This is a genomic window from Aliiroseovarius sp. xm-d-517, from assembly GCF_013283135.1.
Lineage (GTDB): Bacteria > Pseudomonadota > Alphaproteobacteria > Rhodobacterales > Rhodobacteraceae > Aliiroseovarius > Aliiroseovarius crassostreae.
The window spans coordinates 1142932-1370536 of record NZ_WBXT01000001.1; the positions used below are offsets into that span (position 1 = coordinate 1142932).

Annotated in this window: 215 protein-coding genes and 1 pseudogene (1 of these 216 cut by a window edge); 115 read left to right on the forward strand and 101 right to left on the reverse strand. The window is 59.9% G+C overall.

Going from position 1 to position 227605, the window contains the following annotated elements:
* The 7 genes from murF to XMD517_RS05455 all read right to left on the reverse strand — a co-directional run.
* On the reverse strand, positions 1-1284 hold the 5' portion of the coding sequence (gene murF / locus XMD517_RS05425; protein WP_173486511.1) for a UDP-N-acetylmuramoyl-tripeptide--D-alanyl-D-alanine ligase. 135 nt of this gene lie to the left of the window's left edge; only the first 1284 of its 1419 coding nucleotides appear in the window; the start codon lies at positions 1282-1284; its stop codon lies off the left edge, out of view.
* Complete coding sequence (locus XMD517_RS05430) at positions 1281-2777, reverse strand: UDP-N-acetylmuramoyl-L-alanyl-D-glutamate--2,6-diaminopimelate ligase (protein WP_173486512.1); 1497 nt, start codon at positions 2775-2777, stop codon at positions 1281-1283. The genes murF and XMD517_RS05430 overlap by 4 nt, the downstream gene beginning before the upstream one ends.
* Before the next feature lie 50 nt (positions 2778-2827).
* A complete protein-coding gene (locus XMD517_RS05435) occupies positions 2828-4624 on the reverse strand; it encodes a penicillin-binding protein 2 (protein ID WP_173486513.1) in 1797 nt (598 codons plus the stop codon).
* A complete protein-coding gene (locus XMD517_RS05440) occupies positions 4621-4977 on the reverse strand; it encodes a cell division protein FtsL (RefSeq protein WP_173486514.1) in 357 nt (118 codons plus the stop codon). The genes XMD517_RS05435 and XMD517_RS05440 overlap by 4 nt, the downstream gene beginning before the upstream one ends.
* 2 nt (positions 4978-4979) lie before the next feature.
* Positions 4980-5984 (reverse strand): 16S rRNA (cytosine(1402)-N(4))-methyltransferase RsmH, encoded by a 1005-nt coding sequence (rsmH, locus tag XMD517_RS05445; RefSeq protein WP_173486515.1) that lies wholly within the window; start codon positions 5982-5984, stop codon positions 4980-4982.
* A gap of 1 nt (position 5985) precedes the next feature.
* Complete coding sequence (mraZ, locus tag XMD517_RS05450; protein WP_074963811.1) at positions 5986-6486, reverse strand: division/cell wall cluster transcriptional repressor MraZ; 501 nt, start codon at positions 6484-6486, stop codon at positions 5986-5988.
* A gap of 729 nt (positions 6487-7215) precedes the next feature.
* Positions 7216-8295 carry an Mrp/NBP35 family ATP-binding protein gene (locus XMD517_RS05455; RefSeq protein WP_055192432.1) on the reverse strand — a complete coding sequence of 360 codons (1080 nt, stop codon included), beginning with the start codon at positions 8293-8295 and terminating at the stop codon, positions 7216-7218.
* A 327-nt stretch (positions 8296-8622) separates the two neighbouring features.
* Here XMD517_RS05455 and XMD517_RS05460 point away from each other — a divergent pair, with 327 nt between their 5' ends.
* Positions 8623-8838 carry a DUF1127 domain-containing protein gene (locus tag XMD517_RS05460; RefSeq protein ID WP_055191475.1) on the forward strand — a complete coding sequence of 72 codons (216 nt, stop codon included), beginning with the start codon at positions 8623-8625 and terminating at the stop codon, positions 8836-8838.
* A 429-nt stretch (positions 8839-9267) separates the two neighbouring features.
* Here the strand turns inward: XMD517_RS05460 and XMD517_RS05465 are convergent, their stop codons facing one another.
* Entirely contained in the window at positions 9268-11781 is a 2514-nt protein-coding gene (locus XMD517_RS05465) for an ATP-dependent helicase (protein ID WP_173486516.1), read from the reverse strand.
* 253 nt (positions 11782-12034) lie between these two features.
* On the opposite strand from XMD517_RS05465, the gene topA reads away from it, so the two are divergent.
* On the forward strand, positions 12035-14614 hold the full coding sequence (gene topA / locus XMD517_RS05470; RefSeq protein ID WP_173486517.1) for a type I DNA topoisomerase: 2580 nt from the start codon (positions 12035-12037) through the stop codon (positions 14612-14614).
* Positions 14615-14699: 85 nt separating this feature from the next.
* On the opposite strand, the gene XMD517_RS05475 is transcribed toward topA, so the two are convergent.
* A complete protein-coding gene (locus tag XMD517_RS05475; RefSeq protein WP_173486518.1) occupies positions 14700-16583 on the reverse strand; it encodes an SLC13 family permease in 1884 nt (627 codons plus the stop codon).
* A gap of 186 nt (positions 16584-16769) precedes the next feature.
* Here XMD517_RS05475 and XMD517_RS05480 point away from each other — a divergent pair, with 186 nt between their 5' ends.
* The 8 genes from XMD517_RS05480 (at position 16770) to XMD517_RS05515 (ending at position 24068) form a co-directional block, all read left to right on the forward strand.
* The gene (locus tag XMD517_RS05480) at positions 16770-17483 is read left to right on the forward strand and encodes a CoA transferase subunit A (protein ID WP_173486519.1); all 714 of its coding nucleotides are present in this window, start codon (positions 16770-16772) and stop codon (positions 17481-17483) included.
* 27 nt (positions 17484-17510) lie between these two features.
* Entirely contained in the window at positions 17511-18635 is a 1125-nt protein-coding gene (locus XMD517_RS05485) for a GSCFA domain-containing protein (RefSeq protein WP_173486520.1), read from the forward strand.
* Positions 18632-19462, forward strand: a complete 831-nt coding sequence (locus XMD517_RS05490) for a hypothetical protein (protein ID WP_173486521.1) — start codon at positions 18632-18634, stop codon at positions 19460-19462. Before XMD517_RS05485 ends, XMD517_RS05490 begins: the two co-directional genes overlap by 4 nt.
* A gap of 17 nt (positions 19463-19479) precedes the next feature.
* The gene (locus XMD517_RS05495) at positions 19480-20109 is read left to right on the forward strand and encodes a 3-oxoacid CoA-transferase subunit B (protein ID WP_173486522.1); all 630 of its coding nucleotides are present in this window, start codon (positions 19480-19482) and stop codon (positions 20107-20109) included.
* A gap of 87 nt (positions 20110-20196) precedes the next feature.
* On the forward strand, positions 20197-20925 hold the full coding sequence (locus XMD517_RS05500) for a class I SAM-dependent methyltransferase (protein ID WP_173486523.1): 729 nt from the start codon (positions 20197-20199) through the stop codon (positions 20923-20925).
* An 85-nt stretch (positions 20926-21010) separates the two neighbouring features.
* Positions 21011-22021 (forward strand): YbhN family protein, encoded by a 1011-nt coding sequence (locus XMD517_RS05505; protein ID WP_371734400.1) that lies wholly within the window; start codon positions 21011-21013, stop codon positions 22019-22021.
* Positions 22018-23325: an FAD-binding oxidoreductase gene (locus tag XMD517_RS05510; protein WP_173486525.1), complete on the forward strand. Its 1308-nt coding sequence runs from the start codon at positions 22018-22020 to the stop codon at positions 23323-23325. The genes XMD517_RS05505 and XMD517_RS05510 overlap by 4 nt, the downstream gene beginning before the upstream one ends.
* Entirely contained in the window at positions 23325-24068 is a 744-nt protein-coding gene (locus tag XMD517_RS05515; RefSeq protein ID WP_173486526.1) for an SDR family NAD(P)-dependent oxidoreductase, read from the forward strand. Before XMD517_RS05510 ends, XMD517_RS05515 begins: the two co-directional genes overlap by 1 nt.
* Positions 24069-24320: 252 nt before the next feature.
* On the opposite strand, the gene XMD517_RS05520 is transcribed toward XMD517_RS05515, so the two are convergent.
* Both XMD517_RS05520 and XMD517_RS05525 read right to left on the reverse strand, forming a co-directional pair.
* The gene (locus XMD517_RS05520) at positions 24321-25754 is read right to left on the reverse strand and encodes a UbiA family prenyltransferase (RefSeq protein ID WP_173487927.1); all 1434 of its coding nucleotides are present in this window, start codon (positions 25752-25754) and stop codon (positions 24321-24323) included.
* 1 nt (position 25755) lies between these two features.
* The gene (locus XMD517_RS05525; RefSeq protein ID WP_368493351.1) at positions 25756-26643 is read right to left on the reverse strand and encodes a lytic transglycosylase domain-containing protein; all 888 of its coding nucleotides are present in this window, start codon (positions 26641-26643) and stop codon (positions 25756-25758) included.
* 402 nt (positions 26644-27045) lie between these two features.
* Here XMD517_RS05525 and XMD517_RS05530 point away from each other — a divergent pair, with 402 nt between their 5' ends.
* The 11 genes from XMD517_RS05530 (at position 27046) to XMD517_RS05580 (ending at position 38065) form a co-directional block, all read left to right on the forward strand.
* On the forward strand, positions 27046-27243 hold the full coding sequence (locus XMD517_RS05530) for a Flp family type IVb pilin (protein ID WP_173486528.1): 198 nt from the start codon (positions 27046-27048) through the stop codon (positions 27241-27243).
* Between the two features lie 267 nt (positions 27244-27510).
* Positions 27511-28365 (forward strand): Flp pilus assembly protein CpaB, encoded by an 855-nt coding sequence (gene cpaB / locus XMD517_RS05535; RefSeq protein WP_173486529.1) that lies wholly within the window; start codon positions 27511-27513, stop codon positions 28363-28365.
* Between the two features lie 434 nt (positions 28366-28799).
* On the forward strand, positions 28800-30215 hold the full coding sequence (locus tag XMD517_RS05540; protein ID WP_173486530.1) for a type II and III secretion system protein family protein: 1416 nt from the start codon (positions 28800-28802) through the stop codon (positions 30213-30215).
* A gap of 3 nt (positions 30216-30218) precedes the next feature.
* A complete protein-coding gene (locus tag XMD517_RS05545) occupies positions 30219-30884 on the forward strand; it encodes an OmpA family protein (protein WP_173487928.1) in 666 nt (221 codons plus the stop codon).
* 485 nt (positions 30885-31369) lie between these two features.
* Positions 31370-32611: an AAA family ATPase gene (locus XMD517_RS05550; RefSeq protein ID WP_173486532.1), complete on the forward strand. Its 1242-nt coding sequence runs from the start codon at positions 31370-31372 to the stop codon at positions 32609-32611.
* 12 nt (positions 32612-32623) lie between these two features.
* Positions 32624-34081, forward strand: coding sequence for a CpaF family protein (locus XMD517_RS05555; RefSeq protein WP_173486533.1), 1458 nt, complete (start codon positions 32624-32626; stop codon positions 34079-34081).
* 11 nt (positions 34082-34092) lie between these two features.
* On the forward strand, positions 34093-35061 hold the full coding sequence (locus XMD517_RS05560; protein WP_173487929.1) for a type II secretion system F family protein: 969 nt from the start codon (positions 34093-34095) through the stop codon (positions 35059-35061).
* Between the two features lie 4 nt (positions 35062-35065).
* A complete protein-coding gene (locus XMD517_RS05565; protein ID WP_173486535.1) occupies positions 35066-36040 on the forward strand; it encodes a type II secretion system F family protein in 975 nt (324 codons plus the stop codon).
* 72 nt (positions 36041-36112) lie between these two features.
* The gene (locus XMD517_RS05570) at positions 36113-36649 is read left to right on the forward strand and encodes a tetratricopeptide repeat protein (RefSeq protein WP_173486686.1); all 537 of its coding nucleotides are present in this window, start codon (positions 36113-36115) and stop codon (positions 36647-36649) included.
* Positions 36650-36699: 50 nt separating this feature from the next.
* Positions 36700-37563 carry a lipopolysaccharide assembly protein LapB gene (locus XMD517_RS05575; protein ID WP_173486536.1) on the forward strand — a complete coding sequence of 288 codons (864 nt, stop codon included), beginning with the start codon at positions 36700-36702 and terminating at the stop codon, positions 37561-37563.
* Positions 37556-38065, forward strand: a complete 510-nt coding sequence (locus XMD517_RS05580) for a prepilin peptidase (protein ID WP_173486537.1) — start codon at positions 37556-37558, stop codon at positions 38063-38065. Before XMD517_RS05575 ends, XMD517_RS05580 begins: the two co-directional genes overlap by 8 nt.
* A 68-nt stretch (positions 38066-38133) precedes the next feature.
* Here the strand turns inward: XMD517_RS05580 and XMD517_RS05585 are convergent, their stop codons facing one another.
* Positions 38134-39777 (reverse strand): DUF2029 domain-containing protein, encoded by a 1644-nt coding sequence (locus XMD517_RS05585; RefSeq protein WP_173486538.1) that lies wholly within the window; start codon positions 39775-39777, stop codon positions 38134-38136.
* Between the two features lie 126 nt (positions 39778-39903).
* On the opposite strand from XMD517_RS05585, the gene XMD517_RS05590 reads away from it, so the two are divergent.
* The 3 genes from XMD517_RS05590 to XMD517_RS05600 all read left to right on the forward strand — a co-directional run bounded on the left by XMD517_RS05590 (position 39904) and on the right by XMD517_RS05600 (position 42859).
* On the forward strand, positions 39904-41217 hold the full coding sequence (locus XMD517_RS05590) for an ATPase (RefSeq protein ID WP_173486539.1): 1314 nt from the start codon (positions 39904-39906) through the stop codon (positions 41215-41217).
* A gap of 355 nt (positions 41218-41572) precedes the next feature.
* The gene (locus XMD517_RS05595) at positions 41573-42013 is read left to right on the forward strand and encodes a PaaI family thioesterase (protein ID WP_173486540.1); all 441 of its coding nucleotides are present in this window, start codon (positions 41573-41575) and stop codon (positions 42011-42013) included.
* Between the two features lie 51 nt (positions 42014-42064).
* The gene (locus XMD517_RS05600) at positions 42065-42859 is read left to right on the forward strand and encodes a crotonase/enoyl-CoA hydratase family protein (RefSeq protein WP_173486541.1); all 795 of its coding nucleotides are present in this window, start codon (positions 42065-42067) and stop codon (positions 42857-42859) included.
* A gap of 134 nt (positions 42860-42993) precedes the next feature.
* Here XMD517_RS05600 and XMD517_RS05605 read toward each other — a convergent pair whose 3' ends face one another.
* The 4 genes from XMD517_RS05605 to XMD517_RS05620 form a co-directional block, all read right to left on the reverse strand.
* Positions 42994-43680, reverse strand: a complete 687-nt coding sequence (locus tag XMD517_RS05605; RefSeq protein ID WP_254449710.1) for a c-type cytochrome — start codon at positions 43678-43680, stop codon at positions 42994-42996.
* Between the two features lie 383 nt (positions 43681-44063).
* Positions 44064-44954 carry a bifunctional methylenetetrahydrofolate dehydrogenase/methenyltetrahydrofolate cyclohydrolase FolD gene (gene folD / locus XMD517_RS05610; protein ID WP_173486542.1) on the reverse strand — a complete coding sequence of 297 codons (891 nt, stop codon included), beginning with the start codon at positions 44952-44954 and terminating at the stop codon, positions 44064-44066.
* 12 nt (positions 44955-44966) lie between these two features.
* The gene (locus XMD517_RS05615; RefSeq protein WP_173486543.1) at positions 44967-45848 is read right to left on the reverse strand and encodes a bifunctional 5,10-methylenetetrahydrofolate dehydrogenase/5,10-methenyltetrahydrofolate cyclohydrolase; all 882 of its coding nucleotides are present in this window, start codon (positions 45846-45848) and stop codon (positions 44967-44969) included.
* Positions 45849-45940: 92 nt separating this feature from the next.
* A complete protein-coding gene (locus XMD517_RS05620) occupies positions 45941-47617 on the reverse strand; it encodes a formate--tetrahydrofolate ligase (protein WP_173486544.1) in 1677 nt (558 codons plus the stop codon).
* Positions 47618-48022: 405 nt separating this feature from the next.
* On the opposite strand from XMD517_RS05620, the gene XMD517_RS05625 reads away from it, so the two are divergent.
* Positions 48023-49081, forward strand: a complete 1059-nt coding sequence (locus XMD517_RS05625; protein WP_173486545.1) for a fatty acid desaturase — start codon at positions 48023-48025, stop codon at positions 49079-49081.
* Positions 49082-49199: 118 nt separating this feature from the next.
* Here the strand turns inward: XMD517_RS05625 and XMD517_RS05630 are convergent, their stop codons facing one another.
* The 16 genes from XMD517_RS05630 to ruvC form a co-directional block, all read right to left on the reverse strand.
* Positions 49200-49895: a hypothetical protein gene (locus XMD517_RS05630; protein WP_173486546.1), complete on the reverse strand. Its 696-nt coding sequence runs from the start codon at positions 49893-49895 to the stop codon at positions 49200-49202.
* A 200-nt stretch (positions 49896-50095) separates the two neighbouring features.
* The gene (gene ftsH / locus XMD517_RS05635; protein WP_173486547.1) at positions 50096-52012 is read right to left on the reverse strand and encodes an ATP-dependent zinc metalloprotease FtsH; all 1917 of its coding nucleotides are present in this window, start codon (positions 52010-52012) and stop codon (positions 50096-50098) included.
* A 76-nt stretch (positions 52013-52088) separates the two neighbouring features.
* Complete coding sequence (gene tilS / locus XMD517_RS05640; RefSeq protein ID WP_173486548.1) at positions 52089-53369, reverse strand: tRNA lysidine(34) synthetase TilS; 1281 nt, start codon at positions 53367-53369, stop codon at positions 52089-52091.
* A 27-nt stretch (positions 53370-53396) separates the two neighbouring features.
* Positions 53397-54221 carry a tol-pal system protein YbgF gene (ybgF, locus tag XMD517_RS05645; protein ID WP_173486549.1) on the reverse strand — a complete coding sequence of 275 codons (825 nt, stop codon included), beginning with the start codon at positions 54219-54221 and terminating at the stop codon, positions 53397-53399.
* Positions 54222-54405: 184 nt separating this feature from the next.
* On the reverse strand, positions 54406-54909 hold the full coding sequence (pal, locus tag XMD517_RS05650; protein WP_173486550.1) for a peptidoglycan-associated lipoprotein Pal: 504 nt from the start codon (positions 54907-54909) through the stop codon (positions 54406-54408).
* 142 nt (positions 54910-55051) lie between these two features.
* Positions 55052-56371 (reverse strand): Tol-Pal system beta propeller repeat protein TolB, encoded by a 1320-nt coding sequence (gene tolB, locus XMD517_RS05655; RefSeq protein WP_173486688.1) that lies wholly within the window; start codon positions 56369-56371, stop codon positions 55052-55054.
* 26 nt (positions 56372-56397) lie between these two features.
* The gene (locus XMD517_RS05660; protein WP_173486551.1) at positions 56398-56808 is read right to left on the reverse strand and encodes a hypothetical protein; all 411 of its coding nucleotides are present in this window, start codon (positions 56806-56808) and stop codon (positions 56398-56400) included.
* A 47-nt stretch (positions 56809-56855) separates the two neighbouring features.
* On the reverse strand, positions 56856-57953 hold the full coding sequence (locus XMD517_RS05665) for a cell envelope biogenesis protein TolA (RefSeq protein ID WP_173486552.1): 1098 nt from the start codon (positions 57951-57953) through the stop codon (positions 56856-56858).
* Positions 57954-57959: 6 nt separating this feature from the next.
* A complete protein-coding gene (gene tolR, locus XMD517_RS05670; RefSeq protein WP_055189415.1) occupies positions 57960-58439 on the reverse strand; it encodes a protein TolR in 480 nt (159 codons plus the stop codon).
* A gap of 1 nt (position 58440) precedes the next feature.
* Positions 58441-59136, reverse strand: a complete 696-nt coding sequence (tolQ, locus tag XMD517_RS05675) for a protein TolQ (protein ID WP_173486553.1) — start codon at positions 59134-59136, stop codon at positions 58441-58443.
* A gap of 111 nt (positions 59137-59247) precedes the next feature.
* Positions 59248-59628, reverse strand: a complete 381-nt coding sequence (gene ybgC, locus XMD517_RS05680) for a tol-pal system-associated acyl-CoA thioesterase (protein WP_173486554.1) — start codon at positions 59626-59628, stop codon at positions 59248-59250.
* Between the two features lie 29 nt (positions 59629-59657).
* Complete coding sequence (thpR, locus tag XMD517_RS05685; protein ID WP_173486555.1) at positions 59658-60194, reverse strand: RNA 2',3'-cyclic phosphodiesterase; 537 nt, start codon at positions 60192-60194, stop codon at positions 59658-59660.
* Positions 60194-60859 (reverse strand): hypothetical protein, encoded by a 666-nt coding sequence (locus XMD517_RS05690; protein ID WP_173487930.1) that lies wholly within the window; start codon positions 60857-60859, stop codon positions 60194-60196. The genes thpR and XMD517_RS05690 overlap by 1 nt, the downstream gene beginning before the upstream one ends.
* Positions 60860-60985: 126 nt before the next feature.
* On the reverse strand, positions 60986-62032 hold the full coding sequence (gene ruvB / locus XMD517_RS05695) for a Holliday junction branch migration DNA helicase RuvB (RefSeq protein ID WP_173486557.1): 1047 nt from the start codon (positions 62030-62032) through the stop codon (positions 60986-60988).
* 17 nt (positions 62033-62049) lie between these two features.
* Positions 62050-62733, reverse strand: coding sequence for a Holliday junction branch migration protein RuvA (gene ruvA, locus XMD517_RS05700; protein WP_173486558.1), 684 nt, complete (start codon positions 62731-62733; stop codon positions 62050-62052).
* Positions 62730-63236, reverse strand: a complete 507-nt coding sequence (gene ruvC / locus XMD517_RS05705) for a crossover junction endodeoxyribonuclease RuvC (RefSeq protein WP_173486559.1) — start codon at positions 63234-63236, stop codon at positions 62730-62732. Before ruvC ends, ruvA begins: the two co-directional genes overlap by 4 nt.
* Before the next feature lie 243 nt (positions 63237-63479).
* On the opposite strand from ruvC, the gene XMD517_RS05710 reads away from it, so the two are divergent.
* From XMD517_RS05710 to XMD517_RS05720, 3 genes are all read left to right on the forward strand, one after another.
* Positions 63480-64796, forward strand: a complete 1317-nt coding sequence (locus XMD517_RS05710; RefSeq protein WP_173486560.1) for an FAD-dependent oxidoreductase — start codon at positions 63480-63482, stop codon at positions 64794-64796.
* 278 nt (positions 64797-65074) lie between these two features.
* Positions 65075-65272, forward strand: coding sequence for a DUF1127 domain-containing protein (locus tag XMD517_RS05715; protein ID WP_173486561.1), 198 nt, complete (start codon positions 65075-65077; stop codon positions 65270-65272).
* Between the two features lie 236 nt (positions 65273-65508).
* Positions 65509-66144: an isoprenylcysteine carboxylmethyltransferase family protein gene (locus XMD517_RS05720; protein WP_173486562.1), complete on the forward strand. Its 636-nt coding sequence runs from the start codon at positions 65509-65511 to the stop codon at positions 66142-66144.
* Positions 66145-66235: 91 nt separating this feature from the next.
* Here the strand turns inward: XMD517_RS05720 and XMD517_RS05725 are convergent, their stop codons facing one another.
* Entirely contained in the window at positions 66236-67684 is a 1449-nt protein-coding gene (locus tag XMD517_RS05725) for a Do family serine endopeptidase (RefSeq protein ID WP_254450067.1), read from the reverse strand.
* A gap of 301 nt (positions 67685-67985) precedes the next feature.
* Here XMD517_RS05725 and XMD517_RS05730 point away from each other — a divergent pair, with 301 nt between their 5' ends.
* Positions 67986-68888: a hypothetical protein gene (locus XMD517_RS05730; RefSeq protein WP_173487931.1), complete on the forward strand. Its 903-nt coding sequence runs from the start codon at positions 67986-67988 to the stop codon at positions 68886-68888.
* A 383-nt stretch (positions 68889-69271) separates the two neighbouring features.
* On the opposite strand, the gene XMD517_RS05735 is transcribed toward XMD517_RS05730, so the two are convergent.
* The 5 genes from XMD517_RS05735 to rpiA form a co-directional block, all read right to left on the reverse strand.
* On the reverse strand, positions 69272-69460 hold the full coding sequence (locus tag XMD517_RS05735) for a DUF2065 domain-containing protein (protein WP_055189436.1): 189 nt from the start codon (positions 69458-69460) through the stop codon (positions 69272-69274).
* Complete coding sequence (gene hflC, locus XMD517_RS05740; RefSeq protein ID WP_173486565.1) at positions 69457-70329, reverse strand: protease modulator HflC; 873 nt, start codon at positions 70327-70329, stop codon at positions 69457-69459. Before hflC ends, XMD517_RS05735 begins: the two co-directional genes overlap by 4 nt.
* Positions 70329-71459, reverse strand: coding sequence for an FtsH protease activity modulator HflK (hflK, locus tag XMD517_RS05745; protein ID WP_173486566.1), 1131 nt, complete (start codon positions 71457-71459; stop codon positions 70329-70331). The genes hflC and hflK overlap by 1 nt, the downstream gene beginning before the upstream one ends.
* Positions 71460-71805: 346 nt before the next feature.
* The gene (gene gor / locus XMD517_RS05750; RefSeq protein WP_173486567.1) at positions 71806-73182 is read right to left on the reverse strand and encodes a glutathione-disulfide reductase; all 1377 of its coding nucleotides are present in this window, start codon (positions 73180-73182) and stop codon (positions 71806-71808) included.
* 232 nt (positions 73183-73414) lie between these two features.
* Positions 73415-74197 (reverse strand): ribose-5-phosphate isomerase RpiA, encoded by a 783-nt coding sequence (gene rpiA / locus XMD517_RS05755; RefSeq protein ID WP_173486568.1) that lies wholly within the window; start codon positions 74195-74197, stop codon positions 73415-73417.
* A 163-nt stretch (positions 74198-74360) separates the two neighbouring features.
* On the opposite strand from rpiA, the gene XMD517_RS05760 reads away from it, so the two are divergent.
* From XMD517_RS05760 to XMD517_RS05770, 3 genes are all read left to right on the forward strand, one after another.
* The gene (locus XMD517_RS05760) at positions 74361-74792 is read left to right on the forward strand and encodes a YbaN family protein (RefSeq protein ID WP_254449712.1); all 432 of its coding nucleotides are present in this window, start codon (positions 74361-74363) and stop codon (positions 74790-74792) included.
* Between the two features lie 89 nt (positions 74793-74881).
* Positions 74882-76261, forward strand: a complete 1380-nt coding sequence (locus XMD517_RS05765) for an L-serine ammonia-lyase (protein ID WP_173486691.1) — start codon at positions 74882-74884, stop codon at positions 76259-76261.
* A gap of 50 nt (positions 76262-76311) precedes the next feature.
* A complete protein-coding gene (locus XMD517_RS05770) occupies positions 76312-77235 on the forward strand; it encodes a DMT family transporter (protein ID WP_173486569.1) in 924 nt (307 codons plus the stop codon).
* A gap of 9 nt (positions 77236-77244) precedes the next feature.
* Here XMD517_RS05770 and XMD517_RS05775 read toward each other — a convergent pair whose 3' ends face one another.
* Entirely contained in the window at positions 77245-77916 is a 672-nt protein-coding gene (locus XMD517_RS05775; RefSeq protein WP_173486570.1) for a thiamine diphosphokinase, read from the reverse strand.
* Positions 77917-78056: 140 nt separating this feature from the next.
* On the opposite strand from XMD517_RS05775, the gene XMD517_RS05780 reads away from it, so the two are divergent.
* Positions 78057-80588 carry a hypothetical protein gene (locus XMD517_RS05780; protein WP_173487932.1) on the forward strand — a complete coding sequence of 844 codons (2532 nt, stop codon included), beginning with the start codon at positions 78057-78059 and terminating at the stop codon, positions 80586-80588.
* 92 nt (positions 80589-80680) lie between these two features.
* On the opposite strand, the gene XMD517_RS05785 is transcribed toward XMD517_RS05780, so the two are convergent.
* Both XMD517_RS05785 and XMD517_RS05790 read right to left on the reverse strand, forming a co-directional pair.
* The gene (locus tag XMD517_RS05785) at positions 80681-80965 is read right to left on the reverse strand and encodes a DUF2842 domain-containing protein (protein WP_055190454.1); all 285 of its coding nucleotides are present in this window, start codon (positions 80963-80965) and stop codon (positions 80681-80683) included.
* 76 nt (positions 80966-81041) lie between these two features.
* The gene (locus XMD517_RS05790) at positions 81042-82337 is read right to left on the reverse strand and encodes an adenylosuccinate synthase (protein WP_173486572.1); all 1296 of its coding nucleotides are present in this window, start codon (positions 82335-82337) and stop codon (positions 81042-81044) included.
* A gap of 319 nt (positions 82338-82656) precedes the next feature.
* Between XMD517_RS05790 and secG the strand changes: the two genes are divergently transcribed.
* From secG to XMD517_RS05850, 12 genes are all read left to right on the forward strand, one after another.
* The gene (gene secG / locus XMD517_RS05795; RefSeq protein ID WP_173486573.1) at positions 82657-83022 is read left to right on the forward strand and encodes a preprotein translocase subunit SecG; all 366 of its coding nucleotides are present in this window, start codon (positions 82657-82659) and stop codon (positions 83020-83022) included.
* A gap of 207 nt (positions 83023-83229) precedes the next feature.
* Entirely contained in the window at positions 83230-84873 is a 1644-nt protein-coding gene (locus XMD517_RS05800; RefSeq protein WP_055189457.1) for a CTP synthase, read from the forward strand.
* Between the two features lie 229 nt (positions 84874-85102).
* The gene (locus XMD517_RS05805; RefSeq protein ID WP_055189459.1) at positions 85103-85537 is read left to right on the forward strand and encodes a TerB family tellurite resistance protein; all 435 of its coding nucleotides are present in this window, start codon (positions 85103-85105) and stop codon (positions 85535-85537) included.
* A gap of 100 nt (positions 85538-85637) precedes the next feature.
* The gene (locus XMD517_RS05810; protein ID WP_173486692.1) at positions 85638-85931 is read left to right on the forward strand and encodes a DUF1330 domain-containing protein; all 294 of its coding nucleotides are present in this window, start codon (positions 85638-85640) and stop codon (positions 85929-85931) included.
* A 174-nt stretch (positions 85932-86105) separates the two neighbouring features.
* Positions 86106-86543, forward strand: coding sequence for a TerB family tellurite resistance protein (locus XMD517_RS05815; protein ID WP_173486574.1), 438 nt, complete (start codon positions 86106-86108; stop codon positions 86541-86543).
* A 188-nt stretch (positions 86544-86731) separates the two neighbouring features.
* The gene (locus tag XMD517_RS05820) at positions 86732-87538 is read left to right on the forward strand and encodes an ABC transporter ATP-binding protein (RefSeq protein WP_368493349.1); all 807 of its coding nucleotides are present in this window, start codon (positions 86732-86734) and stop codon (positions 87536-87538) included.
* A gap of 79 nt (positions 87539-87617) precedes the next feature.
* Complete coding sequence (locus XMD517_RS05825; RefSeq protein WP_173486575.1) at positions 87618-88328, forward strand: transporter substrate-binding domain-containing protein; 711 nt, start codon at positions 87618-87620, stop codon at positions 88326-88328.
* A 123-nt stretch (positions 88329-88451) separates the two neighbouring features.
* Entirely contained in the window at positions 88452-89336 is an 885-nt protein-coding gene (locus XMD517_RS05830; RefSeq protein ID WP_173486694.1) for an ABC transporter permease, read from the forward strand.
* Positions 89333-90139, forward strand: a complete 807-nt coding sequence (locus tag XMD517_RS05835) for an ABC transporter permease (protein WP_173486576.1) — start codon at positions 89333-89335, stop codon at positions 90137-90139. Before XMD517_RS05830 ends, XMD517_RS05835 begins: the two co-directional genes overlap by 4 nt.
* A 265-nt stretch (positions 90140-90404) precedes the next feature.
* Positions 90405-91085, forward strand: a complete 681-nt coding sequence (locus XMD517_RS05840) for a type 1 glutamine amidotransferase (protein WP_173487933.1) — start codon at positions 90405-90407, stop codon at positions 91083-91085.
* Positions 91085-92464: a glutamine synthetase family protein gene (locus XMD517_RS05845; protein WP_173486578.1), complete on the forward strand. Its 1380-nt coding sequence runs from the start codon at positions 91085-91087 to the stop codon at positions 92462-92464. Before XMD517_RS05840 ends, XMD517_RS05845 begins: the two co-directional genes overlap by 1 nt.
* A 168-nt stretch (positions 92465-92632) precedes the next feature.
* Positions 92633-93850: a DegT/DnrJ/EryC1/StrS aminotransferase family protein gene (locus XMD517_RS05850; RefSeq protein ID WP_173486579.1), complete on the forward strand. Its 1218-nt coding sequence runs from the start codon at positions 92633-92635 to the stop codon at positions 93848-93850.
* 167 nt (positions 93851-94017) lie between these two features.
* Here the strand turns inward: XMD517_RS05850 and XMD517_RS05855 are convergent, their stop codons facing one another.
* The gene (locus XMD517_RS05855; protein WP_173486580.1) at positions 94018-94980 is read right to left on the reverse strand and encodes a LysR family transcriptional regulator; all 963 of its coding nucleotides are present in this window, start codon (positions 94978-94980) and stop codon (positions 94018-94020) included.
* Between the two features lie 64 nt (positions 94981-95044).
* Positions 95045-97114, reverse strand: a complete 2070-nt coding sequence (locus tag XMD517_RS05860; protein WP_371734401.1) for a ComEC/Rec2 family competence protein — start codon at positions 97112-97114, stop codon at positions 95045-95047.
* Between the two features lie 89 nt (positions 97115-97203).
* Here XMD517_RS05860 and gltX point away from each other — a divergent pair, with 89 nt between their 5' ends.
* Both gltX and gltA read left to right on the forward strand, forming a co-directional pair.
* Positions 97204-98607, forward strand: a complete 1404-nt coding sequence (gltX, locus tag XMD517_RS05865; protein WP_173486581.1) for a glutamate--tRNA ligase — start codon at positions 97204-97206, stop codon at positions 98605-98607.
* A gap of 58 nt (positions 98608-98665) precedes the next feature.
* Positions 98666-99961, forward strand: a complete 1296-nt coding sequence (gene gltA, locus XMD517_RS05870) for a citrate synthase (protein WP_173486582.1) — start codon at positions 98666-98668, stop codon at positions 99959-99961.
* Positions 99962-100140: 179 nt separating this feature from the next.
* On the opposite strand, the gene XMD517_RS05875 is transcribed toward gltA, so the two are convergent.
* The 12 genes from XMD517_RS05875 to XMD517_RS05925 all read right to left on the reverse strand — a co-directional run bounded on the left by XMD517_RS05875 (position 100141) and on the right by XMD517_RS05925 (position 111603).
* Positions 100141-100917: an enoyl-CoA hydratase-related protein gene (locus XMD517_RS05875; protein ID WP_173486583.1), complete on the reverse strand. Its 777-nt coding sequence runs from the start codon at positions 100915-100917 to the stop codon at positions 100141-100143.
* Positions 100918-101085: 168 nt separating this feature from the next.
* On the reverse strand, positions 101086-101556 hold the full coding sequence (locus XMD517_RS05880; protein ID WP_254449713.1) for a cytochrome c-type biogenesis protein: 471 nt from the start codon (positions 101554-101556) through the stop codon (positions 101086-101088).
* Positions 101553-103526, reverse strand: a complete 1974-nt coding sequence (locus XMD517_RS05885) for a heme lyase CcmF/NrfE family subunit (protein WP_173486584.1) — start codon at positions 103524-103526, stop codon at positions 101553-101555. Before XMD517_RS05885 ends, XMD517_RS05880 begins: the two co-directional genes overlap by 4 nt.
* Before the next feature lie 117 nt (positions 103527-103643).
* A complete protein-coding gene (locus tag XMD517_RS05890) occupies positions 103644-104066 on the reverse strand; it encodes a hypothetical protein (protein WP_173486585.1) in 423 nt (140 codons plus the stop codon).
* Positions 104063-104188: a hypothetical protein gene (locus XMD517_RS15785; protein ID WP_256415703.1), complete on the reverse strand. Its 126-nt coding sequence runs from the start codon at positions 104186-104188 to the stop codon at positions 104063-104065. Before XMD517_RS15785 ends, XMD517_RS05890 begins: the two co-directional genes overlap by 4 nt.
* On the reverse strand, positions 104185-104376 hold the full coding sequence (locus XMD517_RS05895) for a hypothetical protein (RefSeq protein WP_055189483.1): 192 nt from the start codon (positions 104374-104376) through the stop codon (positions 104185-104187). Before XMD517_RS05895 ends, XMD517_RS15785 begins: the two co-directional genes overlap by 4 nt.
* Positions 104366-104974, reverse strand: a complete 609-nt coding sequence (locus tag XMD517_RS05900) for a holin family protein (RefSeq protein ID WP_173487934.1) — start codon at positions 104972-104974, stop codon at positions 104366-104368. The genes XMD517_RS05895 and XMD517_RS05900 overlap by 11 nt, the downstream gene beginning before the upstream one ends.
* The gene (locus XMD517_RS05905; protein WP_173486587.1) at positions 104965-105576 is read right to left on the reverse strand and encodes a holin-associated N-acetylmuramidase; all 612 of its coding nucleotides are present in this window, start codon (positions 105574-105576) and stop codon (positions 104965-104967) included. The genes XMD517_RS05900 and XMD517_RS05905 overlap by 10 nt, the downstream gene beginning before the upstream one ends.
* Positions 105577-105641: 65 nt before the next feature.
* Complete coding sequence (gene ccmE / locus XMD517_RS05910) at positions 105642-106085, reverse strand: cytochrome c maturation protein CcmE (protein ID WP_173486697.1); 444 nt, start codon at positions 106083-106085, stop codon at positions 105642-105644.
* A 54-nt stretch (positions 106086-106139) separates the two neighbouring features.
* Complete coding sequence (argC, locus tag XMD517_RS05915; RefSeq protein WP_173486588.1) at positions 106140-107168, reverse strand: N-acetyl-gamma-glutamyl-phosphate reductase; 1029 nt, start codon at positions 107166-107168, stop codon at positions 106140-106142.
* Positions 107169-107222: 54 nt separating this feature from the next.
* A complete protein-coding gene (murI, locus tag XMD517_RS05920) occupies positions 107223-108035 on the reverse strand; it encodes a glutamate racemase (protein ID WP_173486589.1) in 813 nt (270 codons plus the stop codon).
* Between the two features lie 151 nt (positions 108036-108186).
* Complete coding sequence (locus XMD517_RS05925) at positions 108187-111603, reverse strand: indolepyruvate ferredoxin oxidoreductase family protein (RefSeq protein ID WP_173486590.1); 3417 nt, start codon at positions 111601-111603, stop codon at positions 108187-108189.
* 210 nt (positions 111604-111813) lie between these two features.
* On the opposite strand from XMD517_RS05925, the gene XMD517_RS05930 reads away from it, so the two are divergent.
* The 5 genes from XMD517_RS05930 to grxD all read left to right on the forward strand — a co-directional run bounded on the left by XMD517_RS05930 (position 111814) and on the right by grxD (position 116765).
* Entirely contained in the window at positions 111814-112707 is an 894-nt protein-coding gene (locus tag XMD517_RS05930) for a LysR family transcriptional regulator (RefSeq protein ID WP_173486698.1), read from the forward strand.
* A gap of 365 nt (positions 112708-113072) precedes the next feature.
* The gene (gene purL / locus XMD517_RS05935; RefSeq protein ID WP_055190470.1) at positions 113073-115232 is read left to right on the forward strand and encodes a phosphoribosylformylglycinamidine synthase subunit PurL; all 2160 of its coding nucleotides are present in this window, start codon (positions 113073-113075) and stop codon (positions 115230-115232) included.
* Entirely contained in the window at positions 115232-115771 is a 540-nt protein-coding gene (locus tag XMD517_RS05940) for a hypothetical protein (protein ID WP_173486591.1), read from the forward strand. Before purL ends, XMD517_RS05940 begins: the two co-directional genes overlap by 1 nt.
* A 137-nt stretch (positions 115772-115908) precedes the next feature.
* Positions 115909-116145 carry a BolA family protein gene (locus XMD517_RS05945; RefSeq protein ID WP_055189497.1) on the forward strand — a complete coding sequence of 79 codons (237 nt, stop codon included), beginning with the start codon at positions 115909-115911 and terminating at the stop codon, positions 116143-116145.
* A gap of 257 nt (positions 116146-116402) precedes the next feature.
* Complete coding sequence (gene grxD, locus XMD517_RS05950) at positions 116403-116765, forward strand: Grx4 family monothiol glutaredoxin (protein WP_055189499.1); 363 nt, start codon at positions 116403-116405, stop codon at positions 116763-116765.
* A gap of 67 nt (positions 116766-116832) precedes the next feature.
* Here grxD and XMD517_RS05955 read toward each other — a convergent pair whose 3' ends face one another.
* Complete coding sequence (locus XMD517_RS05955; RefSeq protein ID WP_173486592.1) at positions 116833-117219, reverse strand: cell division protein ZapA; 387 nt, start codon at positions 117217-117219, stop codon at positions 116833-116835.
* Positions 117212-117730, reverse strand: coding sequence for a hypothetical protein (locus XMD517_RS05960; protein WP_173486593.1), 519 nt, complete (start codon positions 117728-117730; stop codon positions 117212-117214). Before XMD517_RS05960 ends, XMD517_RS05955 begins: the two co-directional genes overlap by 8 nt.
* Before the next feature lie 375 nt (positions 117731-118105).
* On the opposite strand from XMD517_RS05960, the gene tkt reads away from it, so the two are divergent.
* Together tkt and XMD517_RS05970 are read left to right on the forward strand one after the other, a co-directional pair.
* On the forward strand, positions 118106-120130 hold the full coding sequence (gene tkt, locus XMD517_RS05965; protein ID WP_173486594.1) for a transketolase: 2025 nt from the start codon (positions 118106-118108) through the stop codon (positions 120128-120130).
* A gap of 223 nt (positions 120131-120353) precedes the next feature.
* Entirely contained in the window at positions 120354-121226 is an 873-nt protein-coding gene (locus XMD517_RS05970; protein ID WP_173486595.1) for a DMT family transporter, read from the forward strand.
* Positions 121227-121351: 125 nt separating this feature from the next.
* Here the strand turns inward: XMD517_RS05970 and XMD517_RS05975 are convergent, their stop codons facing one another.
* Positions 121352-122314 carry a DUF808 domain-containing protein gene (locus XMD517_RS05975; protein ID WP_173487935.1) on the reverse strand — a complete coding sequence of 321 codons (963 nt, stop codon included), beginning with the start codon at positions 122312-122314 and terminating at the stop codon, positions 121352-121354.
* A gap of 320 nt (positions 122315-122634) precedes the next feature.
* On the opposite strand from XMD517_RS05975, the gene gap (XMD517_RS05980) reads away from it, so the two are divergent.
* From gap (XMD517_RS05980) to gap (XMD517_RS05990), 3 genes are all read left to right on the forward strand, one after another.
* A complete protein-coding gene (gap, locus tag XMD517_RS05980) occupies positions 122635-123633 on the forward strand; it encodes a type I glyceraldehyde-3-phosphate dehydrogenase (protein ID WP_173486597.1) in 999 nt (332 codons plus the stop codon).
* 274 nt (positions 123634-123907) lie between these two features.
* Complete coding sequence (locus tag XMD517_RS05985) at positions 123908-124051, forward strand: hypothetical protein (protein WP_055189513.1); 144 nt, start codon at positions 123908-123910, stop codon at positions 124049-124051.
* 142 nt (positions 124052-124193) lie between these two features.
* Complete coding sequence (gene gap, locus XMD517_RS05990; RefSeq protein WP_173486598.1) at positions 124194-125195, forward strand: type I glyceraldehyde-3-phosphate dehydrogenase; 1002 nt, start codon at positions 124194-124196, stop codon at positions 125193-125195.
* Positions 125196-125343: 148 nt separating this feature from the next.
* On the opposite strand, the gene coaD is transcribed toward gap (XMD517_RS05990), so the two are convergent.
* The 3 genes from coaD to XMD517_RS06005 form a co-directional block, all read right to left on the reverse strand.
* Positions 125344-125835 carry a pantetheine-phosphate adenylyltransferase gene (gene coaD, locus XMD517_RS05995; protein ID WP_173486599.1) on the reverse strand — a complete coding sequence of 164 codons (492 nt, stop codon included), beginning with the start codon at positions 125833-125835 and terminating at the stop codon, positions 125344-125346.
* A gap of 224 nt (positions 125836-126059) precedes the next feature.
* Positions 126060-126494 (reverse strand): CBS domain-containing protein, encoded by a 435-nt coding sequence (locus tag XMD517_RS06000; RefSeq protein ID WP_173486600.1) that lies wholly within the window; start codon positions 126492-126494, stop codon positions 126060-126062.
* 78 nt (positions 126495-126572) lie between these two features.
* Entirely contained in the window at positions 126573-127472 is a 900-nt protein-coding gene (locus XMD517_RS06005; protein WP_173486601.1) for a LysR family transcriptional regulator, read from the reverse strand.
* 271 nt (positions 127473-127743) lie between these two features.
* On the opposite strand from XMD517_RS06005, the gene XMD517_RS06010 reads away from it, so the two are divergent.
* Positions 127744-129243 carry a CoA-acylating methylmalonate-semialdehyde dehydrogenase gene (locus XMD517_RS06010; RefSeq protein ID WP_173486602.1) on the forward strand — a complete coding sequence of 500 codons (1500 nt, stop codon included), beginning with the start codon at positions 127744-127746 and terminating at the stop codon, positions 129241-129243.
* A gap of 258 nt (positions 129244-129501) precedes the next feature.
* Entirely contained in the window at positions 129502-129951 is a 450-nt protein-coding gene (locus XMD517_RS06015; RefSeq protein WP_173486603.1) for a hypothetical protein, read from the forward strand.
* 90 nt (positions 129952-130041) lie between these two features.
* Here XMD517_RS06015 and XMD517_RS06020 read toward each other — a convergent pair whose 3' ends face one another.
* Positions 130042-130479: a hypothetical protein gene (locus tag XMD517_RS06020; protein WP_173486604.1), complete on the reverse strand. Its 438-nt coding sequence runs from the start codon at positions 130477-130479 to the stop codon at positions 130042-130044.
* A gap of 198 nt (positions 130480-130677) precedes the next feature.
* Between XMD517_RS06020 and XMD517_RS06025 the strand changes: the two genes are divergently transcribed.
* The 6 genes from XMD517_RS06025 to XMD517_RS06050 all read left to right on the forward strand — a co-directional run bounded on the left by XMD517_RS06025 (position 130678) and on the right by XMD517_RS06050 (position 136326).
* Positions 130678-131811, forward strand: coding sequence for a carboxylate-amine ligase (locus tag XMD517_RS06025; RefSeq protein ID WP_173487936.1), 1134 nt, complete (start codon positions 130678-130680; stop codon positions 131809-131811).
* 272 nt (positions 131812-132083) lie between these two features.
* Positions 132084-133235: an acyl-CoA dehydrogenase family protein gene (locus XMD517_RS06030; protein WP_173486606.1), complete on the forward strand. Its 1152-nt coding sequence runs from the start codon at positions 132084-132086 to the stop codon at positions 133233-133235.
* A gap of 59 nt (positions 133236-133294) precedes the next feature.
* Positions 133295-134323, forward strand: a complete 1029-nt coding sequence (locus tag XMD517_RS06035; protein WP_173486607.1) for an enoyl-CoA hydratase/isomerase family protein — start codon at positions 133295-133297, stop codon at positions 134321-134323.
* An 11-nt stretch (positions 134324-134334) separates the two neighbouring features.
* Positions 134335-135207, forward strand: coding sequence for a 3-hydroxyisobutyrate dehydrogenase (gene mmsB / locus XMD517_RS06040; protein WP_173486608.1), 873 nt, complete (start codon positions 134335-134337; stop codon positions 135205-135207).
* Between the two features lie 181 nt (positions 135208-135388).
* On the forward strand, positions 135389-136048 hold the full coding sequence (locus XMD517_RS06045; protein ID WP_173486609.1) for a Crp/Fnr family transcriptional regulator: 660 nt from the start codon (positions 135389-135391) through the stop codon (positions 136046-136048).
* Between the two features lie 89 nt (positions 136049-136137).
* A complete protein-coding gene (locus tag XMD517_RS06050) occupies positions 136138-136326 on the forward strand; it encodes a DUF2892 domain-containing protein (RefSeq protein ID WP_173486610.1) in 189 nt (62 codons plus the stop codon).
* Positions 136327-136603: 277 nt separating this feature from the next.
* Here XMD517_RS06050 and XMD517_RS06055 read toward each other — a convergent pair whose 3' ends face one another.
* From XMD517_RS06055 to XMD517_RS06065, 3 genes are all read right to left on the reverse strand, one after another.
* Positions 136604-137995 (reverse strand): TRAP transporter large permease, encoded by a 1392-nt coding sequence (locus XMD517_RS06055; protein ID WP_173486611.1) that lies wholly within the window; start codon positions 137993-137995, stop codon positions 136604-136606.
* A 3-nt stretch (positions 137996-137998) separates the two neighbouring features.
* Positions 137999-138682, reverse strand: a complete 684-nt coding sequence (locus XMD517_RS06060) for a TRAP transporter small permease (RefSeq protein WP_173486612.1) — start codon at positions 138680-138682, stop codon at positions 137999-138001.
* Positions 138683-138845: 163 nt separating this feature from the next.
* The gene (locus XMD517_RS06065) at positions 138846-139847 is read right to left on the reverse strand and encodes a DctP family TRAP transporter solute-binding subunit (protein WP_173486613.1); all 1002 of its coding nucleotides are present in this window, start codon (positions 139845-139847) and stop codon (positions 138846-138848) included.
* A 470-nt stretch (positions 139848-140317) separates the two neighbouring features.
* Between XMD517_RS06065 and XMD517_RS06070 the strand changes: the two genes are divergently transcribed.
* Positions 140318-140872: a hypothetical protein gene (locus XMD517_RS06070; RefSeq protein WP_173486614.1), complete on the forward strand. Its 555-nt coding sequence runs from the start codon at positions 140318-140320 to the stop codon at positions 140870-140872.
* Positions 140873-140925: 53 nt separating this feature from the next.
* Here XMD517_RS06070 and XMD517_RS06075 read toward each other — a convergent pair whose 3' ends face one another.
* Both XMD517_RS06075 and XMD517_RS06080 read right to left on the reverse strand, forming a co-directional pair.
* A complete protein-coding gene (locus XMD517_RS06075) occupies positions 140926-142164 on the reverse strand; it encodes a sigma-54 dependent transcriptional regulator (protein WP_173486615.1) in 1239 nt (412 codons plus the stop codon).
* Positions 142161-143783 carry an ATP-binding protein gene (locus XMD517_RS06080; RefSeq protein WP_371734402.1) on the reverse strand — a complete coding sequence of 541 codons (1623 nt, stop codon included), beginning with the start codon at positions 143781-143783 and terminating at the stop codon, positions 142161-142163. The genes XMD517_RS06075 and XMD517_RS06080 overlap by 4 nt, the downstream gene beginning before the upstream one ends.
* A gap of 99 nt (positions 143784-143882) precedes the next feature.
* Between XMD517_RS06080 and XMD517_RS06085 the strand changes: the two genes are divergently transcribed.
* On the forward strand, positions 143883-144173 hold the full coding sequence (locus tag XMD517_RS06085; protein WP_173486617.1) for a hypothetical protein: 291 nt from the start codon (positions 143883-143885) through the stop codon (positions 144171-144173).
* A gap of 47 nt (positions 144174-144220) precedes the next feature.
* Here the strand turns inward: XMD517_RS06085 and XMD517_RS06090 are convergent, their stop codons facing one another.
* On the reverse strand, positions 144221-144682 hold the full coding sequence (locus XMD517_RS06090; protein WP_055189564.1) for an Lrp/AsnC family transcriptional regulator: 462 nt from the start codon (positions 144680-144682) through the stop codon (positions 144221-144223).
* A gap of 140 nt (positions 144683-144822) precedes the next feature.
* Here XMD517_RS06090 and XMD517_RS06095 point away from each other — a divergent pair, with 140 nt between their 5' ends.
* The 5 genes from XMD517_RS06095 (at position 144823) to XMD517_RS06115 (ending at position 148870) form a co-directional block, all read left to right on the forward strand.
* Positions 144823-145143 (forward strand): DUF2849 domain-containing protein, encoded by a 321-nt coding sequence (locus XMD517_RS06095; protein WP_173486618.1) that lies wholly within the window; start codon positions 144823-144825, stop codon positions 145141-145143.
* Positions 145136-146800 (forward strand): nitrite/sulfite reductase, encoded by a 1665-nt coding sequence (locus XMD517_RS06100; protein ID WP_173486619.1) that lies wholly within the window; start codon positions 145136-145138, stop codon positions 146798-146800. Before XMD517_RS06095 ends, XMD517_RS06100 begins: the two co-directional genes overlap by 8 nt.
* Positions 146790-147530 carry a phosphoadenylyl-sulfate reductase gene (locus XMD517_RS06105; protein ID WP_173486620.1) on the forward strand — a complete coding sequence of 247 codons (741 nt, stop codon included), beginning with the start codon at positions 146790-146792 and terminating at the stop codon, positions 147528-147530. The genes XMD517_RS06100 and XMD517_RS06105 overlap by 11 nt, the downstream gene beginning before the upstream one ends.
* Positions 147527-147949, forward strand: a complete 423-nt coding sequence (locus tag XMD517_RS06110; protein WP_055189572.1) for a DUF934 domain-containing protein — start codon at positions 147527-147529, stop codon at positions 147947-147949. Before XMD517_RS06105 ends, XMD517_RS06110 begins: the two co-directional genes overlap by 4 nt.
* A 66-nt stretch (positions 147950-148015) precedes the next feature.
* The gene (locus XMD517_RS06115) at positions 148016-148870 is read left to right on the forward strand and encodes a ferredoxin--NADP reductase (RefSeq protein ID WP_173486621.1); all 855 of its coding nucleotides are present in this window, start codon (positions 148016-148018) and stop codon (positions 148868-148870) included.
* A 318-nt stretch (positions 148871-149188) separates the two neighbouring features.
* Here XMD517_RS06115 and infC read toward each other — a convergent pair whose 3' ends face one another.
* Positions 149189-149734, reverse strand: a complete 546-nt coding sequence (gene infC, locus XMD517_RS06120) for a translation initiation factor IF-3 (RefSeq protein ID WP_173486699.1) — start codon at positions 149732-149734, stop codon at positions 149189-149191.
* 215 nt (positions 149735-149949) lie between these two features.
* Between infC and XMD517_RS06125 the strand changes: the two genes are divergently transcribed.
* Together XMD517_RS06125 and XMD517_RS06130 are read left to right on the forward strand one after the other, a co-directional pair.
* Entirely contained in the window at positions 149950-150705 is a 756-nt protein-coding gene (locus tag XMD517_RS06125) for a hypothetical protein (RefSeq protein ID WP_173486622.1), read from the forward strand.
* Positions 150706-150815: 110 nt separating this feature from the next.
* Positions 150816-151433 (forward strand): trimeric intracellular cation channel family protein, encoded by a 618-nt coding sequence (locus XMD517_RS06130; protein ID WP_173486623.1) that lies wholly within the window; start codon positions 150816-150818, stop codon positions 151431-151433.
* On the opposite strand, the gene XMD517_RS06135 is transcribed toward XMD517_RS06130, so the two are convergent.
* From XMD517_RS06135 to XMD517_RS06145, 3 genes are all read right to left on the reverse strand, one after another.
* A complete protein-coding gene (locus tag XMD517_RS06135) occupies positions 151422-152393 on the reverse strand; it encodes an XdhC family protein (RefSeq protein ID WP_173486624.1) in 972 nt (323 codons plus the stop codon). The two genes, XMD517_RS06130 and XMD517_RS06135, sit on opposite strands and share 12 nt — an antisense overlap.
* Before the next feature lie 129 nt (positions 152394-152522).
* Positions 152523-153110, reverse strand: coding sequence for a DUF6691 family protein (locus XMD517_RS06140; protein ID WP_173486625.1), 588 nt, complete (start codon positions 153108-153110; stop codon positions 152523-152525).
* 3 nt (positions 153111-153113) lie between these two features.
* Positions 153114-153656: a YeeE/YedE thiosulfate transporter family protein gene (locus XMD517_RS06145; protein WP_254449714.1), complete on the reverse strand. Its 543-nt coding sequence runs from the start codon at positions 153654-153656 to the stop codon at positions 153114-153116.
* A gap of 327 nt (positions 153657-153983) precedes the next feature.
* Between XMD517_RS06145 and XMD517_RS06150 the strand changes: the two genes are divergently transcribed.
* From XMD517_RS06150 to XMD517_RS06200, 11 genes are all read left to right on the forward strand, one after another.
* Positions 153984-155009 (forward strand): glycosyltransferase family 2 protein, encoded by a 1026-nt coding sequence (locus XMD517_RS06150; RefSeq protein ID WP_173486627.1) that lies wholly within the window; start codon positions 153984-153986, stop codon positions 155007-155009.
* The gene (locus XMD517_RS06155; protein WP_173486628.1) at positions 155006-155716 is read left to right on the forward strand and encodes a sulfotransferase; all 711 of its coding nucleotides are present in this window, start codon (positions 155006-155008) and stop codon (positions 155714-155716) included. The genes XMD517_RS06150 and XMD517_RS06155 overlap by 4 nt, the downstream gene beginning before the upstream one ends.
* Positions 155716-158139: a glycosyltransferase family 2 protein gene (locus XMD517_RS06160; RefSeq protein WP_173486629.1), complete on the forward strand. Its 2424-nt coding sequence runs from the start codon at positions 155716-155718 to the stop codon at positions 158137-158139. The genes XMD517_RS06155 and XMD517_RS06160 overlap by 1 nt, the downstream gene beginning before the upstream one ends.
* A 35-nt stretch (positions 158140-158174) precedes the next feature.
* Positions 158175-158930 (forward strand): FkbM family methyltransferase, encoded by a 756-nt coding sequence (locus XMD517_RS06165; protein WP_254449715.1) that lies wholly within the window; start codon positions 158175-158177, stop codon positions 158928-158930.
* Positions 158931-159977: a glycosyltransferase family 2 protein gene (locus tag XMD517_RS06170; protein ID WP_173486630.1), complete on the forward strand. Its 1047-nt coding sequence runs from the start codon at positions 158931-158933 to the stop codon at positions 159975-159977.
* Positions 159978-160215: 238 nt separating this feature from the next.
* Complete coding sequence (locus tag XMD517_RS06175) at positions 160216-161166, forward strand: phosphoadenosine phosphosulfate reductase (RefSeq protein ID WP_173486631.1); 951 nt, start codon at positions 160216-160218, stop codon at positions 161164-161166.
* A gap of 169 nt (positions 161167-161335) precedes the next feature.
* Entirely contained in the window at positions 161336-161545 is a 210-nt protein-coding gene (locus XMD517_RS06180) for a hypothetical protein (RefSeq protein ID WP_173486632.1), read from the forward strand.
* Positions 161546-161822: 277 nt separating this feature from the next.
* On the forward strand, positions 161823-162863 hold the full coding sequence (gene pyrC / locus XMD517_RS06185) for a dihydroorotase (RefSeq protein WP_173486634.1): 1041 nt from the start codon (positions 161823-161825) through the stop codon (positions 162861-162863).
* A gap of 124 nt (positions 162864-162987) precedes the next feature.
* Positions 162988-163668: an orotate phosphoribosyltransferase gene (locus XMD517_RS06190; RefSeq protein ID WP_173486635.1), complete on the forward strand. Its 681-nt coding sequence runs from the start codon at positions 162988-162990 to the stop codon at positions 163666-163668.
* A gap of 180 nt (positions 163669-163848) precedes the next feature.
* On the forward strand, positions 163849-165354 hold the full coding sequence (locus XMD517_RS06195) for a replicative DNA helicase (RefSeq protein ID WP_055189604.1): 1506 nt from the start codon (positions 163849-163851) through the stop codon (positions 165352-165354).
* A gap of 127 nt (positions 165355-165481) precedes the next feature.
* The gene (locus tag XMD517_RS06200) at positions 165482-165886 is read left to right on the forward strand and encodes a VOC family protein (protein WP_173486701.1); all 405 of its coding nucleotides are present in this window, start codon (positions 165482-165484) and stop codon (positions 165884-165886) included.
* A 161-nt stretch (positions 165887-166047) separates the two neighbouring features.
* Here the strand turns inward: XMD517_RS06200 and XMD517_RS06205 are convergent, their stop codons facing one another.
* A complete protein-coding gene (locus XMD517_RS06205) occupies positions 166048-166473 on the reverse strand; it encodes a DUF6314 family protein (RefSeq protein WP_173486636.1) in 426 nt (141 codons plus the stop codon).
* Complete coding sequence (locus XMD517_RS06210) at positions 166470-166823, reverse strand: hypothetical protein (RefSeq protein WP_173486637.1); 354 nt, start codon at positions 166821-166823, stop codon at positions 166470-166472. The genes XMD517_RS06205 and XMD517_RS06210 overlap by 4 nt, the downstream gene beginning before the upstream one ends.
* Positions 166824-166906: 83 nt before the next feature.
* Here XMD517_RS06210 and purB point away from each other — a divergent pair, with 83 nt between their 5' ends.
* The 4 genes from purB to XMD517_RS06230 all read left to right on the forward strand — a co-directional run bounded on the left by purB (position 166907) and on the right by XMD517_RS06230 (position 170897).
* Positions 166907-168211 (forward strand): adenylosuccinate lyase, encoded by a 1305-nt coding sequence (purB, locus tag XMD517_RS06215; RefSeq protein ID WP_173486638.1) that lies wholly within the window; start codon positions 166907-166909, stop codon positions 168209-168211.
* A gap of 66 nt (positions 168212-168277) precedes the next feature.
* Positions 168278-168439: a hypothetical protein gene (locus tag XMD517_RS06220; protein ID WP_173486639.1), complete on the forward strand. Its 162-nt coding sequence runs from the start codon at positions 168278-168280 to the stop codon at positions 168437-168439.
* A gap of 98 nt (positions 168440-168537) precedes the next feature.
* Complete coding sequence (locus tag XMD517_RS06225) at positions 168538-169650, forward strand: flagellar motor switch protein FliG (RefSeq protein ID WP_254449716.1); 1113 nt, start codon at positions 168538-168540, stop codon at positions 169648-169650.
* A 353-nt stretch (positions 169651-170003) separates the two neighbouring features.
* Positions 170004-170897: a lysophospholipid acyltransferase family protein gene (locus tag XMD517_RS06230; RefSeq protein WP_055189611.1), complete on the forward strand. Its 894-nt coding sequence runs from the start codon at positions 170004-170006 to the stop codon at positions 170895-170897.
* A gap of 76 nt (positions 170898-170973) precedes the next feature.
* Here the strand turns inward: XMD517_RS06230 and XMD517_RS06235 are convergent, their stop codons facing one another.
* Complete coding sequence (locus XMD517_RS06235; RefSeq protein WP_173486640.1) at positions 170974-171690, reverse strand: thioredoxin family protein; 717 nt, start codon at positions 171688-171690, stop codon at positions 170974-170976.
* Between the two features lie 211 nt (positions 171691-171901).
* On the opposite strand from XMD517_RS06235, the gene XMD517_RS06240 reads away from it, so the two are divergent.
* Positions 171902-172612 (forward strand): SDR family NAD(P)-dependent oxidoreductase, encoded by a 711-nt coding sequence (locus XMD517_RS06240; protein ID WP_173486641.1) that lies wholly within the window; start codon positions 171902-171904, stop codon positions 172610-172612.
* A 125-nt stretch (positions 172613-172737) separates the two neighbouring features.
* Here XMD517_RS06240 and XMD517_RS06245 read toward each other — a convergent pair whose 3' ends face one another.
* The 9 genes and pseudogenes from XMD517_RS06245 to yajC all read right to left on the reverse strand — a co-directional run bounded on the left by XMD517_RS06245 (position 172738) and on the right by yajC (position 179812).
* Complete coding sequence (locus XMD517_RS06245) at positions 172738-173310, reverse strand: DsbE family thiol:disulfide interchange protein (protein WP_254449717.1); 573 nt, start codon at positions 173308-173310, stop codon at positions 172738-172740.
* On the reverse strand, positions 173303-173455 hold the full coding sequence (locus tag XMD517_RS06250; RefSeq protein WP_173486642.1) for a heme exporter protein CcmD: 153 nt from the start codon (positions 173453-173455) through the stop codon (positions 173303-173305). Before XMD517_RS06250 ends, XMD517_RS06245 begins: the two co-directional genes overlap by 8 nt.
* Positions 173448-174236, reverse strand: a complete 789-nt coding sequence (locus XMD517_RS06255) for a heme ABC transporter permease (protein ID WP_254449718.1) — start codon at positions 174234-174236, stop codon at positions 173448-173450. Before XMD517_RS06255 ends, XMD517_RS06250 begins: the two co-directional genes overlap by 8 nt.
* Before the next feature lie 90 nt (positions 174237-174326).
* Complete coding sequence (gene ccmB / locus XMD517_RS06260; protein WP_055189618.1) at positions 174327-174983, reverse strand: heme exporter protein CcmB; 657 nt, start codon at positions 174981-174983, stop codon at positions 174327-174329.
* Entirely contained in the window at positions 174980-175648 is a 669-nt protein-coding gene (gene ccmA, locus XMD517_RS06265; protein ID WP_173486643.1) for a heme ABC exporter ATP-binding protein CcmA, read from the reverse strand. Before ccmA ends, ccmB begins: the two co-directional genes overlap by 4 nt.
* A gap of 9 nt (positions 175649-175657) precedes the next feature.
* Positions 175658-176008 (reverse strand): annotated as a pseudogene (locus XMD517_RS06270) (Mth938-like domain-containing protein).
* 13 nt (positions 176009-176021) lie between these two features.
* Complete coding sequence (locus XMD517_RS06275) at positions 176022-176780, reverse strand: sulfite exporter TauE/SafE family protein (RefSeq protein WP_173486645.1); 759 nt, start codon at positions 176778-176780, stop codon at positions 176022-176024.
* Entirely contained in the window at positions 176773-179406 is a 2634-nt protein-coding gene (gene secD, locus XMD517_RS06280; RefSeq protein ID WP_173486646.1) for a protein translocase subunit SecD, read from the reverse strand. The genes XMD517_RS06275 and secD overlap by 8 nt, the downstream gene beginning before the upstream one ends.
* A gap of 76 nt (positions 179407-179482) precedes the next feature.
* The gene (yajC, locus tag XMD517_RS06285) at positions 179483-179812 is read right to left on the reverse strand and encodes a preprotein translocase subunit YajC (RefSeq protein WP_173486647.1); all 330 of its coding nucleotides are present in this window, start codon (positions 179810-179812) and stop codon (positions 179483-179485) included.
* 185 nt (positions 179813-179997) lie between these two features.
* Here yajC and XMD517_RS15705 point away from each other — a divergent pair, with 185 nt between their 5' ends.
* Together XMD517_RS15705 and serS are read left to right on the forward strand one after the other, a co-directional pair.
* Positions 179998-181317, forward strand: a complete 1320-nt coding sequence (locus tag XMD517_RS15705; RefSeq protein ID WP_254450021.1) for a pentapeptide repeat-containing protein — start codon at positions 179998-180000, stop codon at positions 181315-181317.
* An 87-nt stretch (positions 181318-181404) separates the two neighbouring features.
* Positions 181405-182697 (forward strand): serine--tRNA ligase, encoded by a 1293-nt coding sequence (gene serS, locus XMD517_RS06295; RefSeq protein WP_173486648.1) that lies wholly within the window; start codon positions 181405-181407, stop codon positions 182695-182697.
* Positions 182698-182820: 123 nt separating this feature from the next.
* Here the strand turns inward: serS and XMD517_RS06300 are convergent, their stop codons facing one another.
* The 4 genes from XMD517_RS06300 to XMD517_RS06315 form a co-directional block, all read right to left on the reverse strand.
* A complete protein-coding gene (locus XMD517_RS06300; RefSeq protein WP_173486649.1) occupies positions 182821-183678 on the reverse strand; it encodes an ATP-binding protein in 858 nt (285 codons plus the stop codon).
* Positions 183679-183896: 218 nt separating this feature from the next.
* A complete protein-coding gene (tatC, locus tag XMD517_RS06305) occupies positions 183897-184847 on the reverse strand; it encodes a twin-arginine translocase subunit TatC (RefSeq protein ID WP_173486650.1) in 951 nt (316 codons plus the stop codon).
* Positions 184844-185602 carry a Sec-independent protein translocase protein TatB gene (gene tatB, locus XMD517_RS06310; RefSeq protein WP_173486651.1) on the reverse strand — a complete coding sequence of 253 codons (759 nt, stop codon included), beginning with the start codon at positions 185600-185602 and terminating at the stop codon, positions 184844-184846. Before tatB ends, tatC begins: the two co-directional genes overlap by 4 nt.
* A gap of 74 nt (positions 185603-185676) precedes the next feature.
* The gene (locus XMD517_RS06315; RefSeq protein ID WP_055189637.1) at positions 185677-185892 is read right to left on the reverse strand and encodes a twin-arginine translocase TatA/TatE family subunit; all 216 of its coding nucleotides are present in this window, start codon (positions 185890-185892) and stop codon (positions 185677-185679) included.
* Positions 185893-186240: 348 nt separating this feature from the next.
* On the opposite strand from XMD517_RS06315, the gene XMD517_RS06320 reads away from it, so the two are divergent.
* On the forward strand, positions 186241-187416 hold the full coding sequence (locus XMD517_RS06320; RefSeq protein WP_173486653.1) for an MFS transporter: 1176 nt from the start codon (positions 186241-186243) through the stop codon (positions 187414-187416).
* A gap of 134 nt (positions 187417-187550) precedes the next feature.
* Here XMD517_RS06320 and XMD517_RS06325 read toward each other — a convergent pair whose 3' ends face one another.
* The gene (locus XMD517_RS06325; RefSeq protein WP_173486654.1) at positions 187551-188657 is read right to left on the reverse strand and encodes an ABC transporter ATP-binding protein; all 1107 of its coding nucleotides are present in this window, start codon (positions 188655-188657) and stop codon (positions 187551-187553) included.
* 204 nt (positions 188658-188861) lie between these two features.
* On the opposite strand from XMD517_RS06325, the gene XMD517_RS06330 reads away from it, so the two are divergent.
* The 8 genes from XMD517_RS06330 to XMD517_RS06365 all read left to right on the forward strand — a co-directional run bounded on the left by XMD517_RS06330 (position 188862) and on the right by XMD517_RS06365 (position 198336).
* Positions 188862-190130 (forward strand): MFS transporter, encoded by a 1269-nt coding sequence (locus tag XMD517_RS06330; protein ID WP_173486655.1) that lies wholly within the window; start codon positions 188862-188864, stop codon positions 190128-190130.
* 54 nt (positions 190131-190184) lie between these two features.
* On the forward strand, positions 190185-191519 hold the full coding sequence (locus tag XMD517_RS06335) for an Hsp70 family protein (protein ID WP_254449719.1): 1335 nt from the start codon (positions 190185-190187) through the stop codon (positions 191517-191519).
* 259 nt (positions 191520-191778) lie between these two features.
* Positions 191779-193494, forward strand: a complete 1716-nt coding sequence (metG, locus tag XMD517_RS06340; protein WP_173486656.1) for a methionine--tRNA ligase — start codon at positions 191779-191781, stop codon at positions 193492-193494.
* A gap of 156 nt (positions 193495-193650) precedes the next feature.
* Complete coding sequence (locus XMD517_RS06345; protein ID WP_173486657.1) at positions 193651-194490, forward strand: CPBP family intramembrane glutamic endopeptidase; 840 nt, start codon at positions 193651-193653, stop codon at positions 194488-194490.
* A 261-nt stretch (positions 194491-194751) separates the two neighbouring features.
* A complete protein-coding gene (locus XMD517_RS06350; protein WP_173486658.1) occupies positions 194752-195252 on the forward strand; it encodes an NUDIX hydrolase in 501 nt (166 codons plus the stop codon).
* 342 nt (positions 195253-195594) lie between these two features.
* Positions 195595-196074 carry a DUF1178 family protein gene (locus tag XMD517_RS06355; RefSeq protein ID WP_173487937.1) on the forward strand — a complete coding sequence of 160 codons (480 nt, stop codon included), beginning with the start codon at positions 195595-195597 and terminating at the stop codon, positions 196072-196074.
* 81 nt (positions 196075-196155) lie between these two features.
* On the forward strand, positions 196156-196800 hold the full coding sequence (locus XMD517_RS06360; protein WP_173486660.1) for an SDR family NAD(P)-dependent oxidoreductase: 645 nt from the start codon (positions 196156-196158) through the stop codon (positions 196798-196800).
* A 300-nt stretch (positions 196801-197100) separates the two neighbouring features.
* Entirely contained in the window at positions 197101-198336 is a 1236-nt protein-coding gene (locus XMD517_RS06365; protein WP_173486661.1) for an aspartate kinase, read from the forward strand.
* 496 nt (positions 198337-198832) lie between these two features.
* On the opposite strand, the gene XMD517_RS06370 is transcribed toward XMD517_RS06365, so the two are convergent.
* A complete protein-coding gene (locus tag XMD517_RS06370; protein ID WP_173486662.1) occupies positions 198833-199309 on the reverse strand; it encodes a MarR family winged helix-turn-helix transcriptional regulator in 477 nt (158 codons plus the stop codon).
* A 226-nt stretch (positions 199310-199535) separates the two neighbouring features.
* On the opposite strand from XMD517_RS06370, the gene ectA reads away from it, so the two are divergent.
* The 5 genes from ectA (at position 199536) to XMD517_RS06395 (ending at position 203668) form a co-directional block, all read left to right on the forward strand.
* On the forward strand, positions 199536-200066 hold the full coding sequence (ectA, locus tag XMD517_RS06375; RefSeq protein ID WP_173486663.1) for a diaminobutyrate acetyltransferase: 531 nt from the start codon (positions 199536-199538) through the stop codon (positions 200064-200066).
* Between the two features lie 66 nt (positions 200067-200132).
* A complete protein-coding gene (ectB, locus tag XMD517_RS06380; protein ID WP_173486664.1) occupies positions 200133-201419 on the forward strand; it encodes a diaminobutyrate--2-oxoglutarate transaminase in 1287 nt (428 codons plus the stop codon).
* A gap of 3 nt (positions 201420-201422) precedes the next feature.
* Entirely contained in the window at positions 201423-201827 is a 405-nt protein-coding gene (locus tag XMD517_RS06385; RefSeq protein WP_173486665.1) for an ectoine synthase, read from the forward strand.
* A 30-nt stretch (positions 201828-201857) separates the two neighbouring features.
* Positions 201858-203294 carry an aspartate kinase gene (locus tag XMD517_RS06390; protein WP_173486666.1) on the forward strand — a complete coding sequence of 479 codons (1437 nt, stop codon included), beginning with the start codon at positions 201858-201860 and terminating at the stop codon, positions 203292-203294.
* A 143-nt stretch (positions 203295-203437) separates the two neighbouring features.
* On the forward strand, positions 203438-203668 hold the full coding sequence (locus XMD517_RS06395) for a DNA-binding transcriptional regulator (protein ID WP_173486667.1): 231 nt from the start codon (positions 203438-203440) through the stop codon (positions 203666-203668).
* Positions 203669-203758: 90 nt separating this feature from the next.
* Here the strand turns inward: XMD517_RS06395 and XMD517_RS06400 are convergent, their stop codons facing one another.
* Positions 203759-204064: a M24 family metallopeptidase gene (locus XMD517_RS06400; protein ID WP_217360484.1), complete on the reverse strand. Its 306-nt coding sequence runs from the start codon at positions 204062-204064 to the stop codon at positions 203759-203761.
* A 17-nt stretch (positions 204065-204081) separates the two neighbouring features.
* Here XMD517_RS06400 and XMD517_RS06405 point away from each other — a divergent pair, with 17 nt between their 5' ends.
* The gene (locus XMD517_RS06405) at positions 204082-204555 is read left to right on the forward strand and encodes a LysR substrate-binding domain-containing protein (protein ID WP_173487938.1); all 474 of its coding nucleotides are present in this window, start codon (positions 204082-204084) and stop codon (positions 204553-204555) included.
* 1 nt (position 204556) lies between these two features.
* On the opposite strand, the gene XMD517_RS06410 is transcribed toward XMD517_RS06405, so the two are convergent.
* A protein-coding gene (locus tag XMD517_RS06410; RefSeq protein WP_371732405.1) for an IS3 family transposase occupies positions 204557-205710 on the reverse strand; the annotation gives its coding sequence in 2 pieces (ribosomal slippage) (positions 204557-205443 and positions 205443-205710; 1155 coding nt in all).
* Positions 205711-206355: 645 nt separating this feature from the next.
* Here XMD517_RS06410 and XMD517_RS06415 point away from each other — a divergent pair.
* The 4 genes from XMD517_RS06415 (at position 206356) to XMD517_RS06430 (ending at position 211713) form a co-directional block, all read left to right on the forward strand.
* Entirely contained in the window at positions 206356-207885 is a 1530-nt protein-coding gene (locus tag XMD517_RS06415) for an ABC transporter substrate-binding protein (protein WP_217360530.1), read from the forward strand.
* A gap of 140 nt (positions 207886-208025) precedes the next feature.
* A complete protein-coding gene (locus tag XMD517_RS06420; RefSeq protein WP_173487506.1) occupies positions 208026-208982 on the forward strand; it encodes an ABC transporter permease in 957 nt (318 codons plus the stop codon).
* A gap of 11 nt (positions 208983-208993) precedes the next feature.
* On the forward strand, positions 208994-210055 hold the full coding sequence (locus XMD517_RS06425) for an ABC transporter permease (RefSeq protein ID WP_173487507.1): 1062 nt from the start codon (positions 208994-208996) through the stop codon (positions 210053-210055).
* Positions 210056-210060: 5 nt separating this feature from the next.
* Positions 210061-211713, forward strand: a complete 1653-nt coding sequence (locus XMD517_RS06430) for an ABC transporter ATP-binding protein (protein ID WP_173487508.1) — start codon at positions 210061-210063, stop codon at positions 211711-211713.
* Positions 211714-211921: 208 nt separating this feature from the next.
* On the opposite strand, the gene XMD517_RS15790 is transcribed toward XMD517_RS06430, so the two are convergent.
* The 6 genes from XMD517_RS15790 to eutB all read right to left on the reverse strand — a co-directional run bounded on the left by XMD517_RS15790 (position 211922) and on the right by eutB (position 217831).
* The gene (locus XMD517_RS15790; RefSeq protein WP_256415727.1) at positions 211922-212044 is read right to left on the reverse strand and encodes a hypothetical protein; all 123 of its coding nucleotides are present in this window, start codon (positions 212042-212044) and stop codon (positions 211922-211924) included.
* A 352-nt stretch (positions 212045-212396) separates the two neighbouring features.
* Complete coding sequence (locus XMD517_RS06435) at positions 212397-213770, reverse strand: aspartate aminotransferase family protein (protein ID WP_173487509.1); 1374 nt, start codon at positions 213768-213770, stop codon at positions 212397-212399.
* Positions 213771-213796: 26 nt separating this feature from the next.
* The gene (locus tag XMD517_RS06440) at positions 213797-215272 is read right to left on the reverse strand and encodes an NAD-dependent succinate-semialdehyde dehydrogenase (protein ID WP_173487510.1); all 1476 of its coding nucleotides are present in this window, start codon (positions 215270-215272) and stop codon (positions 213797-213799) included.
* 82 nt (positions 215273-215354) lie between these two features.
* Positions 215355-215843: an Lrp/AsnC family transcriptional regulator gene (locus XMD517_RS06445; protein ID WP_173487511.1), complete on the reverse strand. Its 489-nt coding sequence runs from the start codon at positions 215841-215843 to the stop codon at positions 215355-215357.
* A gap of 4 nt (positions 215844-215847) precedes the next feature.
* Entirely contained in the window at positions 215848-216834 is a 987-nt protein-coding gene (locus XMD517_RS06450; RefSeq protein ID WP_173487512.1) for a cyclodeaminase, read from the reverse strand.
* A complete protein-coding gene (eutB, locus tag XMD517_RS06455) occupies positions 216824-217831 on the reverse strand; it encodes a hydroxyectoine utilization dehydratase EutB (protein ID WP_173487558.1) in 1008 nt (335 codons plus the stop codon). Before eutB ends, XMD517_RS06450 begins: the two co-directional genes overlap by 11 nt.
* A gap of 265 nt (positions 217832-218096) precedes the next feature.
* Here eutB and XMD517_RS06460 point away from each other — a divergent pair, with 265 nt between their 5' ends.
* The 3 genes from XMD517_RS06460 to XMD517_RS06470 all read left to right on the forward strand — a co-directional run bounded on the left by XMD517_RS06460 (position 218097) and on the right by XMD517_RS06470 (position 221221).
* Positions 218097-219281: a M24 family metallopeptidase gene (locus XMD517_RS06460; RefSeq protein WP_173487513.1), complete on the forward strand. Its 1185-nt coding sequence runs from the start codon at positions 218097-218099 to the stop codon at positions 219279-219281.
* A 2-nt stretch (positions 219282-219283) separates the two neighbouring features.
* Entirely contained in the window at positions 219284-220441 is a 1158-nt protein-coding gene (gene argE, locus XMD517_RS06465) for an acetylornithine deacetylase (protein WP_173488213.1), read from the forward strand.
* Between the two features lie 105 nt (positions 220442-220546).
* Positions 220547-221221: a GntR family transcriptional regulator gene (locus XMD517_RS06470; RefSeq protein WP_368493379.1), complete on the forward strand. Its 675-nt coding sequence runs from the start codon at positions 220547-220549 to the stop codon at positions 221219-221221.
* A gap of 655 nt (positions 221222-221876) precedes the next feature.
* Here XMD517_RS06470 and XMD517_RS06475 read toward each other — a convergent pair.
* The 3 genes from XMD517_RS06475 to cysK form a co-directional block, all read right to left on the reverse strand.
* Positions 221877-222884: a hypothetical protein gene (locus XMD517_RS06475; protein ID WP_173488214.1), complete on the reverse strand. Its 1008-nt coding sequence runs from the start codon at positions 222882-222884 to the stop codon at positions 221877-221879.
* 224 nt (positions 222885-223108) lie between these two features.
* Positions 223109-223579 (reverse strand): hypothetical protein, encoded by a 471-nt coding sequence (locus tag XMD517_RS06480; protein WP_173487516.1) that lies wholly within the window; start codon positions 223577-223579, stop codon positions 223109-223111.
* 190 nt (positions 223580-223769) lie between these two features.
* A complete protein-coding gene (gene cysK, locus XMD517_RS06485; protein ID WP_173487517.1) occupies positions 223770-224840 on the reverse strand; it encodes a cysteine synthase A in 1071 nt (356 codons plus the stop codon).
* A gap of 444 nt (positions 224841-225284) precedes the next feature.
* Here cysK and ptsP point away from each other — a divergent pair, with 444 nt between their 5' ends.
* Positions 225285-227558: a phosphoenolpyruvate--protein phosphotransferase gene (ptsP, locus tag XMD517_RS06490; protein WP_173487518.1), complete on the forward strand. Its 2274-nt coding sequence runs from the start codon at positions 225285-225287 to the stop codon at positions 227556-227558.
* Positions 227559-227605: the final 47 nt, after the last annotated feature.

The following is a 227605-nucleotide window of genomic DNA, read 5'->3' on the forward strand; positions in this document are numbered from 1 at the left end:
TTCCACCCAGATCCCCTGCCTTTCCGCAGGCAGGCGCGCCCAGAGCGCCTTCATACGGGGTCCGACACAGTGAACCACATCCAGATCCGCAAGATAGGGAAGATCCGCAATCGCCTCATGCAAGCTCTGCTCTTCAGGGCCCAGCTCCAGCATATCCCCCAGAATTGCAATCCGGCGGCCTTTCTGAAGCTCACCCACCCCGTCCACAGGCTGCATGATCGACAGCACCTCAAGCGCTGCCGCCATCGAGGTCGGGTTGGCGTTGAAGGCATCGTCGATCAGGGTGAGTGACAGCCCCTCTGGCGCATCCAGCACCACGTCCTCACGGGTGCCCCGCCCGGCTGGCGGCTGCCAAAGCGGCATATCCTGCGCCGCCAGCATGGCCTCTGCCCCAAGGGCGCGGGCCGCAACCAGCACGGCCAATGCATTGCTTGCAAAATGCCTTCCCGGAGTTGCGATTTTGAATAAATATTCCTGCCCCGCCACGATCCCTTTGCAAATCGTCGCCTCTTCCGTGAGCGACACATGGGTCAGGCGGTTGGCATTCCCGGCCTTTGCCCCAAAAGTCTCGGTCCGGGCGCCTTTCGCGGCTGCCAGCAAGATGTCCGTGGTCGGCAGATCGCCATTCACTACCGCCACGCCGCCCGGCTCCAACCCCTGAAAGATCGCCCCTTTTTCGCGCGCAATGCCCGAGATATCCTCAAACGCCTCAAGATGGGCCGCCGCCACGGTGGTGACCATCGCCACATGTGGGCGGGCCATTTTCGAAAGCGGTGCAATTTCACCGGGGTGGTTCATGCCGATCTCGATCACGGCATAGTCCGTATCAGCAGGCATCCGAGCGAGGGTCAGCGGCACACCCCAATGGTTGTTGTAGCTGGCCTCAGCCGCGTGGGTCCTGCCCTGAGGGCTCAGCACTGCGCGCAGCATCTCCTTGGTTGAAGTTTTGCCGACGGATCCCGTCACCGCCACCACACGCGCGCGCGTGCGCGCACGGGCCGCCCGGCCCAGATCCTCAAGGGCACCCAACACGTCCTCGACCAGAAGAAGCGGCGCCTCTTTGTCCACCCCCTCCGGCAGGCGGCTGACCAGCGCCGCACCGGCCCCGGCGGCAAGCGCCTGCGCCACGAAATCATGCCCGTCCCGCGCCGCTTTCAGCGCCACGAACAGATCGCCGGGCTGGATCGTTCGGGTATCAATCGACACCCCCTCGACGCTCCAGTCCCCGCCCAGAACCTTGCCCCCGGTGGCCTTTGCGGCCTCATGCGCTGTCCACAAGCTCATGTCAGTTTCCCATCCAGCGCCGCGACCGCAACCGAGGCCTGCTCCACATCATCAAACGGGAACACATCATTGCCGATGGTCTGCCCGGTCTCATGCCCCTTGCCCGCAATCAAAAGCGTATCCCCCGGCCCCAACGCATCGACACCGCGCAAAATCGCCTCGGCACGGTCGCCCACATTATTGGCATTCGGGCAGCCCTGCATCACCATGGCACGGATCAGATCGGGGTCTTCGGTGCGGGGATTGTCATCGGTGACAAAGACCACGTCGGCATTGGCCGCGGCGGCCTCGCCCATCAGTTTGCGTTTCGAGGTATCGCGGTCCCCGCCGGCACCGAACACCACCACAAGCCTGCCCAGCACATGTGGGCGGATGGCCCTGAGCGCGGTTTTCAGCGCATCCGGCGTATGGGCATAATCGACAAAAACGGACGCGCCATTGTCCCGGGTCGCTGCAAGCTGCATCCGGCCCCGCACGGTTTCAAGATGTTTGAACGTGGCGAACACTCCGGACGGTTCCGCCCCGCAGGCAATCGCCAGCCCGGCCGCCAGCAGCACGTTTTCCGCCTGAAACCCGCCGATCAGGTCGAGCCGCGCCATATGCGGCTCTCCCAGCCAGTCAAAGCGCAGATCCTGCCCGGTGGCATCAAACCGCCGCGCGGTGAGCCGCAGGTCACAATCGGCATGGCTGCCGACCCGGATCACGTTCTGTCCGCGCCCCAGCGCGATATCAAACATCTCCTGCCCTTTCGGGTCATCCATATTGATCACGGCGGTGGCGTCATCAGGAAGGACCCGACGAAACAGCCCGGACTTGGCGTGGAAATACTCCTCGAATGTTTCGTGATAATCGAGGTGGTCCTGGGTGAAATTGGTAAACCCTGCGGCGGTCAGGCGAACCCCGTCGAGGCGCCGCTGCGCAAGCCCGTGCGAAGACGCTTCCATCGAGGCATGGGTGATCCCCGCCCCGGCCATCTCTGCCAGCAGGGCATGAAGCGTGATCGGTTCCGGGGTGGTGTGGGTCATCGGGGCTGTATAGGCACCCTCAACCCCGGCAGTGCCAAGATTGGCCGCCTGAAGCCCCATATGTTCCCAGATCTGGCGGGTGAAACTGGCAACGGACGTCTTGCCATTGGTGCCGGTGACCGCAACCATGTTTTCGGGCTGGGCACCAGACCAGAGCGCCGCCGCATAGGCCAGCGTCATGCGCGGATCCTCGACCACAACAAGGGCTGCATCTGCCGATGCCAGCTCAGCGGCGGCAATGCGTGCCCCTTCCGGGTCGGTCAGGATGGCCCCTGCCTTCATACGCAGCGCATATTGAATAAACTCCCCCCCATGCACACGCGCACCGGGGAGGGCTGCAAACAGGTGGCCGGGCCTGACCTGACGGCTGTCCACCGACAGGCCGGTGATCTTTACATCGCCCCCGCCATTGCCATTGGCGGTCAACCCAAGATCCGCCAGCGTTTTTGTGAGTGTCTTGTCGGCCATGGGGCCCCCTCAGTCTTGGGGGACAGCCGATCGGGCCGCCCCTCGCACATTCAGTTTGAGGTGAGTGTTAGCCCAGTTGGGTCCAAAGGTTCAATCTTTGGCTTCATCCCCAAAAGCGGGGCAACCCGGCGCACGATCTCGGCCGCAACGGGAACCGCGGTCCAGCCAGCGGTGCGGCGCGGTTTCGGACCGGAGGTTTCCACCGGCTCATCCAGTGTCACGATCAGCACATATCGCGGATTGTCTGCCGGGAACATGCTGGCAAAAGTGTTGATCACCTTATCATCGTAATAACCGCCACCGGGTTTGGGCTTGTCTGCGGTGCCGGTCTTGCCCGCCACCTGATAGCCCTCAACCTCACCAAAAGAGGCGGTGCCCTCGGTCACCACTTTGCGCAACATCTGACGCGCGGCCACAGCCGAGGCTTCGCTCATCACCCGTGGGCCACGTTTGGCCTGAGTTTGCTTAAGCACCGTCGGCGTCACCGCATAGCCGCCATTGGCAATGGCCGCATAGGCAGAGGCCAGATGCATCGGGGTGGAAGACAGCCCGTGGCCATAGGAAATGGTCACGGTCGACAGCTTGCCCCATTTTGGCGGAAGCAGCGGGGTCGAGCCCTGCGCCTCAACAATCTCAAACGGGGTGCGTTCGAAAAAGCCCAGTGTTTTCAAGAACTCCTGCTGACGCTCCGGGCCGATTTCCAGCGCCATACGCCCGGTGCCCCGGTTCGAGGATTTGACAATGATGTCGCTGACGGACAGCTCACCATAATTCTTGTTTTTGAATTCCTTGATCCGGAATTTGCCAATTTTCATCGGCACACCCGTGTCGATCACGGTGTTCGGATTGACCAGACCAAGATCCATCGCCTGAATGGCGGTAAAGATCTTGAAGGTCGAGCCCAGTTCATAAACCCCCTGTACCGCACGGTTGAACAGCGGGCTGTCGGACTGATCCTTGCCACGATCCGCCACGGTCAACGGGCGCGGACGGTTGTTCGGGTCGAAATCCGGCAGCGATACCACCGAGATCACCTCGCCGGTATGCACATCCATCAGCACCGACGCCGCCCCTTTGGCGTTCATCAGCTTCATACCGCCATACAGAACCTGCTCAATGGCCGTCTGCACCGTCAAATCCAGCGACAGTTCCAGAGGAGCCCCACCATTTGCCGGGTCACGCAGAAACTCATCAAACTGCTTTTCAACCCCGGCAACACCGATCACCTCGGCCGCAGACACACCTTCCTTGCCGAAACTTGCCCCACCCAACACATGGGCGGCCAGTCGACCATTTGGGAAAAGACGCATTTCGCGGGGTCCAAACAGAAGGCCCGGCTCACCGATATCAAACACAGCCTGTTTCTGTTCGGGACTGATTTTTTTCTTGATCCACAGGAACTTACGCTTGCCGGTGAAATCCTCCAGCAGCTCTTTTTCATCAAGATCCGGGAAGATCTTGGCCAGCTCTGCCGCGGCGCGAGGCGGATCCACCATGTCGCGGGTCTGAGCGTAAAGCGCATGGGTCACAAGATTGGTGGCAAGGATCCGCCCATTGCGGTCCAGAATATCGGCCCGCGCCGTGGCAATCGCGGATCCGGCAACCTGCCCGCGTGGCTCCTGCGGCTCGGACGCGGACAGGATCGACATGCGCGCGCCCACAACCACAAACGCACTGAGGAACACACCCGCCAGCACCAAAAGCCTGCCTTCGGTGCGCAGGCGCACCCTGTCGCGGATCACCTCATGGCGGTCATTCAGGTTTTCGCGTTCGATCTGATCGGGGTTTTCCCCTTTCGCACGGGCGTCCAGAATACGGGCCAGTGGGCGCAGTGGGATCCGGCTCATGGGCGGGCCTCCTCATCGGAAATCTCGCCACTGACCTCAATGGTTTCCGTCACCGCAAGCGGCTCCTCTGACGGATAGGCGATCTGATCCACATGGCTGAACTGCTCCGGTGCGAGCGGCAACAGCCCCAGGCGGGCATAGTTGAGTTCCGCGAGATCCCGTAGCCGTTCCGGGCGATTGAGATAGGCCCATTCGGCACGCAACACCGCAAGCTCTTCCTGCATCCGGCCGATATCATGCTGCAATCCTTCGACCTTATCCAGCGCCGCCTGGGTCTTGTAGTTCTCCGAATAGGCCCAATAGGCCAATCCCATCACCACAAGTGCCGAGCAGAGGTAAAGAAAGGAACGCATTCTCAAGACCCTTTAAGAACAAGTTTCGGAAGACCGAGTTTCGAGCGGTCCACGGGGCCCGCGGGCGCATCGGTGCGGGTGGCCACCCGAAGGCGTGCAGACCGGGCGCGGGGGTTTTCCTCAAGCTCCTCGGCATCCGGCCCAATTGCCTTTTTCGGGGTAAGCTGAAAGGTCGGCACCTCTTTGGCCCGTTCGGGTGCATACCGCGACCCGCCACCACCGACCGAGGCGCGCGCCTGCAGATACCGCTTCACCACCCGATCTTCCATCGAATGGAAGGTCACCACCGCCAGCTTTCCACCGGGCTTAAGCGCGCGTTCTGCCGCCTCAAGCCCTTCGATCAACTGACCAAATTCATCATTCACCGCGATGCGGATCGCCTGGAAACTGCGCGTGGCCGGGTGGCTTTGACCGGGCTTGGCGCGCGGCAGGCATTTCTCGATCACGTCAACCAATTGCAAGGTGGTTTCAAACGGCTGATCCGTGCGCGCCTTTACAATTGCCTTGGCAATCCGACGCGAGGCCCGTTCTTCGCCGTATTGATAAAGCACATCAGCGATATCAGCCTCATCCGCCTCATTGACAAAATCCGCAGCCGACGGCCCGGACTGGCTCATCCGCATATCAAGCGGCCCATCGCGCATGAAGGAGAAGCCACGTTCCGCCATGTCCAGCTGCATCGAGCTGACGCCCAGATCCAGCACAACCCCATCAAGCGGCCGCCCGGCCAGCGTGTCGAGTTCGGAAAACGTGCCTTCGCACAGCGCAAGGCGATCACCATATTGGCCCACCCAGCCCTGCGCCATCTCAAACACCATCGGATCGCGGTCAATGCCCGCCACCCAATTGGCGCCCGCGTCCAGCAGGCCACGGGTATATCCCCCGGCCCCAAAGGTGCCATCAGCCCAATCCCCGGACAGGGTGCCAGAGTCAGAAGAGACCGCCTCAAGGAGCGGCCTCAGCAGAACGGGGATGTGGGGACGATCAGGGGTGGCAGCCGGTGTCATCTTACTCTCCTGCCCCGCCAAGCAATGTCAGCGGGTCGAAATCATCAGGTTGCTCATCCAGCCAGGCCTCGGTCCTGGCCATCTCAACCTCTTCAAAGGTCTCGGGCTTCCAGATCTGGAACGTGTCCCCCGTGGCAATGAAAAACGCTTCTTTGTCGAGGTCGATTTTCTGGCGCAGCTTGGCCGGCAGCACCAGGCGACCTGTTTCATCCACCGAGGTCGGGAAGGATTGCCCGTTGAACAGGCGCTCCAGCATCCGGCGCTCGATGGAGCCACGCGGAAGCTTGGCAATCTGCTCGTCCACCTCGTCAATGGCTTCGATGGTATAGCATTCCAGATAGTTGCGGCGGTGATCGCCGTAGACAATGACCAGATTGGGGTTGTCGCCCTCGCGATGGTCCGGGTCGCCCGCCTCAAGAACACGGCGAAACAGGGCTGGGATCGAGACCCTGCCCTTTGCATCCACCTTGTGGTGGCTTTCACCTCTGAACCTGCGTGCCACGCTACGGTCCCTTTCCTGTCCTCTCGCGGGGTCCACGTGATCTGCGTGGGGGCCCTTGAATGAAAAACGGCGAATTGATCTAGCTGCCACTGATCAATCCGCCGCCATGCCCGTTTCCGGGTGTCCAGTCGCGCGCGCCACCTGGGGGGATGTCTGCTCGCGTACGCGCCGGATCTCTTTACCTGATGAAGCGGGTGCCTGTATGAAACCTGACTTGGGAGTGTCACTGAGGTCTTAGCGCCTCGTTTGTCCCGTCCTCATCATGGATACAAGTATTAGCTTGGGAATTCATGGGATGCAATACCCCATGATGGGATTTTTGCGTCCCGAGTGCTGCAACCCCTCGCCAAGAAAGTGAAAAACTCAAGGAAATTCTAAGCTTTTTCCACAAACCTAGCGGAAGATACCAAAACGAACACAATATATAGCGCAAAATTTTGCGTGCATTTTTTCCCAATAATTCCCGTATTTTTTTCGAATGAGGCCAATTTCACCGCAAAATTCCCAAAAATACCGGAATTTTTTGCATATTCAGATGCGTTTCCCATGAGGTCCGGGCATTCTCAACCATATTTTCCCACGCCGCCCATGATTTCCCACGCGTCGCCTCAACCTGTGTCCCATCTTTTCCCAGCCCCTGGAAAACTGCCCTGACAGACCCATGCCCCACAGCAAAAGAAAACGCCCGCTCTGCGGCGGGCGTTTGGCTGGAGGGATATTTTGAGAGGGTCAGGCCAGACCACGCTCCACGAGGTTCTGCGCCACGCGGGCATAGGCCTCCGCCACCGAGCCACCTTCCAGAACCGCAGGGGATCCGGCATCCCCCGCCAGTCGCACATCCAGTGACAGGGGCAGCTCCCCCAGGAAAGGGGCCCCCAGTTCTTCGGCCTCGGCCTTCACCCCGCCATGGCCAAACAGATGCGCCTCATGCCCACAGTTCGGGCAGGTGTAAGACGACATGTTCTCAATCAGACCAAGGATCGGGATGTTCACCTTGCCGAACATGTCAATTGCCTTGCGGGCATCCAGAAGCGCCACATCCTGCGGCGTCGACACGATCACCGCGCCCGAAAGCTGTGACTTCTGCGCCAGTGTAAGCTGCACATCCCCGGTGCCCGGCGGCAGGTCGATGATCAGCACGTCAAGCGGTGCCCAGTCGACCTGAAACAGCATCTGCTGCAGCGCCCCCATCAGCATCGGCCCACGCCAGACCACCGATTCCCGGTCCGACTTCAGCATCAGCCCAATCGACATGAGCTTGACCCCATGCGCCTCGACCGGCACCAGTTTTTCACCATCGGGCGATGAGGGCCGTGCATTGGTGCCCATCATGCGAGGTTGCGACGGCCCCAGGATGTCCGCATCCAAAAGCCCCACTTTGCGCCCTTGCTTGGCCAGCGCCACGGCGAGGTTGGAACTGACGGTGGATTTGCCGACACCGCCCTTGCCAGACGCAATCGCGATGATGTTTTTCACCCCCGGCACGGCCATCGGTCCGGCCTGCGGCTTCGGATGCCCCCCGATCTTGAGGTTCGGCGCCTGCGCGGGTTTCGCGGGGGCGGCCCCATGGGCGGTCAGAATGGCGGTGACTTTCTCAACCCCATCAAGTGCTGCAATGGCCGCTTCGGCCGCGTGGCGCTGCGGCTCCATTCCGGCGGCCTGCTCAGGGGTGGCTGCCTCGATTACAAAGCTGACCGTGCCCCCGTCAACATTCAGCGCACGCACCATGTCGCGTGACGCCAGGTCCCCGCCATCGGGCAGGGCAATGGATGAGAGAACAGACATGATTTTATCGCGCGATTGGGCCACGGCCACCTCCTGCTAAAGCTGCGCCCCACATTTGGCCGCTTCACGGACGAGATACAAGGGGCCTCAGGCAATCAGCCCTCAATCCACCCTGCGGCACGCCGCCACGTGGGCGGGGGACGGCAGGTTTCGGTAACGGTTTCGTGAAATTAGGTCAGCGATACGTATGCATTTTCTGCATAGCGGCATTGTGACCGTCGGGGATTGTGCATTCGCAGCACAATCGCCAAATACCCCTCCAACGACGCCAGCACGGCGCCAACGACATTTCCGCGACTGCCCGGGCATCCCGAAGGCGCCGCACCCGAGATACGCAAAGCGAGACGCACCATGGCACATGCCACCGAAATTCTGAACGCCCACGCCGGCATCGTTGATCGTTTCTTTTCCATGCTGGAAGGCTGGAAAGAAGCCTATGCAAACCACGCGCTGTTTCGTGAAACCGTGCGTGAGCTGAGCAAGCTGACCAATGCCGAGCTGAACGATCTTGGCATCAGCCGTGGTGAGATCCACGCGATCGCCCACAAAGCCGCCTACGGCGCATGATGTTTCAATAGGTGCTGCTCCTCCTCCCTGCAGCACCTTGATTGACGGCGGGGGCTTCCTCCTCCCTGCCCCCGCCAGTCGATCCTTTTTCCGGGCCTGCGCCTCCTCCCTTATGCAGGCCCCGGGATGCGGCAGCCTCCCCTCCTCCTCCCTGGAGGCTGCCGCTCCAAAGTTTCGGATGCCTCTCCTCCCTTGGCATCCAAAATTGCAGACGGGTCGCTCCTCCTCCCTGACCCGGATGCAGCTGAGCCGGCTCTCTCCTCCTCCCTGAGAGCCGCGCCACAGAAAGAACGGCGATGCCCCTCCTCCCTGGCATCGCCGTTTTTTTTGGACTTGCGACCCAATCAAAACAAACCGGGCAAAACAAACCGGGCAAAACAAAAAAGGCGCCCCCTCGGACGCCTTTTGCATTTTTCAGACAGATCCCCCTCAGAACGGCACGTCGCCAGCCTGTTCCGCCGGAACCAGAAACTTGCCCAGCACCTTCTTGGCGCCCGCCCGGTCAAATTCGATATCGAGCTTGTCACCCTCAACCCCCATCACCGTGCCATAGCCGAATTTCTGATGAAAAACGCGGTTGCCCTGCGTGAAGGAGCTGACCGCCGCCAGATCGATCACCAGTCCTTTTGCCTCACTCGGGCTGGACTTGGCGCGCAAACGCCCGCCGGTATTGGCCTGCATCCGCTTCCATCCCGGCGAGTTATAGGCATCAGCATGCCTGGCGCGCTGTTCGATCTGCGACCCGACCCCCATATCAAAACCACCCGCCGCGGCCCCATACCCGCCCCCGTAAAGGCCGGGCGGGGTCAGCACATCGACATGTTCTTCGGGCAGTTCATCCACGAAACGCGACGGCAATTGCGATTGCCACTGGCCATAGACCCGACGATTCGAGGCAAAGGAAATCGTGCAGATCTCTTCTGCGCGGGTGATGCCCACATAGGCGAGGCGACGTTCCTCTTCGAGCCCCTTGAGGCCGCTTTCATCCATCGAACGCTGTGACGGGAACAACCCGTCCTCCCAGCCCGGCAAAAACACGGCCGGATATTCCAACCCCTTCGCCGCGTGCAGCGTCATGATCGTGACCTTTTCCTCGGCGTCGTCACTGTCATTGTCCATGATCAGGCTGACATGTTCGAGAAAGCCTTGCAGGTTTTCAAACGTTTCCAGCGCCTTCACCAGTTCCTTGAGGTTTTCAAGCCGCCCCGGTGCCTCAGGCGTTTTATCGTTCTGCCAATGGCCGGTATAGCCAGACTCATCAAGGATCATTTCGGCCAGCTCGATATGCGTCTTGGGCAGGTCCTTGGGCAGCGCGCTCAGATCCAGCGCCAGTTCCCCCGGCTGTTCGATCAGCGCATCGTCATCGGAACGAGGCAGCCCCTGCACCCGCAAAATGGCGTGCCAGCGATCCAGCCCGTCAACCAGCTCCCGGAGCCCCTTGGCCCCCTTGCCCTTGATCGCGCCCTGCTCCACCGCAAGCCGCGCCCCTTCGACCAGCGACACGCCATTTGTGCGCGCCATGATCTGGATCGTCTGCACCGCCTTGTCGCCCAATCCGCGCCGGGGCGTGTTCACAATCCGCTCAAACGCCAGATCATCCTCCTGACTGACCGCCAGCCGGAAATAGGCCATGGCATCGCGGATCTCCATCCGTTCGTAAAAGCGCGGGCCGCCAACGACGCGGTAGGGCAGACCGATGGTCAGGAACCGATCTTCAAAAGCGCGCATCTGGTGCGAGGCGCGCACGAGGATTGCGATATCGTCAAGCGAGCGCGGATCCTGGCCACGTGTGCCGGACTGCATCGCCTCAATCTCTTCACCGACCCAGCGCGCCTCTTCATCCCCGTCCCAATGGCCAATGAGGCGCACCTTGTCGCCGCCCTCAGCCTCGGTCCACAGCTCTTTGCCCAGCCGGTTTTCATTGCCACGAATGACCCCCGCCGCAGCCCCCAGAATATGTGCGGTAGAGCGGTAATTCTGTTCCAGTTTCACCACTTTTGCGCCGGGGAAATCAGCCTCGAACCGCAGGATATTGCCCACCTCGGCCCCGCGCCAGCCATAGATCGACTGGTCATCATCCCCCACACAGCAGATGTTCTTATGCCCCTGTGCGAGCAACCGCAGCCACAGGTATTGGGCGACGTTGGTGTCTTGGTATTCGTCGACGAGGATATATCTGAACCAGCGTTGATACTGCGCGAGGATATCCTCGTGGGTCTGAAAGATCGTGACCATGTGCAACAGCAGATCACCAAAATCGCAGGCATTGAGCGCCTTCAGCCGCTCCTGATACTGGTGATACAGATCCACGCCTTTGCCGTTAAAGGCCGAAGCATCCCCCGTCGGGACTTGCGCGGGGGTCCATGCCCGGTTCTTCCAATTGTCGATCACCCCGGACAAAAGTCGCGCGGGCCAGCGTTTTTCGTCGATATCCGCCGCGACAATCAACTGTTTCAGCAGGCGGTTCTGATCATCTGTATCGAGGATGGTGAAGTTCGATTTCAGCCCAACCAGCTCAGCGTGGCGGCGCAGAAGTTTCACGCAGATCGAGTGGAACGTGCCCATCCAGGGCATCCCTTCCACCGTCTGCCCCAACAGCGCGGCGACCCGATTTTTCATCTCACGCGCGGCCTTGTTGGTGAAGGTCACAGAGAGGATTTGATTGGGCTGGGCGGTGCGGGTGTAGAGCAGATGCGCAATCCGCGTGGTCAGGGCCTTGGTCTTGCCGGTGCCTGCGCCTGCCAGCATCAGAACCGGGCCGTCCAACGCCTCAACCGCTTCGCGCTGAGCCGGATTCAGACCGTCGAGATAGGGTGCAGGGCGCGACGCAGCCATGCCCAGCGCCCGCTGCGACAGCGGTATTTTCGGCGCAGCAGGCGCCATCGGGGCGGGTTCCCCGGCCTCGAACTCTTCGAACAGATCGTCGTCATCAATATCGCTCATACCGTCTCTTTAGCAATCTGGCCGCAGCAGGGAAAGGGGGCGTTCCACAAATGTTCCAGCCCTGCAGAACCGGTTTTGCTCCCCTGTCGAAATCCACGTATTTTTCCGCCCCCTTAAGGGGGCGCGACATCGCAGACCTTATTATAGAGAGAAGTGCCATTGACAACGCCCCCCTTCCGGCCACATCTAGCGTCCCCAGATACCAACCCGCTTGCATCCCGAAAGCGGTGTGATTTGTTTACATGAGGATTGCATGCCCGTCGTTGTTGTCGAAAGCCCGGCCAAGGCCAAAACCATCAATAAATATCTTGGCAAGGATTATACCGTGCTGGCCTCATACGGCCATGTGCGCGACCTGCCGGCCAAAAACGGTTCGGTCGACCCGGATCACGGGTTCGACATGGTGTGGGAGGTCGGAAACGACTCGAAAAAACATGTGCGCGCGATTGCCGAGGCGCTGAAAGAAGACAACGCCCTGATCCTCGCGACCGACCCTGATCGCGAAGGGGAAGCGATTTCGTGGCATCTGGAAGAGGCGCTGCGCAAGCGCCGCTCGATCAAGAAAGACACGCCGGTTTCGCGCGTGACCTTCAATGCGATCACCAAGGATGCGGTGCTGGATGCCATGGCCAATCCGCGTCAGGTGGACAGCGATCTGGTCGAGGCCTATCTGGCCCGCCGGGCACTGGATTACCTTGTGGGCTTCAACCTGTCGCCGGTTCTGTGGCGCAAACTGCCGGGCGCGCGGTCTGCGGGTCGTGTGCAATCGGTCTGCCTGCGCCTGATCGTCGAACGCGAACAGGAGATTGAGGCGTTCAACGCCCGCGAATACTGGTCGGTCAAGGCGGCCCTCGCCACTCCGCGCGGGCAGGAATTTGAAGCCAAGCTGACGGTGCTGGGCGGCGACAAGCTCGACAAACACAGTCTTGCGAATGAAACCGCAGCTGAAATGGCCGTTCAGGCAATTTCCTCACGCGATCTGACCGTGCGCTCGGTGGAAGCCAAACCCGCCAATCGCAACCCGTCACCGCCCTTCATGACCTCAACCCTGCAACAGGAAGCCAGCCGCAAGTTCGGCTTTGGTGCGCGCCAGACCATGTCGACCGCGCAGCGGCTTTATGAAGCGGGTTACATCACCTATATGCGGACCGACGGGATCGACATGGCGCCCGAAGCGGTCACGGCCGCACGTGACGCAATTGCCGCGCGGTTTGGTAAGGAATTCACCCCGGAAAAACCCCGCGTTTACAAGAACAAGGCCAAGAATGCGCAGGAAGCGCACGAATGTATCCGCCCGACCGATATGAACGTCTCGGCCGAGGATCTGGGCCGGCTGGAACCCGATCAGCGCAAGCTTTACGACCTGATCTGGAAACGCACGCTCGCCAGCCAGATGGAAAGCGCACGGTTTGAACGCACCACGGTTGAGATCGGATCAGACGATGGGCAGGTTGGCCTGCGCGCCACCGGGCAAGTGGTTGTCTTTGAAGGTTTCCTGAAGGTCTACGAAGAAGGCCGCGACGACGCGGTGGTCGATGAGGATGACAAGCGCCTGCCGCAGATCATGCAGGGCGAACCGGCTGACAAACGCACGATCACGCCTGAACAGCACTTCACCCAGCCCCCGCCCCGCTATACCGAGGCGACGCTGGTCAAACGGATGGAAGAGCTGGGTATCGGCCGCCCGTCCACCTATGCCTCTGTGATCACCACGATCCAGGACCGCGAATATGTGCGCAAGGACAAAAACCGCCTGTTCCCCGAGGACAAGGGCCGGATCGTGACCATCTTCCTGGTCAATTTCTTCCGCAAATATGTGGGCTATGAATTCACAGCGAACTTGGAAGAAGAACTGGATGAAATCTCGGCGGGTGAGGCCAATTACAAGGATGTGCTGACCCGGTTCTGGCGTGATTTCTCAGCCGCGATCGGGGAAACATCCGAGCTGCGCATTTCCGAAGTGCTCGACAAGCTGGACGCGGCCCTTGCCCCGCAGCTTTACCCGCCGCGCGAAGACGGCACCGATCCGCGCAGCTGCCCCAAATGCGGCACTGGTCAACTGCATCTGAAAACCTCACGCACTGGCGGGTTTGTCGGCTGCGGAAACTACCCGGACTGCAACTATACCCGCCCGATTTCCGGTGAAGGGGCAGAAGGGTATGAGCGGGTTCTGGGCGAAGATAATGGCGATGAGATCCACCTGAAATCCGGTCGTTTCGGCCCCTATGTTCAGCGCGGGGAACCGGCGCCTGAGAACAAGAAACCGCCGCGTTCGTCCCTGCCGAAACAAGGCAAGGAGTTCCTGCCCGGCTGGGGTCCGAATGAGCTGACGCTGGAACAGGCCGTGACCCTTCTGACCCTGCCGCGCACCATTGGCCAGCACCCGGACGGGGGCGCGATCCAATCGAACCTTGGCCGGTTCGGGCCTTACATTGCGCACCAATTGCCCGACGAGGAGAAACCGGTTTACGTGAACCTCAAGGAAACACTGGATGTCTTTGAGATCGGCATGAACCGCGCGGTCGAAATGCTCGCGGAAAAACGCGCCAATCCGGGCCGTGGTCGCGGACGTGCCGCCGCCAAGCCGCTCAAGGAGCTGGGAGACCACCCGGAGGACGGGGGGGCTGTGAACATCCTTGATGGGCGCTATGGCCCTTACGTGAAGTGGGAAAAGGTCAATGCGACCATTCCAAAGGATGTGAAACCCGAAGACGTGACGATGGAGATGGCCGTGGCGCTGATTGCTGAGAAATCGGCGAAAAAGAAGCCTGCCAAGAAAAAAGCCGTCGCAAAAAAGGCTGCACCAAAGAAAAAGGCCGCGGCCAAGAAGTGACGCCAATCCTGTGAACGAAAAAAGCCCCGCCGATCTTTCGGCGGGGCTTTTGCTTTTGTCTTGACCCTCTGGTCCCTCTGGCTGTTCAGAACACGACGTTCAACATGATCAGGGAAATCACCAAGAACAGCACCGTCATGATCCCCCCGGCCTTGACGAAGTCTTTCACCTTGTAGCCGGCCGGCCCCATGATCAGCGCATTGACCTGATGGGTTGGGATGATGAAGGAGTTCGAGGTTGAGATTGCCACGGTCAGTGCAAAAAGCGCGGGGCTGGCCCCGGCCGCCACCGCAATCGACACCGCCAGGGGCACCAGCAAAACCGTGGCCCCCACATTGGACATCACCAGCGAAAATCCGGTGGCCAGCACCGCAATCCCGGCCTGAAGCGACCAGATCGGCCACCCGTCCAGCGCGGTCAGGATCTGTTGCGCAATCCATTCCGCCGTGCCCGTGTTCTGCACCGCCTGCCCCAGCGGGATCAGGCACGCAAGCAGGAACACCGTATTCCAGCCCACCGCATTATACGCCTCGTCAATCGACAGGACGCGCGACAGCAGCATCCCCACCGCCCCGGTCAGCAGGCACAGCGACAGGCGCACATCGGTAAACAGGATCAGCGACAGCGAGAGGGCAAAGAACAGCATCGCCCAGCCCACCTTATGCGGGCGCAGCTCTTCTTGCGGGAAATCCGAGGTCATGATGACAAAGTTCTGATTGCCCTGCAGGCGGGTCAGGTTGTCCCAGCGGGTATGCGTCACCAGCATGTCGCCCAGCTCAAACTTCTCAAGGCCGATCTGGGTCGGCACATGATCATCGGTTTCCACATGGCTCAGCGTTTCTTCGCGCCGGTGGATCGCCAGCAGCGACAGACCATAGGTTTTGCGCAGCAGCAACTCACGCGGGGATTTGCCGATCAGGTCACTTTCCGGCGGGATCACCAGTTCGGCGATACCTGCATTGGTGGCGGCAAATTCTTCGGTGAACACATCCAGCTGGGGACACACGGTCAGCCCGTATTTCTCGGCAAAGCAGTCCACCTCCTCCTTTTTCCCGATAATGGCCAGCCGACAGGGCGCCGCAATCTCTGCGGTCAGAACCTGCACCATCGAGGTCTTGCCGCGATAGAAGGTCGAGATGATGTAAAGGTGGTTTTCCATATTCACATCCGCCAGGATCTGCCCCACCAGCGGGCTGTCACCCGGCACTTCCACCTCATAGACCGACGCGGTCAGGCCATAGACACGTTTGAGGTAATCCGAGGTGCCCTGCCCGACCGAGCTGTCACTGACCGCACCGCTTTCCGGCAGCACCCAGCGCCCCAGCAGCAGGAAATAAAAGATCCCGCTGAGCACCAGCACCACCCCCACCGGGGCCACGGAAAACAGGCCGAAAAGCTCCATCTTCTGGCCCTCGGGCAGGCTTTCATTTGCGGTTTGCAGCAAATCATTGAGCAAGATCAGCGGGGACGACCCGACCATGGTCATGGTGCCGCCAAGGATCGCGCAAAATCCCATCGGCATCGCCAGCCGATTGATCGGTATCCCCGACCGGGTCGAAATCCGGCTGATCACCGGCAAAAACAGCGCCGCCGCCCCCACGTTCTGCATGAAGCTGGAAATCACCCCAACGGTGCCCGCGACAATCGGCTGGATCCGTGTCTCAGACGCCCCGCCGCGTTGCATGATCGTGGCCGCCACCTTGTTCATGATCCCGGTCTTGTCCAGCCCCGCCCCCACGATCATCACCGCAATGATCGAGATCACGGCGTTTGAGGCAAACCCGTTGAACAGCTGATTGACGTCAGCCAGATCGGCAAGAGACGGGTGATAGCTGAGGATGCCCAGGATGACGAGAACGAGGATGGCCGCCAGATCAATCCGGACAACCTCTGAGACAAACAAAAACACGGTGAAGCCCAACATCGCGCAGACCACGCCCATCTCGAATGTGAATACCAGCTGCTCCATTGCCCCTCCGTCAATTGTGGTTTTCTAATTGTGAGCAGAAAACGGCCAGACGCAATAAAATTGCGTAAAACACTGCGAATTCGACAGGGTAGAAATACGCGAAACCATCATTTTCGCCCCAGCTTCGTTGACAGTGCCCCCTCGTCGCGCCAGAACATTTCTCAGAACTGACGAGAGGACACTTTCATGAAAAAGGTATACGGCTCGGCGTCCGAAGCTCTTGATGGGCTTCTGTCTGACGGAATGCTGATTGCCGCTGGCGGCTTTGGCCTGTGCGGCATCCCGGAACTGCTGCTGGAAGCAATCAAAGAGAGCGGCGTCAAGGATCTGTCCTTTGCGTCCAACAACGCTGGCGTCGATGATTTCGGCATTGGCATCCTGTTGCAGACCAAACAGGTGAAAAAGATGATCTCGTCCTATGTGGGCGAAAACGCGGAATTCATGCGCCAATACCTGTCGGGTGAGCTGGAGCTGGAATTCAACCCGCAGGGCACCCTGGCCGAACGGATGCGCGCCGCCGGTCACGGCATTCCCGGCTTCTACACCAAAACCGGTGTGGGCACCGTGATTGCCGAGGGCAAGGAACACAAGGATTTCCCCACTGGCCCCAATGGCGAGATGGAGACCTATATCATGGAAGAAGGCATTTTTGCCGACCTCTCCATCGTGAAAGCCTGGAAAGCGGATGAAACCGGCAACCTCGTGTTCCGCAAAACCGCCCGCAACTTCAACCCGCCCGCCGCCATGTGCGGCAAGATCTGCGTGGTCGAAGTCGAAGAGATCGTGCCGACCGGATCGCTGGATCCCGACGCGATCCACCTGCCCGGCATCTACGTGCATCGCATCATTCAGGGCGCGCATGAAAAGCGCATCGAACAGCGCACCACGCGCGCGGCCTAACGGCAATTGTCGTAACCGGAGGATCCCATGGCCGACACCCCCCAAAACTCTCCTTACCAAGGACGCCCATCGCGCAGCTTCTGGCGCGGTGGGGTGGTGAAGGCCGGGGCCTATCCTCCTTCTGACCTGTTTGAGCCGAAATTCCCGGTGGATCGCGAGATGAAAATTTTCACCGCCGGGAGTTGCTTTGCCCAGCATGTGGGCCGGGTTCTGCGCGAAAACGGCTTCAACGTGCTCGATGGGGAGCCCGCCCCCGAAGGGATGCCGCTGGAGCTTGCGCAAAAACATGGCTACCGGATCTATTCGGGCCGCTATGGCAATGTCTATACCGTGCGCCAGATGCGACAGCTTCTGGCCGAAGCGCAGGGCGAATTCATCCCGGCGACCCCGGTTTGGGAAAAAGCCGGACGCTTTTATGATGCCCAGCGCCCGAATGTTGATCCACGCGGGCTGGCCTCGCCAGAGCTAGTGGAAAAGGCGCGCGACCAGCATCTTCATATCGTTCTGAACATGCTCGCGTCAGCGGATCTCATGGTCTTCACCCTGGGCCTGACCGAAGCTTGGGAACATATCGAAACCGGCACGATCTATCCCACGGCCCCCGGCACGATCGCGGGTGATTTCGACCCTGAAGTCTACCGGTTCAAAAACTTCCGCGCCCATGAGGTGCGGGCGGATTTTGAGGCCCTGCGCGATGCGTTGAAAGCCATCAATCCGGGGCTGAAATTCCTGCTGACCGTTTCCCCGGTGCCGCTGACCGCCACGGCCAGCGACCAGCATGTGCTGCCCGCAACCGTCTATTCCAAGTCGGTTCTGCGCAGCGTGGCAGGGGAACTTGCAATGGATTTCGACGATGTGGACTATTTCCCGTCATTTGAAATCATTTCCTCCCACCCTGCCCCCAAAAGTTTCTTTGAAGACAACCTGCGTTCGGTCACCCCCGAAGGCGTGGGGCGTGTGATGAAACTGTTTTTAGCGAGCCACGGCGTCGCCTCGGCCGAGGGTGATGAGGACGGTGGCGATGACGCCCAGAAACGCGACCGCCTCCGTGCCCTGCGCAAGGCCCGCCGCGCCCGCCGCAAAGGGGATCAGGAAAAATCGCAGGCCGACGTGGTATGTGAGGATGAATTGCTGGAGGCGTTCAACAAATGACCTCTGACCTGCCACAAGAGACCGCGCAGCACAGGGTGCTGATCATCGGAAACTCCCATGCCGGTGCGCTTCGCAGCGCGAAAGAGGCGTTCGAAACGCTCTACCCTGAGGTCTCGCTGAGTTTCTTCGCCTCCCCCGGCACCAGTTTCAAACGCGGTCGGCCGGACAAGGAGAACAATTTCGTTCCCAAGCTGTTTGGCGACGACGACGCCGCAACGGTTGTGGCCATCAACGGGTGCGACAAGATCAGCCTGAACGGGTATGACCACATCCTTGCGGTCGGACACCGCCCGGATCTGTTCGGCCTTTGTGGCCTGGCCGGCCAAGAGGGTGGTTTCGGCATGTTGGATCTCGATACCGAGGCGCCGCATTTCCTGTCGCGCGAGTTGGTCGAGGACTGGCTGGATCACATCCTTGATCCTTGGGTGAAACGGATGGCACGGCTGTTTGGCACGCAGACAGGGTTCTCTTTCACCGACGCGCCTTACCGCTCTCTGTCCATGCTGGACGAGGGGGAAACGCGCCGCGAAGCACAGCAATTTGCCCAGTTTCAGGCAATCCCCTTCCTGGAAGAGTTGATGACAATTTACGACCAGAAACTGGCGGCAAAACTCTCAGATCACGGCTTTGGCCTCGTGCAGCAGCCACTGCAGACCCGGGCCGCCCCTTTTGCCACCGATGCCCGCTTCTGCCGCGGGGCTGCGGATGCGGCAGGGGACGAGATCTCGGTGGATCACCGGCATATGAACGCAGCCTTCGGGCTGGAGATACTGACAGAATTTGCAAACAAACAGCTCGGCCTGCCGGTCAGGACGAGCAACGGATAACGAAGGAAGGAAACAACATGGCTTGGGACCGCAATCAAATGGCCGCACGTGCCGCGCAGGAACTGCAGGACGGGTGGTATGTGAACCTCGGCATCGGCATCCCGACGCTGGTGTCCAACTATATTCCCGAAGGTGTCACGGTGACGCTGCAGTCGGAAAACGGCATGCTGGGCATGGGCCCCTTCCCGACCGAAGACGAGATTGACGCCGACCTGATCAACGCGGGCAAGCAGACCATCACCGAACTGCCGCAAACCACCTATTTCGACAGCTCGATGTCGTTTGGCATGATCCGCGGCGGCAAGATCGCCATGGCCATTCTGGGTGCGATGGAAGTGGCGGAAAACGGCGATCTGGCCAACTGGATGATCCCAGGCAAGCTGGTCAAAGGCATGGGCGGCGCGATGGATCTTGTGGCCGGTGTTGGCCGTGTGGTGGTGGTGATGGATCACACCAACAAACACGGCGACAGCAAAGTTCTCAAGGAATGCACCCTGCCCCTGACCGGTCAGAAAGTTGTCGACCGCATCATCACCAATCTGGGTGTGCTGGATGTGGTTGAGGGCGGGCTGAAAATCGTCGAGACCGCCGACGGCGTGTCTGAAGACGAGCTACGCGCCGCCACGCAGGCGACCATCGTCAACTGAGCATTGCCCCAGATGGATCACGAAAGGCCTCCCATTCGGGGGGCCTTTTGCGTTGCCCCTGCCCCTGTTCTCTCATAGATAGAACGCATGACCGGACAAAACGATAATGGCTGGGGCAGTTCCGCCAAAGCCTGGATTGCTGATATGGGCAATCAGGGCGATCACGGACGTGGGCATGTGCTGGATGAGCCAATGCTGGCTCGGGTGAAACAGGCCGCCCCGCGGGACATGGTGGATATTGGCTGCGGCGAAGGCCGGTTTTGCCGGATGATGCCCGCGTTGGGCGTGACCCCCACAGGCATCGACCCAACGCCCGAACTCATCTCGCATGCCCGCACCTGTGAGCCGGAGGGGCGGTATGTTGAGGCCAGGGCCGAAGACCTGCCCTTTGCCGACGCCAGCTTTGACCTCGCCGTTTTCTACCTGAGCCTGATCGACATTCCCGATATCCGCGCAGCCATCCGTGAGGCCACCCGCATTCTGAAGCCCGGCGGGCGCATTCTGGTCGCCAATCTCGCAGCTTTCCTCACCGCCGCCCGGCATGATGGCTGGGCCCGTGCCGAAACGGGGGCGCAGGTCCATATCACCGGCTATCTGAAAGAAAAGGTCTACTGGACCCAGTGGCGTGGCATTCGCATCCGGAACTGGCACCGCCCGCCGCGCGACTATATGCAGGCCTTTCTCGACGAGGGGCTGCGCCTGACACATTACGACGAGCCTGCCTCCTCCCACCCGGATCCCGAGATCAAGGCGCGGTATGATGAAGCCGCTTATTTTGTCATTATGGAATGGCAAAAACCGGACCCGGAGTATTGACGCAGATTTCGGGAAAATCCCTCGCCTTTCCCTTTATTGTTTCATAATCTCGCCGCATTCTCCTGCCAGATAAGCGGCAATGACCATGAGCAGCACCCATACCGTTTCTGCGGGGCGCACGCCCCCTTCGCGCCGGCTGCGCGACACCCTGATTTTGGCGGGGCTGTTTGGCCTTGTGCTGCTGGGGCTGTTCGGCCTGGCCGCGGCAACCGGATGGGAGGAAACCAGGGCGCAGATTGCCAAGCTGTCTGCCTGGCAGATTGGGGTCCTTCTGCTGCTGTCTCTCGTGAACTACCTCTTTCGCGGTTTGCGCTGGCATGTGTTTGCGCGGCGCCTTGGCCTGCCCACCGGGCTGGTGCAGGATCTGCGCCATTTCCTGGGCGGCTTTGCCATGTCGGTCACTCCGGGCCGGGTCGGTGAACTGGTCCGTATGCGCTGGCTCAAACGTGAAACGGGGTGGAGTTTTGAACGCACCGCCCCCCTTGTGCTGGTGGATCGCGCCTCGGACCTGACTGCCATGGCGCTGATCCTTGCGCTGGCCCTCTCATTTTCGATGCATGGCATCGCGGGCGGCACCCCGGTGGTGATCCTTGCGCTGATTGCGGGGTTTGTCGCCACCCGCCCCAGGCTGCTTGGCTGGCTGGCCACCACGGGCCATCGCATCACCGGGCGATTTGCCCGGGTCTGGGTGCGGGTCCGCAGGGCCGCCACATCGCTTGCGGCATTCACATCCCCGCTGCTGATGACCACCGCCGCGCTGATTGGCATGATCGGCTGGATTGCCGAAGGCTATGCCTTTCACCTGCTTCTGGTCTGGCTTGGCTCTGATATCGGCCTTGCAGCCGCAGTTGCCATCTTTGTGTTCTCGACCCTGGCCGGTGGGCTGACCGGCGCGCCCGGTGGCGTGGGCGGGGCAGAAGCCGCGATGATTGCTCTCCTGGCGCTGGAGGGCGTCCCGCTGGAGGTCTCGGTGCCTGCCACCGCCATCATCCGCGTCACCACGCTGTGGTTTGCAATTGGCATCGGCCTGCTGATCTTTCCCTTCGCAGAACGCCACTCGCTGAAACATACCCGTCACGAAAGACCCGCCCAATGAGCTGGAAAACAACTGAATATAGCGGCTGGGGCCGTGTGCTGAAAGCAGCGGGCGAACTGGCCCGACCGGAACGCGCCAATGCGCTGGAGGCCGCCAGCCGTGAAGGAGGCCCCGCGATTGGCAATTGCCGTTCCTACGGGGATGCGCCCCTGAACTCGGACGGCCGCGCCATCGACATGACCCGCATGAACCGGATCATCGCCTTTGATGCCGAAACCGGACAGGTGACGGTTGAGGCCGGGATGACCATTGGCGATCTGGCCCATGTGTTTGCCCCACAGGGCTGGATCCCGGCCGTTCTGCCCGGCACCGGCTTTGCCACGATTGGCGGGTGCATCGCGCAGGATGTGCATGGCAAGAACCATCATAACAGCGGCAGCTTTGGTCAGCATGTGCTGTCGGTGACACTGGTTCAGAACGGAACGCGGGTGGTCGCCACCCCCGAGATCAATCCTGACCTGTTCCGCGCCACCATGGGCGGCATCGGCCAGACCGGGGTGATCGCCGAGGCGACGCTGCAACTGAAACCCTGCCCCGGTGACCTGATGATGGTGACCGAACAGCGCGCATCCGGGTGGGATCAGCATATTGCCCTGCTCGATGCCTCCACCGCCAGCTACTGCGTCGGCTGGATCGACGCCACCGCAACAGGGGCGGCGCTGGGTCGGGGGATCGTAGAAGAGGCGGAGCTGGCCAAGGGGCTGCTGCCCCGGGCAAAATCCCCAAAATCCGTTCCGCGCGACGCCCCGTATTGGGCCCTGTCTGCCCCGGTTGTGCGCAGCTTCAACGCGGCCTATTTCCGCAGGGTGCCCAAATCCGGCAAAAGCTCGGTCAAGCGGATCGACGATTTCTTCTTCCCGCTCGACAAGATCCATGACTGGAACCGGCTTTACGGAAAACGGGGCTTTTACCAGTTTCAGAACGTGGTCCCGCTGGATCAGGTCGGCATCCTGAAAGAGATGCTGGCGCGCATTGCCGATGCCGGGCTGGCCTCTCCGCTCGCAGTGCTCAAACGCATGGGCACGGGGCGCGCGGGGCATATGTCCTTCCCGATGGAAGGCTATACACTGGCGGTGGATTTTCCGGCCCGTGACGGCGCGCGAGAGCTGATTGCCCAGCTTGAGCACATGACCGTTCAGGCCAAGGGGCGGCTCTACCTTGCCAAGGACGCCCTGGCCACGGGGGCCGCAATCAAGGCGATGTATCCCGAGCATGGTGACTGGGCCCAGATTGCCGATGCCGCCGACCCGGAGCGCCAGCTGGAAACCGACATGACCCGCCGACTGGATTTGAGGAACGCATGATGAGCGACGCAAACGACACCTGGATCATCCTCGGCGCAACCTCCTCCATGGCACGTGCCTTTGCCCGAAAGGTTGCAGATCAGGGCGCGTTCGTGCTGCTGGCTGGGCGGGACATGAATGATCTGGAGCGCAGCGCAACAGATCTGCGCACCCGTGGCCTGCATGCCGATGCCATTCATTTCGATGCCCGCGACCCCGAGAGTTTTGCGGCCATCATCTCTCGCGTGAGCCATGTCTCTGGCGTGATCAACGCGGCGGTTTTCGTGGGGTCGATGCCTCCGCAGGCGCAGATCGACGAAGACCCCTCTTTGATTGACGGAACGGTCACAGACAGTTTCACCGGCCCCGCCCGTTTTCTTCAAATGCTGGCCCCGCTGATTGAAACGCGGGGCGCTGGCACTGTGGTTGGTGTGGGATCAGTTGCCGGGGATCGGGGGCGGATTGGCAATTATGTCTACGGCGCGGCCAAGGCGGGGTTTGCCACATACCTCTCGGGCCTCAGAAACCGCCTGACCCGCGTGGGCGGGCACGTGGTTACGGTCAAGCCTGGTTTCGTCGACACGGCCATGACCTGGGATGTGGAGGGCATGTTTCTGGTGGCATCCCCTGACAAGGTTGCCGGGGATATCCTGAAAGCCGTCGAAAAGAAACGCAATGTGATCTACACACCGTTTTTCTGGCGCTACATCATGCTGATCATTCGCCATATCCCGGAAGCGATCTTCAAGAAGATGTCGATCTGACCCCGCTTCTGGAGCGAGGAGGGTAAGGGGCTCTGCCCCTCGCCTCTTTGAGGCTCACCCCGAGGTATTTTCAGCAAGAAAAAGGGCGCGCGGCTGAGGCGAGTGGAATTTCGGCCGTGGAAAAGCTGCCATTTTCTGGTTCTCAATATCCTCGCCGAAGGCAAGAAAACCATCAAGAAGCCGCAAGGACATCGGTGCAGACAGGCAGGCCCCGCAGGGAGCGGGCCTAGAGGGCTGCGGATACGGTCCGGGTTAGCCCAGCCCCATCCACCTGTGCCACAGCCCGGCTGCATAAAACATGATCGAGATTGAGATCAGCATCAGGCCCACGCCACGTTTGTCGCGCATTGCAAAGACAATCGGATCGTAATCCATCTTGCCCAGCCACCCGAGCCGCACCATGCGGATCATCCACCACGCCATTGGCACCTCGGCCACCCAGATCAACCATTGGGTTTTGTAAAGCCCAAGCGCCTGATCGGTGAAGGAGTAAAGGAAGAAAGCCAGCAGCGCGGCGACCACCCCCAACCCTGCCACATTCAGCAGGTCGGAACGATCCGGACGGCCATAGCCCCGGCCCGGCAACCGTTCATCATTGGTGGCAAGTGTCAGTTCGGTCAGGCGCTTGACGCACCCCAATGCCAGGAAGACCGGGAAGATGAAGACAAGCAGATAGCCTGACACATAGATCCCGGTGGCTGCGGCACCTGCCACGACACGCAAGGTGTAAAGGCTTGCCAGCACGGCAATATCCACCCACCGCATCTGCTTGAGCTTCAGCGAATAAGCCAGGGAGAGCATCATGTAGAAGGCCACCACGCCCAGAAAGGCCGTCGACAACAACGCGGCCAGCACCAGTGCGAACAGGGCAAGCGCCGCAAATGCCACCATGCCCACCTGGATCGGCACGGTGCCGGCGGCAAAGGGGCGTTTGCATTTTTTCACATGCAGGCGATCCGCTTCCAGATCCAACAGGTCATTGACCAGGTAGATCGACGAGGCCGCCGCGGAAAAGCTGAGGATCCCAAGAAGGGCGAGAATGATCGTATGGGCAGAGAAATCATGGGCCGCAATCAAGGGCAGGAACAGCAACACATTCTTGACCCATTGATGTGGGCGAAAACTTTTAATAAGCGCGCTCGCAGTCCAGCCACCGGGCAATTCGCGCACCTCTTTTCCCAACGCGCGCATCACTTCGGCGGATCCGGCATCGCCCACCACATAGGCCACATCGCCCCGTTTCCAGATCGCACAGTCCACGGAGGCATTGCCTGCATAGTCAAACCCTCCCTCGCCAAAAAGCTCCACCAGGGCGTCGGCTTTGGCACGTCCTTTCAGGTTGTTGTGCCCCTGCGTGGCCAGCACCCTTTCCGACAACCCATGCTGTTCGGCCAGCGGTTTGACCAAAGAGATATGCGAGGCGGAGGCAAGCACCACTTCGCGCCCCTCGTCCAGGGCCCGTCTGGCCAGCTCCAGCACCGGTTCGGAAACCGGCATCAGGTCCATCCGCAGCGGCGCGATCTCAGCTAGCGCCTGCTTCAACGCAGCTGGGTTGGTAAAATTGGCAAAACTTGCGCGCAGCGTGGCAAGCGGATCACGCCCCAGCCCGGCCCAGAACCCTTCAAACAACAGATCGGTGCGCAGGAAAGTTCCGTCCACGTCCAGAACAAGGGGCTTCACGGTCATCTCAGGATCCTTTCACGGCAAAAACACAGCCATCGGTCAGAAGGTCCGGCGGGGTCATGCAAAGCCCCCGCGCCACGCGCCACGCGCTCAGCACTTTGGGAATATAGGCGCGGGTTTCGGCAAATGGGGGCACACCGCCATTCGCCGTCACCGCATTTTCGCCTGCGTTATACCCGGCCATCGCCAGGATGGGGTCCCCGTCGAAATGTTCCATCAGCCAGTTCAGATAGGCCACCCCGCCCTTGATATTCTCCTCCGGGTTGCCCGGCTCTTCAACACCAAAGCGGGCGGCGGTCGCCGGGATCAGCTGCATGATCCCCTGCGCGCCGACAGAACTGACGGCATCCGCGCGCCCGGCACTTTCCACCGAGATCAAGGCCAGCACCCAGGCCGGAGAGACATGGGTGCCGATCGTGGCCTTCAGAATATCAACGCCATGGGCGGTCGCAATCTTCTGTAAATCCTCAAGGCGCGGCCCGGTCAGGGCACCCTGCCCCGCTTGTCGCTCCAACACCGCAAGCGCCTGCTGCAGATTGGCAGCTCCCCCCTTATCGCGTTTTGGCGACACCTCTGCCCAGAACCACTCATACCCATGCGCTGAAAGCGCGCCATCCGTCGACACGTCGGCGTCAGAGGTCGCGGCCTGTGGCTGTTTGTTGGCTGGGGCAAGACGGCGAGCCTGTTCAGCGGGATCAATCTGCACCCGGATCCGTTTACCGGAACCGGTTGGGACGGTTTCTCGTTTGAACGTAAATTCCGGGAAAGGCGGCGGCGTGTCCTCTGCCTGAACAGCCCCCCCATGAAAGGACAGGGGCAATACGGACAAGGTCACCGCCAACAGGGTGACCCTGATCCCGCGTCGCGGAATATCATGGGGAGGATGCAACACTGCTCTTGCCGCCTTATGTGACCGCCCGTGGCCCGGACGAGGTTTGGTCAGGGTTTTCCCTGATTTCTTGTCTTGTTTTGTGCCAAATCCTAAAGAAATTATCCAGAATTTCCTTTCTATTTGATGCAAAATTCAAGCAATTCGCGCGGCAAAAATCAGAAATGTTAATTTTTCTCATTTTTATTTCGTTCATTTTCAGTGACTTACAACATTTCCGCCGGAAAAAATTAAGATCCTCAAAAACGAACGAAACCTGCCCAACTCTTGCCCCAATCCGAAGGCTTATTACTAGCCATGCCGAGCGGCGCAAAGGGTCACCCACCAAGGATCACACAAGATCAGGGGATCACAGGGCCGGTTCGAAAGTAACACTGAACAACCTACCTTTCGGAGGGACAACCTATGAAACTCTTCAACCTGATCAACCGCTTCAAAGCTGACGAAGATGGCGCCGTGACCGTGGACTGGGTCGTTCTGACCGCTGCTATCGTGGGCCTCGGCGTGGCTGTGCTGACTTCGGTCTCCACCAGCACCGACGCACTGGCCACCAAAGTGTCGAGCAAAATCAACACCATGAGCGTCAAGCTCCTGACCAAGTAATGGTCGCTCTGGCACAGCCAGATGTGAAATTTGGATCAGCCGCGCCCTTTCTTTGGTGCGGCTTTTCCCGTTTTAAGTAAACTGTGCCTCTTTAAGTAAACTGTGCCTCGCTTTACGGGGATTGTTGAAATATTAACGGTTAATCCGGCTATTATTCACGATCTGTCCACAATATTGCCCTAATCATCCGGCAGGTTGTTGGCGTATTCGTTCCCAGCCGCTCAGATCGGCCGGTCAAACCGTTCCAAAGTTGTGAAAGGAAATTACATGCGAGCCGTATTCGGATTGGTATTGGTCCTCGGCGTGGCCCTGGCCGGCTTCGCGGTTTACCTTGCCCGCGACTATATCAGCGCCTATCAAGCCCAGCTTGAAGCGGAACGCGCGGCTGCTGCGGCCATTGTGCCCACGCTTGAGGTTTTCGTCTCCGACAAACCCCTGACCTATGGTCAGCGGATCACCCAGGAAGACGTGCGCGCCGTCAGATGGCCGGAAGATGCGATCCCGGAAGGCACTTTCACCAGCCTGGAAGAATTGTTCCCAACCGAACAAGCCCCCTATCGGACCGTCACACGCGCGATGGAAAAAGATGAAGCCCTGATGATGGTGAAGCTGACAGACCCGGGGCAGGATGCCGGGGTGCGGTCGCGCCTTGCATCGGGAATGCGCGCCTTTGCCATTCGGGTGGATGTATCATCCGGTGTGTCGGGTTTCCTGCGTCCGGGCGACCGCGTGGACGTGTATTGGAGCGGCCAGATGCCAAGCTCTGAAGGTGGATCGCGCAATGTCACCAAGCTGATCGAAGCCTCGATCCAGTTGATTGCAATCGACCAGATGGCCGACAGCGATCGCGCCTCTCCGACGATTGCCCGCACCGTCACGGTTCAGGCCACCCCCCGCCAGGTTGCGGCCCTCGCCCAGGCACAATCGACAGGCAAACTTTCTCTTTCTCTTGTCGGCCTGCAGGACAAAACCGTCTCGGGCACCGTCGAGATCGGCCAGCGAGAGCTTTTGGGGCTGACCGAGGAAGAAGCACCGCAGCCGGTTGCTGAAAAATCCTGCTCGATCCGCACGAGACGTGGCAGCGAGTTTGTCGAAGTGCCGATCCCCTGCCCGACGCAATAAGCGGCACCGATGACAAACTGTCCCCTGCGACCATGATGAGCAGAAGGTCGAAAGCGTTACGAAACAAGATCAGACGGGGCCAGACTGGCCCCGTTTTGTTGCGGTGAAACAACATGCATTCTTGCGGCCAAACGAAAGCGTTTCGGGATAAACTTGACATACATGTTTGTTCCGAAACGCCCACGACTTTGATATCTCATGCCGCGTTTCGCCGTTTCCCTGACTCAGGTTAAAGTCGAAACGCTTTAATGATTCTTGCAAAAAAACAAAAACTGTCGCATGCTCGCGGACAAGTGGGCGAAATACACCGGACCAACCGGACCTTCAGCCGCGAACGGAACCGTGTAACAGCATGAGATTTCGTTCTGACAGGCAACGCGGATTGAAGATAACCAAAGCCCGAAACCGAGGCGTGATCGAAAAGGCAGGATCACATGAAAATTGATAGATGGATGAAAGCGGCCCTTTTGGGAGTCGCAATCGGATTTACAAGCGTTCCCACAGGTGCTTCTGCGGAAACTCTGAGGGTCATGAAAGGGGCTGCCTCTTCGGCACTGAACGTCCCGATGAACCGTGCGGTGGTTGTGGAAAGCGAGGTGCCCTTCGCTGAGCTCTCGATCGCAAACCCCGGCATCGCTGATTTTTCGACCCTGTCGGATCGCACCATTTACGTGCTTGGCAAGGCGCCTGGCCGCACCACGCTGACCCTTCTGGGCGGCGACGGTCGGTTGATCACCAATGTCGAGATCCACGTGGCCCCCGACATCGCCGAGTTCAAGGAGCGCCTGCGTCAGATCCTGCCCGGCGAGCCGATTGAAGTGCGAACAGCCAATGACGGGATTGTCCTGTCCGGCACGGTCAGCTCGATCGGGCGCATGGACCGCGCCCTGGATCTTGCCAGCCGTTATGCACCGGACCGGGTCTCCAACCTGATGACCGTTGGCGGCACCCAGCAGGTGATGCTGAAAGTCCGCTTTGCCGAAATGCAGCGTTCCGTGCGCAAGGCCCTGTCCGGGTCGCTTGCCATCAAAGGCGGCACCAACCTGGGTGTTGTCAGCGAAACCGGCACCTGGCTGGATGGGGCCAATGATCTGGGCAATTCCACGATCACCCCCAGCAGCGGCACCGAGGGCGCCTTTGCCCTTGGCTTCAACGCAGGTGCCTTTGAAATTGGCATCCTTCTGGAAGCCCTTGAAAGCAAAGGGGTTGTCCGCACCCTGTCCGAACCGAACCTGACCGCACTCTCCGGGCAGGAAGCCAGTTTCCTGGCGGGTGGGGAATATCCGGTGCCTGTGGCCAACGGCGACAATGGCATCTCGATCGACTATAAACCGTTCGGCATTGAGATGACCTTTACCCCGCGCGTTCTGGCCGATGACGTGATCAATCTGGATCTCAAGGCCGCAGTGTCCGGTCTGGACAGCACGGTGAGCTTCAACAATGGCGGCTTCAACGTGAACGCCTTCCGCCGCCGCGAAACCTCCACCGTGGTTGAACTGCGCGATGGTGAAAGCTTTGCCATTGCCGGCCTGATCGAAGATGATTTCCGCGACCTGTCGGGACAGGTGCCCTGGCTGGGCGATATTCCGGTGCTTGGATCGCTGTTCCGCTCGGCCGAATATGAACGCCGCCAGTCTGAACTTGTGGTCATCGTCACCGCCCATTTGGTCACCCCCACACGGGGCGACGCGCTGGCGCTGCCAACCGACCGGATCAAACCCCCGTCCGAGCAAGAGCTGTTCCTCTTTGGCAAAACCGCCTCCCCGAACCGTCCCACCAAAGGGGCTGCGGGAGAAGTGGCGAAACAGGATTTCTCCGGCTCCTACGGCTATGTGATGGAGGACAATTGATCCATGAAAACCGTGATGATCAAACCCCTTCTGGCCACAACCGCCCTGCTGACCCTGCTTGGGGCCTGCGGGGACGGACAGCGTGGCGTGTTTTTCGGTGAAGCCGGGTCTTTCCTGAATGAAGGCTATTTCGGCTCCGCGACCGTGCACAATACCGGCGTTCAGAACGGCGATATCCAGTATGTGATGGGCATGGCCAACCGCTTTGCTCAGGAAGTGCCCGATACCGTGAACTTTGCCTTCAACAGCGCCCAGCTTGATCAGCAGGCCCTGGCAATCATTGCCCGTCAGGCCGACTGGATCAAACAATTCCCCGAGGTCCGGTTCCGCGTCTTCGGATATACCGACAAGGTCGGATCCGAAGCCTATAACAAACGTCTTGGAATGCGCCGCGCCAATACCGTGGTCAACGCCCTTGTTGCCCATGGCATCAGCCGCTCGCGTCTGGAAGCGGTGGTCAGCTATGGCGAAACCAAACCGCTGATCGACGTGCCTGGCCGCGAACGGGCCAACCGCCGTGCCCTGACCGAAGTGTCGGGCTTTGTCGGCCGCCACCCGACGGTGATGAACGGAAAATACGCCGAAATCATCTTCCGCGAATATGTTCAGAGCGCCTATAGCGAACCGGCCCTGACACGCGCGGGTCTGGATGGCAGCGCCACACAATAAACGCATCACTTTTGTGATCAGGAAAGGGCGCGGTGCAAACCGCGCCCTTTTTGGTTGGAACCGTCCGGGTAAACCCCGAGACAAACCCTGCCCCCGCCCCCCTGCAACAGGGACATTTCCTATCCCGTTTCGGGGTCCTCCTGTCTCCGCTTGAAATCAAACCCGGTCCAAAGGGTTAAAAACAGTTGACGGGTTCTAAAGACCCAAAAGACACCAGATAAATCCCTAAGATCTAAAGATCTTTTCAGGAAATCACCCAATTTTCTCTTGTTACTGAATTCGAAACAGCCCGACACAAGCGCGCTGATCGTCCTGAAATGACGAATAATTACGATCTTTTGGCCCCAATCTTGCCCCTTTTGCCTGCCACAACTTCTGAGAATTGGAGCAGTGCGCACTTAATACGAGTCGCGCGTGATCCGGATGATTATCCGACAGGCCCGTAAGAGGCCGTGCATCCGGGGTGAATGAGAAGGAATGAACGCATGAGTGGGAACGTAGCGATACAAGCGGACGCCGCGCCGATCGTCGCCTGCACGATTTCGAGGGATGTGCAGAATTTCGACCTGCTGATTGAAGATATGGAAACCGAGCTGGGCGAAGCCTGGGGAGATCTTTCCATTGACGACGCCGTGGCCTTTTTCGGCCAGCCCGAAGCGGACACGCTGGAGTTTGTAGCCCTCGCCATTGATGATGGCGACGAGGAAAACCTGGCAAAGGTGGCCCACACGGTGAAATCGGCCGTGGAAAAAGGCATCAAGGTTGTAGTGATCGCAGAGGAGGTCAGCCCGATCGCCCTGCACCAGCTCCTGAAGCTTGGGGCAGCCGAATTTGTCCCCTACCCGCTTCCCGAAGGATCATTGCATGACGTGATCGAACGGCTGCGCCGTCCGCCCCCCGCAATGCCTGCCCCCGGTGATGCAACCGCAGCGGTGAAGCCCAAGGGCGACCGGGATGGTGTGCTGTTTGCCGTGCATGGCCTGGCCGGCGGCACCGGGGCCACGACGCTTGCCACCAATCTGGCATGGGAACTGACACAGGTGGACAAGGACCGCGCGCCCCAGGTCTGCCTGCTGGATCTGGACCTGCAATTCGGATCGGTCTCAACCTTTCTGGATCTGCCCCGCCGCGACGCCGTATACGAGCTTTTGTCCGACACCGAGGCCATGGACCGCGACAGTTTCATGCAGGCGCTTTTGAGCTATCAGGACAATCTCAAGGTTCTGACCGCCCCAAATGACATTCTGCCGCTGGACCTGATCTCGAACGAAGATGTGGAACGACTGATTGAAATGGCGCGCTGCAATTTCGATTACGTGGTGATCGACATGCCGTCGACGGTGGTGCAATGGACCGAAACCGTGCTGCAGGAGGCGGAAGTCTATTTCACCACGCTCGAACTGGACATGCGCTCGGCGCAGAATGCGCTGCGTATGATCAAAGCGCTGAAATCCGAAGACCTGCCGGTTGCCAAACTGCGCCATGTGCTGAACAGGGCACCGAAATTCACCGATCTTTCCGGCAAATCCCGGGTCAAGCGGCTGGCGGAAAGCCTTGATATTTCGATCGAGCTTCAAATGCCTGACGGGTTGAAACCGGTGGCACAGGCCGGGGATCACGGCGTGCCTCTGGCTGATGCCGCCCCGAAAAACGCGTTGCGCAGGGAAATCCAGAAACTGGCCAAATCGCTGCATGAAATCAACCTCAGCGAAGCCGTCGCACAATAATCGGAGGTCAGGATGTTTTCCCGTTACAAGAAACAGAGCCCGCGCCCATCCCAGCCGCAGGGGACGCCCAATCTTCAGGCACTGGCCGGGGGGAAAAGTGACGTCCCTGCTGCGGCGACACCGGAACAGCCCCGCGTGCAGCGCCGCCCGACCGAACAGAAAGTCGCCGCCCGCGCAGCCCCGCTGGACAAGGAACGCAAGCGCAAGGAACGCCTGTCCGAGCTCAAGGTCGAGCTGCACAAAGAGCTTCTGGACAGCCTGAACCTTTCGGCTCTGGAAACCGCCTCCGAAAAAGAACTGCGGGAAGAAATCACCGCGATCACCTCGGAATTCCTGCAAGACAAGGCCGTGGTTCTGAACCGTGACGAACGGATGAGCCTGAACCAGGAACTTTATGACGAGGTGACCGGGCTTGGCCCGCTGGAAACCCTGCTGAAAGATGACAGCGTCAACGATATCCTGGTCAACGGACCGCAGCAGATTTTCGTGGAACGTGCTGGCAAGCTGGAACTGACCGACATCACGTTCAAAGATGAGCGGCACCTGATGCGGATCATCGACAAGATCGTTTCGGCGGTGGGGCGTCGTGTGGACGAGTCAAACCCCCATGTGGACGCCCGTCTGGCGGACGGGTCGCGTTTCAACGCCATGGTGCCGCCGATTGCGGTGGATGGCTCGCTCGTGTCGATCCGGAAATTCAAAAAAGACAAGCTGGGCATTGACGAGCTGGTGAATTTCGGGGCGTTTTCGGAAGAGATGGCCGCCTATCTTCAGGCCGCCGTGGCCTGCCGCCTGAACATCATCGTCTCGGGCGGGACCGGCTCTGGTAAGACCACAACCCTCAACGCGCTCTCTTCGTTCATCGACAACTCGGAACGGATCCTGACGATTGAGGATACGGCGGAACTTCAGCTGCAACAGACCCATGTGGGCCGGATGGAAAGCCGCCCGGCCAATGTCGAGGGCAAAGGCGCGGTCAGCCAGCGCGACTGTCTGAAAAACGCCCTGCGGATGCGCCCGGATCGGATCATCGTGGGGGAGACCCGCGGTGAAGAGGTGATCGACATGTTGCAGGCCATGAACACCGGCCACGACGGATCCATGACCACAATCCACGCCAACTCGGCCCGGGACGGGATTTCGCGCCTTGAAAACATGGTGGCGATGGCCGGGATCGAAATGCCGCTGAAAGCGGTGCGCTCACAGATCGCATCCGCTGTGCATCTGATTGTGCAGGCCTCACGCCTGCAGGACGGGTCGCGCCGCATGGTTTCGATCACCGAAATCACCGGCATGGAAGGGGAAGTGATCTCGATGCAGGAGGTGTTCCGTTATGAGCGCCTCGGCCTTGAACCCGATGGCAAGATCATCGGCCGCTTCAATGCCACCGGCGTGCGGTCACATTTCTCGGACCGTTTCCGCCAGTGGGGCTATGACCTGCCCTCAACCATTTTCGAACCGATCATCTAACGGAGGATCCCATGTCCATTTCACCAGAGCTTCTGATATATGGCCTGATCTTCGGCGCGGTGATCTTGCTGGTCGAAAGTATCTATCTGGCGGTTTTTGGCAAATCCATCAGCCTGAACAGCCGGGTAAACCGCCGTCTGGACCTGCTCGACAAGGGCGCACGACGCGAAGAGGTGCTGGAACAGCTGCGCAAGGAAATGACCCAGCACATGAAAGCCAAGGGTTTTCCGCTGTTTTCAATCCTCGCGCTGAAGGCCCAGAAAGCGGCCATTGCCTTTTCGCCGTCACAACTGATCATGGTGATGGGCGCCCTGTCCGCGATGGCCTTTGTCGGTCTGACCGTGGGCACCGAGGCCGCCCCGGCCGTGCGTCTGGTCGTGTCGATTGCGATGGGGGTTGGGGGCGTCTATCTCTGGGTCGACCAGAAAGCCAAGAAACGCATGGCGGTGCTGGAAGAACAGCTGCCCGATGCGGTGGAGCTGATGGTGCGGTCCTTGCGCGTCGGCCACCCGTTCACATCGGCCATCCAGATCGTCGCCAAAGAAGTGCCCGATCCGCTGGGCACCGAGATCGGGATGATCGCGGATGAAAGCTCTTATGGGCGCGATGTGGGCGAAAGCCTCAAGGCCATGGCCGAACGCCTCGACATGCAGGATTTGCGCTTCCTCGCGGTGGCGGTGTCGATCCAGCAGCAATCAGGCGGCAACCTGGCCGAGATCCTGGACGGTCTGGCCAAGGTGATCCGCTCGCGGTTCAAACTGTTTCGCCGGGTCAAAGCCATCACCGCAGAAAGCAAATGGTCAGGTATGTTCCTGTCCGGTTTCCCGATCGTGGCCCTGGTCATGCTGCAGGTGATCCAGCCGAATTATTATGACGAGGTGAAAGAGACCGTCTATTTCATCCCAGCCTGCCTGATCGTGGCTGCGTTCCTCGTCGCCAATATCTTCGTGATGAAGATGCTTGTGAACATCAAGGTGTAAGCCCATGGACCTTCTGAACCAAATCCTGATCGACAAGCTTGGCCCGATGGGACCGCTGATGGCGGTGGGCGGACTGGGCTTTGTGCTGATGCTGGTCACCGTGCCGATCCTGTTTCAAAAAAAGGAAGACCCGCTCGACAAGCTGCGCAAAGGTCAGCGCAACCTCCCGCAAAATGACCGAAAGGCCCTTCGGGTGCAGGGCGGCAATGACAAGCTCGAGAAATATTCGGCCTTCCTCGAACCGCAGAACGAAGAGGAATATTCGGCCATCCAGCTGCGCCTGTTGCAGGCTGGCTATTCCGGGAAAGACGCAGTGCGCACCTATCACTTTGCCCAGTTTGCCCTGGGGATTGGCCTGCTGCTGTTCGGCGTCCTGATCGTGTTCCTGAAATCCCAAAACCCGACGATCCAGCTCAGTTCAACCGCCAAGGTCCTGTGGATCCTAGGCCCCGGCATCGCGGGCTATATGCTGCCCAAATACTGGATCACCCGCCGGGTGGATTCTCGCAAGGAAGAGATCACCAATGGCTTTCCCGACGCCCTGGACATGATGCTTGTCTGCGTCGAGGCCGGCCAGTCCCTTGATCAGTCCATCATCCGCGTGTCACAGGAAATTCGCGCAGGCTACCCCTCATTGGCGGACGAGTTCGAGATTGTCAGCTATGAGGTCAAGGCCGGTAAGGATCGCGTGCAGGTTCTGCGCGACATGTCGGAACGATGCGGCGTGCAGGATGTGGGAAGCTTTGTGACCGTGCTGATCCAGTCTGCCACGTTCGGCACCTCGATCGCCGAAGCGCTGCGTGTCTTTTCTGCCGAAATGCGGGACAAACGCGTGATGCGGGCCGAAGAAAAGGCAAATACCTTGCCCACCAAGATGACACTTGCCACAATGATGCTGACCGTGCCGCCCCTGCTGATCATTCTGCTCGGGCCGTCGATTTACAGTATCGCCCAGACCCTTCAGAACACCGGGTTCTGATCCCCGCGGTCTGGTCCCCGCAAGGAGTTCAGGGTGACCCGTTTCCACCCCTTCATCGTGATCCTGCCCCTGATGGCCGCACTTGCCGGCTGTCAGGGGTCTTCGCTTGGCGCCGCCCGCACCGATGGCAATCCCTATGCCCCCAGCGGCCTGAAACGCGGGGAGACAAGCGTGGATGGCCTGTTGGTGGGGCACCGGTTGATGGCTGCGGAAGAATATGAACTCGCCCTCAAGGCCTATCTGCGGTCGGCGGCGGATCATGGGCTGACCGTCGATGTGCTCTCTGCGGTCGGCTCAGCCAACCTCAAGCTTGGTCGCCTGGGGCAGGCAGAAACCCTGCTGCGCCAGGCCGTCAAAAAGGACGAAAATTTTGTCCCGGCCTGGAACAACCTGGGCGTGGTGCTGATGGAAAAAGGCGAAATCCCCGAAGCCGCCCGTATTTTCCGCATCGCTTTCGGGCTGGATAGTGGCCAATCTGCCGATATTCGCGAGAATTTGCGTCTGGCCCTCGCCAGATTGAAAAACCCGGATTATGATCCGGTTAATGAAAACAACTTCGCGCTGATGCGCCGGGGGCAAGGGAACTATCTTCTGCTGTCGACGCTCTAGAGCTCATAAGGGCCTTGCGCGAGTGAAATTGAGCAGCAGAGGACGCAGACATGCGCCATTCTATCCTTATGACCTTGTGTCTGGGCAGCGCCCTTGCGCTGACCGCCTGTCAGAAACCCGGCACCTCGGAAGATGTGGAACGGGCGCTGGCCGATGTGAATGTCATCGACGAAAGCAACCTCAATGACATCATGCTGACCGTGGGTGACCCCGAAGAGGCCGTGGCCTACTTCCTGCGCGCCACCAAAGGCCAGCCCAAACGGGTTGACCTGCAGCGCGGGCTGGCCAAATCACTGATCCGTGCCAAACAGCCCGCCCGTGCGGTTGCAGCATGGGAAACCGTGATGTCCCTGCCCGGGGCCACCGATGAGGACCGTGTCGGGCTGGCCGATGCGCTGATCCGCTCTGGCAATTGGGGACGCGCCGAGATTGAGCTCGACAAGGTGCCCCCCACCTTCGAGACCTATAAACGCTATCGGCTTGAGGCCATGGTCGCCGACAGCAAGAAGGAATGGAAAAAGGCCGACAGTTTCTATGAAACCGCCGTGGGCCTGTCGACCAAACCGTCCTCGGTCCTGAACAACTGGGGCTATTCGAAACTGACCCGCGCCGATTACAAAGGCGCCGAGAAACTGTTTGCCGAAGCCCTGAGTTTTGACCCCACCCTGTTCACGGCCAAGAACAATCTTGTTCTGGCCCGGGGCGCGCAGCGCAAATACGACCTGCCGATCCTGAAAACCACCCAGGCCGAGCGGGCGCAGCTGTTGCACACGCTGGCGCTGTCGGCGATCAAACAGGGGGATATCACCATCGGCAAGGGGCTTTTGGAAGACGCAATCAACACCCACCCGCAGCATTTCGAGGCTGCCGTGCGGGCGTTGGAAGCACTGGAAAACAACGTCTCCAATGGCTGACCTGACCATGGCGCAAGGCGCCAGCGCCGCCATGCGGTTCCTGCCCTTCGCGGCACCGATCTGCGTCTGGGCAGCGGTCAGCGACCTGAAGCGGATGAAAATCCCCAACAAGGCTGTCATCGCCTTGTTGGCGGTCTATGCGGTGGTTGGCCTGATCGCCCTGCCGTTTGAGGACTATGCCTGGCGCTACCTGCATCTGCTGGTGGTTCTGGTTCTGGGCTTTGTGTTCAATCTTGCCGGCGCATTTGGTGCTGGGGATGCCAAATTTGCCGCCGCAATGGCGCCGTTCATCGCCCTGCCGGACATTGCCGATTTCCTGTTCCTGTTCTGCGCCACGCTGCTGGTCGGGTTTGCCCTGCACCGTCTGGCCCGAGCGATCCCGGCGGTGCGTCGCACAACGCCCGATTGGGAAAGCTGGAAACGCAAGGATTTTCCGATGGGATTATGCCTGGGGGCCAGCCTGACCCTTTACCTCGCCCTCAGCGCCTCAACCGGGATGTGACCCCAATCTGGACCATGAAAATATGGACCCAGAAAACCCGCCGTGATCCGGCGGGTTTTTTATTCATTTCAATTCCTTAAACCTGGAAGCTGATAAAGAACATAGTCCCCCGTGCGGCGAAGTTCCGTCACATCCTGCACCCATTCCGTCTCGCTGATTTCTTCCAGAACCAGCTTGCGCAATTCCCCTGACTGGGGGCAGCTTGGCACAAGCAGCAGATCCGCATTTTCAATCCCCGTCAGCCCGCCATAATACCACGGCGCCCCGCGCTGCAGCGGCTCTCCGGCCCCGAACAACCAATAGCTGGCAAGGATATCCGCGACGAAAATGGACTTGCCCTCCACCAGGCCCACCACGTTCAGATCATCCGCCACCCCCCGGAACCACGCCATCATGCCGCTTTCCAGCACGCAGGAGGGGAACTCTTCGCCCTTGAACTCCAGCTTTTCATCCTCCCGGTCCTCGGCCAGATAGGACGCTGCAAAAATGGTATCCGGCCCGTCAAATGGCCGGGAGACATTGATCAGGTTGGCCCGCACCCGTCTGGCCTGCAGGTCCTCGCTTTGGGCCACATCCGGCAGGAACGGAACGAAATCCTCCACATCCGTCATCAGGTGGCGAAACGGGCTTTGCGCGATATTGAGAAATGACGGCGTGGCCAGCACAAAGGCGCAGCTTGCCGCAATCACCATTCCCCGGCCAAGATCCCAGCCAAGCCCGTTTGTCACAGGTTGCGCCGGCAGAAGAGAGATCAGCAAAAGCCCGACAAGCCCGATCCATTGCGGGTCATTTCCATAGTTCTGATAGGTCACATAGACAAAGCCCGGCAGGAGCAAAAGAAGCACCAGCCCTTCCCGCATCCGCCCGGCCTGACGCAGCAAGATCACCGCCACCAGCGCAAGCGCCGTGCCGGGCAGGTAGGCAGGGGCGCTGATCACCTTGCCCAAAGGCAGGCCCGGGGAGGAACGGAACTCACTGCCCGCAACATTCAGAAGGTCGGCAAGGTAAAGCAGCCAGTAAACCGGCGTGCCCGCGTAAAGCGTGATCAGCCCAACACCAACAAGCCCCATAACCAGCGCCCATAGGACGGTCCGCCCCGCCCCACGGGTCAATAGCGCCACCAGAACCGGCGGAAAAAAGGCCGCGAAATAGGTGACCTTGATCATCGCCATGATCACAAAAGCCGCGCCAATCAAGATGCCGTCCAGCACCGGGTTGTCGGCAAAACGACTGGGCAGAAGCGCGGTCAGGATCGCCACAAAAGCCGCCACCCAGGCCCACCGGTTGTAATGCATCGACACGGAGAGAAGCTGGTCAGCCTCGCCATGGATCAACCCAAGGCACAGCACGATCATCGCAATGGCAAAGACATGGCGCCAGATCCCCGCCAGTCGCGTCATCGACACCCACCAGATGGCCGGCAGGAACGCCGCCCCGACCAGCACCTGACCATAAAGAAAGCTGTGACCAAAGCCGATGCCCATCTTGGAAAACAGCACAATCGGCAGAAATGCCATTGCCCCGATCGGGGTCACGAAATCCAGATGCGGCACCTGCCCTGCACTCATCCGTGTCAGGATCTGCAACAGATGCAGCGTATCCCCCTCATGCTGCCCGACAAAAAGCCCCCCCTTTGCCAGCAACACCCCGGAAAAAAGGGCAAAAAGTGCGATTTGCACCGCTGCCAAAATGATGCCTTTTTCTTTGCTCATGCCTGCCCTCTTTCCCCTGTACCAAGTGATGAAGCGCCCTTTATCGGGCGTATGTTCATTGTGATTTTGGCCATGTTTCTGGCGGAAAAGAGCAAGAATCGCAAGATTTGGGTGAGGACGACAGGCATGAATATTCACGCAAACGAAATGATTGCACCCCCTCCTCTGCGCAGGCTGGAGGAGACCGGGCTGACCATGGTGATGATGCGGGACGTCCTGCTCAAGACCATGTTCCGCACCAACCTGGAACGCGTCAGCGATCTGGAACGCACCCTCGCCCTGCCCGGCCGCGTGGTGCAGGAACTGATTGATATCTGCCGCGAGCAATCGCTGATCCAGGCCATGGGCACGATGCATGCCGGTGCGCAAAGCTCGGAAATGGGGTATCGCCTGTCCGATGCCGGCAAGGCGCGGGCGCTGGATGCGCTGGCCCAGTCGGAATATTACGGCGCCATGCCGGTGCCGATGGAGGTCTATGCCCAGCAGGTGAAACGCCAGTCGATCCGCAACATCCAGATGACCCGCGAACAGCTGACCTCAGCCATGGGGCACCTGATCCTGCCGCCCAACCTGCTGGACCAGCTTGGCCCCGCAGTGGGCTCAGGCCGTTCGATCCTGATGTATGGCCCGCCGGGCAACGGGAAATCCTCGATTTCCAACGGGATCCGCGACGCCCTTGGCGACAAGATCTATGTGCCACGCGCGATTGTCTATTCGGGGCAGATCATTACCGTCTACGACCCGATTGTGCATACCGCGGCCGAAGATCACCTGGATGATCCCAACAGCCTGCGGCGCTCCTCCTCGAAATTTGATCGCCGCTATGTGCTGTGCGACCGGCCGACCGTGATCACCGGGGGGGAACTCACCCTCGACATGCTGGATCTGAAATACAACCCCACCGCGCGCACCTATACCGCGCCTTTGCAATTGAAGTCTTCCGGCGGCGTGTTCATCGTCGACGACCTTGGTCGCCAGTCCGAACCACCGCAGGCGCTGATCAACCGCTGGATTGTGCCGCTTGAGGAGAACAAGGATATTCTGGCCCTGCAATCGGGTGAGAAGTTCGAGGTGCCGTTCGACACGCTGGTCATTTTCTCGACCAACTTCCACCCGAACGAAATCTTCGACAAGGCGGCCCTGCGGCGGATCTTTTACAAGATCATCATCGACGGGCCGGACCAGGAAGGGTTCCTGAAAATCTTTGCGCTTGTGGCGCGCAAGAAAAAGATGCCGCTGAACGAAGAGGCGCTGGTCTATCTGCTGCGGGAAAAATACCCGACCATCGACAATGTCTATGCCAATTACCAGCCGGTTTTCCTGATCGACCAGATGATTTCGATCTGTGAGTTCGAGGGCATCCCCTACCAGATGTCCCCGGAACTGATCGACCGCGCCTGGGAAAACATGTTCGTCAGCGACCGCGAGATCATTCACTGATCCCGGCATTCGAAACAACAAAGGTCAGGGGGGCTCCCCCTCTGGCCTAACCCCGTTCCCGCGTCTATCGTGACCGGATGACCCAACTGCCCCCCCTGTTTTGTGACTGGTTTGCCGCGCGTGGCTGGGCGCCACATGCGCATCAGCGGGCCATGCTTGAGCACGCCAGCCAGATGGAGCCGGATTGATCACGTTGCGCGCCCCGCGCTCGCTGTTTTGCTCGGCCACCCCCCCGTGCAATCCCGATGCCGCGTTGAGCCTCCCTTGTCGGGGCGGATCGCAATCCGTATGACGCCACGTTTTGGTTGGGAGCACCCGGCGGCGTGTTAGCCTTGCCGGATCAGGAGAGCCCGACATGACCCCCGAACGCACCACCCTAATCCAGCAAAGCTTCGCCACCCAGAACATGATGAAAAGTTTCGGGGCCAGTCTGGATCACCTCGACGACGGGAGCTGCCACCTGTCCGCCCCGATCCTGGAGGCCAACCGCCAGCAGCACGGGTTTGGCCACGCAGCCCTGACGTTCGGCCTTGGCGACACCGCCGCGGGCTATGCGGCGATGACGCTGATGCCACCGGATCATGATGTGCTGACCGCTGAAATCAAGATCAACCTCCTGTCCCCTGCCAAGGCGGATCGGCTGGTCGCCCAAGGGCAGGTGCTGCGGGCCGGGCGCCGGCTGATCACCGTCGAAGCCAAGGTCTGGGGCATCACCGGCACGCAGCGCAAGCTGGTCGCGGCCCTGTTGGGCACAATGGTGCCGGTCCCGATTTCCATCGCCCCTGCCGCGACGTGATCCCTTGCTCCGTCTTTCTCATTGTCCATGATGCCCCAAAGGGAGCCCAATATGTCAGACCGCGTTACCATCACCGAAGCCAATCAAATTGCCACCGTCACCCTGACCCGCGCGGACAAGCGCAATGCGCTGGATCTGGACATGATCCGCGCCATTGTGGATGCAGGCGAGAGTTTGGCCGCGCGCAAGGACATCCGCGCAGTGGTGCTGACCGGCGACGGGCCCGCGTTTTCCGCAGGTCTCGACCTGAACGCCATGCCACAAATTGCGCAATACGCGATGCAGGGCGGCGTGTTTCTGGAGCGCACCCATGGGAACTCCAACCTGTTCCAAGCCGCCAGCATGGTCTGGGCAGAAATGCCCCAACCGGTGATCGCCGCGGTGCATGGCTATGCGTTCGGCGGCGCGTTCCAGATCATGCTGGGCGCGGACATGCGCATTGCTGCGCCTGATGCGCGGTTTTCGATTATGGAGGGCCGCTGGGGCATCATCCCCGACATGGGCGGCATGGTTCTTATGCGCCGCTTGGCACGCGGTGACGTCATCCGTAAACTGACCTATTCCGCCGAGCAATTCGAGGCCCCCGCAGCACTCGACTGGGGTTTTGTGACCGAAATCTCAGACACGCCGCTGGAGCGCGCCCACGCCATTGCTGCCGAGATCGCCTCAAAATCCCCCGACGCCATCCGCGCCGCCAAAGCCCTGATCCGCGACACCGAGCTGATGGACACCCGCGAGACGCTGATTGCGGAAAGCAAAGCGCAAGAGGGGCTGATGGGCACGCCCAATCAGATGGAGGCGGTGATGGCAGGGATGCAGAAGCGGAAGGCTGAGTTTAAGGATTGAGGGGGCTCGTTACCAATCGAATGCCCACTAAGAGCTTGAAGCGGACACCAAAGCCCACCCTGCTTGGCGGCAGCACACTGCAAACGTATAGCGTGGATTTACTTCCTAAGTGCGTTACTTGGCTAAATAGCCATTTAAGGATCAGGCAGTGGTGGGATCGTCCGCAGGTACATCACAATGGCCTCAAGGTCGTTAGGCGACAACATAGCGTAGTAGCCGTATCCCATAGGTGGCGACATTTGTTTTCCGTCGGGGCGTTTACCTGACACGATCATGGTTTTCAGCTCGTCGTCGGAATACCCGGCCAGACCGTCTTCATGGCTGGTTATGTTCGGTGCGATAGATACCCCCCAAGGCCCATGAAACTTGAACCCTCCAGCGCCTAAGTGAGTGTCAAACATTGGACCTTGAGGTCCGAAAGTCGTGTGGCATTCAGTGCAATGCGCAACCGGTCCAGCAAGGTAGGCACCGTATTCCACAGTTGCACCACTGGGTGGCGGGGAAACAGTTTCAACCGGTGGGCCATAGGCCGGAGGAAGTGGGAAATTGTACGTGGAAGCAGGCGTTTGATTGTCGCTGGCAGGTACGGTTCGAAGGAATGCCACAATAGACATCAGATCGTCGTCACCTAATCCACGATAGAGGCCAATCGGCATAGGAGGACCGATCACAGAGCCATCCGGACGTATACCTTCGCGTATTGCGCGGGCGAGCTCTTCGTCACTCCAATCCGCGACGCGGCTGCCGGGTGTGATGTTCACCGCCCAAGCTTCCATCATATCGTTTTTCTCGACCATCATTCCGCCAAGTTCGTTCGCCATATCAGGTCCGTTTGGACCTTGAGGAGTATGGCAATTGCCACACGCAGCTGGCCCGCGAACGAGATATTCACCGCGTTCCAAACTTGGTTCGGCAATGGCGCAAAGTGGAAATGTCACAAGTAAAAAAGCGAATAGAAATCCATTCATAGTCGTTTCTCCCCAACTCTGAGTGCTAAAATTCCTTTTCGTGAAAGCGAGCTTATCAGCACATCTCTCGGACGTTCTGATCTGAGACGATACTATATTTCGCGGAAATCTCAAAATTGGGTGCGAACCAAACACATCTGAACACAAGCGTTATCTGCCTTGTCACGCGTTTACCGTTCAAAACAAAACGGCGCCAGGTTCCCCTGACGCCGCCTCAATTCTCTCAAACCTCAGGCTTACGCCGTCAGCCCCTCGGGTTCGGCCAGGCTGTTGGCGCGGCAGCAGGCGGTCAGGGTGTTGGCCAGCAGGCAGGCGATGGTCATCGGGCCGACGCCGCCGGGGACCGGGGTGATGGCACCTGCCACTTTGGACGCGCTCTCAAAATCCACGTCGCCGACCAGCTTGTTCTTGCCGTCACGTTCGATCCGGTTGATGCCCACGTCGATCACGGTGGCGCCTTCGCGGATCCAGTCGCCGGGCACCATTTCCGGGCGGCCCACGGCGGCAACCACGATGTCGGCGCGACGGACAACCTCGGGCAGGTCTTTGGTGCGCGAATGCGCGATGGTGACGGTGCAGCTGTCGCCCAGCAGCAGTTGCGCCATCGGTTTGCCAACGATGTTCGAGCGGCCGATCACAACGGCGTTCAGACCGGACAGCGATCCGTGGTGGTCGCGCAGCATCATCAGGCAGCCCAGCGGCGTGCAGGGCACCATCGACTTCTGACCGGTGCCCAGCAGGCCCACATTCGAGATATGGAACCCGTCCACATCCTTGGCCGGGTCGATCGAGTTGATCACAAGGTCCTCGTTCAGGTGACCGGGCAGCGGCAGCTGAACCAGAATGCCATGCACGGCAGGGTCGTTGTTCAGCTTGTCGATCAGCGCCAGCAGATCCTCTTCCGAAGTGTCGGCGTCAAGCTTGTGCTCATACGAATTCATACCCACTTCGACAGTCTGCTTGCCCTTCGAGCGGACATAGACCTGCGACGCGGGATCTTCGCCCACCAGCACAACGGCCAGACCCGGGGTGATGCCGTTCTCTTCTTTCAGACGCGCCACATGGGCGGCCACTTTTTCACGCACACCAGCCGCAAAGGCTTTGCCGTCGATGATCTGAGCACTCATTCCCGCTCTCCCTTAATAGTCCGTCCGGGCATAGGCATCCCGGTAGTGATTCATTTGCATTTCGGTGGCATGTACCGCGTTGGACATCAGCATCGCAACCGTCACCGGGCCAACACCGCCCGGCACAGGGGTGATCCAGCCGGCCACCTCTTTGCAGCTTTCCATATCCGCATCCCCCACGGTTTTGCCATCCACGCGGTTGATGCCGATATCAATCACCGCGCAGCCCGGTTTCAGCATCTCCCCCGTCACCAGACCGGGTTTGCCCACGGCCACGAACACCGCATCTGCGGCGCGCGAATGCATGGCCACGGAACGGGTCATGTGGTGACAGACGGTCACGGTTGCCCCCAGCCCCATCAAGAGGAAGGCAATCGGTTTGCCAACGATTTCCGAGTGACCAATCACGGTCACGTTCAGACCCTCGATATCAATCGGCAGGGTTTTCAGGATTTCCACCGCCGCCACAGCGGTACAGGGCCCAAGGGCCAGGTCATTATAAACGATATTGCCGATCGAGGCCGGGTGCATCCCTTCCACGTCTTTCAGCGGGTGGACCAGTTTTTGAAAGGTCTTCACCGGGATGTGATCCGGCAGCGGGCGCTGGATAATAATGCCGTTCACGCGCGGATCCGCATTCAGACCCTGAATGATGCCGGTCAGCTGTTCGAGCGAGGTTTCCGCCGGGTAGTTGCGTGCCTCAAACTCAACCCCCGCACTTTCCGCCGTGCGTTGCTGGTTGCGCACATAAAGCTCTGCCGCGGCCACGTCCCCCACGGAGAGCGATACGAGTTTCGGCTGCCAGCCTTTTGCAGCCAGCTCTGCAGCCTTCGTGGCCACCTCATCACGGATGTTTGCGGCAATGGACTTGCCGTCAATGATTGTTGCGCTCATGTATCTTGGTCCTTTGTCTGGATGTGACAGAATCACTCAGACAGGTTTTTGATAAGGAAAGGGGGGCGTGTCGCCCCCCTTGGTCAAGTGTCTTAGAAAAGACCCTCGATTTCGCCTTCCGCGTTGAGGCCGATGCTCATCGCGGCAGGGGTGCGGGGCAGCCCCGGCATGGTCATGATCTCACCGCAGACAACCACGATGAACCCAGCCCCTGCCGACAGGCGCACTTCGCGCACCGGAACCGAGTGGCCGGTGGGCGCACCGCGCAGGTTCGGATCGGTCGAGAAGCTGTACTGGGTTTTCGCCATGCAGACCGGCAGATTGCCATAACCGGCATCTTCCCAGGCTTTCAACTGATCACGGATCTTCTTGTCGGCCAGCACCTCGTCCGCGCGGTAGATGCGCTTGGCGATGGTGTCGATCTTGTCGAAGAGCGACATGTCATCGGGGTAGATCGGGGCAAAGCTGGCAACATCAGCGTCGGCAATTTCAGCCACGCGGCGCGCCAGATCTTCCGAGCCTTCCGAACCCAGTTCCCAGTGACGCGACAGGATCGCCTCGGAACCGTGGCCTTCAACGTAATCCTTCACGGCCTGCACTTCGGCCTCGGTGTCGGTGACGAAGTGGTTGATGGCAACCACAACCGGCACGCCGAACGACTTCAGGTTCTCGATGTGACGGCCCAGGTTGGCGCAACCGTTTTCCACGGCTTCGACGTTTTCTGCACCCAGATCAGCCTTGGCCACGCCGCCGTTCATTTTCATCGCACGCACGGTGGCAACCAGAACCACAACCGACGGGGCAATCCCGGCCTTGCGGCATTTGATGTTCATGAATTTCTCGGCGCCAAGGTCAGCACCGAAGCCAGCTTCGGTCACAACATAGTCGGTCAGTTTCAGCGCGGTCTTGGTGGCAATCACCGAGTTACAGCCATGCGCGATGTTGGCGAACGGGCCGCCATGCACGAAGGCCGGGTTGTTTTCCAGCGTCTGCACCAGGTTCGGCTGCATCGCGTCTTTCAGAAGAACGGTCATTGCACCATCGGCACCGATGTCACGGCAGTAAATCGGGGTGCGTTCGCGGGTATAGGCCACGATGATGTCGCCCAGACGCTTTTGCAGGTCCTGCAGGTCGCTGGCGAGACACAGGATCGCCATCACTTCCGACGCCACGGTGATGTCAAAGCCGCCCTGACGCGGGAAACCATTCGACACGCCACCCAGCGACACAACAATGTCACGCAGCGCGCGGTCGTTCATGTCAACCACACGGCGCCATGCCACACGGCGTTCGTCGATGGCCAGCTCATTGCCCCAGTAGATGTGGTTGTCGATCATGGCCGACAGAAGCGAGTGGGCCGAGGTGATCGCGTGGAAGTCACCGGTGAAATGCAGGTTCATCTCTTCCATCGGCACAACTTGCGCATAACCGCCACCAGCAGCCCCACCCTTCATGCCGAAGTTCGGCCCAAGGGATGCTTCGCGGATACAGATCATCGCGTTTTTGCCGATGCGGTTCAGGCCGTCACCCAGACCAACGGTGGTGGTGGTTTTGCCTTCACCGGCCGGGGTCGGGTTGATCGCGGTCACCAGGATCAGCTTGCCGTCTTCGCGGTCCTGAACCGAGTTGATGAACTCCTGCGAAACTTTGGCCTTGTCGTGGCCATAGGGCATCAGGTGCTCATAAGCGATGCCGATCTTTTCGCCGATCTCCTTGATCGGACGTTTCTTTGCCTCGCGGGCGATTTCGATGTCGGTTTTGTAAGCCATCTGCTGGTTCCCTTGGTAAATGGGGTGCGAATTTTGTCTGCACCTTGCATATCGGGGGAATGGAAAGCGCATAGGATGGATTGCGACATAATGCCCGCCAAATTCGTCGAAATGGGATGCGATGGTATTCAACATTGCCCATGGGTCACCCTCGCAATCGCAGCAAATTCTCCGCTGCATCGCCGCATTTCACGCGCACCTCTCAGGAAAGCTACGCCTTTCATGCGAAGACCTGTCTTGCAGGGTTTCAACCCACCCTGATCTGCCCCAAGATGGCAAACTCTCCGCGTGGGCGGCGCTTTTCATCCCCATGGAGGGCCGATATCGGCTTTTCGACCGCATTTGCTTTGCAAGAGGCTGTGAATAGTCTATCCGAACCGGGCACAGACAGGACATGACAGGCAGATGGCAGCAAACAGTTCCCCCCGAACACAGGCAAAAACACAGGCAAAAACAGAAACGCACCCCGCCACACGCTCGGCGCGGGAATGGGTTTCGACCCTGGCGGAATACCGCGATCCGAACACCCTGCGCAGCAGCATCGAGCTTGCCATCAGCCTTCTGCCGTTCCTCGCCCTCTGGGCGCTGGCCTGGTGGGCCTTGTCCGTCAGCTATGTGCTGGCATTTGCGCTGTCCATTTTGAATGCGGCCTTCCTGCTGCGGCTTTTTGCGATCCAGCATGATTGTGGCCACGGGGCCTATTACAAGAACCGACAGCTCAGCGACTGGATCGGCCGCGGGCTGGGGGTTCTGACCCTCACCCCTTATGACGTCTGGCGGCGCACCCATTCCGTGCACCATTCAACCGCCGGCAATCTGGATAAGCGCGGGATGGGGGATGTCCATACTCTGACCGTGGCGGAATATAACGCGCTGTCGCGCTGGGGGCGGCTGCATTACCGCCTTTACCGCCACCCGGTGACCCTGTTCGGCCTTGGACCCAGCTATCTCTTTTATCTGCAGAACCGCCTGCCGATCGGGCTGATGAACAGCGCCCGCTATTGGATCAGCGCAATGCTGACCAACCTGGCGATCATCGCAGCACTTGGCGCGATCTACTGGTTTGGCGGGCTGATGCCGCTTCTGTTGATCTTTGTTCCCACCACGCTGGTTGCGGCCACCGCTGGCGTGTGGCTGTTTTACGTGCAGCACCAGTTCGAAACCACCCAATGGGACATGAACGAGAACTGGAACCTGCACGAAGCCGCCCTGCATGGCTCGTCCTATTACCGCCTGCCGAAACTGCTGCAATGGTTCAGCGCCAATATCGGCATCCACCATGTGCATCACCTTTACAGCCGCATCCCGTTCTACCGCCTGCCCGACGTGCTGCGCGATCATGCCGAGCTTGCCGAAGAAGCCTATACGATGACGATCCGCGAAAGCTTTGCCAATGCGCGGTTGCACCTTTGGGATGAGAACAGCAAGCGCCTTCTTTCATTTGCCCAGGCGCGGGCGCTGTAAGGTCAAGATATCCTCCAGCCCGTCAGGCGGGCTGGGTGGGACAGGCACAGGGAGGGCGGGGAGCTGAGGCCCTGCCCGGCCAAACACAGCGGCCCACCCCGTTTGCCAAGCGCATCCCTCAGGGATGAAGAACCTCTGTAACAGGACCAAGCGTGCCTGTGTCGGGATCATATTGGGCCGAGAAACGCGCGCCGTCCTTTTCGTAAAACAGCACCACCGCGCCCCCTTCCAATCCCCAGATCTGAGGGGCCGTCGTCAGGTCAGACAAGATCACCGTGCCGCCCTGCCCATCCGGGCCAAGCGCCATCACCGATTTCCGGTCGGAATGCGACAGGCGCCTGTCACCGGAGCTGTCCTGATCCACAAATGTCAGCAGATATCCCCGCACGGGCCGATCCTTCTCACGCGCCCCACCCGGCGTTTCACCATAGAGCCCTTCGACATCGGTGATCAGCTGTTCATTTCCGGAAAAGACCCAACGGGTCACGCCCGTCGACGGATCATAGAACCCCGCGTTCAAAACCGAATCATAGGTATCTTTTGAGGCATAACCGCTGTCATATCCCTGTTCAGCCACCAGGCTCACCCGAAACAGCCGCTGCCCGGCCACCGGCCCGTTCACGCGGATCACACGGGTTTCAACAAGGGTCGTATCCTCCGGATCAATATTGATCACCTCCCGCGCGCTGCGATCACGCAGCACATCCCTGAGCACAGTTTCCCAGGCAAAAACCCCGGCCACCAGAACCAAGATGCCGGCAAGCGCCAGCGCATTGAACCGCCAGATGAATTTGAAAAACCCGTGATCGTCCATCTTTCACTCCTAACCCATCTTCCCCAAGGCAGGCCTTCTCTCAAGGGCTGCCCGGCGCCCCCTCATTGCTACAGGCAACACCCTGTATTGAAATCTCTTTTCCCCGGATCGGCGGCATGTCGCTTTCGTGAGAGGACCGGACAAATGAAAACCGCCCCAAGGTTTCCCTCGGGGCGGTGTCTTCTATCTTTAATTGTGGCTTACGCGGTGGGTTCCGGTTCCGCATCCCCGCCGGCACTGGGCTTTGCCCGCGGCTTGGTTTTCGGAATGGCCGTGACCGAGGCGGCGCCATCATCCGGGGTGTCGGCCTCATCATCGCCGGCCTGCGGCGGCTGACCATCCATCACGCGCTGAATTTCCGCACCCGTCAGGGTTTCGTATTCAAGCAGGCCCTGCGCCAGACGCTCCCACTCCTCTTTATGTTCCGTGAGGATCCTGAACGCGGTGTCATAGCCGTTCTGGATAAAGCGTTTCACCTCATCCTCGATCAGCTCTTTGGTGTGGGCCGAAACCGAGAAACCAGCGGTATTGCCCGAATAGCCCTCAGCCGCTTCGGCATAGTCGATATTGCCGACCTTGTCGGACATGCCCCAGCGCATCACCATGGCGCGCGCCAGACCCGATGCCTGCTGGATGTCGCCCGCGGGACCGTTCGAGACGTTCTCTTCACCATATTTGATGATTTCGGCCGCCTTGCCCGCCATGGTCATGGCCAGCTTTTCTTCGCATTCCGACTTGTGCCAGTTCAGGCGGTCGATCTCGGGCAGGGACACAACCATGCCCAGCGCACCGCCGCGCGGGATAATGGTCGCCTTATAGACCGGATCACATTGCGGCAGCTTGAGGCCAACCACGGCGTGCCCCGCTTCGTGATAAGCGGTCTTTTCCTTCTGATCATCCGTCAGCACCATCGAACGGCGCTCGGCCCCCATCATCACCTTGTCTTTCGCGTTCTCGAAATCTTCCATTGTCACGAAACGGCGACCCACCCGGGCGGCCATCAGAGCGGCCTCATTCACAAGGTTTGCCAGATCCGCGCCCGAAAAACCGGGGGTGCCGCGTGCAATAATGCGCATATCCGCATCCGGGCCCAGCGGCACTTTGCGGGCATGCACGCCCAGGATCTTTTCACGGCCCTTGATGTCCGGGTTCGGCACGGTGACCTGACGGTCGAACCGACCGGGACGCAAGAGCGCCGGGTCCAGAACGTCACGACGGTTGGTTGCCGCCAGAATGATCACACCTTCATTGGCTTCAAACCCGTCCATCTCGACCAGCAGCTGGTTGAGCGTCTGTTCACGTTCATCATTGCCGCCGCCATAGCCGGCGCCACGATGACGGCCCACGGCGTCGATCTCGTCGATGAACACGATGCAAGGCGCGTTTTTCTTGGCCTGTTCGAACATGTCACGGACGCGGCTTGCGCCCACACCCACGAACATTTCCACGAAATCCGACCCGGAAATGGTGAAGAAGGGCACGCCTGCTTCACCCGCAATGGCGCGGGCCAGCAGCGTTTTACCGGTGCCCGGAGGGCCCACCAGCAGCGCGCCTTTGGGGATCGTGCCGCCAAGGCGTGAAAACTTCTGCGGGTTGCGCAGGAACTCAACGATCTCTTCCAGCTCTTCCTTGGCTTCGTCAATGCCGGCCACATCGTCAAAGGTCACACGGCCTTCGCGTTCGGTCAGCATCTTGGCCTTGGATTTGCCAAAGCCCATCGCGCCGCCTTTGCCACCGCCCTGCATCCGGTTCATCATGAAGAACCAGAACCCGATCAGCAGCAGCACCGGCAGGAGCAGGGTCAGAAGGCTCATGAACCCCGATTGCCGCTGCGGCTCAACCTTGATGTCCACGTTTTTCGCCAGCAGCTTGTCCGATACATCGGAATCGCTGGGCAGAACAGTGGAAAACATTTTCCCATCCGAGGCCTGATAAGTCAGCTCCTCGCCATCAATCGTGGCGGACTGCACCTGTCCCCCCTCCAGTGCGGCAACAAACTCTGTATAGCTGACCTTCGATGACGACATCGAGGTCTGCCCGTTTGAAAACAGGTTGAACAGGGTCAGGATCAGCAGGAACAGCACAATCCAGAAGGCGAAATTTCTCGCATTGCCCAAGAGGGATCTCCTTTGATTTCCGTGACACGATGGTCAGAGAGCGTCTTACCTTAAAATAGGGCGGAAGTCGCCATGTTCAATGCGATAAAACGGATGCAAGGAAATCCGTCAAGCTTGGGGCGGTCAGAATGCGGCAATTCGCGCCCGCCACACCGGGTTTATCCAGCAATGGCACGGCAATCACACGGGAATTTGACCACAGCGCCGGGCTTGCCATCACGGTGGGGCGCGGCAGGCCCGCTTCCCGCCAGTGTTTGACCTGTGAAATCCCCTCCCCCAAGGCACGAATCTCTCCGCCCTGATCCGAGGCCAGCCGCCAGCGCCCATCCCAGAGCTGCCCCGGCGCCACGGCCTGATCCGCGATTGCCGCCAGTTCGCGCGTGATCCGCAGACCAGAGCGGTGCGGATGGATCAGGCAGCCCTGAAGCGTGGTTTTCTGTCGCTCCCATGCGGCCGCCTGGCAGCGCAACAGCGCCTCCAGCCGTGGCCGGTAAGGGGTTGAAGACACAAACCGGATGGCCTCCGCCAACAACCGCAGGCGGATCTCTTCCGGCAATTCGCGAAACGGCGCGGTGTCAAACACCACATCCCCTGCCTCAACCCGGCAGAGGGCACGGGCCGCATCATGCGCCATCCGGGTCAGGGCGGAGCGCGCCCGTGTCATCCCCTGCGCGGTGGCCACAAGCCGGTCCACATCCAGACCCAGCGCTGCAAGGTCCCGCATCGCATGGCGCATTTTCACCCGGTCAAACCGCGGATTGTCATTGGAGGGGTCATCGCTCCACGACACCCCGCGCGCTTCAAGCATGTCCCGCAACGCGGCCCGCCGATCGGACAGGAGGGGCCGCAGCCAACGCATTCCATCCGCGCTCCAGTCGTCGCGCATCGCCGCCAGCCCATCCACGCCGGACCCGCGCGCCAGACGCATCAGGAAGGTTTCCGCCTGATCCTCTTTGGTGTGTCCCAGGGCCACGGCCGCACAGCCCGCCTTGCGGGCAGCTTTGGACAGAAGGTGATAGCGTGCCCGCCGGGCCGCGTCCTGCAGGTTCCCCTGTCCATCCCAGCCCTGTCCATCCGTCTCCTGCCCATCCAAGCCCCGCCAAGTCAGGATCTCATGATCAACGCCGAGCCGCTGACACAGCCTTGCCACCGCCGCCGCTTCATCGGCAGAGCCATCACGCAACGCATGGTCCACGGTAAAGGCGGTGATCTTTGCCCCGGTCTGAGCCGCCCAGTCATAACACAACAGAAGAAGGGCCGTGCTGTCACTGCCACCGGAAACCGCCACGCCAAGATGCAAAAACGGGCCATCCGGCCCGTTTCGAGAAGTGAGAAAATCTGCGACCCGCCTGTTCATCCCTGACATCATCACTGGCAACCCAAATCACTGGCAGCCCAAGGCCGCCCGTTCTGCCTCGGCATCTGACACGGTCGGATTTCCGGGGAAGCGGTTGCCCACTTCCGAAAGCGTCACGCAGGCCTCGGTCACCTGCCCCAACTGGCCCAGAGATTGGCCAAGTCGAAACAGCGCATCCGGTGCGTGGGCCCCGTTGGGAGCCCCGGAAAAGGCATTCAGATAGGCGCGGGCCGCGTTTTTCACATCCCCCGCCCCGGTCAGCGCCTCGCCCCGTTGGAACTGGGCCTGTGCGGCCAGCGGTCCGGCGGGATAGGTATCAAGGAAAGTGGCAAACAGGGCGGCGGCCTCATCAAACTGTTCCGCCTCAAGCGCCGCAGAGGCCGCATCGAAATCGGCCTGCTCTCCGACCGCAAGCTGTTCACCGCCCGCAGGCGGCGGCGGGGCCACCGCAACCGGCGCAGGCAGATCGCCACCCAGCGTGGTGGTCTCGCCCAATTGGCTGATATCGCCCCCTTCGAGTTCCACCAGGCGAAACTCAAGATTGGCAATCCGGTTGGTGCCGTCTTTCACGATCTGGTTGATCCTGAATTCCAGCTGTTCGATCTTATCGGTGAGCCGGGCCATTTCACCTTCGATGGTGGACAGGCGTTGCGAGGGGGATCCAAAAGCGGGGGCCACATTCGGGGCACCGGTGGTGGAAAGCTCGGTCTTGAGCGACTGAACCTCGACATACAGAAGCGACAGTTCCTGACGCACATCAGCGAGGGACTGCGCCCTGTCCTGCGCCACGGCAGGCAACACCGAGAGACCGCCCAGCACGGCAAGCGTCGCTGCCATCAATTGTGCTCGCATCCGAACCACCTTTCCTCTTTGCAAAACCAGAAAACTAGTTTTCTAGTTTTCTAGTTTTCTAGTTTTCTAGTTTTCTAGTTTTCTAGTTTTCTAGTTTTCTAGTTTTCTAGTTTTCTAGTTTTCTAGAAAAACCAAAGCTCTCCCCCGGCCAATGTCAAGATGCTGACACCAACCGGGGCTGATCTCAGCTGGTCAGGCCACCTGCCGCCAGCACCGTCACCGCGCGGCGGTTCTTGGCATAACAGGTCTCGTCTGAACAGATCTCGATCGGACGCTCCTTGCCATAGCTTACCGTGCGCAGGCGGTTCGGGGCCACACCGCGATCAATCAGGAAATTCTGAACGGCAGACGCGCGGCGGGCGCCCAGCGCGAGGTTGTATTCCCGCGTGCCCTGTTCATCCGCATGCCCCTCGATCACTGCGGTAAAGGCCGGGTTTTCCGACAGCCACGCCGCCTGCTTCATCAGCACATCCACCCCTTCCGGGCTGATCGAGGACTGATCCACCGCAAACAACACCCGATCCCCGATGGTCTGCTGGAAATAGGCCGCAGAACGCGGGTCCGAGGCGCTGCCCGGCACAATCTGGTTTGCCCCAGCCCCATAGCCATCCACGGCAGCCGGGCTTTTCGAACAGCCCGCCAAGGCCAGCGCGCCAATCACAATTGCGGTCAGTGTCATAGTTTTCATGATGTGTTCCTGTATCCTGTCCGACGTGTCCACGTCCGGTGATAAATTTTTTTGCTCGCGTTTAGCGATAAGCCTAGCAGATCCGGGGCAAAAGGGGAAACCTGCCCCAACGTCACCGGCCAAGCCCTGCCCATCTCCACCTCTATTTCAAAAGCGGCGACCAGGCCGGATCCGACGCGGGGCCATCCGTGACCACCCGACGCAGGTTCCGCCCGGAAATATCCACCGAGTAAAGCGCCGGGGCCCCGCCTGCCCCCTGGCTTTCGCGGGTAAACATGATCACCCGCCCATTGGGGGCCCAGCTCGGCCCCTCATCCAGGAAGGATGCGGTCAGCAGGCGCTCTTCGCTGCCATCTGTGCGCATCACGCCAATGTGGAACCGGCCGGAGTTTTGCTTGGTAAAGGCGATCATATCGCCACGCGGCGACCAGACCGGGGTCCCGTAACGGCCAGGACCAAAGGAAATCCGCTTCGCCTCCCCCCCTGCGGCGGGCATGATATACAGCTGCTGGGTCCCCGACCGGTCGCTTTCAAACACGATATACTGGCCGTCCGGCGAATAGCTGGGCGCAGTTTCGATTGAGGGCGCCGAGGTCAGACGCCGCTCGCCCCCCCCGTTCACATTCATCACGTAAAGATCGGTATTGCCCCCGGCAGACAGCGAATAGACCACACGCGTCCCATCGGGTGAGAAACGCGGTGCAAAGGTCATCGTCCCCTCTTTCGAGGACAGAACCCGCCGCGAGACCGAGTTCACATCCAGCACATTCACCTGCGGAAAACCGGTCTCATAGCTGGTATAAAGCACCTTGTCGCCGGTGGGCGAAAAGCGTGGGGCCAGCACCAGAGACGAACTGTCGGTCAGGTATTGCACATTTGCGCCGTCATAATCCATCACGCCCAGCCGCTTGCGCCGGGCATTCTTTGGCCCGCTTTCAGCCACGAACACCACGCGACTGTCGAAATAGCCGCTTTCACCGGTGATGCGCGAATAGACCGTATCCGCCACCTTATGGGCAATACGGCGCCACGAGCTGACCGGGCCGCCAAGTTGCAACCCTTCCCCCAGCGGCTGGCCCGAAAACACGTCGAAGACCCGGAACTTGACGGTCAGGTTGCCACCGCTTTCGCTGACGGCCCCGGTGATCAGCGCCTGCGCATTGATCGCGCGCCAGTCCTCATAGGCCACCGGGCTTGCGAAACTGGTGATGCGCGAAATATGCGCCGAGGCGGGAATTTCCCGAAACAGCCCGGTTCCCGAAAGATCCGCCGCCACCAGACGCGAGATATTGGCTGCATACTCCCCAGCCCCCGCATTTTCGGCCTGAAAACTAGGAGCCGCGAAAGGCAGGGGTTCGATGATCCCGTCATCAATAACAATGCGCAGAGGTTCCGCCTGGGCCGCCCCGATGCCCACGGGCCCGCCCAGTGCGCTCAACCCGGCCAGAATGGCCGCAGACATCAGCTTTGCAATACGATGTTTCTGTCTCATTTGATCCTCATCTTGTCCGGGTTGAAGGTCATCTCGATCTGGCGCCATTGGCCATATTTTTCCTGCGGCAGGTCAAACCCGGACCGGCCACAGATCAGAACTGCCCTGCGGGCCGCCTGATATGCGATATCAGCGGCGGATTGGCTGGGTCCGTCCCAACTGGCAAGACGCACAGCCTTCGGTTTCCCATCGCGGTCCATATCCACCATCACCACCACCGTGGTGCGCAGGGCATCCGACGTAAATGATCCAACACTCCAGCACTGCCGAATCTGGGCATCCAAACCCGCGTCAAGAAGGATGGCTGAATCCCCGCTCTTCTTTCCAAACTTAGCTTTGTTTTCAGTCGCGGTGGACAAGAGCTGCTGTGCATCCGCTTTGAACCAGCCCGAATAGCTCCAGCTCATACCCACGAGTAGAGAAATTGAGAGTAACAATCTTCGGCCCAGCATCACTACCTTAACCTCATTTTGTTCGGATCAAAGGTCAGCTCGATTTGTCGCCACTGACCGTATTTCTCGGCGGGCAAATCATAGCCATTTCTACCGCAAATCAACACTGCCCGACGGGCTGCTTGAAATGCTATATCCGCAGCAGCCTGACTAGGACCTTCCCACCCCACCATACGTAGCGACTGGGCAATGGGTTTTCCGCTCCGGTCCATATCCACCAGAATCATTACCGTGGTACGCAATGCATCTGATGAGATTGTACCGACGTCCCAGCATTGTTGGACCGCCACGCGCAGCCCCTCTTTTTCGCCACGGGTGAGTGGCGGGCCTTCGGGGGCGTCCTGTTGGGGCACGTCACGCTCTCCGCCGGCAATGGCGTCACTCACGGCGCTGGCCACCGCGTTGGCGGCGGAGCTGGCGGGCGCTGGCGGTTCAGGCTGGGGTGGTTTTGGCGGAGTTGGTTTGTCCAGGTTCTGCGGACGCACGCGCGGGCGGGCCGAGCTGGTGGGCGCGGCGGTCTTCGCCTCGGTCACAATCTCGGTTGTCGCCTCCTGCGGGGCGGTTGGAACAACCTCCGGCGTGGGCGTCGCATCTGCGTCTTCCCGCGGGCTGGGCGCGTCAACCCGCTCGGGGGCCACCTCGGCCTCGGGCGCGGGTTTGGGCGCCGGTGTCGGGGCCACGCGCGGCGCATCCTGCAAGGCAGGTTCCGGTGCAGGCGGTTCCGGCACGGGGTCAGGGATCGGCTCCGGTTCCGGGGCTGGCTCCGGAGTTGGCTCTGGCTCCGGTTCTGGGGTTGGTCCTGGGGTTGGTTCTGGACGAGGCTGAGGCGCCGGTTCCGGCGCAGGAGCGGGCTCAGGTTCGGGCTCAGGTTCGGGTTCTGGGGTCGGTTCAGGTTCCGGCGCAGGTGCAGGCGGCGTCTCCGCCACAGCCGCTTCGGGCCTTGGCGCCGTCATCGCCGCAAACTCGTCCTCGGAAATGAACGACACATCAGACACGCGCAGCTTCACCTCGTCGTCCCGCCAGCCAATCAGCGATCCGAACAAGAGCCACAGGATCAGGAGCACATGGCCTGCCCCCGAAATATAAAGCCCAATGCGCATGAGGGATCAGCCTCCCTGCCCATCCAGGGTCGGTCCACCCCCATCGGTCACCATGCCGATGCTGGTAAAGCCTGCGGCGTTCAAAGCGCCCATCACGGTGGCAATCTCGGACCAGTTCACCGCGCCATCTGCGCGCAGGAACACCTTGTCATCAGACCGTTCGGCGGCCACGGCACGCAGCTTGCCAATCAGGTCCTCCCGGGCAATCTCGGTCTTTTGCAGCATCACCCGGCCATCGGCGTCAATGGTCACGGTCAGCGGCTCTTCCTCCACCGCGGGCAAGGCCGTGGCGGCGGTTTTCGGCAATTCCACCGGCACCCCCACCACCATCAGCGGTGCAGCCACCATGAAGATGATCAAAAGCACCAGCATCACATCCACGAAGGGCGTGATGTTGATCTCGGCCATCATCCGGCGATGTTTGCCCCGGCGGCGGCCCCGGCGGGCGCGGCGATCAGCGCCGCCCTGGTTTACAGCGGCCCCCATATCAACTGTCCAACTGACGGCTGAGGATGGTGGCGAACTCGTCTGCAAACGCCTCGTAACCTGCGAGGATATTGTCACTGTCCACCGACAGTTTGTTATAGAAGACCGCAGCCGGGATCGCAGCCAGAAGGCCCAGCCCCGTGGCCAGCAGCGCCTCGGCGATGCCCGGCGCCACAACGGCCAGGTTGGTGTTCTGTTGCTGGGCGATCTCGATAAAGGCGTTCATGATACCCCAGACCGTGCCAAACAGCCCGATAAACGGCGCGGTCGATGCGGTGGTGGCGAGGAAACTCAGTCCTTGATTCAGCTTTTCGCCTTCCTTGGCAATCGCCACATCCATCGAGCGGTCGATGCGGGACTGCGCCCCGGCAATCAGCCCGCCATCAGAACGATGCGAACGGCGCCATTCGATCATGCCGGCGGCAAACACCTTTTCCGGTGCGGCGTTGGGCGCAGCGCCCACCTGCTCAAACAGCTCGTCCAGCGGCTCGCCCGACCAGAACATGCGGTCAAATTCCGCCGCCTCGGCCCGTGATTTCCGGTAAGCAATCAGTTTGGTCACGATGATGGCCCAGGACCAGAAGGAGGCGACAATCAGCAGGATCATCACCAGTTTCACGGTCAGGGTTGCACGAAGGAATAGGGCCAGAAAGGAGAAATCAATCTCCGCAGCCGCTGCAAGCGTTTCGGTTTCCATAGCTCTGTCTCTGCCTCACATCGCCCTCTTTGGGGCTGTTTTGCCGCCAAATTAGCGCAAAGGCACGGGGAAAGCTATCAAAACCGCGTCATCTGGCAGGATTTCGCAGCCTCAGTTGACCCTCTGGCGAAAATTTGCCGGTAGGCGGGTCGGGTGCCCATCCGCAAGACAGACAATGGTGACCTGCGCCTCGAACAGCACCTCTTCCCCCCGCTTGACCTTCTGATCCAGCACCAGCCGTGCGCCGGTCACGGCGCTGATCGCGGTTTCCACCGACAGTTCATCGTCAAACCGCGCCGATCCAAGGTAATCCGCCTCAACCCGGCGCACCGCAAAGACCACACCTTCGTCACGCATCGCGTTCTGATCCACGCCAATATCACGCACCCAGTCCGAGCGCGCCCGCTCGATATAGCGCAGGTAATTGGCGTAGTAGACAATACCCGCCATGTCGGTGTCTTCGTAATAAACGCGGATCGGAAACTGGTGCATCGGGGCCTCTTACTGCTTTGCGCTGCAACTTAGACCGCAAGCTTGTATTCCGCCAGCATTTCGTGACGCGCCCCATCCGGGTGCAGGTCGGAGCGAAACAACGCAAATCGGTCAAGTGTCAGCGGGGGCAGTTCCAGATCGCCAAAGGCCTCCAGCGCCCGCCCCAGCGCCACCTGATCTTCCGGCAGGGGCCTGCGCGGCAGACGGGCGATGGTGATATGCCCACGATACCGGCGATGTGGCAGCGTGATCCCCGCTGCCCGCGTGGCCGACATCACCTGCGCACGCAATGCCTCTGCCCCGTCGGCACGAATGGCCAGAACGCTTGGGGTCTTGCCCCCCATCGGCTCCAACCCGTGCAGGACAAGATGGATCGGAGGGGACAGGATGGCCTCCAGCTCGCCATGCAGGGCTTCAAGCCGCTCCACCGGCTGCTCATCCAGAAACGCCAGTGTCAGGTGCAGATTGTCCTCAGGCACCGCCCGCCCGGCTTTCACCCGCCCCGCCAGTTCCACAAGGACCGCGCGCACCGTTTCGGGCAAAGGACAGGCGATAAAGCTGCGCATCAGTGTCTGGTATCATCCCCGGCGGCGGCAGGTGCTGCGGGGGTGGCCTGCAATCTTGCATAAAGGCGCAGCGCATGGCTGGCATCCGTCTGGGCCACCGGCATCACCGGGTCATAGCTTGCGGCAATGATCCCCGCCACGTCCGGGCGCAGGATCACCTGACCGGTTTCGGGCATCACGGCCAGCGGGCTGCGAGTGGCAAACGCGTTCTCTCCCCACAAGATCACCGCCTGCACGGCCTGGGTCAGGGCAATCGTCTCGGCAGGCTGCTGGCCCATTTCACCGGCCATGCAGACAAAGACAAAACAGGCTTGAATGGCGCCCTGATCGTCAAACCGAAACGCGCGATACTGGCTGGCCCCGGCCCCTTTCAGGCGCGCCACAAGCGGCTCAAGGTCCGGCACCATCTTTTCCAGATTGGGCACGCCCAGCAGCTCATCCCAGTCACGAAAGAAAAACAGCATCAGATTTGCGCCCAGCTCGGGGTCGGTCTCGGCCATCTTGTGACCGGCCAGCGCCACCACCGCCTCAACCGCACCTTTCACAACCTGAAGCGTCTCGTCCTCGACCCCGAACACCACGGGCACAATCGGCCGCCCCCAGCGGGCAAAAGCATAGGCCCCGTTCTTGTTGGTGAAATAGCTCTGAATCTCATCGGGTGTCATGGCGCGGCCCTCTCCTCTTCTCCCCCAAAGCCATAATTTCTCGCGCCGAAGGGGGCAATCGCAATTGTCTTTTTTTCTTGCTCCAAATACCTCCGCCGGAGGCAAGAAAATCAAATCACACGAACGTCACTTCCCAAAGAGGTCGGTCTGCGTCTTCTCCACCACCTCGGGCACATCCAACCCAAGGTGACGCCACGCTTTTTGACCCAGCATCCGCCCGCGCGGGGTGCGCTGAATGAGGCCCTGCTGCAAAAGATAGGGTTCAATCACCTCTTCCAGCGCGTCACGGCTTTCAGACAGCGCCGCAGCAAGGGTTTCGATCCCCACCGGGCCGCCGCCGTAATGCTCTGCCATCAGGCCAAGATACCGCCGGTCGGCGCCATCCAGCCCCAGATGGTCAACCCCGAGCCGCGTAAGGGCCCCATCGGCAATCTCACGCGTGATGCGCCCATCGCCTTCGACCACGGCAAAATCCACCACGCGGCGCAAAAGCCGCCCGGCAATCCGCGGCGTGCCACGGGCGCGTTTGGCAATCTCGCGCGCGCCGTCATCATCTGCGGGCGTGCCCAGTTTGATGGCATTGCGGGTCACGATCTCATGCAACTCATCCACGGAGTAGAACTGCAGTCGCGTCGGGATGCCAAACCGGTCGCGCAAAGGGGTGGTCAGCAGGCCCAGCCGCGTGGTTGCCCCCACCAGCGTGAAGGGCTGCAATTCAATGCGCACCGTGCGGGCCGCGGGGCCTTCCCCGATCACCAGATCCAGCTCGAAATCCTCCATCGCCGGGTAAAGCACCTCTTCGACAACCGGGTTCAGCCGATGGATTTCGTCAATGAACAACACGTCATTGGTTTCGAGATTGGTCAGGATGGCTGCCAGATCCCCCGCTTTTGCCAGCACCGGGCCGCTTGTCATGCGAAAATTCACCCCAAGCTCTCGCGCCATGATCTGCGCCAGAGTGGTTTTGCCCAGACCGGGGGGGCCGTGAAACAGGACATGGTCCATGGCCTCGCCACGACGCCGGGCACTCTCGATGAAAATGCGCAGATTGGCGCGCGCCTCGGCCTGACCGATGAAATCGGTCAGCCGCTCGGGCCTGAGCGCCCGGTCCTGTTCCATCGGTTTGTCTTCAGGGCGAGGTGTGCCGCGCAATGTGGGGTCAGGATTGGTCATATGTCTGTTCTACCTGATCAGCCCTTCGGCGCCAGCAGTTTCAGCGCCGCGCGGATAAGCGTTGCGGTATCTGCCTGCGGGGCCTCCCCCATCGCCTGCGCCACGGCGGAGGCCGCTTCACCAGGGCCGTAGCCCAGATTGCCCAGCGCCGAGAGCGCCTCGCTTTGCGCGGCTGCATTGGCAGGCGGGGCTTTCGGTGTGGTTTTGCGGGGTTTGGGCGCGGCGGCCTCAATCACTTCATCTTCTACCGCGTCCATAACCTCAGAGAGCGATCCGCCCTGCCCGGCCATTGCCATGACCGACGCGGCCTTGTCTTTGAGTTCATTCACCACGCGCTGAGCGGTTTTCGGGCCAACACCCTTTGCCGCTTTCACCGCGTTCCAGTCGCCCAGCGCAATTGCGCGGCTGACCCCGTCCGGGCCCAAGGCCGAAAGGATCGCCATCGACGCCTTGGCGCCAATCCCCTGCACCGAGATCAACAGCCTGTGCCATTCCTTTTCAAGAAGCGAGGTAAAGCCGAACAGCTGCAAGATATCCTCACGCACCAGCAACTCGGTATACAGCGCCACCGCCTCCCCCGGGCCGGGCAAGGCGGACATGGTGCGATCCGAGACATAGACCAGATAGCCCACGCCGCGCACATCAATCAGAACATGATCTTCGGCGCGATATTCCAGCACCCCGGAAATTTTACCAATCATGCACTTGCCCTTTTCAATACGTCCGAAAGCCTGCCCGCGCTTTGTGCGTGAAAGGCATGGCAGATGGCAATGGCCAGCGCGTCAGAGGCATCCGCCCCTGCCAGCTTCACCCCCGGAAGCTGCATCCTGACCATATGTTCCACCTGCTGTTTGTCGGCATGCCCCACCCCAACCACGGCCTTTTTCACCGCGTTCGGCGCGTATTCCCCGATCTGCAACCCGAACCGGGCCGGCACCAGCATGGCAATCCCACGCGCCTGCCCGAGTTTCAGCGTGCCCACCGCGTCTTTGTTCACAAAGGTATGCTCCACCGCCGCTGTTTCGGGCTGATAGGTGGCAAACACATCCGAGAGCTGCTCAAACAGCGACAGGAGCCGTGGGCCAAGATCGGTGCCGCTCGAATGGCAGATCCCGTTTGCCACATGGCGCATCTTCACGCCTTCGGTGTCAATCACCCCCCAGCCAAGGTTGCGAAGCCCCGGGTCAATTCCTATGACGCGCATCCTGCGATCCTGCTCTTTGTTGTCGTTGCGGTTGTTGTCATTGCCGTCGCGTTGCGGTTTTTCCGCTGCTTCCGAATTAGCACGAAACGAGAACATGCGCCAGAACAATCCGCCTCTCCCGGCAGGTCCGCGGCGCGCGTGCCAAAACGACCTGCGAAAAACGACCCGCCTGTCGCCCCTGCGGTTTACATCGCCGCCACAGAGCCGTTTTATCAGGCAGGCAAGGTGCAAAGGGGGCGACAGATGCGCAGCGACACACAGGTGGATGTTCTGGTTATCGGTGGTGGCACGGCCGGGTTCGGCGCCGCCCTTGCCGCCGCAAGGCAAGGGCAGAGCACCCTCCTGCTCGAAGCCAGCCATAAAATTGGCGGCGTCATGGCATTTTGCCCCGGGATGCCCTGGGGGGCGGCCTATCCCTGCGATATCTCAATCGGCGGGATCATGGAGGAACTGGCCGGAAATCTGATGGCAATGGACCCGCCAGCCGCAGAAAAACGCCCCTGCACATTGGAGAATTTCGGCGCAGAGATCCAATATGACCACGACATTGCCATCACCACCATGTTCGACATGCTCGAAGAGGCGGGCGTCGCGCTTCACCTCGGGGCGACAGCCTTCAGACCTGTGATGCAGGGCAAGCGGATCCGCACGGTTGAATGTTTCGATCGTCATGGCCCCTACAAGATCCATCCCCGCATGGTGATCGACTGTTCCGGGGATGGCGATATTTCGGCAAAAGCGGGGGTGCCATATGAGCTCGGTGACACGCAGGGCAACATGATGGGGGTCACGCTCACCTTCATGATGGTGGGGGCGGATCTGGACCGGGTGTTTGCCGACCCGGACCCCTATTTCACCCGGCAGGCGGCAAAGGGCATCGCCGAGGGGCGGCTGCATCCGGACCTCGGCAAGCTTTACCTGATGCGGGGATTTCACCCCGACAGCGTGTTCTGCAACTCGGTGGTGATCCGGGGCGTCGATGGCACCGACCCGACCGCCGTAAGCCGCGCCACGCAGGAAGGGCGGCGACGCTGTCTGCAGATGGCTGCCTTCCTGCGCCGGGATATCCCGGGCTTTGAACAAGCGCGGATGATGTCGCTTGGCCCAACCGTGGGGGTGCGCGAGACCCGCAAGCTGGAAGGCCAATACAGGCTAACCGGGGCCAACCTTGCGGCGGGAACCAAATTTGCAGACGGTATCGTGGCCTGTGACAACCCGATTGATGACGTGATGCGGGCGGACGACAGCATGACCCATGATGCGATTGTCGGGGCGGGAGAGTATTATACCATCCCGTTCCGCACCCTTGTGCCAAAAGAGATCGAAAACCTGATGTTTGCCGGTCGGATCCTGTCCGCAGATCCAACCGCCTTTGCCTCGGTGCGGGGGATGCCGCAATGCATGGCCATGGGGCAGGCCTGTGGCACGGCAGCGGCGCTGGCGGGGGGTGATCCGGTGCAGGCGGTGGATCACGCGGCGCTGGTCGCAGAACTGACGGCACAGGGCGTGCGGGGGCTGGGCCGACAAGAGCTGGGAGGCAAGGATCTGACCGGCAGGTGAGTCGCAAAAGCGGCATTTGCGACAGAATCCTTTGGCGCTCGTTTGGGAGGGCGCGCCGCAACAGCCAAAGTTTTTTTGCTAAAAATCAGTTAATTCCGCCACGGCCACCCTCACTTCCAGACCATTTTCGACCTCGTGAAATACGAATGCGACCCGTTGCAAAAAATGCATAGGGGACATGCAAATTGCGGCCTTGCTCGGACCGGACAACGCCCCTAAGTGGCGCTGAGTGAGCAATGGTGCTCCCCCTTCGTTTTCTTGATCTAAGGACATGAACAATGGCTGTCTTCGAACCCACCCTGTTGAACCACGCTGGTTCTTCCTTCGGGGGCCGTCTGTCCATCGCAGTTCAGCGCGCCGTTGCCGCTGTAACCGCTTGGAATGACGCGCGCTCGACCCGTATTGCGCTGTCGAAACTGACCGACCGCGAACTGGCAGATATCGGTCTGACCCGAGCGGATATCGACGCGATCTGAGCGTAGCGATCCCGATCATAAAACGTTTCGAGATCAGGTTGCGAAACAGCATGATCTCGAAACGCACGAAACGCCGAAACATTTAGTGGTTTCCAGGCGGCATCCTCTCTCTCCCGGAGATGCCCCACCACTCAAGAAAGCCCGCAGCCTGCCTGCGGGTTTTTCTTTTCTCCGCTCCCCCCGTTGAAATGCGCCGCCAGGCGGTCCATCTCAGGTTGAGAAAAAGGAGCGCCGTCATGTCTGCCATTCAAACCGCGAGCCTGCTGGTGCTCGCCCTTTATCTGCTGGCCTTTTTTGCAGGCTCGGCGCTGGCCGCCAGATCCGCAGGGCGATCGATCTGGCTGTTTGGCAAGGCGCGCGGGCTGGATCGCCTTGCCGCAATCGGGTTTCGGGCAAGTTTTGGGCTCGCGCTGGTCGCACCTCCCCTTTATCTGATCGCGCCTGACGTCGCCAATATCGACCCGCTCTGGTGGCCCGGTCTTGGCGCAGCGGCCGTGCCCGGGCATCTGATCGCGGTGGGTGGGACCATGCTGGCCTTTGCCGCTCAGATGGCGATGGGCGCCTCCTGGCGGGTCGGGGTGCTGGCCGAGGCGACCGGCGCGCTGGTCTCGGACGGGCTTTACACCTTTTCGCGCAACCCCACCTTTCTTGGTCAGGCGATGCTGTTGGCCGGGGTCGCCCTGGCGCTTCCATCCCTTCCGGGGCTCCTCGCCGTGCTGCTGTTTGTCGGGTCCGCGCAGATCCAGATCCGCTCGGAAGAGGCCGCACTTCTGGCCCATCATGGCGATGCGTTCAACGCCTTCCGCACCCGCACCCCGCGCTGGGTTGGACGGGCCCGGAAGGGGGCTGGAACAGGTAAGACAGCGGGGTAAGCCGAGCACAATAGAAAAACCCCGCCGAGAACCCGGCGGGGCTTTGTGTTTTTGATCGGATTGTCCGAAGCGCGTCCGGAATATGCCGCGCTTACTCCTCCAGCGACAGTGCCAGGAAACGCGGCTCGCCATTGCGGCGGATCAGCAGCAGCATGGATTTGCGTCCTGCGTCACGACCTTCCTCGATCATGGCTTCGAACCCGCTCAGGCTGGTAACCTCGGTCTGTCCGGCCTCGGCGATCACATCGCCCCGACGCAGACCTTTTTCAAAGGCTTCCGAGCTTTCATCCACATCAACCACGACAAGACCGGAGGCTCCGGGATTGAGGCCCAGCTCTTCACGAAGCGTGTCATTCAGTTCCGCCAGCGTCATGCCAAGCAGCGACTTTTCGGCGGGGCTGGTCTGGTCCGGTGTCTGGCTGCCGTCATTTGAGGCCACGGCCTCTTCCCGACGGCCAAGCGTCACTTTCAGCGTTTCGGTCTGGCCACCGCGTTTCACAACAACGCGCACAGCCTTGCCCACCGGCGCATCGCCCACGATCTTGACCAGTTCACGGGTGTTGGCCACATCAATCCCGTCAAACGACAAGATCACGTCGCCCGGCTGAATGCCTGCCTCTTTCGAGGGACCATCCGGCACGTCATTGACCAGCACGCCGTTGGTTGAACTCAGGTCCAGCCCTTCCAGCATGTCCTCGGTGATGTCCTGAATGCGCACACCAAGCCAGCCACGACGGGTCTCGCCAAACTCCTGCAGCTGGCCAACCACTTTCTCAACCACATTGGAGGACATCGAGAAGCCAATCCCGATCGAGCCGCCATTGGGGCTGAGGATCGCAGTATTCACGCCGATCACTTCCCCATCCATGCTAAAGAGCGGTCCGCCCGAGTTGCCCCGGTTGATCGCCGCGTCAGTCTGGATGTAATCGTCATAGACGCCGCCAAGGCCACGGTTGCGCGCCGAGATGATGCCGGCGGAGACAGAAAAGCCCTGCCCCAGCGGGTTGCCCACGGCCATCACCCAGTCGCCCACACGCATCACGTCACTGTCGCCGAATTTCACGAAATCCAGCGGTTCATCACTTTCGACCTTGAGCAGCGCAATGTCGGTGTTCGGATCGGTGCCGATCACCTTGGCGGGGAGCTCTTTTTCACCACCAAAGAACTCGATCATGATCTCGTCCGCACCTTCGATGACATGGTTGTTGGTCACGATGAAACCGTCTTCGGAAATCACGAAGCCCGACCCCAGCGCCTGGCTGCGCCGCGGATGCGGGGCACCATTGCCCCCCGGTCCGCCTCGATCACGGTCTCGGTCGAGGAAATCACGGAAGAAATCCTCAAACGGGCTGCCTTCGGGCACCATTGGCTGCTGGCCGGCACGGCTTTCGATGATCGTGGAGGTGGTGATATTCACCACCGCCGGGCTGACCTGCTCGGCCAGATCCGCAAAGCTATCGGGCGCACCGCGCGCCTCGGCCCGAAGACCGGACACCAGCACAATCGCCGCGCTCATCACCAGTGCCACGAACATCATCATGCCCTGTGCGGGACGATGGCGTGTAATTGGAATTGCCTGCGCTCTCAAATCATCTCTCCTCGTTTTCAATCTCTGATTGGGACCCTGCTTGCGCGCGATCCCTTTGGGGACAGTCTCTAGATAGGAACAAAAATGTGCAACGCAAACTTGCACAAGGAAATGACGGGCACGTTCACCTGCTTGTGATCCCCATGCACATTCACGCGATAGGCCGGAATTGGCCGACATTCCGCCGAAGTCTCAACCTGACATTAAGGTTTGCCCGCCATAATTGCCCTGACAAACCGGTTGAGGCAATGATTTGAAGGTAGCGAACACAGCTTATCTTTCCTGCAACGGTACCTGCATACGCCTGTGCCGCCAGCTTCTGTTTGCCTTGATCCTCAGCATTTTCCCACCGGCGGCATTACTGGCAGCCGACGACCGGTGCGGTGTCCCCGATGAAGTCAATGAACTGATCGACACGGTCAGCAGATATGCAGCAAAAGATGCGGTGCTGTCCTCATTGGAACAACGCCAGTTGCGCCGCGAACTCAGCCGTGCGCAATCCGTCATCTCCGCCCGAGAGGACGATCTGGGCCTTGGCGGCTGGAAACCCGCATTCGACTGGATGGTCATCGCCACACAGGAAGCGTCCACTACAGGCCGGTTTTCGGACCCGGCAACGCTGCGCAGCCGTGTGGGTGTCCTGATCGCGGGGATGCGATTTTCCTGCAATGCCGGCGTGAGCGGTGGCAAGGGGGCTGCATTGGCCGGACAGGCGGACGGCACGATGAAAAACCGCCTGAAACGCTTTCTGGAACCGGGCGCCGCTGACTTAACGGTTTTAGAACAATCACTTGCGGGCCTTTTCCTTGTGACTTTCCTGGTGCCGATCATCATCGGAGCGATCTGGTTTGCCCATTGGATTATCCGCACCTATCACACGGAGGATGAGCCCCTGCACCCCGTATCAGAACCAATATCCACGCCGCCCCCGCCCCCCCAACCGGCCTATTCAACCAGCATGAATGTCGCATTCACGCCGCTGTGGAATTCGGTCTGGATGTTGTGGATGTCTCCATCGTCGCCCTGGATGAAATCGGTGCCCAGATTGAGCCTGTCAACTCAGGCGCATATGACCGGATCGTCGCCTTGCTTGAGGAAAGGCGTGGCAATGGCCATTGTCAGATCATGGTCGGGCCACATCGTCTCGCCTTTCTGATACTGAACCATCACCACGGGCTGGCCGCCGGTTTTTTCTCTGATCCGCTGTCGCCAGAGCTGCTCGAAACTCTGTTGAACGCCTCTGTCACGCCGCCGGTTTTCACACCAATGCCGACGGCATCATCCCCTGCGCCCAAATTGCCGGACGACCAACCGGACGACTAATACGAGTTACTGCTTTTGAGATGGCGCTGAAACGGGACATGCGGCTGACCGCAGGCTGTGGCCGCCTCTCTTGTTCCGATGTTCCGTAGGTGAAGAGCCTGCCTGAAACTGTGGCGGTGTCATGAGCTCATCGCGGCATTAAGGAAGACAACCGCAGACACAGCGCCGCACAACCGGTGCACAGGGACGTGGTTTGCTAAGGATCCCGCCCCAAACTCATCCCCCCTGAGACAACCACACCATCACCGCCCCGAGACCAACCGCACCCAGCCCGATGGCCCGGCGCTGGTCACGGGTCAATGCATTGATTGCCTGGACCAACTCATCAAGACGCGAAGGGGCCAGTGCGAACACCAGCCCCTCAATCACGAGCACAAGCCCGAAGCCTAAGAGCACAAAGCTCACTTCCGGCCCTCATCCGATTTCAGATAGTCGAAAAATTCGCTATCCGGCGAAATGACAAGCGAGGAGTTTTCACCGCTCAGCGAGGCTTCATAGGCCTGAAGCGAGCGCAGGAACGCATAGAATTCCTCATCGCGCCCAAGGGCTTCTGCCAGAATGGCATTGCGTCGGGCATCCGCCTCACCGCGAATGATCTCGGCATTTTTGCGCGCCTCTGAGGTGGTCTCCACCACGGTCCGATCTGCCGTTGCGCGCAGACGTTGGGCGGCCTCGTTACCACGGGCAATTTCGTCCGCGGCAAGACGCTGACGTTCGGCCCGCATCCGTTCAAACGTTGCCTCAAGGTTCTGCTTTGGCAGGTCGGCGCTTTTGATCCGCACGTCGATCACTTCGATACCAAGATCCTGCGCCTGGCTTCTGGCCCGGTCGCGGATCTGGTTCATCAGGAGGATCCGGTCAGCCGACAGAACCACCCCCGAATTGACCTTACCCAGAACGGCACGCAGTTCGGCGTTCAGAATGCGTTCCAGACGGGAGGCCGCACCAGCAATCCCACCGGCTCCAACGGAACGGCGAAACTCCTTGGCGTCCGTAATGCGCCAGCGGGCAAAGGCGTCCACTTCCAGACGGCGCCCATCAGCCGGCGTCACCTCAAGCTTGCGGGTATCAAGCGGCAGGATCCGGTCATCATATTTCACGATTTCGTCGATCAGCGGCACTTTGAAATAAAGGCCGGGATCACGCACCTCTTCCTTCACTTCACCAAAGCGCAGTTTCAGAGCGGTTTCGCGTTCATCCACGATATAGACGGCCTGCAGCACGGCCACGACAGCGACGACAGCAACACCAATCAACATTTGTGTCTTGCGCATCAGTTCGACCCTCCGCTGGATTTGTTCAGCTCATTGAGCGGCAGATAGGGCACAACGCCCCCTTCCCCGCCAACCGGGCCATCAATGATCACCTTATTCACCGACGCCATGACCTTTTCGAGGGTTTCGAGGTAAAGGCGTTTGCGCGTCACATCCTGTGCCTTGGCATATTCCTCATACACGGCGATGAAACGGGCGGCTTCCCCTTCGGCCTCGTTCACGACCTTGGCGCGATACCCTTCGGCCTCTTCCAAAAGCTGCGCGGCCTCACCACGGGCGGCAGCCACCACACGGTTGGCATAGGCGTCAGCCTGTTTTTGCAACGTGTCACGGGTTTGCTCAGCGGCCTGAACTTCACGGAAGCTGTCGATCACTTCGCGCGGCGGGTCAGCACGGTCAAAGTTCACGCGCACGATGTTCACCCCGGCCTCATAGCCATCCAGGGTCTGCTGGATCAGATCCTGCAGTTCCTGCTGAATGACCCCACGGTCCGAGGTCAGGATCGGCGCCAGCTGGGAGCGGGCGATGATCTCGCGCATGGCCGATTCCGACACGGCGCGAATGGTGTCTTCGGGGGCTGCGAGGTTGTAGACGAACGCCTCGATATCCGAAATGTTCCAGACCACCTGGAAATCAATATCGACGATATTTTCATCCCCGGTCAGCATCAGGCCGGAATTGCCCTCGCCAATATTGATGATGTTTTCACGGGTCACCGGATAGATTTCCTTGGTTACCACCGGCCAGGGGGCAAAGTTCAGACCTTCCTGACCCACCCCGTAACGAGCCCCAAACAGCTGTTCGACCGATTGTTCCGAGGTATCAACGCGATAGAAGCTGGCAAACACCCAGACACCGGCAGCGGCCAAAGCCCCCAGCATCAGCGTGCCGCGACCGATCCCCGGCCCACCTGTGCCAGATCCCGAACCACCACGGCGTCCATCAGAACGGCCGCCCATCAGAACACGCAGCTGCTCTTGCCCCTTCTTCATCAACTCGTCGATTTCGGGGATCGGTTGGTCCCCGGGGCGCTGGGGACGATTGCCCCCCCGATTGCCGCCCTGTTTGTCGCCACCCGAACCGCCGCGGTTTCCACCGCCGCCCCAGGGGCCGCCATTATCGCTGGCCATGTGGTTATTGTCCTTATCTGGTCAAAGCATCAGAGCAATAACTGGCCTTTCGGGAGTGATTTTTCAAGGGAAAGCCCCTCTCATGCGTGGGATTTTCAGGCCTTCGGGGAGGATTTGCAGAAAAACCAGAAAACTAGTTTTCTAGTTTTCTAGTTTTCTAGTTTTCTAGTTTTCTAGTTTTCTAGTTTTCTAGTTTTCTAGTTTTCTGTGAAAACGGTGCTCCTGTCCCGGAGCACAAGCCCTAAAGCGTTTCGACGTTCACCTGAGGCAGGAAAAAGTCGAAACGCTGTAAATGAAACGCGCGCCCCAAAAAGCGCGCGTCCTCTTCTGCTTTCAACGGTGTAACTCAGTCGCGCCGTGTGGGTGTTTTCATCAACACAATCTCTTCCGACATGGTCGGGTGCACCGCCACGGTGCGATCAAAATCTGCTTTGGTGGCCCCCATTTTCACCGCCACCGCTGCCAGCTGGATCATCTCACCCGCGCCCGGTCCAACGATATGAACCCCCAGCACTTTCTGGCTTGCCTGGCTCACCACCAGTTTGAACAGAACACGTTCGTCGGAGCCGATAAAGCTGGACTGCATCGGGCGGAACGCAGCTGTGTAGACGTCGATTTTTTCGGCGGCACGGGCCTCTTCCTCGCTCATGCCCACCGTGCCATATTCCGGCTGGGTAAACACGGCAGAGGCGACATTCTCGTGATCCGGGCTGGTCGGGTTGCCGTTGAACACGGTTTCCACAAAAGCCATCGCCTCGCGGATGGCCACCGGCGTCAGGGTGATCCGGTTGGTCACATCCCCCACGGCATAGATCGACGGGACCGAGGTCTGGCTGTATTGATCAACAACCACTTCCCCGCCACGACCCAGCTCAACCCCGGCCTCGGCCAGGCCCAGCCCGTCGGTATTGGGCACACGGCCGGTTGCGAACATCACCTGATCGAACATTTCTTCACGCCCATCGGTGCCCTTGACCCAGATGGCCCCGTCACGGCGCTCCATCCGTTCCACTTCCAGCCCCACATGCAGGTCCACCCCGCGCGCAGAGATATGCTCCGCCAGAAATCCGCGCACCTCGTCATCAAAGCCACGCAGGATCTGTGCCCCCCGATACCATTGCGCCACATGCGCACCGAGACCGTTGAAAATACACGCAAATTCCGTAGCGATATAACCCCCGCCAACAATCAGGATGCGCTTGGGGAAGGTGTCGAGGTTGAAGACCTCGTTTGAGGTAATGCCAAGATCCTGCGCGCCGGGCGTATCAGGCAGGAAGGGGCGCCCGCCCGTGGCCACCAGGATATGCTTTGCGGTGAAGGTTTCCCCCGTGGACAGCGCCACCGTATGGGCATCCTTCACCACCGCGCGTGCATTGAAAATATCCGCGCCGGAATTGCCCAGGTTGCGCTGATAGATCCCCTCAAGCCGATCCAGTTCCGCATGCAGCATCGGCTGAAACTGCCCCCAGTCGAACACACCTGCCGCATTGCCGCGCCAGCCATATTTCGCAGCCTCATCTGCCGCCGGGCCATAGTGGGACGCAAACACCATCAGCTTTTTCGGCACGCAGCCGCGGATGACGCAGGTGCCGCCCATGCGGAACTCTTCTGCCAGCGCCACTTTCGCCCCGCCCTCTGCCGCCACCCGGCCCGCGCGCACGCCGCCGGACCCGCCACCGATGACAAACAGGTCATAGTCAAATTCGCTCGCAGTGGTGTTCATGGTCGTCCCTTCCGAAATCAAGTTGACGAGAACCTAGGGGCAAGGGGGAAAGGTTTCCAGAGTGGGAACGTGCGATTTTTCAACAAGCGGTCACAAAGCCGCGATCAGCGCGCGGGTCCGACAGTCCGGCGGGCGGGACATAACGGGACATAAAGAGAGCCACCGCAGGCTGGAAAAGTTTAAACTTCGGCGTTTTTGATGTTCGAAAGTTTAAACTTTCCCCTCGGGAGGGTCACAAATCTTTAAAGATATTGTCGGTTTCGACAAACTCGATCCGGTCTTCCTCAAACGTGCCTTCATTGATGTCGATCACCTCAACCCGGCCATCGCCATGCCCCACGACAACCACGTCACAGATGTCGATGAACAGGCCGTTCTCCACCACGCCGGGGATCTGGTTCAGCACCATCGACAATTTGCGCGGATCACCGATGCGTTTCAGATGCAGGTCAAGAATGTAATTGCCCTCATCCGAAAGAAAGGGCTGGTCCCCGTTCATGCGCAGCGTGGTGGTCTGGCCCAGCACATCCATGGAGATCAGCATTTCTTCGACCAGGTTTTTCGACGTCTGCCAGCCGAACGGAACCACTTCCAAAGGCAGGGGAAAGGCGCCAAGTTGCTCAACCGATTTTGACGGGTCGGCAATCACCACCATGCGGTCTGACGCGGTTGCAACAATCTTTTCAAGCAGATGCGCCCCGCCGCCCCCTTTGATCAGGCAAAGGTCCGCGTCAAATTCATCGGTGCCGTCAATGGTCAGGTCCAGCCATTTGACCTCATCCAGGCCGGCCACCGGAATGCCCTGCGCCCGTGCAAGCTCTGCGGTGCGCACCGAGGTGGGAACACCGGTGACGCGCAAACCTTCTTCGCGCACAAGCTCGCCAAGGCAGCGCACCATCCAGGCGGCGGTTGACCCCGTTCCAAGGCCTACGCGCATCCCGTCCTCGACAAATTCCACTGCACGTTTGGCGGCGACGAACTTGGCGGTATCGATGGGTGACAATTCGCCGGACATGGCGCCCCCTCCTCTTAAGACACTGTTTTGGCGGTTATAAATCAGTTGTCGCCCCATGGCGAGAGGGTCTGATCCGACCGCTGCGAAAGGGGCGCTGCCCCTCGGCTCTTCGAGCCTCACCCCGGGATATTTTCAGCAAGGAAAAGAGAGGCTTAGCGCGCCCATGCTGATCGCTGGACATTCTGAAAAGATTGCACCAGCATGGGGGCGGATACGGTCGTTCTGGAGTGCGGCAAACGGCATGGGCAGGTTTTTCTTTATCGCGTTGGGCTGGGGCGCCGTGGGCCTTGGCCTGTTGGGTATCGTGCTGCCGGTGGTGCCGACCACCCCCTTTCTGCTGGTGGCCGCGTTTGCCTTTGGGAAATCCAGCCCCCGGGCGCGCAAATGGCTGATTGAGCACGCCCATTTTGGTCCGACCATTCGGGATTGGGAAGAACGAGGCGCGATTTCCCGGCGCGCGAAACTTCTGGCAACCAGCATGATGGCATTGGTGATTGCGTTTTCGGTGTGGAAGGGATTGCCGCTTTGGGTTCTGACCCTGCAGGGGATTTTGATCGCGGCGGGCGCAGCTTTTGTGCTCACACGTCCTGACTAAGCACGAATATGTCGCTTTCCGCCCGTCATATGTTCTAAAATTTGCCATGCTGGGGTCTATTGCTTGTTGACCAAATGCGCGAGGGTCTCATGTTCCTGTCTGTCTTTGACATGTTCAAGGTTGGGGTTGGCCCCAGTTCGTCCCACACGATGGGACCGATGGTGGCCGGCGGTCGGTTTCTGGATCTGCTGCGTGAGCAGCCGTTTCAGGTGGCTGGGTTGCGGGCGTCCCTACACGGGTCTTTGGCCTTTACCGGCGTGGGTCATGCCACGGACCGGGCAACCATTCTGGGCCTCGCTGGGTTTCTGCCCGACAGCTATGAACATGCGGCGGCAGAGGCCTGCCTGGATGCCATCAACGCCAGCAAGACGGTCAACCCGGAGGGGTTGGGGGCGCTGAAATTCGATCCTGCCGCGGACCTGATCTTTGACTATGACCACCCGCTGCCCGGCCACGCCAATGGCATGGTGCTGATGGCCACGGATGCGCAGGGTGATGTTGTGGTTCGCGAGACCTATTACTCGATCGGTGGGGGGTTCGTGGTGACCGAGGCCGAACAGGCCGAAGAGCCGGTTCGCGACAAGGAAGATGCAAAAACCCATCCTTACCCCTTTGAAACCGCAGCACAAATGCTTGAGATGGCAGCCACGTCCGGCAAGTCGATTGCCGAGATGAAACGCGCCAATGAGCTGGAACATATGGGGCCGGCCTCGCTGGATGCGGGCATCACGCGCCTGTGGCAGGTGATGGAGGATTGCATCACCCGCGGGCTGGATCGCGAGGGCATCCTGCCCGGTGGCCTGTCGGTGAAACGACGCGCGCGCGGCATTTACGAAGCGTTGCAGGCGGAGAAGGGGCTGAACCTGACCGCCCCTCATACGATCAATGACTGGATGAGCGTCTATGCGATGGCGGTGAACGAAGAAAACGCCGCAGGTGGACAGGTGGTCACCGCCCCGACCAACGGGGCGGCGGGGGTATTGCCTGCAACCATCATGTACTGGCTCAACCATGTGCCGGGGGCAAGCCGCGACAAGATCGGTGAGTTCCTTTTGACCGCGTCGGCGATTGGCGGGATCGTCAAGCACAATGCCTCGATTTCAGGGGCCGAGGCAGGCTGTCAGGCGGAGGTCGGATCGGCCAGTGCCATGGCGGCGGCCGGGCTGTGCGCCGTGATGGGCGGCACGCCGATGCAGGTGGAAAACGCCGCTGAGATCGCGCTGGAACACCACCTCGGCCTGACCTGCGACCCGATCAAGGGGCTGGTTCAGGTGCCGTGTATCGAACGCAATGGCGTGGGGGCGATCAAGGCGGTCTCGGCGGCGTCGCTTTCGCTGCGCGGGGATGGCACCCATCTTGTGCCGCTGGATGCCTGTGTGAAAACCATGTTCGAAACCGGGCAGGACATGATGGAGAAGTATAAAGAGACCTCTCTGGGCGGGCTTGCCGTGAATGTGCCAAACTGCTGATCCGTCATAGGGTGAATTGACTTCTGACCGGGGCGGCGTAGGGTCGCCTCATGTCCGGTTCCGTCACCTCCCCCACCACTCATGACCGCCCCTTCCTTGGCATCCTGTTGATGTTGGGATTTTGCATGTTGGTGCCGTTGTCAGATGCCCAGGCCAAGGCGTTGGGAGGAGAGGTGGCGCTTTTGGCCCTGATCACCCTGCGATTTCTGTTTCCCCTTTTGCTTTACCCTTGGCTGAAGGCGCGCAATATCCCATGCCTGCCGCCCAAGGGCACCCGGATCTGGATGCTGGCGCGCGCACTGGTTTTGCTGATCTCGATGGGGTTGATGTATCAGTCGCTGCGGTTTCTGCCACTGGCGGATGCGGTGGCGATTGCCTTTGTGGCTCCGTTCATCATGCTGGCCCTTGGGGCGCTGGTGCTGGGCGAACAGGTTGGGCCACACCGGATTGGCGCCGCCCTGGTTGGTTTCATCGGCACGCTTCTGGTGATCCAGCCCAATTTTGTGGCGGTGGGGCTGGTGGCGCTCATGCCGCTGGGGGTCGCGCTTGGCTTTGCTATCTTTGCGATGATCACGCGCAAAATGTCACGCGCGATGGATCCGCTGGCGATCCAGGTGGCCAATGGATCTCTCGGTGCTGTCATTTTACTGCCGCTCTGGGGCATTGCCGGGACAGGCGCCCTGCCGCCGCTGCATCTTGTGCCGGATCTGGTGGTGTTCGGCGTGATCGGAACCGCGTCGGCAATTTTGATGACCGCCAGCCTGAAATATGCCCCTTCTGCCACGCTGGCACCGATGCAATATCTGGAAATTCCCTTCGCCACGCTGATTGGCTGGCTTGCCTTTCACGACCTGCCCAACGGGCTTGCCGCGCTGGGGATCGCCATTACCGTGGCAGCCGGGCTTTACGTGATTGCGCGCGAGCACAGGCAGGCGCGGCGGCAGGCACAGTCTCAGGCACGGCGCCCAGCCTGACAGTCTGGCTTACACACGCAGGGCCTTGATGACCGCACCAAGATGGGCGCGCGGCAGGATCACCAGCATGCCTGGCCGATCAAAGGACAGGGTCACGTGGCCCTCGGCCACCTCATTTGAGGTCCCGACCCGCCCCCAGGGAGACAGGGTCAGCCCGTCGACCGGCCAACGCAATCCGGTGCAGTTCCCGGTCACTTCCGCCATCGGGAAAAGTGACAAACGCGTCCCCAATGGCAGCGCCAGCTTGATATTGTCCGCAAGGTGGAAACAAAGATCCTCCTCCCCCAGCAAGACACAGGGCGCGGTGCTGCGCACCAAGGCGTTGTAACAGGCAAGTTCGTGATCCAGCCGTCCGCCCATGAACCCAACCCCCAGCACCAAAGGCGCCTGTCCCTGCTCAACCGCCCATTGCAGCGCCTTGTCGAAATCCGTTCGGTTCTGGTCGGGGGTTTCCACAACACAGGCAGGGTCGAACGCGGCGCGAACCTCGGGGGTCAGACTGTCCAGATCCCCGACCACCGCCTCTGGCATCAGATCCAGCGACGCAGCGGTCCCGGCCGCCCCATCCACCGCCACGAGGCGGGGGGCAAATTCAAGGCTCTCAAGCAGAATCGAGTGGTTAACCCGCCCCCCTCCAAGCAGTGTTATTGACGCCAATTGTTGCAAAATATCCCCTTTCATGCGGTTATTGTTTCCAAATCGGCAAAAAAACACATTCCTGCCCAGAAAAAATACCGCGATTTTCCCGGTTTTGTTCATTTTCCCGAACCAGTGCATGGTAAACAGGTTCCTGCTGGATCGGGGGAGAAAGCGAGTTATTTATGGTGAGCAATAGCAAGATTCTCACTGTATCTTACGGCACATTTTCGTGCACGTTGGAGGGTTTTGACGAACCTTTCAACACGATGAAGTCAATTGCGGAGTATTTCCGTGATCTGGCGGCAGACGATCGCTACTTCGGCGCGGAACCACCCACGCCGGACGCAGAGATGCTGCATCGCATCGCTGAACGTGAGATTCAGAAACGGGTTGAAGCCCGTGTGGAAAAGGACGGTGTCGTCCTGCGTCAGGCTGATGCCGACGTGACCACCCAAACCGCCATTGGCGCAACCGCCGTGGAGGCGGGTCACCTGTTGACCGACGCGTCCACCGCCGCCGCTGAAAGCTCCGCTTCCGAACACACCCCCACATCGCAGCCCGACATTGCTCAGGACGCGCCGACCCCGTCAGTGACTGAGGATGAGGACATCGCCCAACCGGAGGCTCTGATTGCAGAGGCTCCGGTTGCAGAAGCCCCGCAGACCGATGACGCACCGCTGAACACACCTGTTTCCGGCTCGATTGCTGACAAGCTCAGCCGCATTCGCGCGGTGGTCGATGAAAAGCGCGCCGAAGGGGCCGCAGCCTTTGTCGCCACCGATCAATATGCCGAAGATCAGGACCTGGATCGGACTGACGTTTCCAATCTCTTTGTTGATGCCGACGAGATTGAAGACCTTCCGGATGCCGTCGAGGCCGAGGTCGAAATGGACATTGCTGCGCAGGATGCGGAGGACGAGGACGCCCAGCCCCCTCAGGACCTGCATTCTGAGGATGACGAAGACACCCAACCTGACGCTCTGACCGCGGAAGAAGAAGAGAATCTGTCTCCGGCAGAGATCCGCAAACTGCGTCGCTCTCGCCGCGCCCAGCGCGCCCAACGTCTGCGTGAACTTGCACGCGCAGAACTGGCCGCACAGGATTTGGCGCAAGACGAGGATGAGGACGACGCGCAACCGGTTTCTGAACTGCAGGAGCAGGGGCTTGAAGAGGACGCTCAGTCCCGTGAGGACGCGCAGGAAGAAAGCCTGCAGGACGAAGATCTGGAAGACGAGAACGACATTGCAGAGGGCTCCTCGTCCATTTCGTCCGTTCTTGCCACGGTCGCGAAACATGGGCGCAGCAATGTGACCCTCGACGACGAGGCAGCCGATCAGGACAACCAACCTTCCGCATCTGTTGCAGAAACTGCTGAGCCTGAAGCTCTCGATCAGGACCGCGGACAGGGTGAGGATACGATTTCCGGGATCCTGTCGCGACTGAACAACGAGCCCAAGGCGGAAGAGGCAAGCGCAGAAATCACTGAGCCTGAAATCTCCGAGAGTGCCGAAACCGACGCTGATCTTGCCGAACAGGATGACATCGCCCCGGAAGATACCGATCTGGACATGACCGAAGAAGCGGCCACGGAGCGCGATGACCTGCACGCCGAGGAGACTGCCGAAGAGGACGCTGCCCAGGAAGAGGACACCTCCCCTCGCCCGGTCGCTCTGCGCAAACCCCGTGTGATTCGTGTGCGCCACGTGAAAGGCGGACAGCTTTCGCCCCCCAAGGACGATGCATCGCAGGACAATGAAAATGCAATGCTGACCCCGGAGGCTGAGGCTGAGCTGATGGCAGAGCTGGCTGAGGCGGAAGCCGAGGCCGTTGCCGCGCAGACAGACGAAATCTCTGATCAGGCCCCTCAGATTGAAGACGCACCCGCCATCGAGGAGGCCCCCGCCGAAGTCGCCACAGAAGAGCGCGCTGAAACACGTGATCTGCCGAAGCTCACCGCATTTGATGATGGTGGCGTCAGCGACAGCGAAGACGCGCTGGACCGGCTGCTGGCTGAGGCCGACACGCATATGGCCAGCACCGAGGTAAGCCGCCGCCGGTCTGCCATCGCACATCTCAAGGCCGCTGTTCAGGCCAAACGCGCAGATGACACACATGAGGATGCATCGGGTAAAAATGGTGACGACAGCGTCGGCGCCTATCGCGATGACCTTGCCCGTGTTGTGCGTCCGCGTCGCCCCGGCATTTCCGGAGGGTCGTCGCGCCGGATGCCTCCCCTGGTTCTGGTGTCAGAACAACGCGTTGACGAAATGGAAACAATCGAGGAAGCCCCAGCGGTTCCGGCCTCCAGTGACATCGTGCGCCCGCGCCGCGTTCTGCGTAACCCGCAGGCCGACCTCGCACAGGATGAAATCTCTGAAGACACGGCAACCGAACAGCTGGATGCCGGGTTTATCGACTATGTCGAACAAACCGGTGCCCATGAGCTGGGAGAGCTGCTGGAAGCTGCGGCCTGCCACACCGTGCTGCTGAACGGGTATGAAAGCTTTACCCGTCCCCGCGTGATGGGCATGGTGCGCCGCTATGTAGGCGAAGAGGAGTTTTCGCGTGAAGAAGGTCTGCGCGCCTTTGGAAAACTGCTGCGCGAAGGGCGGATCAAACGCCTGAAACGCGGCCAGTTTGCCCTGACCGAAAGCACCCGCTTCCGTCCCGGCAGCGGGTCAGACGGAGAGACCGACGGGCGCCAATCTGCGTGACCCGGCATCAAACAGAAAAAGGCCCCTGCGCTGCGGGGGCCTTTTTTGTGGTGAGACTTTTTAGAGCGATACCGGCATCAACCATTCCGCCATCAACCGTTCCGTTTGTCTTCGTCTTTCAGTGCATATTTCCCTGCCGGGTCGTGTGGGTAGTTGGCAGGATCCTCGTCCGGATCAGCCTTTCCCACCCCAAGGAACACTTTCTTGAACGGCAGCATCCAGAGGAAACCAAGACCAACATAGATGATCAGCTCCAGCCAGATCGGCGGGCGATTGAACAGCGACACAACCCAGATCGCCATGATGATATAGGCGGGCAAACCCAGCACAAGGATGAGCAGGGACAGGCGCTTGCGGGTTTTGTAACTCAGGGCCATCGGCGTTTCCTTCGTTTGAAAAAGGCGGGCAACGGTTTCCCGCACCCGCCTTCAATTCATGGCTTCGACCGGCGGATCAATCCGCGAACGGATCGGTCACCAGAATCGTATCATCCCGTTCCGGGCTGGTCGACAACAGCGCCACCGGGCAGTCGATCAGCTCTTCCACGCGTTTAACGTATTTGATCGCGTTGGCGGGCAGGTCATTCCAGCTGCGCGCCCCTTCGGTCGATTCGCTCCAACCCGGCATCTCTTCATAGATCGGGGTGCAGCGGGCCTGTTGGTCGGCGGCGGTGGGCAGGTAATCCAGACGCTCGCCGTCCAGCTCATAGCCCACGCAGATCTTCAGCGTTTCGAACCCGTCCAGAACGTCAAGCTTGGTCAACGAGATGCCGGACACACCGGAGGTGGCGCAGGTCTGGCGCACCAGGGCCGCATCAAACCAGCCGCAACGGCGCTTGCGACCGGTGGTGGTGCCAAACTCGTGGCCACGCTCGCCCAGGCGCTGTCCGTCTGCATCATCCAGCTCGGTCGGGAACGGGCCTTCACCCACACGAGTGGTATAGGCTTTTACGATCCCCAGCACATAGTCAATCGAACCGGGACCAATGCCCACACCGGTTGCGGCCTGACCGGCAATCACGTTGGACGAGGTCACGAACGGATAGGTGCCGAAGTCGATGTCCAGAAGCGCGCCTTGTGCGCCTTCGAACAGGATCCGTTTGCCGGATTTGCGCTTTTCATTAAGCACCTTCCAGACGGGAGCTGCGAATTTCAGAATTTTCGGTGCAACTTCCTTGAGTTGCGCGATCAGGGCGTCCCGGTCGATCGGTTCAACGCCCAGACCTTTGCGCAGCGGATCATGGTGCTGCAGGGCGCGGTCCACACGGGCCTCTAGCGTGGCGTCATCGGCCAGGTCGGCCACACGGATCGCACGACGCCCCACCTTGTCTTCATAACACGGACCGATGCCACGACCGGTGGTGCCGATCTTGGTGCCTTTGGACGCGGCCTCTTCGCGGGCGCGATCCAATTCACCGTGGAAGGGCAGGATCAGCGGGGTGTTTTCCGCGATCATCAGCGTCTCAGGCGAGATATCCACGCCCTGTGCCGTTACCGTTTCAATTTCTTTCAGAAGGTTCCAGGGATCCAGCACAACACCGTTGCCGATCACGCTGAGCTTACCCCCGCGCACAACACCAGAGGGCAGCGCATGCAGCTTGTAAACCTTGCCGTCGATCACAAGAGTGTGGCCCGCATTGTGCCCGCCCTGAAACCGGCAGATCACATCTGCGCGTTCGCTGAGCCAGTCAACGATTTTGCCTTTACCTTCGTCACCCCACTGGGCGCCTACGACGACAACATTTGCCATGGTCTGTTCCTATCTCAAAGAAAACCCGGCCCGTCATAGCGGCTGGCGCGCGCTGGGGAAACACCTAATTCGCCGCAGATGCAAAAAGGCGGGAGTAAGGCGCGATACCAGAATACTAGTTTTCTAGTTTTCTAGTTTTCTAGTTTTCTAGTTTTCGTCGAACGCCCCAGCTGCCCGCCCTGCAAGAAAATTTCATATTCAGACGAAAACAGGGCTTTTTCCTTACGAAAACAGAACGCCCCGAAACGCGGGTTGCGCTGCAGCGCCCTTTCGCCTAAATACCCGCGAAGACCGTCGTAACCGAATATTGGACCCCCTTATGGAAAATGTCGTCCTCGTCATTCATCTGATTCTGGCACTGTCACTGATCGGTGTTGTGCTTCTTCAGCGTTCTGAGGGCGGTGGTCTCGGGATCGGTGGCGGTGGGGGCGGCCTGATGTCCGCCCGCGGAGCGGCAACAGCCCTTGCAAAAGTGACCTGGGGTCTGGCAATTGCCTTCCTGATCACCTCGATCTCCCTGACGGTCATCGCTGCGAAAAACGCAGCAGACAGCTCGGTCACAGATGCGCTTGGCCTGCCGGCGGCAACGGAAGAGGCCCCGGCAACTCCGGCGCTTCCAGATGTGGAAAGCCTGCTGCCGCCGGTATCGACCGACGAAAGCCTGACGCCGCCACGCGCCGAGTAATTCACTACAGATTGTGAAAGGGCGGTTTTTCCGCCCTTTATCTTGCGGTTCGGTTGCGCGGGTGGCCGGAATCGTGTAAGTCTTAAATCCCGTGGAACGCGGATTCGCAGGGGCCCGTCATCGACAGGTTTTTGCGTATTCCAAAAGAATTGACCGGGCCCCTCAGCAAAGCGCCAGAGGCCCATTTTCACGGGGGCAGCCAAGCTTATGGCACGTTACATCTTCATCACCGGTGGTGTTGTTTCCTCTCTTGGCAAAGGGCTGACCTCGGCCGCTTTGGGGGCACTGTTGCAGGCCCGTGGCTATTCGGTTCGCCTGCGCAAACTGGACCCTTACCTGAATGTCGACCCTGGCACGATGAGCCCGTTTGAACATGGCGAGGTGTTTGTGACCGACGATGGGGCCGAGACCGATCTTGATCTGGGCCATTACGAACGCTTCACCGGCGTGGCCGCGCGCAACACCGATTCTGTCTCATCCGGCCGGATCTACACCAATGTGCTGGAGAAAGAGCGGCGCGGAGATTATCTGGGCAAAACCATCCAGGTGATCCCGCATGTGACCAATGAAATCAAAGACTTCATTGCCATTGGCGATGATGAGGTCGATTTCATGCTGTGCGAAATCGGCGGCACCGTGGGCGATATCGAAGCCCTGCCCTTCTTTGAAGCCATCCGTCAGTTCAGCCAGGAACGCCCGCGCGGGCAATGTATCTTCATGCACCTGACCCTGCTGCCCTATCTGGCCGCCTCGGGGGAATTGAAAACCAAACCGACCCAGCACAGCGTGAAAGAGCTGCGCTCGATCGGTATCGCCCCTGACGTGCTGGTCTGCCGCTCGGAACACCCGATCCCGGACAAGGAACGCGCCAAGATCGGCCTGTTCTGTAACGTGCGCCAGGAAGCCGTGATCCCCGCCTATGACCTGAAATCGATCTACGAAGCGCCGATGGCCTATCACAAGGTTGGCCTCGATCAAGCCGTTCTGGACGCCTTCCAGATCGCGCCTGCCCCGAAACCGGACCTGCGCCGCTGGGAAGATGTGGAAGACCGCATTCACAATGCCGAGGGTGAGGTGAAAGTGGCCGTTGTGGGCAAATATACCCAGCTCGAAGATGCCTATAAGTCGATCAAAGAGGCGCTGACCCACGGCGGCATGGCCAACCGCACCAAGGTAAAACTGGAATGGGTCGATGCCGAGCTTTTCGACAAGGGCGACCCTGCCCCGCATCTGGAAGGGTTCCACGCAATCCTCGTGCCCGGCGGGTTTGGCGAACGCGGCACCGAAGGCAAGATCAAGGCAGCGCAGTTCGCCCGGGAACGCAAGATCCCCTATCTGGGCATCTGCCTGGGCATGCAAATGGCCGTGGTCGAGGCCGCGCGCAACGTGGCCGGCATCGCTGATGCGGGATCGGAAGAATTTGACCACGAGGCGGGACAAACCCGTTTCACCCCCGTCATCTACCACCTGAAGGAATGGGTGCAGGGCAATTACAAGGTCAAGCGCAAACTAGGCGACGACAAGGGCGGCACCATGCGTCTTGGGGCCTATTCCGCCACGCTGAGCGAAGGATCAAACGTCGCGCGCATCTACGGCGCAACCGAACTGGAAGAGCGCCACCGCCATCGCTACGAGGTGGATGCGCAATACCGGGATCAGCTTGAAGCCTGCGGGCTGCAATTTTCGGGCATGTCACCCGATGGCCGCCTGCCCGAAATCGTTGAGTGGAAAGATCATCCCTGGTTTATCGGTGTGCAGTTCCACCCGGAACTGAAATCGAAACCCTTCGACCCGGCCCCCTTGTTCGCCGATTTCATCCGCGCGGCAAAAGAGGTGGAACGTCTGGTCTGATCCTGTCCCCCCTGACATCAAAGGCGCGTCGCACAGCTGCGGCGCGCCTTTTTTGTTGCCCAGTTATCGACGCGCCCCTCCTTCACGAAAACGCTCTGGAGGAATACTGGGGGGCACATGTAGATCCTGAAGCGCCACAGCTTAGATGTCTCTTGCCGCGTTTCGGTTTTCCCTACTTTAGATTAAAATCGAAACGCTTTAGGCTCGCCGCAACACAGGAGAGGATCCCATGCTGTCCGAATTCTTTCAGAAGTTCCGAAAAACCCCGCAGGAGGCCCCCCCTCTGCCCGAACTGGATGGGCGGATTGCCATGGGGGTTCTTTTGGTGCGGCTTGCCAAGGCCGATCAGAACTACGCTGTGGAAGAAATCGCCATGATCGACAGGCTGTTTTCCCGATATGGAAACCTCAACCCCGTCGAGGCGGCCAAAGCCCGCGCCACCTGCGAAAAGCTCGAAGCCGAAGCCCCGGACACCTCTGAACTGACCGCGCTGGTGCGCGAAGGCGTTTCCTCTGAAACCCGCCTTCAGATGCTTTCCGCCCTCTGGGGGGTCTCTCGTGCCGACGGGATCGTGCGCGATGAGGAAAGTTGTTTTGTCACCCGTGTCGCCCGCGAGCTTGGGCTGACCCGCGATGACATCACCAATGCAAACGGGGCGCCCTGACACATCGCAGCAGCTGGCCACGCTTGGTGGGCCGCGAGCACCAAAATCCCGGTGCCTTGCCGTCCCCCCTTTCCCAAATTGACAACAGATGGATATGAATATGCCCAAAGGATATTGGATTGGCCGGATCGACGTCTCGAACCTCGATGAATACAAGAAATACGTTGCGGCCAACGGCCCCGCCTTCGCCGCGTTCGACGCGCGCTTTCTGGTGCGCGGCGGCACGTTTGAAACCGTCGAAGGATCGGCCCGTTCCCGAAATGTCGTGATCGAGTTTCCGAGCTACCAAGCCGCAAAAGACTGCTATGCCAGCGCCGCCTACCAACAGGCCAAATCCCTGCGCGACCCCGTCAGCAGCGGCGATCTGATCATCATCGAGGGATATGAGGGCTGAGCCACCGCGCTCTTCCTCTTGCCACAAATATCCCGGGGTGAGCGCGCAGCGCGAGGGGCAGCGCCCCTTTCCCACCACATGGGAGCACAGGGGATGCACCCGATCCCCTGCCCACCCCAAAACCCTTTGTGATCCACCTTTTCAGCGCGCCATTGCCCCCCTATATCTGATCCCATGATTGCTTCCTTGTTCGACCGGCTGTTTGCCCCCGCCCCCTCGCCCCTCAATCAGGACGACGCCCGGCTTGCCCTGTCCGCGCTGCTGGTGCGGCTGGCGCGGTCTGACGGGGATTATGCGGCGACGGAAATCGCCGCGATAGATGCGGCTCTTACCGATCGCTACGGTCTGTCTCCGGACGCAGCCGCAGCCCTGAGGCACCAGGCCGAAACCTTCGAAACCCAGGCCCCTGACACGGTCCGCTTCACCCGGGCAATCAAGGATGCGGTGGGGCTTGAAGACCGTGTCGCGGTGATCGAAGCCGCCTGGTCGGTGGTCCTTGCGGATGGGACCCGCGCCGAGGAAGAGGACGCCCTGATGCGGATGGTGGCGCATCTTCTGGGGATCAATGACCGCGATTCGAACCTGGCTCGGATCCGGGCCCAGAAGGGATAGTCCAGCCGGGCGCGGCACCCGCCAGACGTGTGTCTTACCGGCCCCCGGCGCATCTCGTTGACAAATCGTCGGAATTGCCGCCCTTTAGCCAAAGCTTACCCAACGCCACCGGCTTTTCGCCGTTGCATTTGTGCAAGATTTGCGCCCTACTCACGGGTCAATGAACAAGGCAACTCCGGATCCATTCTGTGACCCCAGACACGATATCTGACCCTGCACACACTGCTGACACGCCCGTGATCGAAATCCGCGACCTGCATAAAAGCTATGGCGCATTGGAAGTTCTCAAAGGGGTCGATCTTGTCGCCCCGCGTGGCCATGTGGTGTCGCTGATCGGCTCTTCCGGCTCCGGCAAATCCACTCTTCTGCGTTGCGCCAACCTGCTTGAGGAAAGCCAGCAGGGAGAGATCAGGTTCGAAGGCGAGCCGATTGCCTGGCGCGGGCACGGGCTGGATCGCCACCCGGCGGACCGCAAACAGGTCACCCGGATCCGCACCAACCTGTCGATGGTGTTCCAGCAATTCAACCTCTGGTCCCACATGACCATTCTGCAAAACGTGATGGAAGCGCCAATCACGGTGATGGGGCGTGACAAGGCAGAGGTGGAGGAAAAAGCGCGTTACTATCTCGACAAGGTTGGCATTGGCGACAAATGCGACATGTGGCCCTCGCAGCTGTCGGGCGGCCAGCAGCAACGCGCGGCGATTGCGCGCGGGCTGTGCATGGAACCGCGCGCCCTGCTGTTTGACGAACCGACCTCGGCGCTTGATCCCGAGCTGGAACAAGAGGTGATCAAGGTGATCAAGGATCTGGCCGCCGAAGGGCGCACCATGGTCATCGTGACCCACGACATGCGCATGGCCGCCGACATCTCGGACCACGTCGTGTTCCTGCATCAGGGTCTGATCGAAGAGGAAGGCGCGCCTGCAGAACTCTTTGGCAATCCGAAAAGCGACCGCCTGAAGCAATTCCTGTCCCATTCGCAACCGGCCTGAAACCAAGGCTGCGACATTCGACATTGATTTTCAGCGGGTTATCCGCAGACTAACAACAGAATAACCAAGGGAGAACAACATGAAGAAACTGATCCTGACCACGGCCGCCCTGGCTGTGAGCGCAGGGTTCGCTATGGCGGACACTGTGCGCATGGGCACCGAAGGCGCCTATGCTCCGTGGAACTTCGTCAATGACAATGGCGAGATTGACGGGTTCGAGCGTGAGCTGGGCGACGAGCTGTGCAAACGCGCCGAGCTGGAATGCACCTGGGTGAAAAACGACTGGGACAGCATTATTCCGAACCTCGTGTCGGGCAACTATGACACCATCATCGCGGGCATGTCGATCACGGACGAACGCGACGAGGTGATCGACTTCACCCAAGCCTATACGCCGCCCGATCCCTCGGCCTATGCCGCCATGTCGGCAGATGTGGACCCGGCCAACGCCGTGGTTGCCGCACAGGCCACCACCATTCAGGCCGGCTTCGTGGCCGCTCAGGGCTGGACCCTGATCGAGTTTGCCACCCCGGAAGAAACCGTGGCTGCTGTGAAAAACGGCGAAGCTGACGCGGTGCTGGCAGACAAATCGTTCCTTGACACCATGGTCGGCCAAGAGGGTCTGGTGATGCTGGAGCGCATGGAAGCCATCGGTGGTGGCGTGGGCATGGGTATCCGTGAATCGGATCCGGAACTGCGCGCCAAATTCGACGCCGCCATCCAGTCGATGAAGGACGATGGCACGCTGAACACCTTGATCGCAAAATGGGAAGTCTCGTCACAGTGGTGATCTGACTTTCTGATGTTCGGGGCCTGCCGGATTGGCGGGCCCCCTTTCAAACCTGGCCGCCTGACGGGCTTGCACTCCCACCCGATGCAGACCGCTCACGGCCCCCGCCCTTCGGATTCTGCGATGTTTTCCTACTGCACCGACCCCTTGACGCTTGAAGGCTTTCAGTGGCTTTCGTGCTACCTGACCACGGGCAAGCACATGTCTTTCTACCTGTCTTTCGGGACGGTTCTGGTGTTGTTGGCAATCACCGCGCCGGTGGCCCTTGGGTTTGGCTTTCTGGGCGCCATGGCCTCTCGGGCACGCTTTGCGCCGTTTCGTTGGATCGGCAAAGCCTACACTTCAATCGTGCGTGGCGTGCCGGATATCGCGTTTTTCCTGTTCTTCGTGATCGCACTGGATCAGGCGTTTGAATGGATGCGCCATAAGGTGAAATGCCCCGACTGGACCGATCCGATCCGGCAGGGCAATGATTTCGTGGTCTGCGCCGAGGCAAAACTGCCGCTGTCGACCAGTGCGCAATGGGTGCATGAGACCTATGGGTTTTTCCTGGCCGTGCTGACCTTCTCCATCGTGTTCGGCGCCTTTGCGGCCAATGTGATCTTTGGTGCGATGAAGGCGGTGCCGCGGGCGCAGATGGAAACCGCCGAGGCCTATGGCATGTCCCAACGGCAGGCCTTCTGGCGGATCATGGTGCCGCAGATGTGGGTTTACGCCCTGCCCGGCCTGTCGAACCTGTGGATGATCCTGATCAAGGCCACGCCCCTTCTGTTCCTTCTGGGGGTCGAAGACGCGGTTTACTGGGCCAAGGAACTGGGCGCGACCAAAACGGCCAAGTTCTCAGACTACCCGCATTCCAACTGGCATATGTATTATTATTTCGGACTGCTGGTGTTTTACCTGGCCTTTACCAGCCTGTCGGAGCGCGTCTTCAAAAAGATCTCGGCCCGCCTGTCCAAGGGGCAGGCCACCGCAGCCGGTGAAGCACAAAGAAAGGCCGCGGCATGAGCTGTCTTCAAACCATTCAGGACTATGCGCTCCGCTCGATAGGGTATGGAGAACGACTGCTGCCGCGCACGGATTTCACCCTGTGTGACCAGTTTACCCTGATTGGCTCGGGGATGATCTGGAATATCTATTACGGCATCGTGGCAATCTTCTTTGGCTTTTTCTTTGCCGTGGCCCTGGCGATGGGAAAAAACAGCCGCCATGCGCTCGCCCGCAAACCGGCAGAGTTTTTCATCTATGTGTTCCGCGGCTCTCCGCTGTTCATCCAGTTTTTCTTTGCCTATGCGGTGTTTTTGTCGCTGAAACAGGCCTATCCGGTGTTTCAGCCGCTGACCGCCGCATGGCTTGGGGCGACGGTTGTGCTTTTTTGCAATACCTCCGCCTATTCTGCCGAGATCTTTTATGGCGCGCTTCGGTCCATCCCCAAAGGGGATCTGGAAGCGGCGGATGCCTACGGGATCATGGGGCTCACCCGGTTCCGGCGGATCACCTTTCCAACCATGCTACGGCTGGCCTGGCCATCCTATACAAACGAGGCGATCTTTCTGTTTCATGCCACGGCTCTGGTGTCGTTTTCCAGTTTTCCGGTGCGCGGCCAGCAGGGCGATGCGCTCTATTACGCCAGCTATTTCGCCGACAAGACCTTCAACCCGTTTGTCCCATACCCGATCCTTGCGATGTATTTCATCCTGCTCACGCTGGTGGTGATTACGGTTTTTGGTCTGGCCAACCGGCATCTGAACCGGCACCTGCCACAGGAACGGCGCAAACCTGCCAGGGTCCGTTTGAACCTGTTTCGGTAGGAAAATCTGGCTGCAAAGGACCTTCCGCGTCCGACTCGGCCCGCTTTCACAAGGTTCGCTTGACGGGGAAAGGGGCGCTGCCCCTCGCCTCTTCGAGGCTCACCCCGGGATATTTGTGACAAGAAAATAAGCCGTGAAAACAGGCGTTCCTGCCTGTAATATCCTGTGTGAGCGCCGATCCTGACATCCTTTCTTCAAAGTGGCTTGTCGGGCCGCATCTGCTCGTCTAGGTTAGGAGCTGAAATTTGATCAAATTTGGTGTCACATGAAGATCGGTATCCTGCAAGCGGGCCATTCACCCGACGAAGTTCGAGACAGCGTCGGCAATTACGGCGTAATGTTTACCCGGCTCCTCGATGGGCATGGGTTTGAGTTCGAGATTTTTTCGGTGGTGGATGGGGAGTTCCCTCCGGGCATCGACGCTGCGGATGGCTGGTTGATCACCGGATCCAAACATGGCGCTTATGAGGACCATGACTGGATCGGGCCGCTGGAAGAGCTGATCCGCGACATTCGTGCGGCGGGCCAGCCCCTGGTCGGTGTCTGCTTTGGGCATCAGATCATCGCGCAGGCCCTGGGCGGCAAGGTTGAGAAGTTTGCTGGTGGCTGGTCCGTTGGCCGGACGGAATATGATTTCGGCGATGAGGTGCTTGCGCTCAATGCCTGGCATCAGGATCAGGTGACCGAATTGCCCGAAGGCGCCGAGGTGATCGCATCAACTGATTTTTGTGCCAATGCCGCGGTGATCTACGGAGACAGGATCCTGACAATCCAACCACATCCGGAATTCACCGCGGATCTAATTGCCGGGCTGATTGAACATCGGGGGCGCGGCAAGGTGCCAGACGCGCTGCTGGATGAGGCAGAGCAGCAGCTTTCGACAGCCACCGACAATGCCCGTTTTGCGGAACGCATGGCGCAGGTTCTGAAAAAAGGGGCAAAGTGATGGGACAGTCCAGCAAAACGACAACCGCCTGGATCGACACCCTGCCGGAAGCAGCGCAGGATTATCTGCACGGGAAACGTCTGGACGAAGTGGAATGTGTGATCTCTGATCTGCCGGGCATTGCCCGTGGCAAAGCGGTTCCGGCGGCAAAGTTTGGCCGGCAGGAGCATTTTCACCTGCCGGACAGCATCTTTTTCCAAACCATCACCGGAGATTGGGGGGAAGCTGCGGGGGACGAGGGGTTTATCGAACGCGACATGATCCTGAAGCCCGACATGTCCACCGCCACGGCCGCCCCCTGGACCGGAGACTGGACCCTGCAGGTGATCCATGACGCTTATGACCGCAATGGCGAGCCGGTGCCCTTCTCTCCTCGCAACGTCCTGAAACGGGTGGTTGATCTCTATCGCGCCAGAGGGTGGGAACCGGTTGTGGCCCCGGAAATGGAATTCTATCTGGTTGCCCGCAATCTGGACCCGGCCGAGGCGATCAAACCCATGATGGGCCGATCCGGACGTCCCGCAGCCGCACGGCAGGCCTATTCGATGACGGCCGTTGATGAGTTTGGCCCGGTGATCGACGATATTTACGACTTTGCCGAAGCGCAGGGTTTCGAGATTGACGGGATCACGCAGGAAGGCGGCGCCGGTCAGTTGGAAATCAACCTGATCCACGGCGACCCAATCAAGCTGGCCGACGAGGTGTTCTACTTCAAACGGCTGATCCGTGAAGCCGCGCTGCGCCACGATTGCTTTGCCACCTTCATGGCGAAACCAATTGAGGAAGAGCCGGGGTCGGCCATGCATATCCATCATTCGGTTCTGGATCGTGAAACGGGCGAAAATATCTTTACCGGCCCGCAAGGCGGGGAAACGGATGCGTTTTTCCATTTTATCGCGGGTCTGCAGAACCACCTGCCCAGCGCCGTTGCCGTTCTTGCCCCTTACGTGAACTCCTATCGCCGTTATGTGAAGGACAACGCCGCCCCGATCAATCTGGAATGGGGACGTGACAATCGCACCACGGGCATTCGTGTGCCGATCGCGTCACCCAAGGCCCGACGGGTTGAAAACCGGATTGGCGGAATGGATTGCAACCCCTATCTCGGGATCGCCGCCTCACTTGCGGCCGGGTATCTTGGACTGGTCGAACAAAAACGCCCCAATGCCCAATACCGGGGGGACGCGTATGAAGGCGAAGGGGACATCCCCAACGGGCTAGGAAGCGCCCTGGATCTGTTTGATAACGCCACGGAAATGCAAAACATCCTTGGACCGGATTTTGCCCGTGTCTATTCCATCATCAAACGGACGGAATATGAAGAATTCCTGCAGGTTATCAGCCCGTGGGAGCGTGAACACCTTCTGCTGAACGTCTGATCTGAGCAGATGATCACGCACAGAAAGCCCGCTTTCCCTGGACGGAAGGCGGGTTTTTTATGGCCAGCCTCCGCAACCTGTTTTAGTATTTTGAAAGAGTAGTTTTGGGAAAGCTGAAAAACAAACCCGCCTTCAGCCCCAATCGCCTTTGACAAAGCAGGAGCTCCCATGTCGCTTGCCCCAAATGTCTATGACGCCGAACCCATCCCGGCTGCAGCGCGCGCTGAAATTGATCGCCTGCTGCAATCGGGGGATCTGTTTCGCTATACCGCTGCCCAGGATGCGCCGGTTGCGCTTCTTGAAGAGGAATTCGCCGCAGAGATGGGGGCGAAATATGCGTTGGCGGTGGCAAGCTGCTCTGCCGCGCTGTTTCTTTCGCTTAAGGCGCTCGACCTACCGCGTGACACCAAGGTGATCATCCCCGCCTTCACCTTCGCCGCCGTCCCCAGCTCCGTCATTCATGCGGATTGCGTGCCGGTGCTGGTCGAAGTTGGCGACAATTATCGCGTGGACCTGACGGATTTTGAGGCAAAGCTGCAAGACAATATCGGTGCGGTGATCATTAGCCACATGCGTGGGCATACCTCGGACATGGACGCCATCATGGCACTGTGTGACGCGCGCGGTATCCCGGTGATTGAGGATGCGGCCCATTCGCTTGGCACGCTTTGGCATGACCGGAAAATTGGCACCATCGGCAAAATTGGCTGTTTTTCCTTCCAGAGCTATAAAATGCTGAATGCTGGTGAAGGGGGCATCCTGATTACGGACGATGCCAATCTCGCTGCCCGTGCCATCATCATGTCCGGCGCTTACGAGCATAACTGGAAAAAGCACAAAACACCCCACGGCGACAACTCGCCTGAGCTTACAGATGCATTTGCCCGCTGGCAAAACAGGCTGCCTCTCTACAATACCCGCCTGTCAAACCTGTCCGCGGCAGTCATCCGCCCCCAGATCCCCGAGCTTTCCAGACGCGTCACGGACGGGTTGGCCAATCATGATTATGTCGCCGAACGTCTGAACCAGAGCCCCTGGCTGACTGTCCCACCACCACTTGAACCGGAAACCCGCGCCCCGGATTCGATCCAGTTTAACCTTGTTGGGTTTTCCGATCAGGAAACGCTGAAATTCCAGGATGCCGCCAAGGCGCGCGGTGTGTCCGTTCAGGTGTTTGGGGCCAGCGAAGACAACGCGCGGGCGTTCTGGAACTGGCAGTTCATTCCGGATCCGGGCCCCTTGCCGCAAACCCGCAAAATGCTGATGCGTGCCTGTGACACACGCCTGCCTGTTCGCCTGAAACAAGATGAGTTGGAATTCATCGCCCAGGCGCTGATCAAGGCCGCGGATGAGGTTGTTCAACACCGGCAACACTCCGCCGCCTGAGATGAGCATGAAACAGCCCCCACGCTGACCGCACAGAAAACTAGTTTTCTAGTTTTCTAGTTTTCTAGTTTTCTAGTTTTCTAGTTTTCTAGTTTTCTAGTTTTCTAGTTTTCTAGTTTTCTTTGAAATACCCCCCGGTCGGCCCCCGCCAAGCAGAAATCTTGCCCTCAAAGCAGCCGCAAGTCCTTTTGCAACCACGGCATTTCTGCCAGCCCAGGCTCCAGCACGGTTTGCGACAAAATGCTTTGTAGCGATTGCGCAATATCCAGCGGGAGCCCTCCCAACACATCGCGCCGCGCCACTAAAGAGATCTGCCGCTTCAGCGCGCCAAAAGGCAGGGGCACCAACTCGACATCCTCACGAAATTGCTGCGCATGAAGATAGGCCAGCGGCGTGAGCACGCTCCACGCCCCTCCCTTTGCCACCATCGCCATGATCGCGTGATAGCTGTCCAGCTCAAACCGGCATTCCATGCGCAAATGGTGCCGTGCGATATAGTCGGAAATCTGCCGCCCCATGTAATGGCGCGCGCTATATCGCACCAGAGGCAGACCAGAAAGCAGCTCTGCACTGTCCTTGCCTCGCAGATACCCCCTTGGCACAACAGCCACAAAGGGATCCTGCAACACGGGGTGGATCTCCATCCAATGGGCTGCTGCACCAATGTCAGCGGCGACAATCACATCCAGTGCCCGTGCCTCCAATTGTTCATACAACCGATGCGACGCCCCGGTTTCCAGCAAAAACTGAGTTGTTCCAAGCTGTTGGGACAGCTGCGTCAGCAATAGCGGGGTCACTTCCGCGTCAAGGTCCTCGATCACGCCAAGCCGCAGGCGCATCAAACTGGCCAATTCACTCTGGGCCAGTTCAGCACGAGCCTGCTCAGCTTCGTTCAAAATGGCCTGGGCCCGTTTCAGAAACAGCTCACCCGCCGGGGTCAGGGTCAGCGGCCGGGCAGACCGGTTGAAAAGCTCCGCCCCCAGCGACAGTTCCAGGTTGCTCAGTTGCTGGCTGACGGCAGAGGGGCTTGCCCCAAGGCGCCGCGCCGCCGCCGAAATGGCGCGCTCATCGGCAATGGCCACAAAGACTTCCACACCCCAGAAGGTAATTTTGCCCACGGTTTCGACCATTTCCGCGCTCCTTGCCACATCGCCACAGGCTAGGGTCTTTGGGGCGGGCAATCAATATCAGCCGCTACCAGCGGGTCCACAACCGCTCCCCCTGCTGATCGCGCGCCGAAATCATGCGCCAGCCCGTCCCCTGGGGCCATAGCGCAAGAGAGCCAGTTCGGCGCAAGTCGGTGGGGCTGATGATCCAGCAATCAGGCGACATCTTCGCCTCAGCGGTCTGGTTCATGACCACAATCCCCCCGGTGGCACAGGCCTCAACCAGTCGTCCCGCCCCGCGTTTTCCACTGAGATGCACCATCGGGCGCCCGGCAAGAACCAGTTCGGCATAGCCGTTGTCCCCCGTAAAAGCCCCAAGCGCATAGGCCTCAATCTGCTCTGCGGGCGCACCATCGTTTTCCAGCCAGATCCGGGCTGCAAACCCCTCTCCCTTGGGTTTGGACAAAGCACGCCCCTGCTCGGTCATGACACCAACCAATCCACCTGTCTGGCTGATCAGGACCGGGGGTCTGTCAACACTACTCCATAATAACAGCCCAACCCCAAACACCAACGCCCCCAGCAGCTTTTCCCACCGGGTCAGCAAAACCAGCAAAAGCCCTCCGAACGCCACCAAGGGCAAGACCGAAGACATCGGCTGCGGCACATAGCCAACCGCCCCATCCAGCGTGGAAACATAACCTGCAACCCCAATGATCCAGTTGATCGGTGGGCCCATCACCTTGATCGCCACCCAACCCAGCCCAAACGGGCTGAGCAATGCCGCAAGCACCGCCGCGGGCATGACAATACTGCCCATCAGTGGCACGGACAGAAGATTGGCCAACAGACCGAAATGGCTGACCTGATTGAAATGCGCCGCCGCAAACGGGGCGGTCGCGGCCGCCGCCACGGCAGAGGACAGCACCACCGCCATCACCGGCTGCAGCCAGCGTGGCCCGAAATACCGCCGATAAGGACCAAGCCAGCCGAACACCGCCACCAGTGCCGTGGTCGCGGCAAACGACATCTGGAAACCGGGTTCGGTCAGGGCCTCGGGATGCAGCAAAAGGACAATCACCGCCGCCATAGCCACGGCCCTCAGGCTCAGCGCACGGCGGTCAAACAGGACACCGACAAACATGGTGCTTACCATGATAAAGGCCCGTTCGGTCGACACGTTTCCCCCGGACAGAAGCAAATAGAACGCACCTGCCCCAATCGCCAAAACCGCCGCGATTTTCTTGGTCGGGCGTCGCAGAGCCAGTCCGGGCAACAAAGCCATCAGATAGCGCGCAGCCTGATAGACAAATCCGGTGAGCAGCCCCATATGCAACCCGGAAATAGCCAGCAGATGCGCAAGGTTCGATCCGCGCAACGCCTCCAATGTGGGAGGGCTGATCGCAGAACGATCCCCCGTGGTGATGGCGGCGGCAAATGCGCCCGCTTCACCGGGCAGGATCCCCTGCACCCAGGCCGAAAGCGCCATGCGCAAGCGATTGATCTGCACGACACCCCAGCCGCCATCCGGCGGTTCAAGTTCCAGCAACGGGTTGCGGGTATAGCCAATTGCCCCGATCCCCCTGAACCACGCCATGCGCTGAAAATCGAACCCTCCGGGTTCAACCGGACCGTTCGGTCCGGACAGATGGGCGGTCGCGGCCACGCGCATCCCGACCTGCGGCGTGGTGAAACTGTCATCCCCATAAAGGGATATCCGCGCCTTTCGTGGCACCCGATCCGGGGACGTATCCGCCAGCCGAAGCTGATCCAACGTCAGCCGCACCGCATCTTTTTGCGAGCGGTCCATGGCAATGATCCGCCCCTCAACCGGGCCGTAATAGCGAAAATCAAGGACCGGCGCTGCCACGTAATGCGCCCTTGCCCCGGCCAGGCAAATCCCGGCGGCAATCAATGCCACGCCCCGAGACACAGGGCCAAGCCCCCAGGGCCAGAAACGGGTGATCAGGACAGAGAGGAGGGTCACGCCAACAAGCCCACCGTAGACGAGAGGCCCCGGCTCTACCGGCAACAGAAAATAGATCCCGATCCCTGTTCCGAGGAAAATCGGCACCCAGTGCAGGAACCGTCCCCGTTCCCGTTCGACCCGGGTGAGGCCCGCCTGCATGACAGATAAGGGGCTGATCCTGGCCAGCACGCTTGTTCTTGGCCTCCCTTTTGCTTTAACACGCCCTTAACGCATCTACAGGCATACGCCTCACATGGTTTCCAAAAGGTTAACATCTCATGAACGCTGATCAGGTCGTCACCCGCTTCGCCCCCTCGCCCACCGGTTATCTGCATATCGGCGGTGCCCGCACGGCGCTGTTTAACTGGCTTTACGCCCGCGGCCGCGGCGGCAAGTTTCTGCTGCGCATCGAAGACACCGACCGGGCGCGCTCAACACCTGAAGCCACGGATGCGATCCTGAGGGGCATGGAGTGGCTGGGGCTCGATCACGATGGGGAGGTGATCTCTCAATTCGACCGCGCGGACCGTCATGCAGAAGTGGCGCATGAAATGCTGGCCAAGGGCCATGCCTATAAATGCTTCGCCACCCAGAACGAGATCCAGGCCTTCCGCGATCAGGCCAAGGCCGAGGGGAAATCCACCCTCTATCAATCGCCCTGGCGCGATGCGGATCCGGCCACCCACCCGGATGCCCCCTTCGTGGTGCGCCTGAAAGCCCCGCGCGAAGGCGTCACGGTGATCGAGGACGCGGTGCAGGGCAATGTCACGATCCGCAATGATCAGCTCGATGACATGATTTGTTTACGTTCCGATGGCACACCCACCTATATGCTGGCCGTTGTTGTGGACGATCATGATATGGGGGTGACCCATGCCATTCGGGGGGATGACCACCTGAACAACGCAGCCCGTCAGCAACTTGTCTATCAGGCCATGGGCTGGGACATTCCGGTCTGGGCCCATATTCCACTGATCCACGGCCCCGACGGCAAGAAGCTGTCGAAGCGCCATGGCGCGTTGGGGGTCGAGGAATATCAGGCGATGGGATACCCGGCTGAGGCGATGCGCAATTACCTGGCCCGACTGGGCTGGTCGCATGGGGATGACGAGTTCTTCTCGGATGCGCAGGCACTGGAATGGTTCGACCTGAAGGGAATCGGCAAATCTCCTGCCCGGTTCGATTTCAAGAAGCTCGACAACCTGTCCGGTCAGCATATGGCCGTAATGGAAGACGAGGCGATTTTAGCCGCATATGCAGCATTCCGTAGCGTCACGGGGGAGGTTGACCTGACAGCACTGCAAAGTGAACTTTTGTCAAAAGCGATGTATGTGCTGAAAACCAGCGCCAAAACCTTCCCTCAACTCACTGAAAAAGCTCATTTTATCTTGGCATCTCGCCCCTTGGATCGCGATGAGAAGGCGCAAAAGGCGCTGGACGATGTATCCCGTAGTATACTGAGAGAATTGACGCCGCAGCTGCAAAATGCTAGCTGGGATCGCAACACGCTTGAGGGGATCCTCAATGGCCTTGCCGAAGCCCACGGGCTGAAGTTCGGAAAGCTGGCCGCCCCACTGCGCGCTGCCCTCGCGGGACGCGCCGTAACCCCCAGCGTTTTTGACATGATGCTGGTGCTTGGGCCGGACGAAACCATTGCCCGACTAAACGACGCGAGCACATAATATACCAATACGACACCACCCGCCTGAACGGGCCGGGTCTTGCACGAAGGGAACTAGAATGGCTGAACAAACCGGAACCGCGAAACTCACCTTTGGGGATAAGGAACTGGAATTGCCGATGTACTCGCCGACGGCAGGCCCGGATGTGATCGACATTCGCAAGCTCTACGCCCAGGGCGATGTCTTCACCTATGACCCGGGCTTCACCTCGACGGCAAGCTGCGATTCGACCATCACCTTCATTGATGGCGACAAGGGCGAGCTTCTGTATCGCGGCTATCCGATCGACCAGCTGGCGGAAAAATCGCATTACCTCGAAGTGTGCTACCTGCTGCTTTACGGTGAACTGCCTTCGGCCACCGAGCTTGAGGATTTCGAAAGCCGCGTGACCAACCACACGATGGTGCATGAGCAGATGATCAAGTTCTTCTCGGGCTTCCGTCGCGACGCACACCCGATGGCGATTATCACCGGCGTGATGGGGGCCATGTCAGCCTTCTATCATGACTCGCTTGACATCAATGACCCGTGGCAGCGCGAAGTTGCAGCGGTTCGCATGATCGCCAAGATCCCGACCATCACCGCGATGGCCTACAAATACTCGATCGGCCAGCCGTTTGTGTATCCGCGCAACGATCTGGACTATGCTTCGAACTTCCTGCGCATGTGTTTCGCCGTGCCTGCCGAAGAATATGTGGTGAACCCGATTCTGAGCCGCGCCATGGACCGGATCTTTACCCTGCACGCAGATCACGAACAGAACGCCTCGACCTCGACCGTGCGTCTGGCCGGGTCGTCGGGTGCCAACCCGTTCGCCTGTATCGCCGCCGGGATCGCCTGTCTGTGGGGCCCTGCCCATGGTGGCGCCAACCAGGCCTGCCTCGAAATGCTGCGTGAAATCGGGTCGGTGGACAACATCCCGGAATATGTGGCCCGCGCCAAGGACAAGAACGATCCGTTCCGCCTGATGGGCTTTGGTCACCGCGTCTACAAGAACTTCGACCCGCGCGCCAAGGTGATGAAAGAAAGCGCCGACGAAGTGCTGGGCCTTCTGGGCATCGAAGACAACGAAACGCTGAAAGTGGCCAAGGAACTGGAGCGCATCGCGCTGGAAGATCCGTATTTCGTTGACAAGAAACTCTACCCGAACGTGGATTTCTATTCTGGCATCATTCTGGAGGCCATGGGCTTCCCGACCTCGATGTTCACCCCGATCTTTGCGCTGTCGCGCACCGTGGGCTGGATTTCGCAGTGGAAAGAGATGCTGGGTGATCCGGGCCAGAAAATCGGTCGTCCGCGTCAGCTCTATCTCGGTGCCACCGCCCGCGATTACACGGATGTGGAAAACCGCTGATCCCAGGACATACTCAAATTCCGAGGGGCTGCCGCTGGCGGCCCCTTTTCTTTTGCCGCGCTATTTCCCAGCCGCCCTATTTCCCACAGGGGTCGTCACACCCCCAGCACATCGAGACCCGGCGCATAAAAAAGGGGGCCAAAGCCCCCCCTGATTGAAAACGCCTAGCCTGACCGGGATCAACGCCCTTCATATTTCGGCGTGCGCTTTTCGAGGAAGGCCAGAACGCCTTCTTTGAAATCACGCGAGCGGCCACATTCGCCTTGCAGATGGGCCTCCAGCGCCAGTTGTTCGTCCAGAGAGTTGGTCAGCGACGCACGCATCGCCTTTTTGATATTGGCAAAACTCATGGTCGGACCATTGGCAAGATAGGCACCGCGCGCTTTCCAGGCCGCTTCGAAATCGTCATCCGCCACGCATTCCCAGATCAGCCCCAGCTCGGCCGCCTCTTTCGCAGGCAGCTTCTCAGCAAAAAGGGCCGCGCCCATTGCCTTGGCAAAGCCCATGGTGCGTGGCATCCAATAGGTGCCGCCCGCATCCGGGATCAGGCCGATGCGCGAAAACGCCTGCATGAAATAGGCGCTTTCCTTCGCAATCACCACGTCAGCGGCCAGCGCGATATTCGCCCCTGCCCCGGCAGCCGCGCCGTTGACCGCACAGATCACCGGGATCGGCGCATTATAAATCGCCTGCAACAGCGGTTCATATTCATCCTTCAGGGTGCGTTCCAGATCCACTGCATCGGCATTGGCGCGATCCCCCAGATCCTGCCCCGAGCAAAAGGCGCGCCCTTCTCCCACGATCACCAGGGCGCGGGCGTTGTTCCCGGCATCCGTCACCGCATGGGCAATCTCGGCGCGCATCTGGGTATTGAGCGCATTCATCTTATCCGGCCGGTTCAGGGTCAGAACCGCCAGCCCGTCAGTGATTTCATAGGTGATCGTGTCGTATTTCATCGCATTCTCCCTGAGCTTGGCGCGTTTATAGCTGACCAAGCGGACGGTAAAAAGGGGAACGTGACGGCACGCTCCCCTTTCTGCATTCAAACGGTCATTTGAACGAGGCTGATCGCCCGCCTAAAGCGTTTCAGGTCACCCCTGAAACACATGTTTGCTCCGAAACGCTTAGTCTTTCATCAACTCTTCAAGGCGTTTGGCTTCATCCTTAGACAAGCCGTCATCCTTTTCGCGCCCCTGTGCGCGGCGGCGCAGATAGATCACACCTGTGATCGCCGCAATCAGGAACAACACCGGCCCGGCCAGCCACAGCACTATATTTGCCCCGGTGGCGGTGGGTTTCATCAGCACATACTCACCGTAGCGTTCGACGATGAAGTCGACCACTTCGCTGTTGCTGTCCCCTTCCACCAGACGCTCGCGCACCAGCAGACGAAGATCCTTGGCGATTTCGGCATTGCTTTCGTCGATATTCTCGCCACGGCAGACCACGCAGCGCAGATCCGCCGAGATATCACGGGCCCGTTGTTCCAGCACCGGATCATCCAGTACTTCATCCGGGTTCACCGCCAGTGTTGGGGTCGCCAGACTGGCAAGAACCACGGCCGCGGCAATCAGACGTTTGATAGGGGTCATCATTCTGCGGGCACTCCTTTCGGGGCACGGGATCGGGCAGCACCTGCCGCGACACGGAAACGGCGGTCGGACAAGCTGATCAGCCCCCCCAGCGCCATCAGAGTGCAACCGATCCAGATCCAGTTCACAAAGGGTTTGATAAAGGTGCGCACCGCCCAGCCTCCATCATCCTGTGGGTCCCCGATCACCACATAGATGTCCCCCCAGAACCCGTTGGAAATCGCCGCTTCGGTGGTTGGCATCGCCTGCACCGGGTAGACGCGTTTCTCAGGGTGGAGCAACGCCACGGTCTGGCCGTCCTGCTCAATCCGCATGGTGGCCTTTGTGGAGATGTAGTTTGGCCCCTGCTCGCGGTTCACCTCTTCCAGCGTCACGGTATAGCCCGACACCTCAAACGGCTCTCCGATCATCGTGGTCCGGATATCTTCATGTTGCCACGCTTCCAGCCCCGAGATCCCCATCATGGTCACCCCAAGCCCCACATGGGCGGCAAACTTACCCCAATCTGCGCGAGGCAGACGGGTGAGGCGCGACAGGCGCCCGACAAGGGCCCCTCGTCCGGTGCGCCCCATGATATCGACAATAGACCCCGCCACCAGCCAGGTTCCAAGGAACATGCCAATCGGCCCCAGCGCCGACTTGCCGGTCTGCATCGCCCAGACCAGGGCCAGCACCGACAGCGCAGCGATCATCGCCGGGACAAGCTGCTTTACCACCCGGCCCAGCTTGGCGCGTTTCCACGACAGCATGGCCCCTATTGGCAAGATCAGCGCAAGCACGACCATGAAGGGGGTAAAGGCGGCCTCGAAAAACGGTGCGCCAACCGACACCTTGCGATCAAATATCTCGCCAATCAGCGGCCAGATCGTCCCGATGAAGACCACGATCGAGCTCACCGCGAGGAGCACATTGTTGAACACAAGCGCGCTTTCCCGGCTGACGATCGAAAAGACACCTTTCGCTTCCATCGCATTGGCGCGGGCGGCAAAGAGCGTCAGCGCACCACCGGTAAAGACGGCAAGAATCAGCAAGATGAACACGCCACGCTCCGGGTCTGACGCAAAGGCGTGGACCGAGGTGATCACACCCGAACGCACAAGGAACGTACCGATAAGCGAGAAGCCAAAGGCAAGGATTGCCAGCAGGATCGTCCAGCTTTTCAGGCTTTCGCGCTTTTCAACCACAATGGCGGAATGCAACAGGGCTGCAGCAAAAAGCCATGGCATGAAGGACGCGTTTTCAACCGGATCCCAGAACCAGAAACCGCCCCAGCCCAGCTCGTAATAGGCCCACCACGATCCCAATGCGATCCCGATGGTCAGGAACACCCAGGCCGCCAGTGTCCACGGCCGCACCCAGCGCCCCCAGGCCGCGTCAATGCGCCCTTCGATCAGGGCTGCCACGGCAAAAGAGAACGCCATCGACAGGCCCACATAGCCCAGATAGAGGAAAGGCGGGTGCAGGGCGAGGCCGATATCCTGCAACAGCGGGTTCAGGTCGCGCCCATCAAAGGGCGGGCTTTCAAACCGCAGGAACGGGTTCGAGGTAAAGAGGATGAAGGCCAGAAAGGCCACCGCAATGGCACTTTGCACTGACAGAACACGCGCCCGCAAGGTCAGCGGCAGGTTGCCCCCGAACCAGGCGGCCATCGCGCCGAAAAGCGACACGCTCATCACCCACAAAAGCATCGAACCTTCATGGTTGCCCCACACGCCCGAGATCTTGTAGATCATCGGTTTCGCGCTGTGCGAGTTGAAATAAACCAACTGCACCGAAAAATCTGAGGTCACAAACGCGTAGGTCAGCGCGGCGAACGCAACTGCCACAAACGCAACCTGCAGCGTGGCAGCAGGCACTGCCAGCTCCATCCAGCTGCGCCAGCCCTTATGTGCCCCAATCAGCGGCACCACCATCTGGATGGTTGCCACGCCCAGCGCCATGATCAGCGCAAAATGTCCAAGCTCGGTAATCATGGGGCGAATTCTAATCCTTCTCGCGGGGGCCGACCAGCCCCGTTAAGGATCTTGCCCTGTGGCAGCTGGTCACGCCGTTAACCGTTGTGCCCGGCCCTTAAACCCGAAGAAACCCCTTCAGGTTATGATGTAAATCAAGCCCGACAGACACACCGCGCCAAGCACGGGCCATAAAAACATGGCCCCATGCAGCCCAAAGGACCGATTGATCACGGAAAAGTGTAGAAGGGCACCCACAAGATACAGGGACAGGAACACGAAATGCGCCGGGCTTTCGGCCGCCCAGGCAGGCTCCCCCAATACCGAGAAAATCCACCACCAGCCCAGAACCAGGCTGGCCCCGGACCAGCTATAGGCCATTCCCAGCGCAAGCGGCGTGGCACGCACCACGTAAAGCCACAGAAAGGTCAATGAGATCATCAACCCCATCAGCGTGATCGCCCCATATCCGATCTGGTAAATCGCCTCGTATCCCGCCCAAAGATACCCCAGCTGCAACACCACGGCGATCACCATCATCAACGCAAAGGCCTGTTTCATTTCTGCAAAACCTCTCGCACCACCACATCCAGTTCAGCGGCGGCATGTTTGTTTCTTTCGATCGACTGGCGCAGCTTGGCGCCAAAAATCAGCTCTTTGAGAAGGGAAATCAGCCGGGTCATCGCTCGCGCCCTCCTGCCGGAAGCCGTTCGCGAATAATTGTGGTGATCTCGATCAGGATGGATGAGTTCTTGTCCAGCACAGCCCGCGTGGCCTGATCTTTCTGAAGATCCCGGTAAAGAAGGTAAAAAACCAAGAGCACCCAGGGGCCATGCTCTGAAACAAGTTTCAGGATCAGGTCACTGCCCATCGCGCCCTCCCCCAGCTTTCACCCAATCCTGCAAAGCCGCATTGCCGGACACATCCACTGAACCGGATGACAAGGGCGGCACAGGGGTCAAAAGCGAGGCTGGTGGGGCATCCGTGTGCGTAGCATTTTGGCGCCGCAACCCATCAAGAGCCCTCAGATTGGCCACAACCTGAGGCGTGCGCGCAAGCGATATGGCGATTTCCTGCTGGAACGCCTGCCCCTTCGCCTGGTGGCGCGCTCCGAAATAGAAACTCACAATTGCGCCCAGCAGCCACCAGAGCGGTTCCGGCACCAAGGCCACCCCCTGCATTCGAGAAGAAAACCAGACCGGATCCACCATTGCCGCCAGAAAAAGAGCCAGCGTTCCCAGCGCAAGGGCCGGACGTGGAAGCCGGTTCAGCCCATCCATAAACCGGTCAAACCCACCTTTGCGGGCCACCAGAAACTCCGCCGCATAAGCCTCTAACGTGGCCTGATGCAGATCTGCATCGCGCGCGGCCCCGGCTTCGCGGTTTTCAACAAATACCTCTGCGGTGTCCCGGATCACATTCCGATTGGCACCAAACAGAATGTTCAAAATGCCACCAATCAGCCCCATTTTTCGACCCTTTCCCGATGTTCCAGGTTAGAAAGATGATATTTTTCCGAGATGAATTCCTCGGCCCGCGTGATCCATCCGCCTTTGCCCCCATCGCGGCGGTGCGCGTATTTGCGCGACTTCGGTCGCTGATCGGCAAGGCGGTAATAATAGTTGCGCCGCTCGATCCCATACGCATCTGCCAGATGGTCCGGGGCTGCGGCCATGGCCAGACGCACAGCGCGCAGGGAGCGCGGGCCAAGCACGCCGTCCACGGCAACGGCATAGCCCATCTTGCCCACCAGCCGTTGCAGGATGCGTACCGCGTTCCCGCCTGCATTCACATACATGTCAAACACGCTGGGCTGCAGCGGTTGCGGTAAATCTGCAATTCTCGGTCGGTGGAAATAATGACGCACAAAGATCTCACGCGCCTGATCGCGGGTCAGGGCCTTGACGTCCTGAGAGGTGATCTTTCCATCCCCGGTCAGATCAATCCCCAGCCCGCGCATGGTGTTGAGGGTGACCCCGTATTTCGTCGCCCCGCCCGGGTCATCGGGGTCATTCACATACCCGCCTTCGCGGGAAATGATCTCATCTGCAATCTCTTCAACGCTTTTCATCGGGCCTCGCCCCCGTTACCTGAAACGGGGACAAGGCTCGTTAAATTACGTTAAGATTGTTGAAATCAGGAGTTCGGATCCACGTAGACGCCGGTTTCCTTGAGGCTGTCGACCACCTCTTTCGGCATGTAATTCTCGTCATGTTTGGCAAGGATTTCCGACGCTTCGAACACGCCGTCCACATAGGTTCCGGTGCCGATCATGCCCTGGTTCTCTGCAAAAAGATCCGGCAGCACCCCGGTGAAGCGCACCGGCACAATCTCGCCCCCATCGGTGACCGAGAAGCTGACCGTCTCGCCCTGCCCGCGCACAATCGAGCCTTCGGTGACGAGACCACCCATGCGGAACACCTCGTTAGAAGCGGGCGGTTCGGCAATCACTTCACTCGGGGACCGGTAATAGTTGATCCCGTCTTGCAGCGCGTAGCCGATCAGGCCGGTTGCAATACCAAGTGCCACAAAAGCCAGAACGATGATCTGGATCCGGCGGGTTTTCTTCAGGTTCTTCATCCCAGCCATGGCGGGACACTCCTTTTTCTGTTCGCGCGCGGGCGGCGGCGGGCCTTATGGAAAGACCGGCACCAGCTCAAGTCCCGTGGTTTCTTTTTCACCCAGCATCAGGTTGGCATTCTGCAGGGCCTGTCCTGACGATCCCTTGCACAGGTTGTCCAGGGCCGAGACGACCAAGGCGCGACCGGGAACGCGGTCGCCCACCACCCCAAGATGGCATTGGTTCGAGCCCATCACCTGCCCCATGCCGGGCAATTGGCCCATCGGTAACACGGTCACAAACGGCTCGTCTTGATATTGCTCAACAAGTGCTGCGTGTATCGCTTCCGGGTCGCCCTGCACATAGCAATCGGCCAGAATGCCCCGGTTCACGGGCACCAGATGAGGGGTGAACATGATCCGCACCTCACGCCCTGCGAGCAGGGAAAACTCCTGATCAAACTCGCCCAGATGGCGGTGTTTTCCGCCCTGCGCATAGCCCAGAACATCGGTGGACCGTTCGGCAAACAACATGTTTTCCTTCAGCGCCCGCCCAGCACCCGAGATACCGTTTTTCAGGTCACAGATGATTGTGTCCAGATCCACCAACCCCTTGGAAATCAAGGGGCGCAGCGCAAATTGCACTGTTGCGGCATTGCAGCCGGTTCCCGCCACCAAACGCGCCTCTTTGATCTCATCGCGGTAAAACTCGGTCAGGCCGTAGACCGCGGTTTTCTGCAGTTCGATGGCCACATGTTCGGCCCCATACCATTTTTCGTATTCCGCCGGATCACGCAGCCGGAAATCAGCGCCCAGATCAACAATCTTCACATTTTCGGGAAGATCACGCACCAGCGCCTGCGACAGGCCGTGCGGAAGGGCTGCGAAGGCCAGATCCACCTTGGAAAAATCGATTTCATCCATCTTGACCAGTTTCGGCAGATCCAGATGACGCAGATGAGGATAGACCTCGGCCATCTCCATCCCCGCCTTACGGTCTGCGGAGAGGGCGACAATTTCCATCGTCGGATGGGTGGCAATCAGCCGGACCAGTTCAGCGCCAGTATAGCCGGACGCGCCAAGAATAGCGATTTTATGGGTCATCACGACCTCCTTGCGAGTTGGGAATGATCTAATCGTTTTTACGGCAGCCTTCAATCAGGCCACTTCAAACGTGATCTTTCGTCGCAAGAACTGGGTGGCGCGTGAGGAGACCTGCGCGGCATTGCCGGTGGTCAGGAACTTGCTTTCCGTGCCCGCGCCCTTCATTTCCGGATGCCGGTCCAGATAATCTGCCAGGCTTTCCGCCACCAGACCGGCCTGGCTGAACACTTTCACATCCGGGCCAAGTGCCGCCTGAAATTCCTTTTCCATCAACGGGTAATGGGTGCAGCCCAGAATGGCGGCCTCGGGATTTGGCATTTTCCGTTTCAGCGCATCCACATGCGAGTTCACCAGCGCCTCTGCCAGGATCATGTCACCTTCTTCAATGGCATCGACCACACCGCCACAGCTCTGCGCCTCGACATCCACACCGATGGCGCGGAACGCGAGTTCGCGCTGAAACGCGCGGCTGGCCACGGTGGCAGGGGTGGCAAACAGCGCCACATGTTTGGTTTCCACTTCACGCGGCGGCGTGTTGTCGCCCCAGGAACGTTCCGTCAGCGCCTCGATCAGCGGCACAAACACGCCCAACACCCGCTTGTTGGGCGGGATCCAGCTTTCCTGCATCCGGCGCAGGGCAGCGGCAGAGGCGGTGTTACAGGCGAGAATCACCAGATCACAGCCCTCGTCCCACAGTCGCGCCACCGCCTTTGTGGTCAGGTCATAGACGTCATCTGCATCGCGCACCCCGTAAGGCGCATGGGCATTGTCCCCGAAATAGACAAAATCGACATCTGGCAAGCGTTTGGTCACCGCATCCAACACTGTCAGACCACCTAGTCCCGAATCGAACACCCCTACTGCCATCTGTCTTATCCTTGTGCTTGTTTTTCTAGCCCCAGCCCCCGCAACGCAAAGGCCATGGTTCAAGGATTATGTCCGTTTGCACAGGAAATCCATCGCGGATTTACCTCAACGCGGGTGAGAGCGCCAACAGGCCGGGATTTCAGCCCGCAGATCACTCCGCGGCCTGAACCTGCCCCCCTGCACCGAACAGCCGCTGCAGCAGATTTTCCCGTTTCTTACCGGCTTTTGCGACATTTTCCGCCTTCACCGGGCCAAAGCCGCGAATATCCATCGGAAGCTCTGCCAGCGCTTTGACAAGCGGCAGGTTGTCGTCGTTCAAAATCGCAAAGGCCCGCCCCATGTCCTCTTCGAACTGGGCAATCAACCCGCGTTCCATCTGGCGCTCTTCGGACCAGGCAAACACATCCCAGGCCGTGCCACGCAGGAATTTCAGTCGGGCCAGCATCGGGGCAAGTCGCTCAAACCACGCGCCAAAGGCGCGTTTGCGCGGACGACCATTCGGGTCGGTGCCGCCCAGGATCGGCGGGGCCAGATGGTAGGTCAGTTTCAGATCGCCATCAAACTCGGCATGCGCCTTGGCCTTGGTGTCACACAGCAGCCGCGCCACTTCATATTCGTCCTTATACGCCAGAAGCTTGTGATAGCTCAGCGCCACCGCCTCGCGCAGTTCCACTGGGGCGCGCTCAACAAAGGCACGGTAACGGGCGGCGTAGCTTTCATTTTGGTACGACGTCAGATGCTCCACCCGGAAACTGATCTTTTCTTCCAGCGTCTGAGGCAGTTTGACGACGTCGTCCTGCAGATAACCGGAGGCCTGTTCGGGATAAAGCACTGCCCAGCGCCCGATTTCAAAGGCGCGCTTGTTGCGCTCCGGCGCCTGACCATTGAGGTCAATGGCCTGCATCAGTGCCTCATGGGTCAGCGGCACATTGCCCGCCTGCCAGCTCGCCCCCAGCACCATCATGTTGGAGAAGATGCTGTCCCCCATCAGAACCCGGGCCAGCTCGCTCGCGTCAAACATGTGCAACTGGTCACGAAGGCGCGCCTCAAGGGACAGGCGCAGCTGATCCCCCGGCAAGGTGAAATCCTTGTTGCGCGTGAACTCACCGGTCACGGTTTCATGGCTGTCCACCACCGCCCCGGTGCGACCGGTTTTGGTCAGGCCAAGCGTGGTGGCGGCGGCGGACACGACAAGTTCGCACCCGATCAGCGCATCCAGCTCCCCCGTTGCCACGCGGATGGCCGAGATATCTTCAGGCCGTTCCGCCAGTCGCAGATGCACTGTGACAGCGCCGCCTTTCTGGGCAAGGCCGGCCATTTCCATCATGCCCGCCCCTTTGCCGTCGATATGTGCGGCCTGCGCTAAAATGGCCCCGATGGTGACAACCCCCGTGCCGCCCACACCGGTGATCACCGTGTTGAAGGTGCCGTTGATCGCCGGCAAGACCGGGCTGGGCAGATCCGGCAGGTCCAGCGCGGCGGTTGCGGCCTTTTTGATCTTTGCCCCCTCGATGGTGACAAAGCTGGGGCAGAACCCATTCACACAGGAGAAATCCTTGTTGCAGGACGACTGGTCGATGGCACGTTTGCGCCCCAGCTCAGTGTCAACCGGCACAATCGACACGCAGTTCGACTGCACCCCGCAATCGCCACAGCCTTCGCAGATATCGGTATTGATGAAGACCCGCTTGTCGGGATCGGGAAAGAGACCACGCTTGCGACGGCGACGCTTTTCAGCAGCACATGTCTGAATATAGAGGATGACCGACACCCCCTTGATATCCCGGCATTTCTTTTCGATCGCCAGAAGCTCATCGCGGGTATGAAAACTCATCCCTGCAGGGAACTGACCGACTTCCACATCTTCCTTGTCGTCATAGACCACAAAGATGTTCTGCACGCCCATCGCCTGCACTTCACGCGCAATGCGCACCGCGTCCAAACCGCCTTCATTGGTCTGGCCACCGGTCATGGCCACCGCGTCATTGAACAGGATCTTGTAGGTGATCGTGGTCCCGGCCGCGAGCGCCGCCCGGATCGCCAGAACACCCGAGTGGTTATAGGTGCCATCGCCAAGGTTCTGGAACACATGCCCGGTCTTGGAAAACGGTGCCTCGCCAATCCAGTTGGCCCCTTCGCCCCCCATCTGCGTAAAGCCAACGGTAGAGCGATCCATCCACTGCACCATGTAGTGGCAGCCAATCCCCGCATAGGCGCGCGACCCATCCGGGACGCGGGTCGAGCTGTTATGCGGGCAACCGGAACAGAAATAGGGCAGTCGCGCCGCCAGTTGCGGTGCGTTATCCGCCTGTTTTGCCCTGCCAATTTCCGCAAGACCCGCCTTGACAGCATCGGTGCCACGCCCCTCGTCGATCAGGATCTGGCCAAGCTTTTCGGCAATCATGATCGGGTCCAGCGCATACCGGGTCGGGAACAGTTCGATCGGCTTGCCGCCCTCGGTCAGCTCGCCTTTATGCCAGCCGTAAACGCGACGCCCCTGGCGCTTGTCAAAGATGGCCTCCTTGATCTGGACCTCAATCAGTTTCCGCTTTTCTTCAACAACAACAATAAGATCGAGGCCCTCGGCCCATTCCTCAAAACTGGTCATGTCCAGTGGGAAGGTCTGACCGATCTTGTAGGTGGTGATCCCAAGGCGTTCTGCCTCATCCCCGTCAACGCCCAGCAGGTTCATGGCATGCACCAGATCAAGCCAGTTCTTGCCCGCCGCGACAAAACCGATCTTGGCGCCGGGTTTGCCCCAGACGCGGCGGTCAATCTTATTGGCGCGCGCATAGGCCTCTGCGGCAAACCGCTTGTAGTCGATCATCCGCGCTTCCTGCGCAACCGGCGCGTCGCCCAGGCGGATATTCAGCCCCCCTTCGGGCATATCAAAGGACGGGATGACCAGCTGCATACGATCCGGACGCCCATCCACGACAGAGGTGGCCTCAACCGTATCTTTCATCACTTTCAGACCGGCCCAGACCCCGGCAAACCGGCTCAGACCATAGCCATAGATGCCGTAATCAAGGATTTCCTGCACACCTGCGGGGGACAGAACCGGAATATAGGCATCCACCATCGCCCAGTCCGACTGGTGCAGCACGGTCGAGCTTTCCCCCGTGTGGTCATCCCCCATTGCCATCAGCACGCCACCATGCGGCGATGATCCCGCCATGTTGGCATGGCGCATGACATCCCCGGTGCGATCCACCCCCGGCCCCTTGCCATACCACAACCCAAAGACGCCATCATAGGCGCCTTCGCCTCGCAACTCAGCCTGCTGACTGCCCCAAAGCGCGGTCGCGGCAAGGTCCTCATTCAGCCCAGGCTGAAACAGGATATCGTTTTCTTTCAAAAGCTTGTCAGACCGACCCATCCACAGGTCAACACCCCCTACCGGAGAGCCGCGATAGCCGGAAACCAGACCAGCCGTTTCCAGCCCCGCCCGGCGGTCGCGCTCCTTCTGCATCAACATCAAGCGCACCAACGCCTGTGTGCCATTGAGCAGCACATGCTCTTTGAACAGATCAAACCGGTCATTCAGCGTCACTTCTGGCTTGCCCATGGCACCCTCCTCTGGAGTCTTGGTCTTGTGGAGTTGTGGTCTTGCTGATCCTCATTTTAGGTCATAATTTCTGACCTTTCAATTGTTTTATTTCCGCCACGCTTGCGCTTTTCACAGAAAAATTGTCGGATTAAACATTGGTTTCTTGGGCATTTCCCGCGATAACTTCTGACAAGCTGAATACGCGAACAACATACGGATCCTTACGTGATGGATTGGGACAAGCTCAGAATATTTCATGCAGTGGCCGATGCGGGGTCCCTGACCCATGCCGGCGATGCGCTGCACCTGTCTCAATCTGCGGTGTCGCGCCAAATACGCGCGCTGGAAGAAAGCCTGAACGCCACCCTGTTTCATCGCCATGCGCGCGGACTGATTCTCACCGAACAGGGCGAGCTTCTGTTCGAGGCGACCAATGCCATGAATCACCGGCTGGAAGCCGCGGTGGCACGCATTCGTGACAGCAAGGAAGAGGTCTATGGCGAGCTGCGCGTGACCACCACAACCGCTTTCGGGTCGCTGTGGCTCGCGCCGCGCCTGCCGAAATTCTATGAGAAATACCCGGACCTGACCATTGACCTGATGCTTGAGGAGCGGGTGCTTGACCTGCCAATGCGCGAGGCTGACGTGGCCATTCGCATGAAAGAACCCAGCCAGGCTGACCTCATTCGCAAGCGCCTGATGGATGTCCACATGCGCCTCTATGCCTCCCCCGGGTACCTGGAAAGCCATGGCACACCAGAGAGTTATGATGACCTGACCAAACACAAGATCATCTGCCAAAGCACCTCTGCCCATCAGGTCTCTGCCGGTGCAGCCCTGGTCAAGCAACTGATCGCCCACGGCGTCAGCTCCAGCCTGACCGTGAACAATTATTTCGGCGTGCTGCAAGCCACGCTGAACGGTTTGGGCATTGGCGTCTTGCCAGATTACATCATCGAGGATTTCCCCGAACTGCAGCGGGTTTTGCCGCAGGCCGAAAGCAAGGACATCCCGGTTTACCTCGCCTATCCCGAGGAATTGCGCCAATCCCAGCGTATTGCGGCCTTCCGGGATTTTGTCACTGAGGAAATCATCGCACAGCGCAAACGCGAAAAATCCTGACCTTTCAGCGGATTGAAATCCACCCGTGTCAGATGTTTGCGATAGCTATGCATGAGGCGCATAGCCGCAATGCAGCATTTACCCTTGTCACCTAGGTATTCAAGGCCTAAATCAGGCTCAAAGCCGAGCACGGGCACATGTCCTTCGGCTTTTACCTCCCTGTTGGACTTGGCCGGGCTATGCCCGGCCTTTTTTTTGCCTTTCACCTCCCACAGCAACAATTTGCAGTGTTATCGCCGCAACTCGACAAATCCCCTGTTGAGCAGGCTTCCCACGCGCCCTCTTTTCCCATATGAGATGCCGAAACTGCCATTGCGCCCGCCCCATGACCCAGGCGGGACGCGTCAAAAGGGGACATGCGCCAGATGCAAGAGCCAGCGATCACCACAGATCTCATCGAAGCCCACGGGCTCAAGCCGGATGAATATGAGCTCATTCTGGAAATCATCGGACGCGAGCCGAGCTTCACCGAACTTGGTATTTTCTCGGCCATGTGGAACGAGCACTGTTCCTACAAGTCCTCGAAGAAATGGCTGCGCACCCTGCCCACCGAAGGCCCGCAGGTGATCTGCGGTCCCGGCGAAAACGCGGGCGTGGTGGATATTGGCGACGGTCAGGCGGTCATCTTCAAGATGGAAAGCCACAACCACCCGTCTTACATCGAACCCTATCAGGGCGCGGCCACTGGTGTGGGCGGCATCCTGCGCGACGTGTTCACCATGGGCGCCCGTCCGATTGCGGCGATGAACGCGCTGTCGTTTGGTGAGGTGGATCACCCGAAGACCAAAACGCTGGTCAATGGCGTGGTCGAAGGCATCGGCGGCTATGGCAACTGTTTCGGCGTGCCCAATGTGGGCGGTGAAGTGCGCTTCCACCCGGCCTATAACGGCAACTGTCTTGTGAACGCCTTTGCGGCGGGTCTGGCGGATGCGGACAAGATCTTCTACTCGGCCGCCTCGGGCGTCGGGATGCCCGTTGTGTATCTGGGCGCAAAAACCGGCCGTGACGGCGTGGGCGGCGCCACGATGGCGTCAGCCGAATTTGACGACACGATCGAAGAAAAGCGCCCCACCGTGCAGGTGGGCGACCCGTTCACCGAAAAACGCCTGATGGAAGCCACGCTGGAGCTGATGCAGACCGGCGCGGTGATTTCGATCCAGGATATGGGGGCCGCTGGCCTGACCTGTTCCGCCGTGGAAATGGGTGACAAAGGCGGGCTGGGCGTCAAGCTCAACCTCGAAGACGTGCCGCAGCGCGAAGAGAACATGACCGCCTACGAGATGATGCTCTCGGAAAGCCAGGAACGCATGTTGATGGTGCTGAACCCCGACTTGGAAGACGCAGCCCGCGCGGTCTTTGAAAAATGGGATCTGGACTTTGCCATCGTGGGCGAAACCCTGCCGGAAGACCGCTTCCTGATCATGCATAATGGCGAGGTGAAAGCCGACCTGCCGCTGTCGCCGCTGTCTGGCCGTGCACCTGAATATGACCGCCCCTGGGTGGAAACTCCGCAGGCCGAGGAACTGGCCGATGTGCCGGAGATCGACGGGATCGACGGGCTGAAGGCGCTGCTGGGCTCGCCCAACTACGCCGCCAAGAACTGGGTTTATGAACAATATGACCACATGGTGATGGCCGACACGGTGCGCGCACCGGGTCTGGGCGCAGGCATTGTGCGGGTGCATGGCACCAACAAGGCACTGGCGTTCACCTCGGATGTGACGCCGCGCTATGTGCGCGCCAACCCGCTTGAAGGTGGGCGTCAGGCGGTGGCAGAGGCCTATCGCAACCTGACCGCCGTGGGGGCCAAGCCGCTGGCCACCACCGACAACCTGAACTTCGGCAACCCGGAAAAGCCCGAAATCATGGGTCAGTTCGTGGGCGCAATCAAAGGTATCGGCGAAGCCGTGGCAGCCCTGGATGTGCCAATCGTGTCCGGCAACGTCTCGCTTTACAACGAAACGGACGGTCAGGCGATCCTGCCCACCCCGACCATTGGTGCCGTGGGGCTGATCGAAGATCTCGATCACCTGATCTGCGGCGATGCCCGCGACGGTCACGTGGCGATGATGGTGGGTGACATGGTTGGCCATCTTGGCCAATCCGCCCTGCTGGCGGAAGTGTTCAACCGCGAAGACGGCGATGCGCCCCATGTGGATCTTGAGGCCGAGAAGAGAAACGGTGAGTTCATCCGTGCAAACCGTGACCTGATCAAGGCCTGCACCGACATTTCCGATGGCGGTCTGGCCATGGCGGCGTTTGAAATGGCAGAGGCCGGGAATGTTGGTGTTCAGCTGGACATGGCAGACACGCCGACCCTCTTTGGCGAGGATCAGGGCCGCTATCTCGTTGCGCTGAACTTTGATCAGGCGGAAGCCCTGATGATTGCCGCAGGTCAGGCCGGGGTCAAACTCACCTCGGTGGGCCGCTTCACCGGCGACACTGTAAAACTGGGCAGCTCGGAAGCGTCTTTGGAAGACATGCGCGAGATTTACCGCACAGGTTTCGACAAGGCCCATCGTTGATGTCATCTGCAAACACGGGGGGGGCCATTCCGGCCCTCACCGCCGACTGTCAGGCCTGCATGGGCATCTGCTGTGTGGCCCCCAGTTTTGAAAAAAGCGCGGAGTTTGCCCTGTCAAAACCCGCGCTGACCCCCTGCCCGCATCTGACCGACCGGGACCGTTGCAAGATCTATCGCAATCTTGAATGGCACGGGTTTTCGGCCTGTGAAAAATTCGACTGCAAAGGGGCGGGGCAATATCTGACCCAGGTGGTTTACCCGGGCAAGTCCTGGCGCGACACCCCGGAGCAAAAGGCCGCCATGGCCGAAAGCTATCGCCGCCTGCGCCGGGTGCATGACCTGCTTGAGATCTTCACCCTTGCGAAATCCCTGCCACTTGACGCGGATCAAGAGGCGGCCCGGCAGGCCGCCCTATCGTCGCTGATACCGGAGGAAGGATGGAGTGAGGAAAGCCTGAAAAGATCTGAAGCAGATGGATTGTTTGGTCGCTTGCAGACTGTGCTTGCCACATTCCGATCCGCTTACGCACGCAAACCGTGAAGATGGCAAAACCAGTTTTCTAGCGAAGTCCATCCTCCACCGGTCGCGGGCAAGCGCAAATCTCGCTTCTTGCTTGAAGCCCCTGCCCCGCATGCCTAAATTCATCCCAACAACTGCTTAAACAAGGATCCCGCCACATGGCCATGGAAGCGCAACAAATCGAAGACCTGATCCGCGCAGGTTTTCCTGACGCCAAGATCACCATCACCGACCTGGCTGGCGACGGCAATCACTGGGCGGCAGAAGTGGTGGACGAGAGCTTTCGTGGCATGAACCGTGTGCAACAGCAACGCGCGGTGAACGCAACGGTGAAAGCGCAGATCGACAGCGGTGAGTTGCACGCGCTGGCGCTGACCACCAAGGCACCGGAGTAACAGGTGTTCTCCTTCGACATCATTGCCCCGCTTCTGCTGTTACTTGAGGAGGTGTCACGGTGATCGCAGTGGTGGAATACCGAAGAAAGCACAGAAACCGCTCCCATCGAAAAGGCGCCACCCCCTCGCAAAACAGCTCACTTGTTGGCGGCGGAGTGATTTCAAACAATGGTGGGCATACCCATCATATCGCGGTGCCCCGCGACCCACAGGACTACACAAGGGCGATGAGCCCGAAGAAGTAAGGACAACGACATATGACCGACGCAAAAACCCAAATCGATGAACTCGTCAAATCCAACGACGTTGTGCTCTACATGAAAGGCACCAAGGACATGCCGCAATGCGGGTTTTCCTCCCGCGTGGCTGGCGTGCTGAACTTCATGGGGGTGGACTATACCGATGTGAACGTGCTGGCGGATGAGGAAATCCGCGCTGGCATCAAGGAATATTCCGACTGGCCGACCATTCCGCAGCTTTACGTGAAAGGCGAATTTGTCGGCGGCTGTGACATCATCACCGAGATGACCCTGTCAGGCGAGCTGGACACCCTCTTTGACGACAATGGCGTGACCTATTCGAAAGAAGCGGCCGACAAGATCCGCGAAGCCAACGCATAATCTTGGCCTCACCAAATAAGAAAAGGCGCTCAGATCTGAGCGCCTTTTTTTGCGACTGTCAGGGGGGTTAACCCGCTGTTTTTTCTTCCACGGCTGCGGCCATAGCCTCGGCGCGCGCGGCGATTTCGGCCAATGTATCGGTCACGCTCGACGGCACCACGGGCACCTCAACCTTGACCGGTTCCGCATTTTTCAAAGATGAAATTTCTGCCTGAAGATCAGCGATCTTCTTTTCCGCGTCTTTCAGCTTGTCATCCATGCCTGCCGTTTTGTCCGCCAGCATCAAGCCGGACATCAGCAACATCCGGCTTTCGGTCAGATGATTGATTTGCGACACCAACACCGAGGCTTCGGCATCCAGCATGGCCGCAGCCGATTTCAGGAAATGCTCTTCCCCCTCCTGGCAGGCGACTTCAAATCCACGACCACCGATTTTGATCACGACATCAGGCATCCATATTCTCCTGAGTTTGGGCCGCTTCCGCCTGCTGGGTTTCCGCTTTTGATATCAGGCTGTTCAGCTCCCCCAGAACCGCATTCAGCTCGGTCCGGTCCGCCGTCTGCGCCGCACGCAGCCCTTCCAGCTCTGCCATCATCGACTTGTTGATCAGATGGGGTTCCACCACACCCTGATTGGCCGCCTCACGCAACGCGTCATTATTGTGGCGCAGATCCGCATTGACCTGGCGCAGCTTGGCAAGCGCCTTTTCCTCGCTCGCCAGCAGTGCCGTCAAACGTTCCACCTCAGCAGACAGCGCCTGAACGGTGCTGTCCTGTTTTTCCTTGATTGCCTTCACGCGCTCTTCCAGCTGCGCATTCACGATGCGCTCATCTTCCAGTGCGGCGCTCAGCCGGGCAACCTCGTCACTTTGATCCGGCTTGGCGGGAGTAAGCGTGTCAATCCCTGCACCAATCCGTTCCAACGCGGTGGTGATGCGGGTCTCCAGTTCGGAAATATCGCTCATGCTCGTCCTTGTTCACTCTGCCCTGTTCAAATCACTTTCCTCTGCACGCGGAATTGCAAAAGGCGAATCGTTGCGCGCCGAGGGCTTAGTCATTCCATGATGACTTCCGTTTTAGCCGATGAGAAGAAATTATAAAACGCCTGTTCCAATGCGGCCCCACCTGATCAGCGAAAATCACCGGAAAACCGGGGGAAAACCTGTTTCCAATTGACGATAAAGCACTTTCCTCCCCCGGTTTTCGCGCAAACTGTGGCCCGGACACCCACCAGCCCGTGTTCCGTCCCTCCTTGCGTCCGGTTTGCCACAGCTTGGCTTGACCCGCACAAAATGGCTGTTAAACCCGTCGCAACTCTACTTAGCCAAAGGATCTGGGCCTTGGATATCGCAACCCTTCGCAAAAACCATCCCGACCACTGGAACAAGGCTGCGGCCATCCGTGCGCTGACGCTTGACGCGGTGGCGGCGGCCAATTCCGGTCACTCCGGCATGCCGATGGGCATGGCTGACGTGGCGACAGTCCTGTTCGAAAATCACCTGAAATTCGACGCCTCACAGCCGCGTTGGGCGGACCGTGACCGGTTCATCCTGTCGGCGGGCCACGGCTCGATGCTGATCTATTCGCTGCTTTATCTTACCGGTTACGAAGACGTGACGCTGGAGCAGATCAAGAACTTCCGCCAATGGGGCGCGATCACGGCGGGTCACCCGGAATATGGCCATGTGTCGGGTGTGGAAACCACCACTGGCCCGCTGGGTCAGGGCATTTCCAACGCCGTGGGCTTTGCCATGGCCGAAGAAATCCAGCGCGCCCGCTACGGCAAAAAAGTCGTGGATCACTATACTTACGTGATCGCCGGCGACGGTTGCCTGATGGAAGGCGTGAGCCAGGAAGCCATCGGCCTGGCTGGCCGTCACGAGCTGAGCAAGCTGATTGTGCTTTGGGACAACAACGACATCACCATCGACGGTAAGGTGTCCCTGTCGGATCGCACCGACCAGGTGCAGCGGTTCAAAGCCTCGGGCTGGCATGTGATCGAAATCGATGGCCATGATCCGGAGCAGATTGACGCCGCGATCACCAAGGCCAAGACGACCAAGAAGCCGTCAATGATCGCCTGCAAAACCCATATCGCCCTGGGCCACGCCGCCCAGGACACCTCCAAAGGCCATGGTGCGCTGACCGATGCAGAGCAGCTCAAAGCTGCGAAAGAAGCTTACGGCTGCCCGCTTGAGCCCTTCGCGGTTCCCGCCAATGTGAAAGCAGCCTGGGAAGCCATCGGCGCACGTGGCGTGGCCGATCGCGAAGCCTGGGAAGCCCGATTTGCCGAGATTTCCGAGCGCAAACAGGGCGAGTTCAATCGCGCCTATGCCCTTGAAGCTCCTAAGAAATTGTCGGCTGTCATCCGCCAGCTGAAAAAGCAGGTCGCCGAGGAGCAGCCCAAGGTCGCAACCCGCAAATCGTCCGAAATGGCGCTGGCTGTGATCAACCCGGTGATGCCGGAAACCGTGGGTGGCTCGGCTGACCTGACCGGGTCGAACAACACCAAGACCGGCGATCTGGGCGTGTTTGACACCGACAACCGCAAAGGCCGTTACGTCTATTGGGGCATCCGTGAACACGGCATGGCGGCGGCGATGAACGGCATGGCGCTGCATGGTGGCATGCGCCCCTATGGCGGCACGTTCTTCTGCTTCACCGACTATGCGCGTCCCTCGATGCGTCTGGCGGCGCTGATGGGCATTCCGACCGTGTTTGTGATGACCCATGACAGCATTGGCGTGGGCGAAGATGGCCCGACCCACCAGCCGGTGGAACACCTGTCGATCTGCCGCGCAACCCCGAACAGCTTCACCTTCCGCCCGGCCGACACCGCCGAAACCGCAGAGGCGTGGGAGATTGCCCTGAGCGAAAAAACCACCCCGTCCACCATGGTTCTGACCCGTCAGAACCTGCCGACGCTGCGCACCGAATACAAGCAGAAAAACCTTGTTTCTCAAGGGGCTTACGTGCTGGCCGATGCGGAATGCGGCAAGCGTCAGGTGATCCTGATCGCCACCGGGTCCGAAGTGTCCCTGGCGATGGAAGCGCGGGCCGCACTCGAAGCCCAGGGCATCGGCACCCGCGTGGTCTCCATGCCCTGTATGGAACTGTTTGCCCAGCAGGACGAAGCCTATCGCAAACGCGTTCTGCCCGCAGGCCCCGTGCGGGTCGGTATCGAAGCGGCTGTGCGCGATGGCGGCTGGGATCGCTGGCTTCTGGGCGAGCGTGGACGCGAGGCAAAGCAGGCCTTTGTCGGCATGGAAGGCTTCGGTGCATCGGCCCCGGCAGACGTGCTGTATGAGAAGTTTGGCATCACGTCTGACAACGTGGTCGAGACGGCAAAAACCCTGCTCGGCTAAGGCTGCAAATCCTTGCTGAAAGACCCGGACGCCCCGCCGACAGGTTGGGGCGTCTTTTCTTGGAAAGTTTAAACTTTGTCGGGCCCTGAAACCGGAAAGTTTAAACTTTCCCGCCGCCAAAATTCGAAAAATTAAAGTTTTCAGGCAGCCTCACGGGGGTTTTCGCTTCCCCAGCCCGCCCCGATCAGACAGGTTGGATTTTGTCTGGCAGCAGGACCTCAAGATGCGACCCTCTCTTTCCGATAATCTGCGCGGCGCGCTGTTCATGGTGTTCTCCATGGGCGCTTTTGCGCTGGAGGACATGGCGCTGAAGGCCGCCGCCCGCGACATTCCGATCGGTCAGGCGGTGGCCATGTTCGGCGCCGCAGGATGGGTGGTTTTTTCAATAACGGCGCGGGCGCGGGGGGAACGGATCTTTCACCCTTCCCTGCTCTCACCCTTGCTGATCTGGCGATCTGTGTTCGAGATTTCCGGGCGGCTGTTCTATGCGCTGGCGATTGCGCTGACCCCGCTGTCGAGCGCCTCGGCCATCCTGCAGGCCACGCCCCTGGTGGTGGCGCTGGGGGCCGTTGTGGTTTTTGGTGAGCGGGTCGGTCTGCGCCGCTGGATGGCGATTGCCGTGGGCTTTATCGGCGTCCTGATGATCCTGCGACCGGGGTTCGATGCGTTTGACCCGCTGTCGGGGTTTGCCGTTCTGGGCATGCTGGGCTTTGCCGGGCGCGATCTGGCAACGCGGGCCAGCCCCGTGTCGATGTCTTCCGCGCAACTGGGCGTGGCCGGGTTTGCGGTGCTGACGCTGGCGGGAATGGTTTTGATCGGCTTTGGCGGTGTCGCACGCCCGACACCGGCCAGCCTTGGTTTTGTGGCGATGGCCAGTGTGATCGGGGTTCTGGCTTATGCGGCGCTTACCCGTGCGATGCGGGTCGGGGAGGTGTCGGTTGTGACGCCGTTTCGCTATTCCCGGCTGCTTTTTGCGCTGATCCTGGGCATCACGGTGTTTGGCGAGCAGCCGGATCTGATGACGCTGCTGGGGTCTTTGGTGATTGTCTCAAGCGGGGTGGTTTTGTTGCGACGCCCCGCGCGGGATCGCAAGTAAGCCCGGGGGCGGGGAAACAGGCGGGATGTTTCAGGTGCGGATCAGAATGCTGGCGGTAAGGGGCTTTGCCCCTCGGGCTGCGCCCTCACCCCAGGATATTTGCGGCAAGAGGAAAAGGCGACGAGTTACGCCTTTCCCTTGAAGATCGCCTGCCAGATCGGGGCGATGATCCGGGTGGCGAGCGGAATAAGGAGGACCCCCAGGATCAGCCCCACCACGCCATCAAGGGCCGCGGTCACCATCCATGCGACAAAGCCCTGCGCCTGTGTGACGGAATGCGCGGCGGCCTCGGCGATGTGGTGGATCGAGTTGTAGGGTTCATGCAGACCGAGCTCATGCGCGCCGTGGATCACGATGGATCCGCCCACCCAGATCATCGCAGCCGTGCCGATAATTGTGAGCAATTTCATTAAGATGGGCATGAATTTCACCAACCCGAGACCGAAGTTTCGGGTCAGGCCGAGGCGCCCAGTCCGGGCCAGGAACAGCCCCACATCATCCATTTTCACGATGATCGCCACGGAGCCGTAGACGGCGATGGTGATGCCGATCCCGGCGATGGCAAGCCCGCCCGCCTTGGCGTAGATCGAGCCCTCCGGCAGGGCGGCGAGGATGATTGTCATGATTTCGGCCGACAGGATGAAATCGGTTTTGATGGCGCCTGCGACCTTGCTTTCTTCCAGGTGGGTCGGATCGCCTTCTTCGTGGTCTGCGTGATCCCATTTATGTTCATGTGGAAAGAGCACATGCCAGACTTTTTCGGCCCCTTCAAAGCACAGGTAGGCCCCGCCCAGCATCAGGAGGGGGGCCACTAGCCAGGGGGCGAAGGTGGACAGGAGGAGGGCTGCGGGCAGCAGGATCAGGAGCTTGTTCTTGATCGACCCCCAGGCGATGCGCCCGATGATCGGCAACTCGCGTGCGGGGGCAAAGCCCTGCACATATTTTGGTGTCACAGCCGCATCATCAATCACCGCGCCTGCGGCCTTGACCCCGGCTTTTGCGGCCTGGGCGGCCACGTCATCAACCGACGCAGCCGCCACTTTGGCGATCCCCGCCACATCATCCAGCAATGCAATCAGACCACTCATCACCCCTGCCCCGTATCAACTGCGCGTTCCGGCGAATCCTACGGGTTGGCCACGGGAGGGGCAAGGGGCAGCCGGTTGGTGTGGGGAGATTGTTTGGGCCATGGCGTTCTGCGGTTGGCCCCTCTGCGGCGATTGGGGCGGCAGATTTCACCGGGATTGCGCTGGGGATTGCGCCGGGGATTGCGCTAACATGGCATGTTTTCGCTAACATGCGGAGAGGAAAGGCGAATTCGACATTGGACCATGCCCGCCCCCCGTCTATACCCGGCGCAAATGCCAATGGCCGCCTGGGGGGTGGCCGGAATTCAAGAGGTACTTCGATGACTGTGAAAGTCGGGATCAACGGATTTGGCCGCATTGGCCGCTGCACGCTCGCTCAGATCGCCGCATCTGGCCGCAAGGACATCCAGGTTGTGAAACTGAACGCCACGGGCCCGGCCGAAAGCGCCGCGCATCTGCTGAAATATGACAGCGTGCACGGGCGGTTCCCCAATGAGGTGGTGCTGGGTGACGGCACCATGGATGTGGGTCAGGGCCCGATGCAGCTGATGTCGACCTATGACATGAACGAGCTGGACTGGTCCGGCTGTGACGTGGTTCTGGAATGCACCGGCAAGTTCAATGACGGCGAAAAGGCCAAGGCGCATATTGAGCGTGGCGCCAAGAAGGTGCTGCTGTCCGCCCCCGGCAAGAACGTGGACAAGACCATCGTCTTCGGCGTGAATGACGAGATGCTGGAAGCCTCGGATGTAATGGTGTCGAACGGCTCCTGCACCACCAACTGTCTGGCCCCGGTGGCCAAGGTGCTGAACAACGCCTTTGGCATCGAAAGCGGCATCATGACCACGATCCACGCCTATACTGGCGACCAGCCGACGCTGGACCGTCGCCACAAGGATCTGTATCGCGCCCGCGCCGCTGCCATGTCGATGATCCCGACCTCAACCGGTGCCGCGAAAGCCCTGGGCGAGGTTCTGCCCGCGCTGAAAGGCAAGCTGGATGGCTCTGCCGTGCGCGTGCCGACCCCGAATGTCTCGGCCGTGGACCTGACCGTGGTGCTGAACAAAGACGTGTCGGAAGCCGACGTGAACGCGGTGATGAAAGAGATGTCGGAAGGCCCAATGAAGGGCGTTCTGGGGTACACCGAAGAAAAACTGGTCTCGACCGATTTCAACCACACCGAGGAAAGCTCGATCTTCGCAGCCGACCAGACCAAGGTGATCGGCGGCCGCCTGCTGCGCGTGCTGGCTTGGTATGACAATGAATGGGGCTTCTCGACCCGTATGGGCGACGTGGCCGTCAAGATGGGCTCGATCTGATCTGAACCTTTGATCCGATGGAAATTCTGACCCCCGGTTGGCCCTGCCTGCCGGGGGTTTTTCGTGGGGATCCACTAAGATCCTTCGCCCCCTGCCCCCTTGCGCCCCCTTGCCCTGTCGCCGCATCCCGGTGATAAAGCGTTTCGGGATAAACTTGCGACACATGTTTGTTCCGAAACGCCGATAACTTTGATATCTCTGACAGAGTTTCAACTTTTCCCTGTCTCAGGTGAACGTCGAAACGCTTTCGTGGCCTCAACGACAGGAGCAGCCTGTGACCAATCAGATCGCCTTTTCCATTGCCTTTGTGATCCTGGTCGCTCTGGGGCTGGACTATGCCCTGTCGGACCTTTCCAACAGCTTGTTTCTGGGGCGAAAATTCCTGGAGCTGACCGAATGGATGGCCTTCTGGCGCTGAGCGCCTCCGGATAAAACTGACATTTTGGCAACGGGTTGCACTTCTGCGTGACCCTCTCTTGACCTTTCCGTCAAAAAAGTCATGTTAGCGCCAACATGACATGCGGCAGCGTCTTGTGCGCGCCCCCGGAAGGAACGACGACATGAGTGTGAAACTGGCCATCAATGGGTTTGGGCGCATCGGCAGACTGGTGCTGCGGGCGCTTGCGGAACAGGGACGTGACGATCTTGAGGTGGTGGCGATCAACGATCTCGGCTCGGTTGAGATGAACGCACATCTGCTGGAGTTTGACAGCGTGCATGGGCGGTTTCCCGGCACTGTCACCTATGGCGAAGACTGGATGGATGTGGGGCGCGGCAAGATTGCCGTCACCGCCATGCGCAACCCCGATGACCTGCCCTGGGCGCATGTGGATATTGTCCTGGAATGCACCGGGATTTTCAAAGGCGACAAGGCGCTGGTGCATCTTGGCAATGGCTCCAGCCGGGTGCTGGTTTCGGCCCCGTCTTCGGGGGCACATAACACCGTGGTCTATGGCGTGAACCATAACAGCCTGACCTCGGATCATGTGCATGTCTCCAACGCGTCCTGCACCACCAATTGCTTGGCGCCGGTGGCCAAGGTGCTGCATGAAACGGTCGGGATCGTGAAGGGGTTCATGACCACCGTGCATTCCTATACCGGCGACCAGCCGACGCTGGACCGGTTGCACAAGAAAGATTTCTACCGTGCCCGCGCCGCCGCGATGAGCATGATCCCCACCACCACCGGCGCGGCCAAGGCGGTTGGGCTGGTCCTGCCAGAGCTGGCCGGCAGGCTGGATGGGGTGGCGATCCGGGTGCCGACACCGAATGTCTCCTGCGTGGATCTGACGATTGAGGCGGCGCGCGCCACGGATGCGGACGAGATCAATGCCGCGATACATGCCGCCGCCCATGGGCCGCTTCGCGGGGTGCTCGGCGTGACCGACAAACCGCTTGTCTCGGTTGATTTCAACCACGCCCCCGAAAGCTCGACCTTCGCCACCGATCAGACCCGGGTGATGGACGGCAATATGGTGCGCATTCTGAGCTGGTATGACAATGAATGGGGATTTTCGAACCGGATGCTGGATACGGCGGCGGAAATGGGAAAACACCTGTGAGCGGATGGGGCGCATAAACAGGACCGACAAAAGGCCCCAGAGGGGGCCTTTTTTGTGAACCAACCCTCAACAGGCGGGTTTTTCACGAAGGGAGGATCGCATTCATGTGCCCCCGCACACGCCCCCCGCAAAGGGGCAAAAAGCCGCCTTACCCGATTTTCGCGAGCAGCTTCTCTTTCACCTCAGGTGTCACGAATTTCGACACGTCGCCGTTCAGCTTGGCGATCTCTTTCACCAGTTTCGAGGCAATTGCCTGATATTTTGCCTCAGCCATCAAAAACACGGTCTCAACCGATGAATCCATTGCGCGGTTCATACCAACCATCTGATATTCATACTCAAAATCCGTCACCGCCCGCAATCCGCGCACGATGATCTGCGCGCCGACATCATGGGCGCAGTCGATCAGAAGGTTTTCAAACGGATGGGCAATGATCTCGGTCCCGGTTTCCTGGGCCAGCTTGGCGCATTCCTCTTCAACCATGGCCACCCGCTCCTCGAGCGAGAACATCGGCCCCTTGCCGGTGTTGATCGCCACCCCAATCACCAGCCGATCCACCAGCGCACAGGCACGGCGGATGATGTCGGTATGTCCGAGCGTGATCGGATCGAAAGTTCCGGGATAAAGACCAACGCGCATATTCGTGCCTCCTAAAGCGTTTCGGGATAAACTTGAGACACATGTTTATTCCGAAGCGCCCACAACATTTCTATCACTTAACAGCGTGTCGGTTTTTCCCTGTCTCAGGTGAACGTCGAAACGCTTTAAAGCTGGGGCGCACGCAACAATATTGCGCGTGGTTTTTCAAGACTTTTGGTGCCGCCACGTAGTTCTACGTAACGGCACAATGCGCTAAAATGCGCTCAGTAGCCCATGATCATATTGGTCAGCGCTTCGGCCTGGCTCGACAGCTCATCCAGTCGCGCCTTGACCACGTCACCGATCGACACCAGCCCGACCATCTCGTCACCTTCCATCACCGGCATATGGCGAAACCGCCCTTCGGTCATGGTCTGCAACACCTGAATGGCCCGGTCGCCGGGGGCGCAGCTGACCAGTTTGGCGGTCATGATACTGTCAACAGTGTCGGTCAGGCACCCCGTGCCCGACGCCCCAAGGGCACTGACGACATCGCGTTCCGACACGATCCCCGCCGGGCGCACGCCATCCTCGGACACAATCACCGCGCCAATCTTTTTCTCCGACAAAAGCGCCACCGCCTCGGTGATCGAACTGCCCGGTTTAATCGTGGCAACACCGCTGATCGGTTTGTCTTTGAGAATTTGGCTGACGAGCATCTGAACCTCCTGGGGAATTATAATTTATGTCTCCAGCGTCGCCCCTCACGCAACAATATGTCAAGAACATTCGGCACCTTAGAGTGTTTCTACCATGTTTTCCAACCGCGCCACCTCTGCCCGGATTCCCTGCGCCAACGCCTCTGCCACACGCGCAAAACGCTCCACCCGCGCATCCCCTTCGTGGCGCACCAGATAAAAGGACCGCGTGATCGACAGCTGGTCGGTCAGCACCCGCCGCAGTTCCGGCGCAAAAGGCAGGATGAAATCATGGGTGATGCCAACCCCACCCCCCTGACGCACCATGCCCAGCTGCACCGCCACCAGGTTCGAGGCCAGCTGCACCCGCTCAATCCCCAGCTTGGTCAGGAAATCAAGCTCGGGATAAAAGATCATGTCCTGAATATACCCCACAATCGGATGATCCCGCAGATCCGCCAGCCGCTCCAGCCGGGGGGCGTGGCGCAGATAGGTCTCACTTGCCGCCAGATGCAGGTGATAATCGGTGATCCGCTGCACGGTGACCCGGCCTGCCTGCGGGGGGCTGACCGTAATCGCCATATCCGCTTCCCGTTTTGACAGGTTGATCACGCGGGGCAGCGCCACGACCTGCAATTCCAGCTCCGGGTGCTGGCGCTGAATCTGCGCACAGACCTGCGGCAGGATATAACTGGCGCAGCCATCCGTGGCGCCAATCCGCACCTGACCGGACAATTGCCCGGACTGTCCACGCAGCTCATCCACCCCGGATAGAACCGCCTGCTCTGCCCGCTCCGCATGGGACAACAGACGCGATCCCGCCTCGGTCAGCGCATAGCCCTGCGGTGATTTGGTGAACAGAACCTGCCCCAGGTCGCCCTCGAGCTTGGCCACCCGCCGCCCCACCGTGGCCGCATCGCGCCGCAACGACTTACCTGCCCGCGACAGGCTTTCCGCCCGCGCCACCGCCAGAAACACTTTCAGATCATCCCAATCCATCACCCGCTCCGTAGACCAAGCTCCCAAACATGCCCCTCTTTTCCTGTCAGAAATATCCCGGGGTGAGCGCGGAAGCGCGAGGGGCAGCGCCCCTTCCGAGCGAAGCGAGGCCACCGACAGCGCGCTGAGGCGCAAGCCGAAGCGCCCCAGCCCCTACTCTGCCCCTGCTACCACCAGTCTTGCATTTTTGCAAAACCCTTTTGGGAAATACCCTCTTTCCAACCGCACAAACGCAAGACTAACCTGCGCGCAGAAATTTGGGAGAACCACCATGAAAAATCTTGGTCACTGGATCAACGGTCAGCTGGTCGACGGCACATCCGGCCGCACCGCAGATGTCTACAACCCCGCCACCGGCGAAGTGCAGGCACAGGTTGCCCTGGCCACCAAGGCCGAGCTGGACGCCGCTGTTGCAAGCGCGGCCGAAGCCCAGAAAATCTGGGGCGCCACCAACCCGCAGAAACGTGCCCGCGTGATGATGGCCCTGGTTGGCCTGATCAACCGCGATATGGACAAGCTGGCCGAGGCCCTGTCGGCTGAACACGGCAAGACCATCCCCGACGCCAAGGGCGACGTGCAGCGCGGTCTGGAAGTGATCGAATACTGCATCGGTGCGCCGCAGATGCTGAAAGGTGAGTTCACCGACAGCGCCGGCCCCGGCATCGACATGTATTCCATGCGCCAGCCGCTGGGTGTTGTCGCCTCGATCACGCCCTTCAACTTCCCCGCCATGATCCCGCTCTGGGGCATGGGTCCGGCGCTGGCTGCGGGCAACGCGATGATCCTGAAGCCGTCCGAGCGCGACCCCTCGGTGCCGCTGATGCTGGCTGCGCTGTGCAAAGAAGCAGGTCTGCCCGACGGCGTTCTGCAGGTTGTGAACGGCGACAAGGATGCGGTCGACGCGATCCTTGACAATGACACGGTTCAGGCCGTGGCTTTCGTCGGCTCGACCCCGATTGCGCATTACATCTATTCGCGTGCCACCGCCAACGGCAAACGCGCGCAGTGTTTCGGTGGTGCAAAGAACCACATGATCATCATGCCCGACGCGGATATGGAGCAAGCTGCCGACGCCCTGGTGGGTGCTGGCTTTGGCGCCGCTGGCGAACGCTGCATGGCGATCTCGGTGGCTGTGCCGGTCGGGGCTGAGACCGCAGACAAACTGCGTGACGCCCTGGTGCCGCGCATCGAAAAGCTGAAAGTGGCGCCTTACACTGCTGGCGACGACGTGGATTACGGCCCGGTTGTGACCTCGGCCGCCAAGGAAAACATCCTGCGTCTGATCCAGACCGGTGTTGATCAGGGCGCGGATCTGGTTGTGGACAACCGCGACTTCAGCCTGCAGGGCTATGAAGAGGGCTTCTTTGTTGGCCCGCATCTGTTCGACAACGTCACCACCGACATGGATATCTACAAGCAAGAGATCTTTGGCCCGGTCCTGTCGATGGTGCGTGCCGAAACCTACGAGGAAGCCATCGGCCACGCCATGGATCACGAGTACGGCAACGGCACCGCGATCTTCACCCGTGACGGTGACACCGCCCGTGATTTCGCCAACCGGATCAATATCGGCATGGTCGGCATCAACGTTCCGATCCCGGTTCCGCTGGCCTATCACACCTTTGGCGGCTGGAAGAAATCGGGCTTTGGCGATCTGAACCAGCACGGCCCGGACGCGTTTAAATTCTACACCCGCACCAAAACCGTGACCTCGCGCTGGCCGTCGGGCATCAAGGAAGGTGGCGAGTTCAACTTCAAGGCCATGGACTGATCCACGACGTCAGATCCGCACGATCTGCGGACTGACGAGCCGTTAAGACCCAGAGCGCCCCGAGAGAAATCTCGGGGCGTTTTTTGTGCAGCTCACCCCCGCAAACTACCGCTTGGGTTGTTTATCGGAAAAGCGATAAAAATTGATTTTTCCTTTTATTTTCATAAATTATGGAATATTTCAGTGAATTGAATCGACTTCCCTCGCGCAATAACTTAGCATTTTCAACAACCACTGATTGTTTTTTCGGATACTGAAATGGTGAAGAGTGAGTATTTTCCCACCAGCGCATTGCTGTGTCAGTCCCTGTCCGGGGAAATCGGGCTGTCTCAGCTGGGCCACCTGCTACCTGACCTGCAGGACCATCCTGTCCCGCCCGGAGGGTATGATGCGCTGATTGACCTGTCCGGGGCCACCGATATTGACTGCAGCTTCACCGGCATGGCCACGCTGGTGCGCGCACGCAAAGCGCGACAGAAAACCCATCGCCCGCCCAACCGCATCGCGATCTGGGCCCCCGGTGATCTGGCCTTTGGCACCTGTCGTATGCTGGAACAACTGGCGCAGGGGGAGCTGGTGCTGGACCTGGCGGTGATGCGGGAGGAGGAGGAAGCCCTGGCTTTTCTGCTCCGTTCGGAGCGACGGCTTGAGACCCTGCGCGATCATCTGGAACGTGCTGAGCGCAACGCCTCGGCGGCGTCGGCCTAACACATTTTCATATCGCGCTACTTCGACTGAATGTCGAAACCCATGAGGGCGTGTTCAGTTCAATTGGACACGCTTTCATCCCTGTGCGGCTTAATCCATGTGCTGCACATTTTGCTGATCCCTCAGCAGCGCCTCCAGATCCGAGCTTTCAAAGCCCAGGAACCGCAGCGCGTCCTGTTCGGCGCGAAACAGGCTGACCTGCTCCTCCAGCACCCCTTCGGCCATCTGCTCAAACAATCGTGAGAGCACAAAACCCACCGGGCTGTCGACAAGGATGGCGGATTTCTCGGGGCACGGCAGGTCTTCGTAGACCTTCGATTGCAGATTGACCAACTCTTTCATCCCGGTCTCGGAACTGTCCACCGCAAGCAGGGCACGTGAATCGGTCAGGCAGACATAGCCCTTTGGCACATGGAACCCATACATCCATTCCGCCATCCGCCCCGCCAGAGAGGTCATGCTGATCGCCCCCCAAAGCCGGACATGGACCAGTTTCAGGTCCGGATAATACCGCGCTGACTGAGGCATCCCCTCCTCCTTCGTGACCTGCGCAAACCCATTACCGCATCAGCGGCCCAAGCGGCGCTGATTGCGTCACATGTTAACCAACTCCGCCCCGCGGGCAATCCCTTACTGGCAAAACACATGTGTTGCGCTTGCCCACCGGGCGAATTCCTGCATGATGATCAGGCAGGGTGGCCAATTCGCCCCGCAAAAGGGGGGCATATGGCACGTCAGGAACCGGCTTTTTCCATCGGCATCGAAGAAGAATACCTTCTGGTCGATCGCAACAGTTATGAACTGGCCCGCGCCCCGGACCAGATGATGCAGGATTGCCTGGCGGAACTGGAGGGGCAGGTCAGCCCGGAATTCCTGCAATGCCAGATCGAGATCGGCACCAAGGTCTGCGCCAATGTGGCGCAGGCGCGTGAGGATCTCAAACATCTGCGCGCCGCGGTCTCCAGACATGCCGCGCGCTATGATCTTGCGCCGATCGCGGCCTCCTGCCATCCCTTTGCCGACTGGAAAGACCAGCATCACGTGGACAAGGACCGTTACAACGATCTGCGCCGCGATCTGGCGGGCGTGGTGCGGCGAATGCTGATCTGCGGCATGCATGTGCATGTGGGCATTCCCACCCCCGATACCCGCATCGACCTGATGAACCAGCTGAGCTATTTCCTGCCCCACCTGCTGGCGTTGTCAGCCTCGTCCCCGTTCTGGCAGGGCGAAGATACCGGGCTGGCGAGTTACCGCCTGACGGTTTTTGACAACCTGCCCCGCACCGGCCTGCCGCCCCACCTGTCCAGCTGGTCCGAATATGAGCGGTCCGTGCAGGCGCTGGTGGATATCGGCGTGATCGAGGACAGTTCAAAAATCTGGTGGGACCTGCGCCCCTCTTCGCGCTTTCCGACCATCGAGGCGCGGATCTGTGATGTGCAGCCCCGGTTGGAAAACACCCTCAGCCTTGCCGCCCTGATCCAGGCCCTGACCCGGATGCTGTGGCGCCTGAAACAGCAAAACCAGCGCTGGCGCACCTATGACAATTTCCTCATCGCCGAGAACCGCTGGCGGGCCCAGCGATACGGCGTGTCCGGTGGGTTGATTGATTTTGGCTGCGGTGAAATTATCCCGTTTGATCAGTTACTTGAGGACATGCTTGCCCTGGTGGAAGAGGATGCGGCGGCGCTGGGATCCACCGCCGAGGTGGAAGCCGCCCGCGCCATCCTGACCCAAGGCGTGCCCGCCGATCGCCAACGCGCGGTGTTTCTGGATTCGGTTGAGGCGGAAAAACCTGTCCCCGAGGCGCTGAAGGACGTGGTGCGCCATTTGATCGACGAATACCACGCAGATTTATAAGCCACACGGCGGCGGCGCGCAGCGGGAAGGGGCTCTGCCCCTCGGACTTTGTCTGGGCGCCGCCCGTTCTTCGGGCGAATTGATCCCCCAGATCAATTCCGAGGAGTCCTCGAACCCCGGGATATTGTGACCAGAAAATGAGGGAGATCCCGGCGGGCGGGCCCTTGCCTGAGGCGCGATTTTTTCCGGGGACGGGTGCGGGCTGAAAAACTCCTGAAAGAATTGGCCGATAGCGTTCACGCAAGCCAATCACGCGGACGGAGGAGACCGGCATGGATTTTGCGCTTTCCGAGGAGCAGACCCTTATTTTCGACATGGCCAAGGGCTTTGGCGAGGAGCATATCGCCCCTCATGCCGAGGCGTGGGAGATCGACGGCACCATTCCGCGTGACATTTGGAAAGGGCTGGCTGAGCTGGGGCTTGGCGGGGTGTATGTGTCAGAGGAATATGGTGGATCGGGCCTGTCGCGTCTGGATGCAACGCTGGTGTTCGAGGCGCTGGCGATGTCCTGCCCATCGGTCGGTTCGCTTCTGTCGATCCACAATATGTGCGGTGGCATGATTGATAAATTCGGCACGCCCGAGGACAAGGCCAAGTGGTTGCCGGACCTGTGTTCGATGGAGAAGATCTTTTCCTATTGCCTGACCGAACCCGGATCGGGGTCGGACGCGGCCGCGTTGAAAACCCGTGCCGAGAAGGTTGATGGCGGGTATCGGATGAATGGCAACAAGGCCTTCATTTCGGGCGGTAATTATTCGGATGTCTATGTGACCATGTGCCGGACCGGCGCGGATGGCCCCAAGGGGATTTCGACCCTGGTGGTGGAAAACGGCACACCGGGTCTGAGTTTCGGCGCCAATGAACGCAAGATGGGCTGGAAGGCGCAGCCGACCTCTCAGGTGCAGTTTGACGATTGCCTTGTGCCTGAGGAAAACCTGCTGGGGGAAGAGGGCAAGGGCTTTGCCTATGCGATGGCGGGGCTGGACGGGGGCCGTCTGAACATTTCGGCCGGGGCGCTTGGGGGCGCGCAGAAGGCGCTGGATCTGACGCTTCAGTATATGGGTGAGCGCAAGGCCTTCGGGAAGACACTCGACCAGTTTCAGGCGCTGCAATTTCGGTTGGCGGAATATGAGACCCGGCTGCAGGCGGCGCGCATTTTCCTGCGTCAGGCGGCGTGGAAGCTCGACAATGGGGCGCATGATGCGTCGAAATTCTGTGCCATGGCCAAGCTGATGGTGACGGATGCCGCCTTTGACGTGGCCAATGGCTGTTTGCAGCTTCATGGGGGCTATGGCTATCTTGCGGATTATGGGATCGAGAAGATCGTGCGCGACCTGCGGGTGCATCAAATTCTTGAAGGGACCAATGAAATCATGCGGTTGATTGTCTCACGCCAGTTGCTCATCGAACGGGATCGGGGGTAAAACCTGTGCTTGACGGGGGCGTAAGGCCCGGACAACAAGGCAACAGGACAGACGGGCACATGACCGATATCACCACGCGACGGATAGGCAAGGCCGGGCGCATCACCCTTAACCGCCCCAAGGCGCTGAATGCCGTCACCCATGACATGTGCCGCGAAGTCGAGGACGCGCTGGAGCTCTGGCGCGACGACGACGCGGTGGGCGTGATCATCATGGATGCGGCCGGTGAAAAGGCCTTTTCGGCCGGGGGCGATATTGCCGCACTTTATGACAGCGGCATCCGGGGCGACTTTGCCTTTGGGCAGGCCTTCTGGCGTGACGAATACCGGCTGAACGCCAAGCTGCGGGAATATCCCAAACCGATCATCAGCTTTCTGCACGGTCTGGTGCTGGGGGGCGGGGTTGGCCTTGGCTGCCACGGATCGCATCGGATTGTGGGCGAGACAAGCAAGATCTCAATGCCCGAATGCCTGATTGGCCTGGTGCCGGATGTGGGCGGTTCAATGATGCTGGCCAATGCACCGGGCTGGACCGGGCTTTATGCAGGCCTGACCGGGACACGCCTGAAAGCGGGGGACGCAATTGCCCTTGGCTTTGCGGATCTTTTCATTCCCGAGGCGGACTGGCCTGCCCTGATTGCGACACTTGAGACAACCGGTGACGTGACCTGCCTGACCGCAGCAGCCCAGCCTGCCCCCGAAGGCCCTGTAATGGCCGCAAGGGCCGACATTGACGCGCTGTTTGATGCCCCCACCCTGCCCCTGCTGCTTGCGCGACTGCGCAGGGCAGAGGGGGACTTGGAGCGCTCGGCGCTGCAGGTCATCGAGGGGGCCTCTCCGCTGGCGCTGGCCTATACGATCTGGATGCTGCATCAGCTCAGAGGCAACCGCAATCTGCGCGACGCGTTGCAGCTGGAATACCGCTTTACCGCTCGGGCCATGGAACATGGGGATTTCATCGAGGGCATTCGCGCCGCGATCATCGACAAGGACCGCAGCCCGCACTGGAAACATGACATCGACGCCCTGCCAGAGCAGGATCTTGCCATCATGCAGGCCGATCTGGGCGCGTTGGAACTGACATTCTGAGGAGGAAAAACATGAAAATCGGATTTATCGGATTAGGCAATATGGGTGGCCCGATGGCGGCCAACCTGGCGGGTGCCGGCCACGAGGTTGTCGGGTTCGACATGGCACCGGTCGACATCGAAGGCGTGGCCATGGCGGCCTCGGGCGCAGAGGCCGCGACCGGTGCCGACGTGGTGGTCACCATGCTGCCCAATGGCCAGATCCTGCGGGCCGTTGCCAATGAGATCATCCCTGCGATGAGCGCAGGTGCGGCTTTTGTCGATTGCTCAACCGTGGATGTGGAAAGTGCCCGCGCGGTGGCGGAACAGGCGGTGGCGGCGGGGCTGCTCGCGGTGGATGCACCGGTTTCAGGCGGTGTTGGTGGGGCTGCGGGCGGCACGCTCACCTTCATGGCAGGCGGCTCGGATGATGCTTTTGCCAAGGCAGAGCCGCTGTTTGACATCATGGGGCAGAAAGCGGTGCATTGCGGGGCCTCCGGCGCCGGTCAGGCTGCGAAAATCTGCAACAACATGATCCTCGGCATCACCATGGTTGGCACCTGCGAAGCCTTTGCCCTGGCCGACAAGCTGGGTCTGGATCGCCAGAAAATGTTTGACGTGGTGTCGACCTCCTCTGGCTATAGCTGGACCATGAACGCCTATTGCCCCGCCCCGGGTGTCGGGCCGCAATCCCCTGCGGACAATGATTACAAGCCGGGCTTTGCGGCAGAATTGATGCTGAAGGATTTACGTCTGAGCCAGCAGGCAGCGGAAGCTGCGGATGCGGACACGCCGATGGGGCTGCGCGCCACCGAGCTTTACACCAGCTTTGTCGAGGACGAGGATGGGCAGGGCATGGATTTCTCGGCCATGCTGCCGCGGTTTGAAAAGCGCGGGCGCAACTGATATCGGCGACGAGGGGGCTCTGCCCCCTTCGAACCCCCGAGGTATTTGGGGCAAGAAAAAAGGGCGCGATTTGGGGCTCTGTCTTTTACGGGGGCGGAGTTTTTAACAAGGTGTGACAGAGTGCGCCATGTCGTTGCAGCTGCAACATGGTAAAAGAGATTACGAACTGTGGGAGGTTCGCATGAGCTGGACGCAGGACAGCGATGAAATGGCCGGGTTGGACGCCCCGGCCCGTGCTCTTTTGAACACGCTGGCCCCTTTGGATGTGCCCAAAGGGGCCGTTTTATTTGCACCGGGCGAAGCGGTGAAGGGCTATGTCATCATGCTTTCGGGGCGGGTGGAAGTGAACCTGATCGGCCCCAACGGGCGTGACATTCTGCTCTATCGTGTGGCCCCCGGCCAGAGCTGTATCCAATCCACCCTCGGCCTTTTGGGCGGGGAGGAATACACTGCGGAGGCCATGGCCCAGAGCCCGTCCCGCCTTGTTCTCATTCCGAAAGATGTGTTTTTCGCGCTGATCGACAGCTCTCCAGGATTTCGCCGCCTCGTTTTCGGGGCGTTCGCGGAACGAATGCAGGCGATGATGCAACTGATCGAAAATGTCAGTTTTATGTCGGTGGAGGCGCGGCTTGCGACGTTGATCCTTGACCGGGCGGGGCCTGACAATTGCCTGAAAATGACGCAGGCCGAAATCGGACGCGCCATCGGCACGGCGCGCGAGGTGATCTCGCGCCGGCTTGACAGGCTGGCACAATCCGGGCTGGTGGCCCATGAACGCGGGGTTGTGACGGTTCTGGACCGAAAGGGGCTGGAAGAGATTTGCCGCGCCCCGGCATTCTGAGCAGGTTTTTTCCTCTCTGTGTGACAGGGTCACATGCCATGCCCGCCCCCCTCCTCTATCCTGATGCCAGATAGAACAGGAGACATCTCATGACCAAGAATATCGGCGGCATCGACCGCATTATCCGAATCGCAATCGGCGCGGCCCTGATTGTCTGGGCCATCATGGGCGGCCCGATCTGGGCCTGGATCGGCATCGTGCCGATGGCCACCGCCATTCTGGGCTGGTGCCCGCCCTACGCTATTCTGGGCATTAAAACCTGCAAGATGAAACAATAAAGCTTTTTGCAACTTTTACACTGTATCCCTAGGGAAGTGTTGAGTTGTACCGCTGTGTTCACATTCCCAGACCACAGCTGAGTTTCAGTCTGTAAGTAGTCAGTCCGCAGGGGCCGCAAATCGCGGCTCCTGTTTTTTTGCGCGGCCCCTCCTGGGGAAATCGACTAGAAAGGGAAAAGGCGCAGGTCCGAAAACCCGCGCCTTTCTTCTTGGCTCAAATACTCCGGGGTGAGCGAGCTTGCCTCGCGAGGGGCAGAGCCCCTTCCCCGGGACATATCTACTTCGTTATGATCTCTGGCCCCATCAGCGTGGTCGGCAACCAGGTCGACAGGAACGGAATGTACGTCACCATGATCAGGAAGACGAAGAGCACAGCGAGGAAGGGTGCAGCCGCCTTCACCACCTTCATCATCGGCATCCCGGCAACACCCGAGGTCACGAAGAGGTTCAGACCAACTGGCGGGGTGATCATGCCGATTTCCATGTTCACCACCATGATGATGCCCAGGTGGATCGGGTCCACACCCAGTTCGATGGCAATCGGGAACACCAGCGGTGCCACGATCACGATCAGGCCCGAGGGTTCCATGAACTGCCCGCCGATCAGCAAGATCACGTTGACGATGATCAGGAACATGATCTTGCCGAAACCAGCCGACAGCATCGCACCGGCGATTTGCTGCGGGATCTGCTCGTCGGTCAGCACATGTTTCAGGATCAGCGCGTTGGCGATGATGAACATCAGGGTGATGGTCAGCTTGCCCGCGTCAAACAGCGTCTTGCGGGTGTCTTCGTGGAAAAACGCGGTGATCAGCGCCTGTGGGCGTTGGAACAGCGTTTTCTTGCCCTCGCCCTTGTCCGCCAGTGGCCCCATATCGCGATAGATGAAGGTCGCCACGAGGAACGCATACACGGAGGCAACAGCCGCCGCTTCGGTGGGGGTGAACAGCGCACCGGTGATGCCGGGGATGCCATAGATACCCACCATGATGATCACGATCAGCAAAAGACCCCAGACCGCATCGCCAAAGCTCTCAAGCACTTCCTTGACGCCCGCGAACTCACCTTTCGGCATGTTCTTGATCGTGGCGATCACATAGATCGCGATCATCAGCATGACACCGGCCATGATGCCCGGAATAACGCCGGCCAGGAACATGCGGCCCACGGACACCTCAACGGCGGAGGCGTAAACCACCATCACGATCGAGGGCGGAATGAGGATGCCCAGCGTGCCCGCGTTACAGATCACACCTGCGGCGAAATCCTTGGTGTAGCCCACCTGGCGCATCGCCGCGATCACAATGGTCCCGATTGCCACCACGGTGGCGGGCGACGAGCCGGACAGGGCTGCAAAGAGCATACAGGCAAACACACCCGCAATTGCCAGACCGCCGCGCATATGGCCCACACAGGCAATCGAGAAGCGGATGATCCGCTGCGCCACGCCACCAGTGGACATGAAGCTGGAGGCAAGGATGAAGAACGGAATGGCAAGAAGCGTATAATGCCCCGCTTCCGCTTGATAAAAGCTCTGCGCCACCGACGCGAGCGAGGTGTCGGAGAAGAGCAGCAGGAAGAGGATCGAGCTCATGCCCAGCGCCACCGCAATGGGCACGCCGATCATCAGAAACCCGATCACCATCAGGAAAAGAAAGACTACATCCATGGATCAGGTCCCCGGTTTTTGTGCGACGTCGTCGCCGTCATCATCATGTTGAAGCTGGTCGATTTCATCTTCGACCTCGTGGCTCACGATCAGGCTGTCCTGACGCCCTGACCAGATCCGCAGGGTAGCCTGCAGAAACCGGAACAAAAGCAGCGCCATGCCAATCGGCAGGATGGCATAGGGGATCACCCGTGGCAGCTTGTCATAGGTCTCACCCTGGTTGATCCAGCCTTCCAAAAAGCGCAGGAAATCGGGCATCGGCACCTGATCGGTGATATACCAGGCCTGGTCGCGGGTCTTTTCGAACCCGGTCGGGAACCAGCGCCCCGAGGTCCGGTCAAGTGCGGCATAAGGCGCCCAGTAATCCCACGCCCCCTTGAGCAGCAGGAAGGCATAGGCAATGCAGATCACAGCTGCGATCAGCGCAACCGTCTTGCGGGCCCCTTCCGGCAATACATTGGTCAGCGCGTCCACGCCCAGATGGGCCGTGATCTTGACCCCGTAGCTCACACCGAACAGCACAAGCCAGGCAAAGAGGATCAGAACCACCTCAAGCCCCCAGATGATTGAGCTGTTGAACAGGTAACGCAGCACCACGTTGATGAAAGTGATCATGGTCATCAGGCCGAGCAGCACGGCAATCGCCGTCTCTTCGAAACCTGTTTTATGTGTGGATGAATGGCTCATTTCGCCCCCTTCTCGTCCCCGCTCACGGCCTGACAACCCGGTAGAAACCCTCATTCCGGTCGAATTGATTGCAGGCGGCTATGTCAGGATTTTGGGAAAACCCGGGGCCCATTTTCTGGACAGGCCCCGGATGTCACGCAGAAACTCGTTACGCGTGAGTGGCTTAGTACATTGCGTTGGTTTTCTGTGCTTCGGCGATGTTCTCGGCGCCTACGTCACCTTCAAACTGTGCCCAAACCGGTTTCATGGCTTCGACCCAGGCCGCGCGCTGTTCGTCGGTCAGCTGGCGCACCACGCCACCGGCGTCGATGATCGACTGCTTGGCGGCCTCGTTCACGGCAAAGGCTTCTCCATTGCGCTGCTGGGACACTTCTTTCAGGATCTGTGCCAGTTGGTCACGCACATCCCCCGGCAGACCCTCCCACCAGTCCACATTGGTCACGACCAGATAGTCGATAATGCCGTGGTTGGTCTCAGTCACGCCGTCCTGCACCTCAAAGAATTTCTTGCCATAGATGTTCGACCAGGTGTTTTCCTGACCATCCACAACGCCGGTCTGCAGCGCGCCGTATACTTCCGAGAAGGCCATCGGCTGCGGGCTTGCGCCAATGGCTTCCATCTGTGCCACCAGCACGTCCGAGGTCTGAACGCGGAATTTCAGGCCAGCTGCATCCGTGGGCAGTTCCAGCGGTTTGTTGGCCGAGAATTGTTTCAGACCATTGTGCCAGAACGCGAGGCCCAGAAGACCGCGGCGCGTCATCGACTCTTTCATCGCCTGCCCGGTTTCCGACTGTTGGAACGCGTCCACCGCATCCATGTTCTTGAACATGAAGGGCAGGTCAAAGATGCGGAATTTCTTGGTGAAGGCTTCGAACTTCGACAGCGAGGGGGCGGCCATCTGCACGTCACCCTGCAGCATCGCTTCCAGCACCTGGTTGTCGTTATAAAGGGTCGAGTTCGGGAACACCTCCATACAGGCTTTGCCGTTCATCTCGTCGTTCACGCGCTGCTCCAAGAGCGACGCGGCGATCCCCTTGGGGTGCTTGTCGGCATTGGTCACATGGCTGAACTTGATCACGATCTCACCGTCATCACAGGCCGCCTGCGCGGTGCCCATGGAAACGGTCAGAGCGAGGGCCGATGCGGCCAGAGTAAGGAATTTCATAAGATGTCCTCCCAGACAGAATTGCTTCCTACATCCTGAAAACGGATGTTGCAGCCATTGGGGCATGGGGGGACGGACCTGCCAAGGGGAGAGGCAGAGGTTGCGCTAACGCTGAATTTTTACGTTATTTTTCATGAGATTGCCTGAGTTACTGGCAGATTGGAATTTGCGTGGACTGGCCAAGTGGGCGAATTTCCACACAGGGCATTTTCGGTGTGTGCGATTTTTCGCACATCAATCCTGCCCCAAAGGAACGAATCACTCCTGACAAGACAAACCGAGTCACAGCATCATGCGCGACATCGGCATGCACAAAGTCATCATGCGTGATTGGCAGCACATTCCCTGTGGCCACAAAGTGCCCTGAATGAACCCACTAAAACCTCAAGACTTCTTGAATAGATTGCCGCGTTGGTTAATGGTCTGAATAGCGTTCCGCACAGCCAGAGTACCGCCTCCTAGGACAATCCATGAAAGCCTATCTGCTTGCCCATCTGTTTCTTGCGCCCTTCTTGGTATTCACCATCTTGGCCGCATTTGGCTACCCACTTCTCGGAGCGGCAATTGGTTTCACAATTGGAGTGATCGCGTGCGTTCGACGTTACGGGATGAAACTTCCGCCAGTTTTCATGGGTGCTCAAGTATTGGGTGTCGCGGTCGCTCTTATCTTACTGCTGGTCACGCCATCACTGAAGGAAACCACCGCCTTTGCAGTGGTTTTTGCCTTTCTGGCAGTTGGGGCCCTCGTGAGCGTAATTAACAACAAACCATGGACGGCAGAGCTTTCTGCAGCGGACGTAGGAGACTTTTCTGAAAACCCTGCTTTCATAAAGGCGAACATATTTTTTTCGGCTATGTGGGCGCTGACATTTGCTTGGTTTGCATTCGCGAATGGGCAGGAGCTTGCGCCAGTTTTCCGGTGGATGCCGATGGTCATGGCAGGTCTGATAACGATATTCGGCCCCAAATTTCTGATGAAGATTGCGGCAAAGCGCGGCCTGATGGACGGTCACTCCCCTAAATAGTCAAATACGCTTCTAAGCCAAAAGATATCAGCCAAGCCCCGCAAAGCCGCCCCTCACCCCCGATAATCCTCCGCCCGGATCCCATGGCGGGTGAGCTTATCGTAAAAGGTTTTACGCGGGAGTTTCAGGTCTTTCGCCGCCGCCGTGGCGCCGCCGCCGTGACGCCGCAGCGCTTCGATCAGCAGGGTCCGTTCCACTTGGGCCAATTGCTGGGCAAGGCCGGGGCGTTCGCCTTCGCCATCCTCTACGTCGCCCAGCCCAAGCCCCATGGCAAAGCGCATCGCCGTGTTCATCAGCGCCCGCGCATTGCCCGGCCAGTCCTGCGCCATCAGTTGCGAGATCACCTCCTGGCTGATTTCCGGCGGGGTCAGCGCCGCCTGTTCGCTGGCGATCGACACATAATGGCGAAACAGCACCGGTATATCGTCCTTGCGTTCGCGAATGGCCGGGATGCGCACGCGCAGCACGTCGAGCTTGTAGAAAAGATCCGGGTTGAACCGGCCTTCCGCGACCTCCGTGGCCAGATCGCGATAAGTGCCCACCACCACACGGGTCTGCCCCTGTTTTTCCAACAGGTCCAAAAGCGCAAACTGCGTCGATGGGTCCAGGGCGGCAATCTCATCAAGGAACAATGTCCCCCCCTCAGCCCGCTCATACGCCTCCGCCAGCCCCTCCGGCGTCAGCCCCGCCGCCGGGCGTTTCACCAAGGGCCGCATCGCCCCTGCGGAAAGAAGATGCACCACCTCGCCCACCTTGGCAGTGCCCGATCCCGGCTCGCCGCAGATCAACACTTCGGCCTGCATCTTGGCCACCGCCCGCACCCGCGCCCGAAGCTCCTCGGCCAGCACGCTTTCACCAAACAAAAGACGTGACGCGGCATCGCCCTTTTCCAGCGAATGTTTCAGCGCGCGGTTTTCAAGGATCAGCGATCGCGTCGCCAGGGCGCGCTCCACCACCGAAAGGAACACATTGGTATCACAGGGTTTTTCCAGAAAATCAAAGGCGCCCGCGGTCATGCCCCGCACCGCCATCGGGATGTCCCCTTCGCCGGTCAGCAAGATCACCGGCAGGTCGCCATCCACCCCCTGCACCCAATCCAGAAGCTGGAACCCATCCTTTCCCGGCATCCGAATGTCACTGACCACCACGCCCGCAAAATCGCGCGCCACATGGTCTTTCGCCTCGATATAGCTGCCCGCCAGCACCGCGTCATACCCCGCCAGTTCCAGCGTCTGGCCCAGTGCCTCGCGCACCATGGCATCATCATCTACAAGCAGCACCTGCGTGGTCATGCACCCTCCTCCCATCGGTCGAGTTCCACGGTAAACACCGCGCCCTGATCGCTGTTGCGGCCCCGAATGTCGCCGCCGAAACTTTGCACCAGACCATAAGAGATCGACAGGCCGAGGCCCATCCCTTCCTCGCCCACTTCCTTGGTCGTGTAAAAGGGTTCGAAAATCTTGTCCGGGTCCGCAATGCCAGGGCCGGTGTCGCAGACACTGACGCTGATACGGTCCGCGCGGGTCAGCTCAAGGGTGATTTCCCGGCGCTCCTGTCCGATCATGGCATCCGCAGCGTTGTTGATCAGATTGACAAAAACCTGCCCAAGCCGCACCTCTCCGCCGCGCACGAACACCGGGTCCGACGGGCGGGCCCAGCGCAGCACCACCCCTTCTGCGCGTAACCGCGCACCGGTCAGATCCACAGCGGTATCAAGGACATGCACAATGTCGATCCGCCCCAGAGGTTCGCTTTCGTTGCGGGCAAAGGCGCGCAGGTTCTTGATGATCCGGTCCATCCGCCCCGCCAGTTCCGAAATCCGCCCCAGATTGGCGCCCGCCTGTTCCGGCGCGCCCCGGTTAAGGAATTCCGTGCCATTGTCGGCAAAGCTGCGAATGGCCATCAGCGGCTGGTTAAGCTCATGGCTGATCCCGGCTGACATCTGGCCCAAGGCCGACAGCTTGCCCGCCTGAACCAGATCCGCCTGGGCCTGGCGCAGGTGGTCATTGGCCTCGCGCAAGGCACGCGTGCGCGCAGCAACCCGCGCCTCAAGCCGCGCATTCACCGCCGCTTCCACCGACAGGCGATCAGACAGGGCGCGGCGCCGTTCCGCCAGCACCAAAAGCACCGCACCGAAGACGAGAAAGACCGCCACCGCCACCGCCGCCTGCTGGCTTGCGGTGCGAATGGTCGGAGAGGTGTCGAGCAGGATCTCTCCGGTCATGTCAATCACCGGCAAATCGGCCGCCAGATGCAACGCATGTCCGGGTAGGTAGGGGCCACCGCTCAGCGACCAGACATCATGACCAAACCAGCGGGTCTTGCTGTGATCCGGAAACCCCTCATCGCCGAACCGGTTCGTCAGCGTCAGTTCAGAGCGGTTGGTGACAAAAACCTGTCCCTGATCATTGACGAAATAGACCGCGGCAGCGCTGGTCGGCCAGTTCTGTTCAAAAAGCCAGATATCAACCTCGGCCACAACGGCGCCACGCGCAGGCCCCGGCCCCGCAAAAACCGGCGCCGCAAAGGAGAACATGCGCCGGGTCATACCGTTTGTCGCCAAACGCGTCCCATTTGCCCGGCCCAGCGCCCCGTTCAAAGCACGCGCCAGGGGGGCTGTTTTTGGGTCAAGCGCAGAGGCCCCCGGTTTAGTGGTGGCCAGAACCTGCCCGTCACGATCCACAAGAGTGATCGCCGCGGCACCGGTCTTGTCCACCATCTCACGCAGCAGGTCCGATGCATCCCTGGCCCCCCCCTGCCCCTTCAGCCGCGCCACCATTTCCGGGTGATCGGCCAGCAGAACCGCCAGTTCACGATAGCGCAGCAGGTGGCGGGTCAGGCGGTCTGAGGCCAGCGTCAGGTCAATCCGCCCCCGCTCTTCCAATGCCGTCAACGCAGATTGCCACGACACAAGCCAGACCCCTGCTGAAAACAGCAAAGCCGTCACAAGAAAGGCAAGAACCCATATGGATCGCAAAGACTTGACCATGAGCGGAGCATAGAAACGCAGGTGCCACTTGACCACCCGGTTTCATTTTTTTGCTGGTCATTTGCGCGGCCCGACCGGCGTCCACCTACCCATCTGCCTGACCGGCATGGCCTCGCGTCGCTCGGCAGTTTTCTTGCCTTCGGCGAAGGTATTTGCAGCAAGAAAAAAGAGAGGGGGGCGCCCTCTCTTTCAAAGCTGCTGCTTTTTCCTTGCGCGGTCATCGGCGCCTCCGCCTGTACCGCGCGCCCACTTTGTCAGCTGAAGGTTAACAATTCATTGCGCCTTTTTCTTGCCAAAAATACCTCGGGGTGAGGGCCCTCTTGCAAAGAGGGGCCGAGGGGCAGCGCCCCTTCCAGGCTTCAGACCGGCAATTCAGTGGAGAACTTGATCTCTTCCATCGACAAGAGCGCGGTCACATTGAAAATCTTCACCTCGGAAATCAGCGCCTGATAAAATTCGTCATAGGCGCGGGCATTTTTCACGCGCACTTTGAGAATATAGTCGATCTCACCGGCAAGCCGGTGCGCTTCCATCACCTCGGGGCGTTCCCTGAGGGCTTTCAGGAATTTGTTCTGCCAGTCCGCTTCATGCTCTGCCGTGCGGATCAGCACAAAAAAACAGGCCTCGAACCCGAGGCTCTCCGCGTCCAGGATCACGGTGTTCTGGCCGATCATGCCAGCTTCGCGCATCTTGCGGATCCGATTCCAAACGGGTGTCTTTGACGACCCCACTTTGCGAGCAATCACGTCGAGGGACTGACCTGCATCGCTTTGCAGCTCGCGCAGGATTTTCTTGTCGATTTCATCGAGCCGAACGGACATTCCGGTTTTTCCTCTTTTTCAGGTCCGGCGTTCCATGCGGCGCCTAAAGGGGAACAATTTTCCTTATCTGCCGCAGGTGAGTGCCATTTATTGGGAAAATGTCCTATATAACCCGAGAATGCAACAGGAAAGGACTGGCCATGCCGCGCCCGTTTACACCCAAAATTGTGACCGCAAATGATCTTGTGACCGGCGATGTGATCTATCTCGCCGAAGATGGCAGCTGGGTGCGTGACATGTGTATGGCCGTTTTGCTGGACGAAGAAGACGGGGCAAATGCCCGTCTGGCGGAGGCCGTGGCCCAGCCGCATATCACCGTTGGGGCCTATCTGGCCGATGCCAAACGGGGCGAGAAGGGCCCTGAACCCACCCATTTCCGCGAAGCGTTCCGGGCGCGTGGCCCGTCGAACCGGCTTCATGGCAAACAGGAACGCGCAGAAGAGGTGCACGCCCATGTATGATTACGCTGATTTCGACAACGCCTTTGTCCGCAACCGCACCGCGCAGTTCCGCAAACAGGTGGAACGCCGTATTTCGGGCGCGCTGACCGAAGACGAGTTCCGCCCCCTGCGCCTGATGAATGGCGTTTATCTGCAGCTGCACGCCTATATGCTGCGGGTGGCCATTCCCTATGGCACGCTGGTCTCTGCCCAGATGCGCCAGCTCGCCTATTTGGCAGAGAGGTTCGACAAGGGGTATGGCCATTTCACCACCCGTCAGAACATCCAGTATAACTGGCCGCAGCTGACAGATATTCCCGACATGCTGGACGCTCTGGCAGACGTGCGCATGCACGCGATCCAGACCTCGGGCAACACCATTCGTAACGTGACCGCGGATCATTTCGCGGGCGCAGCGGCGGATGAGATCGCAGATCCGCGTCCCACGGCCGAACTCATCCGCCAATGGTCCACCGACCACCCGGAATTCCAGTTCCTGCCACGCAAGTTCAAGCTGGCCGTGACCGGGTCAACGGCGGATCGCGCCGTGACCAAGGCGCATGACATTGGTATCCGGATTGTCGAACGCGATGGCGAAATCGGCTATCAGATCATCGTCGGCGGCGGTCTGGGCCGCACCCCGATCATTGGTCAGGTGCTGAATGAGTTCCTGCCGCAGGCGGACCTGCTGCCCTATCTCGAGGCCATCGTCAGCGTCTACAACGTGCTGGGCCGTCGCGACAACAAATACAAGGCGCGCATCAAGATCACCACGATGGAAAACGGGATCGAGAAGATCCGCGCCCTTGTGGATGAGAAATTCGCCCAGATCCGCCCGCAATTCACCGGTGTGGATCAGGAGCATTTCGCACGCATTCAGGCCAGCTTTCCGCAGCCTGAGCTGACATCCGGCGACACTGGCGCCTTTGACGCTGCCTATGCAACCGATCCCGGCTTTCGCAGCTTTGCCGACACCAACCTTTCCGCGCATCGCCACCCGGAACATGCGATCGTGACCATCTCGCTCAAGGCGCATGGGGCCACCCCCGGTGACGCCACCGCCGAGCAGATGCGCGTGATCGCCGATCTGGGTGAGCAATTCAGCCACGATGATATCCGCATCAGCCATGAGCAGAACGTGATCCTGCCGCATGTGCACAAGTCGGACCTGCCGGCGCTTTATGCCACGCTGCGCGCCCATGGTCTGGCGACGGCCAATGCCGGGCTGATTTCGGACATTATCGCCTGCCCTGGCATGGATTACTGTGCGCTGGCCACGGCCCGCGCCATCCCGGTGGCACAGAACATTGCCGAACGGTTTGACGAATTGAAGCTGGAACACGAGATTGGCGAACTCAAGATCAAGATCTCGGGCTGCATCAATGCCTGCGGGCACCACCATTTGGGCCATATCGGCATTCTGGGGCTGGATCGCGCCGGTGTTGAAAACTACCAGATCACCCTTGGCGGTGACGGCGGGGCCGACACGGTGATCGGCAAGCGTGCCGGGCCGGGCTTCTCTTATGATGAGATTGTTCCGGCGATCGAACGGATCCTGCTGGCCTATCTGGACCTGCGCGAAAGTGACGAGGAAACCTTCCTCGAGGCCTTCCGCCGTCTGGGAGAGGCCCCGTTCAAGGCCGCGCTCTATCCGGAAGGGAAAAGCCATGCCGCTTGAAGCCCCCCTCGCCCCTCTTGAAGAGCGCGTGGCCGATCTGAACGCGCGCTACAAGCACCATTCCGCCACGCAGGTGGTGCGCGATGCACTGGCTGCCCCGGAAATCGGCCCCTTGGCCATGGTCTCGAGCTTCGGCGCGGAAAGCGTTGTGCTTTTGCACATGGTGGCACTGGCTGACCGCACCACCCCGGTGATTTTTCTGGACACGCAGATGCTGTTTCAGGAGACGCTCGACTATCAGGTTGAGGTCAGCGAAAAGCTGGGCCTGACCGATGTGCGCGTCATTCACCCGGATGCCGATCAGGTGTTCAGCCGTGACCCGGACAACATCCTGCATCTGGCCGATACCGACGCCTGCTGCAACCTGCGCAAGGTGGAGCCGCTGGCCAATGCCATCGCACCCTTTGACGGCTGGATCACCGGGCGCAAGCGCTTTCAGGGTGGCAAACGGGTCGATCTGCAGTTTTTCGAGATCGAAAACGGTCGGGTCAAGGTCAACCCCCTGGCCCATTGGGCGCCGGAAGACGTGCAGGAATACATGATCAACAACCGCCTGCCCCGCCATCCGCTGGTCAGCCGCGGCTTCCCCTCGATCGGCTGTGCGCCGTGCACATCCGAGGTGAAACCGGGTGAGGACCCGCGGGCGGGCCGCTGGCGCGGTGCGGAGAAAACAGAATGCGGCATCCATTTCGTGGATGGCAAGATGGTTCGGATTGGAGCTGAACAATGACTGTGATTGTACGTGATGAGGGCTTTACCCCGGAAACCTGGGACTACGGCTTTGCCCCGGCCGGGGAGCGCGCCGCCAATGACGCGCGCGGGCTGGACCTGGCATCGGACACCGATCCGGCGGAACTTGGCCACCTGATGCTTGGGGTCGAAGCAATCCGCATCGACTTTCCGTCCTTTGCCGATGGGCGCGGCTTCACCCTTGCCCGCCAGCTGCGCAACCTGGGGTTCCAGGGGCGCCTGCGCGCGGCAGGTCACGTGATCAGCGACCAATATGCCATGGCCCGCCGCTCCGGTTTCGACGAGGTGGAAATCTCGGACGAGCTGGCCGCCCGCCAGCCGGAACAGGAATGGGTCTATCGCGCGGACTGGCGCGCCTATGACTATAGGTCGCGGCTGATGGGGGCGGCTTCGGCCTAGACCCCTCCTCGCACAGAACATATATAGCAACATGAAAGGCCGGGGTGTTTTGCCCCGGTAAAGCTCATGAATGAAGTGACCGCCGTTATGGATGCCGAAACCAAAGCAAGACCCGTGCCCACCCTGCCAGATGCGCAGACCGTGACCGAGGTGAAACATTACACCGACCGCCTGTTCAGCTTCCGCTGCACGCGCCCTGCAAGCCTGCGCTTCCGCTCGGGCGAGTTTGTGATGATCGGGCTGATGGGCGACCCGGACCCCAAGACCGGCAAGCAAAAGCCGCTTCTGCGCGCCTATTCGATTGCCTCCCCCAGCTGGGACGAGGAGATGGAGTTCTACTCGATCAAGGTGCTGGACGGTCCGCTGACCTCCAAACTGCAGCACATCCAGCCCGGCGACGAGGTGATCCTGCGCCCGAAACCGGTGGGCACGCTGGTGCATGATGCGCTCATTCCCGGCAAACGGATCTGGTTCTTTGCCACCGGCACCGGCTTTGCGCCCTTCGCATCGCTTCTGCGCGAACCGCAGACCTATGAGGATTATGACGAGGTCATCATCACCCATACCTGCCGCGAAGTGGGGGAGCTGACCTATGGCCGCGACCTGATCGAGGCGCTGAAAGACGATGAGCTTCTGAACGAGGTGATCGGCGAAGGCTTCTGGAAGAAGATCAAATACTACCCGACCACCACCCGTGAAGAGAGCCCCAAGATGGGCCGCATCACCGACCTGATGCGCTCGGGCGAGGCGTTCAAGGATCTGGGTGTGGAGCCGATCTGCCCGAAAAACGATCGTGCGATGATCTGTGGCAACCTGGCCTTCAACCTCGAACTGAAAGAGATGCTGGAGGAATACGGGCTGACCGAGGGGGCCAATTCCAAACCCGCAGAATACGTGGTGGAAAAAGCGTTCCTTGATTAAGGGGAATTCGAAGAATTCACCGATAAGGCGCAGAGGATTGGCACAATCCCCGAGAGCCGCCAAGTTCGAAAGCACAGCTTTCGCACAACAGGTGACAGGCGAATGCGCTGCAATCGCCGAGAACCGCACAGGCGCAGAATAACAAAGGGACAGCCGGGCGCTGTCCCTTTTCCGTTGGACCGACCCGCGTTCCGGCTGACCCTGCCGAAACGCCCCCGGCATAAAGAACACCGGCCAGGGCACACGCCACTTGCTCCGCCAACAAAAAACGCCCCGCAAAAGCGAGGCGTTTTCAATCTAACCTGATCTGGTGGGCGCTTATTTCGGTGCCGGTCCGATCATCATCACCATCTGGCGACCTTCCATCTTCGGCATGTTTTCAACCTTGCCGATTTCCTTGATGTCTTCTGCCACACGCTCCAAAAGCTCACGCCCAAGGTTCTGGTGTGCCATTTCACGACCGCGGAAGCGCAGGGTCACTTTGACCTTGTCGCCTTTTTCCAGGAATTTCACCACGTTGCGCATCTTGACGTCATAGTCATGAGTGTCGGTGTTCGGACGGAACTTGACCTCTTTGACTTCGATCGTCTTTTGCTTCTTGCGCGCCTCGGCCTCGCGTTTCTGGGTTTCGTATTTGAACTTGCCGAAATCCATGATCTTGCACACGGGCGGCACGGCGTTGGGCGAAATCTCGACGAGGTCCAGCCCCGCCTGCTCTGCCAGTTCCATGCCTCGTGACGGGGGCACAACGCCCACGTTTTCGCCGTCGGCTCCGATCAGGCGAATTTCAGGGGCACGGATACGTTCGTTGATCCGTGGGCCAGTGTCGCGCTGCGGGGGCGCATTATGAGGTCTGCGGGCTATTGTGCCATTCCTTCTGAAGTTTCAAATCTCTCTGGTTGCGAAAGGTAAAGGCGGGAACCCGCGCTTTCAAGCTGAAAACGCGCGGGTTTTCGCGTTTTGACGTCGCATTCGCGAAACTCCCCTTGAGCGCGAGACCCAAATGGCCCATTTCACCCCTGTCGCCGGACAAACCGGCCAAGTACCGTTCCAAATCCAGGATTTCGAGGAAGATTTAAATGAACAAGTCCCTGATCGCCATCGTCATCGCCGCCGTTGCCGCCTTTGGCGGGTATAAGTGGTATCAGAACTCACAGGCCGAAACCGCCGCGCAGGCAGAAGCCGCCGCACAGGCAGAAGCCGCCGCACAGGCAGAAGCTGCCGAGAAGGCAGCCGCCGAAGCCAAAGCACAGGAAGAGGCCGCCGCCGCAGAAGCCGCCAAGGCTGCTGAAGAAGCTGCCGCTGCTGCTGCCAAAGCCGCCGAAGAAGCTGCCGCCGAGGCCGCATCTGCTGCCGCCGCAGTCACCGAGGCCGCAACCGAAGCCGCAAGCAATGCCGTCGAAGGCGCCATGGAAGCTGTGGGCGACGCAGTGACCGAGGTTGTCGGGGAAAGCGAAGCCGTGACCGGCGCGCTTGGCGCAGCTACCGAGGCCGCAACCGACGCCGTGACCGGTGCGGTTGAAGGCGCCATCGAAAACGTCACCGGCGCTGCCACCGAAACCGCTGCGGAGACCGCAAATGCCGCAAGCGGCGCAACCGAAGCAGCAACTGAGGCTGCAACTGAAGCAGCAACCGAAGCCGCCGCAGAAAGCGCCCCCAACGCCGTACTGACCCCGCAAGGCTTTGACGCTGGCAAAGTGGCTGAGATGATCGACGGGTCCTCGCTGAACGACGTGCAGAAACTGGCGCTGAAAACCGCCGTTCAGCAGGCCGCCAACAACCCGGAACTGCTGAGCGCCACGCTTGATCAGGTGAAAGCCGCTCTGGGCATGTAAGCCCGGGCCGATGGGGTCCCCCCTTCCGAGCCGCACAAAACGCCGCGCCTTTCGCGCGGCGTTTTTCTTTGCACCTTGTCCTGCCGCCGCAAAACGCATTAGCTGACACCATGGAAACCCTGTCTTTTCTCTTTGTTCCCCTATCCCTTCTGGCCACGGCCGTGATGGCCGCCTCTGCCGCAATTCAGGCCCATCGCGCCCATATGGACCCGTTCGGGGCCATTGTTCTGGCCATTGCCACGGCGATGGGGGGCGGCACCCTGCGCGACCTGTTTCTTGGATTGACCCCGGTCTTCTGGCTGCGGGATGAACGGTTTTTAGCGGTGGTGGTTCCGGTTGCCCTGATCAGCTTTTTCATCGCCACCCGCATGTCGGCCGGCAATGGGCGGCGGTTTCAGGTGCTGATGCATCTGGATGCAATCGGGCTGGCGCTGTTTACGCTGACCGGTGTTCAGGTGGCGCTGGATGCGGGGATTTCACCGCTTCTGGCCATTGTTATCGGATGCATCACCGGCACGGCGGGCGGGATGATCCGCGACCTGCTGTGCAACATGACCCCCAGCCTGTTGAAAGAGGATCTTTACGCCACGCTTTCCCTGGCCGGGGGCGGGATCTACCTTCTGCTTTTGGGGCGGATGGAGGAAAGCATGGCCGCGGCAATCAGCTTTGCCCTGATCCTGCTGGCACGCATTGTGGTGCTGCGCCGCATCCCGCCGTCACCTGCGTGACAATCGACGGCGGGCCACCAGCTCTGCCAGGATCGACACGGCAATTTCCGCAGGTCCCACCGCGCCGATATCCAGCCCGACCGGGCCGTGGATACGAGACAGGTTTTCAGCAGAAACCCCGCGCGCGGCCAGCCGCTCCAACCGCTGCGCCTGGGTGCGTTTCGACCCCAGGCTACCGATATAAAACGCCTCGGACCCGAGGGCTGCGTCAAGCGCGGGATCGTCAATCTTGGGATCATGGGCCAGCGTGACCAGGGCCGTCTGCGCATCAAGCCCAATCGCGGGCAGCACATCCTCCGGGAAATCCACGTGCAGCGCCACGCCGGGAAACCGATCTGCCGTGGCAAAGGCGCTGCGCGGGTCGATCAGGGCAATGTCATACCCCACCGCCTGCGCCATCGGGATCAGCGCCTGGGCCACATGCACGGCCCCGACAATCACCAGCCGCAAGGGCGGATGATGGAGATGCGTGAACCACGCCCCCTCAAGTCCCGTCACATCCTCCGGGTCCGCCACGGCAATCTGGCGGGACCAGTCCCGGACCCCAACCCGATAGGCCAGCGGCTGGCGCGTGGACCGTGCCGTGACGATCTGTTCCAGCATCGCGGGCGATAGCCCCTGCCCCGCCCCCTGCGCACCAACCGGTTCGACCATCACCGTGATCTCCCCCCCGCAGGCCAGCCCGGCGGCAAACGCATCCTCACTGGAGACGCCGAAGGTGAGCAGCCGGGGACGGCCCTGCCCGATCGCCTCCTGCGCGGCAACCACCACCGCGGCTTCCACACAGCCCCCGGAAACCGAGCCTTCGATGGCGCCGTCCAGCGCCACCACCATCTGGCTGCCGACAGGACGTGGCGCACTGCCCCAGGTGGCGACAACGGTGGCAATCGCCACGGCGCGATCCGCGCGGTGCCATTCGAGGGCGATTTCAGGGATGCGATCAAATCGGCTGGGGGTCATGTGGGCCTCTTCAGGTAGACTTGCTGACAAAATATATGCAAAATGTCACATCTTCAAGCTCGCAAAGAAAAAGGCCGCGGCAGAACCGCGACCTTTCTGACCCGTCCGAAGGGACGCCTCGGGACAGGATCATTCAGCCGGTTGCACACAGGCTTCCTGCCCTCGCGGTGCCTCGGGCACCACAAAGGCGATCACGATAAACAAAAGCCCCAGCGCGATGCCAAGAACGTCGCCGGGCAGCGCGGTCAGCCCGTCATATTTGGCGCCCGGCACCGTGCCCAGGGTCACTTTCCCCCCGGCAATCGCGTCAAGCAGCCCGGTGGCTTTCACCGATGGGTAGGTGATCATGTAGGCCGCCGCGCCCAAGAGCCCACCCAGAATGAAAAACAGCGCATCTTTCCGGCCCGTGGCCGCCGCGCACACACCGGTGCCGGGGCAAAACCCGGACATTGCCCAGCCCGCACCAAGCAACAGCCCACCGACAAACACGCCCAGATAGGCGGTTTTCACCGACATGTGCCCGACATCAATCAGCCCCACCATCTGCCCACCAAACATCAGGATCGACCCGACGCCGATGGCCAGCAGGATGGCTTTCATCAAGCCCAGCGCGCGCAGGCTCAGCATACGGATCAGCACGGTCGGGTTGGTGGCCCCGATGCGGTCCAGCACAAAGCCAAACAACGCACCGATCACAAGAGCAAGTATGATCTGCATGGCTTATCCTTTCTTATACATCAGCATGGCCACGGGCACCGCGGCGGCAAAGGCCCCGGCAGCAAAGATATAGCCCGACAGCGCCGTCTGCATCATGCCGGACATCATGTGGCCCGAGGTGCAGCCGCCTGCCAGCCGCGCCCCGTAAAGCACGACAAACCCGCCCACCAGGGCGATGGCATACCGCTTCACCGGCGTATCGCCAAAATTGTCATAATGGATCGCAGGCAGCGTGTTCTCATCCTTGCCATTGCCGCCCCGCAGAAGCATCGACAGGGCCGCCCCGGCCATCATCGCGACCACGAAAACAAAGCTGTAATTCAGCGGGTTCGCCACGGATTTGGCATATTTCCCACCGGATTTCGCAAGATAAGCGTTGGTCGAGCTGTATCCATCTTCGGTTTGCGTCACCAACTCACTGTTCACCGCGTCACCGACAATGCCGTTCAGGATCACGAATTGCGTCGATACGCCAATGGGTTTGACCAGAGCGACGGCGAGGAAGAACACAAGGCCCAGCGCCACCCCTCCGAGTTTCCAGTTCATGCGCATGGCATCCTCACTTTCATATATTCATATGTTTTTATTATTTTGATTTTACCCGTGCGTCAATGCACCCTTCCGGGCAAACTCTCCCCATCCCGCCTGCCCGCACAGCTCAGGGCGGGCGGCGGCAGGAGGAGCACAGGAACTGTTTATCTATTTGCATAAGTTGACGAATTTTCGCGGCTCTGACAGAAATACGGAAACAATATTAAGGATTTTGCGCGATAAGCATGAAATCCCCGGAAAACGGCCCAAAAGTTGCCACAACAGGCCGTCAACAGGCAGTGTAATGACCAAGTATTCTCTTTTCCCGGCCGAGGGCATCCCATGCGCATAACAGCCGTGACCTGTGTGAAGAACGAGGGCCCGTTCCTGATCGAATGGATCGCCTTCAACCGTGTGCTGGGCGTCACGGATTTCCTCTTTTATTCAAATGACTGCACCGATGCGACTGACCGGCTTCTTGATGCGCTGGCGGCGCGGGGTATCGTCACCCATCTGCCCAACCCGGCCGAAGGGCGCAATTACCAGATGGAGGCGCTGAAGGCGGCGAAATCCCATGACCTCGTGCTGTCCTCGGACTGGGTCTGGATTGCCGATGTGGATGAGTTTCTGAACATTCATGTCGGTCAGGGCACGATCCCCGAACTGATCGAGGCCTGCGACAACCCGCATGCGATTTCGGTCACGTTTCAGTTCTTTGCCAATGGCGACATCGACGCGTTCGAAGACCGTCCGGTCATTGCGCAATTCACCCGGTCCCATAACCCGGACATCTGGTGCGACCAGACTGCGCAAGAGGTCAAGACCCTGATCCGCCATGATTTTCCCGTGAAATATTACGGCGCGCACCGCCCCTTCATGAAAGAAGGACTGCCCAAGGATCGCCGCCCTGTCTGGAAAGATGGGGGGGGACGCGATGTGCCATGGAAATTCCGCACCGCCGCCAACAAACGCCGGATCCGCAAATTTCCGGCCGATGGTGCCCGCAGCCTGGCCACACTCAACCACTACGCGCTGCGCTCGCTTGACAGCTATCTGGTCAAGAATGACCGCGGTGACGTGAACCGGGAAAACCGCAATTTCGACGACACCTACTGGCGCGAACGCAATGATGACGCTTATGAGGACCTGTCGATCCAGCGTTATCTGCCACGACTTGAGAAAGAGATGGCGCATCTTTTGGACGATGCTGAGATCCGCGCCCTGCATGAGGAGGCCGTGGCGGCCCATCGCGCCACGCTTGCGCGGCTGATGGCAGATGCGGATTACCGCGCCCTGCGCGACCAGCTGAAAGCCTGCCCGAAACAAAGCCCGGCGGAACTCGCCCTGAAGGAGCTGATCAAGCCATGAGCACACCGCCGTTTCCAATAGGGCTGAAAGTCATCAATCTGGGCCTGCCGAAATCCGGAACCACCACATTGGGTCAGGCGCTGAAACAGGCCGGGATGAATGTTGCGGACTGGCGCATCCGGCGCGGGCAGAGCAAGGAGGATCGCCTGGCCCGCACCTTTGTCGGCAAGCTGATGTATGATGGCTATTTCCAGGACGGGGATCCTCTGTCGAAAATGGCCGAGTTTGATGCATTCACCGAAATCGACGTGGTGCGCGAAGGGCTGAACCTCTGGCCGCAATGCGACTGGGGGCTGCTGGCGGCCATTCGTGCCCACCATCCGGGGGCCAAGTTTGTTTTGACCCATCGTGACCCGGTCAAACTGTCCGACAGTATGGGACGGTGGTCCAATCTGGGCCGCACCCGCCTTCCCTCCAACGCCATTCCCGGCCTGCCGGAAGGCTATGGCAAGACGGATGCGGAGCGGATCCGCTGGATCGAGGGGCATTTCGCCTTTTGCCGACAGGTTTTCGCCGGGGCGGGTGATTTTCTGGAATATGATATCGAGGACGACACCGCCCGCGACCGGCTGTCGGATTTCCTCGGGCTCGACCTGCCCTGGTGGGGGGTGGCAAATGCCAATGAGAACCGCCCCGCCGAAGCAGCACAGGACGGGCCGTCCGCCTCTGAGAGTAGTGACATGCGTAAGAGTAAGGAAAACAGCTGATGCGGATTGTGCTCCATATCGGTCTGGAACAATGCGGCGCGGAGCGTCTGCAGGAGGTGCTGGACGCCAAGCGTGATCAGCTGACCGACAAGGGTGTGCTTTACGCCCGCAGTCCCGGCCGCAAGAACCACACACGGCTTTACATGGCGGTCACCGACCCTGACCGGGTGGACATCCTGCGCCACAATCGTGGCTATGCCCCTGCCGACAAGCAGGACATGCTGCGCCGGCAGGTCGGAGAAGATCTGCTCAAGGAAGTTGAAAAGCACCGGCCCGAGACACTGATCCTGTCCGCAAGCCAGCTCTGCACCCTGCCCTATGACAGCGAGATTGCCCGGCTGAAATCCCTGCTGCAACCGCTGTCGGATGATATTCAGGTCATTGCCCATGTGGATGAACAGGGCCGGGTGATGACACGTCATTATGCCGCCGCGATCCTGAGCGGGCGCACCGCCCCCCTGTCACGCGAAATCACGCTGGCACAGAGCGTGGCCAAAAAAGGTGAGGAAAGCTGGGCCGAGGCCGCCCTGGCAAGCTGGGGGGTGCCTGCGCCGGAACATCAGCAATTCGACGAATTGCAATCCCCCCCCCATTGGCTGGATTACCTGTCGCTGGTTGAGCGGTGGGAAAAGGTGTTTGGCACGGGTGCGGTCACGCTGCGCCCTTATGATGCCGATCTGTTTGCCTCTGCCGCCCTGACGGAAGAGATCCGCAGCATGGCCGGGATCCGCGCCAATATCGGCAAGGCCCCGGAAGGGTCGGACTATCCCCGCCCCCCCGCCGCCAGCCTGACCCGCGCACGCATGATGAACGAGGTGCTTGTGGCCCTTCTTGCCAAGGGGCGCCTGATCCCCCCGGTGCTCTGGCGCAGGCTTCTGGGGCAGGTTCTGGTGCCCGGCGCGCCTATCGCTCCGGGGGAACTGGTGGAGTTTTCCCGTGAGTTTGAAAAAAGCAACAAAGAGCTTTTAAAAAACCATAAAGCCCTGTTGCCTGAGACCCTGAAACGCGATCGGGCCGTGCCCGGCGGCTGGCAGGAGGCCGACCCGACCATGGGATTTCGCGCCACGCAATATGTGGCCGCCCTGCTGCCGCGCATTGATCAGGCCACCCGTGAACAGCGCAAGGCGGGCAAGGCCCCGGCCCCGGTTGTGGCGGCAGATACCCAGATCACCAGGCAGATCAACGGGACCCCTATGCCCGCACGGGAGACCTCCTCCGACACGCTCAGCCCGGTGGCCGAGAAGCTGATGAGCGCGCGGGCCAAGGAAAACTTCCTCCACCTGCGCGGCGGACGGTTTGCACCGCATAACAATATCGGCCGGGTCAATGAGACAGAGCTGGCAGCGGAGTATGACGAAATTTCCCCGCGCGCCTTGCCGGATGCCCTGAAAAAAGGCGGCAATTCCGGGCGGGTGATTGTGGGCTGCATGAAGAACGAGGCCCCCTATATCCTTGAATGGGTCGCCTATCACCGCGCCATGGGGATCGACAATTTCCTGATCTATACCAATGACTGTTCCGACGGCACGTCAGAGATCCTCGACCGGTTGCAGGATCTGGGCATTTTGCAGCATCGCAACAATGACAACTGGAAGGGCAATTCCCCCCAGCAATACGCGCTGAACCAGTCGCTGAAGGAAAACGTGATCCTGAACGCGGAATGGGTCATTCATATTGACGTGGATGAGTTCATCAATGTGCGCTGTGGCAATGGCACGATGCAGGACTTCCTTGACCGCGTGCCGAATGCCACCAATGTGGCAATGACCTGGCGCCTGTTCGGCCATAATGGCGTGACCGAATTTGCAGACGATCTGGTGATTGACCAGTTCGACACCGCCGCGCCGAAATATGCGCCCAAGCCGCATACGGTCTGGGGGTTCAAGACCATGACCAAGAATGTCGGCGCCTATGAAAAGCTTTCCTGCCACCGCCCGAACAAGCTGCGTGACAGCCACCGCGATCAGGTGGTCTGGGTCAACGGATCCGGTCAGGTGATGACCGACGGGTATAAGGACAAGGGCTGGCGCTCGGACCTCAAGACCGTTGGGTATGACCTCCTGCAACTCAATCACTACGCGCTGCGTTCGGCGGAAAGCTATCTGATCAAGCGCCAGCGGGGGCGTGCGCTGCATGTGGACCGCTCCATCGGCATCAATTATTGGGTGCGGATGGACTGGGGCGGCAACACGGATGTGACCATCAAGCGCAACATCCCGCGCACGGTGGCCGAGCTTGGCCGGCTGATGACCGATAAAAAGCTGGCAGCATTGCATCAATCCGGCGTCGACTGGCACCGGGCCAAGGCGGCAGAGCTTCGGCAGAACCCCGAGTTTTCCGACCTTTACGATCAGGCCCTGGACACCAAGCTGACTGAGTTGGAACGTGTGGCCTATGCGCTGGCCCTGGATATGGAAAGCTAGGACCCTTAGACGCAAAGCAGAAGGGAGTGATAAAAATGAGCAGTGAAAAAATGACAGAACACAACCCGCAGATATCTGACCCCAAGCCGGTCATCCAATATCCCGATGACGGGCCGCGCTATGTGAAATCCCGCGGCATGCGCTTTCCCAATGATCCCCGTTACCTGACACCGGCCCGCCGCCGCGCCCTGCGGTCCAACGCCTATGAAGAGCGCGAGGCGGACGCCGTCAAGGCCACGGTCACCCGCGATGACGTGGTGCTGGAGCTGGGCGCCGGCATGGGGTTCATGTCCACCTTCATGGCCCGTAAAATGAAGGTGAAAGAGGTGCATGCCTATGAGGCCAACCCGCATATGATCCCTTATATCGAAGAGGTGTATCGCGAGAACGGCGTCGAAACCGCGCATGTCCACAATGCCATTTTGGGCAAGCGCAAAGGGGCAACCAAATTCTATGTGCGCTCCAACTTCCTTGCCAGTTCGCTTGAGGAAAACCCCAAAGGGGAAAAGGCGGAAGTGACCGATGTGGTCGACGTGGAAGTGCGCAATTTCAACACGGTCCTGAAAGAGCTCAAACCAACCGTGCTGGTCTGCGACATCGAAGGGGCCGAGGCAGAGCTTCTGCCCGGCGCGGATCTCAGCAGCCTCAGGGCCGCCGTGATTGAGCTGCATCCGCAATGGATTGGGCAAACCGGGGTGCAGGCCGTGTTTGACACCATGCACAAGGCCGGGCTGACCTATTTCCCGCGCCACTCAAACGCCAAGGTCGTGACCTTCAAGAAGGACTGGTAGATGCGCGCCACCGCCATCCTGTGCGTGCGCAATGAAGGCGCGTTTTTGCTGGAATGGCTGGCCCATCACCGGGGCATTGGCTTTACCGATTTTCTGGTGCTGTCCAATGATTGCGATGATGGCACGGATACGATGCTGGACCGGCTGCAGGATATGGGCGAACTGATCCATATCCGCAATGACGGACCTTATGGGAATGGCGGCATCCAGTGGACCGGCTACAAGCTGGCGGACAAACACCCGCTGGTGCAGCAATCCGATTGGCTGATGACGCTGGATATTGATGAGTTTGTGAACATCCATGTGGGGGATCACAGCCTGTCATCGCTCTGGGCCGCCCTGCCCGAGGCCGACGCCATCCCGCTCACATGGCGGCTTTTCGGCAATGCAGGGGTGCTGCGCTATCAGGACCGGCCGGTGAGCGAACAATTCACCCGCGCCGCGCCTGAAGTGATGTATTGGCCCTGGCGCGCCTTCATGTTCAAAACACTCTATCGCAACACCGGGGCCTATCGCAAACTGGGGGTGCATCGCCCGCGCGACCCGGTTGATGGCAAGGTAGAGCACACCCGCTGGTTCGACGGCCAGGGCCGCGAGATGGACCGGAGGTTCCAGAAAGGTCAGATCTTCTCCCCGTTTGGACAGGCCAATTACGGGCTTGCGCAGATCAATCACTATGCGCTTGGGGCGATGGAAAGCTATGTGCTGAAACGGGCCCGGGGGCGCGCGGTGCATGACGGTGACCTGCTGGGGCTGGATTACTGGACCGAACGCAACTGGAGCGATGTCGAGGACCATTCGATCCGGGCCTGCGACGGGCTGCGCGACCCGCATCTTGGGCGCTATCGCAGCGACCCCACCCTCGCAACGCTGCATGCCCAGGCGGTTGACTGGCGCAAAACCCGCTTTCAGGCCCTGATGGCAGAGGAACCCAATCGCGCCCTGATGGGACGGTTGATGATGTCCCCCCCGCCGCGCCCGCTGCCGCTGAAACTGGCGCGAGAGCTGTTTCAGCATGCACAAAATGCCCGCGGCGGATGGGATTGAACACCAGACCGGGACAGTCACGAAATCGCACCCGGCATTTCACCTTTTTGCCCCATTGCATACCCAATCCCGCCCGCATTACCTTTTAGCTCACCTATTAAGCGTTTCGGTTTTCACCTGACAAAGGGCAAAACCGAAACGCCGCAAGAGTGACCGATGTTGTGGGCGTTTCGGGATAAACATGTATCTTAAGTTTATCCCGTAACGCTTTAAGGATGGCCGAGCCAAAGGTATCAGTATGATGGACGACACCCCGACCCAGGCAGATGAGCGCGACCAGCGCGAGTGTGATCTCGCCGGGGCGGATTTTGACAAGTGGCTGAGTATGATTGACGAAATGGGCGAAGAGCGCGGCTATTTCGAACCTGTCGGACAGCGCCACTCGGCCATCCTTACCGATGACGGCCCAACCCTGGTGGTCACATTCGAAACCGCCAAATCCGTGCGCCAGAGCAAGGAGGCCCGCCCGCTGGGCTGGGAACTTGCCGAAGAAAACGGGTGGTCCAATCTCTGCATCCTTGCCCATGAGGAAAGCTGGTTTCGCGACCCGGACCTTTATGGCTATTTCGACCGGCTTGTGGATGACGGGTTTTTCGAAGATTTCGATCAGGTCGTATTTTACGGGGCTGGCCCCAGTGGCTACGCCGCCTGCGCCTATAGCGTGGCCGCGCCGGGGGCGACGGTGATCGCCATTTCCCCGCAGGCGACACTCGACATGACCCGGGTCGCCTGGGACCGACGGTTTCCCAAGATGCGCCGCACCGATTTCACCACCCGTTACGGCTATGCCCCCGACATGGTCGAAGGCGCCGAGGCCGTCTATCTTTTACATGATCCGGCCATTGCCGAGGATGCAATGCATGCCAGCCTGTTTCAGGCCGACCACATTCACCACCTGACCTGCCGCCACATGGGCGACACGCTGGTGGAAGAGCTGTGGTCGATGGCTGCCCTGCCGCAGATGATCGAAGCCGCCACCGAGGGTCAGCTCTCCCCGCATGTGGCGCGAAACATCCTGCGCAACCGCCGCACCCACCTGCCCTATCTGCGCCGGCTGCTGGACCGGCTGCAACAGACAGACCGCCCCCGTCTGGTGGCCGCCCTGTCACGTCATGTGACCGAACGGCGCGGCGCCCCCAGGTTCCGCAAGGCATTGACCGAGGCCGAGCGCACCCTCGAAGATGCCTGATCGTCTGATACGGACTTTTACCAGACTTTAAAGCGTTTCGAGATTAACTTGAGTCACAAGTTGATTTCGAAACGCCCGCAACGTCAGTAGGTTGCGAGCGTTTCGCCTTATTATTGTGTCCCAATAATAAGGCGAAACACTTTAATCAAATCTCGTGCAATCTGGCCGCATGGAACAGACACGTCACCCGTTCAGCGGCACACCGATCAACGCGGAAACTCCCCGGGATCGGCCGCTTTTACCCCTGCACCCGGCCGAAGAACTGGCCGATATTCGCCGCCAGATCTCTCGCCTCAGAAAACGAGAGGCGGAGCTGCGCCACCACCTTTTGTGCTGCACCGATCCGGATGCGCGCGAGGCCCCCTGCACCGCGTGGTGATAAAAACCACCCGCAGCAAGGTGTTTGATACCACGTTGCTGCCCCCGGCCATCCAATCAAATCCCAGGTTCTTTGCGACACGAGAACAGACCCGCGTCTGCGTGTTGCCAACAGAGCGTCCGGCACGACGGCTGGGGCTCTTTTCCGGCAAAGGGCTGCGGTATCGTCCGGACGGGGAAGAGTTCGGGGCGCCAGACCTGTTTTCTGAGGCTCTGCACGGGGATTGAGGCAATAAAGCCCTTCCCAGCGTGACAGGCTTGGTCTAATCACGGGACCGATGACCCAGACTCTGACAATCCGCCGCCCTGATGACTGGCACCTGCACCTGCGCGATGGCGAGGTGCTGAACGCCGTCCTGCCCGAAACCGCACGCCATTTTGGCCGTGGTATCATCATGCCCAACCTTGTCCCCCCCGTGGTGACCTTTGACGACGCCCAGGCCTATCACGGTCGGATCATGGCGGCGCTGCCCGAGGGCATGACATTTGACCCGTTGATGGTGCTTTACCTGACCGAAGACACCGACCCCGAGGATGTGGCCCGCGCCCATGCGTCCGGTCTGGTGAAAGCGGTCAAGCTCTACCCCGCCGGGGCCACCACCAACTCGGCCTCGGGGGTGCAGGATTTCACCAAGGTGGCAAAGGTGTTTGAGAAGATGGCCGAGATTGGCCTGCCACTTTGCGTTCATGGCGAAGTGACCGACCACGACATCGACATCTTCGACCGCGAAGCTGTGTTCATCGACCGGGTGCTGGATCCGATCCGCCGCGCCCATCCCGATCTGCGCGTGGTGATGGAACATATCACCACCAAAAACGGTGTCGATTACGCGCGCGCCGGCGGCGACAATCTGGGGGCGACGATCACCACGCACCACCTGATCATCAACCGCAACCACATCCTCGTGGGCGGGATCAAACCGCATTACTACTGCCTTCCGGTGGCCAAACGCGAAGAGCATCGCCTGGCGCTGCGAGAGGCGGCCACCTCTGGCGAGGCCACCTTCTTTCTTGGCACCGACAGCGCCCCGCACACGGACCCGAACAAGGAAAGCGCCTGTGGCTGTGCGGGCTGTTTCACCGCGACAAATACCATGTCCTGCCTTGCGGAAGTGTTCGAGGAAGAGGGCGCGCTGGATCAGCTCGAAGCCTTTGCCTCGCTCAATGGTCCGGCCTTTTACGGCCTGCCCGCCAACGCAGCCACAATCACGTTGCGCAAGGGGGCACCTGTCACCTACCCAACCAGGATCGACAGTGCCGCCGGCCCGATCACCGTGTTTGATCCGGGCTTCCCGCTGCATTGGTCGGTAGAGACCTGAACAGAGCGGATCCCTGATCCGCGTCGCACCGGCCCCTCCCCCGGGCGGGTGCGACACCGCCCCCGGCTTCAGGCCGGGAGCACCCCCCGGGGGAGTTTGAGACACACGAACAGGACGCTGCCACATGATCCCTTCCGCCTTCCCCGCCAAAGACGAAATTGCCCGCCTGACAGCCCGTATGCTGCTGGAGATCGGCGCGGTGAATTTCAACACGGATGAGCCGTTCACACTGGCCTCGGGCCTGCCCTCCCCCAGCTATATCGACTGCCGCAAGCTGATCTCTTTCCCGCGCATCCGCTCAACGCTCATGGATTTCATGGCGGTGACGATCATGCGCGAGGCGGGGTTTGAGGCGTTTGACAATATCGCGGGTGGCGAAACTGCGGGCATTCCCTTTTCGGCCTGGGTCGCCGAACGTCTGGCCCTGCCGATGACCTATGTGCGCAAGAAGCCCAAGGGATACGGCAAGAACGCACGGATTGAAGGGGCCATGTCCGAAGGGCAGCGCGTGCTGCTGGTCGAGGATCTGACCACCGATGGCGGATCGAAACTGTCATTTGTCGATGCGATTCGCGACACCGGCGCCACCTGCGGCGCCACCGCCGTTGTGTTCTATTACGACATTTTCCCCGAGACCGAGAAAACCCTGTCCGATCATGGCGTTCAGCTTATCCACCTGTGCACCTGGTGGGATGTTCTGGCCGAGGCAAAGGCGCAGCAAGCGTTTTCAACCGAGACGCTGGACGAGGTGGAGCGGTTCCTGAAAGACCCGCGCGCCTGGCAGGCCGCGCGGATGGAAGGCTAACCCGAACACACCAAGTTTAGGCACCCTTTTGCGGGATCCCACCAAATATGGTAGGGTCCTACCTGTGCTTTGACTTATCCACAGATTGTTCACAGAAACATACATTTTGCGTTGAGGCAGGGATCGGGGGTAATACTCCCCCCGACGGGAGCTGCCACCGCTCCGCCGAGGGACAGAGGCATGAACGAGATCAGCACGATACCGGGCAACCTGCCCGCTGCAACAGATGCGCGCCCGGACGAGGTGCAGGGCATCCTGCCGCACCATATCGAGGCGGAACAGCAGCTTCTGGGTGCCATCCTGACCAATAACGACGTCTATGACCGGGTTGCCTCGATCATCAATTCCAGCCATTTCTACGAGCCGGTACACCAGCGCATCTATGAAATCGCCGCAAGCCGCATTGCCAAGAACGCGCTGGCCTCTCCGGTCACGCTGAAGGCGTTCATGGAAGATGACGAGGGTCTGAAGGAACTGGGCGGGCCTGCCTATCTGGCGCGTCTGGCCGGGGCTGCGATTTCCTCTTTCGCGGCGCGCGATTATGCGCAGATGATTTACGATCTGGCGATCCGGCGTGAACTGATCCGGCTGGGGGAAGATATTTCCGCCAAGGCCGCGAAGGTTGATATTTCCTCGGAACCCAAGGAACAGATCGTTGAGGCCGAACAGCAGCTTTACAAGCTGGGCGAGGCCGGACAGGTCGACAGCGGATTTCAATCCTTTCTCAAGGCCGTCACCGGGGCGGTGCAGAACGCAAATGCCGCGTATGAGCGCGGCGGCGGCATGGCCGGGATTTCCACCGGGCTGATTGACCTCGACAAGAAGATGGGGGGCCTGCACCCGTCTGACCTGATCATTCTGGCCGGGCGTCCGTCGATGGGGAAAACCTCATTGGCCACCAACATCGCCTTCAACGTTGCCAAAGCCTATAAAAAGGGGCTGAAACCGGACGGGTCAGAAGGGGCGATTGATGGCGGCGTGGTCGGGTTCTTCTCGCTTGAGATGTCGGCCGAACAGCTGGCGGGCCGGATCCTGGCAGAAGCGGCCGAGATTTCGTCCCACACCATTCGTCAGGGGGATTTCCAGGAGGATGAGTTCCGCCGCTTGGTGCAGGCGGCCAAGGATCTGGAAAGCTGCCCGCTGTTCATTGACGACACCCCGGCCCTGCCCATTTCGCAACTGGCGGCACGGGCGCGGCGTCTGAAACGGACCCACGGGCTGGACCTGCTGATCGTCGACTATCTGCAGCTCTGCCGCGGCATGGCCGACAACCGGGTGAACGAGATTGCCGAGATTTCCATGGGGATGAAGGCGATTGCGAAAGAGCTGAACATCCCGGTGATTGCGCTTTCACAGCTGTCTCGTCAGGTGGAAAGCCGGGATGACAAACGCCCGCAACTTTCGGATCTGCGGGAATCGGGCTCGATCGAGCAGGATGCCGACGTGGTGATGTTTGTCTATCGCGGCGAGTATTACAAAGAGCGTGAGAAACCCGGGGATCACGAGCTGGACCGGATTGCCGAATGGCAGGAAGAGATGGAGCGCCTGCATGGCAAGGCCGAGGTGATCCTGGGCAAGCAGCGTCACGGTCCGATTGGCACGGTGGAGCTGAGCTTCGAGGCGCGCTTTACCCGATTTGGCAATCTGGTCAAGGAATGGCAGCAGGGGGCGGATCAGCAGTTCTGACGCTCCAACACAGGTGAGGGCTCCCACTCACGGACCCTCTATCGAGCAGATGGCCACGGCAAACGATCCGGCGGCCAGAGAGCAGTAGGGCAAGACAGCCCACGAGGAGGAGGCAGGACAGCGGATGGTGGTGACAGGATTGAACCACATCACGTTGGCCACCTCCGACCTCGCCCGGTCCGTCGGGTTTTATCGTGACCTGCTTGGCGCCACCCTGCGCGCCCATTGGGCGGGCGGCGCCTATCTGGAGCTGGGGGACATCTGGCTATGCCTGATGCAAACGGCGGGTGATATCCCTGTCCGGACGGATTACACCCACCTCGCCTTTTCCTGCGAAGCGGCTGAGTTTGCGGCCCTGTCCGATCGCATCCAGACCCAGGCCGCGCTGTGGCAGGAGAACAGCTCGCACGGCGCGTCGCTTTATTTCCTTGATCCGGACGGGCATCAGCTGGAGCTGCATCTGGGGGATCTCGAAACCCGTCTGGCCCATTACCGGGCACATCCGGAAAAGGGCGTGACGGTGATCAATTGACCGTCCAATCCGCCACCTTCCCATTCCCCCCCTGCGCCAAGGCGTAATGGGCGGTGCCTCCGGCGGGGATATTTAAGACAAGAAAAAAGCGGTAGCCGCGTCCCGGCGACTGGCCGTGGCTCAGCCCCCGGCGGCGCGGGGCCGGACCGCAGCAAGCCGGGTCAGCGGCGAAAATCTGTGATCATCATGTAATCCTTGCGCGGACCGGTGACGCGCCAGGTGGCGCGCCAGTCTGGCCAGCGCGAGAAATTATAACTCACTTCGTAATCATCAGGGGGGCAGTGGTGAAACCCCGTGGCGGTATCCCCCGACAGGCCAATACGGTGGAAATCCCGCCCATCTTCAAACAGCACCAGCACCCCATCCGCATCCGGCCGCCAGAGGTAGCGGCGGGTTGCCTGCATGGCCGTCGGGCCGTTTGGGCCGGTGGGAAGACGCAGCTCTCCCGCTTCGTCATAGCGCAGCCCCTCCGCATCCGGCGTGAACGTGGCGACCCCTTCGAAACATCCGGTGCTGCCTGCCTTGGCATCTTCGATCCGCCGGGTCAGGTGCCAGCGGCCTTCGAAATCGGAAAGTTGCAGCGTCACTTGATCCCTCCTTCATAAATCGCCCCACGCGCGCCGACAAAGCGCACCTGATCCCCGGCGCGCAGCATGTCATAGCAGTCCACATGGGATGCAGGCGGCCAGGAAGAGCAATACTGATCCTCTTTGACAAACCACCGGCCCCAGCTCTCTCCGCCGGCCACGTAAAGCGTGCGCCCATCGGCGTGGAACAGTTGCCAGCGCCCCTGATCCTTGCCGGAATACACCACCCGTGCATCCGTAAGGGCGGCGCGAATCTCCTCCCCGCGCATGGGCAGAAAAGCGTCCCCGGCCTGCGCATTCTGGACATTTCCCAGCATGATTGTCGCTAACAGCACCGCAATCCGCCCCATCTGCCTCCCCTTCTCTTGATCTGCCGCACCGCAGCAGTCTATGACACCGCCAACCGGAGCCACAACGCAAAAAAGGCCGTGACATGATCCCACGCTATTCCCGCCCCGAAATGGTCGCCATCTGGTCGCCCGAAACCAAGTTCAAGATCTGGTACGAGATCGAGGCCCATGCCTGCGACGCCATGGCCGATCTGGGCGTGATCCCGCGCGAAAACGCCGATGCCGTCTGGAAAGCCAAAGATGTCGAGTTTGACGTCGCCCGCATTGATGAGATCGAAGCGGTGACCAAACATGACGTGATCGCCTTCCTCACCCACCTCGCTGAACATGTGGGCTCGGAAGAGGCGCGCTTTGTGCACCAGGGCATGACCTCATCCGACGTGCTGGACACCTGCCTGAACGTGCAGCTGGTGCGCGCCGCCGACATCTTGCTTGATGGGATGGACAAGGTGCTAGCCGCGCTGAAGAAACGCGCGCTGGAGCACAAGGACACGGTCCGCGTGGGCCGCTCGCACGGTATCCACGCCGAACCCACCACCATGGGGCTGACCTTCGCACGGTTCTACGCCGAGATGGACCGCAACAAGAACCGTCTGGAAAAGGCCCGCTGGGAAGTGGCCACCGGCGCGATTTCCGGCGCGGTTGGCACCTTTGCCAATATTGACCCCGCCGTTGAAGAGCATGTCTGTGAGAAGCTGGGCCTGCGCCCCGAGCCGATCTCGACCCAGGTGATCCCGCGTGACCGCCACGCCATGTTCTTCGCCACGCTGGGCGTGATTGCTTCGTCGATTGAAAACATCGCCGTGGAAATCCGCCACATGCAGCGCACTGAAGTTCTGGAAGGCGCCGAGTTCTTCTCAATGGGCCAGAAGGGCTCATCCGCCATGCCGCACAAGAAAAACCCGGTCCTGACCGAAAACCTGACCGGTCTGGCCCGTCTGGTGCGCATGGCCGTGGTGCCGGCGATGGAAAACGTGGCGCTGTGGCACGAGCGCGACATCTCGCACTCATCCGTTGAGCGCGCGATTGGCCCGGACGCCACCGTGACCCTGGACTTTGCCCTGCATCGTCTCGCGGGTGTGGTCGAGAAAATGCTGATCTTCCCCGACAACATGCTGGACAACATGAACAAATTCCCCGGACTGGTCATGTCGCAGCGCGTGTTGCTGGCCCTGACCCAAGCGGGTGTGTCGCGTGAAGATGCCTATTCCATGGTGCAGCGCAACGCGCTTAAGGTCTGGGAAGAACGTCTGGACTTCCGCGAATTGCTGCTGGCCGATGAAGCCGTGGTTGAAGCCCTCGGCGTTGACGCGATCAACGAGAAATTCGACATGGGCTATCACACCAAACATGTCGACACGATCTTCAAACGGGTGTTCGGCGAATAACCACCGCCCGATTTCGCAAAAATCGTGTTCCGTGCTATCATGGGGTCCTTCACCAAGGAGGGCCCCATGTTTTTTAGGAAATGTCTGGTCGGGTGCATCCTGACCTTCACCGCGTTTCTCACCCCTGCTTATGCCTGCGAACAGCATGAAAAACAGGCGCAAAGCTGCCTGGCGGGGCATGAGTGGAATGAGGATGCCAAGACCTGCGTGCCGGTGGTGTCAAGCTGACAACCCAGCGCGCCGAATTGCAGTTTCTTCTCAGGGGGTAAGCGGCTGTTAACATCGCTCTGCCACAATGCCCGCAAGACGGGATTGAGGAGCAGGCCTTGAACAACGCGCTTACACCGATGGACAATGATGTGGTTTTGCCCGGTGAGCTGCCGGAATTTGGCGTGATGCCAACCGGTGCCCCCATGGGGCAGCCCCCTTTCATGTCCCCGCCCCGACACTTGTCCAAGAAACAAAAGGCGGCGATCATCATCCGCCTTTTGCTCGCAGAAGGGGCGCAGCTTCCCCTCTCTGGTCTGCCCGAGGCCATGCAAAGCGATCTGATTGAAAACATGTCGGAAATGCGCCTTATCGACAAAGGCACCGTGGCGGCCGTGGTCGATGAGTTCATCAGCGAAATGCAGGAGGTGGGTCTTACGTTTCCCGGCGGGCTGGAAGGGGCGTTGGACATTCTCGATGGCACGTTGGACCCGACAATGATTGCGCGCGTGCGCAAAAATGCTGGCGTCAAGATCACGGGCAATCCGTGGGAAACCATCGCAGGGATCGACCCCAAGAAGCTGTTGCCCATCTTGGAAGAGGAAAGCACCGAAGTGGCGGCGGTTCTGCTGTCGAAGCTCAAAGTCTCTGTGGCGGCTGAGCTGTTGGGGCAATTGCCCGGCCCGCGCGCGCGAAAAGTGGCTTATGCGGTCTCACTGACCGGAAATATCTCGCCGGAAGTGGTGCATAAAATTGGCCGGTCTCTGGCCGAGCAGCTTGATGCCCAACCTGTCAGCGCCTTCACGGACGGGCCGGTGGAACGCGTCGGCGCGATCCTCAACTTCTCCCCCGCGGCCACCCGCGACGATGTACTGAACGGGCTGGACGAAGAAGATCAGGTCTTTGCCGAGGAAGTGCGCAAGGCGATCTTTACCTTCGCCAATATCCCCGCCCGCATCGACCCGCGTGATGTGCCGAAGATCACCAAGGATATTGATCAGGCGGTGCTGATCACGGCATTGACGGCTGCAACCGGCGAATTGGAAGCCTCGGCCGAGTTCATCCTCGGGGCCATGTCGAAACGCATGGCGGAGCAGATCCGCGAAGAAATGCAAAGCCTTGGCAAGGTCAAAGCCGCAGATGGCGAGGCTGCCATGAATGCCGTTATCTCGCGTATCCGAGAGATGGAAGGCGCGGGAGAAATTCTTCTGATCGCGGAGGATGAAGAGTAGAGCCTTTCGGGATCCCCCTGTGTCGGTTCCCCATCCTGAACCGCCAGCTGGTTTGAGACCTCCCCGTGTTTCAGTTTCCCCCGCCTCGGGCCCAAACCAAAACACCTTGCCCCAGTCAAAACGCGTTTCCTTCGCCGGACACCCCACCCGGCAGCTTGCCCTTTGCCAGAGCCGCTTTTATACCATGGAAAGACTGCGGCAATCTGCCCGTCAGATTGGATAAAGCGTTTCTACGTATTGTTAGATCACAATAATAAGTAGAAACGCCCATGCCATGTCGATGTTTCGTGCGTTTCGAGAGTATGCTGCTATGCAACCTGATCTCGAAACGTTTAGTGCAATAAAGGGATCCCATGGCCGAAACGAAATTTGAACCCAAGGCCTATCTTGCCTATCTGGGCCTTCGCGCGGTTCTTGGTCTCCCCCGGCTTTTGCCCTATACCACCCGCATCGCCACCATTGGCTGGCTGACATCCGCTGTCGTGGCCCCCATAGCCGGGTATCGCAAGCGGGTGCGCAACAACCTGTTGAAAGTATTTCCGGACATGCCCCCAGCGGAAGTGGCCCGTCTGGAACGCGAGGTGCCCAACAACGCGGGGCGGGTGCTGGCGGAGCTGTTTTCCTCGGATGATTTCGTGCGCCATCTTGGCAAGCTGGAGTTGAAAGGTCCGGGGGTTGAGGCCCTTCTCAAGGCACGTGACGCAGGACGCCCGATCATTGGCGTGTCCGGGCATTTCGGGAATTATGACGTGATGCGCCTTGCCATGGTTCAGAACGGGTTCTCGATCGGGGGGCTATATCGTCCCTTTACCAACAAATATTTCGACATGTTCTATCGCCGCGCGCTGGAAACCGTGGCCAAGCCGGTCTTTCCTCAGGGGCGCAGAGGTCTGGCCGACATGTTGCGACATCTCAGATCCGGCAACATGATCGCCATCCTTGCCGACCAGCGCGCCAATGATGGCGAGCGGTTGAAGTTTTTCGGACAGGACGCGCTGACACCGATTTCAGCGGCGGAGATGGCCCTGAAATATGACGCGCATCTGTTCTGCGCCTATGGGGTGCGGCGCGCCAACGGGGTTGATTTCGACATGGTGATCGAAGAACCGATCCCGCATGGCGATCCCAACGAGATGATGCAGGCCATCAATGACAGTCTGGAAGCACAGGTTCGTCAGAATATGGGGCAGTTCCTTTGGGTTCATAACCGCTGGCACATTCCGGCCCGCCGCCAGGACGGCAGTTAAAGCGCTTCAGGCAAAACTGAACCACGTGTTTATGGCGAGCCCCCACGACAGTGGTATCTCTTACGGCGCGCGCAGGTCACTTCAGCCGAATGGCCGCCTGTATCGGTCCCGGATAGCCTTTGGGGGTTAGCGACTGAAGCACCAGGGCTGCGGCCTGATCCTCCAGAACCGGCAAGGTCAGTTCCAGCTCCCCCGCCCCGTCCCACGTTGTCAGGGGGGTCAGTTCGGTCACGATATTGGTGTATTCAATCTGGTGGCCGGCATTTTCCCCACGGGTGATTGTCACCATTTCCGAGGGGGTGAAATGCACCAAAAGCGCAACCATCTCGGCCTCAAGTGCCGCATGGGTCACCGTTTTGGCCAGAACAACCATGCCCTGATCCGTCATGCGAGAGGACAACATCACCTGCCCCATTCGATCCCGGTGATCGTCAAGTGCTGCAAAAACATCCATCGGACGGTTGCCCACCACCTGCGTCACACCGCCAATCACCATTTGCGGCGTGTATTTGTAACGGGCTTCCGCAACCCGGCGATACCCTTCCTGCCGTTGGGTGAATTGCGGCTGGGCAAAGGTGTCTTTCCAGCCGATATAGTCCCAGTAATCCACGTGGAACGCCAGCGGCAGCAGGTCGGGATGGTCGGACATATCAGCCAGCAGCCGGTCCGCCGGCGGGCAGGAGGAACAGCCCTGTGAGGTAAACAGCTCAACCACCATCAACGACCGATCTTGCGCAGTGGCCACCCCAACCGCCATTACCATGGCCATAGCAGCCCCAAAAATCACCCGCATTCGGACACCTCTTTTTTCGTCTTACCCCGTAATAGCGCAGGCCACCCTCCGGGACCAATCAAGGTTTTGCGAGCGTTTTGTTACAGTTTGCAGCATGGCGAAATGGCCACGCTTGCGGGGCGTCACCCTTGCCTGCCAGCGGTGCAAATCGGATTTGCGTTTTCCTGAAATGCACAAGCTGTTATCCACGACAGGCGAACAGGAGGAAAACATGCGTAAAACCGTTCTCGTCACCGGCGGGGGGCGCGGCATCGGGCGCGCAATCGCCGATGATCTGGCCCGCGACCATCATGTCGTCATCACCTATTTTTCTGACAAACCTGCGGGCAAGATGTTTGCAGTCAAACATCCCGGCAGCCTCGCCATCCGCGCCGATTTCACCAATGCGGGAGAGCCTGCAGAGGTGGTCAAACTGGCCATTTCCGCCTTTGGAAAGATCGACGCGATCGTGAACAATGCAGGCCGGGTCACTGAGACAGCCTGCGACAGCGTGGACCCGGCAGAGCATGCGGCGCTTTATCAGGTCAATGTCACCGCCCCCGCCGCCATTCTGGCCGCGGCCCTGCCACATATGCCAAACGGTTCTGCCGTGGTGAACATTGCATCCGTCAATGCCGCGTCGCCCCCCCCAACCGCAGGCGCCTATGCGGCGAGCAAAGCGGCGCTCGTGGCCATGACCAAGGCGCAGGCCAAGGCGCTTGGGCCACGCGGGATCCGGGTCAATGCTCTCGCCCCGGGCCCGGTCGAAAGCGCCCATGCGCCACGCCCGGATGCGCTGCAGGCTGAGATTCGCACAGACACCGCCCTGGCACGAAATGGCCTCCCTTCTGATATGGTGGGACCCACCCGATTTTTGCTGAGCGACGCTGCCAGTTTCGTCACCGGGGAGGTTTTGACGGTTTCTGGCGGATACCGTCTCTGACGCTCACCTTATCTTAAGCTTCGGATGCAAAAAGGGGATATGCGGCGTCTTCTGCGACATATCCCCTTTCCCGTCATCGAAGCCCTCGGTTTTACCGGGTTTCTGATCCTGCTGCACCTCGCGGCCTAACTGCCAGCGTCAGAGCTCTGCACCTCTCCTGCCTTGGCAATTGCCGGGCGGATGATACTGTCGAGCACCTCTTCGGTGATTGGACCGGCAAAGCGTTTCAGGATCACCCCGTCCTTGTTGATCACAAAAGTCTCCGGCACGCCGTAAAGCCCCCAGTCCAGACCGGTGCGCCCCTTCTTGTCAGCCATCAACGCGGCATAGGGGTTGCCCAGCTCTTCAAGGAAACGCAGCGCCTTGGTGTCTTCGTCCTTGTAGTTGATGCCATAGATGGTCACGCCTTCGCGGGCGAGTGTTTCCAGCTGCGGATGTTCCGCGCGGCAGGGCGCGCACCAGCTGGCCCAGAAATTGACCAGTTTCACACCACCCTCTTTCAGGTCCTGTTCGGTGAACTCAACCCCCGTTCCCAGCGGGGTCACACTCAGCGCAGGCACCGTGCCCCCTTCGCGGGTTGAGGGCAGTGCGCGCGGGTCCTTGCCGTTTGACATGCCCCACAGGAACATGCCCGCAAGGGCCGCGAACAACAGTGGCGGCAGGATCATCAGAGGAGAGATCTTCTTTTTCTCAGCCATTTTTACGACGCTCCTCAGCGGCATTCAGGTCAGCCTTCACCTTGCGGCCCGACCGGATCGTGACAAAAATCAACGCGCCCACCAGGGCCAGGGTCAGTCCCCAGGACCACAGAATCGCGTCCGCATATTTTCCAAGCTCAAGCATCCATCATCCTTTCACGGGCCATCAGGGCATGCAGGCGGCGGCGGCGGATCTCGGTGCGGGTGCGCATCAGCAAAAGCACCACGAAAAGAAATCCGAACCCGATGATCGCCAGGACAAGCGGCTGCCAATAGACATTGGCCACGTGCTCTTCCTTATCAAGCGACAGGGACGCGCCCTGATGCAGGCCCTGGTTCCAGAAATTCACCGCATAGCGCGACAAAAGCGCAAAGACCGACCCCACAACGCAGAGGACAGAGGTCAGGTCAGCCGCTGTATCCGGGTTCTCGATCGCGGCCCAAAGCGCCATGTAGCCCAGGTAAAACAGGAACAGAATCAGAAACGAGGTCAGGCGCGGATCCCAGGCCCAATAGGTGCCCCACATCGGCTGACCCCAAACGGCCCCGGTGATCAGCGAAATCACCGTCATGGTCACCCCGATCAGCGCAGCCGCCTTTGCCGCAAGTGCGGATACATGATGGCGGCGCACCAGCCAGACCAGCGAGGTCACCAGCATCATCACCCAGATGTTGATCGCCATGGTTGACGACGGCACATGCACATAGATGATCTTGACGGAATTGCCGAAATTCGCGGCCTCCGGGGTGAAGAAGAAGCCCCAGATCAGGCCCGGCACAAGGGTGAGGACGCACAGGGCAATGGCCCAGGGCAGCACCTTGCCCGACAGGGCCATGAATTTCACCGGGTTTGCATATTCCCACAACGCATTCATGCGCTGGCCCAGCGACCTTTTTTCGGAACGGTTGGTCGTTGTTTGTGTCATCGGGTTTCCTCTACGGCTCCCATAATCGGTGGCAGGTCTGGGCGCAACATTAACCCAGGTCACAAGTGGGTGACTTGATTTATCTCAGGCTTATCTAAGATTAACACGCAAAGCAGCCGAGGCGGCAAATGGCAGCAGGGCGATGGATCCCGCCGTGATGCCCGCCATCATCAAAAGCGGCGTGGTGGCGGAAAACCCGGCCATGCCACGGGTGGCGGCCTCGGCCCCGAAAATCAGCGTCGGGATGTAAAGCGGCAGCACCAGAAGCGACATCAAAAGCCCGCCGCGTTTCAGCCCGACGGTCAGCGCAGCCCCAAAGGCACCGATCATGGAAAGGGCGGGTGTGCCCAGCAAAAGCGTGACGAAGATCCATGAAAACCCCGGGCTTTCCAACTGCATCAGCGCCCCGAAAAACGGCGCGGCCAGCGTCAGCGGCAACCCGGTGACCAGCCAATGCGCCAAGGCCTTCACCGCCACAATCCCTTCCAGAGGGATCGGTGACGTGGCCAGCAGATCGAGCGAGCCGTCTTCAAAGTCGAGCTGAAAGATCCGGTCAAGCGACAAAAGGCAGGCAAGCAGCGCCCCCACCCACAGAATACCGGGGGCAATGCGCGACAGGATATCGCCCTCTGGCCCGACGCCAAATGGCACCAATGTGGACACGATCAGGAAAAACGCCAGCCCAAGGCCAAAGCCCCCGCCTGCGCGCATCGCAAGGCGCAGATCTCGGATCAGAAGTGCAATCATAGGAAGGCCCCCTCACCTGCATCGTCAAAACCGTCGGAATGGGCAAGATCAGCAGCAGAGGTGGGATCCGCTTTGTAAGGGCCGATATCAAAGCTTGCCGCGTCCAGCCCCAGATCAATATGGGTGGCGATCAGCGCCGCCCCGCCCCGCGCCTGATGGGCGCGCACCGCATCGGCAAACAGCCCGACCGAAGGCACGTCAAGCGATACGGTCGGTTCATCCAGAAGCCAGATCGGACGACCGGTCACCAGCAGCCGTGCCAGCCCCAGGCGCCGCTTCTGTCCGGCGGAAAGATTTGCGGACGGGCGGCTCAAGAGCCCGGCCAGGTTAAACCCCTCCACCGCGCCGGAAATGTCTTCCTGCCCATGCACCGACGCCCAGAACCGCAGGTTTTCCTCGACCGTCAGCGTGGCTTTCAACCCATCGGCATGGGCGCCATAGGTCAAGGTCTCCGGCTCGGACAGAACCTCTCCGTGCAACGGGGGCTGCAACCCGGCAAGGGTGCGCAGAAGCGTGGTTTTGCCCGATCCGTTCGGCCCGCGCAGGATCAGCACCTCGCCGGGATCAAGCGAAAAGCCCACCCCTTGCAGGATCGGCACGCCACCACGGGTGACGGTCAGGTTCTCGGCCGCGAGTCGGGCGGTATGTCGGGGCAAATCAGTCATGCCAGAGGCTTAGACCGGAAGGGCCGCCAAGGCAATGCGCCGCCCCTCGGCCAGCAGCACATTATAGGTGCGGCAGGCGGCGGCGGTGGCCATGGGTTCAATACCGATCCCCGCTGCCTCAAGCGCCTAGCGCAGGGGGGTGGGGGCATGGGCAATCTCGGCACCGGTTCCATAAAACAGCACGTCGATCCCGCCGGCCAAGGCCGCAAGCGGGGTCACGTCGTCGCCATCCCAGCTGATCACCTTTTCTGCCGTCAGCAGGATCGGGCCGCGGATCACCTCACCGCCCACACGAAAGAAACCGGGGCCATAGCCATCCACCGGGGTGGCGCCTTCAAACGTGACTTCATGGAATTGCATCGGGTGACACTCCTCAGCTGTTCAGGACCGAAACCAGCCCGGACAGGGCGGATCCCGCGATGATGATATAGGCAACCCGGCGGTAAAGCCCGCTCAGGCGGGGACGAAACAGCCAGTTGCCCAGAAGGTTTCCGGCAAGGTTGGGCAACAGCGCAACCAGCCCCAGCACCAGCGGCAGGCCGACAAGCCGGCCCAGCAGCAAGAACACCGCCAGCAAGATCACGTCATAGGCCAGCAGGAAAGCCGTATTGTTGGCGCGGATCACCCTGGCCGGAAGGGGGGAGGCCATATAGAGCAGGATCACCGGCGGGCCGGGAATGCCAGCCGCCCCGCCCAGCAATCCCGCCATCCCCCCGGTGCCCCAGACCAGTCGTGGGGTCAGCTCGCCGTGATAGCGAAACCCCAAAACCAGCGCCAGGACCATTGCAAGGCTGACCAGTGAAACCGCCAGTTTGAACACGGACGGGTCCACCGCAAACAACACCGCAAGCCCCAGCGGCAAAGCGAGGATCAGACCACCGATCAGGCGCATCAGGTCCCGCGGATGCCCATCCCGCAACGCGCCGGGCAAGGCAGGCAGCGGGCCGGCAATGTCCATGACAATCAGCACCGCCACGGCGGCCACCGGGTCAATCACCTGTGATGCGATGGGAAGAAAGATAAGCGCGGTGCCAAAGCCTGCGAACCCGCGCACAAGCCCCGCCAGAAAGGCCGCAGCCAAAAGTCCTCCAAGCCCCGGCAGGGCCAGGGCTTGGAGCAGGATATCAGGCATCAATATTGGCAAACTCGTTGCCCAGATCCTTCGTCTCGGTCTTGTCCCAATTGCGTTTCACACCGAGGCGCAACAGGATGGCCGAGGCCACGAAGATCGACGAGTAGGTCCCGACAACAACACCCCAGATCATCGCAAACACAAACCCGCGGATCACGTCACCGCCCAGCACGTAAAGCGCAATCAGCGCGATCAGCGTGGTGAGCGAGGTCATCAGGGTGCGCGACAGGGTTTCATTGATCGACAGGTTCAACACTTCCCTGAGCTCTAGCGTCTTGTAGCGGCGCAGGTTCTCACGCACCCGGTCAAACACAACCACGGTATCATTGAGCGAGTAGCCAACAATGGTCAGAAGGGCTGCGATAATCGCAAGGTCGAACTTGATCCCGAGAAGCGCAAACACGCCGATGGTCAGCACAACGTCATGCACAAGAGCGGCCACCGCCCCCAGCGAGAACTGCCATTCAAACCGCAGCCAGATATAGACCAGCACCGCGCCGATCGCTGCCAGAACGGCATAGATCGCCGTCAGGATCAGCTCTCCCGAGACTTTCGGGCCAACCGATTCCACGCTTGGGAAGGTGATTGCAGGATCCACCGTGGCCAGCGCGTTTTCGATGGTCGCCATGGTCTCGGGCGTCATCGCCTCCTGACCTTCCTGCGCCTCGATACGGATCTGGCTGACATGCTGGTCGTCGCGGAAATTCACGTCATTCACTTCCACAATCGTGATGTCCCCCAACGCAAGCGGCGCCAGTGCATCCCGATAGGCCCCAACATCCACGGCCTGCGTGCTTTCCGTGCGGATCGTGGTGCCGCCGCGGAAGTCGATGCCGAAATTCAGGCCGATCACGAAGAACAGCACAACCGAGGCCACCATCGCCAGCCCCGACGCCCCAAGCGTCGCAAGCGTGGTTTTGAAAAAGTCGAACACGCGGTTTTGCGGCGCCAAACGAATGCCCTTGATCTCCAGATCACGCGGTTCTTTTCGCTCATGCCACATGACAATCATCAGCCGGGTCAGGAAAATCGCGGTGAAGACCGAGGTGATGATCCCCAGCCCCAGCGTGACCGCAAAGCCACGCACCGGACCCGAGCCCATGACAAACAGGATCACGGCGGTGATGAAGGTGGTGATATTGGCGTCCAGAATGGCCGACAGCGCCTTTTCATACCCCAGCTCGATCGCCCGCGCAGGCCCTTTGCCCGCCTTGAGCTCCTCCCGGATCCGTTCGAACACCAGCACATTGGCGTCGACCGCCATCCCGATGGTCAGAACGATCCCGGCAATACCGGGCAGCGTCAGGGTTGCCCCGATCATCGACAGAAGGCCAAAGATCATGCCGACATTCAGGATCAGCGCCACATTGGCAATCATGCCAAACCAGCCATAGGCCAGCCCCATGAAGATCAGCACACCGGCAAACGCCACCAGCGAGGCAATCTTGCCCGCATCAATGCTGTCCTGCCCCAGTTCCGGGCCGATGGTGCGCTCTTCCACATAGGTCAATTCCGCCGGCAAGGCGCCCGCCCGCAGCAGGATCGCCAGATTGGTCGATTCCTCGATTGAGAAATTGCCGGTGATAATGCCCGATCCGCCACAGATCTGTTCATTGATGCGCGGGGCCGAGATCACCTCTTCATCCAGCACAATTGCAAAAGGCGAACCAACATTTTCGCCGGTATAGTCGCAGAATTTGCGCGCACCGGATACGTTGAAGCGGAAATTCACCGCAGGCCGGCCGTTCTGATCAAAGGCAGGCTGCGCATCATTCAGCTCTTCCCCGGTCACAACCGCGGTTTTTTCCAGCGCATAATAGGTGTTTTCCTCATCCAGCGACGGGTAGAGAACACCGCGAGGACCGGGATCTGCATTGGCATTCGACGTGCGCGAGGTGACCGGGTGGAAGGTCAGCTTGGCGGTCTTGCCGATGATTTCTTTCAACTCCGAGGCTGATCCGATGCCCGGCACCTGGATCAGGATCCGATCCCGCCCCTGCCGTTGGATGGTCGGTTCTCGCGTCCCCACCTCATCCACACGGCGACGAATGATCTCAAGGGTTTGCAGGATGGTGCGGTCGTCGGTTGCGATGCGTTCCGCCTCCGACAGCGTCACCACAAACTCACCTTCACGGCCCGCGCTCACCTCGATATCGGTAGACCCGACACCCTGCAGGCTGACCACCGGCTGGGCCAGCGTCTGCACTTTTGCAATGGCCTCAGGCAGCGCCTCGGGGCGTGAGACCTTCACCCGCAACTCATCAGGCTTGCTGTCCTGACGGCGAATGGTGCCAATCGTGTCGCGCTCATCGCGCAGCAGGTTGCGCACCTCGGGCCAAAGCGCATCCATACGCGCGCCATAGACATCCTCGACCTGCACTTCGGCCAGCAAATGTGCGCCGCCCCGCAGGTCCAGCCCGAGATTGACAAGGCCGCTCGGTGCCCAGTCCGGCCAGGCGGAACGATCCGCCTCAAGCTCGGCCGTGGTGCCCGTGGTTTCAATCGCCTTCACCGCGTCATTGTGAACTTCCACACGGGTGTAAAACCCGTTGGGGGACGCAAAATACAGACCCAGGATCACCAGACCCCAGATCACCAGTCGTTTCCAAAGCGGAATTTGCAGCATGTGCCTGCCCGAATTTGCCCGTGTAACAAAGAAAACGCGGCCTCGGGGGGCTTGCCCGGGCCGCGCGATGAGGGGCTTACCCCTCGACCGGTTCGGTTTTCGACACCACCTTGGCGATGGTGGAGCGCATCACGCGCACTTTCACACCGTCGGCAATCTCGACCTCAACTTCGGCCTCGTCCTTGACGTTGGTAACCTTGCCGATGATGCCGCCCTGGGTCACCACCTTGTCATTGCGGCGCAGCGCCCCCAGCATCGCCTGATGCTCTTTCATCTTCTTTTGCTGCGGACGGATCATGAAGAAATACATGATCGCGAAAATGAGCAGCATCGGGATCAGCATCGAGTTGAGGATACCGCCCGCAGGCGCACCCGCTGCCTGGGCAAAAGCCGGAGTTACAAACATCTTATTTCCTTTTCTTCCCGGGGCGACAAAGAACCCGCCCCACCTGTCTGGCGCGCACCCTATATGGGGGCCCATTGCTTGTCCAGCAAGGGAGCGCGGGAAGGTTTGCGCAAGCGACCAAGAAGGCGGGTGACAGGCGGCGGGCAATGGTGTTTTGTGGGGGCGCATTCAATCTGGGGTTATTTATGCTCGACTTCTGGCAGGCACTCACCACCCACCCGATGACACCTTGGTTTGGGTGGCTTGGGCTGGGAACCATTCTGATCTTTGCTGCACTTGGACAAGTTCGCCCTTACATCCCCGAAGATCCCATTGAAAAACTTCAAAAAACACTTGGGGCGGCAAACCTTCCCTACAGCTTATATTTGATCCTGCTGTTATTCTGGGCAACCATTGCCCTGCTCCTGTTCACCGGCCTGCTTTCCGTGATCTGGCAAGTCATCGCGGCAATGCTGCCGGCCGCCCCCGACACAGCTGAAGGCAAAGCCGCCCAATGGGAATACCGCCTGCTGCTGACCAAACTTGCCGCGCTGACCACCGTTTTGGGCGCAACAGTTGCCCTTCCCTTCACCATCATCCGCCTGCGCCTGACCAATGAACAAAACCGCCACGCAGAAAATGTCTTGCTCAACACCAAACTGAACGAAGCAATTGAAAGCCTTCATGCCCGCTATCAAGTCACGGAAAGGCAAGGCGATGACGGCTATGTGGACATCTGGAAAGACGACATTATCAAACGCAACGGGGCCATTGATCGGCTGGAAAATCTGGCGATCAAGCACCCAGAGGAAGCCCCCCGCATCGCCCGCACCCTATGTGTCTATCTGCGCGAACTGACCCGCGATCACCGACCGGAGACACCGCCAGAGGGCGCAACCCCAGATGGGATCCGGCACTGGGCGCAAAATCTACAGGTAAAACGCTCTGATATGGAAACCGCCGCACAGGTATTGGGGCGCCTGTCTGAGAAAGCTGGCATTCCCCCCAAGGATCTCGCCATTGACCTATCCGGGGTCAATCTACAGGCCATGCGGCTGGACCGCCTCAACTTTGAACATGCGATATTGAACGCCTGCCATCTGGATGGGGCAAGGCTCAATTGGACAGAGCTCAATGGGGCAAGGCTCAATGGGGCAAAGCTCAATGGGGCAATGCTCAATGGGGCAGAGCTCAATGGGGCAAGGCTCAATTGGGCAGAGCTCAATGGGGCAAAGCTCAATGGGGCAGAGCTCAATGGGGCAATGCTCAATGGGGCAGAGCTCAATGGGGCAGAGCTCAATGGGGCAATGCTCAATAAATTCACGGACCTGAGAGATGCTGAATATGTCACAGAGTTTGTCAAATCAGCTTTCGGTGATCGCTCTGTGATCCTGCCAGATGATGTGCCCTTCCCGATAGATCGCTGGCCGGATGCGGAACTGGACAATGAGACCTATCAGGATGAATACGCGCGTTTTCGCGAAAACCCCGACGCCTACATCCCACCCCAACACCGCAACGACTAACTCCCCCCTTCCCCTACCGCGCCCAAACTGGCATATGGGCGATAGCGCCCGTTAGGGGTCGCCCACCTGTGTTTAAGGAACAATGACATGCATGATATTCGCCTGATCCGTGACAACCCTGATGCGTTCGACGCCGCGATGGCCCGTCGGGGCCTCTCTGGTGTCTCAGGTGAATTGCTGTCGCTGGATGAGACCCGCCGCGCCGCCATCTTGGCCGCCGAAACCGCCCAGGCCGAGGCCAACAAAGCCGCCAAGGAAGTGGGCGCCGCCAAGGGCCGTGGCGATGAGGCAGAGTTTGAACGTCTGCGCGCGCTGGTGGGGGAAAAGAAATCCGAAATCGCCCGCCTGAATGACGAAGCCAAGGCGCTTGATGCCAAGCTCACCGAGATCCTGATGGGCCTGCCCAACACGATCTATGATGATGTGCCGGCTGGCGAAGACGAAGACGACAACGTGGAAATCAACCGCTGGGGCACCCCGCGCGAGATGGATTTCAAACCGGTTGAACATTACGAATTGCCCGCCGTGCAGTCGGGGCTGGATTTCGAAACCGCCGCCAAACTGTCCGGTTCGCGCTTCATGGTGCTGTCCGGCGCCGTGGCCCGCACCCACCGGGCGCTGGCGCAATTCATGCTCGACGTGCACACCGAAGAAAACGGTCTGACCGAAACCTGGACGCCGGTCCTCGTCAAGGAAGAGATGATGTATGGCACCGGGCAATTGCCGAAATTCGGCGAAGACAGCTACAAGACCGAAGATGGCTGGTGGCTGGTGCCGACGGCTGAGGTGAGCCTGACCAACATCGTCAATGGCGAAACCGTGAGCGAAGGCTACCTGCCGCGCCGCTATGTGGCCCACACCCAATGCTTCCGCTCAGAAGCAGGCAGTGCCGGGCGCGATACCGCCGGCATGCTGCGCCAGCACCAGTTTGAAAAAGTCGAAATGGTGTCGGTCACGAAACCCGAGGAAAGCGAGGCAGAACACGCCCGTATGACCCGCTGCGCCGAGGATATCCTTGAACGTCTGGAACTGCCCTACCGCACCGTGAAACTCTGCACGGGCGACATCGGGTTCGGCGCCAAACGCACCCATGATATCGAGGTCTGGCTGCCGGGGCAAAACACCTATCGCGAAATCAGCTCCGTCTCGACCTGCGGGGATTTCCAGGCCCGCCGCATGAACGCCCGCTTCAAGCCGGCCGAAGGTGGCAAGCCGCAGTTCGTGCACACGCTGAACGGATCAGGGCTCGCCGTGGGCCGCGCGCTGATCGCGGTGCTGGAAAACGGTCAGCAGGCCGACGGATCCGTTGACCTGCCCGCAGCCCTGCACCCCTACCTGCGTTGCAAAACGCGGATCACCGCCGAGGGTGAGCTGGTTTAAGAGGCTGATTTCTTTAAAAAACAAAAGCCCGGCCAAATGCGCCGGGCTTTTTCTTAGGCCTTTTTCTTGCGTCAAATACCTCGGGGTGAGGCTGAAAGCCGAGGGGCAGAGCCCCTTCCCCGATCAGCCCAGCGCAACCCCTTTGCGCCCCGCCAGATCCACAAAATACTGCCACGCCACCCGGCCCGACCGGGCACCGCGCGTGGCCTGCCATTCAATCGCTTCCGCGCGCAGGGTATCCGGGTCAACCTTGACCCCGTAAGCCTCACAATAGCCTGAAATCATGGACAGATATTCATCCTGCGAGCAGGGATGAAAGCCCAGCCACAGGCCAAACCGATCCGACAGCGAGACCTTCTCCTCCACCGCTTCAGACGGGTTGATCGCAGATTGGCGTTCGTTCTCGATCATGTCTCGCGGCATCAGATGGCGACGGTTCGAGGTGGCGTAAAACACCACATTCTCCGGCCGCCCCTCAATGCCCCCATCCAGCACCGCCTTCAGGCTTTTGTAATGCTGGTCGTCATGGCTGAAACTGAGGTCGTCACAAAAGAGCAGAAAACGGTGTTCAGAGCCGCGCAGAAGGTTCAGGAGCCGCGCCACGCTGGGCAGGTCTTCCCTTTGTAATTCCACGATTTTCAACGCCTCTCCCCGCGCCATAACCTCGGCATGAACCGCCTTGACCAGCGAGGATTTCCCCATCCCCCGCGCGCCCCACAAAAGCGCGTTATTCGCGGGCAGGCCACGGGCGAATTGCAGCGTGTTCTCAAGCAGCGTATCGCGGGAGCGATCCACCCCCACCAGCAAGTCCAGCGCCACACGGTTCACGCGGGGCACGGGCTCCAGCCGATCCGGGTGTGTGTGCCAGACAAAGGCATCCGCCAGACCGAAATCAGGAGCGGCCAGAGGGGCGGGCGACATGCGCTCCAGCGCCTCGGCGATGCGGGTCATTACGTTGGGGTCCAAGCTGGTGCTCGCCATAATCGCGTTCCTTTGCGGGGAATGAAAACTTTAAACTCTTTAAAGGCTGAAACAACAAAACTTTAAAGTCTTTAAAGGGCGAGAAGGCGGAACTTTAAAGTTTTTGAAGACGGGCCACCGGGAGCTATGCGGGTCCGAATCCTGTTTGAACCGATGACCCACAAAAAGAAAAAGCGCGCCTTAATCGGGCGCGCTTTTTGTTTTGGGTCTTTCAAAGGTTACTTGCCTTTGTCAGTGTCACCCTCGTCGATGTCGGCGTCGGTCTCATCTTCGCCTTCGGGGTCTTCGTCAAACTCGGCGAGAAGCTCATCGTCTTCATCTGCGTCTTTGTCGCCCTCTTCGCTTTCGTCGTCATCCTCGAACCAGAGACCTTGGGCGCGCAGCTCTTCTTCGCGCTTTTTCTCAACCCGGCCCACAAGGAAGATCGAAATCTCGTAAAGCCCATAGACCACCACGAACAGGATCACCTGGGTGATCACGTCCGGCGGGGTGACAAGGGCGGCCAGCACAAGGATGCCAACCACGGCGTATTTGCGCACCTCGCCCAGCCCTTTGGCGGACACCAGCCCGGCCTTGCCCATCAGTGTAAGCAGCACCGGCAGCTGGAAGCACAGCCCGAAGGCCACCACGAATTTGATCGTCAGGCGCAGATATTCCTGCACCGAGCCCTGAAAATCGATCGAGGCCTGCACGTCGGTGTCACCCACGCCGCCGGATTGCTGGAAGCCCAGGAAGAAGTCGAAGGCCAGCGGCATCACCACGTAAAAGGCAAAGCTTGCGCCGAGGAAAAACATCACCGGGCTGGCGATCATGAATGGCAGGAAGGCGGCCTTTTCATTCTTGTATAGCCCCGGCGCCACGAAGCGCCACATCTGGTAGGAGATATAGGGGAAGGACAGCACCAGCCCGCCAAACAGCGAGATCGACACCGCGACAAAGAAGCCCTCCTGCAGCTTGATCAGGATCAGCCCGCAATCCGCCTGCCCGCGTTCGGCCATGGTCTGGCACAGCGGGTCGGTGAGGAAGTTGAAGATCGGGTTCCAGACGGTAAAGCAGATCACCATGCCGATGATAAAGGCGATGGCGGAATGGATCAGGCGGGTGCGCAGCTCGGTCAGGTGCTCGATCAGCGGCGCGGCACTGTCCTGGATTTCGTCGGTCTTGGTCATGCGTCAGATGCGTCCGATGGTTTGGGAGCTGTCTTTTTGGTCAGGTTTTTTTTAGCAGGAGCTTTTTTGACAGGAGCTTTTTGGGCCGGTGCTTTTTTAGCAGGAGCCTTTGCCGTGGCGGCTTTTTTTGCAGTCGCAGCTTTGGCGGCGGGCTTCTTGGCCGCGGGAGCCTTGGCCGGGGCCTTCTTCGCCGCCAGTTTGGTCGCGCCCTCCTCAGAGGTCTTACGCTCCACCGGTTTACCTGTCGCCCGTTTCACCGGCGCTTTCTTAGCGGCCGGTTTGGACGTTTCCATGGCCGGGTCAGGATCTGCGGATACCGTTTTCTCTGCCGATTTCTCAGCCGCCGCCTGCGCATTGGCCTTGGCACCAGCCTTTGCGGTGGCCTCGTGGATCTTGCGGGCCACTTCGGCGCGTTCTTCCGACAATTCGGGCGTCTTGGTGGCCGCATCCGCAGCCTTCTGGTCGCGCAGCGCCTTGCCGGGGTCCCATTTCTCGAACCCTTCAGCGGCCTTGTTCAGCGCATCCAGCCCCATGGATTTGGGGTTGCTCACGCCTTTGAGCGTGCTGGCGATGTCCTTGGCGCCGCTTTCATCCGCGGCTTCATTCATGGCCTGGCTGAATTCGCGCGCCATCTGGCGGGCCCGTGCGGTGAACCGCCCAAGCGTGCGAAACATGCCCGGCAGGTCCTTGGGACCCACCACAATCAGGGCGACCACCCCGATCACCAAAAGCTCGGTAAACCCGATATCAAACATGGAGAGCGTCCCCAGCACGTTGTCCGGGCAAGGCGCGGGTCAACCCCGTCACCCCGGACCGGACCGGTTGCGGCTTACGCCTTTTCCTTGTCTTCTTCGGGGGTGACGTCCTTGGCCACGTCCGCCGCCTGTTCTTCGATCTCTTTCTTGCCGTCATCAACACCTTTCTTGAAGGCGGTGATGCCCTTGCCAACCTCGCCCATCAGCGACGAGATTTTGCCCCGGCCGAACAGGACCAGAACCACAACGGCAATCAGAAGAAGGCCGGGCAGGCCGATATTGTTGAGCATAAGTGTCTCCCTCACCAGGCGGGTCCCCCCGCCATCCAATCTATTCAGAACAGATATGTATTCCCTTGTCGGCAAATATCAAAGCCCGAAAGCACATTTTCCGGCAATTAGCCCCTTTGGCACGGCTTTGGTCCCGTTCCCCGCCCTGTACGCCCCCGCGCCGGACCCTGTGCCCGACCCATTGCCCGCACCTCTTCCAGTGTCGAGGGTCGCCCCGCGATCTGGCGAGCGGTTTCAAAATAGGAGCGGGGGTGCGGATTTTCATTGGTTCACCGGTGAAATTCATGTCTGATCAGGGCAGATCCGGGTCTCCCGGACCGTGACCCTTCAGACAGGTGGAACAGGCCGATGCTGCGCGACCCTGCCATTTCTGCGCTTGCCCTTGGTCAGACCCTGATCTGGGCGTCGATTTACTACGTGTTTCCCGCGTTGTTGCTGCGGTGGGAACAGGATCTGGGCTGGTCCAAGACCGAATTGACCGGCGCCATCGCGCTTGCCGTGCTCGTCTCGGCCCTCGCCTCCCCACTGAGCGGGCGGGTGATCGACATGGGCCGGGGGGCTGCGCTGCTGAGCCTGTCTGCCACATTGGGGGCGGGGGGGCTCTTTGCCCTCTCCTATATCAGTGCCCTGTGGCAGTTTTACCTGATCTGGGCCTTGATTGGCGGCGCGATGGCAGGCTGTCTTTATGAGCCATGTTTTGCCATTGTCACCCGTGCCCGCGGCGTGGAGGCGCGGCGAGGCATCATCCTGATCACATTGGTTGCGGGCTTTGCCGGCACGCTGAGTTTTCCCACCACCCACGCCCTGGCCGAAGCCTTTGGCTGGCGCCACGCGGTGCAGGTCCTGGCCGGGCTGGTGGCCCTTGTGGTGGTGCCGCTGCTGTGGTTTGGCGCACGCCAGCTGGAGCGCGGCAGGCCACAGACCCCGGTGCTGCACGAAACCCCGGAAGCCCCCCGCGCCTTTCTGCGCCGCCCCGCCTTTTGGTGTCTTGCCCTTGCCTTCAGCTGTTTTGCCGTGGCCCATGGCAGCACGCTGCACCATCTTCTGCCGCTTCTGGACGAACGGGGACTGCCACCGGATATGGCGGTGCTGGTGGCCTCGTTCATCGGCCCGATGCAGGTGGCGGGGCGCATGGCGATGATGCTGTCGGAACGCTATATCTCAACCCATGGCGTGGCGATTGCCGCCTTCCTGTCGATGACCGTCTCTGTCCTGCTCCTGCTGCTGGGGGCGCACAGCCCGGCCAGCCTGACCGGGTTTGTCCTTCTGTTCGGCAGCGCGGTTGGGGTGGTCAGCATCCTGCGCCCGCTTCTGGCACGAGAGATCCTTGGGGCGCACAATTTCGGGGCCAAGACCGGCGCGCTTGCCCTGCCCTTTCTGGCCGGTTCCGCCCTGTCGCCCTTTCTGGGGGCGCTGCTTTGGAAAACAGGAGGGTATGCGCTGATGCTTGCGGCGCTGATCCTTGTACTGGGGCTCGGCTGCCTGCTTTATCTGGGCGCGCACCGGCTGGGCCGCGCGCGCTGATCGGCGTTGGCTGAAGCTGGTTGGAGCCGCCCGCACTGACCGCGCTTGTCCGGCCAGACCCTCAGCCGGCCAGACCCTCAACAGCAGCCCCCCTCAGCAGACCAGACCCTCAGCAGGCAAGTCCCCTCAGAGGATCACACCTCGGCCGGGAACACGAAACAGCGGTCGCGGCGAATGGCAATCCACAAGGGCGTGCCCGGTTTGGGCAGAAAGACCGACGGCACGGTTGCGGTCAGGCAGGACCCGTCCTGCATCGAAAACTCAACCAGGCTTTCCTTGCCGATAAACCGTGCCCGGGTCACCTCGCCCCGCGCCCAGACCCCATGGGCCACGGTCGGGTTCGGCCCCTTGCCCTGCCGGTCAAAGTCGATCTTCAGATGCTGCGGGCGGATCACGATATCCACCTTGGTGCCATCCGGCATGCCGGGGGCCAGGAACTGGCCAAAGGCGGTATCGGTCAGCGCGCCCTGCACCAGCCCGGAAATCACGTTGATGTCGGAAAAGAACCCGGCGGCCTTTTTGTCCACGGGAGCGTTATACACATTATAGGGGGCGCCACGCTGCACGATCTCACCGTCGCGCATCAAGGCGATCTGATCGGCCATGCGCATCGCCTCTTCCGGCTCATGGGTGACCAGCACCACCGCAGTGCCCTCTTCTTTCAAAAGCGTCAGCGTCTCATCACGAATCCCGTCGCGCAGCCGGTTATCCAGCCCCGAGAACGGTTCGTCCATCAGCATGATCGACGGGCGCGGCGCAAGCGCACGGGCCAGCGCCACGCGCTGCTGCTCCCCGCCGGAGAGTTCATGCGGGAACTTGTCGATGAAACGCGCAAGCCCGACCTTTTCCAAAAGCTCCTGCACGCGCAGGCGTTTTTCCGTGCGCGACCCGGTCAACCCAAAGGCCACATTGTCGGCCACCGACAGGTGGGGAAACAGGGCGAAATCCTGAAACATCAGGCCGATATGACGTTTTTCCGGCGGCACGAACACGCCGGGACCGGCCATCATCTGCCCATCCATCCACACCTCGCCCGCATCCTGTTCATCCACCCCCGCAATGATACGCAAGGTGGTGGATTTGCCGCAGCCAGAGGGGCCAAGCAGACAGGTCACCTGCCCCGCATTCACGGTCAGTGAGATCCCCCGCACCACCTTTTGCCCGCCGAAATGGCGTTCGAGGTTGCGGATTTCCAGCCGCGCGGCAGGGCGGGCAGCAGGAGAAGGGCTGGCGTCCAGCATGGGCGGACCTTTCTTCAGACGGCAATTCCGATTGTTTAGATCAGACTTAGCCCGGATAGCAGCCCTGAGACGCGCCCGCAAGCCACCTGCCCCGCCTGAAGCGGGAAAGCATTGGCAAACGACACCGGTTTTGTCGCAAATGGGCTGGCCTTCTGCGCCCCGCTCTCCGATGCTGGCGCAAACATTCCCCGCAAGGAGGGCCCGATGCGCCTGCTGATTTCCTTTGCTGCCCTGCTTCTGTCCGTGATCCTGCTTCAGCTCAGCACGGGCGGGGTGGGGCCTCTGGATGCGCTGTCCGGGCTGACGCTGGGGTTTACAAAATCGCAGATTGGTCTGCTCGGTTCCGCCCATTTCGTCGGGTTTTTCATCGGCTGCTGGTGGTCGCCGCGCCTGATGGGCAGCGTCGGGCATTCGCGCGCCTTTGCGGTGTTCACGGCGCTGGGGGCCATTGGCCTTCTGGCCCATATGCTGGTGATCGACCCCTATGCCTGGGCGCTGATGCGTGTGGCTTCGGGCCTGTGTGTCGCCGGGGCCTATACGGTGATCGAAGCCTGGATGAATGCCAAGATCACCAATGAAACCCGCGGGCGGGCCATGGGGGGCTATCGCGCGGTGGATATGGGGGGATCGCTGGCGGCCCAGCTCTTGATCGGCGTTCTGACCCCGGCCCATTATGTAAGTTACAACCTTCTGGCGCTGATCTGCTGTGCGGCGATCCTGCCGCTGACGCTGACCCGGGCCAGCCAGCCGGAAACCCCGGACACCCCGCGGCTGCGCCCCGGTCTTGCCTGGCACCGCTCCCCGCTGGCGGCTGCGGGCTGTGTGGTCGCCGGCATCACCTCAGCCGCCTTTCGCATGGTCGGGCCGATCTATGGTCAGGAAGTGGGACTGGCGACCGGGCAGCTGGCCTGGTTCCTCGCGGCCTTCGTGCTTGGCGGCGCGCTGGCGCAGCTTCCGACCGGGTGGATTGCGGACAAATATGACCGGCGCTGGGTGCTGATCTGGCTCTCGGTTGCGGCGATTCTGAGTTGCTCCTTGACCGTGGCCTCCAGCGGGATGGGCACTCAGGTGGCCTTCCTGACGGCCGGGCTTTTTGGCTTCACCACCTTCCCGATCTTTTCGGTTTCCGCCGCCCATGCCAATGATTTCGCCAGTTCCACCGAGCGGGTGGAGCTGTCTGCCGCGCTGATGTTCTTTTACGCAATCGGGGCCATCGCCTCGCCTTATGTCTCATCAAACCTGATTGATGCCTTTGGGCCCCCCGCCCTGTTTGCCTTTGTCGCCATCGGCCATCTGGGGCTGATCCTGTTTGGCCTGAGCCGGATGCGGGTGCGCCCCACGGTTGAGGACAAGACCCCCTATACCTATACGCCGCGCACCTCGTTTTCGATGGGGCGGCTGTTTGGGCGGATGCGCGAGCGCAAGAGATCGGCCCCGGCAGCCAAGCTTGACAGAACCGGCGGGACACCGTAGCACCGCGCGTTCACCCCTGCCTGCCACAGCCCGACGCCTGAAAGGACCGTGCACATGTCCGCTTGCATGCCGATGTCCGATGCCACCCCGGAACAGCCCTGCATTCTGGCCGTGGATTTCGGCACCTCCAATACCGCGCTCGCCCTGATCGACGGCAACCGGATCCGCCGGATCCCCGTTGAAGGCGCATATGACACATTGCCCACGGCGGTGTTCTTCCCTTCTGACGGCGGCCCGATGCGGATTGGCCGGGCCGCAGCCGACGCTTTGATCGACGGTGAAGAGGGGCGCTATATGCGCGCGCTGAAATCCATCCTCGGCCAGCCGCTTCTGCATGAAAGCCGCCTGCTTGGTGGGAAACGCCAGACACTTGCCGATGTGATCACCGCCTTCCTGATCGAGGTCAGAACCCGGGCTGAAGCCGCAACAGGCAAGAACTTTACCCACGCTGTTTCCGGCCGCCCGGTCCGGTTTCACTCGGACAACGACGCTCAGGACCAACAGGCCGAGGCCGACCTGCGCGCCTGCTACCTTGCCGCCGGATTTGAAAAGGTGGAATTCCTATACGAACCCGAAGCCGCCGCCCTTGCCTGTCACCAACTTGCCTGTCACAAACTTGATGAGAACGCGACCGCACAGACCGGGATGATCGTCGATATCGGCGGCGGCACGTCGGATTTCACCCTCTACCGCGACAATGGCGGCACGGTTGAGATCCTCGCCAGTCACGGCATCCGGCTGGGGGGAACCGATTTTGACCAGCGCATTTCCCTGACCCATGTGATGGGACTTCTGGGCCATGGCGGCACCCTGAAACGCAGCTTTGGCGAGGGCGTTTTGCCAATGCCCAAAGCGATCTTCCAGGACCTCTCAACCTGGCCCATGATCCCCTTCCTTTATACACGAGAGACCGAACGCAAGGTCGACGACCTGCTGGCCCATGCGATCGACCCGGAAAAACTCACCCGCCTCAAAGAGGTGATCACGACCCAGCTGGGCCATGAGCTGGCCTTCGCCGTCGAAGCCGGAAAAATCGCCGCCAATGCCGCCACCCCCCGCGCGGTGATCGACATGGCCTTCATCGAGCGCAACCTGTCCGCACCGATCACTCCGGGCAGCATGACCGCCGCCCTGACCGGCCCCGAGGCCCGGTTCGACGAGGCCTTGAAGGGGGCAATCTATCAGACCTTGATGCGGGCGAATTGCCTGCCCGCACAGATTGACAGGGTGATCCTGGTCGGCGGCTCCAGCCTGATGCATCTTGTGTCGGATGTGATCTCGGCAACCTGTCCGCAGGCAAAACTCACCCAGTCCGAAGCGTTCACCGCCGTGGTGGACGGGTTGGCAATCGCAACGGCGCCCGCGCCCTTGCCCCAGCCGCCCGCCTAAACAGCCGGGGAAAGGGGCGCTGCCCCTCGCGAGACAAGCTCGCTCACCCCGGGATATTTACGGCAAGAGGAAAAGAGCACCTGCCCCCTTCCTCTTGCCCCCAATATCCTGGGGTGAGGACGAAGTCCGAGGGGCAAAGCCCCATTCTGCGCACTCAACTCCTCGAGGTCACTGCCCTCTGGCCCTTTCACCAAATTCCGCGTAGACAGGCGCAAACCTGAATTCGCCCTCATTACGGCCAATAAACGGAAATCTGCACATGAACCGCGTTCTCATCACCTCGGCGATCCCATATATCAACGGGATCAAGCACCTCGGCAATCTTGTGGGCAGCCAATTGCCCGCCGATCTTTACGCCCGTTACAACCGCGGGCGCGGGCGCGAGGTCATGTTCATCTGTGCCACCGACGAGCACGGCACGCCCGCTGAGCTGGCCGCGGCCAAAGCCGGCAAGCCGGTGGCGGAGTTTTGCGCCGAGATGCATGAGGTGCAGGCGGGAATTGCCGATCAGTTCCGCCTGTCTTTCGACAATTTCGGCCGCTCCTCCAGTGCGCAGAACCACAAGCTGACCCAGCATTTCGCGGGCAAGCTCGCCGACAACGGCTATATCGAAGAAGTGAGCGAGAAGCAGGTCTATTCCAACGCCGACGGGCGGTTCCTGCCGGATCGTTACATCGAGGGCGAATGCCCGAACTGCGGTTATGACGGTGCGCGCGGGGATCAATGTGAAAACTGCACCAAGCAGCTTGATCCCACCGATCTGATCAACCCGCGCTCGGCCATTTCCGGCTCCACCGACCTGGAAGTGCGCGAGACCAAGCATCTTTACCTGCGCCAGTCGAAGTTGAAAGACGCGCTGGATCAGTGGATCGACACCAAGACCGACTGGCCGGTGCTGACCACCTCGATTGCCAAGAAATGGCTGCATGATGGCGATGGGCTGCAGGACCGGGGCATCACCCGCGATCTGGACTGGGGGGTGCCGGTCAGGAAGGGCGATCAGGATTGGCCGGGCATGGAAGGCAAGGTCTTTTACGTCTGGTTCGACGCGCCGATCGAATATATTGCCGCCACTGCCGAGCTGGCCGATGAAAAAGGCGAAGGTCCGGAGTTTTGGGAGCGCTGGTGGCGCACCGACAAGGGCGCGGATGACGTGCGGTATGTGCAGTTCATGGGCAAGGACAATGTGCCCTTCCATACGCTCAGCTTCCCCGCCACGATCATGGGCTCGGAGGAGCCGTGGAAACTGGTGGATTACATCAAGAGCTTCAACTACCTGAACTATGATGGCGGGCAGTTCTCGACCTCAAAGGGGCGCGGCGTCTTTATGGATCAGGCGCTGGAGATCCTGCCGGCGGATTACTGGCGCTGGTGGCTTTTGTCCCACGCGCCGGAAAATTCGGACAGCGAGTTCACCTGGGAAAACTTCCAGGCCTCGGTGAACAAGGATCTGGCGGACGTGCTGGGGAATTTCGTTTCCCGCGTGACCAAGTTCTGCCGCTCCAAATTCTCGGAAGCGGTGCCGGCGGGCGGGGCATATGGTGAGGCAGAGGCCGCTCTAATCGCGGATCTGGGCGCCAAAATCCGCGCCTATGAGGGCCATATGGAAGCGATGGATGTGCGCAAGGCGGCACAGGAATTGCGCGGCATCTGGGTGGCGGGCAATGAATATCTGCAATCCGCCGCGCCTTGGGCCACCTTCAAGACCGACCCCGATCAGGCGGCCGCGCAGATCCGTCTGGCCCTGAACCTGATCCCGCTTTACGCAGTGCTGTCGGCCCCGTTCATCCCTGATGCGGCAGACACGCTTTCCGAGGCCATGAAGGTGGATATGCAATGGCCCGGTGATGTGGGTGAGGCGCTGTCGCGTCTTGAGGCCGGACATGAGTTTACCGTGCCGGACAACCTTTTTGCCAAGATCTCGGACGAAGAGCGTGAAGGCTGGCAGGAGCGGTTTGCAGGCACCCGCGACTGATCGCAGGCCGCGCGACGCCCACATGAAAACCGACAAAAGCCGCGCCCCCAAGCGCGGCTTTTGCAGTTTGGGACAGCCTGCAATTGATGCATATCATGGCCGCAGCGTCCATCTGTGGTCAGCGTGAACCGAGACCGCGATGCAACGGAGGGCGAAATGCGTGCCCGCGACCCCCAGTCAATGCGCGACGTCCCCACGATCGCATTTGTCCCCTTTCTGGGGCTGACCTTTGCCCTGTCCTGGACCATTGTCGGCAGCTACATCTTTTTCCCGGAAGTGATGTCCGCGCGGTTTGGAATGCTCAGCGGCGGGCATCCGCTTTACTTCCTTGCGACCTGGTCGCCTGCCCTCTCTGCCGTATTGCTGGTGATCGCCTTCAGCGGCCTTTCCGGTCTGCGCCGGTTCCTTTCCCGACTTTTGCTCTGGCGCATGCCGCTCTTTTGGTGGCTGTTCATCCTGATTGCCGTGCCTCTTGTCTATATGGCGGGATCGCTGCTCAAGGGGGGTGGGCTGCTGTCCCCGTTGCCACCGGATGGGCTGGGCATCGCTTTTGCCTTTCTGTTCATGATGCTGTTTCTGGGGCCAGTCGAAGAGTTCGGCTGGCGGGGGCTGGCCCAGCCAATATTGCAACGCCATCTGGCGCCCCTCTGGGCCGGGGTGCTGATCGGCTGTATCTGGGGGATCTGGCATCTGCCCGCCTTTTACCTGGCCAGCACGGTCTATGCGGACTGGAATTTCCTGCCGTTTTTCATCGGCAATGTCACGCTGGCGGTTCTGGTGACCCCGATGTTCAATGCCGCCCGCGGCAGCCTTTTGGTGCCGATGATGTTCCACTGGCAGCTGATCAACCCGTTCTGGCCGGATGCCCAACCCTATGACACCTGGATCCTGCTGGGCATCGCCCTGTGCGTGATCGTGTTCATGCGCCACGATCTGCTGCACCCCAATGGCGCCGTGACCGGGGTGGTGGTGCCAAAAGACCCGGAGGCGAGCTGAGGCACCGCGTCCGCATGTTGTGCCCCGACCTCACCAAACCGCAATATCCTGCCACGCGCCGCCCGTTTTATTTGGCGTTTGGGAAAAGTCGCGCTATCTTAAAAGTGTTTCAACTTATTATTGAGACACAATAATGAGGCGAAACGCTCGAAACCTACTGATGTTGCGGGCATTTCGAAATCAACTTGAGACACAAGTTGATTTCGAAACGCTTTAAAGAAAAGATAAGACAATCCCCGAAAAATATGGGGGAGCTAAACCATGGGCGACAGCAAAGGCGGCAGTAAATTGACCATCGCCAAGGGAAAACAGAAACCAATCCGGCTTTCGCTTTCCGACAAGCGATCCGTGCGCACCCAGTTTGGCGCGCTGCCTTACCGGATCAAGGATGGCAAGGTCGAGATCTTGCTGATCACCTCGCGCGGCAGTGGTCGATGGATTTTGCCCAAGGGCTGGCCGATGGATGGGGAAACCCCCGCAGGCGCGGCTGCGACCGAAGCGTATGAAGAGGCGGGTGCTGAGGGCAAGCTGAGCCATCAGGTGCTGGGATTTTATGCCTATGACAAGGGGCACGCGGGGGAGAAACTTCCTTGCGTCGTTGCGATTTTCCCGCTTAAGGTCAAGAAACTGTTGAAAAACTTTCCTGAAGCCGGGCAGAGGCGGCGCAAATGGGTGAGCCAAAAAAAGGCGGCTCAGATGATCAGCGAACCGGAGCTGCGCCAGATCATCAAAGCGTTTGATCCGAAGGCGTTGCACAGGTAACCCCCCCGATTTTCCACCTGCCTTGTCACCTGCCTCGCCACCAGCGACGTGTCAGGTTCCTACAGCCGTGGCTCAAAAAGAAGCGAACCCATGATAGCTTATATTACCCTAAAGCGTTTCGGTTTTAACCTGACACAGGGCAAAACCGAAACGCGGCAAGAGATATCAATGTCGTGGGCGTTTCGGAATAAACATGTGTCTCAAGTTTATCCCGAAATCTGAATCACTGGTTTTGGGCGGAACGCGCGAAACGCTCATATGTTGCACCGCGCCTCGCCTTATCCCCTTGCCATGCCCCGCCTGCCCTTCCATATTAAAGGACGCCGGGAAGATGGGGCCAAAATGATCAGATACGCCTTGAAATGTGACCAGAACCACGGGTTTGAAAGCTGGTTTCAGAACGCTCAGGCCTTTGACAGCCTGAAGGCGGCGGGCATGGTGACGTGCCCCGACTGTGGTTCCACCAAGGTCGAAAAATCCCTGATGGCGCCAAAGGTGCGCCCGTCGCGCAATGCGGTGGCGACCGCGTCTGAGCCTCTACCCGCCCCCGCTGCGCCCCCTGCCCCAGACACTCCTGCCCCCGTGGCCACCGCGCCGGACCCGGAGATCGCCCGCCCGATTGCCGAGCTGAAAGCGAAGGTTGAGGCGGAAAGCGATTATGTGGGGGACAAGTTCGTGTCCGAGGCCCGTGCCATGCACCTGGGCGAACGCCCAGACCGGCCGATTTATGGCGAAGCCCGGCTGGAAGATGCCAAAGAATTGCTGGAGGAAGGCGTGCCGGTCATGCCACTGCCCTTCACCCCTACCCGCAAGACCAACTGATCCCTGCCCCACAAAGGCCCCGTGACCCGGTGTGCGCGCTCTGATACCGTGGCGGCATATCGACAGGATCGGGAGGGTGCCATGCGCGTAGTGATCACAGGGGCCAATCGGGGCATCGGGCGGACGTTGTATGACAGCTATCTGGCGCGGGGCGAGACGGTGATCGGCACCGCGCGGGGCGGCAAGGGCGGTATGGTGGCGCTGGATGTGACCGTGGCGGAAAGCTTTGCCACGCTCCATGAAGCCGTAGGGGATCAGCCGGTGGATCTTTTGGTCTGCAACGCGGGTGTGTATCTCGATAAATTTGAACGGCTGGATGATGGATACCCGGCTGAACAATGGGCGGACACATTCGCCGCCAATGTCACTGGCGTTTTTCAATCTGTGCAGACCCTTTTGCCCAACCTTTTGTCAGCGAAGGGGAAAATCGCAATCATTTCATCCTGCATGGCCAGCCATGAGCGGGCTCCGGGAGGGAGTTACATCTACCGGGCCTCGAAGGCGGCTGTCCTGAATCTGGGGCGCAATCTGGCCGCGGATCTGGCTGCGCAAGGGGTTGCGGTGGGGATCTATCATCCCGGTTGGGTCAAGACCGACATGGGGGGAGATGAGGCGGATATTACGGTAGAAGAGGCCTGTGCGGGGCTAACCCAGCGATTTGACGCGCTGTCGATGGACACGACCGGCGCATTTGAAACCTGGGACGGGCAGCCGCACCCGTTTTAAACACTGCTCTGAGCGTGACGTTGGGATTGGAGGAAAGGGGCTCTGCCCCTCGGGCTGCGCCCTCACCCCGGGATATTTGTGGCAAGAGGAAGGGGGCGGCGGGAGAAGGCGCGCATTGGATGAGGCGGGATGGGGCCACTGTGCGCGGGCGGTGCACAGCCGGGTCGCATTACATCGCAAACACGGGCCATTTCCACGGTTTTATTGCGTCCAGAGGGGCGTGCGGGTTCGATCCTGTCTTGCCCTTTGCGCCGACCCTGCGTAAGACGGGCCGGACGAAAATTCAGGGATGGGGGAACCATGCCAACTCTGGTGATGAAATTCGGCGGCACCTCGGTCGCCAACCTGGACCGGATTGCGCGCGCCTCGAAGCGGGTGGCGCGCGAAGTGGCCAATGGCTATGACGTGATTGTCATTGTCTCGGCCATGTCCGGCAAAACCAATGAGCTTGTGGGCTGGGTCAGTGACACCTCGCATCTTTATGATGCCCGTGAATATGACGCGGTGGTGAGTTCAGGCGAGAATGTGACCGCGGGTCTGATGGCGCTGCGCCTGCAGGAGATGGGCATTCCGGCGCGCAGTTGGCAGGGCTGGCAGGTGCCGGTGAAAACCACCAGCGCGCATAGTTCCGCCCGGATCGAAGAGATCCCCAGCGACAATATCAACGAGAAATTTGCCGAGGGCATGAAAGTGGCCGTTGTGGCCGGTTTCCAGGGGATCAGCCCCGAGGGTCGGATCACCACGCTTGGGCGTGGCGGATCGGACACCACCGCCGTGGCTTTTGCGGCCGCCTTTGAGGCCGAGCGGTGTGACATCTACACCGATGTGGACGGGGTTTACACGACCGATCCGCGCATTTCCGACAAGGCGCGCAAGCTGGACAAGATCGCCTTTGAAGAGATGCTGGAGCTGGCATCATTGGGCGCCAAGGTGCTGCAGACCCGCTCGGTCGAACTGGCGATGCGCTATAAGGTCAAGCTGCGCGTCCTTTCAAGCTTTGAAGAATATGACCCGGAAGCAGGCACACTGGTCTGCGACGAGGAGGAAATCATGGAACAAAACGCCGTATCCGGTGTCGCCTATCAGCGCGACGAAGCCAAAATGACCCTGATTTCGGTGGCGGACCGCCCCGGGATTGCCACCGCGATCTTCACACCGCTGGCGGAGGCCGGGATCAACGTGGACATGATCGTGCAGAACATTTCGGAAGAAGGTCGCACCGACATGACCTTCTCCTGCCCCGTCGATCAGGTGGCGCGCGCTGAAAAAGCGATGCAGGATGCCAAGGAGCAGGGCAACATCAACTTCCACGACATCGTGGCGGATACGGATGTGGCCAAGGTGTCGATTGTCGGCATTGGCATGCGCAGCCAGACCGGTGTGGCGGCCAAGATGTTTGACGTGCTGTCGCGCGAGGGCATCAACATCAAGGTGATCACCACGTCGGAAATCAAGATCTCGGTGCTGATTGACCGCAAATACATGGAGCTGGCGGTTCAGGCACTGCATGACGCGTTTGAGCTGGAGAAAGCGTAAACGCGCCTCCTGCCTCAGCTGGTGAATTGAGAGCCCCCGGTGTGATGCCGGGGGTTTTGTTTTGGGGGGAGCTTAAAGGCAGCTCTGCGGGACAAATCCGACCTTGGATTTTTGGGCTTCTCTGACGCCGCATCTTATTGCTTTTGCGGCATGCTGTTCGCTGCGTTGCGGCCGATGTCGTCAAACCGGTCCCTGAGAGCCGGTCTGCGGGACGCTATTCATACGGTCATTTTGCTGTAATCGGGACCAATCATCGAGGGGTCAGACGAAGCGCCCTTTTGATGTGAGGTGTCAAACGTCCGCTACCCAAGCCCCGGGCGCATCGCGCAAAATTACATGTGTCTACGGTCCGAAACCCAAAAAGGCTTTGGCCGCGAAGCATACCACCGAGCACCTAAAGCGTCCGACCTTTTACCTAAAACATCATGTGGCGCGAATGTCCCGAGAATGCGAAGCATGACAGGGTATTCGTGCCTCAGGTTTAAGGTCGGGCGCTCTAACTGGCAGGTCTGATTTCACCGGTGTCAAGCACTGGCGACGCATCCATATCTTCGGCGTCCAACATAGTGGCCACGCGTTCAAGACTGGCAACCAACATGGCCTGTTCCCAATCCTCCATCGCGGCGAACTTACGCACAAAGCGTTGCTGAAGTGGGTCCGGAGCCTCTTGCAGGACGGTGCGGCCCTCGTCGGTAAGCAGGATATTTGTCTGGCGGCGGTCCAGGGTGGATTTCTCGCGCACTGCCAGCCCATCACGCACCAGCTTGTCGACCAGGGACGTGACCGTTCCCTGCGAAACGCGCATGCGCAGCGAGATGGCTTTGGCGGTGGCGTATCCCTGTTCCGCGACAATTTGCAGAACGCGAAACTGGGTGGGGGTGACGCCCGTAGACTGGCGAATCTCGCGCCCGAACAGTTCTGTCGCGCGTACTATTCGTCTTAGGGCAATCAAGCTGCTGTCGATCCGGTCCAATTCGCCTCCATTAGTTTGATCATCAAAACATACCCACTCCGGTGCCTTCGCGCAAATTCAAAATTAATTCGAGAAGCGAAGCGATCATTGCGGCATTACGGCGGAAAATGGGGGTATTTGTTGCAATACCACTACAAATCGGGACGTGTCGTCACGTTAATACTTTGACTGTTGAAACTTAGACCTCTCCCTGATACTTCAGCCATCGAAGCGAAAGGAGCCCACAATGCAACACCCCGCTCACCCCATGCGCGTCGACTTACCGTCCTTACGCAAGCCCACCGCCGAAGATGGCGCCGATATCTGGAAGCTGGTCCGGGCCTGTCGCCCGCTCGATGAAAACTCCATGTATTGCAACCTGCTACAATGCGATCACTTTGCCGACACGTGTGTTCTGGCCGACCTATCGGGCGAGGTTGCAGGCTGGGTGTCCGCCTATGTTATGCCGAACGAACCCGACACCTTGTTCGTCTGGCAGGTTGCGGTGTCGGAAACCGCGCGTGGGCGGGGATTGAGCGGCCTGATGCTGCAAAGCATCCTGAACCGTCCGCAGTGCAAAGACGTGACACGACTGCAGACCACCATTACCGCCGATAACGAGGCCTCTTGGGCCCTGTTCCGTAAATTCGCCAGCCTTCAGGGAAGCGAACTGGATATCGTACCCTATTACACGCAAGCGCTGCATTTCCGGGAACGTCACAAGACCGAGCATATGGTCACGATCCCGCTGGCTGATCGGGCACAGCTGGCCGCCTGAGCCATGCGCGCCCCTTTGCTGAGCAGCCCGTTCTTTTTCCATCCGCCAAAACCCGAGAGAGGTCGTATGTCTACGAACCCGCCTGAAGTCGCCATTTTCAAACGCCGCGAATCCGACGCGCGCAGCTATTGCCGGGGATTTGACACTGTGTTCACCTCGGCAAAAGGATCCGAGATGCTCGCCCGCAACGGCACACGATACATCGACTTCCTGGCGGGGTGTTCGTCGTTGAACTACGGACACAATGATCCGGACATGAAAGAGGCGCTGATCAACCATTTGCAGTCGGATGGTCTGGCCCACGGACTGGATCTGCACACGGATGCCAAGGCCGCATTTCTGGACGCGTTTGACCGTTTCATCCTTCAGCCGCGCAAGATGGATCACAAGGTGATGTTCACCGGCCCCACCGGGGCCAATGCGGTAGAAGCGGCGCTGAAACTGGCCCGCAAGGTCACAGGGCGCACCAATGTGATCGCCTTCACCAACGGATTTCACGGCGTCACCTTGGGGGCGCTGTCTGCGACCGGCAACAGCTATCATCGCGGCGGTGCGGGCATCACGCTGAACGGCGTGACGCGCATGCCCTATGACGGCTATTTCCCCGGCACCACGGACACGGCCGATTTCCTTGAAGCCATGCTGAAAGACCGCTCGTCCGGGCTTGACGCGCCTGCGGCAATCCTACTGGAAACGGTGCAGGGTGAAGGCGGGCTGAACGCTGCGCGCCCCGAATGGATCCGACGTGTGGCCGCGCTGGCCAAGGAATATGGCGCGCTTCTCATCGTCGATGACATTCAGGCGGGCTGTGGCCGGACCGGCGGCTTCTTCTCGTTCGAGGACATGGGCATCACCCCTGACATCATAACGCTGGCGAAATCCGTCTCAGGCTTTGGCCTGCCTATGGCGCTGTTGCTGGTGCGTCCGGAACACGACGTCTTTGGCCCCGCCGAACATAATGGCACCTTCCGGGGCAACACCCATGCCTTTGTCACTGCCCGCGTCGCAATCACCAAGTTCTGGGCTGATGATCAGTTCCAGAAAGAGGTCGCCGCCAAGGCGCGCTTGTTGACCGCGGCGCTGGAAGAAATGGCCGAGTTTCTGCCGGGCGCCAAGCTCAAGGGGCGTGGCATGATGCAGGGGCTGGATGTGGGGTCGGGCGATCTGGCTGCCGACATCTGTGCGCGCGCTTTCCGGGACGGGCTGATCATTGAAACCTCAGGAAGCGAGGATCAGGTGATCAAAATTCTGGCCCCGCTGACCACGGATCAGGACACTTTCCTGAAGGGTCTGAGGATCCTGCGAAACGCCATGCGCATTGCCACCGATTCAAGCAAATTTGCAGCGGAGTAAGACATGATTATACGCGATTTCAACGAGATCATCACAAAAGAACGCGACCGGGTCGTATCGGATGCGCAATGGAGCAGCGTTCGCATGTTGCTGGCGGATGACGGGATGGGCTTTTCCTTCCACATCACCTTTCTTGAGCCGGGTTCTGAACACACGTTCGAGTACAAGAACCATTTCGAAAGCGTCTATTGCATGCAAGGCACCGGGTCGATCACGGACCTGGCCACTGGGGAAACCCACTATATCAAGCCCGGCGTGATGTATGCGCTGGACAAACACGACCGCCACATCCTGCGCGCTGAAGAAGAGCTGGTCATGGCCTGTTGCTTTAATCCGCCGGTCACCGGCACCGAAGTGCACCGCGAAGATGGCTCTTATGCGGCGGCAGACGACCTCGAAACAGCCTAGGAGGCTCCGGCACAAGCCGGATGATATATCGTGACCTTCCCTTCACATACCGTCGAGAAAATCGGCGGCACCTCAATGTCGCGCATCCACGAGCTGCGCGACAGCTTGATCATTGGCGACCGGAAATCGGACGCCCTGTTCCACCGTGTTTTCGTGGTTTCTGCCTTTGGCGGGATCACCAATCTGCTTCTGGAGCACAAGAAAACCGGCGCGCCCGGCGTCTATGCTCTGTTTGCCAATGACGACAATGACCACAGCTGGCTGGATGCACTGACCCGCGTGGCCGAGGCGATGGGCGCATGTCACAGCAAGGTTCTGGAAAATGCCGCCGACCGCACCTTGGCCGAGGATTTCGTCCGCGACCGGATCGAGGGTGCGCGCAATTGTCTTTATGACCTGCGGCGTCTGTGCTCCTATGGGCATTTCCGCCTGTCGAGCCAGATGATGATCGTGCGCGAGCTTCTGTCCGGTCTGGGCGAGGCGCATTCCGCCTATGTCACGACGCTCATGTTGCAGCGTACCGGGGTCAATGCCCGTTTCGTTGATCTCAGCGGCTGGCGCGATGAAACCGAATGCAATTTGCAAGAACGTATCGCAGGCGCTTTTCAGGACGTAGACCTGGCAAACGAACTGCCCATCGTGACAGGCTATGCGCAATGCCGTGAAGGGCTGATGCGCGAGTATGATCGTGGCTATTCGGAAGTTACCTTTTCGAACATCGCCGCCTTCACCGGGGCAAAGGAGGCGATCATTCACAAGGAATTTCATCTGTCCTCTGCCGATCCGGCTCTGGTTGGCGCAGAACAGGTGCGCAAGTTGGGACATACGAATTACGATGTCGCAGATCAGCTTTCCAACATGGGGATGGAGGCCATTCACCCCAACGCCGCCAAAATCCTGCGTCAATCGAAGGTGGCGTTGCGGGTCACCAATGCATTTGAGCCCTCTGACCCAGGGACGCTCATTGATGAGCAGCCAGCGGACAGCCCAGCCGTGGAAATCATCACTGGGCTGAACGTCGTTGCGCTGGAACTGTTCGAGCAGGACATGGTGGGCGTAAAAGGCTACGACGCTGCCGCTCTGGATGCGCTCAAGCGCCACAATGTGCGTATTGCCTCGAAGACGTCGAACGCCAATTCGATCACCCACTATGTCGAGGCTCCGCTGAAAATCGTGCGGCGCGTGGTGTCTGATCTGGAAGATACATACCCCTCAGCCAAGGTCAGTGCGCGCAATGTGTCGATTGTCTCGGCGATTGGGCGCGACCTGAGTGGTCTAAAAGCCTTCAGTCGAGGTCTGATTTCTCTTGAAATGGCAGAGATCGAGTTGATTGCCGCCCACCAGACGCCGCGCAATGTGGACATTCAATTTGTCGTCCCGCGCGAAGCGGCCGATGCAGCTGTGGTGGCTTTGCACGCGGCTCTGATCGGGGCGTCAGGCGAAGCGCATCTCCAGCAGGTGGCGTGACTGGGTTTGCACCGAAACCGCGGAGGGCAGTGGTGAAAGGCTAAGACCTGCGCCGCAGAGTTGGTTTGATTGCGCCAAGAGAAACAGAAACGCTGTTTGTGCTAACCTGTGCTCACAGCCACACCCGAGGCAAGGAGAAAACCATGGACGTCAAGACACCGGAAGAGAAAACCACACCGGACCCGCGCACAGTTCGAGAAGGCGCGAACCTCTCAGCGGAAGAGATGGCCGACCTGATCGGTATGAGTGTGAATGGCTACCGGCTCTGGGAGAGCGGTCATCGACAGCCGGGCGGGCCGACCTTCAAGCTACTGGGGCTCATGGCTCAGGATTCAGAGACCACCATACGCCTCCTCCGAAGTCTTCAATCCTGACACCGAAAAGCGATTAACTGTCGGTGGCAGTATTACCGAAACACGCAGCGGTCCGGTTGAGCAGCTTAGTCGGACACCCAATCGTTGAGATTAACCAAGCAAATCGTCCTCAAACGGAAAGCGGGATAACAACTCGATCCCGGTTTCAGTGACCAGTACCTGTTGTTCCAGTTTGACGCCTTCACCCCCCGTTGCCTTCCCGATGTAGCTTTCGACACAAAGTGTCATGCCCGGCAGGATCTCCCCATCATACCCCGCGTCAGGGAAGTCCCCGCGGTGGTAAAGATAAGGGTACTCCCCGGTCATTCCGCAGCCATGCGCGGACAGATAATAGCGGTTCTCGTAATATGCGTCAGGGATATCCCACGCGCGGTCGGCATAGTCGCGAAAGCTCATGCCCGGTTGAAAGCGTGGTGTCCGACGACCCGGTCAGCCTGCTGGCTGCGGAACACGACCTTGTGATCACCTATGGCAGCGCGCCCCCGGATGGGTGGACCGGGGTCAGGTTGATGGATGAAGAACTTGTTCCCGCGATTGCGCCTGACCGATTGAGTGCTTTTCAAAACGCGCCGCACGACATGCTTCTGCTCGATTATGACAGAAATGCTCCGGACTGGATCAACTGGGATATCTGGATCAAGCAGAACCCTAATTCGGCATTGTCTGCGCTGCCAAGGCAGCGATGCGAAACCTACTCGCACTCTATCGGGCGCGCGATTTCCGGCGAGGGCATCGCGCTGGCAAGCTGTGCCTTATTGCGCGACGAACTGAACACCGGTGCGCTGATTGCTCTGGATAAAGAACCTAATAAAACAGGCAAAAGCTACTTCCTGGTACATCGTGCCGGGGTGAGCTACTCCCCGAAGTTTGGACAGTGTCGGGCGTAAGTTAAGCTACTCTCTGCTCCTGCTGATCGGGTTTGGTTTTGTTTTTTCTCAGCCAATAGACCACGGCTGGGGGTTTGCCGCCAAGGGCGGAATGGGGGCGCTTGCGGTTGTAGAACTCGATCCACTTACCGACGCCGGCTTTCGCCTCTGATCCGGTTTCCCAGGCGTGCAGATAGACGCACTCGTATTTCATGCTCCGCCAGAGGCGTTCCACGAAGATGTTGTCGAGGAAGCGCCCTTTGCCGTCCATCGATATGCGGACACCTGATCGCCGCAAGCTGTCGGTCCAGGCGCAGGACGTGAACTGGCTGCCCTGGTCGGTGTTCATGATCTCGGGTGGGCCAAACCTGGCGATGGCCTCGTTCAACGCTTCGACGCAGAAGTCCGCCTCCAGTGTGTTCGATATGCGCCAGGCCAACACCTTGCGGGTGTGCCAGTCGATGATCGCCACCAGATACAGGAACCCGCGCCGCATCGGCAGGTAGGTGATGTCTGCTGCCCAGACCTGATTGGGCCGACCCACTCGCAAAGCTCGCAGCAGATAAGGATATGTCTTGTGCCCCTTCGCTGCCTTGCTGGTGTTGGGTTTCTGGTAGATCGGCATCAGGCCCATCAGCCGCATGAGCCGCCGGATGCGCTTCTCGTTCACCAGATGGCCCTCATTGCGCAGGTGCCAGGTCATCTGCCGGACACCAAAGAACGGCGTTTCCAGGAACTGCTCGTCGATCTGACGCATCAGCATCAGATTCAGCGCCGTCTCGCCCTTGGGCTGGTAGTAGAACGACGAGCGCGAGATCGACAGCAGCTTGCACTGCCTGCCGATGGACAGGTCGGGATTGGCAGGCTCAACCATCTTCCGTCTCACTTGCCGATCCACGGCTTGAGCTTTCGTGACAAAAAATCGTTGGCCACGGCCAGCTCCCCGATCTTCGCGTGCAGTTCCTTGACCTGCTCCTCGTCAATCTCAGGGGCTTTCTTGCCGCCGCGCTCAAAGACGCCGGACGCACCTTCCAAGAGCGCCCGCTTCCAACTGTGGATCATCGTCGGGTGGACGCCAAACCGGCTCGCCAACTCAGCGACCGTCTGTTCACCCTTCAGCGCCTCAAGCGCCACCTTCGCCTTGAATTCCGGCGAATGGTTCTTCCGTTTCGACATCTCTGATCTCCTTCTCATCGAAGACCAGCAGACAACAAATCGTAGCTTACGTCAGTGTCCGAATGTCAGGGGGTAGCTCAGGGTATCACTGCATGACGGTGCGGCGGGTTTTGCACATTTTCTACAGGCCTTTGGCACCTCACTTTAAATTCAAAACAACGGTTGACCTGCGCGCTTTGAAGGCGCACTGCGCCCGCTGCGTTCGCGGATAGCGAGCGTTGATGTTGATAGCATCGCCAGAGTGTTGCTGATGAAGCGTGCCAATCCGAAACCATGTGCCTAACGCCCAGCACGCCAGAGAAGTGTAGGCTGATAACCTGCTGTTCGGGACTTGCGCACGCTGACATATCGCCCGCCGACAAAAGGGTGTGTGTCGCAAATAGACTTCCTGCTTCGCCGCGCTCCCAGAAAAATTCGTTCTGACCATTGTATTTCATAGGTTTTTCTGGTCTGACTTGTCTCGGAGGGATTGGCCAAAATGTCGTTTTTGGGCAATTCTTTGGAAGTTCGCGGGGCGTTGGGTAGGGAGCCTGGTCCCTCAACGGCTAAGGTAAAACAGGGAGTTACCATGACTAAAAAGACCAACAGCTTATAAATCGTTTGGCCGATGCGGCCCGCACGGGCGGGATCTCGCGCCGGAGCTTTATGCACTATTCGCTTGCCGCAGGGATGTCAGCGACGGCGGCAACCGGCCTTTGGACGACCAAAGCATATGCGGCGCCACAGAAAGGTGGCACCTTCCGCTGGGGTATTCACGATGGCAACACGGGGGACACCCACGATCCGGGTACTTATCTGACCCGCACGATGATCTTCCTTGCTCACACGCACCGTTCCTATCTGACCATGATCAACGGGGACGGATCTCTGGGCGGCGACGTTGCCGACAGCTGGGAAGGCAGCGCGGATGCATCGCAATGGACCTTCAAGCTTACGCAGAATGCCAGCTTCCACAGCGGCAAGAAACTGACCGCAACCGATGTTATCGCATCGCTGAACCACCACCGTGGCGACGATTCTACATCGGCAGCGAAAGCGCTTCTAGCGGATGTCACCGACATCACCGCTGATGGCGATTATACTGTTGTGGTGAAATTGTCCGGCGGTAACGCTGACTTCCCGTGGCTGATGACTGACTATCACCTTGCCATCTGCCCAGCCAATGACGATGGCTCGATTGACTGGAAATCCGGCGACGGCTCTGGCCCGTACAAGATCGACTCGGGTGAGTTCGGCGTTCAGTTCAGCCTCAGCCGCCACGACGACTGGCACGGCGAAGGCGCCCATTTTGATGCGGTGGAGATCATCACGTTGAACGACCCGAACGCCCGCCAGACTGCTCTGGTGACCGGCGACGTGGACGCAGTATCGTTGATCGAACTGAAAACCATGGCGCTGATGAGCCGGAACCCGAACGTCAAGGTTCACAACATTCCGTCTGCCGGTGCGATCACTATGCCGATGCTGACCGACATTGCGCCGTTCGACAATGTGGATGTGCGGAACGCGCTGAAGCTGGCCATCGACCGGGATGAGATCATCGAGAAGATTGCGTTCGGTGCAGCCACCAAAGGCAATGACTTCCATCACTCGCCTGCACAGCCATATTGGCCAGAAGACATTCCGCAGCGCGAGTATGATCCGGATCAGGCGAGATCCCTGCTGAAAAAGGCTGGGCATGAAGGTCTGGAGCTCAACATCAGCGTGGCTGACAGCGTTTACGCCGGTGCGGTGGACATGTGCGTTCTTTATGCAGAGCAAGCCAAAAAGGCTGGCATCAACATGAAAGTCGTGCGTGAACCGAATGACGGCTACTATTCCGACGTGTGGCTGAAGAAGCCGTTCTGTGCCGTATCTTGGGGCGCGCGCCCGACGCCGGACGTGATGTACACGCTGGCATATAAAGACGACGCCGCCTGGAACGAAAGCCGCTGGCAGAACGAAGAGTTTAACAAGCTTCTGCTGCAAGCAAAGGCCGAGCTGGACGACACCCGCCGTGCAGAAATGTATCGCGACATGGCGATGCTGGCACGCGATGATGGTGGCACCGTCATCCCGTTCTTCAACAACTTCGTCTACGCCAGCCGCTCCAACGTGGGCACACCGGACAACCTGGCAGCCAGCTGGGAATGCGACGGCGCCCGCGCCGCCAGCCGCTGGTGGTTCACCGGCTAATAGAGCGCACAAGAAACGTGGAGCCCGGATGTGCCGGGCTTCACACCCTCAAGCCGTCAGATATCGAATAAGACGGCCTAAGGCCGACAAGGCCATCTCCGGCCCTGCAAAAACGCCGGAAAACCAACAGGAGGAAGTCCATGGGGGACATTTCCAGACTCATCGCCAAGCGACTTGGGCTTGGCCTGATCACACTCCTCGTGATCTCTGCCATCATCTTTTTCATGGTTTTGCTGTTGCCAGGTGACCCCGCTCAGGCGGTCCTTGGGCAAGGTGCAACCGAAGAAAACCTAGCTGCACTACGTGAACAAATGGGGCTGAATACGCACCCGGTTGTTCGTTACTTCCAATGGCTTGGTGGCGCATTGACTGGCAACTTTGGCACCTCCATCGTCTCGGGCGATCCGGTGTTTGGCCTGATCTCGGATCGTTTTGTGAACACGATGTTCCTGGCGGCTTACGCTGCGGTCATCGCGGTCCCATTCGCAATCACGCTTGGGATCATCGTCGCCCTGCTGCGCAACACGCTGTTTGACCGTGTAGCCAACGTGCTGACATTGACCTCCATTTCCAGCCCGGAATTCTTTCTTGGCTATATCCTGATCCTGTATCTCTCGGTGAAGACCAGCATGTTCCCCGCCATTGCAAGCCTGACGGATGGAATGACCTTTGGCGAGTTGCTGCACCGGACGTTCCTGCCCGCGCTGACGCTGGTCTTGGTGGTCACCGCGCACATGATGCGCATGACCCGGGCGGCGATCATCAGCCTACTGGCCTCACCCTATATCGAGATGGCCCGCCTGAAAGGCGCCCCCCCGTGGAAGGTCATCGTGCGGCACGCCCTGCCAAACGCATGGGCCCCGATCATCAACGTTGTGGCACTGAACCTCGCCTATCTAATCACCGGCGTGGTGCTGGTCGAGGTGGTGTTCGTGTACCCCGGTATTGGCCAAGCGCTGGTTGATGCCGTGTCCAAACGCGACTTCCCCGTGGTTCAGGCCATCTGTCTGATTTTCGCGGCCACCTTCATCCTGCTGAACCTTGCGGCAGATGTCGGCGCCATTCTGACGAACCCGCGTCTGCGGCATCCGAAGTAAGGACAGACAACATGAACGTTTTTGTAATCTCTTACTTCGCAATCCTGATCATCGCGTCCTGTCTGGCAGCGTTTTATGAAAAACGTAGCATATTCCTGACGCTGTTTTCGCTTACCCTTGTCAACTTTGTCGTTGGTATCGTCGGCGGAACGGGTGCTCTTCAGACGATCTCGGTTGGGGCCGTTCTTTTGGCTTTTGCGGCCGGTGTATCTTACTGCTTCCGAGAGTTCTTGGTGATCATCTCGCCAACCAATGTCGCGAAAGAGCTGAAAACCGCGCCCATGACAGCCGCGTTTGGCATGTTCATCATCTTCACCTACGCCATCGCGGGCATCTTTGCGCCGTGGATCGCGCCCTATGGTGAATCCGAGGTGATCTCGTCGGCCTTTGCACCTGCAGATGAAAACATGCTGCTTGGGGCGGACCAACTCGGCCGCGACATGTTCAGCCGTATCATCTTTGGTGCACGCAACACGGTCGGCTTGGCGCTTATGGCCACGGCATCGGCCTTCTTCATGGGGGCATTCGCGGGTCTTCTTGCTGCCACCCGTGGCGGCTGGCTTGACCAGTTCCTGGGCCGGTTTGCCGATGTGATCATGGCAATCCCGTCGCTGATCTTTGCGCTTCTGATGCTGTCGATTTTCGGCCCGCATGTTTTCGTGATCATCATTGCCGTGGCCATCATCTATGCGCCACGCGTCTTCCGTTTGACCCGAGCGGTCGCAGGCAACGTTGTGGTGATGGACTATATCGAAGCCGCTAACCTGCGGGGCGAGAAGAACAGCTATCTGATCCGCAAAGAAATCCTGCCTAATGTCACGGCACCGCTTGTGGCCGAGTTCGGTCTCGAATTCTGCTTCGTGTTCCTGCTTGTGGCCGGTCTGAGCTTCTTGGGCCTGGGTATTCAGCCACCGACAGCCGACTGGGGCTCGATGGTGCGTGAAAACGCGACACTGATTTCGTTCGGAGACATCACGCCACTGATCCCGGCGGGCGCAATTGCCCTGCTGACGGTCGCCGTGAACTTCGTTGTCGACTGGATGCTGTTCCGGTCCTCGGGTTTGAAGGAGTGATAGAAATGTCCTCAGATAAAAAACAAGTCCTTCTGGACATCAAAGATCTGAAAATCGAAGGCTACACCGGCGAGGAATGGGTTCCCATTATCAAAGGCGTGGACCTGAAACTTCACCGCGGCGAGGTGATGGGACTTATCGGGGAATCCGGCGCGGGCAAATCCACCATCGGCGCTGCTGCCATGGGATTTTCCCGTGACGGCACCCGCATCTCTGGTGGTTCGATCGAGTTTGACGGGATGGAGCTGACGACCGCCACAGAAAGTGAAAAGCGCGCCCTGCGCGGGGCCCGGATCGCTTATGTGGCGCAATCAGCCGCAGCCAGCTTTAACCCGGCGCATAAGATCATCGATCAACACACCGAGGCCCCGCTGCACTACCGCATCCAAAAGCGCCTGGAAGCGCAGGAAGATGCAACCGAGCTCTATCGGCGTCTGCGTCTGCCCAATCCGGAAGAGATCGGGTTCCGCTATCCGCACCAGGTTTCGGGTGGCCAGCTGCAACGCGCCATGACGGCGATGGCAATGGCCTGTCGGCCAGATCTGATCATCTTCGACGAGCCAACCACCGCACTGGACGTGACCACACAGATCGAAGTCTTGGCTGCGATCCGGGATATTGTGGATCAGTTCAACACGGCGGCGATTTACATCACCCATGACCTTGCCGTGGTCGCGCAGATGGCCGACACGATCAAGGTGCTGCTCAAAGGGGAAGAAGTTGAGCAGGCGCCAACTGAAGAGATGTTGGACAATCCGCAAGAGGATTATACCAAGTCGCTTTGGGCTGTGCGCAGCTTCCAGCGCCCTCAGAAACAACGACCCAAAGACGCCACCCCGGTTGTGTCTGTGCGCGGCGTGGATGCGGCCTATTCCGGTGGTCCGAAGATCCTCGACGATGTGTCGTTCGACATCCACAAGGGGATGACCGTGGCCGTGGTGGGGGAATCCGGATCCGGCAAATCGACGACCGCCCGGGTAATCACGGGCCTTCTGCCGCCCTCAAAAGGTGAGGTGCTGTTTAACGGCGAGGTCCTGCCACCTAACTTCCGAAGCCGGTCCAAGGATCAGCTGCGACAGGCGCAGATGATTTACCAGATGGCAGACACGGCGCTTAATCCCAAGGTCCGGATCAGTGAGATCATTGGCCGTCCAGCGCAATTCTACTCCGGTCTCTCCGGAGCTGCGCTTAAGTCGCGTGTGGATGAATTGCTGGATCTGATCGAGCTTGAGCCATCGCAATTCTACAACCGCTATCCGCCGGAGCTTTCTGGGGGCCAGAAGCAACGGGTCGGTATTGCGCGCGCACTTGCAGCTGAGCCAAGCTTTATCATCTGTGACGAGGTGACCTCGGCGCTCGACCAGCTGGTCGCCGAAGGCATTCTGCGCCTGTTGGATCGTCTCCAGAAAGAGCTTGATCTGGCCTATATGTTCATCACCCATGACCTCGCAACCGTGCGTTCTATCGCGGACGAAGTGGTGGTGATGCAAAGAGGCCGCGTGGTGGAGCAAGGCCCCAAGGATGCTATGTTCACGCCGCCGCACCATCCCTATACCGATCTGCTGCTCAGCTCGGTGCCGGAAATGGATCCGAACTGGCTGACCACCCTTCTGGAAGAGCGTGGTGTCGATAATGTGGGTGAATCCGCCGATGTTTGATCCAATAGATCTCTGAAACTCACTAAACCTTCCGGAAAAAATCCGGGCGGTTTTTTGTGCGTAGCGCGCTTCCAATGAACTTGATAAAGCGCGCATTACGCTCCATGGACGGCGCAGCGAAAACCCGCGCCCAAATAAATGCGCCGTGACCGGAAAGCGTGCCAGAAAGTGTCGGCTGGACCTTCCGCACACAGCCGCGGATCAAGAATCAGATAACAGCCATTCCCGTCAGAACCAGCGTGCCCACCAGAATGCCATACAGAAACAGTACAGCCGGAAGCGTGCCTGCACGATTACGGTCGTCGCGGATCATTTCGTCACGTGTCAACATGGTCCACTCCTTGTATTGATCTAGCTTGACGGGGGGCGGTTCTTGATAACCGCATGATCTTGAATCGCAGTTAGGCGAAGCTTGTGAGTCGTGCAAGCTCCTTAATTCAGTTTTTCTATAGAATTTTAGCGACCCAGATATGCAAGAATTGCAACCCTGGTTTCTGCATCTGGGTCAGATGGCCCGCGCCTCAGGCCCGTTGGATCTGCAAGAGGGAACTCCGCGCAGCAATGGCATGTAAAAGAGGGCTTCTTCTGGCTGACTGAGGCGAGCGAACAACACCGAAGACCCCGCGTGTGTCGAAGGCAGGACAGGCCGACAATTATCGGCCCGTCCGGAATTTCTATACGCGTCAGCCCAGAACGGCCTTCACGGCGTCGACCGTCCCAGCAACGACCTGATCAGCCTCTTCACGGGTCAGGCAGAAAGGTGGGGCAAAGCCGAGGATGTCACCTTGCGGCATGGCGCGGGCGATGATCTTGGATTGCTCCAGCAGCTTGGCCGAGATCTGCGGGCCGATCTTGTCGGCGGCGTCAAAGAAGGTACGGCTGTCGCGGTCCTTCACAAACTCAACCGCGCAGAGCATCCCTTCGCCGCGCACATCGCCGACATGGGCGTGATCGGCCAGAGCAGCGCGCATGGTGTCGTTCAGGTAGGTGCCGACCGCGCCTGCGTTCTGCACGAGGTTCAGTTCGTCGATCAGCTTCAAGTTGGCCACACCGGCAGCCGCCCCGATCGGGTGCGCCGAATAGGTCCAACCATGGCCGATGGGGCCGTTCTCGTCGGTGCCCTGCTCCAGCACCTTCCAGACCTTGTCCGAAACAATGGAGCCAGAAAGCGGTGCATAGGCCGAGGTCAGGCCCTTGGCGATGGTGATGATGTCGGGTTCCATACCGTAGTGATCCGAACCGAACATGGTGCCAAGGCGCCCAAATCCTGTGACGACCTCATCCGCCACCAACAGGATATCGTGTTTTTTCAGAACGGCCTGAATGGCTTCCCAATAGCCGGCGGGCGGGGGCACGATGCCGCCCGTGCCCAGAACCGGCTCGCCGATAAAGGCCGCGATGGTGTCAGCCCCTTCGCGTTCGATCAACGCCTCCAGCTCGGCCGCGCAATGGGCGACGAACTGCTCCTCCGTTTGATCCAGATTGTCCCGGCGATAGTAATAGGGCGCCTCGGTGTGGATGACCTGCTCGACCGGCAGGTCGAATTTCTTGTGAAAGAGCTCTAACCCCGTCAATGAGCCAGTCACCAGACCGGACCCGTGATAGCCGCGCCAGCGCGAGATGATCTTCTTCTTCTCGGGGCGGCCCAGAATGTTGTTGTAGTACCAGATCAGTTTGACGTTGGTCTCGTTCGCGTCCGATCCGCCAAGTCCGAAATAGACCTTGGACATGTTCTTCGGTGCGCGATCCAGGATCATTTTCGACAGCGTGATCGACGCCTCGGTCCCATGACCGACATACGAGTGGTAATAGGCCAGCTCCTTGGCCTGATCCCCAATCGCCTCGGCGATCTCTTGTCGACCGTAGCCGACATTCACGCAGTAAAGCCCGGCAAAGGCATCCAGCAGCTTGGTGCCGTCACGATCCTCGATAAAGACGCCCGAGGCAGTCTTGATCACCCGGTTCGGGCTTTCACCACGGGCGTGTTGCGCCAGATGGGTCGAGGGGTGGAAAAAGTTTTCGCGATCCCATTGATCGAGTTGGTCGTTCTTCAGCATGTTTTTCCTTTCTCAGCCCTTTGGGATCACGCCCAGTCACGGCAGACATATTTGATTTCAGTGAATTCTTCCATGCCCAGTCGCGCTCCTTCGCGACCCAGCCCGGATTGTTTCGTGCCGCCGAACGGGATCGGCGCGCCAGTGACCTTCGTGCGGTTCACCGCGACCATGCCATATTGCAGAGCACGAGAAAGTCGGTAGATACGGCGCGGATCATGGCTGTGCAGATAAGCGACCAGTCCGTATTCGCTGTCATTGGCGCGGGCGACCACCTCATCCTCGGAGTCAAAGGGGGTGATAGGCGCGACCGGGCCGAAGGTTTCCTCATGCATGATCCGCGCGTCTGCGGGCACATCGGTCAGCACGGTTGGTTCAAAAAACAGCGGGCCCAAAGAATGCCGTTTGCCGCCGCAGGCCAGCTTAGCCCCTTTCCTCAACGCATCAGCCACGTGCTCTTCCTGTTTCTCTACGGCCTTTTCGTTCATGAGCGGACCGATATCCGGGTCATCCATGCCGATGCCTAGGGTCAGGGCCTTGGTGGCGTCGATGAATTTGGCGCAGAACGCATCATAGATAGCACGTTCCACGAAGATGCGGTTGGCCCCCAGACAATCCTGCCCGGAGGTGGCGAATTTCGCTTTGATCGTCTCGGCCACGGCCACGTCCAGATCCGCGCCTTTGAAGACGATGACCGGCGCATGGCCACCCAGTTCCATCACCAGCCGCTTCACCGTGTCCGCGGATTGCCGGTAGAGCAGCTTGCCCACATTGGTCGACCCGGTGAACGAGAGCGCCCGCACCCGCGCATCGCGCGTCCAGGGTTCGACCACGGTCGGGGCAACACCCGTCACCACGTTGAACACACCCGCCGGAATGCCCGCACGCTCCGCCAGTTCGGCCAATGCCAGCGCGCTAAAGGGTGTTTCACCCGACGGATGAGCCACCACGGTACACCCCGCCGCCAATGCAGCCGCTGCCTTGCGCGTCAGCATGGCAGAGGGAAAGTTCCACGGTGTGATCAGCGCGGCCACCCCCACGGGTTCGCGCCACAGCTCAACCTCGGCGTCCGGCAGATGGCTGGTGACACCTTCGATATTGGGGCGCTTGGCCTCTTCTGAATAGAACTCGACAAAGGCCGCGCCATAGTCGATCTCACCGCGCGCCTCCGTGATGGGCTTGCCCTGTTCCAGCACCATGATGCGCGCCAGATCTTCCTTGTGCTCCAGCTGCAGTTCGAACCAGCGGCGCAAGATGGCGGCGCGCTGTTGCGGCAAAAGCGCAGCCCATGCCGGGAAGGCGGCCTGAGCCGCATCAACCGCGGCAGAGGATTCCTCTGCCGACATGGCCGCCACATCACCAAGATGATCACCATTGGCAGGGTCCGTTACGGGAAAGCTTTCACCCGAATGTGCCGCCACCCATTTTCCATTTATATAAGAAAAAGAACGCACAAGCGCCTTATCTTCGATATCTATACGTGCCGAAAGAGCCGTCTCTGACATCGCGCAACCTCCTCTTGCTGCAGAGGATACTGCCTGCTTTGACAAGAAGAAGTGACCAAATTGGGCCGGTGCACCAGACGATTCAACTGTCGCCCATATCCCCAAGCAATATATCAAAGGGTACTCCAGCCGACCCTTTGACGGGTTTGGTCACGATATAGGTGAAATAGCGGGACAGGCCGATGCGGGCGTCCAGCATCTCGTCGATCAGGCGTTGATAAGCGTCAATGTCGCGGGTCACGATCTGTAGCAGATAGTCGAACCCGCCGCCAAGCGCCCAGCAGGCCACGACCTCGTCATAGCGGTTCATCGCGGTCTCGAAGGCGCGGAAGCTGGCGGCGGTGTGATCCGCGATTTCGGCTGCGACAAAGACCGTCACATGCGGCGCGAGTTTCTTGAGGTTGATGCGGGCGCCGTAGCCTTCGATCAGGCCCGCTTTTTCCAGTTTTTTCAGGCGCTCCCAACAAGGTGTGGGGGACAGGCCGATCCTGTCAGCGAGCGCCGCCTTGGTGATCCGCCCCTCTTGCGTGAGTACGGACAGTATCTGGATATCGCGCGTGTCCAACACCATCCGATCAGGCCTGAATGACAGTTCCGGCGCTGCCGAAATGTTTGCGGACATGGGTAGCAATGGCGGTGTCCTGGGCACCGGTGCCAGTAAGGTCGCAGATCGTGATCGCGTCAGGTGATATGCGGCCGGGTTTTGCCCCGGTGATCACTTCGCCCAATTCGGCTGGCGTGCCTTTGTTCCAAAGCCCGGCAGCGTTGGCCGCTTCCAGTTCCCCGGACACTTCGCACTGGCTGACGCTGTCGCAGATATACGTATCCGCGGCGACGAGAGCGGCGGGATCAATTTCGTTCTTACCTGTCTGGTCCGATCCCATGGCCGTGATGTGCAGCCCCGGATGAAGCCACTCAGCCCGCAGCACCGGTTCGCGCGCGGGGGTGGTGGTGACGACCAGTTGCGACCGGGCCACCAGCTCTGCCGGATCGGTCATCACCTCGGCCTTGATCCCCAGCGTCGCGGCCAGATCGGCAGCGCAGGCGGCGGCTTTCTCTGGGTCGCGGCCATGCACCAACACCCGTTTGAACGGGCGCACCAGATGGGCTGCGATCATTTGCAGGCGGGCCTGCACGCCGGTGCCGATCACACCGGCGGTTTCGACCGTCTTTGGCGCCAGATGACGTGCGGCCACGGCGCCCGCGGCGGCAGTGCGCACGTCTGTCAGGTATCCATTGTCCAGAAACAGGCTTTCGACCAATCCGGTTTTAGCCGAGAAAAGGATCATCAGCCCATTTAGGCTGGGTAAGCCCAGTTTCGGATTGTCAAAGAAGCCGGGGCTGACCTTGATCGCAAATCCGTCAAAGCCGGGAATATAGGCGGTTTTTACGTCCACCTCGCCATTGGCTTCGTGCAGGTCCATCGACAGGATCGGCGGCATCACCACCTTGCCCGAGGCCAGGGCGACAAAGGCTTGCTCCACCACGTTAATGACGGTCAGGTCAAGCTTCACCGCCTCTTTCAACTCGGCTTCGGTGACGATTTGAATGTCATGCGCCATAAGTTTGGCCTTTCACTTTCAGGTCGCCGATCATCACGTCCTGACCGGTCATGAGTTTCGCAAATGTTGGCATATCCAGATTGCGCCCCGTAACCACCGTGCCGATGGGACCGCCCGGCTTGGGCAACTTGCCCGCCAGCATCGCGGCCTGACCAACGACCGAGGCGCCCTCGGCGACGATGCGATCCTCGTAGAACATCACCTGCATGGCGTGCAGGATTTCGCGTTCAGTCACGAGAATGGTATCATCCAGAAGGTCCCGGCAGATGGGATAAGACAGCTGGTTTTGCAACCCAATTCCCCCGCCAAGACTGTCCGCAAGCGAGGCAAATTCCGGCACCTCGACCGGTTCGCCCGCACGGATCGACGCGTGCATGGCCGCGCCGCGATCCATGGTGATGCCGATCACCTTGATGCTGGGTTTGATCGCTTTGGCGGCTGTGGCAATGCCGGCTGCCAAACCGCCACCCGAGAGCGGCACGAGAAGCATATCCAGATCTGGTCGTGCCTCGAGCATTTCGACCCCAATCGTGCCCTGGCCGCTGATGACGTGAAGATCGTCGAAGGGCGAGATCTCGACCAGCCCCTCAGCCGCGCACAGGCGCTGGCTTTCCTGCATCGCCTCGTCCTGCGTTGTGCCGATGATGCGCACGTCTGCGCCAAGCGCTTTGATTCCGTCGACCTTGGCCTGCAGCACAAGTTCGGACATGCAGATCACCGCTTTCATCCCGCGCCGGTTGGCCGCAAAACTCACGCCACGCCCGTGATTTCCCGTTGAGCAACAGGTCACGCCCTGCACACTGTCAGGCAGAGCCATCACCGCCGACATCGCCCCACGCAGCTTGAACGCACCTACGGGCTGCATGGTTTCCATCTTCATCAGAAAGTCCTGGCCCGCCACCTTCGACATGAACGGGGACGGGATCAGGGGCGTATTATCTGCCACACCGCAAATGCGATGTCGTGCATCGAGTATGTGGTGCAGCTCAAGGGGCATTCCAGTCATCCAAGGTTGTCGCGTTTCATGTCTGTCGGGCGGACAGGCGGCAGTCCGACCACATGCGAAACGCAATGATCGCCGCCATTTGTGCACAACACCACAGCGTGTTTGTTTTGGTCAATCAGGAAAAACGACATCCGAGTGCCGTTTTTAAACAATTATCAGCCTGCCACTCGCAGTTAGCTTGGGTGGGAAGGCACTGGCCAATCGGTGGATTGGTCTAGGTTGTGCACAACTATCCAATTTTAGTCATGAGGTTGCGATGCCCATCGAACATGCTCCGTTCAGTCAGGTCGAATATGATCGCCGCATTGCCAAGACCCGTAAGGCGATGGGAAAAGCAGGGCTGGACCTGCTGTTTGTCACCGACCCGTCGAACCAGGCGTGGTTGACCGGCTATGATGGCTGGTCCTTCTATGTTCATCAGGGCGTCCTTTTGGGCCTTGAGGGCGAACCCATCTGGTGGGGGCGTTCGATGGATGCCCTTGGCGGGCGGCGGACGTGCTGGATGTCTGACGACAATATCCACGGATATGCGGACAACTTTGTGCAATCCACCGTGCGCCACCCGATGCAGGATCTGGCCGGACATATCCGCGCACTTGGGCTGGAAAACGCCCGGATCGGTGTCGAGATGGAGAACTACTACTACTCGGCCAAAGCCCACGCGGTGCTGGTCGAAGAACTGCCAAATGCCAGCCTGCAGGATGCAACTGCCTTGGTGAATTGGCAGCGGTTGATCAAGTCCGACGAAGAGATCGGGTTCATCCGCAAAGCCGCGCGTATTTCTGAGAAAGTCATCCAGACGGCCATCGACCGCGCAGCACCCGGTGTGCGCAAGAACGATCTAGTGGCGGACATCATGCATGCGGGCATCACTGGGGTTGGAGACGATTGGGGCGACTATCCGGCCATCGTGCCGCTAACGCCCTCGGGGCTGGACGCAACTGCCGCTCACCTGACATGGAACGGCGCCCCCATGCGTGAGGGTGAAGCGACATTCTTTGAGCTGTCGGGCTGTTACCGGCGCTATCACGCGCCGCTGTGCCGGACGGTCTATCTTGGCACCCCTCCGCAAGAAATGCGGGCGGCCGAACGGGCCCAGATCGAAGGGATCACCGCCGGGTTGGACGCTGCCCGCGCTGGCAATCGGACCTGCGACATCGCCAATGCATTCATGGATGTACTGGCAAAACATGGCATCAAACGGGAAGGGCGCATGGGCTATCCCATCGGGCTCAGCTATCCGCCGGACTGGGGCGAGCGCACCGCCTCGATCCGGACCGAGGATGAAACCGTACTGGAACCCGGCATGGTGTTCCACTTCATGCCCGCGCTTTGGATGGACAGCTGGGGGCTTGAGACGACCGAGACCATCCTGATCACAGAAAACGGACCGGCCGAGGCCCTGTGCAATATGGACCGAAAACTCTTCGTGAAGGACTGACCGTGAGCGCGCTTGCAGACACAAAGACCCTTTTGGAAGAGCTGATCGGCTTTCCTACGGTATCCGCGGACAGCAATCTGGACATGATCCTACATCTTGCCCAGCGATTGTCGGACTGTGGGGCCGAGGTCGAGATTTGGCATGACGGCACCGGAACCAAAGCCAATCTGTTCGCCACGTTGGGCCCGAAACGCGATGGGGGTATCGTGCTGTCGGGGCATTCGGACGTGGTGCCGGTGACCGATCAGGACTGGACCTCGGACCCATTCGTGATGGACACGCGGGATGGCAAATGGTTCGGGCGTGGCACGTGTGACATGAAAGGGTTCATCGCTGCGGCCGTTGCCATGGCCCCGCACTATGCGGCGCTGGACTTGCAACGCCCGGTGCATTTCGCCTTCACCTATGACGAGGAAGTCGGTTGTTTCGGCGCGCGTGCCCTGGCGGATACTCTGCGCGAGAAGGGCATCAAACCCGCTGTTGCGATCATAGGCGAACCCACCTCGATGCGGATCATCGAGGGGCACAAGGGGTGCTATGAATACACCACCCACTTCACGGGGCTTGAGGGGCATGGGGCCGGCCCCGATCGCGGTGTGAATGCGGTGGAATATGCGGTGCGCTTTGTCTCGAAGCTGTTGGAGTTGAAGGCGGATCTTCGCCCCCGCGCGCCAGAGGGCAGCCGGTTCGAGCCACCCTGGACCACCATCAACACCGGTGCGTTGGTGGGCGGTGTGGCTCATAACGTGATCCCCGGCAAAGCCCGGGTGGAATGGGAGATGCGCCCAGTTCAGCAGTCGGACGCCGACTTCGTGAAGGGCGAGCTGCACCAGTTTTGCGCCCATACGCTTATCCCCGCGATGCAGGCCGTGCATCCCGACGCCGGGATCAAGACCGAAGTGATCGGCGAGGTCGATGGGCTTGAGCCCATGGCAGAGAATGAGGCGCGGGATCTGGTGATGGAGCTGACCGGGGCCAATGGGGCCGACGTGGTGCCCTTTGGGACCGAAGCTGGCATATTTCAGGGGCTCGGCATGTCGGTTGTCGTCTGCGGCCCCGGGTCCATTGATCAGGCGCATAAACCGGATGAATATGTCTCGGTCGATCAGATGGAGCAATGTCTGGACATGCTCACCCGCCTTTCGGCCAAGCTGGTCTGATATGGTCGCGGCGCAGACGGATTGCGCCGGTCTGGACCTTTGCGGGCTGGGGCGTGCCGCGTTACGTCTGAGCATCGCGCGTTTATCAATCGAAGGATCATCACCGTGACCTCTGCCTTTTTCGAAAACAGTGACGTCAAAGCACGCGATCGGTTCGAAATCCTGCATCTCGAGCTTCGCAATCGCATCTGTATGCTGGACTACGCCCCCGGCACACGGCTTTCGGAAACGGAATTGGCGGAAGAGTTCGGTGTATCCCGCACCCCGCTAAGACGCGTTCTGGCGCGGCTCGAGGATGAGGGGCTGGTGCATTCCGTTCATGGTGTCGGGACCTTCGTGACCGATGTGAATATCGAGGAGCTGGCCCAGACCTATCAATTGCGCATGGAGCTGGCGGAACTGGTGGGGAAGCTGTCGCCGAAGCAACCGGATGCCGCGCTGTCGGCCCGTCTTTCCGACCTGTCACATCGCGCCAAAGCGCTTATGCAAACTCCCGAGCCGCGCGTCTTTGCGCAGCTCAACATGGAGTTCTTCCTTGCGCGGCTGCAACTGACCGATAACGCGCCACTGCGCGAGATTTCCGAGCGGCTCTATATTCAAACCACCCGGATCTGGCTGAAATCCTTTTTCGCCTCGATCATCGACCTGAACGAAGAAATTGGCGTGTTTGCGCGCGAAGTCGACGAAGTGACCGCCGCGATTGAACTGGGAGACCTTCAGGCCGCCGCGCTGATACAGCGGGCCCATATTTCGATGAGCTATAGCCGTATGAAGCGCTGAAGACCGGGCAGGACGGATTGACCGATGGCGACCCAATTGTTGATCCAGGGCGTCGCGAAAAAGCAGTTTGGTTATTGGGAATCGTCGTGGCCATGGATGTCGGGTTGGGAGCCGAGCGTGCATCCCAAAATACGGGGCAATGCTACTGCGAAAGTATGCTGCGATAGAGCGCCCGACCTTAAACCTGAGGCACAAATACCCTGTCATGCTTCGCATTCTCGGGACATGCGCGCCACATGATGTTTCAGGTAAAAGGTCGGACGCTTCAGCAACATCTGCACAAGCAATCGCTTTGTCATCCCGCAACCGGTAGATCCTGCCAACAATCTCGCGGCATTCCGAAGGAACGGCAGTTTTCGCGCCGCCAGCGACGCTGACAACGATGCGGGTGCTGCAATTTGCGTTCTGCGAGCACGCGCAGCGTAAAAGTAGAATTCGCAGGTCGGGCTCAAAACGGTCATCGGACCACGTTTCCTCTCCCCAAAGGCCGGGGGAGTGCTCTTAAGACGATGCGTTTCCCCCCTCTGCCCGTAAGGCGTGGAGTGCGAAATCGCCACGCGTCCTCAGTCATCCCTCCCACAATCCCATCAAGCAGAGGGGGCGAGAGGGAGCATGTGCGGTGTCGAGCCGCATGAGGAGTTAAGGCCGAAACGCGTTATTCCGTGGGGGTTAGCAAGGTCAGTCTGCTCACCCGCTTGTCCTGCCCGAACTCGATCAGCGCAAACCATTTGCCGAAGGGAACCTCCTCCTCCGCCCCCTGATTTTGCGGGCAGGTCTGGATCGCGAAACTCTCTGACCGGGCGGTATAGCTGGCGGGCACCCGTCCGAGGATGCGGATCACCTCGCCACGGGTCAGGCCAACCCTGAGACCCGAGGGCAATTGCCAATTCGGTGATCTGGCGGAGATCGTGACAACCACATCCTGGAAGAAATCAACATTTGCCCCGACAAGCGCCATCCGGTCAATCGGTTCATCACTGAAAGAGGTCTCCTCGGTGGCCTCGGCGGTTCCGAGCTTGCCAAGGGCCGCGAGCGGATCCCCCATGCGGACGCCATTCATGCCAAATTCCGAGGCGGGCAGGCAATCGAAGTCGGCGCCATATTGGCGGGTTTCTCTCAGGAGGGGCATGGCCACGGTCACATACTGTTCGGATATCCAGGTCTTGCTGTCCCAGTCCCAGCTCTGCCCGGCCGCCACTTTGGCATCATAAAGCCCGCCTCCGAACCCATAGGTGACCGTTTCGGGGTTGCATTCAAGGCTGGTGGCCCGCACGCCGCTTTCTGTCACCTCAACCCACCCAAACCGCCTTTGCGGCAGCTGCATTTCTTCCTCGGAAAACGGTCGTTCAAAACCGCCGCCGACATTATAGGCATATTCGTGGTTGTAAAACGTGACGGATTCGCTGATTGCGGTCCCGACCCCCGACCAGGGCTCAAAATCAACCCGTTCAATGGTTTCGGACAGGAACAGATCAGGGGGACCGCCGATCGGCCCATAGCTGTAGGTTGCGACCTGGTCATCGAAACACACAAAAACCTCGGTGCCGCGGTCATCAAACCGGCAGGAGGTAAACGCTTCCTGTCCCTGCGGACATCCGGCCATCACATCCGTGGCCAGCAAAACTCCCAAACAAAACGGACTGACCCCGAACGCGTGTCTCACTCACCCTACCCTTTTGAAATGCCTTTACGATATCCTAAAGTGTTTCGACTTATTATTGAGACACAATAATGAGGTGAAACGCTCGAAACCTACTGATGTTGCAGGCGTTTCGTGATCTACTTGTGTCTCAAGTTGATCTCGAAACGCTTTAAAGATGATGATCAGGTTTCCCATCAAAGTCTAGCGCCGTATCGCCGACACTTTGCGCATGCCAAGATCGGGTCTTATCGGGTCACGGGCCTATGGGTCAGGCCAAGATTTCTTGCCGCCTGCAGTATGGCCGCACCGGCATCCATCGCGGGATCCGAGGCGCAGAGGGCGGATATTTCAGCATAGAAATCGGAATGCAGCCTTGGGGGCGCCTCCGAGGGGGAATGGAAAAAGGGCTGGGTCAGATCCAACCCCGCGATCTCCCTCTCCCGGATGACCTTCTTCATCACGATGAGGAGGGGCAGCACATCCTCCACAGGCAGGCCGGGATCCTCAAAACTGCCGGTTTTGCGCTGCCGGGCAATCGATGCGTCGTGATAGGCAAAGATCACCTCTTCATGTTTTTCAGAAAGCTCCGCACAGGTTGATCCCAGCAGCTCTGCTTCGGTGTAGTGTCTGATATCATTGGGGAAACGCCACAGATAGGCCGCCAACAGCCCCCCCAGAACACCCACACACAGACCAATGACAACCGTTCTACTCATTGGCGAATGATCCTCGCCTGCGGTCGTTTTGTCAAAGGTCAAAAGCGCAAAGCGCACCCATCCGATGGCGGGGTTCTGGCAGGCGGGCATTCGGGGCGCCGCTGACATTTCCGTCTTGCGCTGCATCCCGAAAAACCCCTGCACTCCCCCGCGCCCCGAAGGCCGGGGGAGCGTATTCCAGGTGAGGCGCTTAGCCCATCTGCCCGTAAGGGGTGGATTGCGAAATCGCCACTTCGTCTTCGGACATCCCTTCCGCGATGCCTTCAAACAGCGGGGTGGACAGGTAGCGTTCGCCGGTGTCGGGCAGCATCACAAGGATATTTGCGCCCTCCGGGGCATCCTTGGCGACCTCAAGGGCGGCGGCCAGTGTGGCGCCTGCCGAGATGCCGACGAAGATGCCCTCTTCTGCGGCCAGACGCTGTGAGAGCGCAATGCCATCCGGCCCCGGCACCTTGATCAACTGATCATAACCGCCCTTGTCCAGCGCCTCTTGCAGCACATGGGGGATGAAATCCGGGGTCCAGCCCTGTATAGGGTGCGGGTTGAAATCCGGGTGGCCTTCGGTGGGCTGGTTTTCCTCGTTGCGGGTGTTCACATAGCCCGAGCTGATCAGCGCCGCATTGGCGGGTTCTGCCAGGATGATCTTGGTGTCCGGGCTTTCCTTCCGCAGCACCCGCGACACACCAGAGACCGTGCCGCCGGTGCCATAGCCGGTCACCCAGTAATCCAGTTTTTCCCCCTCGAAATCGGCAAGGATCTCTCGCCCGGTGGTGTTTTCATGGATGTCGGCATTGGCGTCGGTTTCAAACTGGCTGGCAAGGAACCACCCGTTTTTCTCGGCCAGTTCCTTGGCCTTGGAATACATGCCAAACCCTTTGAGCTCCTTGGGGGTGAGCACCACCTTTGCCCCCAGGAACCGCATCAGGCGGCGACGCTCAACCGAGAAGCTTTCGGCCATAGTCACCACCAGCGGATAGCCCTTGGCGGCACAGACCATGGCCAGACCAATACCGGTGTTGCCCGAAGTGGCCTCAATCACCGTTTGTCCCGGCTTGAGCGCACCGGAGCGTTCCGCCGCTTCGATAATATTCAAAGCCAGCCGGTCCTTGACCGACCCCGCCGGGTTGGCCGCCTCAAGCTTGACGAACAGATTGACGTGATCCGGACCGATCCGGTTCAGCCGGATCACCGGCGTGTCCCCCACGGTTTCCAGCACGGATGCGTAACGCCGCCCACGGCCATTGGTTTGTCGCACAGTCATATCAAAGTCCTTTTGTCTGGAAATCCCGATGTTCGGGAGGAATTTGCAACAAAACTAGGTCAGCTTCCCGCCCAGCGCCAGATTGCAGTGGGGAAAAAGAACATTTTCCCACGCCCCGCCCCAGCTTGAAGGGCAATGTCCCGGTGTTTAACGCGTTACAAATGGCCTGTTCCTTGGGCCCTTCCCCGGCAGGATTGACCATTTGACAGGCAATGCAGAAAGATTTGAGATTTCACGCTATAGTTGTTGCAGCCCCGCCGCCTCACCACCAAAAAGCAAGCCTTTGTTGTCAAAAGGAAAGTTTCCCCCGGCCCGATCCTCAGCGCCCCATTCCCCCTTGCCTGCACATATTGCCACGCTGGACAATTCGCCTGCCATCGGGCACTCAGGTTCTCAAGGAACACCGCCCAATTGGGCGAAGCCGTGCAAGGGAGAGGCACGACAATGGCAGAACGCCCGCAATCCGACAGTCGCAAGCTTCTGGTCAGCCTGCGCGAAACCCTGGCCGCCGCGTCCGAGGGGCAGGAACGGCTGGACCGGATCACCACGCTGATTGCCGAAAGCCTGGGGGTGGAGGTCTGCTCCATCTACCTGTTTCGTGACGCGGAAACGCTGGAACTCTGCGCCACCGAAGGGCTGAACCCCGAAGCGGTGCACAAGACCCGGCTGCGCATGGGCGAAGGGCTGGTTGGCCGCGTGGCAAAAACCGCAAGCCCGATCAACTCCAAGGACGCCCCTTCGGAAAAAGGGTTTCGCTACATGGCGGAAACCGGCGAGGAGATTTATTCCAGCTTCCTTGGTGTGCCCGTGCAACGGCTGGGCGAAACGCTGGGCGTTCTGGTGATCCAGTCGAAAGAGGCGCGCGAATACAGTTCCGACGAGCTTTACGGGCTGGAAGTGGTCGCCATGGTGCTGGCCGAAATGACCGAACTGGGCGCCTTTATCGGCGAAGGCGCCGCCATGGCCGCCCTGCACCAGCGCCCCGCAACCTTCCAGGGTCAGATCGGCCAGGAAGGTGCTGCCGAGGGCCATGTCTGGCTGCATGAACCGCGCGTGGTGGTCACAAACCCGGTGGCGGATGACCCCGCCGTTGAACTGTGCCGTCTGCAAGAGGCGGTCGAGGAACTGCGCCTGAAGGTCGACGAGCTTCTGGAAACCGCCCAGCGCGGGGCCGGAACCAAGGACAAAGAGCATATGCAGGTGCTCGAAGCCTACCGGATGTTTGCCAATTCCAAGGGCTGGATGCGCCGGATGGAAGACGACATCTCGCGTGGCCTGTCGGCCGAAGCAGCGGTCGAAAAGGAACAATCCGCGGCCCGCGCCCGGATGAGTCAGGTGCCCGACCCCTATCTGCGCGAACGTCTGCATGATCTGGATGACCTGTCAAACCGCCTGCTGCGTATCCTCACCGGTCAGGGGCGCGAAACCGGCGCGGAAATGCCGGAAAACCCGATCCTGATCGCCACCAATATCGGACCGGGCGAGCTGTTGGAATATGGCCGTGGGCTGCGGGGGATCGTCCTTGAGGAAGGGTCCGTCGCCAGCCACGCCGCCATCGTGGCCCGATCCTGGGCCATCCCGCTTGTGGTGCAGGCCGGGCGCATCGCCACCGAGGCGCTGAACGGGGATCACATCCTGGTGGATGGTGAACATGCGACCGTGCATCTGCGCCCCGAAGAAAGCATCATTGGCGCGTTTCGTGACAAGATGCTGATGGAAGCGCAGCAACAGGAACGCTACCGCTCCCTGCGCGACAAGCCCGCAAAGGGACTTTGCGGCACCGAGGTGAAGCTGCATATGAATGCAGGGCTGATGGCCGACCTGCCCAGCCTGGAAAATTCCGGCGCCGAGGGTGTGGGCCTGTTTCGCACCGAGCTGCAGTTCCTGACCGTATCCAAAGTGCCGCGCCGGGGGGAACTGGTCGACACCTATGCCCGTGTGATGGACGCGGCCCATGGCAAGCGGCTGGTGTTTCGCACGCTGGATATCGGCTCGGACAAGGTGCTGCCTTACATGAACCCGCTGGACGAACCGAACCCGGCCCTGGGCTGGCGCGCAATCCGCGTGGGGCTGGATAAGCCCGGCGTGATGCGGATGCAGCTGCAGGCCCTGATCCGGGCGGCGCAAGGGCGCACGCTCACCGTCATGTTCCCCTTCATCGCCCAGCTGGACGAGTTTCGCGACGCCCGAGAAATGCTACTGTCCGAGGTCGAGCGCGAACGCAAGCTGGGCCATGTGCTGCCCGAAAAGCTTGAAATCGGCGCCATGCTGGAAACCCCCTCGATGGTATTTGCCCCCCGGCTGTTTTTTGAAATGGCGGATTTCATCTCGATCGGCGGCAATGACCTCAAACAGTTCTTTTACGCGGCAGATCGTGAAAACGAACGGGTGCGGCGGCGCTATGACACGCTGAATGTCAGCTTTCTGAACGTGATTGAAGAGATCGTGGATCGCTGCGCCGAGGTGGGCACGCCGCTCAGCTTCTGTGGCGAAGATGCGGGCCGCCCGATTGAGGCCGCCTGTTTTGCGGCCCTCGGCATGAAACATCTCTCGATGCGGCCCGCGTCCATCGGCCCGGTGAAAAGCCTGATCCGGCGGATCAACCTGCAAGAGCTGCGCGCCTGTATTGACGATGCCCGCCTGTCGGGGGATCAGTCGGTGCGCGGGGCGGTGGTTGATTGGATTGCCCGCAACCGCCATTCCTTTCAATCCGAATAAGGTGTTTCGACCTGTCCCTGTCTCAGGGTGAGGTCGAAACGCTTTCG

Excerpts from the sequence above, each read along its gene's own strand:
- XMD517_RS05430 (WP_173486512.1), bottom strand. The coding sequence starts at position 2,777 with ATGGCCGACAAGACACTCACAAAAACGCTGGCGGATCTTGGGTTGACC.
- XMD517_RS05435 (WP_173486513.1), bottom strand. The coding sequence starts at position 4,624 with ATGAGCCGGATCCCACTGCGCCCACTGGCCCGTATTCTGGACGCCCGT.
- XMD517_RS05440 (WP_173486514.1), bottom strand. The coding sequence starts at position 4,977 with ATGCGTTCCTTTCTTTACCTCTGCTCGGCACTTGTGGTGATGGGATTG.
- rsmH (WP_173486515.1), bottom strand. The coding sequence starts at position 5,984 with ATGACACCGGCTGCCACCCCTGATCGTCCCCACATCCCCGTTCTGCTG.
- XMD517_RS05460 (WP_055191475.1), top strand. The coding sequence starts at position 8,623 with ATGGCACATGCCACCGAAATTCTGAACGCCCACGCCGGCATCGTTGAT.
- XMD517_RS05465 (WP_173486516.1), bottom strand. The coding sequence starts at position 11,781 with ATGAGCGATATTGATGACGACGATCTGTTCGAAGAGTTCGAGGCCGGG.
- topA (WP_173486517.1), top strand. The coding sequence starts at position 12,035 with ATGCCCGTCGTTGTTGTCGAAAGCCCGGCCAAGGCCAAAACCATCAAT.
- XMD517_RS05475 (WP_173486518.1), bottom strand. The coding sequence starts at position 16,583 with ATGGAGCAGCTGGTATTCACATTCGAGATGGGCGTGGTCTGCGCGATG.
- XMD517_RS05480 (WP_173486519.1), top strand. The coding sequence starts at position 16,770 with ATGAAAAAGGTATACGGCTCGGCGTCCGAAGCTCTTGATGGGCTTCTG.
- XMD517_RS05485 (WP_173486520.1), top strand. The coding sequence starts at position 17,511 with ATGGCCGACACCCCCCAAAACTCTCCTTACCAAGGACGCCCATCGCGC.
- XMD517_RS05490 (WP_173486521.1), top strand. The coding sequence starts at position 18,632 with ATGACCTCTGACCTGCCACAAGAGACCGCGCAGCACAGGGTGCTGATC.
- XMD517_RS05495 (WP_173486522.1), top strand. The coding sequence starts at position 19,480 with ATGGCTTGGGACCGCAATCAAATGGCCGCACGTGCCGCGCAGGAACTG.
- XMD517_RS05500 (WP_173486523.1), top strand. The coding sequence starts at position 20,197 with ATGACCGGACAAAACGATAATGGCTGGGGCAGTTCCGCCAAAGCCTGG.
- XMD517_RS05505 (WP_371734400.1), top strand. The coding sequence starts at position 21,011 with ATGAGCAGCACCCATACCGTTTCTGCGGGGCGCACGCCCCCTTCGCGC.
- XMD517_RS05510 (WP_173486525.1), top strand. The coding sequence starts at position 22,018 with ATGAGCTGGAAAACAACTGAATATAGCGGCTGGGGCCGTGTGCTGAAA.
- XMD517_RS05515 (WP_173486526.1), top strand. The coding sequence starts at position 23,325 with ATGAGCGACGCAAACGACACCTGGATCATCCTCGGCGCAACCTCCTCC.
- XMD517_RS05520 (WP_173487927.1), bottom strand. The coding sequence starts at position 25,754 with ATGACCGTGAAGCCCCTTGTTCTGGACGTGGACGGAACTTTCCTGCGC.
- XMD517_RS05530 (WP_173486528.1), top strand. The coding sequence starts at position 27,046 with ATGAAACTCTTCAACCTGATCAACCGCTTCAAAGCTGACGAAGATGGC.
- cpaB (WP_173486529.1), top strand. The coding sequence starts at position 27,511 with ATGCGAGCCGTATTCGGATTGGTATTGGTCCTCGGCGTGGCCCTGGCC.
- XMD517_RS05540 (WP_173486530.1), top strand. The coding sequence starts at position 28,800 with ATGAAAATTGATAGATGGATGAAAGCGGCCCTTTTGGGAGTCGCAATC.
- XMD517_RS05545 (WP_173487928.1), top strand. The coding sequence starts at position 30,219 with ATGAAAACCGTGATGATCAAACCCCTTCTGGCCACAACCGCCCTGCTG.
- XMD517_RS05550 (WP_173486532.1), top strand. The coding sequence starts at position 31,370 with ATGAGTGGGAACGTAGCGATACAAGCGGACGCCGCGCCGATCGTCGCC.
- XMD517_RS05555 (WP_173486533.1), top strand. The coding sequence starts at position 32,624 with ATGTTTTCCCGTTACAAGAAACAGAGCCCGCGCCCATCCCAGCCGCAG.
- XMD517_RS05560 (WP_173487929.1), top strand. The coding sequence starts at position 34,093 with ATGTCCATTTCACCAGAGCTTCTGATATATGGCCTGATCTTCGGCGCG.
- XMD517_RS05565 (WP_173486535.1), top strand. The coding sequence starts at position 35,066 with ATGGACCTTCTGAACCAAATCCTGATCGACAAGCTTGGCCCGATGGGA.
- XMD517_RS05570 (WP_173486686.1), top strand. The coding sequence starts at position 36,113 with ATGGCCGCACTTGCCGGCTGTCAGGGGTCTTCGCTTGGCGCCGCCCGC.
- XMD517_RS05575 (WP_173486536.1), top strand. The coding sequence starts at position 36,700 with ATGCGCCATTCTATCCTTATGACCTTGTGTCTGGGCAGCGCCCTTGCG.
- XMD517_RS05580 (WP_173486537.1), top strand. The coding sequence starts at position 37,556 with ATGGCTGACCTGACCATGGCGCAAGGCGCCAGCGCCGCCATGCGGTTC.
- XMD517_RS05585 (WP_173486538.1), bottom strand. The coding sequence starts at position 39,777 with ATGAGCAAAGAAAAAGGCATCATTTTGGCAGCGGTGCAAATCGCACTT.
- XMD517_RS05590 (WP_173486539.1), top strand. The coding sequence starts at position 39,904 with ATGAATATTCACGCAAACGAAATGATTGCACCCCCTCCTCTGCGCAGG.
- XMD517_RS05595 (WP_173486540.1), top strand. The coding sequence starts at position 41,573 with ATGACCCCCGAACGCACCACCCTAATCCAGCAAAGCTTCGCCACCCAG.
- XMD517_RS05600 (WP_173486541.1), top strand. The coding sequence starts at position 42,065 with ATGTCAGACCGCGTTACCATCACCGAAGCCAATCAAATTGCCACCGTC.
- XMD517_RS05605 (WP_254449710.1), bottom strand. The coding sequence starts at position 43,680 with ATGGCGAACGAACTTGGCGGAATGATGGTCGAGAAAAACGATATGATG.
- folD (WP_173486542.1), bottom strand. The coding sequence starts at position 44,954 with ATGAGTGCTCAGATCATCGACGGCAAAGCCTTTGCGGCTGGTGTGCGT.
- XMD517_RS05615 (WP_173486543.1), bottom strand. The coding sequence starts at position 45,848 with ATGAGCGCAACAATCATTGACGGCAAGTCCATTGCCGCAAACATCCGT.
- XMD517_RS05620 (WP_173486544.1), bottom strand. The coding sequence starts at position 47,617 with ATGGCTTACAAAACCGACATCGAAATCGCCCGCGAGGCAAAGAAACGT.
- XMD517_RS05625 (WP_173486545.1), top strand. The coding sequence starts at position 48,023 with ATGGCAGCAAACAGTTCCCCCCGAACACAGGCAAAAACACAGGCAAAA.
- XMD517_RS05630 (WP_173486546.1), bottom strand. The coding sequence starts at position 49,895 with ATGGACGATCACGGGTTTTTCAAATTCATCTGGCGGTTCAATGCGCTG.
- tilS (WP_173486548.1), bottom strand. The coding sequence starts at position 53,369 with ATGAACAGGCGGGTCGCAGATTTTCTCACTTCTCGAAACGGGCCGGAT.
- ybgF (WP_173486549.1), bottom strand. The coding sequence starts at position 54,221 with ATGCGAGCACAATTGATGGCAGCGACGCTTGCCGTGCTGGGCGGTCTC.
- pal (WP_173486550.1), bottom strand. The coding sequence starts at position 54,909 with ATGAAAACTATGACACTGACCGCAATTGTGATTGGCGCGCTGGCCTTG.
- tolB (WP_173486688.1), bottom strand. The coding sequence starts at position 56,371 with ATGTCTGCGGCCATTCTGGCCGGGTTGAGCGCACTGGGCGGGCCCGTG.
- XMD517_RS05660 (WP_173486551.1), bottom strand. The coding sequence starts at position 56,808 with ATGAGCTGGAGCTATTCGGGCTGGTTCAAAGCGGATGCACAGCAGCTC.
- XMD517_RS05665 (WP_173486552.1), bottom strand. The coding sequence starts at position 57,953 with ATGCGCATTGGGCTTTATATTTCGGGGGCAGGCCATGTGCTCCTGATC.
- tolR (WP_055189415.1), bottom strand. The coding sequence starts at position 58,439 with ATGGGGGCCGCTGTAAACCAGGGCGGCGCTGATCGCCGCGCCCGCCGG.
- tolQ (WP_173486553.1), bottom strand. The coding sequence starts at position 59,136 with ATGGAAACCGAAACGCTTGCAGCGGCTGCGGAGATTGATTTCTCCTTT.
- ybgC (WP_173486554.1), bottom strand. The coding sequence starts at position 59,628 with ATGCACCAGTTTCCGATCCGCGTTTATTACGAAGACACCGACATGGCG.
- thpR (WP_173486555.1), bottom strand. The coding sequence starts at position 60,194 with ATGCGCAGCTTTATCGCCTGTCCTTTGCCCGAAACGGTGCGCGCGGTC.
- XMD517_RS05690 (WP_173487930.1), bottom strand. The coding sequence starts at position 60,859 with ATGACACCCGATGAGATTCAGAGCTATTTCACCAACAAGAACGGGGCC.
- ruvB (WP_173486557.1), bottom strand. The coding sequence starts at position 62,032 with ATGACCAATCCTGACCCCACATTGCGCGGCACACCTCGCCCTGAAGAC.
- ruvA (WP_173486558.1), bottom strand. The coding sequence starts at position 62,733 with ATGATTGGTAAAATTTCCGGGGTGCTGGAATATCGCGCCGAAGATCAT.
- ruvC (WP_173486559.1), bottom strand. The coding sequence starts at position 63,236 with ATGCGCGTCATAGGAATTGACCCGGGGCTTCGCAACCTTGGCTGGGGG.
- XMD517_RS05710 (WP_173486560.1), top strand. The coding sequence starts at position 63,480 with ATGCGCAGCGACACACAGGTGGATGTTCTGGTTATCGGTGGTGGCACG.
- XMD517_RS05715 (WP_173486561.1), top strand. The coding sequence starts at position 65,075 with ATGGCTGTCTTCGAACCCACCCTGTTGAACCACGCTGGTTCTTCCTTC.
- XMD517_RS05720 (WP_173486562.1), top strand. The coding sequence starts at position 65,509 with ATGTCTGCCATTCAAACCGCGAGCCTGCTGGTGCTCGCCCTTTATCTG.
- XMD517_RS05725 (WP_254450067.1), bottom strand. The coding sequence starts at position 67,684 with ATGATGATGTTCGTGGCACTGGTGATGAGCGCGGCGATTGTGCTGGTG.
- hflC (WP_173486565.1), bottom strand. The coding sequence starts at position 70,329 with ATGCGCAAGACACAAATGTTGATTGGTGTTGCTGTCGTCGCTGTCGTG.
- hflK (WP_173486566.1), bottom strand. The coding sequence starts at position 71,459 with ATGGCCAGCGATAATGGCGGCCCCTGGGGCGGCGGTGGAAACCGCGGC.
- gor (WP_173486567.1), bottom strand. The coding sequence starts at position 73,182 with ATGAACACCACTGCGAGCGAATTTGACTATGACCTGTTTGTCATCGGT.
- rpiA (WP_173486568.1), bottom strand. The coding sequence starts at position 74,197 with ATGTCCGGCGAATTGTCACCCATCGATACCGCCAAGTTCGTCGCCGCC.
- XMD517_RS05760 (WP_254449712.1), top strand. The coding sequence starts at position 74,361 with ATGCTGATCGCTGGACATTCTGAAAAGATTGCACCAGCATGGGGGCGG.
- XMD517_RS05765 (WP_173486691.1), top strand. The coding sequence starts at position 74,882 with ATGTTCCTGTCTGTCTTTGACATGTTCAAGGTTGGGGTTGGCCCCAGT.
- XMD517_RS05770 (WP_173486569.1), top strand. The coding sequence starts at position 76,312 with ATGTCCGGTTCCGTCACCTCCCCCACCACTCATGACCGCCCCTTCCTT.
- XMD517_RS05775 (WP_173486570.1), bottom strand. The coding sequence starts at position 77,916 with ATGAAAGGGGATATTTTGCAACAATTGGCGTCAATAACACTGCTTGGA.
- XMD517_RS05780 (WP_173487932.1), top strand. The coding sequence starts at position 78,057 with ATGGTGAGCAATAGCAAGATTCTCACTGTATCTTACGGCACATTTTCG.
- XMD517_RS05785 (WP_055190454.1), bottom strand. The coding sequence starts at position 80,965 with ATGGCCCTGAGTTACAAAACCCGCAAGCGCCTGTCCCTGCTCATCCTT.
- XMD517_RS05790 (WP_173486572.1), bottom strand. The coding sequence starts at position 82,337 with ATGGCAAATGTTGTCGTCGTAGGCGCCCAGTGGGGTGACGAAGGTAAA.
- secG (WP_173486573.1), top strand. The coding sequence starts at position 82,657 with ATGGAAAATGTCGTCCTCGTCATTCATCTGATTCTGGCACTGTCACTG.
- XMD517_RS05800 (WP_055189457.1), top strand. The coding sequence starts at position 83,230 with ATGGCACGTTACATCTTCATCACCGGTGGTGTTGTTTCCTCTCTTGGC.
- XMD517_RS05805 (WP_055189459.1), top strand. The coding sequence starts at position 85,103 with ATGCTGTCCGAATTCTTTCAGAAGTTCCGAAAAACCCCGCAGGAGGCC.
- XMD517_RS05810 (WP_173486692.1), top strand. The coding sequence starts at position 85,638 with ATGCCCAAAGGATATTGGATTGGCCGGATCGACGTCTCGAACCTCGAT.
- XMD517_RS05815 (WP_173486574.1), top strand. The coding sequence starts at position 86,106 with ATGATTGCTTCCTTGTTCGACCGGCTGTTTGCCCCCGCCCCCTCGCCC.
- XMD517_RS05825 (WP_173486575.1), top strand. The coding sequence starts at position 87,618 with ATGAAGAAACTGATCCTGACCACGGCCGCCCTGGCTGTGAGCGCAGGG.
- XMD517_RS05830 (WP_173486694.1), top strand. The coding sequence starts at position 88,452 with ATGTTTTCCTACTGCACCGACCCCTTGACGCTTGAAGGCTTTCAGTGG.
- XMD517_RS05835 (WP_173486576.1), top strand. The coding sequence starts at position 89,333 with ATGAGCTGTCTTCAAACCATTCAGGACTATGCGCTCCGCTCGATAGGG.
- XMD517_RS05840 (WP_173487933.1), top strand. The coding sequence starts at position 90,405 with ATGAAGATCGGTATCCTGCAAGCGGGCCATTCACCCGACGAAGTTCGA.
- XMD517_RS05845 (WP_173486578.1), top strand. The coding sequence starts at position 91,085 with ATGGGACAGTCCAGCAAAACGACAACCGCCTGGATCGACACCCTGCCG.
- XMD517_RS05850 (WP_173486579.1), top strand. The coding sequence starts at position 92,633 with ATGTCGCTTGCCCCAAATGTCTATGACGCCGAACCCATCCCGGCTGCA.
- XMD517_RS05855 (WP_173486580.1), bottom strand. The coding sequence starts at position 94,980 with ATGGTCGAAACCGTGGGCAAAATTACCTTCTGGGGTGTGGAAGTCTTT.
- gltX (WP_173486581.1), top strand. The coding sequence starts at position 97,204 with ATGAACGCTGATCAGGTCGTCACCCGCTTCGCCCCCTCGCCCACCGGT.
- gltA (WP_173486582.1), top strand. The coding sequence starts at position 98,666 with ATGGCTGAACAAACCGGAACCGCGAAACTCACCTTTGGGGATAAGGAA.
- XMD517_RS05875 (WP_173486583.1), bottom strand. The coding sequence starts at position 100,917 with ATGAAATACGACACGATCACCTATGAAATCACTGACGGGCTGGCGGTT.
- XMD517_RS05880 (WP_254449713.1), bottom strand. The coding sequence starts at position 101,556 with ATGATGACCCCTATCAAACGTCTGATTGCCGCGGCCGTGGTTCTTGCC.
- XMD517_RS05885 (WP_173486584.1), bottom strand. The coding sequence starts at position 103,526 with ATGATTACCGAGCTTGGACATTTTGCGCTGATCATGGCGCTGGGCGTG.
- XMD517_RS05890 (WP_173486585.1), bottom strand. The coding sequence starts at position 104,066 with ATGAAACAGGCCTTTGCGTTGATGATGGTGATCGCCGTGGTGTTGCAG.
- XMD517_RS15785 (WP_256415703.1), bottom strand. The coding sequence starts at position 104,188 with ATGACCCGGCTGATTTCCCTTCTCAAAGAGCTGATTTTTGGCGCCAAG.
- XMD517_RS05895 (WP_055189483.1), bottom strand. The coding sequence starts at position 104,376 with ATGGGCAGTGACCTGATCCTGAAACTTGTTTCAGAGCATGGCCCCTGG.
- XMD517_RS05900 (WP_173487934.1), bottom strand. The coding sequence starts at position 104,974 with ATGGGGCTGATTGGTGGCATTTTGAACATTCTGTTTGGTGCCAATCGG.
- XMD517_RS05905 (WP_173486587.1), bottom strand. The coding sequence starts at position 105,576 with ATGAAAAGCGTTGAAGAGATTGCAGATGAGATCATTTCCCGCGAAGGC.
- ccmE (WP_173486697.1), bottom strand. The coding sequence starts at position 106,085 with ATGAAGAACCTGAAGAAAACCCGCCGGATCCAGATCATCGTTCTGGCT.
- argC (WP_173486588.1), bottom strand. The coding sequence starts at position 107,168 with ATGACCCATAAAATCGCTATTCTTGGCGCGTCCGGCTATACTGGCGCT.
- murI (WP_173486589.1), bottom strand. The coding sequence starts at position 108,035 with ATGGCAGTAGGGGTGTTCGATTCGGGACTAGGTGGTCTGACAGTGTTG.
- XMD517_RS05925 (WP_173486590.1), bottom strand. The coding sequence starts at position 111,603 with ATGGGCAAGCCAGAAGTGACGCTGAATGACCGGTTTGATCTGTTCAAA.
- XMD517_RS05930 (WP_173486698.1), top strand. The coding sequence starts at position 111,814 with ATGGATTGGGACAAGCTCAGAATATTTCATGCAGTGGCCGATGCGGGG.
- purL (WP_055190470.1), top strand. The coding sequence starts at position 113,073 with ATGCAAGAGCCAGCGATCACCACAGATCTCATCGAAGCCCACGGGCTC.
- XMD517_RS05940 (WP_173486591.1), top strand. The coding sequence starts at position 115,232 with ATGTCATCTGCAAACACGGGGGGGGCCATTCCGGCCCTCACCGCCGAC.
- XMD517_RS05945 (WP_055189497.1), top strand. The coding sequence starts at position 115,909 with ATGGCCATGGAAGCGCAACAAATCGAAGACCTGATCCGCGCAGGTTTT.
- grxD (WP_055189499.1), top strand. The coding sequence starts at position 116,403 with ATGACCGACGCAAAAACCCAAATCGATGAACTCGTCAAATCCAACGAC.
- XMD517_RS05955 (WP_173486592.1), bottom strand. The coding sequence starts at position 117,219 with ATGCCTGATGTCGTGATCAAAATCGGTGGTCGTGGATTTGAAGTCGCC.
- XMD517_RS05960 (WP_173486593.1), bottom strand. The coding sequence starts at position 117,730 with ATGAGCGATATTTCCGAACTGGAGACCCGCATCACCACCGCGTTGGAA.
- XMD517_RS05970 (WP_173486595.1), top strand. The coding sequence starts at position 120,354 with ATGCGACCCTCTCTTTCCGATAATCTGCGCGGCGCGCTGTTCATGGTG.
- XMD517_RS05975 (WP_173487935.1), bottom strand. The coding sequence starts at position 122,314 with ATGAGTGGTCTGATTGCATTGCTGGATGATGTGGCGGGGATCGCCAAA.
- gap (WP_173486597.1), top strand. The coding sequence starts at position 122,635 with ATGACTGTGAAAGTCGGGATCAACGGATTTGGCCGCATTGGCCGCTGC.
- gap (WP_173486598.1), top strand. The coding sequence starts at position 124,194 with ATGAGTGTGAAACTGGCCATCAATGGGTTTGGGCGCATCGGCAGACTG.
- coaD (WP_173486599.1), bottom strand. The coding sequence starts at position 125,835 with ATGCGCGTTGGTCTTTATCCCGGAACTTTCGATCCGATCACGCTCGGA.
- XMD517_RS06000 (WP_173486600.1), bottom strand. The coding sequence starts at position 126,494 with ATGCTCGTCAGCCAAATTCTCAAAGACAAACCGATCAGCGGTGTTGCC.
- XMD517_RS06005 (WP_173486601.1), bottom strand. The coding sequence starts at position 127,472 with ATGGATTGGGATGATCTGAAAGTGTTTCTGGCGGTGGCGCGGGCGGAA.
- XMD517_RS06010 (WP_173486602.1), top strand. The coding sequence starts at position 127,744 with ATGAAAAATCTTGGTCACTGGATCAACGGTCAGCTGGTCGACGGCACA.
- XMD517_RS06015 (WP_173486603.1), top strand. The coding sequence starts at position 129,502 with ATGGTGAAGAGTGAGTATTTTCCCACCAGCGCATTGCTGTGTCAGTCC.
- XMD517_RS06020 (WP_173486604.1), bottom strand. The coding sequence starts at position 130,479 with ATGCCTCAGTCAGCGCGGTATTATCCGGACCTGAAACTGGTCCATGTC.
- XMD517_RS06025 (WP_173487936.1), top strand. The coding sequence starts at position 130,678 with ATGGCACGTCAGGAACCGGCTTTTTCCATCGGCATCGAAGAAGAATAC.
- XMD517_RS06030 (WP_173486606.1), top strand. The coding sequence starts at position 132,084 with ATGGATTTTGCGCTTTCCGAGGAGCAGACCCTTATTTTCGACATGGCC.
- XMD517_RS06035 (WP_173486607.1), top strand. The coding sequence starts at position 133,295 with ATGACCGATATCACCACGCGACGGATAGGCAAGGCCGGGCGCATCACC.
- mmsB (WP_173486608.1), top strand. The coding sequence starts at position 134,335 with ATGAAAATCGGATTTATCGGATTAGGCAATATGGGTGGCCCGATGGCG.
- XMD517_RS06045 (WP_173486609.1), top strand. The coding sequence starts at position 135,389 with ATGAGCTGGACGCAGGACAGCGATGAAATGGCCGGGTTGGACGCCCCG.
- XMD517_RS06050 (WP_173486610.1), top strand. The coding sequence starts at position 136,138 with ATGACCAAGAATATCGGCGGCATCGACCGCATTATCCGAATCGCAATC.
- XMD517_RS06055 (WP_173486611.1), bottom strand. The coding sequence starts at position 137,995 with ATGGATGTAGTCTTTCTTTTCCTGATGGTGATCGGGTTTCTGATGATC.
- XMD517_RS06060 (WP_173486612.1), bottom strand. The coding sequence starts at position 138,682 with ATGAGCCATTCATCCACACATAAAACAGGTTTCGAAGAGACGGCGATT.
- XMD517_RS06065 (WP_173486613.1), bottom strand. The coding sequence starts at position 139,847 with ATGAAATTCCTTACTCTGGCCGCATCGGCCCTCGCTCTGACCGTTTCC.
- XMD517_RS06070 (WP_173486614.1), top strand. The coding sequence starts at position 140,318 with ATGAAAGCCTATCTGCTTGCCCATCTGTTTCTTGCGCCCTTCTTGGTA.
- XMD517_RS06075 (WP_173486615.1), bottom strand. The coding sequence starts at position 142,164 with ATGACCACGCAGGTGCTGCTTGTAGATGATGATGCCATGGTGCGCGAG.
- XMD517_RS06090 (WP_055189564.1), bottom strand. The coding sequence starts at position 144,682 with ATGTCCGTTCGGCTCGATGAAATCGACAAGAAAATCCTGCGCGAGCTG.
- XMD517_RS06095 (WP_173486618.1), top strand. The coding sequence starts at position 144,823 with ATGCCGCGCCCGTTTACACCCAAAATTGTGACCGCAAATGATCTTGTG.
- XMD517_RS06100 (WP_173486619.1), top strand. The coding sequence starts at position 145,136 with ATGTATGATTACGCTGATTTCGACAACGCCTTTGTCCGCAACCGCACC.
- XMD517_RS06105 (WP_173486620.1), top strand. The coding sequence starts at position 146,790 with ATGCCGCTTGAAGCCCCCCTCGCCCCTCTTGAAGAGCGCGTGGCCGAT.
- XMD517_RS06110 (WP_055189572.1), top strand. The coding sequence starts at position 147,527 with ATGACTGTGATTGTACGTGATGAGGGCTTTACCCCGGAAACCTGGGAC.
- XMD517_RS06115 (WP_173486621.1), top strand. The coding sequence starts at position 148,016 with ATGAATGAAGTGACCGCCGTTATGGATGCCGAAACCAAAGCAAGACCC.
- XMD517_RS06125 (WP_173486622.1), top strand. The coding sequence starts at position 149,950 with ATGAACAAGTCCCTGATCGCCATCGTCATCGCCGCCGTTGCCGCCTTT.
- XMD517_RS06130 (WP_173486623.1), top strand. The coding sequence starts at position 150,816 with ATGGAAACCCTGTCTTTTCTCTTTGTTCCCCTATCCCTTCTGGCCACG.
- XMD517_RS06135 (WP_173486624.1), bottom strand. The coding sequence starts at position 152,393 with ATGACCCCCAGCCGATTTGATCGCATCCCTGAAATCGCCCTCGAATGG.
- XMD517_RS06140 (WP_173486625.1), bottom strand. The coding sequence starts at position 153,110 with ATGCAGATCATACTTGCTCTTGTGATCGGTGCGTTGTTTGGCTTTGTG.
- XMD517_RS06145 (WP_254449714.1), bottom strand. The coding sequence starts at position 153,656 with ATGAACTGGAAACTCGGAGGGGTGGCGCTGGGCCTTGTGTTCTTCCTC.
- XMD517_RS06150 (WP_173486627.1), top strand. The coding sequence starts at position 153,984 with ATGCGCATAACAGCCGTGACCTGTGTGAAGAACGAGGGCCCGTTCCTG.
- XMD517_RS06155 (WP_173486628.1), top strand. The coding sequence starts at position 155,006 with ATGAGCACACCGCCGTTTCCAATAGGGCTGAAAGTCATCAATCTGGGC.
- XMD517_RS06160 (WP_173486629.1), top strand. The coding sequence starts at position 155,716 with ATGCGGATTGTGCTCCATATCGGTCTGGAACAATGCGGCGCGGAGCGT.
- XMD517_RS06165 (WP_254449715.1), top strand. The coding sequence starts at position 158,175 with ATGAGCAGTGAAAAAATGACAGAACACAACCCGCAGATATCTGACCCC.
- XMD517_RS06170 (WP_173486630.1), top strand. The coding sequence starts at position 158,931 with ATGCGCGCCACCGCCATCCTGTGCGTGCGCAATGAAGGCGCGTTTTTG.
- XMD517_RS06175 (WP_173486631.1), top strand. The coding sequence starts at position 160,216 with ATGATGGACGACACCCCGACCCAGGCAGATGAGCGCGACCAGCGCGAG.
- XMD517_RS06180 (WP_173486632.1), top strand. The coding sequence starts at position 161,336 with ATGGAACAGACACGTCACCCGTTCAGCGGCACACCGATCAACGCGGAA.
- pyrC (WP_173486634.1), top strand. The coding sequence starts at position 161,823 with ATGACCCAGACTCTGACAATCCGCCGCCCTGATGACTGGCACCTGCAC.
- XMD517_RS06190 (WP_173486635.1), top strand. The coding sequence starts at position 162,988 with ATGATCCCTTCCGCCTTCCCCGCCAAAGACGAAATTGCCCGCCTGACA.
- XMD517_RS06195 (WP_055189604.1), top strand. The coding sequence starts at position 163,849 with ATGAACGAGATCAGCACGATACCGGGCAACCTGCCCGCTGCAACAGAT.
- XMD517_RS06210 (WP_173486637.1), bottom strand. The coding sequence starts at position 166,823 with ATGGGGCGGATTGCGGTGCTGTTAGCGACAATCATGCTGGGAAATGTC.
- purB (WP_173486638.1), top strand. The coding sequence starts at position 166,907 with ATGATCCCACGCTATTCCCGCCCCGAAATGGTCGCCATCTGGTCGCCC.
- XMD517_RS06220 (WP_173486639.1), top strand. The coding sequence starts at position 168,278 with ATGTTTTTTAGGAAATGTCTGGTCGGGTGCATCCTGACCTTCACCGCG.
- XMD517_RS06230 (WP_055189611.1), top strand. The coding sequence starts at position 170,004 with ATGGCCGAAACGAAATTTGAACCCAAGGCCTATCTTGCCTATCTGGGC.
- XMD517_RS06235 (WP_173486640.1), bottom strand. The coding sequence starts at position 171,690 with ATGCGGGTGATTTTTGGGGCTGCTATGGCCATGGTAATGGCGGTTGGG.
- XMD517_RS06240 (WP_173486641.1), top strand. The coding sequence starts at position 171,902 with ATGCGTAAAACCGTTCTCGTCACCGGCGGGGGGCGCGGCATCGGGCGC.
- XMD517_RS06245 (WP_254449717.1), bottom strand. The coding sequence starts at position 173,310 with ATGGCTGAGAAAAAGAAGATCTCTCCTCTGATGATCCTGCCGCCACTG.
- XMD517_RS06250 (WP_173486642.1), bottom strand. The coding sequence starts at position 173,455 with ATGCTTGAGCTTGGAAAATATGCGGACGCGATTCTGTGGTCCTGGGGA.
- XMD517_RS06255 (WP_254449718.1), bottom strand. The coding sequence starts at position 174,236 with ATGACACAAACAACGACCAACCGTTCCGAAAAAAGGTCGCTGGGCCAG.
- ccmB (WP_055189618.1), bottom strand. The coding sequence starts at position 174,983 with ATGATTGCACTTCTGATCCGAGATCTGCGCCTTGCGATGCGCGCAGGC.
- ccmA (WP_173486643.1), bottom strand. The coding sequence starts at position 175,648 with ATGACTGATTTGCCCCGACATACCGCCCGACTCGCGGCCGAGAACCTG.
- XMD517_RS06275 (WP_173486645.1), bottom strand. The coding sequence starts at position 176,780 with ATGCCTGATATCCTGCTCCAAGCCCTGGCCCTGCCGGGGCTTGGAGGA.
- secD (WP_173486646.1), bottom strand. The coding sequence starts at position 179,406 with ATGCTGCAAATTCCGCTTTGGAAACGACTGGTGATCTGGGGTCTGGTG.
- yajC (WP_173486647.1), bottom strand. The coding sequence starts at position 179,812 with ATGTTTGTAACTCCGGCTTTTGCCCAGGCAGCGGGTGCGCCTGCGGGC.
- XMD517_RS15705 (WP_254450021.1), top strand. The coding sequence starts at position 179,998 with ATGCTCGACTTCTGGCAGGCACTCACCACCCACCCGATGACACCTTGG.
- serS (WP_173486648.1), top strand. The coding sequence starts at position 181,405 with ATGCATGATATTCGCCTGATCCGTGACAACCCTGATGCGTTCGACGCC.
- XMD517_RS06300 (WP_173486649.1), bottom strand. The coding sequence starts at position 183,678 with ATGGCGAGCACCAGCTTGGACCCCAACGTAATGACCCGCATCGCCGAG.
- tatC (WP_173486650.1), bottom strand. The coding sequence starts at position 184,847 with ATGACCAAGACCGACGAAATCCAGGACAGTGCCGCGCCGCTGATCGAG.
- tatB (WP_173486651.1), bottom strand. The coding sequence starts at position 185,602 with ATGTTTGATATCGGGTTTACCGAGCTTTTGGTGATCGGGGTGGTCGCC.
- XMD517_RS06315 (WP_055189637.1), bottom strand. The coding sequence starts at position 185,892 with ATGCTCAACAATATCGGCCTGCCCGGCCTTCTTCTGATTGCCGTTGTG.
- XMD517_RS06320 (WP_173486653.1), top strand. The coding sequence starts at position 186,241 with ATGCTGCGCGACCCTGCCATTTCTGCGCTTGCCCTTGGTCAGACCCTG.
- XMD517_RS06325 (WP_173486654.1), bottom strand. The coding sequence starts at position 188,657 with ATGCTGGACGCCAGCCCTTCTCCTGCTGCCCGCCCTGCCGCGCGGCTG.
- XMD517_RS06330 (WP_173486655.1), top strand. The coding sequence starts at position 188,862 with ATGCGCCTGCTGATTTCCTTTGCTGCCCTGCTTCTGTCCGTGATCCTG.
- XMD517_RS06335 (WP_254449719.1), top strand. The coding sequence starts at position 190,185 with ATGTCCGCTTGCATGCCGATGTCCGATGCCACCCCGGAACAGCCCTGC.
- metG (WP_173486656.1), top strand. The coding sequence starts at position 191,779 with ATGAACCGCGTTCTCATCACCTCGGCGATCCCATATATCAACGGGATC.
- XMD517_RS06345 (WP_173486657.1), top strand. The coding sequence starts at position 193,651 with ATGCGTGCCCGCGACCCCCAGTCAATGCGCGACGTCCCCACGATCGCA.
- XMD517_RS06350 (WP_173486658.1), top strand. The coding sequence starts at position 194,752 with ATGGGCGACAGCAAAGGCGGCAGTAAATTGACCATCGCCAAGGGAAAA.
- XMD517_RS06355 (WP_173487937.1), top strand. The coding sequence starts at position 195,595 with ATGATCAGATACGCCTTGAAATGTGACCAGAACCACGGGTTTGAAAGC.
- XMD517_RS06360 (WP_173486660.1), top strand. The coding sequence starts at position 196,156 with ATGCGCGTAGTGATCACAGGGGCCAATCGGGGCATCGGGCGGACGTTG.
- XMD517_RS06365 (WP_173486661.1), top strand. The coding sequence starts at position 197,101 with ATGCCAACTCTGGTGATGAAATTCGGCGGCACCTCGGTCGCCAACCTG.
- ectA (WP_173486663.1), top strand. The coding sequence starts at position 199,536 with ATGCAACACCCCGCTCACCCCATGCGCGTCGACTTACCGTCCTTACGC.
- ectB (WP_173486664.1), top strand. The coding sequence starts at position 200,133 with ATGTCTACGAACCCGCCTGAAGTCGCCATTTTCAAACGCCGCGAATCC.
- XMD517_RS06385 (WP_173486665.1), top strand. The coding sequence starts at position 201,423 with ATGATTATACGCGATTTCAACGAGATCATCACAAAAGAACGCGACCGG.
- XMD517_RS06395 (WP_173486667.1), top strand. The coding sequence starts at position 203,438 with ATGGACGTCAAGACACCGGAAGAGAAAACCACACCGGACCCGCGCACA.
- XMD517_RS06400 (WP_217360484.1), bottom strand. The coding sequence starts at position 204,064 with ATGAGCTTTCGCGACTATGCCGACCGCGCGTGGGATATCCCTGACGCA.
- XMD517_RS06415 (WP_217360530.1), top strand. The coding sequence starts at position 206,356 with ATGCACTATTCGCTTGCCGCAGGGATGTCAGCGACGGCGGCAACCGGC.
- XMD517_RS06420 (WP_173487506.1), top strand. The coding sequence starts at position 208,026 with ATGGGGGACATTTCCAGACTCATCGCCAAGCGACTTGGGCTTGGCCTG.
- XMD517_RS06425 (WP_173487507.1), top strand. The coding sequence starts at position 208,994 with ATGAACGTTTTTGTAATCTCTTACTTCGCAATCCTGATCATCGCGTCC.
- XMD517_RS06430 (WP_173487508.1), top strand. The coding sequence starts at position 210,061 with ATGTCCTCAGATAAAAAACAAGTCCTTCTGGACATCAAAGATCTGAAA.
- XMD517_RS15790 (WP_256415727.1), bottom strand. The coding sequence starts at position 212,044 with ATGTTGACACGTGACGAAATGATCCGCGACGACCGTAATCGTGCAGGC.
- XMD517_RS06435 (WP_173487509.1), bottom strand. The coding sequence starts at position 213,770 with ATGCTGAAGAACGACCAACTCGATCAATGGGATCGCGAAAACTTTTTC.
- XMD517_RS06440 (WP_173487510.1), bottom strand. The coding sequence starts at position 215,272 with ATGTCAGAGACGGCTCTTTCGGCACGTATAGATATCGAAGATAAGGCG.
- XMD517_RS06445 (WP_173487511.1), bottom strand. The coding sequence starts at position 215,843 with ATGGTGTTGGACACGCGCGATATCCAGATACTGTCCGTACTCACGCAA.
- XMD517_RS06450 (WP_173487512.1), bottom strand. The coding sequence starts at position 216,834 with ATGGCGCATGACATTCAAATCGTCACCGAAGCCGAGTTGAAAGAGGCG.
- eutB (WP_173487558.1), bottom strand. The coding sequence starts at position 217,831 with ATGCCCCTTGAGCTGCACCACATACTCGATGCACGACATCGCATTTGC.
- XMD517_RS06460 (WP_173487513.1), top strand. The coding sequence starts at position 218,097 with ATGCCCATCGAACATGCTCCGTTCAGTCAGGTCGAATATGATCGCCGC.
- XMD517_RS06480 (WP_173487516.1), bottom strand. The coding sequence starts at position 223,579 with ATGAGTAGAACGGTTGTCATTGGTCTGTGTGTGGGTGTTCTGGGGGGG.
- cysK (WP_173487517.1), bottom strand. The coding sequence starts at position 224,840 with ATGACTGTGCGACAAACCAATGGCCGTGGGCGGCGTTACGCATCCGTG.
- ptsP (WP_173487518.1), top strand. The coding sequence starts at position 225,285 with ATGGCAGAACGCCCGCAATCCGACAGTCGCAAGCTTCTGGTCAGCCTG.